The organism is Cupriavidus sp. 09_S30, assembly GCF_056930435.1.
In genome coordinates, this window is the sequence record NZ_JBXOWI010000001.1 from 2,351,346 (window position 1) to 2,579,034 (window position 227,689).

Genomic DNA, 227,689 nt, shown 5'->3' on the forward strand with positions numbered 1-227,689 from the left:
TCTCCGCAGCGCTGGCCGATGCCGAGGGCGCCCAGCTGACACCCATGGAGCGCTTGCACGCGGGCGGCGTCTTCGCCGGGCGGCTGCCCGCCGGCGCCTCCGGCTATCGATTGCGGATCCGCTGGCCGGACGGCAGCGAGCAGTGCGGCTTGGATCCCTATGCCTTCGGGATGCTGCTGGGCGAGCTGGACCTCCACCTGATCGCAGAGGGCCGCCATCTCGAATTAGGCAGCTGCCTTGGCGCGCAGTGGCGGCCAGTGGAAGGTGTAGAGGGCGTGCGTTTCGCGGTGTGGGCACCGAATGCGCGCCGCGTGTCGGTGATCGGCGACTTCAATGGCTGGCAACCGGCGCGGCACCCGATGCGGCTGCGCCACCCGAGCGGCGTCTGGGAACTGTTCATCCCGGCTGACATGGGTGCGCGGCCTGGCTGCCGGTACAAGTTCGACCTGCTCGATTCGACTGGAGGAGAACTGCCGGACAAGGCAGACCCTGTGGCGCTCGCGACCGAGGCGCCACCGGCCACCGCATCCATGGTAGCCGCGCCTGGCATCTCGGCACCGCGCTTCTCATGGCACGACGACGACTGGATGCGCCGGCGCGAGGCGGCCGACATCTACGCCATGCCGATGTCCGTCTACGAGGTCCATGCCGGTTCCTGGCTGCGCGCCGCCAACGACCCAGTGCACGGATGGCAACTGCTGGCTGAGCGCCTGATCCCTTATGTGGCGGCGTTGGGCTTCACCCATATCGAGTTCCTGCCGGTGACTGAGCACCCCTTCGGCGGTTCCTGGGGCTACCAGCCCTTGTCGCTCTACGCGCCCACCGCCCGTTTCGGGCCACCGCAAGCCTTCGCCGCCTTCATCGACCGTTGCCACCAGGCCGGCATCGGCGTGATCCTGGACTGGGTGCCGGCGCACTTCCCGACCGATCCGCACGGGCTGGGCCACTTCGACGGTACCGCGCTGTACGAGCACCAGGATCCGCGCGAAGGCTTCCACCAGGACTGGAACACTCTGATCTACAACCTGGGCCGCCACGAGGTGCGCGGCTTCCTGCTTGCGGGTGCGCTGCACTGGCTGGAGCACTTCCACGCCGACGGGCTGCGCGTGGATGCGGTGGCATCGATGCTGTACCGCGACTACAGCCGTGGCCCCGGCCAATGGGTACCCAACCGCTTCGGCGGGCGCGAGAACCTGGAGGCAGTGGCCTTCCTGCGCGAGCTCAACACCGTGGTCCACGAGCGTTGCCCCGGTACGCTGACCATCGCGGAAGAATCCACTGCCTGGCAGGGCGTGACCACCAGCACCGCGAGCGGCGGGCTGGGCTTCGACTTCAAGTGGAACATGGGCTGGATGCACGACACCCTGCGCTACCTGGCTCACGATCCGATACACCGCGCCTGGCACCACCAGGACATGACATTCGGCCTGATCTATGCGTGGTCCGAGGCCTTCGTCTTGCCGCTGTCGCATGATGAAGTCGTGCACGGCAAGGGCTCCTTGATCGGCAAATGTCCGGGAGACGACTGGCAGCGTTTTGCCGGCCTGCGTGCCTACTACGGCTTTATGTGGATGCATCCGGGGAAGAAGCTCCTGTTCATGGGCGGCGAGTTGGCGCAGTGGCAGGAATGGGACCACGACAGTGAACTCGACTGGACGCTGCTCGACCAGCCCATGCACCGCGGCGTGCACGCGCTGGTGAGGGACCTCAACGCCTTGTACCGTGAATTGCCCGCCTTGCACGCGCAGGACCACCGTCCTGAAGGTTTCCAGTGGGTGGTCGGAGATGATCACCAGAACAGCGTATTCGCCTGGCTGCGCCGTGCCGCACCGGACAGCGAGGAGGTGGTGCTGGTGGTGGTCAACATGACACCCGTGCCTCGCCGCGGCTATCGGGTGGGCGTGCCGTTCGCTGGCTGCTGGCGCGAACGGTTGAACACCGACGCAGCCTGCTACGGTGGCAGCAACGTCGGCAACGGTGGTATGGTGAGGAGCGACGCCCAGCCTTCGCACGGACACGCGGCGTCGCTCGCCCTGACTCTGCCGCCACTGGCCACTCTGGTGTTGCAGTACGCCGGCCGGCACGTTTGAGCATGCCATTGCAGTTCGCCAACCGCCTCTTGCCCGGCAAGCCCTATCCGCTCGGAGCCCATTGGGACGGGCTGGGTGTCAACTTCGCGGTGTTTTCGGCCAATGCCTCACGCATCGACGTGTGCCTGTTTTCGCCGAACGGGCGCAAGGAACTGGCGCGCCTACCCCTGCCGGAATGCACCGACGAGATCTGGCACGGTTACTTGCCCGACGTCGCACTTGGCACGCTATATGGATTTCGCGCCTTCGGCCCTTACGATCCAGCGCGCGGCCACCGCTTCAACCCGCATAAGCTGCTCCTGGATCCGTATGCGCGCCAGCTTAGCGGCCCGGTACGCTGGTCCGACGCCCTCTTTGGCTACCGGCTGCAGAGTGCGCGCGCCGACCTGACCCCGGATCGGCGCGACAGCGCCCCGATGATGCCCAAGGCCGTCGTGGTGGATGAGAGTTTCCATTGGGGCAACGACCGGCCGCCCGACGTGCCATGGTCCGAGACGGTCATCTACGAAGCACACCTGCGCGGGCTGTCGATGCTGCGCGAAGATGTGTTGCCGCACCTGCGCGGCACGTTCGCGGCGCTGTGCGACCCGCGCCTCCTGGACCACCTGCTGCGCCTGGGCGTGACCGCGGTGGAGCTGCTGCCGATGCATGCCATCCTGCAGGACCGCCTCCTGCTGGAGCGGGGATTGCGCAACTACTGGGGCTACAACACGCTGGCGTACTTCGCGCCGGAGCCGTCCTACCTCGGCACCGACCAACTGCAGGAGCTGAAGGTCGCGGTGCGGCGCCTGCATGCCGTTGGCATCGAAGTCATCCTGGATGTGGTCTACAACCACACCTGTGAAGGCAATGAGCTGGGGCCTACGGTGTCCTGGCGCGGGCTGGACAATGCCTCCTACTATCGCCTGGTACCCGGCGACGCGCGTCACTACGTCAACCACAGCGGCTGCGGCAATACGCTTGCCCTGTCGCATCCGCGGGTGCTGCAGATGGTACTGGACTCGCTGCGCTACTGGGTCGAACGCTGCCACGTGGACGGTTTCCGCTTCGACCTGGGCACCACGCTCGGACGCGAGCACGACGGCTTCGACCCGGGCGCCGCTTTCTTCGATGCGCTGCTGCAGGACCCGGTACTGGGGAGAGTCAAGCTGATCACGGAACCGTGGGACCTGGGTCCTGACGGATACCAGCTGGGCAACCATCCGCCTGGCTTCGCCGAATGGAACGACAAGTTCCGGGACACGGTACGCCGGTTCTGGCGCGGCGATGCCGGCCAGCGCGGCGAACTGGCGGCGAGGCTGTCCGGCTCGGCCGACGTGTTCGATCATCGCCACCGGCGCCCGTGGGCAAGCGTCAACTACATCACCGCGCACGACGGATTCACGCTGACGGATCTGGTCAGCTACATCAGCAAGCACAATGAGGCCAACGGCGAAGACAACCGCGATGGCACCGACGACAACGCCAGCGCAAACTGGAGCCCCGACGGCAGCATCGAAGGCGCTACCGACGACCCCCTCATCTTGGCGCGGCGCGCCCGCGTGGCACAGGCCCTGATGGCCACGCTGCTGCTGGCACAGGGCACGCCAATGCTGACCGCCGGTGATGAATGGGGCCGCAGCCAGAAAGGCAATAACAACGCCTATTGCCAGGACAATGCGATCTCATGGCTGGACTGGAAGCAGGCGCAGAGCGCCGGCGCGCAACCGCTGCTGCACATGGTGAAATACCTGCTGACGCTGCGCCGACACCTGTACGCCCTTACCGCCAACGGCTTTGCCCACGGCAAGCTGCTACTGGCGCCCGGGCTGGCGGACATTGCGTGGTTTGACGCCGACGGTAGCGCGCCCAGCCCCGAGTCCTGGGCGAATCCCGACATCCGCACATTGGCGCTGCGCCGCACCGCCGCCCCGCCCCAGCCCGAACGGCCCGAGCAGGTACGCCAGTCCATGCTGGCACCCAACGGCAGTCCCGTACAGGTGACGCTGCTGTTGCTCAACGCCGCCAATACAGACGCGGTCTTCCACCTGCCGGAGCCCGCGCTGGCCTGGGAGTTGCTGTTCGACAGCAGCCGCCCGGACGCAACTGCGGCAGCCAGGCTCCTCCCCGACACGGCGCTGCAGGCGGTGCCAGCCCATTCGCTGGTACTCCTTGAAGCGCTGGCCGAGTCCCCACGGCTACCCTGGTCCAGCATGACGCCGCGCGCGGCCGCACAGGAGCATTCGAAATGAGTGACACTTCTGGCGGCGCCGCCCGAAACGGTTCCATCTCGTCACTGCCTCCCCTGCAGGCACTGGCGCTGAGGGCCGGCGTGCAAGCGGTCTGGAAGGATGCGTGGGATCGGCAATGCACCGTCTCGGACGATGCCCTGCGCCTCGTGCTGCAGCAACTGGGGCTGCCGTGCGCAAGCGATGCCCAGTGCGAGGCGTCGCGCGCGTGGCTGGATGCCGAGGATGCCGCCCAACCGCTGCCGCCGCTGCTTACCGCGGACCAGGGCGCGCCGGTCTGCCTGCCATGGCCACCTGGCCCCGCTCCGAGCTACCGGCTGGAACTCGAGGACGGCAGCCATATGGCCGGCCCTTGCGCACGCGGCCACGATGGCATGCTGAAGCTGCCATCGGTCGGAACCTGCGGCTATCACCGCCTGCTCATCGGCGACGCGGAAACGACACTGGCGGTGGCCCCGCCTCGCTGCTACGGTCCGGAGGACGCATGGCGTGCTGCCGGGCGCCGCGCGAAGAACCCATGGGGACTATCCTTGCAGCTCTACAGCCTGCGCCGCGGGTTGCCGACGGGAATGGGCGACCTCACTGCGCTTGCACAATGCTGCCAGGCCGCTGCGCGCGAGCACGCGGATGCGGTGGCCATCAACCCCCTGCACGCGGGCTTTGCCGCGCAGCCGGAGCGCTACAGCCCGTACGCGCCCTCCAGCCGCCTGTTCCACAACCCACTCTATGTGGACCCGGCCGCCGTATTCGAACAATCCGCCGTGGACAGTGCGGTATCTGCGCTCGGCATCGGCCCGGCATTGGCGCTGCAAGAGGCCCGCGCCGAAATCGACTGGACCGCGCTGTCGCCGCTGCGCTATGCGGTGCTGCGCTGGCTGTGGCAGCATCGGGAACGACTGCTCGGCGCCGACTTGCTTGAGGCCTGCGCGGCCTTCCGCGCGCGCGGCGGCAGCGCCCTGCACGCCCATGCCTGCTATGAGACGATCCAGGCGCTGCGGCTGGCCGAAGCCGTCGGCACCGTGCACGCCGGCGAAGCGGCCGACTGGCGCGACTGGCGGCGCTGGCCGATGACGCTACGCTCGCCAGCAGGCTCCGCCGTGACCGCCCTTGCCACGATGCACGCGGAGGAGATCGGCTACCACACCTTCCTGCAGTGGCTGACCAGTGACGGCCTGGCGCGCGCCCAGCAAGCGGCGCGCCAGGCAGGCATGGCCATCGGCGTCATCGCCGACCTGCCGGTCGGCACAGATCCCGGCGGCAGCCATGCCTGGTCGCGCCAGCAAGAGATATTGGCCGGATTCCACGCCGGCGCGCCACCCGACATCTATAACCCGCTGGGGCAGGACTGGGGTGTTGCGGTGTTTTCTCCGCGCGGCCTGCGCCGCCACGGCTATGATGCCTTCATCGAGATGCTGCGTGCCAACCTGGCCGGGGCCGGCGGCCTGCGTATCGATCATGTGCTCGGGCTCGCCCGCATGTGGCTGGTGCCAACGGGCGTGCCGGCTACGGAGGGCGCCTACCTCGGTTTTCCGCTGCCGGACCTGCTGCGGCTGGTGGCGCTGGAGTCATGGCGGCACCGCGCCATCATCATCGGCGAGAACCTGGGCACGGTGCCGGCCGATTTCAATGCACGGCTGTCGGCGCGAGGCGTGCTTGGGATCGGCATCCTCTGGTTCGAACGCACCCCCTCGCAAGCTGCCTCGCAAGCGGACTCGCGGGGGGCCGGCACGGCGCCGGTCGCCGCCTCGGCCTTCCTTCCCCCTGCCCTGTGGCCGCGCCACGCGGTTGCCACCACGACCACGCATGACCTGCCCACGGTGGCAGGCTGGTGGTGTGGGCGCGACCTCGCGTGGCGCGCGCAGCTTGGCCTGCTCGCCGAAGGCGAATCGCTGCCGGCAGCACAAGGGATCCGCGCGCTGGAACGCACCGCGCTGTGGCAAGCGCTGTGCGCGGCGGGCCTGGCCGGAGGTACCGAGCCGGCGCCGGAAGAGGCACCGCTGGAGACGGTGCTGGCGTGGCTGGGACGCACACCGGCGCCGCTGCGAATCGCACCGCTGGAAGATATGCTGGGCGCGGTCGAACAGCCCAATCTGCCCGGTACCACGAGCGGCCATCCCAATTGGCAGCGTCGGCTGGAGGCGGACGTGCGTCATCTGTTCGACGCACCCGTCATCCGCGCGCGTGCCGAGGCGCTGCGCAGCGGCCGCGTGCCCGCGCAGCGCCGGCGGCATCCCTGATCCTGACCAACCGGAGCCAGACCATGACGGAAGCCTCCCGGCACGAACAAGCGGATGACACCCGCACCGCCATGTCTGCGGCCATCATCCGGCGCGCCTTCCTCGATCACGTCTTCCATACCCAAGGCAAGCTGCCCGGGCACGCCAGCCAGAACGACCTCTATCAAGCGCTTGCCCATACCGTGCGCGATCGCTTGGTGCAGCGCTGGATCAGCACGACGGCGGCCTATCTCGACCAGCCCTCGCGCACCGTGGCCTACCTGTCGGCAGAGTTCCTGGTGGGCCCGCACCTGGGCAACAATCTCGTCAACCTCGGCATCTACGACGAGGTACAGGCGGCCATGCAATCGCTCGGGCTGGACCTGGAGCGCATCCTTGCGCAGGAGGATGAACCAGGCCTGGGAAACGGCGGCCTGGGCCGCCTCGCAGCGTGCTTCATGGACTCGCTGGCCACGCTGGAGATCCCTGCGCTGGGCTATGGCATCCGCTACGAGTACGGGATCTTCCAGCAGACCATCGTCGATGGCATGCAAGTCGAGCAGACCGACAGTTGGCTGCGCCGCGGCAACCCATGGGAGATCCAGCGCGCGGAATGGGCTGTGGAAGTGCGCTTGGGCGGCCATACCGAACACTATGCGGACGATCGCGGATGCTATCGCGTGCGTTGGGTCCCCGCCAAGACGGTGGTCGGCGTGCCTTTCGACCTCCCGATCCTCGGCTACCGCGTCAACACAGCGAACACACTGCGCCTTTGGCGCGCGGAGGCCACCGAGGCATTCGACTTCCCCACCTTCAATCGTGGCGACTACCTGGGCGCGGTCAGCAAGAAGGTGACCTCGGAGAACCTGACCAAGGTGCTCTACCCCAATGACGAGACCGAACAGGGCAAGGAGCTGCGCCTGGAGCAGCAGTATTTCTTCGTGGCGTGTTCGCTGCGGGACATGCTACGCCTGCTGGCGGCCGACGGCATGCCGGTGACGCGCTTTCACGAGAAGTTCGCCGTGCAGCTCAACGACACGCATCCGGCGATCGGCATCGCTGAACTGATGCGGCTGCTGGTGGACGAACAGGATCTGCCATGGGATGAAGCCTGGGCCATCACCCGCCAGGCCTTTGCCTACACCAATCACACGCTGCTGCCGGAAGCGCTGGAACAGTGGCCACTGCCCCTGTTCTCTCGCGTGCTGCCACGCCACCTGGAGATCATCTACGAGATCAACGCCCGCTTCCTCGACGAGGTACGGCTGCGCTTTTACGGAGACACAGCACGCCTGGCGCGGCTATCCCTGATCGACGAGCACGGCGAGCGGTACGTGCGCATGGCAAACCTGGCCTGCGCGGGCAGCCATGCCATCAATGGCGTGGCGGAGTTGCATTCGCGCCTGATGCGCGAGCAGGTGCTGAAGGACTTCTACGACATGTGGCCGGAGAAATTTACCAGCATCACCAACGGTGTCACGCCGCGGCGCTGGCTGGCGCTCTCCAACCCGCGCCTGTCGCGCTTGGTGACCGAGGCCATCGGCGCCGGCTGGGTCTCGGACATGGAGCACTTGCGCGCGCTGGAGCCCTTCGCCACGGACGCCGGATTCTGCCATCAATGGCAGGCAGTGCGCCACGACAACAAGCTGGACCTGGCACGGCTGGTACGCGAATGCACCGGCGTGGTGGTGGATCCGGCATCGATGTTCGACGTGATGGTCAAGCGCATCCACGAATACAAGCGCCAGCATCTGGCCGTGCTGTATGTCATTGCACTCTACCACCGCATCAAGTGCGATCCGGATGCCGACATCGTACCGCGCACCTTCATCTTCGGCGGCAAGGCCGCGCCCGGCTACGAGCAGGCCAAGCGGATGATCCGCTTGATCACAGGCGTGGCCGACGTGGTCAATCGCGACCCGCAGGTACGTGACCGGCTCAAGGTCGTGTTCCTGCCAAACTTCAACGTCACCTATGGACAGCGCATCTACCCGGCCGCCGACCTGTCGGAGCAGATCTCGTTGGCCGGCAAGGAGGCCTCAGGCACCGGCAACATGAAGTTCGCCATGAATGGCGCGCTCATCATCGGCACCATGGACGGCGCCAACATCGAGCTTCGCGAGGCCGTCGGCGCTGAGAACTTCTTCCACTTCGGCCTCTCGGTGCCGGAAGTGCATTCTCTGTGCGAAACCGGCTACGATCCCGCCGCCTACTACCGCAGCAATGCAGAGTTGCGTGCGGTGGTGGACCTCGTCCAGCAAGGGTTCTTCTCGCATGGGGACGCGGGCCTGTTCCACCCGCTCTTTGACGAACACCTGCGGCACGATCCCTACTTCCTGCTTGCGGACTTCGCCTCGTACGTGGATTGCCAGCAGCGGGTCAGTACGGACTTCCGCAAGCCGGCGAACTGGCAGCGCATGTCGGTGCTTTCATGTGCACGGTCGGGGCAGTTCTCCTCGGATCGTGCCATCCGGGAATACGCCGAACGAATCTGGAGGGTGAAGGCGGTACCGGTGCGACTGTTGCATCGTGCCAGCGGCGCACCAGGGCACGCCGAGGCCAGGGCACACTCCGGCAGGAAGGCCGGCTCATGATGGACTCCTTGTGCCAGCGGCGCCACCGGCGCTTTTCCATCGGCAGATCTCATCAAGGTTTGCCGGGCGTGTCACCGGCCGCCACGCCATGCGCGATGCGCAAGGCGTTCCGGCTACCCCCTGGCCGCTTCTGCCGGGGCGGCATCATGCTGCATGGGAGGCAACCTTGAACCCTGGTTCCTTCATCTCAGACGGCATGACGGGATCGCCGCCCCAACCGGGGCCGCGAGACAATACCGACACCCCTGCTGCTATCGACCCGCACGACTACGTTTTCGGCCCTGCGTGGCTGCCCGACGGCCTCGTGCTCTTCCGCCTATGGGCACCCGATGTGCTACGCCGGGGCCAGGCTGTGCGGCTGGAGATCGCCGACGGGAAGCAGGTCCGCATGACGCCGAGCGATGACGGATGGTTCCGCGTCGTGGTGCCCTGCTGCGACGGCACGCGTTACCGGTTCCGGCTGGACGACGGTTCCCTGGTGCCGGACCCGGCTTCCCGCTGGCAGCCCGACGGCGTGCACGGCCCGAGTGTCGCCTGCCAGCCCGCGGCTTTCAGTGCCTATCCATGGCGTTGCCCGGATTGGCGCGGACGGCCTTGGCATGAAGCCATCGTCTACGAAATGCATGTCGGTCTGTGCGGCGGTTACGCAGGGGCCACGGCACAACTGGACCGCCTGGCCGCGATGGGCTTCACCGCTGTGGAACTGATGCCTCTGGCCGAGTTTCCCGGGAAGCGCAACTGGGGCTACGACGGCGTCCTGCCGTTCGCTCCCCAATCGAGCTATGGCACGCCGGATGCGCTGCGCGCCCTGGTGGACCGGGCGCATTGCCTGGGGCTGATGGTGCTGCTCGACGTCGTCTACAACCATTTCGGCCCTGAAGGGAACTACCTTCCGCGCTATGCCAGCCCCTTCTTCCGCGCGGACCGGCAGACCCCATGGGGCCCCGCCATCGATTTCAGGCAAAGCGAGGTACGGCGGTTCTTTACCGAGAACGCGCGTTACTGGCTGAACGAATTCCGTTTCGACGGCCTGCGCCTGGATGCCGTACACGCAATCGAGGACGAAGGCTGGCTGGCCGGCCTGCCGGGCGAACTGCGTACGAGCAGGGAAGGCGCTTACGATGCGGACCGCCACGTTCACCTGATCCTGGAGAACGACCACAACGATGCCGGGCTGCTGGGCACCGGCTATGACGCACAGTGGAATGACGATGCCCACCATGCCCTCCATGTCCTGTTGACCGGCGAACGAGATGGTTACTACCGCGACTACGCGGAGACCGGCGGCGCGCGCCCGCTCGGGGATTGCCACGCGCCCGACACCGACAGCCCGCCGCTGCGGCACCTGGCGCGCGTGCTTGCCGAGGGCTTCGCCTGGCAGGGCGAAGTATCGCCCTACCGCACCCGGGCGCACGGCGACCAGGCGGACGGCACAGTACGGCTAGTACGGCGGGGCCAGCCCAGCGCGCACCTGCCGCCCACCACCTTTGTCTGCTTCTTGCAGAACCACGACCAGATCGGAAATCGAGCGCTGGGCGAACGGCTGACAGCGCTGGTCGATGCGGATGTGCTGCGCGCCGTGGTGGCGCTGCAGTTGTTGTGCCCGCAGATTCCTCTGGTCTTCATGGGCGAGGAATGCGGGGCGGACACGCCCTTCCTCTACTTCACCGATCATCCGCCGCGACTGGCCGAAGCGGTGCGTGCGGGCCGCCGGCGCGAGTTCGCCGCAAGCGCGGCCTTCCGCGACGACGCGCACGCCGGCGCGATTCCGGATCCGAATGCCCCCGCCACCTTCGAGATGTCGCGCCCCGTGCTGGACGTCGAAAACGACTGGACACGCTACTACCGGACCCTCCTTTCCATCCGGCACAGGCACATCCTGCCCCGGCTTCCGGGATGCCGCAGCGCTGGTGTCGGCATTCTCGGCACGGGCGCCCTTTGCGCTCGGTGGCGGCTGGGCGACGGTGCGTGCCTCGCGCTATGGCTGAACCTTGGCGACCAGGCGCTACACTGCGGCCCGCCACCCTCCGCAGCGGCCACGCTGCACGAAAGCAGCGCCGGAGCGGCGGCAGCGCTCGCGCATGGCGCCTTGATGTCCCGCTGCTGCATCGCGCTGCTGTCCGCGCAGGAGGCGGCGCAAGACCATGAACGCGGCGCCGGCACGGCTTGATCCTTCTGCCACTCCCGCCTCGCGCGGCGCAGGAAGCCTGCCGCGCGCCACGGGTCGCCTGCAGCTGCAGCCGGGATTCACGCTCAACGATGCCGCCGGGGTCGTCGGCTACTATGCGGCGCTCGGCGTGAGCCATCTCTACCTGTCCCCGGTGTTCGGGGCGCGACCAGGGTCGACGCATGGCTATGACGTCACCGACTATACCCGCGTGCGCGAGGAACTCGGCGGGGAAGCAGCGCTGGCAGCGTTGGCGCGCAGCGCGCAGGCGGCTGGCCTGGGCTTGATCCTGGACATCGTCCCCAACCACATGGCGGCGGATGCGACACACAATGCATGGTGGCGCGACGTGCTGGCCCACGGTACCGAAAGCGCATTCGCGGCGTTCTTCGATATCGACTGGAAGCCCGCGGATCCAGGCCTGCACGGGAAGGTGCTGATGCCGATCCTGCAACATCCCTACTGGGAGTCGCTGGCACAGGGTGACCTGGAGCTGTTGCCGGCAGGCGCAGGCGGTGCGGCTTGCCTGCGCTATCTCGACCACAGGCTGCCGTTGGCGCCCGGCAGCATTGACGCCCGCGCGGCCGCGGATCCGGCCTGGTTCGATGCCGCGCATGTAAGCGGCATCGAACACCTGCATGCGCTGCTTGAACGCCAGCACTATCGCCTGGCATGGTGGCGCACGGCCGCAGCGGCCCTGAACTGGCGGCGCTTCTTCGAGATCAGCGACCTCGTGGGCCTGCGCCAGGAGCACGCTCCAGTATTTGATGCCACGCATGCGCTGGCCTTGCGGCTGCTGCGCGAGGGCTTGATCGATGGGGTGCGTGTCGACCATGTCGACGGGCTGTCCGATCCGGCCGCATATTGCCGCCGCCTGCGCGAGCAACTGTCCGCCCATGCCGCGCAGCGCCCCGCAGCGAAGCCACTGAGCCAACCCTGGCTGGTAGTGGAAAAGATCCTGGCGCCCGGCGAGATGCTGCCGCCGGACTGGCAGGTGGATGGCACCACCGGCTATGACTTCATGGACCAGGTCGCCGCCGTGCTGCACGATCCCGCCGGAGAAAGGCCGCTCAGCGGCCTGTGGCGGCGCACCGCGTGCGGCCGGGAAGACTACACGCACGTAGTGGCCGCTGCGCGCCGGCAGATTCTGACGCACCACCTGATCGCCGAGTACGAAGCCATGCGAGCCCGGCTGCTTGCCTGCGCGTCATCCAGTCCCGCCACCCGCGACCTGACCGGCGCCGCGCTTGGACAGGCACTGTTCGCCTTCCTGGAGGCCGTGCCCGTCTATCGCAGTTATCTGGATGACCATCCGGGAGAACGAGATGCCGGAACTGCCGCTAGGGAAGCGGCGATGCTGTGCAAGGCAGCGTGCGCCGCGCGCGCCATGCTGGCGCCGGACGAAACGGCTGCGCTGGACCTCATTCTCTGTTGCATGCGCACGCCTCAGGACGATGGCAGCGCAGCCGCGCAGATCCGCAAGCGGCTGCAGCAGCTGATGCCCGCGCTGGCTGCCAAGGCAGGGGAAGACACGGCGTATTACCGCTACGGACGGCTGCTGTCGCGCAATGAAGTCGGCAGCTACCCCGCAACGCTGGCCATCGGGCCCGCGCATTTTCATGCAGACATGGCAGTGCGACAGCGCGCTTTCCCGCGTGCGATGCTGGCAACCGCCACCCATGACCACAAGCGAGGCGAGGACGCCCGTATGCGGCTGGCAGTGCTAAGCGAACTGGCTCCCGAGTGGGCGAACGCCGTGGGCGAATGGGAGCGCGAGTGCGAACCGCTGCGCGCGGCGCTGCCACGCGAACCAGAACCGGCCGACCGGCTGATGCTCTACCAGACCTTGGTTGGCGCCTGGCCGATGCAGGCAGACACCCTGGCGCGCGATGGCGAGCTTGGCGCCTTCCTGCACCGCATCGGCGAATGGCAGCGCAAAGCCATCCGCGAAGCGAAGCTGCACGGTAACTGGACATGGCCGGACCTCAGCTATGAATCGGTATGCGATGCCTTCCTCCACGGCTTGGCGGTCAACTGGCCTGCATCAGGGGTATTGGTCGGCATCGGGCACTTCGTTCGGCGCGTGGCCTCCGCTGGTGCCCTGAATAGCCTGGCACAGACCGTGGTCCAGCTCACCGCGCCAGGCGTACCCGACCGATACCAGGGAGGCGAAGACTGGGATCTCAGCCTGGTGGATCCCGACAACCGCCGCATGCCGGACTTCCCCCGCCTGCAGGCACAGCTAGGGTGCGCGGCAGGCTGGGCGCATTGGCTCAGTCATTGGCGTGAGGACGGCCGCATCAAGCAGCAATTGATCCGCCAGGTGCTGGCAGCCAGGCGTGAACACTCAACGGTATTTGCGGAAGGTGCCTATTGGCCGTTGGCGGCTGAAGGACCGCTGGCGCGGCAGGTGCTCGCATTCGCGCGCACGACAAGCGACTGCCATGTCGTCACTGTGGCCACCAGGCTGTCAGCGCGGCTGATCGATCCCGAACTGCCGCGGATTCCGCCCGCCTGCTGGACGCAGACCACGCTCGACGTGTGCGTGCCGCAGCGCAGCCAATGGATGGATGTACTCACCGGGCATCGCCTGTCAGCGGCAAACGGTACGCTGCCCTTGGGCAAGATCTTGCTCCTGCTGCCGGTGGCCTTGCTACTGCGTGAATCGTAGACCCCGCCGCGTATCAGCGGGGACAAGTCCTGGATCTGGTAGCAGCGCTACGGCCTGACTCCTACAATAAAAGGGAACCGAATCGCAAAGCGCGGCGCGGTTTCAATTCCTGCAATCAACACAGAGGACCTATGGGTACCTCAAACAGAAACTTTCATGTCGTCTACGACGGCGCACACTGGGCGATCGCACTTGAGGGTGAAGGCCGAGTTGAAGTCGGGATCACGTACACCCGTGCGCTTGACGTTGCTACGTTCCTGGCGGCGCAATCTGGTGCGCTGCTGTATGTGCACGATAAGGATGGTACCGTGGCGCGAAGGCTCAACTTTGCCTGAGCTAGCGGCACCTGAAGCATCACGTCTTCGCCGAGTCCGCCATTGGCGAACGCACGACTGAGGGACGACAAGGCATCCGAAAGGCCTTAGCCAAGGTGTCTTCGGAGTTGTTCCCACGAAGCGATGGCGCGTTGATCGGCTGCGCGGCGCAGACCCGTGTATCCCCTGGCCAAGTGTCGTGCTGTAAGCGCGCGCGGCGGTCCCGTCTTAACGACAGCGCCGCACGATTGCTCGACGTGAGTTGCCGGCGATGTGGCAGCCCCGCGGGGAAGACTCACGGGCTGCGTTGGCAACAGTGCGGGACGTGCTTGAGATAGGCGTAGCGATTCGCCGCGGCACATGCCACGCACGCCACCTTGTCAGCTGTCACCCGACAGATAAGCCGAGCGCGCAGCCATACAATGAACATACCGGTCCGTTTGCCGCGCGATCCGGGCGGCGGGCGCACGCCTCCCACAGGAGCCAATCCATGCCGGTGCTCCACAAGGTAGTCGTCTGGACAGTGCTCACGCCAGTCCTGCTGATCACCCTGTTCGTGGCAGCGATCCTGACCTTCGACTGGAACCACCTCAAGCCCTGGCTCAATGACCGGGTATCCGAGGCCATCGGCCGCCCGTTTGCCATCAACGGCGATCTCACAGTCACCTGGCGCAGCGGCGAGGGAGAGACCGGCTGGCATACGCTGGTGCCATGGCCGCGCCTGTCGGCGCGCGACATCACCATCGGCAACCCCAATTGGGCAAAGCTACCGAATCTCGCCACCGTGCGCGAGCTGATCTTCGTGCTGCGCCCGCTGCCGCTGCTGGCTCACCAGATCGCCGTGCCCGCCATTGTGATCGACAGTCCCGCGGTCTGGCTGGAAAGGCTGGCCGACAACCGCAACAACTGGACCTTCGAGACCGGTCCCAGCACCGGGGCGTCGAAGTGGAGCCTGGATATCGGCGAAGTGGCGCTTGCGCGCGCAAGCCTGGCGCTGTCTGACCAGGCCCAGAAGGTGGAACTGCAGGCCACGCTCGACACCATCGGCGACAACGCGCTCGATGACAAGGCGCACGACGGGGCACCAGCCACCCCGGAAGCCTCGGGCACGGTACCGGCGTCCTCGCCGGCGCACGCCGGCGGCACCGTTGCCTCCACGCCTTTGTCCGGACCGCCCGCCACGGCCGCATCCGGCAACCACCGCTACGGGCTGCGCTGGAAGGCCACCGGGCACTACAAAGAGGCCACAATCAACGCCAGCGGCAAGGCCGGCACTGTCCTGAGCCTGCGCGACGCCAATGACCCATTCCCGTTGCGGGCCGACGTGCGGGTCGGATCCACGCGTGCGGTCATTGAGGGCACACTGACCAACCCGGCCCACCTGGGCGCGCTGGACGTCAATCTGCACCTGCAGGGCGACAGCATGGCCAAGCTGTATGCGCTGACCGGCATCGTGCTGCCATCCACGCCACCTTATGCGACGCACGGGCGCCTGCTGGCGACAATCAGGAAAGGCGAGTCGGTCTTCGAGTACCGCAAGTTCACCGGCCGCGTCGGCGGCAGCGACCTGAGCGGCACGCTTGTGTTCGCGCAGCGCTCGACCCGGCCGCTGCTGACCGGCGAACTGGTGTCGAACGAGCTGCGCTTTGCCGACCTGGCCCCGCTGATCGGCGCCAGCGCCCGGTCGGGCAAGGCCGCGCCGGACAGCCCGGTGCCGCAGCCGGCCGACAAGGTGCTGCCAGTGGCGCCGTTCCGCACCGAGCGTTGGGACAGCATCGACGCTGACGTCAGGTTCACCGGCAAGCGGATCATCCGCGACGAGAATCTGCCGGTCACCGACCTGGTTGCGCACCTGAAGCTGCAGGACGGGGTGCTGCTGCTGGTTCCGCTCAACTTCGGCGTGGCCGGCGGCAACCTGGTATCCACCGTGCGGCTGGATGGCAAGCGCAAGCCGATGGGCGCCATGATCGACATGAACGCACGGCGCATGAAGCTCGAGCAGCTGTTCCCGACCGTGAACCAGATGCGAGCCAGCGTGGGCGAGGTAAATGGCAGCGCCCGGCTGTCGGCGACGGGCAACTCGGTGGCGGCGCTGCTGGGCAGTGCCAACGGTGAGGCCAGGCTGCTGGTGGAAAACGGCACCATCAGCAAGTTCCTGCTCGAAGCGATGGGCCTGAACGTCGGCAGCGTGGTCATCTCCAAGCTGTTCGGCGACAAGCCGGTGCAGATCCATTGCGGTGTCAGCGATTTTGCGTTCACCAACGGCATCGCCCGCGCGCGGACCTTCGTGCTCGACACGCAGGACGCTGAAATCCATGCCGAAGGCGCGGTCGACCTGGGCAGCGAGAAGCTGGCCATAACCATCCACCCGGACTCCAGGGGCTTGCGGGTCCTTTCGCTGCGCTCGCCACTGTATGTGGGCGGCACGCTGAAGCAGCCGCGCGTGAGCCCCGATATGGGTGTGCTGGCGCTGCGTGCCGGCGGTGCAGTGACGCTAGCCCTGCTGGCACCGGTGGCAACTGCGGTTGTGCCGCTGGTGGACCTGACTTCTCCCGGACAGAGCAGCCGGTGCGCCAGTCTGCTGGCAGACCTGGACAAGAAGCCGACGGCTCCCTCGCCGGGCAAGGCCTACCGGGATCCGCAGGCCCCGGGTGCTGCCAGCGCCGTCGCTGCCGAACTGCGCAAGCCCGGGCAGCCCGGCGCGGCGCAGCAGGCGAAACAGGTCCAGCAGGCCCTGAAACGCCCGCCAGGCGGACAGCACCAGGCCAACCCTGCGTCGTCGCACTCCCCCTAGCCAGCCAACGATGCGTGCTCTATCCGGGCGGGTAGACACAGGCCTGCACTGCAAATTCGCAACACTTTTTAGGAGACGCCATGAAACGCCGAACCTTCCTTACCGCGGGCGCCGGCCTTGCGCTGAGCGGCCTGACATTGGGCGCCTGCACCACCACTGGCTCTAGTGCGACGACCGACAAGGCGGCACAGCGGCGTGAACTGGACTCAGCGGTGGATGGCACGCTCAACCGCCTGTACAGCAGCGTGGGCGGCTCGCGCGAGCTTGCCGCCAAGGCGCGCGGCATCCTGGTCTTCCCAAAGACACTGACGGCCGGTTTCATCGTCGGCGGCGAATACGGCGATGGCGCGCTGCGCTCGGGCGGTGCCACGCACGGCTACTACCGCATCGTCGCGGGTTCGGTCGGCTGGCAGGTCGGCGCGCAGTCCAAGTCCATCATCCTGATGTTCCTGACGCAGGACGCCTACGAAAAGTTCTTGCACAGCAGCGGCTGGACCGCCGGCGTGGACGCCACGGTGGCGCTGGCAACCGTCGGCGCGAATGGTGTGCTCGACACCAACACGGCGCAGCACCCCGTCGTAGGCTTCGTGATGACCAATGCCGGCCTGATGGCGGGGCTTAGCCTGGAAGGCAGCAAGATTACCAAGCTGGACATCTGACACTGTGTGGGGGAGCACCGCGCGGCGGCGGCTTACCCCACAGATGGAGTCGGGTCTGACATGGTGGCACCCCGGCCGACCGGAGCGGGTTCACCACTTTCCATTTCATCGCCTTACCGCGCCTGTACGCTGGCAGACGTCTGCTCCAGAGAGCTGTCCGTCAAGCGGCGGCGCATACCCCGGGCAACAGATCCTTTGCCGCAACGAACGCATCGGCAAAGAACGCGCCATCCGGCAAGCCGCAGAGACCGCAGAAGTCCTGCCGGGCGCTCTCCACCACTACCGGCGCACCGCAAGCATAGACATGGTAGGCTGCCAGATCGCCGATATCCTCCATCACGGCGCGGTGGACCCATCCGGTGCGCCCCTCCCAGGCATCCGCATCGCAAGCGTCCGACACCACGGGGATATAGGCAAAATCGTCCCAGACCGCCGCCCAGTGCCGGCAAAGGGCATCCATGTACAGGTCAGCAGGTCGACGCCCCCCCCAATACAGGCGCATCGGGCGGCGGATACCAAGACGCATGGCCTCCTCGACCATGGCTTTGATCGGGGCGAAACCGGTGCCACTTGCCAACAGGATGATGGGCGCATCCGACTCTCGCAACCACGTATTGCCGTACGGTCCCTCCACCTGCACGACATGGCCTGCGCCGGGCAAGGGCTCTCGCTCATCGAACAAGCCATCGGTAAAGCGGCCCCCAGGGCAATGCCGGATGTGAAACTCCAGGCAATTCCCTCCGCTTGAAGCTTGCGCGATGGAATAGCTACGGCGCACGCCCGCCCGGGTCGTCAAATCGACATACTGCCCTGGGCGGAAATCAAATTCCGCCTGGCGAGGAAGCTTGATGGTAAGGAGCAGTACATCCGCCGCCCCAGTCCGGCGAATCTCGGCAACGCGACCGAGCATCTTGCGAACTGGCAGTAGCTGCCTGGCAGCGGGTAATGTGGTCGACAGCACCAGGTCGCTGCGCGCGCTTGCCCTGCAGCACAGGACCTCGCCGGACTCCACGCCGTCCATTGCCGCGGGCTCGCCCGCACCTCGATCGATCTGCCCGGAAATCAATTGGACTCGGCAAGCACCGCATATGCCCTGGCGGCAACTGTGCGCAAGTGCCACACCCTGCCGCAGGGCGGCATCGAGCAACATTTCTCCGGCATCCGCGTAAAACACGGCCCCGCCCGGCTCCATCGTTACCGCATAACTCATGGCCGCTCCAAACGAAATACCGGTCGGCGCCTCTCCTTGAATGCAGCGATCCCCTCGCGATAATCGGAAGTACCCGCCGCCCAGCCTTGGGACGTAGCCTCGACCGCCAGCGTTTGCGCCAGCGTCGAATTCATCGCTGCTGAAAGCAGCCTTTTCTCCTCGCGTAGCGCGTCCTGCGGCCCATCGGCGAGCACCTCAGCCAACGCGCGCGCGCGCGTATCGAGCTCCTCGTCGGGCACGAGCAGATCGGCCAGCCCCCAGTCATAGGCATCTTTCCCGCCAACCTGCTCGGCAGTCGCAATCATGCGAAACGTACGGCTCCCACCGATGCGCCGAGCCAGAAGCCAATGCCCACCGGAATCCAGAATGCCGCCAAGGCGAGCGAATGGCGAAGCGAAGGCCGCGGACGGACTGGCCATCACAAGATCACAAGCGAGGGCCAGGCCGAGGCCCACGCCCATCGCCGCACCGCCCACTGCGGCGATAGTCGGCTGCGGTACTTTACTCAACGACTCGATCAGCGGATTGATCTCTTCGTGCAATATGGCAGCAGCATCCTCGCCCGCTACGGCGTCCGAAAGATCACGCCCTGCGCAAAACGCGGCGCCCTCCGCGCGCAGCAACAACGTTCTCACGGCGCGGCTCTGGCCGGCATCCTCAAGAACTGTGCGCAGCGCCCGCACCATTTGCGTAGTCAGTGCGTTGCGCTTGGCGGGACGGGCCAGGGTAATGCTCAGTACCCCATTGACGTCGACAACTTTCAGCTCGTTCACGATGACGCTTCTCCGTACATGCTCTCTATCAGAGATTCCCACTTCCGCTCGATCACGCGCCGCTTGAGCTTCATGGTGGGCGTTACCTCTTCATCCTGCGGCGTCAGTTCGACCGGCAGGATGCGAAAATCCTTGATTGACTCAACGCGGGCAAATTTTGAATTGGCGGCTTCGACCACCTTGCCGATGAGCATGCGGATCTGGGGCACGGCCACAAGACTGGCGAAATCCGTATATGCAAGCTGCGCCTCTTGCGCAAATTTCTCGACGTTCTCTCGATCGATCATGATGATGGCCGTCAGGTACTTCCGCCGGTCACCAATCACCAGCGCATCGCTGATATACGGCGAGAACTTGAGTGCGTTCTGTATTTCGCTTGGCGTAATATTCTTGCCACCGGATGTGATCAGGATGTCCTTGAGACGATCGGTAATATAGAGATAGCCATCGTCATCGAAGCGGCCCACATCACCTGTATGCAGCCAGCCATCGCGTAGCACTTCGGCTGTCTTTCCTTCCTGATTGAGATAGCCCACAAAGACATTGTCCCCGCGCACCAGAATCTCGCCATTTTCAGCAATGCGAACCTGGCAGGAAGCCGCGGGGCGGCCCACCGAGCCCAGGCGCCTGGCATCCCGCAGGTTCGCCGAAATAGTGCCGCATTCGGTCATGCCATAAAGCTCGAGCAAGACCAGGCCAAGCGCCCCGTACCATTGCACAAGCTCCGGCGAGATGGGCGCGCCACCGCTGGCAATCGAGCGCGCCCGCTCAAGCCCCATGCTGGTACGTACCTTGCGCAGGACCACCGGATCAGCAATGGAGAGCGCAAGGACTAGCCACACTGGTGGCAAGAGCCCCTCTGCGGCCAGCCTTTCCCGACGCATACCGAGCGCCATCGCACAACGAAAAGCCCAACGCTGAAAGCGCGTGCCCTCCTTCAACTGCATGTCTACCTGTGAGTACAGCTTCTCCCAGATGCGCGGAACCGCCAGCATGAATTCCGGCTGTACTTCACGGATATCTTCAAGCACCGTCGCAGGATTCTCCACAAAATTGGAGACGACACCGCGGTACATGGAAAAATAGGTGAAATACCGCTCTGCGATATGGCATAGGGGAAGGAATGCGGGACGGTCGTCACCCTCATGCATATCCCAGAGCGGCGCGTTGTTTACCACCTGGAACACCAGATTGGCGTGGCTGACCATTGCCCCTTTCGGCGGACCTGTGGTGCCCGAGGTGTACACCAGAATTGCCAGTGAATCCGGAAGGACCCTCCCTTCCTGGAGCGCGGACCAGTCTGGCTGGGCACGCAACAACGCGGAGCCACGGAGCAGGAAATCGGCGAAGGTGCAAACCATGTCGTCGTCGACGTCGCGCAGCCCTTTCATGTCGAAGACAACAATGAGCCTTAACGCGGGCAGCGTCCCCCTTATCGCCAGTAGCTTGTCGAGCTGCCCGTCATTCTCGACAAAGATGATGGAGGCCTTGCAGTCTCCCGCCAGATAGGCCACCTGGCCGCTGGAATCTGTCGGATAGATGCCCGCGACCACCATCCCAATGCCAAGCAGCCCCATGTCGCAGTACATCCATTCCGGACGCGTGCTGCTGAGAATGCAGGCAGACTCGCCGCCACGGAATCCGCTAGCAGCAAGGGACGCCGCCACCTGGCGTGCGGTGTCGCCGAATTGCCGCCAGCTTATGTCCTCCCAGATCCCGAACTGCTTGCGGCGCAACGCTACGCGATCGCCCCACTTTTCAACCAAAGCCTGGAACATCGTGGCAACAGTCAACCCGACTTCCGGATCCTGACGCAACTCCACCTTCTGGAAGCTGTGGTCCTGCCACTGCGTCCCCGGAGTTCCCTCGCCGGGGATTAGGGTGAGCGTGCTCATTCGCTATCTCCAGATCTTCCTGCGTTTCCACCTCCTGCCTTCCCTCGCCATGACATCCTTGCCTCCTTTCGCTACACGCCCGTCTCTGTCGTTTTCTGTATTGCTTGGCGCGCAGACCCAGTATAATACAAACATCGTTTTTCAACACAACTTATTTGTATTACATGGAGACGGTATGAACCACCCCACCTGGAATGAACAAGGACGTCGGCAACAGCTAGCGCGCTTCGGCTACCGCACCGATGCGCAGACGCAGGCGCCCTTCGCTTTCGACGCTGAATGGAGCCGCCTGCAAGCGGACTTCCCGTGCGCCCCTGGCCGCCACGTGCCCGCCTACGCGGCCCTCGATGCCGTCGCCGCTCAACTCGCCAGGCAGTACATGCGCGACCGGATCCAGCTCGACAGCCTGCTCAACCAATGCGACGCGATCCATGCCGACATCGTTGCTCTGGGCCCGCGCCCGGCCGTCATCGAACGCTACGCGAGCGCGCGCGACGCTTTCGAGGATGCGGTCGAGCGCTTCGGCGCGCTGCGCGGCCAACTGCAACTGGCGCTGGCCGCGGCGGCCCAAGCCAGTGACACGCATGACTCCTCAGCGACGACCGATATAATCCGCGCATCCAAGGAGAATTCGTGATGGCGAAGGCGGCAACGACCAAGGCCCGGCAAGTCAGCTGGGAAAAGCTGAGCGCAGGGCTAGCCGGGCAGGTTCCTTTCTCGCCGAAGGCGATCATCAGCACAGTGTTCGGCGATATGCTCTCGCCCGGCCGCGGGTCGGTATGGCTGAGCAGCATCGTGCAACTGGTGAGCGCGTTCGGGCTGGAAGCATCCCACGTGCGCACCGCCGCGCTCAGGCTGGTGTACGACGGCTGGCTGGATGCGGTGCGCAGTGGCAAGTACAGCTACTACTCGCTCAGCAAGGAAACGTTCGAGAATTCTCGGGACTACTTCGAACGCGTCTATGGTGAGCCCAGGTCCGTCTGGGACGGCAGCTGGCAGATCGTGCTGTTCGAGCCCGACAACTTCGACAAGCGTGTCGTGGCCGATCTCAAGCTGCGACTGCAATGGCTCGGCTTCGGGCCGTTCGCGTCCAATCTTTACGCGGCGCCGGGCAACGACCCCGGCGCCTGCCAGCACCTGGTGCGTGAGCTGAAGATCGAGGGCAAGGTGCAGATACTGAGCGCGACGCCGGCAAGCCAGATGGCGCAGGCGCCGATGCAGGCCACCATCCGCAAGGCCTGGAGCCTGGACGCGGTGGAGGCCGGGTACCGAGACTTCATCGCGTTGTTCGCGCCGGTGCAGGCGGCGCTATCGGACAGCGAGATCCCTCCGGAAGCCGCCTTCCAGGTGCGCACCCTGCTGGTGCTGGCCTATCGCCGCATCGTCTTGCAGGACCCCAAGTTGCCGCTGCAGCTGCTGCCCCCCTCGTGGGCCGGCACCGAAGCCTATGCGCTGTGCCGGGCACTGTATTTCCAGCTCCTGCCGCCTTCCGAGGTGTTTCTCGCCGAGACGGTGCAGACCAGCGAAGGCACTCTCGCCCCCGTCTCGGACGAGGTCTTGCGGCGCTTTGGCGGCGCACCGTCCGCAGCGCCGGCATTGCAAAGCCGGCGCCGCGCGACAAAGGCTCGTCCGGCGTAGCTGGTAAGTCGCAACGGTCAGGTATTCAGCGCAATAGTAAATCGCTGGAGCTCATCCGCCAGTGCCGCGCTTGCCATCCACCCCGGAAAGTGCCCGCCAACTGGATGCTCGTTGCGATAGATCAGCCGGTGAGCCCGTTCAATCCAGCGGCTGGGCGGAGGCGGGAAGAAGCCGCCGCCGAAGCCAGAGAATCCAGTAGGGACCGCGCAGCGTTCGCCGCCAGCCAGCCCCTGCGGCTCGTGGCGATCGGCCCAGTAGATCCACGCGGCGGAGCCCAGGCTGCCGGTTAGCCAGTAGCTGGATGCCAGGATCAGGATCGCCGACTGAAGCCGCTCGGGATCCTGCAGCGCGGCCGGGCCGGACCACTGGTGCAGCTTTTCGGCGATCCATGCCAGCACGAATGCGGGCGAGTCGGCCAGCCCCACTGACAGCGTGGATGGCCGGCTGGCCTGGAGTTCGCGGTAACCTCCATCCACGGCGAGCCGCTTCTGGGTGTTGCGAATCCAGGAGCGCTCGGCGTCGTCAAGCGGGTCTGACACGTCGATGCCCGGCTTCAACCCCATCATCGTCAAGTGCAGGCCTGCAACCCGCTCCGGTGCATCGACCGCCAGCCAGCTGGAGACCACGGCGCCCCAGTCGCCGCCGTGAGCAATCACGGGGCGCAGTTCAAGCCCTTCGTCGATCAGCAGCCGCCACAGGCGAGCGATATCCCGGGCATGCATCGGCCTGGACGGCGCCGACGACCAGCCGAACCCGGGCAGCGAGGGCGCCACCAGCGTAGGGCTTCCCCCGTTGCCGGTGTGGCGCCCCCGCGCCCGCAACTGCTCGATGACCGAGACGTACTCGACGGACAGGCTTGGCCAGCCATGCGTCAATAGAATGGGCCGGGCATTGCCGGTTCCGGCGGCAACGAACGCATGGACATGCAGCGTGCCGAATCCTTCCGTCTCCACTTCGAAGAACACGGAAGGCACAGCGTTCAGCGCCTTTTCCAGCAGGGCGAAGCCGTCCCCGGCTTCCCACCGGGCACACAGAACGCGCAACCATTCCTGGTCCACGCCGAAAGACCACCCCGCACCTGGGCTGGCCGCCGGCCAGCCGGTGGCGCGCAAGCGCACCCGCAGCGCCTCCAGGCGCGCTGCCGGCACTGTAAGCGCAGAGGAATACCGTCTGAGGATTCTCACGCCTCTCTCCCTTTCTCGGCATGCAGCCGCAGCAGTTGCTTGCCGTCGTTGCGGCCCTCGAACACGCGTGCGATCGCCTGCAGCGCATGCTCGATCCCGTCGACGATATCGACACGCTGGCGTAGCGCTCCGGAACGATGCCAGTCCCACAGTCGCTGCTCCGCCGTGGCAAACTGAGGCTCGTAGTCGAAATAGACGAAGCCGCGCATGGTGGCGCGCTGCCCGATCAGCGCAAGGTAGTTGGCTGGCCCAACCGGCTTGCGTGCGTTGTATTGCGAAATGCCACCGCAAAGCACGATGCGTCCACCAGTATTGATCCGCTTCAGCGCCGCGTCGAGCACCGCGCCGCCGACGTTGTCGAAGTAGATATCGATGCCCTGCCCGCACATGGCCTTCAGCCGCTGGTCGACATCGCCGCCTGTGTAGTCGATCATCTCATGAGCGCCGTCGCCAAGCACCGCTTCGCGGCGCCTGGAACTCGCCACACCAATCACGTGGCATCCTGCCAAGCGCCCCAACTGCACGACGGCGGAGCCCACCGAACCCGCCGCTGCCGACACCACAAGCGTATCCCCGGGGGCCGGCCGGCCAACGTCGAACAAGCCGAAATACGCGGTAATTCCCGCCAGGCCGCAAGTGCCGAGCGCGACCTCATCCGGGATATCGTCTGGAATGCGGCGCACGCCGACACCCTCCGTGAACCCATCCGACAGAGCATGCTCGCGCAAGCCGAACAGGCCGCTAACCCGTGTGCCTTCCGGGAAATCCGCGCAGCGAGATGCGATTACCACGCCGGCCGCGATCGCCCGCATCGGCTCGCCGAGCGCGACCGGCGGGATGTAGGAGCGCAGTGGGCTCATCCATCCTCGCATGGCAGGATCAATCGACACGGTGGTCACGCGAACAAGAAACTGCCCCCGGCCAGGCATGTCGATCTGGCTGTCATGAAGCACAAGGTCCGCGGATGAGACCGCTCCTTCTGGCCGGCGCTCCAGGCGCCACTCCCGATTTCGCATCATGTTCAGCGATGAAGAAAGACAGGTTTGCGCCGGTCGGCGAAAGCGCGCATGGCTTCCTTTTGGTCATCCAGCGCAAAGGTCGCGTGCAGAAGGCGGCGCTCGAAGCGAAGGCCACCACTTAGGCCCGTATCGAAGGCGGCGTTCACGCTTTCCTTGATCATCTCGACAATGGGTAGCGAGTATCCGGCGATACGCGCTGCCATTTCCACGGCTGTCCGGATATGGTCGCCGGCCGGAACTACGATCGAGACGATGCCGATGCGCTCCGCCTCCTCCGCGCCAATCAGTCGCCCTGTCAGGCAGAACTCCATCGCTTTCGCCTTGCCAATGGAGCGGGCCAGGCGCTGCGTGCCGCCGCCGCCGGGAATGGTGCCAACCGAAACTTCCGGCTGTCCGAAGCGGGCGCTAGCGTCGGCCACCACAATATCGCTCATCAGCGCAAACTCGCAACCGCCGCCAATGGCGTAGCCGGCAACCGCCGCGATGACGGGCTTGCGGCAATATGACAGCACTTCCCAATCACGGCTGATGAAGTTCCGCACATAGGCTTCGGCGAACGTCTTCTCGGTCATCTCCTTGATATCGGCGCCCACGCTAAAGCAGGATTCGCCGCCCGTCACGACGATCGCACCGATTTCCGGGTCTTCGTCGAGCGCGCTCACAATGCGGCTAAGCTCGAGAACCAGCGCTTCGTTCAGCGCGTTCTTTGCTTCGGGCCGGTCTAACGTGACCAGCCCGACGCGTCCGATTCGTTCAGACAATACCAACGACATCTTTGCTCCTCCTGGGTTTTTTTCTCTTACTCGGCGGCAAGCCGTGAATCGAGTTCCTGATCGTCCATCGCGTAGCCCATGCGCTGGTCATAGTCCGGTTGAACGCCGTCGACCCATTCAAGGCCAGCTTCCAGAATGCGTTTCCTGACGAGTTCAAGGTACTGTGCCTGGCACGCCTCGGGCCGCAGGATCTTCAGGCCCATCTCGTAGTAACGCTCGAAGTTGGCGGACTGCGTTTCCCCCGCCACGGAAGGACGGCCGTACATGCCCATCCCCATCGCGAGGAACTTTGGAACACGCCGTTGCAGCCGCTCCCACGCTTGCGAGCCGCCGAATTCGATCGCCCGCTTGGCGGCCCAAAGGCCAAAGCCCATGTGCCCCACCTCCTCACGTGCGATCCGTTCCGAGGCACGGGCCCATGGGAGGTAAGAGCATTTGGTGTACTGCCCCAGGAAGATCACCGCGCCAGGCGTTGCGACGCACGACATCATCGCCACGTCTTCCCAGCACTGGAACTGGTCGCGCCAGTAGGAGCGGCGAAACCCGTTGATCACGTTGACCAGCGCCGGGTCGGGGTTCTCCGGATGGTCGCGCAATTCGGCAAGCCTGGGCTTTACGTCGATACCTAGGTCTTCCAGCACGGTCCACAAATAGAAGGCATGACCGTATTCCTCCATTGTCTTCTTGGCGAGCCGATAGGCCTCCTCCGGCCGCGGCGCGAAGCAGAGGTTCTCGCCGACCCGCTGGGCGCCGGCATACTCGGAATCCGCCTGGAAGCTGAGCAAATGGATCAAGGCCTTCCTGTAGTCGGAAGGAAGGGTATCTCCCTTGTCGTAGTACTTCATCTTGTTCTCCTGTTGAAAAGGGGGGCAGATCGCAGATCCGCTGCGCGTTGTCTATCGGATTGACAACGTGGATTCGGGCCAGGGGAAGAGCAGATTGGCGCCAGGCTCGGACGCTCTGGCGTCTTCCCGAAGACGCCACGATCTCGGAGCGCACGCCACCTGCCGAACCTCATCGAAGCGCAGACGCATGGCATTCACGCTGGCGCTTCCCCAGGATGCGCCGATGCCGCTGAGGTCGCTGTAGCTGCCCAGCACGATCTCCTTGTCCGACACACCTCTTACATGCGCCATCCCGACGCATGGAAGCAATGCGCAGAACGCGAGCCACAGTACAACGAGTCCTCGTGGTTTCACTTGTCTCCTCCATCGATGCTCTCGACTTTCTAATACAAACTTTAGATGCACAATAGATGTTTTTGTATTACATTGCAAGAGATCAGTGAACGAGGAAATCTCACTTCTGGCGGGCATCCGCATCGTCGCAGGCACCCAGTCCTGCTTTGCAAGCTGGACAGCGCTGAGGCTGGTCCGCCGAGTCAACCTAGGATGAGAAGAATGAAGAACGCAATGACACCCTATGTAAGCCCGCTTGAAGCCCTCGCATTTGCTGTTGCCGCCGCGGCGGACGGCGGCTTACGGCTGGCAGTAAAGGAAGACCTGGATTGGGAGACATTCCAAGGCATCCTTGCGGCAAACGCCCGCCTGACCGAAGAGATCTTGCTACCGTTGAGCCGCCATGCGGACACGACGCATCCGGTACTGCACGCCGATGGCGAGGTCACCACCTCCGAAGCGGCGCGTAGCGCGTACAAGCAGTTCATCGACGGTGGCTGGCCGGGCGTTCCTCTGCCCGTTGAGCTTGGCGGATTGGGACTTACGCGCCTGGCATGGGCGCCTCTTGCAGAAATGTGGAATGCGGCCAATCCCGCCTTCGCGCTGTGCCCTGTGGGCAACGTTGGCGCGATCGACGCACTGCTCGCCTCCGCACCGGCCGGGATCATCGAACGGTATGTGCCGAAGATGGTGGCGGGAACATGGCCTGGCACAATGAATATCACCGAACCTCAAGCGGGCTCGGATCTATCGCTGATCCGCGCGAGAGCCATCCCGGACGCTGGCCAGGGACCCGGGCATTACAAGATTTTCGGGCAGAAGATCTTCATCACATTTGGCGAGCACGATCTCGCCGAGAACATCGTCCACCTGGTGCTTGCCCGATTGCCGGATGCGCCTGCAGGTGTAAAAGGCCTATCCTTGTTCCTCGTGCCGAAGTTCCTGGTCGGCAGCGACGGGAAGATCGGCGAGCGAAACGATGTCAAGTGCGTGGCGCTAGAGAACAAGCTCGGCATTCACGGCAGCCCGACAGCAGTGATGGTCTACGGCGAGATGGGCGGGGCCAGCGGCCTGTTGATCGGCCAGGAGAATCAGGGCCTCAATGCGATGTTCGTGATGATGAATCTGGCGCGCTTCAGTCTCGGCCTGCAGGGCACGGGCATAGCCGAACGTGCCTGCCAGGCGGCGTTTTCCTACGCTGCCAACCGCATCCAGGGGCGCCACACTGCATCCGGCGGGAAAGCGGTCGCGATCATCCGGCATCCGGGGGTCAGGCGCGCGCTGCTAAATCTGAAGGCCAATACCCATGCTGCACGCAATCTGACCTACTACAGCGCGTCGCTAATTGATGTGCTCGGCTCGTGCGCGCCAGACGCTGAACGGCAGGAGGCACAACGCTTGCTCAGTTTCCTGACACCCATCGTAAAGGGCTGGGTTTCGGAAATGGCGGTCGATTCAACCAATGCCGCGCTGCAGATCTTCGGCGGCGCCGGATACATCGAGGAGACCGGCGTAGCGCAGCTTGTACGCGATGCACGCATCACCACAATCTACGAAGGGACCACCACCATACAGGCGAACGACCTGGTGCACCGCAAGGTGATAGGAGACAAGGGAGCGGTCTTCGCACTGATGGCCAAGAAAGTCATGGATACCGCCTTGCGCCTGCAAGCTTCACCAGCGCCGCGCCTGTGCCGCGCCGGCGCCCAGCTTGCCGCGGCGCTCTCGCAGGTTTCCGCGGCCACGGACTGGATCGTCAGGCAGGGCGAGGATCGGATCGAGAGCGTGCTCGCGGTGGCCGAAACCTATCTCGAGGCCTGCGGCAGGCTCTTCGGTGGCTGGCGCCTGCTTCATGCCGCGTCCCTCGCCCGAGGCGGCGCGGTTGCGTTTCGGTGCTCACCCTCGCTGGCCGACGAGTTGGAAGCCTGTTCTTCCTACTTTGCCGACTGGAAGCTGAGTCAGGTTGATGGCCTGAGCTCGGCAGTCATTCATGCCGGCGCGAGCGTGACCGATGCAGGCTTCCTCTTTGAGGATGCCCCAGCAGCATGAGGCCGACCGCGGCAAACCTCCAGCCTCAAAGTCGTTGATATCGAACTCCCCCAAGGAAACGAAACACATGGCCCTCCCCTCAATTTTGCAGAATCTGGCGTTGCCCGTGATGGCTTCGCCCATGTTCATCGTCAGCTATCCGGAGCTGGTCCTCGCGCAATGCAAGGCTGGCATCGTCGGCGCCTTTCCGACCCTTAACGCACGCCACCCGGAGTTGCTTGACGAGTGGCTGACCCGCATCGCCGAGGAACTGAGCGCCTTCAGGGTGGCGAACCCTGGCCAGCCTGTCGGGCCGCTGGCAGTCAACCAGATCGTGCACCAGTCGAATACCAGGCTGGAGCGTGACGTGCGCGTCTGCTTAGATCACAAAGTGCCGATATTCATCACCAGCTTGCAGGCGCCGGTAAAGGAGATCCTTGACGCGGTGCACAGCTACGGGGGCATCGTCCTGCACGATGTCATCAGCGTGCGCCATGCGCGCAAGGCGCTGGAAGCTGGAGTGGATGGGCTCATTGTGGTAGCTGCCGGCGCCGGCGGCCATGCGGGGACCCTGTCCCCCTTCGCGCTAGTCGGCGAGGTCCGAAAATTCTTCGACGGTCCGCTAGTGCTGTCGGGCGCGATTGCCAATGGTGAGGCCATCCTCGCCGCGCGCGCGATGGGTGCCGATCTCGCGTACATTGGCACGCGCTTCATTGCCTCGGAGGAGAGCAATGCCGCAGAGGGCTACAAGCAGGCCATCGTACAGGCCAATGCAGCCGATATCGTCTACACCAACCTGTTCTCCGGTGTACACGGCAACTATATGCGGCAGAGCATCCTGAACGCAGGGCTGGACCCGGATAACCTGCCGCTATCCGACAAGAGCAAGATGGATCTCTCCGGCGGCGCGAGCAAGGTCAAGGCGTGGAAGGATATCTGGGGGGCTGGACAGGGCGTTGGGTTGATGGATGACATTCAGCCGGCAGCCCGGATCGTTGCGCAACTGCAGGCTGAGTATCATGCCGCGCTCCGCCGGCTGCTGGCACAAGACGCTTGACAAGCCTTCGGCACCAGACCGGATCGACGACAGTGCGGCCCGCGCATGGGCCGCGCTGGTGGCGCCATGCGCTACGTCGAACGAGCCTTTGCCGCGCGCGCGAACGACCCGAAGCCGAGCCATTGCAGTCGCAGCTTGAGATCGGCCACGACCATTCAGCGTCGAAAGCGAGTGGCGCCTGCGTCTGCGCATCGGTGCGGTAGCCGAAGCGCGCCAGCTGTTGCCGACGTCCTTGTTCGTTCCAGGTGGCGTGGTTCATACCGCCCCGATGTAATACAAATAAGTTGCTTGAAAAAGCGTAATCCGTATTACACTGGGACTGTGCGCCAAGCATACCCTTTGCGCCGGCTTGATCGTCCTCCGCGCCCCCAGATGCATGGCAACGCGGACAGATGGCGCAGCAAACCTGAGAAGGTATTTCCTCCTGAAACGACCCGAAGGGATACGGGTCCCAGCAGTCAAACATCAAAGGTGAGCCAGCAATCATGGAAGTCGAAACATCTCACATCGCAGTTGCGGTATCGGACCGGATCATGCACATCACCTTGAATCGCCCGGAAAAAAAGAATGCGATGACAAGGCAGATGTACATCGCTATTGCGGAGCATCTGGAGCACGCGGCAAACAGCGCGGAGATAGCTGCGGTGCTCGTGACAGGCGCCGGCACCTCATTCTCTGTCGGCAATGACCTCGCCGACTTTATCGACGCGCCGGAAGACCTGTCCACCTCCCCCGCGCTTGCCTTCCTGGATGCCATCGCCACGTTTCCAAAGCCACTACTGGCCGCGGCGCAGGGACACGTGATTGGCGTTGGCATGACCTTCCTGCTGCATTGCGACCTGGTGCTGGCCGCGCCCTCGATACGGGCAAGCGTGCCCTTTGTCCAGCTTGGCCTTTGCCCCGAAGCCGCCTCCAGCTATTTGCTGCCCGCATTGCTCGGGCACCAGCGCGCAATGGCGAGCTTTCTTCTCGGAGAGAGCATGTCCGCCGCGCAGCTGGCCGAAGCCGGTTTGGTTTACAAGGTCGTGGACGATGACGCCTTGCTCGGAGCCGCGAAGGCATTGGCCGCCAGGCTGGCGTCGCTCCCGTTGCAAGCCGCCATGGCCACCAAGAAGCTATTGAGAAACCATGCCGCGCCAGCTGTCAAAGCAGCCCTCGCCGCCGAAGCAAAGGAATTCCAGCGCCTGATGACAAGCGCGGAAGCACAGGAGAGATTTCGCGCATTTCAACAGCGCGTCCGCACTGCCTAGCGCGACATGCGCATATGGGGCTCCGCTGCCGAAGCCCTCCAGCGTGGCGCCAGATCCGCACCGCGGCAATCCAGCCATTCATTGAAAGGAGACATCTTGGGAGAAATCCTGATCTCTGCCAGTGCATCGATCATGCTAGCGCTCGGCGCCGTGCACCTGGCATACACCTTCGCCTCACGCAAACTCCACCCCAAAGACCAGAACACAGCCGTTCTGATGCAGGCTTCCTCTCCGGTCATTTCCGGCCGGACAACTATGTGGGATGCGTGGATCGGCTTCAACGCCAGCCATAGCTTCGGCGCGATCCTGTTCGGGCTCTTTTACTTGTACCTGGCGCAAGCTGCTCCTGGGCTGCTGACGGCATCCTTGTTTCTCCAGCTTGTCGGCGCATTGGCATTGGCCGCCTACGCCGTCGTCGCGAAGCGCTACTGGTTTCGTACGCCACTGATCGGCATCTTGCTCGCGATTTCCCTGTACCTCGCCGGCGCGATTGCTCTGGTGTCGTAACACGGCGCAACTCGGCACGCGAGGGCCTGCTCTACTGGGCAGCACCCGCGGCGGTCCGCCGACGCTTGTCATGCCATGTGTCCACTGCGATGCGATCGCTATGCAGACACGCCCGTTCGCAACAAGGGAATAGCCGATCTGCTGGCGTACCGGACTGCCTTCCGGGTGCCCGCCAACGCATGCGCCAATCAGGCGAAGGATCAGCACAGACTCATGGCGACCCTCTTCCTATCAAGGGAGTGCACGCGTTGTACCAAGTCATGCAAGCCTGACCAAAAATCAATCACATAAATAGCGGAGGAGAACATGAGAACCATTGCACAGATCTGCGCGTCAGCCGCGCTGTGCACCCCTGCCCTTGCCTACGCCCAGAATGTCCTGCTTGGCGGTCAGATCAAATTGGGGCTAGATGCCTCATCGGTAAGCGGAGCGACGAATCCCGGCGGAACGGCGTCGCACGTATCCCGGCTAAGTAACCAAACCAGCTTCTTCTTTCTCGACGGAAAGGAAGATCTCAGCAACGGCACGAAGGCCCTCTACCATCTCGAATGGGACTTCTCCGCCGACACCGGCGCGCAGGGCGCAGGCCGGGCCTTCTATGTTGGAGTCGATAGTGCAACGTTCGGGCGCCTGCAGTTGGGCCGGCAGAGCGTGTACTTCAGCCATCACTGGTTTATTACCGACACGCACGGCGCATTCGACGCGGCGCCCAGCGCCGCCAACTCATTGAATGTGATCGGTTCCATCAATGGCGCCAATTTCGCGGGTAACTACCTCAACAACACCGTGCGCTACGAAACGCCGATTTTCAGCGGCTTCGCGGTAATGGCATCGTACTCTTTCGATGCCGAGCAGCCCGGCGCGGGCCGCAATCGTACTTGGTACCTCAGCCCCAGCTACACCAATGGCCCTTTGAGTATTGGCTTCTACCATATGCAACGAAACAGCCAGGGCATCCTGCCCTTGCAAACGGTAGGATCGCTCGACCAGATGGCCGACAAGTTCGCCATTGGCTACACATACAACGGCTTGCGCCTCGGGGCCGTAGTGGATCGCAATCGCGTCGACGATAGAGCGACCGGCAGCAGACAGGATCGCATCGCCTTCTCCGTTCCGCTAAGCTACGCGACGGGTCCGCATCTGTTCTCCGTAACATACGGACAGGCGCTGCCGATGCACCAGAACGGCAGCACATTGGCCGATACCGGCGCGCGCATGTTGTCGGTCAGCTATCAATACAGCCTGAGCAAGCGCACCTGGCTGGATGTGTCAGCGGTTGAGCTGCGCAACCAGAGCAATGGCCGTTACAACTTCTGGCTGGGCGGGCTCATCGCCTCATCGCCGTTGCCCTTGCAGGACGCCGGCGCACGGGTGCGCATGTTCTACGCCGGTATCAAGCACCAATTCTGACAGCAAGGAGGCTACCCGAGTTGCTCGGCGTAGCCCTCGCTGTGGCCATTACCGGCATACGGCAAGCGTGCCGGCTCCGGATTTGATCCTCTGTGGCACCAGCCAACCAATCCTCGTCATTTGATTGAGGAGGAGACGTGCCACTTGGGAAAATACGTCTTCACGACGTCGCCATCGGCACGCAGGGAATGACATTGATCAATGGGAAACGGGCGTACGTCTGCAGTCTGGAAGCTAAAGCTTTCCTCCGCCATGCCCTGAATGATTGCCGTCGGCAGCATTGCCGCCAGTTCGTTCAAATGCGTGCAGCCTTTGATCCCGCCGGTCCGTTCGGCGAGCCCGCGGCGGAACTGCTTGAGCACGTTTAACCCGGTCAGCAGTTCGTAGACATCGGCTGCCGATTCACAGCTTCCCGGGTAAGGCACGCGGTCGGAAACTGCACCTGCTGCGAGGATATTGAAATCTCCGTCCAAGACCAGGCGAACCATCATGCGATGTATCGGCCTTCCGGCTACATGCACGCCGTTTGGCGCGAGCACATCGTGGGTCTTGACATCCTGGAGGGAGGCATCGATCTCCCAATTGCCATCCTGGCGCCGGAATACCTCGATGCTGATCGACCGCGTATGCCGCAGCACGCGGCCGCGGTCGGATAGTGGCAAAGCCATGATTGCTGATCCGTGGCTGGTTGGCGCCCGAAAGCGATGCCTGCGGGCGCCAGGGAGAAAGCTCGAGTTGTAACCCTGCTCCTGTTCAGGCTTCGATCCAGGCCTTGAATACCGGTGGCACCTCCCAGAGCGCGGCCAGAGCATCTAGCCCGCTGCGCAGGTGCGCGGATTCGCGATGACTGGCGAAAGCGGCCTTGCCCTCCCACTTCTCAAGGAGGAAATAGGCCATCTTGTCGCCTTTGGCCTGGTAATAGCAGTAGCTTACGCAGCCTTGTTCCGCTCGGCTTCTCGCTACGAGCGCATCGAGTATCTCGATGGCTGCCTGTTCTTCGTTTTCCTTGATCCGCAAATCCGTGGTCATGATGACCGTGCCGCTGCCTGGCATCCCATTGACTCCCATAGCCTTCGCTCAATGAATTGAATGTGGAAAGCAAGCGACAACGCGCCGTCGCCGCCTGCCTGATTTTGCACTTGGCGGGCAACCTGCTTACCCGGCCCTCTCCCTCTCCTCCTCGCGCAGGGCAAGACGGGAGATCTTTCCCGCGGCGGTCTTCGGCAACACCTCCCGCATCTCGAAGAGCTTCGGCATTTCCATCGGCGACAGCCGGCTGGCCAGGAAGATACGCAGCTCATCGACATCCAGCGTCATCCCGGGACGCAAGCTATAGAATGCCTTTGCGGTTTCGCCACGATAGGGATCGGGAATGCCGATCACAGCCACCTCGCTTACCGCCGGATGCTCGCAGACCGCGGCCTCAATTGCGGTAGGAAACAGCTTGTAGCCGCTGGCGATGATGACATCCTTCAACCGGTCGACAATCTCGATAAATCCATTGGCATCCATCCTGCCGATGTCGCCTGTGCGCAGGAAGCCGTCCTGGGTCATCACGGCCTGCGTGTCCGCCGGACGATTCCAGTAGCCTTTCATCACTTGTGGCCCCTTGGCACAGATCTCCCCCGCTTCTCCGGCCGGCAGGACGAGCGCCGGATTGGCGGGATCGCGGATCTGGATCTGCGTGCCTGGAATCGGAATCCCGATGGAGTTCGCCGGGCCCTCTGCGAAGTCAGGCATCATAGTCAGGCCTGGACTGCATTCGCTCAAGCCGTAGCCCTGGCGGATACGCACGCCGAAGCGGTCATTGAACCGCACGACCGTTTCTGGCGGCAGCGGGCCGCCGCCCGCCATTACCTGGGTCATCCCGCGCCAGTTGACCTTCTCCGCATCGGGGTGATTGAGGAAAGCCGTATAAATGGTCGGGACGGCCGCGAGGTTGGTCACGCCGCACTCGATGCATAGCGTGATGGCCGCGCCGATGTCGAACTTCGGCATCAGCACCAGCTCCGCGGCAACCGCGAGGCCGAGATGCATCAGCAATGTCGTCCCCGTGATATGAAATAGAGGGAGCGGAACAAGAAAGACCTCCCTTCCCTCCTTCAGCCCGTTCATCATCAGCCTGGCCTGCTGCGTGTTGATCCAGAAATTGTTGTGGGTCAGCATCGCGAACTTTGGCGTTCCGGTAGTGCCTCCGGTTGCCTGCAAGGCAGCAAGATCTTCCAGCGGATCAATCTCAACGGCTTGCGGATAGCCCGCGTTTGCCAGAATCGAGGCCAGCGGGACCATGCGCGGCGCCAAGGCGGGCGCTGGGGTATCGGCACCGGGCAGCAGATCCGAAGCATCCATGCGGACAACGATCACCGATTCGACCACGCCCTGCTCCAGACACGCCGAAGCCGTGTCGAGCAAGCCGGGAAGATCCGCCACGACCAGGACGCGCGCGCCGCTATTGCGGAGCTGCGTCGCGATCATGAGCGTGGGATAAAGCGGGTTGATCGCTACGGCCACCGCCCCCATCTGAAGCGCGGCGTAGTAACCGATCACAAAACCCGGATGATTGGGCAGGAGCAGCGCGATCCGGTCGGACTTGCGCAGGCCATGCGCTTGCAGGCCTGCTGCTGCGCGCTGCACTAGATCCAGTGTTTGCGCATAGCTTAGCTTGAGGCTGCCAAAGCTCAGGCAGTTCCGCTCGGGATACCGGCTTGCCGAACGGGTGAACAATGTCACCGGCGACCCTGGTTCCTCCCGATAGGACGCCAGGGCGCCGGCTGGGTAGTACCTGTTCCAGGCATTCTGTTCCATTTTCGATGTCTCCTCTTTTACTTATTCCCACTCTCATGAAGCCATGAGACCACCCGCAACGTAATGCCCCCGCTTCCAAGAGGTGCGAGCCGGCAATCCGTCATTACCGCGGCTCGTCATTCCACTTTGGATTGCGGGGGCCATTCCGTCCGAGCATCCGACGGTGGCCTCCACGCTTCCTGTGCTAAACCCGGCCCGGTGCCTTGCGCCACGGGCTCAGCAGACTTCGAACAGACCCGCGGCACCCATGCCCATGCCAACGCACATCGTGACGACGACATACTTCACGCCGCGTCGCTTTCCTTCGATCAATGCATGTCCAACCTGACGCGCGCCCGTGGCGCCATAGGGGTGGCCAATGGCGATCGAGCCGCCATTGACGTTCAGGCGCTCCGCCGGAATGCCAAGGCGATCCTGGCAATACAGCACCTGAACCGCAAACGCTTCATTCAACTCCCACAAGCCGATGTCATCCATCTTGAGGCCCGCGCGCTGGAGCAGGCGTGGCACTGCGAATACTGGCCCGATGCCCATTTCGTCAGGTTCGCACCCCGCGACCGCAAAGCCGCGGTAAATACCCAGCGGTTCAAGGCCTTTTCTCTGTGCCAGCAAGCCGTCCATCATCACGCACGCTGAGGCGCCATCGGAAAACTGGCTAGCGTTACCTGCGGCCACAACGCCTCCCTCGAAGGCCGGCTTGATGCTCGAAACGCTGGCGTATGTGGTATCCGGACGAATGCCCTCGTCGGCAGAGATCGTGACCGACTCTTGCACCGTTTCTCCGGTGTCCTTGTTGGTCAGCTGCTTTACGGTTGTCATCGGGACGATCTCGTCGGCAAACTTGCCAGCCCGCTGCGCGGCAGCAGCACGGATCTGGCTGCTGACGCCATACTCGTCCTGGCGCTGGCGCGAGATGCTGTATCGCTTCGCCACGATCTCGGCGGTCTGCAGCATGGAGAGATAGGCCGACGGTCTGTGCTCTGCGATCCACGCTTCGTGCAGCATGTGCGTATTCAACTGGTTCTGCACGCAGGAGATCGATTCGACGCCCCCTGCAACGATCACCGGTACTCCATCGGTAACGATGCTCTGCGCAGCCATCGCAATCGCCTGCAAGCCAGAGGAACAGAAGCGGTTGACCGTGACGCCGCTCGCCGTGACCGGCAAGCCCGCGCGCAGCGCGCTTTGCCGTGCGATATTGAGGCCGTTTGCCGCCTCCGGATTGCCACATCCGAGAATCAGGTCCTCGACTTCCTCCGGGTCGAGACCCGCGCGCTCCACCGCGTGCCTGACCACGTGCCCGCCCATGGTCGCGCCGTGCGTCATATTGAAAGCGCCGCGCCATGCCTTTCCCCAGCCCGTGCGTGCGGTCGAAACGATCACTGCATCCTTCATATCTTCTGTCTCCCTTCGTTTAGTTAAAAGTGCCGTTGGTATCGGCCAATTCGAGCAGCAAGCGGTGCGGCTGCCAGAACGCCGGGTCCGAGCTGGCATGTTCCCGAAATCGCTCCATCGATGCGACGACTTTGCGCAGGCCCTGCGTGTTCGCGTAGTACATGGGGCCACCGCGGAATGCCGGGAATCCGTATCCGAGCAGATAGACGGCATCGATGTCCGAAGCCCGTTGCGCGATGCGCTCGTCCAGGATCGCCGCGCCTTCATTGACGAGCGCAAGCATGCAACGCGACACGATCTCCTCGTCGGAGATCTGCCGGCGGGTCCTGCCGATCTCGGCGGAATAGCCCTCGATCAGGTCGCGGACAGCGTCGTCCGGCTTGCCTTCCCGGATACCCGGCTCGTAGCGGTAGTAGCCGGCCCCAGTCTTCTGGCCGAAACGCCCTAGCTCGCAAAGACGATCCGGCAAGCCGGAATACACCACGTCGGGCGCCTCGACATAGCGGCGCTTGCGTACGCTCCACAGGACGTCCAATCCCGTCAAGTCACCTGCGCGGAACGGTCCCATTGCCATCCCCCAGGCTTCGAGCGCACGGTCTATCTGCTCGGGCAGCGCCCCTTCTTCCAGCAAAAAATAGGCTTGGCGAAGATACGGATCGATCATCCGGTTGCCAATAAAGCCGTCGCAGACGCCAGACACGACACCTGTCTTCTTCAGACGCTTGGCAAGCTCCATCACCGTCAGGAGGACTTCCGGCGAGGTCTCCCTTGCCCTGACCACCTCCAACAAGGGCATCACGTTCGCCGGCACGAAGAAGTGCATGCCGACCACGTCGGCGGGCCGGGCCGTTACCGCGGCGATCTTGTCGAGGTCCAGCGTTGAAGTATTGCTGGCAAGAATGGCACCGGGCTTGCAGACAATGTCCAGGTTCCGGAAGACACCGGCTTTCGCATCCATGTCTTCGTAGACCGCTTCCACCACCACGTCGGCATCGCGCAGTTCTCCGTAAGACAGCGTGGGCTGGATCAGCGCCAGGCGCTTGTCGCAATCCGCCTGCGAGAGCTTGCCGCGCCGTACCGACCCTTCGTAGTTCGCACGGATCACCGCCAACCCGCGCTCCAGCGCGTCGCTCTTCATCTCCAGCAAACGAACCGGAATGCCGGCATTGGCAAACGTCATGGCAATACCCGCGCCCATGGTGCCAGCGCCCACGACGGCTGCCGCTCGGAGCGGGCGGGTCTCGGCCTGCGCCGGCAGGCCGGCTATCTTCGCAGCCGTCCGCTCGGCGAGGAACGCATGCCTGAGGGCGCCGGAAGCCGGGCTGTCGAACAGCTTCATGAACGCTTCACGCTCGAACGCCAGACCAGCATCCACTGGCAAGGTCGCCGCCGCCCGCAGGCAGGCGATACACGCGCTCACGGCAGTGGGCCACTGTCCTTTTTTGCTGCCAGCTCGCTGCTCCAGTTCCTGAAAGAACAGCAGCGATTCCGGCACCGGCATGGCGCGGTCGCGCAGCAAAGACGCTTTCATGCCCTCGCGCACGATGCGGTGCGCCAGGCCCAGGCAAGCCTCCAGCAGATTCTGCTCGACCACCAGATCGAACAAGCCGGCCAGGCTCGGCGCATCGGCCCTGACGGGATCGCCGCTGCAGATCATCCGGGCTGCCGCCTCAAGGCCAATCGCACGCGGAAGGCGTTGCGTGCCGCCAGCACCGGGAATCAGACCAAGCTTGATCTCCGGCAGGGCGATACGGCTACTCGCTATCGCCACCCGGTAGTGCGCGGCTAGGGCGAGTTCCAGTCCACCGCCCATGGCCAGCCCTTCAATACCCGCTATCACGGGCTTGGTACTGAACTCGACAGCCGCCATCACCGCATGGATCGACGGCTCAGCGAACCCCTGCTGAGTATTGAACTCGCTGATATCCGCACCGGCACTGAACACGTCTCTCGCACCAACCAGCACGATTGCCGACACCTCCGGCATGCTGCCGATTCGCCCGATCGTTTCGATCAGCCGGCGCCTCAATGCAACGTTGAGACTGTTCATCGATGGATTTTCCAACTCGACGATAGCCACCCCATCCAGGATTTCTTTCAACACAGGTGCATGCTCCTTTCTCAATGCGTTAGCGGGCAATTCAGCCACGGCACTTCCCGTGCCGTTCGTCGCAGACCCCGAGATCGCTCAACGCATGAAGACCTCGAGATTTCATCTGCCTCCACCAATCGGTCGACTCGATCGTGTAATACAAATTTAAGTTCAACATTAGATGTTTTTGTATTACATTGCAAGAACTCAGTGAACTACGGAACCTCACCCATGGCAGGCGTTCTCATCCTTGTAGGCTCTCAATCCGGCAACGCTTCCCTCGTCGCCGACCTCGCCGCGGAGCGGCTGCAGGAGTTCGGCCTGGCCAGCCGCTTCGCCGACCCTCAGCAGGACACGCCCCTCATCCTCGGCCAGACCTCTGCCCTGCTCGTCTGTTGCTCCACCCACGGTGCGGGCGATGTGCCAGATCCCATTCGCACCTTCTACGCACAGTTGCTGGCCGCCACCATTGAACTAGGCCACGTGCGTTATGGCGTGATCGCACTTGGCGACCGAACCTACGCAGAGACTTTCTGCGGAGGAGGTCGCAGGATCGACGAGGCGCTGGCGTCGAAAGGCGCCATTCGAATTGGAAGCCGCCTGGAGATCGATGCTTCCAGGACATCCTTTCCCGACGAGCCTGCCCTAGCCTGGCTTGAAGACTGGGTCCCGGCCGTGCTGACCGCGACGCAGGGCACTTTGGCGCGCGCCACATCAACACACGACAGCGAACGGGGATAAGCGCGACAGGTCGATGCCGTCGACCAGCCAGTGAAGCTGCTCGACAGTCACCGTCCGCAGCGCCGCCGCATCGAGCCATGTGAAGCGGTCCTGCGCAAGCCGTTTCACCAACAACCAGAACCCAGCGCGGTCGTAGGCACAGAGCTTGAAACCCAACCTGGCCGCCCTGCCCCCCCCCGATCGAGCACTTGCGCCCGCCGAGCTGTCAGACGCAGCCGGCAGCAACCGGCGCCGCGGCGGCACCCCGCAGATCTCGACCACAGTTGGTGGAACTTGTCTCCGATGTTGGCCAGGCCGGGCCGGAACGACAGCAGGCAGCAGGTGTAGAGGCAGGCCACGATGCCCGCGGCGTCGGCGCTCATGGTCTCGTCGGACCAGTTCTCGGGGTTCGATGTGGAACTCGCCGGTCGAGTCTGGGGCCATGAAGAAGCTACGGCGACAGCCACGCGGCTCCGCGCGCTTGATGTGAGTTAAGCCTTCGCGCCGGGCGCATTGGTCGGTGCCTCCGCAGGTTCGGCCGCGCAGGTTGCGTCAGGCGCGAAAAGCGTGGCCAGGTCGGTTGCGCCATTGCCAGCCTCGTGCCATCCCTCGGCATTACGGTTGGAACACCAAAGCCCCTTGAAAGGGAAGGGCTATGCCTGGCCATCCATGCCCGCGACCGCGCGGAAGGCGAGGAAACACGGATCGGCGCGGACAGCCGGATGCCGGCTCGCGCAGCATTGACCTGCAGCAAAAGCCATGCTCCGCGGCTGTGCCACGCTTCGCAAGTTGTCTACACGCGGCGACGCGAATTGAGCGAGGTCGAAATGAAAGAACATTGGCTGAAGCTGGGCGGGCGCCAGCTGGTACCAGTTGTACAGGGTGGCATGGGCATCGGCATTTCCGCGCATCGGTTGGCAGGCGCTGTAGCCGGCCAGAACGGTATGGGCACCATCGCGAGCATCGACTTGCGCCACCATCACCCTGACTTGCTTGCGCAGACGCGAGGCACGCGTGACAAGCTCCGCATCGAAGCGGTCAACCTGGTCGCGCTGGACCGCGAGATCAAGGCCGCACGTGAGCTTTCCGGCGGCCGCGGGATGATTGCCGTCAACGTGATGAAGGCCGTCAGCTCGCATGCGGCACTGGTGCGCCAGTCCTGCGAAAGCGGGGCGGATGCCATCGTCATGGGCGCAGGCCTGCCGCTGGACCTGCCCGAACTGACCGCCGACTACCCCGGAGTTGCGCTGATTCCCATTCTTTCCGAATCGCGCGGCATTGCGCTGATCCTGCGCAAATGGATGAAAAAGGGCCGGCTGCCGGATGCGATCGTGGTCGAGCATCCCGATCATGCAGGCGGACATCTTGGTGCCCCGTCCGTCCAGGACCTGAGCGAGCCGCGCTTCTCATTCTCACGCGTGCTCGCAGAATGTCGCGAATTGTTCGCCTCGCTCGGGCTGGCCTGGGGCAGCGTTCCCCTGATCCTGGCCGGCGGCATCAACAGCCATACAAAGGTGCGCCACTGGCTCAAGCAGGGCGCGGCGGCAGTGCAGCTGGGCACGGCCTTTGCTGTGACGGAAGAGTGCGATGCCCATCCTGCTTTCAAGCAGGTGTTGGCAACCGCTCGACCGGAATCGCTGCGCGAATTCACGAGCGTCGCGGGATTGCCCGCGCGTGCCGTGCTCACGCCGTGGCTAAGTCGCTACCTTTCCAGTGAAGCCCGCTTACAGCATCGCGCCAAAGTCCGCGAGTGCCTGGAGGGCTTCGACTGCCTGCAGGCCTGCGGCCTGCGCGACGGCCTTGGCCGCATCGGCCAGTTCTGCATCGACCTGAAGCTAGCCCAGGCGGTGCGCGGCGATGTGGAGCGCGGCCTATTCTTTCGCGGCAAGGGCTCGCTGCCATTCGGCGAATCGATCCGGCCCGTGGCGAATCTGATCCGCTACCTGCTGACCGGCGAGAAGCCGGCGGAGGCGTTCGCTCCGACGTCCACGCAGCCAGGAGCCTGATGCCATGGACCGCAAAAGCGCGCTACACGAAGGTAGCGTCTCTGCTACCCCGCGACGGCGGGTCCGCATAACTGCCTCCGCCCGTTCGTACAACAACCCGCCGCTGAGATCGACCATCTCTCGCACCACCTCCACGTCACACAACGGCCCGTCGCCGTAACGGATCGCAAAGGCATTGGCAAGACCGCCCTTCGGTCCCGTCGAACTCGATATGGCGACGGTCCGCGACCCGCACGGCATGCCGCTGTGCGGCTACGTTGGTTCTTTCGGTCTTGTGCTCAGTCTGCGAGGGAGCATCCCTACACGGATGAAGTGGAATTGCTCGACGCGGATGCAGTGCGCGCGCTCTGGGCTGCGTGGCACGCTACACAGGCCGGCCGCATTCGAGTTTTACGCTGGCGCTCGTCACGGCGTCACGCTACGCCTCCATCTAGGCAGGCGGTTCCCACGCAGCCCCCTCGCCGATCCTGGCCGCATGGGCCGCTGCCTGTTCCAGCCAAGGCGCATGCGCCTTGGGACGTGCTCGGGCAATCCGTCGTGATCGAGAACAAAGGGGAAGGCAACGGCATGATTGGAGCCAGGCCGTTATCAAATCCCCAGCCGACGGATACACCCTGTTGATGCAATGAAGGCGAGACCGCGCGGGACTTTTGAGGGACGCGAGGACGCAGCGAGAGCGCGACCACGGAACAGAGGTCAGGACAGACCCCAGAAAAAACAAAACCCCGGAAGACCGCGATCTTCCGGGGTTTCGCCGCCATTACTGGCGGAGACGGAGGGATTCGAACCCTCGATCCAGGTTTTGGCCCGGATGCTCCCTTAGCAGGGGAGTGCCTTCGACCTCTCGGCCACGTCTCCCAAATCTGCGTTGTGCCAGGGAGGCTGCACAACGAAGCACGCATTCTAGCGAGGCCGAATCAGTTGGTCAATGGTAATTCGCTGACAACTGCACTTTTTTTTCGTACCCCGCCAGAACGCAGGTAAAAAGCTTACGCCTGTTCCAGCTCGAACGCCTTGTGCAGGCAACGCACGGCGAGTTCCATGTACTTCTCGTCGATCAGCACCGAGATCTTGATTTCCGAGGTGGAGATCATCTGGATGTTGATGCCCTCTTCCGACAGCGTGCGGAACATCTTGCTGGCGATGCCGACGTGCGAGCGCATGCCCACGCCCACCACCGAGACCTTCGACACCTTCGGGTCGCCCAGCACGGTGGCGGCGCCGATGTGGCCCTTGACGCTGTCGTTCAGGATGCCCAGTGCGCGCTGGTAGTCGCCGCGCGGCACGGTGAAGGTGAAGTCGGTCTTGCCGTCCACCGACTGGTTCTGGATGATCATGTCGACGTCGATGTTGGCGTCGGCGATCGGGCCCAGGATCTGGTAGGCGATACCAGGCTTGTCGGGCACGCCCAGAACGGTGATCTTGGCCTCGTCACGGGCAAAGGCGATGCCGGAGATGACGGCTGCTTCCATGTCAGACTCTTCCTCAAAAGTGATCAGCGTGCCCGAATGCATTTCCTGCTCGAGCGGCATCAGGGGGTCGGTCAGCGACGACAGCACGCGGGTCTTCACGCGGTACTTGCCGGCGAACTCCACCGAGCGGATCTGCAGCACCTTGGAGCCCAGGCTGGCCATTTCCAGCATTTCCTCGAAGGTGACGCGGTCCAGCCGGCGGGCGTCTTCCACCACGCGCGGATCGGTGGTGTAGACGCCGTCGACGTCCGTGTAGATCAGGCATTCATCGGCCTCGATGGCGGCGGCGATGGCCACGGCCGAGGTATCGGAACCGCCACGGCCCAGCGTGGTGATGTTGCCGTCGTCGTCGATGCCCTGGAAGCCGGTGATCACGACGACGCGCCCGGCGTCGAGGTCGCCCAGGATGCGCTCGTCGTCGATCGACTCGATGCGGGCCTTGGTGTAGGACGAATCGGTCTTCACCGGCACTTGCCAGCCGGTGTAGCTGACAGCGTCGATGTTCTCACCGTGCAGGGCGATGGCCAGCAGCGCTACGCTGGCCTGTTCCCCGGTGGAGGCGAGCATGTCCAGCTCGCGCGGGCTCGGCTGCGCCGAGATCTCCTTGGCCAGGCCCAGCAGGCGATTGGTCTCGCCTGACATGGCCGAAGGCACCACGACTACGCGGTGACCGGCGCGGTGCCACTTGGCCACGCGCTTAGCGACGTTCTTGATGCGTTCCGTGGAACCCATCGAAGTGCCGCCGTATTTGTGAACGATGAGAGCCATCTTCTTGTCGACGCCAGCGATTGTGCAAAACAAATGAAAATACACGAAGAGCCCGTGCCAGGCAAGGCGGAGGGCCGATCAGCGCACGCAGCGGATGGGATTCGAGTGCCCATCCGAGCGATAGGGGGTGCTGCGCGGCGCCGCGCTCGGCACCCGCCGTTGCGCATGCCTTTGCACAGGATAGTGCCCGCGCGCGCGGGCCGCACGCCCTCCCGCTAGCTTGCGGCGCAAGGGCCGCCCCGCTCCACCCACTCCACCCGCCAGCGCGGCCCCGGCCCGCTCTCCGGCCAGCGCCGGTGCATGCCGAGCCCGGCTGCCAGCACAAGGGAGTCGCCTGCCCAGAGCAGCGGCAATGCGGCGCGGCGCCACGCCGGCACGCCGGCCTCCTGGTAGGCCTGCTTGAGCGCGCGCGCCGGGCCGCCGGGCCGCAGCACGATGCGCTCGCCACCGCTGCGGGGCGCGAGCTGCAGCGCTTGGCGCAGTACGGGCTCCGGCACGCCGAAGGTGTCATCGCGGGTGAAGTGCAGCTCGCCTTCCCAGGCCGGCACGATGATGCGCGTCTCGCCATGCCACTGCAGCGGCACGATGGTTGGCTCGGCACGCGGGCGTTCACGGCATGCGAGGACCCTGCCCTGGAAGCGGCGCAGCACCAGGCGTTCGTGGTGGATGGCGGGCTCGCCGCCGCTGTGGTCGAGCAGTTGCTCACGCATGGCGGCCAGGCGCGCGGTCGACGGCGCGTGCGCGCCCAGGTCCCGCAGCCACAGGCGCAGCACGGCATCGGCCTGTGGGGCCGGCAAGGCGCGCAGGCCGGCCAGGTCCAGTTCAGCCAGCGTATCGGCATCCCGCCCCGGCGCGGCCAGGCCCGCCAGACGCTCGGCAGCGAACTGGTCGAGCATCGCGCCAGCCTGGGCGAAGTGGGCGGCGGCCTGCGACACATTGGAGCGCAGCGCCGGGAACGCATCGCGCAATCCCGGCATCAGCGCGCGCAGCGCGTTGCGCGCGAAACGAGGATCCGCGTTCGACGGATCTTCGATCCAGGGCAGCGCGTGGGCTGCGCAATAGGCGTCGATGGTTTCGCGCCCTTCGTCCAGCCACGGCCGCAGCAGCAGCACATCCGCATCGGGCGCAAGCCGCCGCGCGGCGGGCATGCCGGCCATGCCGGCCACGCCGGCGCCGCGGAACAGGCGCAGCAGCACGGTCTCGACCTGGTCGTCCAGATGGTGGGCGAACAGCAGCAGCCCGGCGCCGGCATCGCGGCACATGGCGGCCAGCGCCTCGTAGCGCGCACGGCGAGCGGCGGCCTCGAGCCCTTCGCCGGCTTGCGGCCGCACGCTCACGCGGCGCACGAAGTAGCCGACCTGCCAGCGGTTGCACAGGTCGGCGCAGAAGGCATCCCAGGCGTCGGCCTGCGCCTGCAGGCCGTGGTGGACGTGCAGGGCCACCAGCCGCGCCGGCAGCGCGCCGTCCTCCAGGGCCGCACGCGCCGCGTGCAGCAGTGCGACCGAATCGCGCCCGCCCGACAGCGCCACCGCCACCACGCCGCCAGAAACGACAAAGGCCGCACCGCCCCGCAGGGACTGTGCGACCTTGTCGGTCAGGCGCGCGGCAGGATCACTCCTGGGCGCCGGTTTCCTTGAACTTGCCATAGGCCAGCAGGCGCTCGTGACGGCGTGCCTGCAGTTCCTTCACGCTCATGCCCTGGAACTGGCGCAGCGCATCGGCCAGCGAGCGCTTGAGCATGGCAGCCATGCCCTTCGCGTCGCGGTGGGCGCCGCCCAGCGGCTCGTTGACGATCTTGTCGATCAGGCCCAGCGCCTTCAGGCGATGCGCGGTCAGGCCCAGCGCCTCGGCGGCCTCAGGCGCCTTCTCCGCGGTCTTCCACAGGATGGAGGCGCAGCCCTCGGGCGAGATCACCGCGTAGGTGGCGAACTGCAACATCTGCACCACGTCGCCCACGGCGATGGCCAGCGCGCCGCCGGAACCGCCTTCACCGATGATGGTGGCGATCAGGGGCACCTTCAGGCCGGCCATCACGTAGAGGTTGTGGCCGATGGCCTCGGACTGGCCGCGCTCCTCGGCGTCGATGCCCGGGAATGCGCCCGGGGTGTCGACGAAGGTGAAGATGGGCAGGCCGAACTTGTCGGCCAGTTCCATCAGGCGCTTGGCCTTGCGATAGCCCTCGGGCTTGGACATGCCGAAGTTGCGCAGGGCGCGCTCCTTGGTGTCGCGGCCCTTCTGGTGACCGATCACCATGCAGGCCTGCCCATTGAAGCGGGCCAGGCCGCCGACGATGGACAGGTCGTCCGCGAAGGCACGGTCGCCGTGCAGTTCGTGGAAGTCGGTGAAGATCTCCCGCACGTAGTCCAGGGTGTAGGGACGCTGCGGGTGGCGGGCGATCTGCGCAACCTGCCAGGGGCTGAGGTTGGCGTAGATATCCTTGGTGAGCTGCTGGCTCTTGCCGGCCAGCCGCGAAATCTCTTCGGAAATATCGACAGCCGAGTCGTCCTGCACGAAGCGCAGTTCCTCGATCTTTGCCTCGAGTTCGGCGATCGGCTGTTCAAAATCCAGGAAAGTGGTTTTCATGAAGGCACACGTACCTGTCTGTGAGGGGGCGCATTCTACCGGAAATTGCCCCCGTTCTTATTGGCCAGCATAGATCGCCGGCACCACTTTCTCGCAAAATTCACGCGAGAAGAAACTAATACGTCACGGGAAGCGGGTCCAGGCTGCGCCACATATACCAGGTGGCCACAGTCCGCCACGGCTCCCAGTTGGCAGCGACCTCGCGTGCCTCGCTGCGTGTGACCGGCTCGCCACTGAAGTAGTTCGCCGAGATCGCATTGATCAGCCCGATGTCATCCAGCGGCAGCACATTGGGCCGCATCAGATTGAACATCAGGAACATCTCCGCGGTCCAGCGCCCGATGCCGCGGATCTGCGTGAGCTCGGCGATGACCGCTTCGTCGTCCATCTCGGCCCACAGGTCCACGTGCACGCGCCCCGCCTTGAAGTGCTCGGCCAGGTCGAGGATGTACTCCGCCTTGCGCCGCGACAGGCCGCAGGCGGCCAGCTTTTCCGTGCCGGCCTTGAGCAGCTGCGCGGGCGTCAGCTTGGGACAGGCCGCCGCGAGCCGTTCCCACGCTGCCTGCGCGGACTTGACCGAGATCTGCTGCCCCACCACCGAGCGCGCCAGCGTGATGAAGGGATCCCCCCGCGAGACCAGGTGTGCCGGTCCGTAGGTCGGGATCATCTTGCGCAGGATGCGGTCGCGCTTCATCAGGTCGGCGCAGGCCTCATCCCAGTAGGCAGGCCTGACCACGTCGGTGACCGTCTCGACCGGCAGTGGCACGGCGCTGGCCTCGGGCAGCACCGGCTTGGCTGTGCGCACCGCCTTGCCGTCCGCCTTGGCCACGCCCTGGGCCTTGCCGGCGCGGGCCGGCGCGCCCTTGGCAGCGACGGTCGATGCGACAGCGGCAGGCGGCTTGCGCGCGGCAGCGTTCAAGCACGCCTCCATTCGGTCACGCCGCCCGGCTTGTCCTCCAGCACCACGCCGGTGGCCAGCAGCTCGGCGCGGATGCGGTCGGCTTCGGCAAAGTTGCGCTCGGCCTTGGCGGCCTTGCGTGCGGCGATGCAGGCTTCGATGCGCTCCGCGTCCAGGCCGGCGGGCGCCTGCCCGCCTTGCAGGAAGGCGTGCGGGTCGCGCTGCAGCAGGCCGAGCGTGCCGGCCAGGCCCTTGAGCTGGCGGGCCGCCGCGGGCGAGCCGCTGCGGTTGACCTCGCCGGCCAGGTCGAACAGCACCGAGACCGCGATCGGGGTGTTGAAGTCATCGCCCATCGCCTCGCTGAAGCGCCGCGCATGGGCCTCGTCCCAGTCGAGCGGCTCGCCGTCGGGCTGCACGTCCTTGAGCGCCGTGTAGAGCCTCGTGAGCGCATGGCGTGCGTCTTCGAGATGGGCTTCGCCGTAGTTCAGCGGGCTGCGGTAGTGGGCGCGCAGGATGAAGAAACGCACCACCTCCGCGTCGTATTCCTTCAGCACGTCGCGGATGGTGAAGAAGTTGCCGAGCGACTTCGACATCTTCTCGTCATTCACGCGCACGTGGCCGTTGTGCATCCAGTAGTTGACGAAGGGCTTGCCGCTGGCGCCCTCGGACTGCGCGATCTCGTTCTCGTGGTGCGGGAACTGCAGGTCTGCGCCGCCGCCATGGATGTCGAAATGTTCGCCCAGCAGCGCGCAGCTCATTGCGGAGCACTCGATGTGCCAGCCCGGCCGGCCGCGGCCCCAGCGCGAGTCCCACTTGCTTTCGTCGGGTTCGCTGGCCTTGGCCGATTTCCACAGCACGAAGTCGAGCGGATCCTGCTTGGCCTCATTGGCGCTGACCCGCTCGCCGGCGCGCAGGTCCTCGATGGACTTGCCCGACAGCTTGCCGTAGCCAGGGAACTTACGTACCGAAAAATTCACGTCGCCGTCCCCGGCCTGGTAGACCAGGCCGTTCTCCGACAGCTTGTCGATCAGGTTGAGCATCTGCGGCACGTATTGCGTGGCGCGCGGCTCGTGATCGGGAGGCTGCACGCCGAGTGCGGCGGCGTCCTCATGCAGGGCGCCGATGAAGCGCTCGGTCAGCGCCCCGATGGTTTCGCCGTTTTCGGCCGCCCGCCGGATGATCTTGTCATCGATGTCCGTAATATTCTGGACATAGGTCACTTCGTAGCCGATGGTGCGCAGCCAGCGCTGCACCATGTCGAATATCACCATGGCCCGCGCATGGCCCACGTGGCAGTAGTCGTACACGGTCATGCCGCACACATACATGCGGACTTTGCCGGGCTCGATCGGCACGAAGGGCTGCTTGGCACGCGCGAGCGTGTTGTAGATATTCAATGAATGCATGAAACGAAGCGAATGAAGAGGGAAGCACGCCGCCGGCGTGCCGCAAGGCCGGGCGCGGCACAGCTCATATTGAAGCACTTCCAGCCGAGCCGGCGCTTGCTCCAGCGCAAGGCTGGCGCGCCCCATATCTTACCGGAAGCGCAGACCGCGGGCGCCGCGCCGCAACTCGCAGCCCCGCACCCGGGTGTCGCAGCCCGCGCTTTGCTAGAATGCCGCCGAGTATAACGGACCGCCCGATAATGAGCCTGCTCCTGCCCTCCCTCGACCTCGCAGCCGCGTCGCTTCGGGCCCGCCGCGGCGCCGCGCGCGCCGCCGCCATCGCCCTGCTGGCCGCCGTGCCCTGCCTTGCCCACGCCCAGATGCCCTTGTCGCTGGCCTTGCCGGCGGCGCCAAGCCCCGTGCATTCGGCAGACCCGGGCATGGCCGACGCCGAAAAAGCCGCGAAGGAGAAGCACTACGACAAGGCCGTCGAGCAGTTCGACCGCGTTCTCGCCGCCAATCCGCGCAATGCCCAGGCCCGTTTCGAGCGCGCCTGGGCGCTGGCGCAGGCGGGCCGCGAGGATGACGCCATCCAGGCCTTCGCCGCGATGGTGCAGGACTTCCCCGAACTGCCGGAACCGCACAACAACCTCGCCCTGCTGTACGCGAAGCGCGGCGACCTGAAGCGCGCCGAGTCCGAGCTGCTGATGGCGATCGAGGTCAATCCCGCCTTCGCCTTGGCCTACACCAATCTCGGCGATGTCTACCGCCGCCTGGCCGAACAGTCCTATACGGACGCGCTGCGCCGTGCACCTGGCGATGCGCGCGCCGCTGCGGCCCTGAAGCAACTGCGCCCGGCAAATGGACCGGTGAAGGCGCCGGCCCCAATCGCCGCCCCGGCCGGCTCGGCCAAGCCGGGCGTCACCGCGGCCCCGGCATCCCAGCCTGCCGCACGCTGAATCCCGAATCGCACGGGCGAGGCAGGCCCCCGGCCAACGCCGGTAATGCCTGCCTCGCCCTGCCCCACCTCCGAAGGAGACCGCCATGACCATTTCCCGACGCCTCGCCATTGCCGGCATGCTGGCCGGCGCCATTGCCCTGGGTCCGCTCGCCGCCGTGGCACAGTCCGCTCCGGCGGCCACGCAGAAGGCAGAACGTGTGCAATTCGTCACCAGCGCAGGCAAGTTCACCGTCGAGGTCTACCCCGACGCCGCGCCGAAGACCGTGGCAAACTTCAACGAATACGTGAAAAGCGGCTTTTACACGGGCACCATCTTCCATCGCGTGATCAACGGCTTCATGATCCAGGGTGGCGGCTTCGACCGCGAGATGAAAGAGAAGCCGACGCGCGCGCCGATCCCGCTGGAGTCGCGCAATGGCCTGAAGAACAAGGCCGGCACGCTCGCCATGGCGCGCACCAACGATCCGAATTCGGCGACCGCGCAGTTCTTCATCAATGTGGTAGATAATCCCAACCTCGACTACCCGGCGCCGGATGGCAACGGCTACGCTGTGTTCGGCAAGGTGGTGGAAGGCATGGATACCATCGATCGCATCAAGGTCTCCCCGACCACCGCCTACGGCCCGATGCGCAATGTGCCGGCCACGCCGATCGTGATCGAGTCGGCAACCATCGTCCAGTAGGCATTGACTCAAAGAAAGGAAAGCAGATGTCCAAGGTTCAGCTCCATACCAGCGAAGGCGTGATCACGCTCGAACTCGATGCCGAGAAGGCTCCCAAGTCGGTGGAGAACTTCCTGTCGTACGTGCGCAAGGGCCACTACGACAACACGATCTTCCACCGCGTCATCAAGAACTTCATGATCCAGGGCGGCGGTTTCGAGCCCGGCATGAAGCAGAAAGGCACCGACGCGCCGATCGAGAACGAGGCCGCCAACGGCCTGAAGAACGACCGCTACACCATCGCCATGGCGCGCACCAACGCGCCGCACTCGGCCACCGCGCAGTTCTTCATCAACGTGGTCGACAACGACTTCCTGAACTTCACCTCGCCGACCCCGCAAGGCTTCGGCTATGCCGTGTTCGGCAAGGTGGTCGAAGGCAGCGACGTCGTCGAGAAGATCAAGGGCGTGCGCACCGGCAGCTCCGGCTTCCACCAGGACGTGCCGCTCGAGGACGTGGTCATCGAGAAGGCCGTTATCGTCGAGTAATGCCCCATGCGCTTGCGGGGGCCGCGGGCTCCCGCGAGCCGCTTGCGGCCACGCGCACCCTGCGACCATGACCGCGACCCCATCCGCGCCGGCGAGCGGCGCGCCTGAGATCCAGGCGCCCGCGCCGGCGTGGTTCATTTCCGACCTGCACCTGACGCCAGGCATGCCGCATACGCTGGCGGCATTCGAGCGCACGCTGGAACGCGCGGCGCAGCAGGCGCGCGCCCTGTTCATCCTGGGCGATTTCTTCGAATTCTGGGTAGGCGATGAGGAGGCCGACGCGCCCTTCGCGGCCGGCGTCGCGGCAGCCCTGCGCGCGCTCGCCGCGCGCGGCGTGGCCGTCTACCTGATGCATGGCAATCGCGACTTCCTGCTCGGCGCGCGCTTTGCCGCCGCGGCAGGAGCCACGCTGCTGCCCGACCCCACCGTGATCCGCTGCGCTGGCCAGCGCGTGCTGCTCAGCCATGGCGACATGTTGTGCACGGACGATGCCCGCTATATGCGCTTTCGTCGCTGGACGCGCAAGCGCTGGGTGCAACGCCTGTTTCTCGCGCTGCCGCTGGCGGCACGCCTGTCGGTGGCGCGGCGCCTGCGCGCCGACAGCGAGGCCGGCCGCGCCCGCCCCGAGCGGCCGCGCGACTATGGCGACGTGGCGCCGCAGGCCGTGTCAGCGCTGATGCGCGCAAACGATGCGACCCTGCTGGTGCACGGCCACACGCACCGGCCTGCGCGCCATCGAGTCGGCGCAGGCGAGCGCTGGGTACTCACTGACTGGGACCTCGATGGCGCCCACGGCGGCCCACCTCGGGCGGCCGTGCTGCAGTTGGACGAATCCGGTTTCCAGGTGCTGCCACTGCTCGGCTGACACGGGCACCCCGCGGCGCCTGTGGCCGCCTACCTGGCTCAATCCCCGTGGCTCAATCCCCGCCCCAGCGCCAGCGCGGCGGCTCGCCCTTGCGCCAGCACACCGCCAACAGCAGCAGGCAGAGCACCGCCTGGCAGATCGTGAACGCCACCGGATGGCGATGGGGCGGATAGCGCACGATGGTCGCCCCCACCAGCGCGAAGAAGGCCGCGTACACCAGCCAGCCCTGCCAGCAGTTGGGCATGCCCCAGCCCCACCCGTAGCGCTTGGCGCGAAACCAGTATCTGGCGGGAGATGGCATGGCAAGGCTCCTGTGCGGGGCTCGCATCGGCTCGCGAACCGGAGACCACATCTTAGCGCGGCGGGCCGGTGCGGCTGCGGGGCAGCCCGCTACCGCACTCTCCGCCAGCGCTCTCCCGCCGCGCGTGCCGGGCGCCCTCGCTTTACTTCAGCAACTTGCGCAGGTCGCTGGCGTCGAAGCGGTCGTTTGGCGTCTTCTCGAGATGCTCGCCAAGCCGATCCAGTGCGGCCAGTACCGCCTCGATGCGCTCATGCTGCTGGGCGGCGTTGTCGATCAGGCTCTTCAGTGCCAGCGACACCGGATCGTCGGCATTGGGCGTGATGCCGTAGGCCGAGAACTCCTGCTTGGCACCCTGCTGCTGCGGTGGCGCGTCGGGCAGGATGATGCGGGCCGGCACGCCGACCGCTGTCGCGCCCGGCGGCACCGGCTTGAGCACCACCGCATTGGAGCCCACGCGCGCGCCGTCGCCCACGGTGAAGCCGCCCAGCACCTTGGCGCCGGCGCTGATGACCACGTTCGCGCCCAGCGTCGGATGGCGCTTCTGGCCCTTGTAGAGCGAGGTGCCGCCCAGCGTCACGCCCTGGTAGATGGTGCAGTCATCGCCCACCTCGGCGGTCTCGCCGATGACGACGCCCATGCCATGGTCGATGAAGACGCGCCGGCCGATGGTGGCACCGGGATGGATCTCGATTCCGGTGAGGAAACGGGACCAGTGCGAGATCCAGCGCCCCAGCCAGCGCAGGCCGGAATGCCAGCAACCATGCGCGACGCGATGGAACATCACGGCGTGCAGGCCGGGATAGCAGGTGAGGACTTCCAGACGGCTGCGCGCAGCGGGGTCGCGCCGCATGATGGCGTCGATATCTTCCTTCAGACGAGTGAACATCTTGCTGTATCGTGTTGCCATGCCGTGCGCCGCCGCGCATCCGCCCTGCAGTGCGCGCGATCGCCAGCATGGTCATTGGCCGGTGGGAACGGGATCAGGAGTGTAAGAGATTTGCTGCCCTGATGCCGTCATGGACATTGACGGTACGCGCCGTCAACATCGCTCCGGCACGTGCACCAGTCCGGTCATCAGGCGGCGCGCGCCCCGGCTCACGTCGACGCGCCGCGCCCGTCCGGCCGGCGCCTGCTCCGGAAAATCGAGGGCGATGCTCGCAGCGGAATGCGGCGCCGCTTCCTCGCCCGCGCCCACCGCTTCGAGCGGATGACCATTGCGGCAGGGCACGTGCGCGACGATCAGTCGTGCGGTGTTCTCATGCCACATCCGCACCGTGGTGATGCTCTCGCGCGCCGGCACGAAGCCGCGCCAGATCGCAAACGCTCCCACCGCCGCCGGCAGGTCACCGCCATCGCCCGACCAGTCGATGCGCGGCGTGCCATTGGCAACCACGGCGGCCACGCCGAACTGGTAGTCCACGTCGCAGCCAGCGCGATGCGAGGCGCGCACCAGGGCTACCCTGCCGAGGCCAGCGGCGGCGCAGCCCAGGCCATCGGCTGGCGTTGCGCCGGCTTCGGGCAAGCCCAGCACCCGCAGCAGCACGGCGTCGCGCGCGCCCGGATCCGCCGGCAGGTCATCCGCCAGGAAGAGCACTGCCTTGCTGGCGCCGCCTCGCATGTAGTAGGCCGGAATCTCCGTCACCGCTCACCGCTCCTGTCGGTCGTTTGATCGTTCACTTCGTCTTGTCATCCTGTCCGCCACCATCCGCAGGACGGCCGCCATGCCCCTGAGCGGCCAGCAGCATATGCTTGGCGATGCCGCGCAGGATGTTTACTTCCTCGCGCTCCAGCCCGGTGCGCGCCAGCAGGCGCCGCAGCCGCGTCATCAGCTTGCGCGGGTGGGCGGGATCGAGAAAGCCGATGGCCTCCAGCCCCGATTGCAGGTGGCCGAACATCGCCTCGACCTGCTCTGCAGTGGCGGGTTCTCCAGCATATCCGATCTCGGCTCCTGGCGCCGGCAGGCCCTCCAGCAGCGCCAGCCGCATCTCGTAGGCGACCAGTTGCACCGCCTGGGCCAGGTTGAGCGAGGTATAGGCGGGATTGGCAGGAATATGGGTCACGGCCGAGCAGCGCTCCACCACCTCGTTCGGCAGGCCGAAGCGCTCATTGCCGAAGACGAAGGCAACCGAGGCGCCCGCGGCGTCAACCAGGCGCTGGCGCCCTTGCGCCGCTGCCTCGCGCGGCAGCAGGCGCGGCGGCCCGAACTCGCGCTGGCGCGCGGTCATGGCCACGGCGTAGGCGGTTCCGGCCAGCGCCTGCTCCACGTCATCGACAATGCTGGCGCCGGCCAGCACGTCGTCGGCGCCACTGGCCATCGCCACCGCCTCGGGATGCGTGCGCACCGCCGCTTCGCGCGGCGCCACCAGCACCAGGCTGCCGGGGGCCGCGCCGAAGCCCATGGTCTTGAGCGCACGCGCCACCGACCCCACGTTGCCGGGATGGCTGGTCTCGACCAGCACGAAGCGCACCTGCGCGAAGGCATCCTGCGGCACAGCGGGATCGTTTGACTGGCTCGTCTGATTTGCCGGCTTGCTATACAATGTCAGATTCCTTTTGGTGTGCCGTCATATCCGTCGCCCATGTGCGTCATGGGGCGACGCCTATGCTGCGTCCTATCCTGCACCCGGGCTGCCCGGGCCGACCGGATCGGCACCCCCGTTCTTCTACAATCCGTTGTGTTGTCAGCCGCCAGCCGGGCAGCGCGCCTCAATGCGCCCAGCCCTGCGTCGGCCTGGAGAGATTCATGCATCCGATGCTCAATATCGCCGTCAAGGCGGCCCGCAAGGCGGGCACCATCATCAACCGTGCGTCGATGGACGTCGACTTGCTGCGGGTCTCGCGCAAACAGCACAACGATTTCGTCACCGAAGTGGACCGCGCGGCGGAAGCCGCGATCATCGAGGTCATCCGCACAGCCTACCCGGAACACAACATTCTAGCGGAAGAGTCGGGCCAGTCCTGGACCGACGGCGAGGAAACCAGCGAATTCACCTGGGTCATCGACCCGCTCGACGGCACCACCAACTTCATTCACGGCTTCCCGCAGTACGCCGTCTCCATCGCCCAGCTGCACAAGGGCGTGCCGGCCCAGGCAGTGGTCTACGACCCGGCCCGCGACGAACTCTTCACCGCCACCAAGGGCGCCGGCGCCTTCCTCAACAACCGCCGCATCCGCGTGACCCGCCGCGACAAGCTGGCCGACTGCCTGATCGGCACCGGCTTCCCCTTCCGCGACATGGAAGGCCTGGACGAATACCTGGAGATCTTCTCGCTGATGACGCGCAGCTGCGCCGGCCTGCGCCGCCCGGGCGCGGCCGCGCTGGACCTAGCCTATGTGGCCTGCGGCCGCCTGGACGGCTTCTTCGAGACCGGCCTCAAGCCGTGGGACATGGCAGCCGGCATGCTGCTGATCACCGAGGCCGGCGGCCTGGTCGGCAACTATGCCGGCGAGTCGCGCCATATGGAACAGGGCGAGGTGCTGGCCGGTAATCCCAAGGCCTTCGCCCAGATGGTGCGCCTGCTGTCGCCCTTCTCGCTGGACAACGCCAAGCCGGCCGCCTGACCGGCCGCGCGCTCCATGCAACGGCGGCGCCTGCAACAGGCGCCGCCGGCGTGCGGGGCGCCGCCAATGCGCGGCAACTTGCGCCCAATGGCACCGATCTGCAACAAAGTGTGCCATCCGGGTTGACACTGCGCCGCCTGACTCTTACACTCCGCCCGTCTTTTTCATCCAGAGGAATCTCCGTGGGCTCTGCTTCCAGTGACAGTAGTCGATCGCGCATCGGCATCGCTGCCTGACAGGTACGGAATCTCCTTTCTTTTCCGCGCCTGACTCCCCCAGGTAGCGGTGTCTTCCGGCTGGCCCGCATGGCCGGCCTCCTGCTTCGAATACCGTCTCTTTGTCCGTGTCCGCCAGCCTGAAGGCCGGTCAGACGCGCCTGCCTCAGCGCAGCCACAGGCTGCGCACCGTTGCTGCGTGCCCCCGCGCGCGGTAGCCATGGCGCCATGCGGACAGCATCCCGCGCATCCCTCCGGGACCGAAAAGCGCCTGTAGCACGCGCGCCGTTCGACGGCGCCCGTGCAAGCCGCCACGCAGTAAAAAACAAGGAGTCCGCCATGCGCTTCCTCCACAAGCTGATGCCCGGCACCGCCGCTGCCGCCTGCCCGCCACCGGTCGCCATGCCCGTGTCGCAACTGTTCCAGGTCGTGGTGATCTGCCGCGATGCCGGCGAGCGCCGCATCGCGCAGCAGATCATGGACGAGCTCGAGGCCAACCAGATGACGCTGCGCAGCCTGCACGCGCGCAGCCTCGAGCAGCGCGAACTGACCGAGGTTCGCGTCCTGCTGCTATGCCCCCAGGACGCCCGCGCCGCCATGGTGCGGCTGGTGCAGGGCCTGGGCTTCACGCCACAGGTGCGCTCCGTGCGCTGGGAAACCGTGCCGCAACCCGAGCGCGCACTGGCTGCCACCGCCCACTGAGCCGATGCGCCCCGGCCTGATGCCGGCGGCACATTGCAACCGACAAGGAGAGTCCATGGACCCCGACCCTAGTTGCCAACGCATGCGCCGAAGGTGCTGCGTGTCCGTCTCCGCCTGATCCCTCCTACCATCCCTTGATGTCGGCGGATCGGCAAACCCGGACCCGCACGGCCATTCCCGCCCGACCGCAGCAACGCACGCCGCGGCCCGCGCGACACGGAATCCCCCGCCCTTCGGCGCCGCGCCCCAACCCCGCGTAGCGCACAGCACGACAGCCCTCTCCCACCAGAGACCCGTCCGGCCATTGGCCGCCGGCCCGCTGGGGATTGCGCTCGTCCCTAGTGCCAAAAGCGGCGTTTTCGCCGCCCGCACACGCTGCCGCGCACCACCACAACAACACATCACACGATGAACGCGATGTGCGGCGGCGCTCGTCCGTCGCGCAGAGGAGAAACCATGTCCAACCCGATCCCGCACAGGCAGCGCCTGCTGGCCCTGGCCATCGCCTGCGCCGCGCCCTGGCTGCTGAGCGCTTGCGAGCCCTCGCGCCCAGCCCAGGCCAAGACTGTGGACAGCCCCAAGCCCCAGGGCGCCGGCGCGGCAGCCACCGACAAGCTGCGCGAAGGCGGCCTGATCGCGCTGCCGCAGGGCTCGCCGCTGCGCAGCCGGCTCGTCGTCGAGGCCGTGCAAGAGCAGGATGTCGCGCGGCCCATTCCGGTGCCCGGCGTCATCGAGGCCGATCCGGCCCGCCTGGTGCGCATCGCGCCGCCGCTGTCCGGGCGCATCGTGCGCCTGCACGCCGACCTGGGCGACGCCGTGCGCAAGGGAGAACCGCTCATCACGTTCGACTCGGCCGAGCTGAGCACGGCGCAGGCCGAAGCCGGCAAGGCGCGCGCCGCGCTGCGCGAGACGCAACTGGAACTGGAGCGGCAGCGCACGCTGTACGCCGAGGAGATCGCCGCGCGCAAGGACCTGGAACAGGCCGAAATGGCCCATGCCCAGGCCAGCCACGAAGCGGAGGCCGCCGCGTCTCACCTGGCCCAGCTCGGCGCCAGCGGCGGCAATGATCCGCTGGCGCGGCGCCACCTGGTGATGCGCGCGCCGATCAGCGGTCGCGTGATCGCGCTCGACGGCGCGGCGGGCACGTACTGGAACGACACCAATGCACCGGTCATGACCGTGGCCGACCTGTCGACCGTCTACCTGGCCGCGAACGTGCCGGAGAAGGACCTCTCGGCCGTCTTCGTCGGCCAGCGCGCGCGCATCGACCTGAACGCCTATCCCGGCGAGCCGGTCATGGGCGAGGTGCGCTATGTGGGCGAGACCCTGGACCCCGACACCCGCACCGTCAAGGTCCGGGTCGCGATGCGCAATGGCGAAGGCCGGCTGCGTCCCGGCATGTTCGCCCGCGTGATCTTCACCGGAAAGCCGCGCACCGCGCTGGTGGTACCCGTGTCGGCGCTGCTGCAGGACGGCCTGTACACCAAGGTGATGGTGGAACGCGGCGAGTTCCGCTACGCAGCGCGCCCGGTGCGCACCGGCGATGTGGTCGACGGCATGGCCGAGGTCCTCGAGGGCCTGCGGGCCGGCGAGCGTGTCGTGGTCAAGAACGGAGTACTTCTCAATGATTGACCGACTCGTCACCCTCTGCTTCCACCGCCGCGGCATCGTCTGGCTGGTGTTCGCGCTGGTCGCCCTGTACGGCGTGCACAGCTGGCGGCAGCTGCCCGTGGAAGCCTATCCCGACATCGCCGACGTCACCTCGCAGATCGTCACCCAGGTACCCGGCCTGGCCGCCGAGGAAGTCGAGCAGCAGATCACCATCCCGCTCGAGCGCGCCCTGCTGGCCACGCCCGGCATGCACGTGCTGCGCACGCGCAGCCTGTTCGCGCTGTCCCTGGTCACGGTGGTGTTCGAGGACGGCACCGAAGGCTATTGGGCGCGCCAGCGGCTGCAGGAGCGCCTGGCCGAGGTCGACCTGCCCTACGACGCCAAACCCGGCCTGGATCCCTACACCTCGCCGATCGGCGAGGTCTACCGCTACACGCTGGAATCGCCGACGCGCGACCTGCGCGAGCTGTCCGACCTGCAGTTCTGGACCGTCATCCCGCGCCTGAAGAAGGTCGCGGGCGTGGTCGATGTGACCAACTTCGGCGGCCTGACCACGCAGTTCATGCTCGAGCTCGACCCGACCAAGCTCAACCAGTACCACCTGACCCTGGCCCAGGTGACCGAGGCGCTCAACGCCAACAACGCCAATTCCGGCGGCGGCGTGCTCGACCGCGGGGAACAGTCCTACGTGGTGCGCGGCGTGGGCCTGCTGCGCTCGCTCGATGACATGGGCAATGTCGTGGTCACCAGCAAGGACGGCACGCCGGTGCTGGTCAAGGACCTCGGCAAGCTGCGCTATGGCAACGTCGAGCGGCGCGGCATCCTGGGCAAGGACGGCAAGTCCGACACCGTCTCCGGCATCGTGCTGCTGCTCAAGGACTACAACGCCGCGCAGGCGCTCGACGGCATCCATGCCGCCGTGCAGGATCTGAACGATAGGCTGCTGCCGTCCGACGTCAAGCTGGTGCCCTACCTGGACCGCACCAACCTGATCGAGCACACCATGCACACGGTCGGCATGACCCTGACCGAGGGCATGCTGCTGGTGGCCGTGGTGCTGCTGCTCTTCCTGGGCAGCCCGCGCGCCGCCCTGATCGTGGCGCTGACGATCCCGCTGGCGCTGCTGATCGCCTTCATCTTCATGCATCACTTCCACGTCCCGGCCAACCTGCTCAGCCTCGGCGCGATCGACTTCGGCATCCTGGTCGACGGCGCCGTGGTGCTGGTGGAGAACATGCTGCGCCGGCGCGAGCAGCTGCAGCAGCGGCCGCTGACGCCACTGGACGCGATCGGGGCCACGCTGCAGGTAGCGCGCCCGATGTGCTTTGGCATGCTGGTGATCGTGGCGGCCTACCTGCCGCTGTTCTCGTTCGAGCGCATCGAGTACAAGCTGTTCTCGCCGATGGCCTATGCGGTCGGCGCGGCGCTGGTCGGCGCCCTGCTGGTGGCGCTGACCCTGATCCCGGGCCTGGCCTGGCTGGCCTTCCGCAAGCCGCGGCCGGTCTTCCACAATCCGGTGCTCGGCTGGCTGGGGCAGCACTATCAGGCCTTCCTCGCGCGCAGCGTAGGCGGCACGCGCTGGGTGGCGGCGGCCTGCGCCGCCTCGCTGGCCGGCCTGCTGGCGCTGGGCCTGACCATCGGCCGCGACTTCCTGCCCTACCTGGACGAGGGCTCGCTGTGGCTGCAGGTGCAGATGCCGCCCGGCATCACGCTCGATCGCGCGGCCGCCATGGCCGACGAGCTGCGCCATGTCACCCTCGAGTTTCCCGAGGTGTCCTACATGGTGACGCAGACCGGCCGCAATGATGACGGCACCGACTACTGGACGCCATCGCACATCGAAGCCAGCGTGGGCCTCAAGCCCTACCACGAATGGCCGTCGGGCATGGACAAGCAGAAGCTGATCGCGCAGCTGTCGGCGCGCTATGCGCAGATGCCTGGCTACTCGGTGGCCTTCATGCAGCCGATGATCGACGGCGTGCAGGACAAGCTGTCGGGCGCCCACAGCGACCTGGTGGTCAAGGTGTACGGCGACGACCTCGCCGAGGCGCGCGGCGTGGCCACGCAGGTCGCCGCCACCCTGCGCGGCGTGCCCGGCGCGGCGGACGTCGCGGTCGACGTCGAGCCGCCCCTGCCCAACCTGCGCATCGAGCTGGACCGCGCCGCGGCCTCCCGCCATGGCATCAATGCCGCCGACGTGGCCGAGCTGATCTCCACCGGCATCGGCGGCGCGCCGATCGGCCAGCTCTATGTGGGCGAGAAGAGCTACGACATGACGGTGCGCTTCCCGCCCGACGCGCGCAGCCGCCCCGAGGCCATCGGCGAGCTGATGCTCAGCGCCGCCAACGGCGCCAAGATCCCGCTGGCCGAGGTGGCGAAGATCCGCACCACCTCGGGCGAGAGCGTGATCGTGCGCGAGATGGGCCGGCGCCACATCATCGTGCGGCTCAATGTGCGCGACCGCGACCTGTCCGGCTTCCTGCGCGAAGCGCAGGCGGCGATCGCGCAGGCCGTGCCGGCCGACGGCCGCCGCGTGCAGGTCGAATGGGGCGGGCAGTTCGAGAACCTGCACCGCGCGCAGGCCCGTCTTGCGCTGATCCTGCCCATGACGCTGGCCTTGATGTTCGTACTGCTGTTCGCCGAGTTCCGCAACCTGCGCCAGCCGGCGCTGGTGCTGCTGGCCGTGCCCCTGGCCATGCTGGGCGGCCTGGCGGCACTGCACCTGCGCGGCATGACGCTGAACGTGTCCAGTGCGGTCGGCTTCATCGCGCTGTTCGGCGTGGCGGTCCTCAATGGCGTGCTGATGATCGCGCAGATCAACCGCCTGCGCGCGCAGCAGGGCAGCACGCTGCGCGCGGCGGTGCTCGAGGGCGCGGCCAGCCGGATGCGCCCCGTGCTGATGACCGCCACCGTGGCCGCGCTGGGCCTGACCCCGGCCATGCTCGCCACCGGCCTGGGCAGCGATGTGCAGCGGCCGCTTGCCACCGTGGTGGTGGGCGGCCTGTGCACGGCCACGCTGTTAACGCTGGCCCTGCTGCCGGCCCTGTACTACCTGATCGAGGCCCGCGCCGAACGCCGCGCCCTGGCGGCAGCCGCGGCGGACGAGCCATCCGGCGCAAGCGATGAAACGGCGGCGATGCCGCCCCGCGCCTGAGGAGAACCCATGTTCCACATCATTCCATTGCTGCCGCAAGGCAGGTTCCCGGGCGCCCTGGCCGCCCTGGCTCCATTCGCGCTGGCGCTGCTGGCATCCACTGCGGGCGACGCCCGCGCCGAGGCCGCCGTGCCCGGCAGCACGCCGGCAGCCGGCGCCACGCCGCCGGCCGCAGCGACATCGGCCATCGCCAGTGCATCCGCGTCCGCAGCCACGCTGCGCTTCGCGGACTATCTCGACGCGGTCGAGCAGCACAATCCCGGGCTCGCCGCACAGCAGGAGACCATCCACAGCGCCGAGGCCGAGATCAGCATCGCCGGCGTGCGGCCCGACCCCTCCATCAGCTATGGCGTCAGCAGCATCGAGTTGAGCCGCGCGGTGTCGCCCAAGCCGCCCCGCACCCAGCAGATCGGCCTGGAGATCCCGATTGAGCTCGGCGGCAAGCGCGGCCGCCGCATCCAGGCGGCCAAGTCCAACCTGCGCCTGACCGAGGTCACCGTGCAGGGCTTCCGCAACGAACTCTACAGCGAGGCTGCCGCGGCCTTCGTCGAAGCCTGCCGCAGCCGCGCGGCGCTGGTGCGGCAGGAGTCGTCGCTGGCGGCCCTGTCGGAGATCGCGCGGGCCAATGCGGTGCGCAACCGCACCGGCGACGTGGGCGGGCTTGAGCTGGCGCAGTCGCGCGTGGAGCGCGACCGCTTTGCCGCCGAGGTCAAGACCGCCCGCGCCGCGGCCAGCAGTGCGCAGATCCGGCTGGCCATTCCGCTGGGCAAGCCGATGGCCGAGGCCTTCGGCGACATGCCGCTGGCCTGCGAGCACCTGCCGCCCGAGCCCCCGGGCATCGACACGCTGCTGGCGCAGGCGCTGGAGCGGCGCGACGCGGTGCGCATCGCGCGCGCGGCACTGGACAACGCCTACGACAACCTCGCGCTGGCCCGTGCCAACCGCTGGGTCGATCCCAGCGTGAGCATCGGACTCGACGTGACGTCCGGCGTGAACGGCACGGTGGGAGACGACGGCCTGCCCCAGGGCGACGGGGTGCCGCGCTCGCGCATGCTGAGCGTATCGGTATCGATCCCGATACCCTTCTCGCGCCTGCAGCGCGGCGAGCTGCTGCAGGCCGAGTCCCACATCACGCAGGCCATGCTGGATCTGCGCGGTGCGGAACTGGCGGCGACGACGGAGGTGCGCAGCGCGCATGCCACTTATCTCGCCGCACGCGAGAATGCCGAGCAATACCGCGCATCGGTGCTGCCGGACGCCGACCGCGTTCTGGATGGCAAGCGCCGCGCCTATCGGCACGGCTCCGCCTCGCTGCTGGAGGTACTGGACGCGCAGCGCTCGGCCGACGACACCTACCAGGCCTACCTGCAGGCACGCGCCGACCTGGCCGCGGCGGCCGTGCAGCTGCAGCTGTCGATCGGCGAGCGGCCCGCGCTCTAGGCCTGTTCTAGGTCTGTTCTAGGCCTGTTCTAGGCCTTTAGCGCGGCCGGCACGGCCACGGCGCCCGGGGCCGACACCCGCGGCGCCGGGCCGCCCTCCCAGTCGCGCACATAGCCGGGCTGCAACGCCTGCGCGCCGTCGGGCTGCGGGGCGCCGCCGCTCAACGCCAGCGGCAGCACGCCCGCCCAGACCGGCTGCGCCATGTCTTCCTCATCGTCCTTGGGGCCGCCCGTGCGCGACTTGGTGACGGCCTCGTCCAACGCCAGCCGCAGCACGGTGGTGGCCGCCAGCTCATTGCGGTCGCCAGGCCGGGCTTCGCGCGAACGGCCCTGCGCGATGTGCTCGACGAAGGCGTCCATCGCAGCCGCCTTGGCCGCCCCCTCGACCGCTTCGAACACACCGTAGATCATCGCCGAGCGGTAGTTCATCGAATGGTGGAAGGCCGAGCGTGCCAGCACCAGCCCGTCCAGATGTGTAACGGTGACGCAGACCTGGCCACCGGCCGCGGCCACCTTCAGCATGCGGCTGCCGTTGGAGCCATGAATGTACAGGTGATCGCCCTCGCGCCAGCAGGCGGTGGGAATGCAGTGCGTGCCGGACTCGTCCGCGAAGGCCACGTGGCAAAGATAGGCCCCATCGAGAATGGCATGCAGGTCTGCGGGGTCATAGCTGCCGCGCGCCGGCATCCGGCGGATCCGCGTGCGCGCCGATGGCGCCAGGAGGGTCGGATCGTCTTCAGACAGGGACGGGACGGTGGAGTCTGCGGATGCCATGCGCATTCCTTCAAGGGAGGTGGATAGGATCGCCAGATTAGGGATTACATGGCACCATTGGTAGAGCCAGATCGAGGTGTAATTTTGGAGCCACCAGATGGACTACGGCCTGTTGCTTGCCGCCTACCGCGCCAGCCAGCCCCAGCGCATGCCCGCGCAGCGGCTGCTCTATGAGAGCCTGCGCGCCGCCATCCTCGACGGGCGCATTGTCCAGGGGACGCGGCTGACAGCCTCGCGCGCGCTCGCGACCGAACTGGGCATGGCGCGCAATTCCGTGCTGTACGCCTATGAACGGCTGGCCTCGGAAGGCTATGTCAAGAGCGGGCGGCACGGCACCACGGTGGCGCGGCTCGGCCTGCGGCCGCCGGCCGCGGCGGGCGCGGCGGGCGCGGCTGCACACCTCGCGCCATCGGGCGACACCGCCGCCGGACCCGGCCTCTCCCGCCGCGTCAGCGGGCTGGGGCGCGACGATCCGCGCACCTACGACCTGCTGCCGTTCAAACCCGGCGTGCCGGCCCTGGAGGCGTTTCCGCTGGCCCACTGGCGCCGCTGCGTCGAGCGCGCCTGGCGCGCCTTGTCACCACACCACCTTGGCTATGGCAGAGCCGGCGGCCAGCCCGCGCTGCGCCACGCCATCGCAGAGTACCTGCGCGTGGCGCGCGGCGTGCGCTGCGAGGCTGAGCAAGTCTTCGTCACCGATGGCACGCAGTCCGCCCTGGACCTCTGCGCGCGTATGCTGGCCGATGCCGGCGACACCGCCTGGGTGGAAAATCCCGGCTACGCGGGCGCGCGCGCCGCCTTCCAGTCAGCCAGCCTTCGGCTGGAACCGATCCCGGTCGACGCCGACGGCATCGCGCCCCCGCCGGGGCATTGGCAGCGGGTGCCGCCCCGCCTGGTCTATATCACGCCCTCGCACCAGTACCCGCTCGGCTCGGTCCTGAGCCTGGAGCGCAGGCTGGCGTTGATCGGGTCGGCGCGCGCCGCCGGCGCCTGGATCATCGAGGATGACTACGACAGCGAATTCCGCCGCGACGGCATGCCGGTACCCGCTGTTCAGGGCCTGGAGCCGGACTCTCCCGTGGTCTACCTCGGCACCTTCAGCAAGACCATGTTCCCGGCGCTCAGGCTGGGATTCATGGTGGTGCCCCGCCGCCTTTGCGAGGACATGGCGGACACCGTCGGCGAGATTGCGCCGCGCGGCCACGTCGCCGAACAGCTGGCGCTGGCCGAATTCATCGACAGCGGACGCTTCGCCGCCCACCTGCGGCGTATGCGACGCCTCTACGCGCAGCGGCGCGACGCACTGCAGGACGCGCTGGCGCGCCACCTCGGCGGCCGGCTGACGGTATCCGGCAGCGCCGGCGGCATGCACCTGAGCGCCCGCCTGGATCTGCCGCTGTCCGATACCGCCGTCTGCGCGTCAGCGGCCGCCCACGGCATGGCGCTGCGCCCGCTGAGCCGCTATCTGCTGCCCGGCACGCCGCAAGCGCAGTACAACGGCTTCGTCTTCGGCTATGCGGGCACGCCTGCCGAAGCCATGGAAGCAACGGTGCGCCGCCTGGCCCGCGTGATCGACGAACTCGCCCGCCAGCCTGGCGCCCAGTCCGCTGAATCACTGAAATGGGAGGTGAAGGACATGCCATGCGGGAATCAGCGCTAGGGCGGAGCAGTGCATTCGGATGGCACAGCAATCCGCCTGCGTAGCGGCACGCGCTTGCCAGCGCGTGCGCGCCCTGCAAGGGCAAAGCGCAGCAATAGCATGGCTATTGCGAGCATTTGCAACGACGCCGCTGCGTCAACCCGGCCCGCATGGCGTGGCAGGCACCGACCGATTTCAGTGATTCAGTGGACTAAGCCAGTTCCAGGTCCACGCCGAAGCCGCCGGCCACTTCGCAGTCGATCAAGCCGGTGGCGTAAGCGAGCAGGCAGGCCTCGGTCTGCGCAACCGTGGCGGACAACTGCATCCAGTCTGGCGTGAAGCGCACACCGACACTGGTATCCGGACCGGAGATGCGCACCCAGCCATGGCGCTCGCCCGCGTCGATGGTGTCGGGCACGGCGAGCCGGATGGTGAAGCCCTTGTAGCGATGTGTCCGTTCTTGCATGCTGGCCTCCTATTTTGAGCAGGAGGATAGCAGCGGCATTTTGCGCAAAATTGACAAGCATCAAGCGCGCCCGGGCGTGGCGCAGTGCTGTGCGTCCGCGCGGATCACCGCCTGCCGTCGGCGCCACTCGCGCGCTGCGCCTGCATCAGGCGATGCGCCGCCACGAAACAGCCAAGTGCGATCAGCGTGCACAGGATCAGCAGCCCGATGGCCAACGGCCCGCCGTGCCAGAAACCGCCCAGCCAGCGGGTCAGTTCCGCTGCGAGGAAGGTTGCCCGCCCGCCGATGCTCTCCAGCCGGGTCTCATAGAGCTTGGTGTCCGGCGTCGCGCCGGCCAGCTGCCAGCTCTCATCGCGCCAGGGCATGGAATACACCATGGCCGCCCCGACCAGGCCTGCGGCCAGGACCAGCACACCCGCCAAGTACAGGCAGATGGGCCCGAGCGCCCCCGTGCCTCGCATCCGCCACCATGCGGCATCGCCCATGCTCGTCCCCCGTCACAATCCGCCCACCTCTTATCAGTATGGGCGGAGCGCAAGCCAAGAAAAAGGCTGTGGGTGGCATCAGGCAAGCGGGAATCCGGATGTCCGGCGATCAAGACTTGGCCTTTCCGCCCGGCTGACCTTTCCGCTCGGCGGCGCGGCAGCCCTCGGCCCGACGTGCACCCGACGTGCACCCCGCGTGCGCCCGCCGCTGCACTTCATGCCGTGCCCGGCCGGCGGGCCTGTCGCGCCGGGACGTCAGCGCGGGAACGTGCCCCCACTGCGAAAGTAGGCAAGTACAATACGGACCGCTCTAGATCGCCCCCCTCCCCGTTTCGCCACATCCCCGACCCATGTCCAATCTCATCGTGCACGGCGGCGCCCCGCTTCGCGGCCGCATCGTCCCCTCGGCAAACAAGAACGCGGTCCTGCCCGTGCTTTGCGCCACCCTGCTCACCGATGCCCCGCTACGGCTCCATGGCGTGCCCGACATCACCGATGTGCGCAAGATCCTGGAGATCTTCGGCACGCTGGGCAGCGACGTGAACTGGAACCGCGAGACTGGCACGCTTGACCTGCACCATCGCGCCACCACCTTCGACGCGCAGCGCCACCGGCTGCCTGAGGAGATGCGTTCGTCGATCATGCTGGTGCCTCCGCTGCTGGCGCGCTTCGGCGTCGCCCGGCTGGAGGACAACGTCAAGGGCTGCACGCTGGGCGTGCGTGAGATCGACCCGCACGTCGACATCTTCCGCTCCTTCGGTGGCGAGGTGACACGCGCCGAGGGCTCGCTGCTCGTGCGCTGCGCTGGCTCACTGACGACCACGGACCACTGGCTCGACTATGCCTCGGTCACCACCACCGAGAACTTCGTGCTGTGTGCGGCCGCCGCAAGCGGCACCTCAACGCTGACCAACGCCGCTTCGGAGCCGCACGTGCAGGAGTTCTGCCGCTTCATGACGATGCTGGGCGTGCGCATCGAGGGCATCGGCACGTCGCGCCTGACGGTGCACGGAGGCAATACGCTCGGCGGCGGCGAGTTCCGCTTCGACGAGGACTTCCATGAGATCACGACCTTCCTGGCACTGGGCGCCATCACCGGCGGCGATATCGTGGTGCGCAACAGCGCACCGGAGAACTTCCCGCTGCTCGACCGCACCTTTGCCAAGTTCGGCGTCAAGATCGCGCACGAGGACGGCTGGTCGCGCGCAACGCGCTCCGGCCCGCTGCAGGTGCAGACGCCCTTCACCAGCAATGTGCTGACCAAGGTCGAGGCAGCGCCCTGGCCCTATTTCCCGGTCGACCTGCTGCCGATCTTCATCGCCCTGGGCGTGCGTGCGCAGGGCAATGCCATGTTCTGGAACAAGGTCTACGACGGCGCCCTGGGCTGGACGGGAGAGCTGTCGAAGTTCGGCGCCCATGTGTTCTCCTCCGACCCGCACCGTCTCATCACCTTCGGCGGCAATCCGCTGACGCCCGCCGTGGTGGAGAGCCCTTACATCATCCGCGTGGCGATCGCCCTCTTCATGGTGGCCGCCAGCATCGATGGCCGCTCCGAGATCCGCAACGCCACGCCGATCCGCCGGGCCCATCCGCGTTTCGTCGAAAACCTGCGCAGCCTTGGCGCGCAGGTGGAGTGGACCAGCGAAGATTAACCGCACCCGCCGGCGCCATGCGGCGCCGGCTCGCCGCGTTAGCTCAGAGGGCAGCCTCGCCTGCCCTCTGCCGCAAACGGCGCTCAGTCGGGGGCGCGCTCCGGCACCGGGAGATTCACCCATTCCTTATAGAATGCCTCGATGTCCGGCTCAAAGTCGTGGATCACGGGATACCACGGGGTAGGCGCCTCAACGTCGTGCATGGTGCCGCACGATGGGCAGTAGTATTCGCGATACACCTGCCACTGGGTGTCGGGAGCCATCAGCTTCGGATAGACCTCGGTCATCGCTTCCTCGGTGTCGCGCACGTAGATCGAGGCATGCAGCTTCCAGTTCTCGCGGTAGTCGCAGAACTCGTGACCGCAGTCGCACTTGACCACCCACTTCTTGCTCTTGGCCGATTGCACGATGAACATGTGCGGGCTGAGCGGAAGCACGATGCGGTCAGGGAAGCTGACCTTGGCCTGCAGGGCCGCAAGGTACTGCGCGAACCGGCTCTCGTCCTTGGGCATCGAGAGCATGCGGAAGGTGGTTTCCCAGTCAAGGGAGCCCTCGACGAGGTGGGCGACCTGTTCATTGGTATAGGTTGACATTGTTCAACTCCTGGATGCGGTGATTACTCTTCGACCTGGACGACGGTGGTGACGTCGGGCAGCAGGGAAAGGTCCATGCGGTGCTTGGCGCCGTAAGACGGCACGCCCAGTTCTTCTTCACGCACCAGCCAGTCGGCGGGCAGGTTCCAGAACTGCTTGAACTCCCGCGTGAACTTCTCAGACAGGGCGAAGCTGGTGGCGAACATGTGCTGCACCTGGACGGACGCGTGCTTGTTGAGAATGCGTTCGCGCTCTTCCTTCATCCATTCGCGCGTCGGCAGGGCCCGGGCCAGGCGTTCCTTGCGAACTTCGGCACGGCGTGCCTGGGTCCTGGCGACATCCACCGTGAACACGCCCTTGCCATCCTGGGTGAAGACGGCGCCATAGACCTTCTGCGCATATTCCGGCAGCAGGAACTTCTGGTTGAGGTCCGCTTCGATGGCCTTCGGGTCCCGGTCAAGCGGGTCACCAAAGCCGGGGCCGCCGCGCAGGTAGTTCAGGTACAGATCATGGTTGGCGTAGCAGTCCTCGGTCGTGACACACTGCTTGTCGCGCTTGACCACGGCGGTGGCGTCGATGTGGCGCTCGAAGTCGGGGTTGCCCGGGTCGATGTCGCCGCCCAGCGGCAGGGAGTCGCCGATGGCGATGCGCTCGTCGAGGCCCGTCTTGTGCGCCTCGAAGCGGTAGCCGGTGGCGGATGGATAGCCGCCCATCATGCCCCAGTCGCTGTTCATGTAGCCGTTGCCCATGAAGAACATGGTCCAGTCCTGGGCGTTCCACACCATGCGCAGCGTCTCGAAGCCGTTGCCACCGCGGTACTTGCCGTAGCCGCCGGAGTTGGCCTTGACGTTGCGGCCGAGGTAGAGCAGTGGCTCGGCCATCTCCCAGATCTCGATGTCGCCCATGTCGCCTTCGGGGTTCCAGATCGCGGCAGCGTGGTTGAGGCCATCCTTGACGGCGCAGGCGCCGGTGCCGCAGGAACTGGCCTCGAAGCTGTTGACCGCGTGGATCTCTCCGTCCTGATTGATGCCGCCGCCCTGCAGCCAGTTGGAGGTGTTGGCGTTGCCGGCGTTGACCTCTTCCAGGTAGCCGCGGCTGAAGTACGACTGCGACAGGCCGCGCCATAGGGCTGCCCAGCCGGAGACCAGGAAGTGCCAGGCATAGGCATGGCCGGTGCGGCGGTCATCTGGGTTGCACCACGTGCCCTTGGGCAGGCGGAACTCGGTGGCGAAGTAGGCGCCATCGTTGATGCGCTGGGTGGGCACCAGGGTCTGGCACATCATCACCCAGATTCCGGAAGTAAATGCGACCTGATGGGCGTTGAAGGTGTGCCAGCCCCAGCGGCTTGCGCCCTCGAAGTCCAGGCGCCACTTGCCGTCTGGCTTGATCGTCATCTCGCAGGGCGAGTGCATGATCGAGTCGAGCTTGGCGAAGGCGTTGGAGACTTGCACGTCGTCGTGCTTGAAGGGCACGTCGACGAAGGACACCTTGCGGTACTTGCCTGGCAGGGTCATGGCCTTGATGCGGCTCTGCAGTCCACGGCGGCCTTCTTCGATGACCTCGTAGGCAAACTTCTCGTAGGCCTCGAGGCCGTCGGCACGGATCACTTCTTCGACCAGTTCGCGGATCATGTGGCAGCCGGCGATCCGGGTTTTCTCGTCGAGGATCCAATATTTCGGCGTGCGCACCGAGCGCTGCGACTCGTGCAGCCAGTCGCGCAGCGGCTCGTCGTTCACGCCGGTCTTGCGGCAGGTGATCATGTAGCCGTCGCCGAAGCGTTGCGTCTGGCCAGTCGACATGGAGCCCGGCGTCACCGAGCCGGTGTCGATCACGTGGGTGACGCCGCCCACCCAGCCGATCAGCTTGCCCTCCCAGAAGATCGGCACGATGGTGGCGATGTCGCAGGGGTGCACGTTGCCGATGGAGCAGTCGTTGTTGGTGAACATGTCACCGGGATTGATGCCAGGGTTGGCCTCCCAGTTATTCTCGATCATGTACTTGATCGCTGCGCCCATGGTGCCGACGTGGATGATGATGCCGGTCGAGGTCAGCACGCAGTCGCCCACGGCGTTGTAGAGCGTGAAGCAGAGTTCGCCTTCCTGCTCGACGATCGGGCTGGCGGCAATCTTCTTCGCGGTCTCGCGGGCATGCACCAGGCCGCCGCGCAGCTTGGAGAACAGCTTCTCATAGCCGATGGGGTCGCTGTCGCGGAACTCCAGCTTGTCGAGGCCGTTGTAGTGGCCGGTAGCCTGCGTACGAGCGATGATTCCGTCGCGGAATTGCTTGAGGGTCTCACCGCTCTGCAGCAGGTGGCCAAGGCCCACTTCCTTGTTGCTCATCATGTTCATGGCGTGTCTCCTTATTTCACTTCCTTGAGGTGGAACAGGCGGTGCTTATCGACCGTCGTCTCGAAGCCATCCGGCACGACGAAGGTCGTGGCATCGGATTCGATGATGGCGGGGCCCACGATGTGGTTGCCGGCCTTGAGCGATTCCATCTTCCAGAGCGCGGCATCTACCCACCTCTTGTGGCGATAGAAGGGGCGGGTACCGAGATAGGCTTCCTTGGGCGGCGTCGGGCCTGCATCGGGGTCTTCCGGCAGCACCGGCTTCTGGGTCACGACGGTGCCGCGCAAGATCGCGCCGGTGATCGAGAAGCCCAGTTCCGGCGAGCGCGCGGAACTGGCGTAAACACGGCCGTAGGTGCTCTCGAAGGTCTCAACGATCTGGTCCCAGTCGGCGGCAGTCGCTGCGCTGGTGACCGGCGAGACGATCTCGAGGTCGTTCAGTTGGCCCATGTACTGCATCTTGTAGCCGGGGATCAGCAGGACGTCTTCGGGCTTGTAGCCGTTGAGGACAAACTCGTCGATCACCTTGAGGGCCAGTTCGGACCAGGCTTCCTGCAAGGTCTTGCAGGCAGTAGCCTTTACGGCGTCCGGCGCGAACTGGGCGACACCGAGGTCCACCGACTTGTCGTAGCGATATTCGAAGTCGGCGCAGGCGCAGCCGAACGCCGAGAAGCCGGCCGCCCAGGCGGGCACGACCACGTCCTTGAAACCCACACCCTCGGTATAGCCGTAGGTATGCACGGGGCCGGCGCCACCGTAGGAGAAGCACGTGAACTCCGCCGGGTTGTAGCCCTTGGCGCTGATATTGGCGCGCAGGTATTCGGACAGCGTCAGGTCCAGCAACTCGATGACGCCGGCAGCGGCATCTTCCACCGACAGGCCGAGCGGATCGGCGATCTGGGCCTTGATGTGCTGGCGGGCGCGTTCCACATCGAGCTTGATGGCGCCACCGAGGAAGTTCTGAGGATTCAGGTAGCCCAGCACCACGTGGCAGTCGGAGACGGAAACGGTGTCGAGTCCGCTTTCCGGCCAGCAGGTGCCGACGCGGTAGCCGGCGCTGTCGGGGCCAAGCTTGATGGACTTGCTGTAGGGGTCCAGGCGCACGAAGCTGCCGGCGCCCGCACCGACGGAATCCATGGCTACCAGGGGCAGCGAGAGGACCAGTCTGGCCATGTCCGGGTCAGACTTGATGGCGAAGTTGCCCTTGGTGATCAACGCCACGTCGAAGCTGGTGCCACCGATATCGGAACAGGCGATGTTCTCGTCGCCCAGGGCCTCACCGAGCAGCTTGGAGCCGATCACGCCGCCGATCGGGCCGGAAACGATTGTTCGCGCGAGTTCCTTGGCCTTCCAGCTGATGGTGCCGCCGTGCGTCGCCATCACGCGCAGGTCGAACTTGGCCCCGTGCTTCTGGAAGCGGTCGCTGACCTTCTTCAATGTCTGGCGCGAAGGTTCAGCACCGTAGGCCTCCAGGATGGTGGTGTTCATCCTGTGGCTCTCCTTGCGCGACGGGTAGTAGTCTACCGAGGCAAAGACCGGGATATCCGATTTCAGCTTCTTCAACTCCTCGCGCACGATGTCGCGGGCGCGTTGCTCGCTCGATTCGTTCTTGTGGGATTGCAGCAGGCAAATGACGATCGCTTGCGAGCCGGCCTCCACCAGTTCCCGGGTAGCCTGGCGGACCTCGTCTTCACGCAGGGGGATGACCACCTTACCCTGGACGTCAGTACGCTCGGTAACGCCGCGGGTGCGCGAGACGGGCACCAGCGGTTCATCGTAGCGGTGTGTGTTCAGGTGGATGCGGTCTTCCAGCGCATAGCCCAGGTAGCTCTGCAGCGCGCGGCCCATCGAATGGATCTGCTCGAAGCCCCGGTTGCAGATGAGGCCGACATCAAGGCCCTTGCGCATCAGGATGCGGTTGAGCATGGCCGTACCGGAATAGACGCAGGTCATCAGCTCCGGATAGACGTCGTCCACGGTCCGGCCCCAGTGGGCGAGGGCATCTTCGGACGAGTTGTAGATGGCAAGGGATTCGTCACCGGGATTGCTCTGCGCCTTGCCGACCACGAAACGGCCATCCGAGCGCACAAAGAATGTATCGGTCATCGTGCCACCGGCATCGATGCCCATCACCTGTACGGTGGACTGGGGTTGCATATTGCCTCCTGTCATTGATGTAGTCGTCGTGGGATCTCCCACACCCACTACATGGCAAGGGGCGTGCCATCGCTGGACGGCGCCGGGCACCAGGCTTGAAATGAGAATGAAATCAATACCTTGCAGGCATTCTTTGGTCGCGGCGCCAGTCGCACAGTGTCCGCCGTAGGTGTCCGGATTTCCGACGCCCTCGCAGCGCTGTCCAGAACTCGGACACCTCCTGGCCTGCTTGCTGCGGAACACAATCTATTGACCGGCTACAGGTGCGTTGTGAAAGCTAGAGCCGCGTCCATGGACGCCGTATGCCAGTCCTGTCTATACCCTCACCCGAGTCCTTCGCTTCCGCCCAGGGTCAAAGGACAAGCGTGCGCGCTGACGCGACTCCCAGGCGCTGAGGTGAACTGCGTCTGGAGCTATTCCAACGAACTGTCGGGGCGTGTGCTCGAGCGCCAACGGCGGCTCACCAGCGCCTAGGAATGCCGAAGTTGATCGATGGTGCGCCCAAGGATGGGCTCGGCCTGCGCAGCCACACGGCGCAGGAAATCGGGCAGGAGTACTGCCGCTGACATGGCACTCGCCACCAGTCGATGGGACGCTGATCGGCGTATGCGAACTAGAATTGCGAAACTGGTCGTGTCATGGACAGACCCTTGGAAGTCGTGGCCATCAGCCGCCTGATGGCTTTGACCCCGGCACCCAATACATCAATTGCCCACGACTTCCAGCCATCGATCTGATCACTGCGGCTTTCGCCATACAAGCACCACATACAGAAGTGCTCGCAGTTGTTGGAGATCAGCCGATAGCGATCCTCGCCCAGGCGGGAGTAGGCTCGGCGGACAGCTTCAGTGCCATCGAACTTGGCGCCCGGGCTTTGCCTGACCCAGACGGCGTGCCCATCTGCAAACTCTGAGAGCGCGACTTCCTGCACCGGGCCGCGACGCAGTGACCGCGACAGTCCTGCGTAGTGCACCACCCTGCCGGCTCCCGCATAAACGCCATGATGCGTGTAACCAAGACGTTCGGTAACCAGATGGCTTCCGATCGTCAAGCCCACGTCCGCTACCGCTTCGACAATCAGGAGCCGTGTCCCCTCTGAATTCTTCATGGCCTGCACCGCGTTCCGCTTTCTCTCGCAAAGAGAGACCGCATACGGCGTGCCATCGCCACAAGCAAGCGGCACGGTAGGGGCCCGTGCCCTCTTCGGCCCAAACGCTTGATAGGCAATCTTCCATCGGTGACGCCCCGGCTGCACTTCAATGGCTGCGATAAGTCTGTTGCGCCACCCACCCTGCGATCGCCTTTACCTAGGGCTCTTCTATTCCCCCCTTCCGTGCTTCAAGCGGATCCACAAGCTTGGAATGGGCTCCTGAATCCGATGCAGCAGACGTCCTGAGTGCTTCGTTTCACTGTCCGAATTCCGGACGATTAGGCGGGACCATTAGGCGGCACTGTCCGATTTTCGGACATCGTCAGCGGCCTTTGCTGCAGAGCACAAATAATTGATTTGAAAGAGAATTATTGACTTGGCCCTAGCACGGCGCTACGGTTAGCTCAGTCAATTAACCGTGATCGTCCCATGCCGTTTTCTCGTTGCGGCACCCTGATTCCCCGCATCGGCGACGAACCGCTCGTTGCCTCGGCTTGGGAGCGTTTTGTGCAGGACCAGCCGCTAGATGCGGCAGGGGTGCGCAGCGTCGTCCTGGCGTCGTGGCAGCGGTGTCGTTCTGAGGCCGTTGACCCTGCCAGGCACTCCGCGCCGGGGGCAGCCGTCGAACGCGTTCGCCAGTTGCAGCGTCAGAACCGGGATTTTTGCGATGCCGCGCGCCCGGCACTCGAGGGCCTACGCGATGTCCTGCGTGAATGTGGCACCCTGATCATGCTCTCTGACGCAGGCGGCACCATTCTCCAGGTCAATGGCGGCAGCAGGGTCCGCACCGCAGGCGAGGGGATCAACCTGGCCACCGGCGGCTGCTGGAACGAGGAAGTCATTGGCACCAATGCCATTGGCACCGCGATCGCTGCCCGCGCTCCGGTTCAAATTCATGCCGACGAGCATTTCTGCCTGGACGTCAAGCGCTGGACGTGTGCTGCAGCCCCCATTGTTGACCCCCTTAGTGGCACTTTGCTCGGCGTAGTCGATGTCTCCGGTGTCAAGGAAACGCTTCATGGCCACACGCTGGGTCTGGTGCTGGCTGCGGCCAAGCAGATCGAGGGGGAACTAGCCCGCCGCGACAGTGCTCTCCACGAGCGGCTCCTGACCAGGGCCATCGACAGTTTCATCCGGTACGCTAATGATTACGTCGTGCTCGTCGACGCGCGGGGGCGCATTGTTCGCGCTAACGGAAATGCGCAGGCCGTGCTCGAGATGCATGGCGTGAGCTTGCCCATAGGAATTGGCAGTCAAATGCCAGGCCTCGATCTGGCACTATCGGATGTCGATCAGTGCTGCCAGCGCCCGCCGTGGCTACGCGCCGAATGGCTGCACCCGGTGAAGGACCATGAAGGTTCGCTGGGTACGATGCTTGTGATTCCACTTGCGGCGCGACAGACTCGGACCACTATATCTCTGCCCGCGACTCCGACACCACTGGCTGAAAATGATGCTTTCCGCGAGATCATTGGCCAAAGTGAGGTTTTGGAAGCAACCAAGGCCCGCGCTCGCCGCATCGCGCCACTCGATCTCCCTGTCCTGCTCTTGGGCGAGACGGGAGCTGGTAAAGAACTCTTCGCCCGGGCGTTGCATCGGGCAAGTAACCGCGCGCAAGGACCGTTTGTTGCCGTCAATTGCGGCGCCCTGAACCGCGAACTCCTGGCCAGCGAACTCTTTGGCTATATTGAGGGCGCCTTTACTGGGGCCCGACGTGGGGGCCTTCCAGGCAAGTTCGAGCAAGCCGAGGGCGGCACACTGTTCTTGGACGAGATCGGCGAAATGCCGCTAGACATGCAACCCCACTTGTTGCGCGTGCTGCAGGATGGCGTTGTGGTCCGCCTCGGCGATACCCGCGAGCGGCGCGTCTCGGTGCGTGTCATTGCTGCCACCAACCGTGATATGCAGAGCGAAATCGCAGCCAGACATTTTCGCGAAGACCTGTACCACCGCCTTTGTGCGGTCACCCTAGAGTTACCCGCGCTGCGCGAGAGGCCTGGCGACATCGATGCAATCGTCGAGCATCTCAACAGCAAGCTTGCAGTCAAGTATGGCTGTGCGCCCAAACGGCTAGACCCAGCTGTGCAACAGGCCCTTCTGAGCTATCGTTGGCCGGGGAACATACGCGAACTGCAAAATGCCTTCGAGGTGATGTTTGCGCTCTGTGAAGGCGACATTATCGACAGCTCCCTGCTGCCCCCCGCCATCGCACCGATGGTCAAGAATCCGCTTCCCATCCCACCCTCGAAATCAGAGTCCGCCTCGCCGGGACGACTTGAGACAATGGAGCGGCAAGCAATACTTAGCGCAATAGCGAATTCCCATGGAAATATGTCTATGGCTGCGCGCACGCTGGGAATTTCGAGGAGCACGCTCTATGTCAAACTAGCGGGGATTCGGGACCAACTAGGTAATTTGAGTTCCAAGATTTAGAGCAGGCAGGTCATCCACTGCGCCTTGCCTGCACCCGACCCGAACCCGGCCGAGTGGATGTGCCCGCGATCACCGCGGGACAACCTCCGCCACGCCGCGCTTCCTGAGCGCGGCACTCCTCAAGGGTCAGGCCAGCTCGATGCATCCAGCGAGGTAGTCATCGCGTAGCCGATCGACCGTGTAGTCAGCGGCCTGGGGTAAACTGTCGGCTGTTTTGCCTTGAGCTGCGGCACGTGCAGCACGCGCCTCCGCAGCGGGATCCGCGCCGGCATCGCGCGCGGCCCGTAACCGCCCCCGTTCGACGATCGCGGCCGCTGGCGACATGGCCGGCCAAGCGCCGATCTTGATCTGGCGTAGACGCCCGTCGACGCGGGACCTGCAGCGGTAGATCCAGGCGCGCCGCGAGGCACAGGCCTCCAGCCTAAGGCCTGGACAACCAGCGATCACCAGGTGTTCGCTTGTTGCAGCCGCTACGCAGCTCGGGCATCGGATTACATGGTGTAGGTTTTCGCAGCATAGCTTTTCTGGAACAAGACCGGACGCAGGCCGTGTGGGTTTCCAAGGACCAGATGCGAAAAAGCTACGCCGGAAGCATGAGTGCACGAGAGTGACGGCGGGTGCAGATGGTAGATGCGAATCCCATCGAACTTCGTCGAAACTCCCTCAAAAGCCATGCTAGACAAGGGAATGCAGGAAAAAGCCAACGTGGATCAAGCAGTTAAGAAACCGGCCAAAGACAGTCACACCCCAATGATGCAGCAGTATCTACGCATCAAAGCGGACCACCCCGACACCCTCCTCTTCTACCGCATGGGCGACTTCTATGAGCTCTTCCATGACGATGCAGAGAAGGCCGCGAGGCTGCTCGACATCACGCTGACCTCGCGCGGCGCCTCCAATGGTGTGCCGATCCGCATGGCGGGCATCCCCTTCCACTCGGCCGATCAGTACCTCGCGCGGCTGGTCAAGCTGGGGGAATCGGTGGCGATCTGCGAACAGATCGGCGATCCAGCCACCAGCAAGGGGCCGGTGGAACGCAAGGTCGTGCGCATCGTCACCCCGGGCACGCTGACGGACGCGGCGCTGCTGCCTGACAAGTCCGATACCTTCCTGATGGCGGTGCATCAGCAGACCACGCGGCGCGGTGTCAGCAAGATCGGCCTGGCCTGGCTGAACCTGGCCAGCGGCGAACTGCGCCTGATGGAGTGCGAGCAGGGCCTGCTGGCCCGCGAGCTGGAGCGGATCCGGCCGGCGGAACTCCTCTTCGCCGACGGCATCGACCTGCCTGTCGCCATCGGTGCCCGCACGCGCCTGCCCGAGTGGCACTTCGACCAGGAGGCTGGTACGCGACGGCTGCGCGAGCAGCTCGGCGTGGCCAGCCTGGACCCCTTCGGCTGCGCGGGGCTCGGCGCCGCGCTGGGCGCGGCTGGCGCGCTGCTGAACTATGCCGCCAGCACGCAGGGGCAGTCGCTGCGCCACGTGCAGGGCGTGCAGGTGGAGCGCGAGTCCGAGTTCGTCGGCCTGGATACCGCCACGCGGCGCAACCTGGAGCTGACCGAGACCCTGCGCGGCGGCGAAGGGCCGACGCTGTTCTCGCTGCTGGACACCTGCGCCACGACCATGGGCAGCCGGCTGCTGCGTCATTGGCTGCATCATCCGCTGCGCGACCCGGCGCTGCCGCGCGCGCGCCAACAGGCGATCGGCGCGCTGATCGAGCAAGGCATCGACACGTTGCGACCGGCCCTGCGCCGCCTGGCCGACGTGGAGCGCATCACCGCGCGGCTGGCGCTGCTGAATGCCCGCCCGCGCGACCTGTCATCGCTGCGCGATACACTGCGGGCCTTGCCCGAGGTGCAGGCCTGCGTGTCGCTCGACGGCGCCGCGCCGCTGCTGGCGCAGACGGTCGAAGAGCTTGCGGTGCCGCAGGCCTGCCTGGACCTGCTGGCCGCCGCCGTGGCCGAGGAACCCGCGACGGTGGTGCGTGACGGCGGCGTCATCGCGCGCGGCTACGATGCTGCGCTCGATGAACTGCGCGACATCTCCGAGAACTGTGGCCAGTTCCTGATCGACCTGGAGACGCGCGAACGCACGCGCACCGGCATTGCCAACCTTCGCGTCGAGTACAACCGCGTGCACGGCTTCTATATCGAGGTGACCAACGGCCAGGCGGACAAGGTGCCGGACGACTATCGGCGCCGCCAGACCCTGAAGAATGCGGAACGCTACATCACGCCTGAACTGAAGGCCTTCGAGGACAAGGCGCTGTCGGCGCAGGACCGTGCACTGGCACGCGAGAAGCAGCTGTATGACACCCTGCTCCAGCTGCTGCTGCCGCATATCGGCGAGCTCAAGCGGGTGGCCGGCGCGCTGGCCCGCCTCGACGTGCTGGCTGCGCTGGCCGAGCGCGCGCAGACGCTGGACTGGACCTGCCCGGAACGCGTGGCCGAAAACGTGATCGACATCGTGCAAGGCCGTCATCCCGTGGTGGAGGGCCAGCTTGCCGCCGAATCGGTGCCCTTCATCGCCAACGACTGCCAGCTCAATGAGGCGCGCAAGCTGCTGCTGATCACCGGCCCGAACATGGGCGGTAAGTCGACCTTCATGCGCCAGACCGCGCTGATCACCCTGCTGGCCTGCGTGGGCGCCTATGTGCCGGCGCGCCGCGCCGTGATCGGCCCGATCGACCGCATCTTCACCCGCATCGGCGCGGCCGACGACCTTGCCGGCGGCCGCTCCACCTTTATGGTGGAGATGACCGAGGCGGCCGGCATCCTGCACCACGCCACGCCGGCCAGCCTGGTGCTGATGGACGAGATCGGGCGCGGCACCTCGACCTTCGACGGCCTAGCGCTAGCCTGGGCGATCGCACGCCACCTGCTGTCGCACAACCGCAGCCACACGCTGTTCGCCACACACTATTTCGAGCTGACCCAGCTGCCGCAGGAGTTTCCGCAAGCGGCCAACGTCCACCTGTCGGCGGTCGAGCACGGCGACGGCATCGTCTTCCTGCACGCGGTGCAGGACGGCCCGGCCAGCCAGAGCTACGGCCTGCAGGTAGCCCAGCTCGCAGGCGTGCCGCAGCCGGTGATCCGCGCGGCGCGCAAGCACCTGGCCTGGCTGGAGCAACAGTCGGCCGATGCCACGCCGACACCCCAACTCGACCTCTTCGCCGCCCCGCCTGCGCCCGCCGAGCAGGACGATGACGCCGATGCAGCCGAATTCACCGCACCGGCGGCGGACTCGGCCGCCACGCGGGCGCTGCTGGACGCCATGGCCGGCGTCGATCCCGACAGCCTGTCGCCGCGTGACGCGCTCGATGCGCTGTACCGGCTCAAGGCGCTGGCAGACACGGCGGCAGCCGGCGCATGACGCCTGCCGCGATTGCGCGGATGCCGCAGTTCGGTCCGGGTGCGCGCCGCCACGCGGCCGTGCGGCGCGCGGCCGCCCGCATGCTGGGTGCGCTCGCACTGTCCGCCGCGCTGCTGCCAGGCAGCGGCCAGGGCGCCCCGCACAGCGCCGCCGCCACGCCGGCGGCACCGGCCCCGATCGTGCGCGTGGCGGTGTTTGCCGACCAGCCGCAGTGGCCCGCCGCGGAACTGGCCACGAGCCGCCTGCTCACAAGTTTCGGTGAGCGTCGGCTCGACTTCGTCATCCATGCCGGCGGCATCAAGGGCGACACCGAGAACTGTTCGGATGCACTTCTGGGCGCGCGCGAACGGCTGCTGGATACCTCGCCTCTGCCTCTCGTCTATGTGCCCGGCGAGGCCGAATGGGCCGAATGCCAGCATGCGGCCAGCGGCAGCTTCGACCCGCTCGAACGTCTCAACCGCCTGCGCGAACTCTTCTACGCCAGCGACGCCTCGCTCGGCCAGCGCACGATGCCGCTGACGCGGCAGTCCGACCAGGCCACCTTCCGCAGCTTCCGCGAGAACGTACGCTGGCGGAGCGGCCCGGTCATGTTCGTGGGCCTGAACCTGCCCGGCGACAACAACCACTATCTTGCCGAAGGCGGCCGCAACGGCGAGTTCGAGGACAGGCGCGAAGCAAATCATCAGTGGCTGGCGCGCGCCTTCTCATTGGCGCGGCAGCAGGACCTGCAAGGCATCGTGCTGATCGTGCACGGCGATCCGCAATTCGGCAACGGCTGGGAGCATCGCGGCAGGCCCAGCCTGTTCGACGCCTTCGTCAGCCGGCGCAAGCGCGACGGCTATATCGAGTTCAAGCGGCAGTTGCGCGACCTGACGGCGCGCTTTCGCGGCCAGGTGCTGCTGGTCCACGCGAGCCTGAAGGGCTTTGACATCGACACCCCGCTGCGCGATAACAGCGGCAAGCCGTTGCGCAACTTCACGAGAGTCACGCTGCCGCCCGGCACGGCGGGGCAATGGGTGGAGCTGGAGATCACGCCCGGCGCGACCGCGCTGTACAGCGTCAACCTGAAGGATGCGCCGGGCGGCGCCCCGGAAGAGAACAACTAAGCCTGCGCAATGGTGGCAGTTGCGTCGTGCGGATGCGTGTGTCAAGAAAAAAGCCGGCGTAGCGCCGGCCTCTTTCCAACCCTCCGCCTGGCAGCGGAATCAGTGCAGCGTGTGGCCGCCAGCCTCGTCGTCATCCTCGTCTTCGTCGACCACCTCGACACCGGACGCGCCGTGCGCGTGGCCGTGCTCCACCTCGTCGGCAGTCGCCTCGCGCACCTCGGAGACCTTGAGCCAGAAGCGCAGCGCCATGCCGGCCAGCGGGTGATTGCCATCGAGGACCACCTTGTCCTCGGCCACATCGGTCACGGTGTAGATGATGGATTCGTCCTCGTCGCCATCCTCAGGCACGCCTTCGAACTGCATGCCCACTTCGAGCGGCTCGGGGAAACGGTTGCGCGGTTCCACCTTGACCAGCTCTGCATCGTAATCGCCAAAGGCATCTTCGGGCTCGAGCTGCAGCTGGGTCTCGAAGCCGGCATCATGGCCGTCCAGCGCTTCCTCGATCTTGGGGAACGTGCCATCATAGCCGCCGTGCAAATAGACCATGGGCTCGTCCGACTCTTCAATCAGATTGCCCTGCGCGTCCGACAGCTTGTACACCACGGACACCACCGTGTTCTTTGCGATTTTCAATTCTTGACTCCATGAACGATTCCGCATTATACGCGCAGGCCTTGCCGCTCGGCCCCATCGACCCGGACGAGCCGCTGGGCCTGCTGGGCGGCATGACGCCCGCCGCCTTCATGCGTGACATCTGGCAACGCAAACCGCTACTGATTCGACAAGCCGTGCCCGGAATCGTGCCCCCGGTATCGGCTGCGTCTCTTTTCGAGCTCGCCGATCGCGATGAGGTTGAATCACGCCTCGTCACGCACTTCCGCAACCGCTGGAAACTCGATCACGGTCCCTTCGCGGCAGACAACCTGCCATCGCGCAAGGCGCGCCAGTGGACGCTGCTCGTGCAGGGCGTCAACCTCCACAATAATGCAGCCGCCGAGTTGCTGTCGCAATTTCGATTCGCCCCCGACGCGCGCCTCGATGACCTGATGATCAGCTACGCCACCGACGGCGGCGGCGTGGGCCCGCACTTCGATTCCTACGACGTGTTCCTGCTGCAGGTGTCGGGGCGCCGCCGCTGGCGCATCTCTTCGCAGACGTCGCTGGATCTGGTGCCCGGACTGCCGCTGAAAATCCTGTCCGACTTCAGCGCCGAGCAGGAGTGGGTACTGGAGCCGGGTGACATGCTCTATCTGCCGCCGCAGTACGCGCACGACGGCGTGGCGGAAGGCGAATGCATGACGTGCTCGATCGGATTCCGCGCGCCGGCCTACCGCGAACTCGCCGGGCACTTCCTGGCCTGGTTATCGGAAACCGTCGAGGACAACGAGGCGTTGTCGGGGCGCTACAGTGACCCTGGACAAAACGCCACCTTGCACCCTGCGCAAATGCCGGCCGACCTGGTACGCGCAGTCAGCGAGCGGCTCAAGGCGATGCGCTGGTCCGAAGCCGATGTGTCAGAGTTCCTCGGCACGCACCTGTCGGAACCGAAGCCCAGTGTCGAGTTCGCCGAGCCGCCGTCGATCTCGCAGCGAAAATTCGAAAAACTGGCACAAACCCACGGTATCGTGCTCGCTCCCGCCTCGATTGCGCTCTACGACCGCAAGAACTTCTTCCTCAATGGCGAGGCTTACGAGCCGCCCGCCGACCTGGCGCGCTGGCTGAAGAAGCTTGCCGACAGGCGCTGTCTCACCGCAACTGAAGTCACCGCGTGTGCAGAGCTGCCCGACCTGATGGAGACGTTTCACCATTGGGCGGAGGACGGTTGGCTGCTTCTCGCGCCCTCCACACTGTAATAATGCGTAACACCGGAATCCCGAAATTTCGCGGCTACACAAGGCGGGGAAACGCGGATATAATCGTCGGCTGGCTAGTACTGTGTACCACTGCATTTGTTGGCACCCGGGAGGGCCTCTATTTTGCAGTACAAGAGCGATAATTACCGGTAATTATTGATCGCCTGGTTGTTTTCCGTCATTACAAAGTTAAAGGACGAACAATGAAGAAGTCTCTCCTGATCGCTTCGCTGCTGGCCGCCGTGGCCCTCGCCGCTTGCGGCAAGAAGGAAGAAGCTGCCGCCCCGGCTCCCGAAGCCTCGGCTCCCGCTGCTGCTGCCCCCGCTGAAGCATCGGCTCCCGCCGCTGCTGCTGAAGCTTCGGCTCCGGCTGCTGAAGCTTCGGCTCCGGCTGCTGCTGCTGACGCTGCTTCGGCTCCCGCTGCCGAGAACAAGTAATTTTCGGCTTCCAGCCGAAAAGAGAAAGCCGGCCGCAAGGCCGGCTTTTTTCATGGCCGCGCCACCACGGCGCAGCATGCGCGCATCGCCTCAGGCGCGCACGGGCTGCCAGTCCAGCCCCGCCTCCTGGTCCGCCACCAGGATTTCCGCCCCAGCCTCACCCAGCACCCGCGCCAGGGCCCCGGTGGCCAGTTCGCGCGTATTGTTCTGCTTGCTCAGGTGTGCGGCCACCACGCGCTCCAGTCCCGGATGCGCTACGCAGGCCAGGATCTCGGCAGCGACCTCATTGGCAAGATGGCCGAAGTCCCCACCGATGCGCCGCTTCAGCGACGCCGGGTAGGCGGAATTGCGCAACATCTCGCGATCGTGATTGCACTCCAGCACCAGCGCATGCACGCCGGCGAGGCGTGCCGTCACGTATGGCGTAAACATGCCGGCATCGGTCAGCACGCCGAGCCGCGCATCACCGTCGCTGAGCACGAACTGCAGGGGTTCGCGCGCATCGTGCGGCACGGTATAGGGATGAATCTGCAGGTCGCCGATGGCGAAGGGCCGATCCGCGCAGCAGACGCGCACGTCCGCATTGGCGGCCCCACGCATGTGCGAGGTAGCGAGCCACGTACCGTGGCTGGTATGGACCGTCAGGCCATGGCGTGCGGCGAAGGCGTAGGCCGAGCCGACGTGGTCCCCATGTTCGTGGGTGACCAGCACACCATCGAGCTCTTCCGGAAGCACGCCCAGCCGCTCCAGCCGCCGCGCGGTTTCGCGGATGCCGAAGCCGCAGTCGAGCAGCACGCGCGTGACGGTGGCACCCGCGCGCGCCTCGATCAGCAGCGAGTTGCCCTCGCTGCCGCTACCGAGAAAGCCGAAGCGCATCATGCCGGCACCTGACGATGCCGGCCTGTCTCTTGCCGCGCGGGCACGTCGTCCTTAGCGAAGCTGCTCGTCGAGCAGCGACAGGATGCGCTTGCCGATGTCGGAAGACTCGGGCTGGCCGGCGTCGTTCAGCACCGTGATCGTGGTGCCGGTGCCGTCGCCCTTGAGCGAGACGCGATACTTCTTCGCGGTCTTGCCGTCATTCGGCTTGGTGAACAGCTTGGAGAAGAAGCCGCGGTTGTCCACCGTGTCACGCGTATCCACGTAGCGCACGTAGTACAGGCCCTGCGAGCGGTCGCGATCTTCCACGGTGAAGTTGACGCGGTCGAGCGCCAGGCCGACCGCGCGCCATGCGCGGTCGAACGGCTCGCTCATCTGCAGCGCCTGCACGCCGTTGACCTGGGTCAGCAGCGACTTGCCGCCCGAGCCCGGCACGTTGACCTCGGCCTTCGCGGCCTCAGGGCCCGTGGTCTTCTTGGCCATGGCCTGGGCCTGTTCCTTCTGCACGCCAAGGCGCTGCGCCAGGCGGGCGAGGAAGGCCGCCTCGAGTTCAGGATCGGCCGGACGCGGTGTCCACACGGTGTTGGACTTGTCGATGCCGGTGAGCTGCTCCTGCGCGCCACGGTGGCTGATGTAGACCTCGAGCGTGCCCTTGGCACCGCGCTCGACGCGGGTGCGGAACTTGTCGCGCTCGGAAGTGGAATACAGGCCGTCGAAGACCTTGCCGATGGTATTGCGGATGAAGTCCTGCGGAATCTTGGCGCGGTTCTCCGCCCAGTCCGTCTCCATCACGCCGGTCTCTGGCGAATCCTGCACCAGCAGGAAGCCATTCTCCTGCCAGAAGCTGCGCAGCGTTTCCCACAGCTGGTCCGGACGCGTGCCATTGCTGATCACCAGCCAGCGCTGGTTGCCGTCACGCTCCATGCGGATGCCATCGGCCACCGGCAGCACGTTGTTGGACGGCGCCTGCTCCTGCACCTGGGTGGCCTGCTTGTAGTCCGACAGGGTCGACGAGTTGCCCTCCGTGGTGGCGGCGCCAGGCACCGAGTAGCGGCGGTCGCCCTCGAGCTTGGTCAGGTCGGGCGGCACGTCCAGCGTCGGCGAGCGCTTGCTGACGGCGGACTTATAGTCGATCTTGTCGGGCTGCATCATATCGTTGATGCTGCTGCAGCCGGAAAGCGCGCCCATGACCAGCAGGGGCACGACCAGGGTGACGTGGCGCGCGGGCAGCGCGCCACGCTTAAGCTTCAGTTTCATTGACACGCAATCCTAATTGAGGGAATGACGGCGAGACTCCGCTTGCTCAGTCCAGCAGGCCGGCCGCGGACAGCGCTTTGCGTACGACGTCGTGATACTGCGGCGACAGCGGCGTGAGCGGCAGGCGGATGCCGCCCTGCATCCGACCCATCTGCTGGAGTGCCCACTTGACGGGGATCGGATTGGCTTCGACGAACATCGCCTTGTTCAGGGCGATCAGTTCCATGTGCAGGCGGCGCGCGGTCAGCACATCGCCCTTCAGCGCGGCGACGCACATCTCGTGCATCTTGCGCGGGGCCACGTTGGCTGTCACGGAGATATTGCCCTGTCCGCCCAGCAGGATCAGCGCGACGGCCGTCGGGTCGTCACCGCTGTAGATGGAGAAACCGGCCGGCGCTTCGTGAATCAGTTGCGCCGCGCGGTCGATATTGCCCGTCGCTTCCTTGACGCCGACGATGCCGGGCACCTGCGCCAGGCGCAGGATGGTCTCGTTGCTCATGTCGGCAACGGTGCGGCCGGGCACGTTGTACAGCAGCACAGGCAGGTCCACGGCTTCCGCGATGGTGCGGAAATGCCGGTACATACCCTCCTGGGTCGGCTTGTTGTAGTACGGCACGACCTGCAGCGATGCGTCGGCACCGACCTGCTTGGCGAAGGCGGTCAGTTCGATCGCTTCCTGGGTCGAGTTGCCGCCGGTACCGGCGATGATGGGGATGCGCTTGCCGGCCTGCTCCACGGCCACGCGGATCAGCTCGCAATGCTCTTCCACGTTGACGGTGGGCGACTCGCCCGTGGTGCCCACGATGACGATGGCGTCCGTGCCTTCGGCCACGTGCCAGTCGACCAGCGCGCGCAGCGCCGGGTAGTCGAGGCTGCCGTCCTCCTGCATCGGGGTGACGATCGCCACGATGCTGCCGGTAATCTGATTCATAGGAATGGGTTGTTGGAGATACGAATTTCGCAATTGTACCGGATACCACCGCGCCGCCGACCGCCGCTTAGGCCGCCCGCCTGCTAGGTAGTTTCCTGCCCTGCTGCGCCGGGGGCACAGCCTGTCAGGCTGACAAGGGATAGCGTGGCGGCGCCGCCGCCCCCAGCGCGGAATCCGCCTCGTTTACGGCACACAGACGCTGCACGAACGCCGCTTTCGGCACTTGCAACATGCCGTCCTCGTAGCCGATCACGCGCAGGCGGCCATGTACCGCATCGAGCAGTTCGCCGGGGCGCAGCAGGAAATCCGGGTTGGACGGCCTGCCCACCGTCTCGTTACCGCTGGCGAAGGTTTCGTAGAGCAGCACGCCGCCCGGCGCCAGCGCATCCAGCAGGTGCGGCCACAGCGGCCGGTGCAGATAGTTGGTGACCACGATGGCATCGAACGGCGCCACATCAGCCAGTGGCCAGGCGCCCTGCTCCAGGTCCGCCACTCTCCCGACCACGCCGGCCGGCAGGCTGGCCACGGCCTGCGGATCGCGATCGACTGCCAGCACCGCATGGCCGTGCTTTGCGAACCAGCGCGCATGTCGGCCGCCGCCACAGGCCAGGTCCAGCACGCGCCCGCCGGGGCGGACGAGGTGAGACCACCGCACCACCCACGGCGAGGGCTCGCCCTGCAGCAGATGGGCGGCGGTCGCGGCGCCGGGGCACGCTGGCATCGACACGCGGACGCTCAGCGGTAACCGAGGCCCATGACCTCGCGCACTTCGCGCATGGTCTCGCGCGCCACGTGGCTGGCCTTGTCGCAGCCGTTGGCGACGATGTCGCGCAGCAGTGCCGGGCTGTCCATGTACTTCTGCGCGCGCTCGAGCATCGGCTGCTGCTCGCGCAGGATGCCTTCGATCACCGGCTGCTTGCATTCGAGGCAGCCGATGCCGGCGCTGCGACAGCCCTTCTCCACCCACTCGCGCGTCGGCTCGTCGGAGTAGACCTGGTGCAGTTGCCACACCGGGCAGCGCGCCGGCTCGCCCGCGTCGGAGCGGCGCACGCGGGCCGGATCGGTCGGCATGGTGCGCACTTTCTTCTCGACCGCATCCTTGGACTCGCGCATGCGGATCGTGTTGCCGTAGGACTTGGACATCTTCTGCCCGTCCAGGCCCGGCATGCGCGAAGCGGCCGTCAGCAGTGCCTGCGGCTCGATGAGGATGGTGCGCCGCGACCCGGCCAGGTAACCGAGCAGCAGTTCGCGATCGGGTGCAGACAGGCTCTGCGATTGCGCCACCAGTGCGCGCCCCTCTTCCAGCGATTCCGCTGCGCCTTGCTCCTGGTAGGCCTTGCGCAGTTCCAGGAAGGCCTTGGTGCGCTTGCCGCCGAGCTTCTTGGCAGCTTCCTGCGCCATTTCCTCGAAGCCGGGCTGGCGGCCGTAGAGGTAGTTGAAGCGCCGCGCGATCTCGCGGGTGATTTCGACATGGGGTACCTGATCCTCGCCCACCGGCACCCATGCCGCCTTGTAGATCAGGATGTCGGCCGCCTGCAGCAGCGGATAGCCGAGGAAGCCATAGGTGGCCAGATCCTTGTCCTTGAGCTTCTCGATCTGGTCCTTGTAGGTCGGCACCCGCTCCAGCCAGCCCAACGGCGTGCCCATCGCCAGCAGCGTGAACAGCTCGGCGTGCTCGGGCACGCGGCTCTGGATGAACAGCGTGGCCTGCTCGGGATCGACTCCGGCGGCCAGCCAGTCGATCAGCATTTCCCAGACCGACTCGCCGATCACTTCGGGCGACTCGTAGTGCGTGGTCAGCGCGTGCCAGTCAGCGACGAAGAAAAAGCAGGGGTGCTGGGCCTGCAGCTGGACCCAGTTCTTCAGCACGCCGTGGTAGTGGCCCAGGTGCAGGGCGCCGGTGGGCCGCATGCCGGAGAGAACGCGATCGGGTAACGTCATGATTGTTGTGGGGAAGCAGTTATTCGAGAAAGCGGGAAAGCGGGAAAGCGGGAAAGGCTCAGTGAATCAGGGCGAGCACCGGGCGCAGCATCAGCTCGACCAGTGCGCTGAGCAGGTTGACCACGGGACGCATCCAGACCTGGGTGATGACACCGGCGGCTACCAGGGCCAGCACGATGAAGATGCCATAGGGCTCGATGCGCGCGACCGCGTAGGCGATGCGCCGCGGCAGCAACGCGGTCAGCACGCGGCCGCCGTCGAGCGGCGGAATCGGGAACAGGTTGAAGGCGGCCACCACCAGGTTGACCAGCACACCGGCACGCGCCATCTGGATGAGGAAAGGTTCCTGCACATGGACGAGCAGCAGGACCAGCGCCATCAGCGCCCAGACGAAGGCCTGCGCCACGTTGCTGCCAGGCCCGGCAAGCGCCACCCACATGCCATGCCAGCGCGGGTTGCGCAGACGGTTGAAGTCGACCGGCACCGGCTTGGCATAGCCGAAGACGAACTGGCCGTTGGTCAGGAAATACAGCAGCAGCGGCACCGCAATGGTGCCGATCGGGTCGACGTGGCGGATCGGATTGAGGCTGACGCGGCCGAGCACATACGCGGTGTTGTCGCCGAAATGCATGGCGACATAGCCGTGCGCGGCTTCATGCAGCGTAATGGCGAACAATACCGGCAGGGCGTAGACCGCGAAGGTCTGGATGAGGGAGGAGTCCATGGAGCGCTATTGTACCGGGCAGGCCGAGCAGGAATTCCGCGTCGCCGCGGCGGCGCGGCGGGATGGCAGGCTCACAGGCCGAAACGCGCCGTGTCGCCACGCCCGGCCCGCACCAGCGCCGGCTCGCCGCTGGTCAGGTCGATCACGGTGGTAGGCTGGGCCGGCGCCGGACCGCCGCAGATGACGAGGTCGAGCAGCTTCTCCAGGCGCGCGCGGATCTGCGCCGGGTCGTTCATCGGCGTCTCGTCGCCGGGCAGCTGCAGCGTGGCGGACAGCAGCGGCTCCCCCGTATCGGCAAGCAGCGCCTGGGCAATGGCGTTATCGGGCACGCGCACGCCGATGGTCTTGCGCGCCGGGTGCGAGAGCCGGCGCGGCACCTCCTTGGTTGCCTCCAGGATGAACACGTAAGGGCCCGGCGTGGCGCCCTTGATCCAGCGGTACTGGCGGTTGTCGACGCGGGCGAAGTTGCCCAGTTCGGACAGGTCGCGGCACATCAGTGTCAGGTGGTGCTTGTCGTCGATGCCGCGCAGGCGCCGCAGACGTTCCACCGCCGCCTTGTCATCGAGCCGGCTGGCCAGCGCGTAGCTGGAATCGGTGGGCAGCGCGATCAGCCCACCCTGGGCGATGATCTGCGCCGCCTGCTTGACGAGCCTGGGCTGCGGATTGAGCGGATGAATGTCGAAGAATTGGGACATGGGGCAATGTCTCGTGGCGACGGGTGCGCAGCGTGGCCGCGGTGCTTACCAGTCGTGCCAGACCGGGGTGACCGTGGGAGGCAGCGGCGGCAGCGCGCCCAGTTCGACGCGCCCTTCGCCCGGCCCGTGGAAATCCGAGCCGCGCGAGGCCAGCAGGCCGTAGCGGCGCGCGACTTCGGCGTAGCGGCGATACTGGTCCGGCGTGTGGCTGCCGGTGACGACCTCGACGGCACCGCCGCCAAGCTGCTTGAACTCGTCGAACAGCGCGTCGTGCTCCAGGTCCGTGTAGTGATAGCGGCCCGGGTGGGCCATCACCGCAATCCCGCCGGCGGCACGGATCCAGCGCAGCGCATCCGACAGGCTCGCCCAGCGGTGGCCCACATAACCCGGGCGCCCTTCCGCCAGGTACTTGTCGAAGACCTCGCCAATGTCGGCGCAGTAGCCCTGGTCGACCAGCCAGCGCGCAAAGTGCGTGCGCGAGATCAGGTCGGGATTGCCCACAAAGCGCCGCGCACCTTCGTAGGCGCCGGCGATGCCGATGGCGGCCAGCGCGTCGCCCATGTCGCGCGCGCGGCGCGCGCGGCCCGAACGGGTGTCGTGCAGGCCGTCGATCAGCTCACGGCAAGCCGGGTCGATCTGCAGGCCGACGATATGCACCGTCTGCCGGGCCCACGTCACCGAGATTTCCACCCCAGAGACATAGCGCATGCCCAGCGCCTCGGCCGCGGCACGCGCCTCGGCCTGCCCGCCGACCTCGTCGTGGTCGGTCAGCGACCACAGTGTCACGCCGCCCGCGTGAGCCCGCTCGGCCACCACGCTGGGCGCCAGCGTGCCATCCGAGACAGTCGAATGGCAGTGCAGATCGGCGTTGAGGGCATTGGGATTCAGCATTTTTCTATTCTACTCCTGTGACAGTCGCGCGGTGGCATGCGCCGCACTCGTCGATGGCGTCGACGGCGCTGATGCGCGGCAACGGCCTGATAGCCCTGTCCGCAACGCTGGCGTAAGCGGACCCGGCAGGATCGCGGGGTATAGTTGGTCTTGATCGGGCTCCGGCCCGCAACCTTCCCCAGGACCGCGCCACGCGCCGGCCCCCATGCCATGCCTGATACCTCTTCCGCTCCCGCCGCGCCCGTGCGCACCGATGTGCTGATCGTCGGCGCCGGCCCGGTGGGCCTGTTCGCCGCCTTCCAGGCGGGCGTGCTCGGTCTGCAATGCGAACTGATCGACGTGCTCGACCGCCCTGGCGGACAGTGCACCGAACTCTATCCGGAGAAGCCGATCTACGACATCCCGGCCGTGCCCGGCTGCCTGGCGCAGGACCTGGTCGACCGGCTGATGGAACAGTGCGCGCCGTTCGCCTTCCCGATGCACTTCGGCCAGCGTGCCAGCAGCGTGGAGGAAGTCCCGCACGAGACCCATCCGCGCCTGCTGGTGAGCACCGACGGCGGCAAGCAGTTCGACGTGGCGGCCGTGCTGATCTGCGCCGGTGTCGGCGCCTTCGCGCCGCAGCGGGTCGCGCTGCCGGAGGCCGTCGCGCTCGAAGGCAGGCATGTCCATTACGCCGTGCGCGAGGTCGCGCACTTCGCCGGCAAGCGCGTGGTGATCGCCGGCGGCGGCGACTCGGCGCTGGACTGGGCGCTGGCGCTGCGCAAGGTCGCCGAGCGCGTCACCCTGCTGCACCGGCGCGACGGCTTCCGCGCGGCGGACGCCAGCGTGGCCGAGATGCACGCGGCGGTGGCCGCGGGCGAGATGGACTTCGTGGTCGGCATGCTGGGTGCGCTGAAGACTGAGGCCGGCCCGGACGGCGAACGGCTGGCGGCAGTGGAAATCCGTACGCGCGAAGCACTGCTGACGCTGCCCACGGACGAACTGGTGGCGCTGTTCGGCCTGGTGACGGAGCCCGGCCCGATCGCGCAATGGGACCTGGACATGCGTGCCGGCCGGGTGCTGGTCGACACCTCCACCTACGAAAGCTCGCGCCGCGGCATCTTCGCTGCCGGCGACATCGCCTACTACCCCAACAAGCAGAAGCTGATCCTGTCCGGCTTCCACGAAGCCGCGCTGGCGCTGCGGCGCGCCTATCACTACGTCTTCCCCGAGAAGGCGTTTGTGCACGTGCACACCAGCAACAATGCCGCGCTCAAGGAGAAGCTCACGCACGGCTGAGGCCGGCGCGGCACCAGCCGCTTCAGCCAACTCAGCCAACTCAGCCAACTCAGCCAACTCAGCCAACTCAGCCAACTCAGCCAACTCAGCCAACTCAGCCAACTCAGCCAACTCAGCCAACTCAGCCAACTCAGCCAACTCAGCCAAGGAAATCCTCGATCAGGCGGGCCACTGCGCGCGGCTGGTCGTGGTGCAGCATGTGGCCGGCGTCGTCGACCATCGCTTCGCGGAAATCCGGAAAAGCCGCGAAGCGCTGCTTGAACTCGGCGATCTCCTGCTTGTGCGCGATGTGGCGCAGCGTCTCCGAGTCGCGTGCCTCCACATGCAGCACCGGCGCGCTGACCTCCGCCCAGATCGCCATGACCTCGTCGAGACGGTACAGCACGGGATTGACCAGCTTGTGCGCGGGATCGCCAAGGATCTCCCAGCGGCCCTCGTCGTTGCGGCGCGACCAGTGCTCGGCCAGGAAGGCGGCACGGTCGTCCGGCAGGCGCGGATTGGTCTTCTGCAGGCGCGCAGCGACCCCCTCGACACTGTCATAGCTGCGCATCTGCGGCTGCGCGCGCAGCTCATCCAGCCAGCGCGCATAGCGGCGCGGCGCTTGGCCGGCGTGCGTGGCCGTCATGCCGAAGCCTTCGAGGTCCACCAGGCGCCGCACCCGTTGCGGACGGATGCCGGCGTACAGGCAGGCGACGTTGGCGCCCATGCTGTGCCCGACCAGATCCACCTGCCCCTCGGGCTGGTAGTGGTCGAGCAAGGCCTCCAGGTCGGCCACGTAGTCCGGGAACCAGTACGAGCGCGTACCCGGATAGCGGGCCGGCCAGTCGCTCAGGCCGAAACCGCGCCAGTCCGGCGCGATCACCTGCCAGTCGCGCTCGAAGGCGTCGACGAGGAACTGGAAGGAGGCTGAGACATCCATCCAGCCGTGCAGCAGGAACAGCCTGGGTGCGTCCGGCGCGCCCCAGTGGCGCACGTGGTACCGCAGACCGCGCAGCGTGATAAATTCCGATCGCGAGGTTTCTCTTATCGTCATGGCGTCTACCCTTGCGGCCCTGGCCGTCTGCGCGAGCCCCAAGGGGCCCGCCGCCGGATCGACGCAGAAACCAAAATAGAACGGTCGTTCTTTTACGGCCATTATAACGACGAGTCGCCACCGTGCACCGTGAAATGCGGGCCGACGGCATTCCAATCGACAGGAGACACCCGATGCGCACCGCCGCCCTGCCGCTCAGCCGGCGCGACGACTACGCCGCGCTGCATGAGTCCTTCCGCTGGGACGTGCCCGAATACTTCAACCTGGCCGAGGCCTGCTGCGGCCGCTGGGCACGCGACCCGGCCAGCGCCGGGCGCATTGCCGTCTACACGGAGCACGAGGACGGGCGCCGCGCGGCCTACAGCTACGCCGACATCCAGGCCGCGGCCAACCGGCTCTCGCATGCGCTGCGCGCGCTCGGCGTCGGCCGCGGCGATCGCGTCGCCATCGTGCTGCCGCAACGGATCGAGACCGTGGTGGCGCACATGGCGATCTACCAGCTCGCGGCCATCGCCATGCCCCTGTCGATGCTGTTCGGGCCGGAGGCGCTGGCCTACCGGCTCGAACACGGCGGGGCGCGGGTCGCCCTGGCCGATGGCAGCGCGCTCGACAGCCTGCTGGCCGCGCGCGCAGAATGCCCGGCGCTGGAAGCCGTGATCAGTGTGGACACCGACGACGCACGGGCCGACCACCACTGGGATGCGCTGCTGGCCGCGCAGCCGGCCAGCTTCACCGCCGAGCAGACCAAGGCCGACGAGGGCGCGGTACTGATCTACACCAGCGGCACCACCGGCCCGCCCAAGGGCGCGCTGCTGCCGCACCGGGCGCTGCTGGGCAACCTGCCCGGCTTCGTCTGCTCGCAGAACTGGTACCCGCAGGAGGACGACGTGTTCTGGAGCCCTGCCGACTGGGCCTGGACCGGCGGGCTGTGGGATGCCCTGATGCCGGCGCTCTATTTCGGCAAGCCGATCGTCGGCTACCAGGGCCGCTTCTCGGCCGACACCGCCTTTGCCCTGCTGGAGCGCTACCAGGTCACCAATACCTTCCTCTTTCCCACCGCGCTCAAGCAGATGATGAAGGCCTGCCCGCGCCCCGCCGAACGCTACCGGCTGCAGCTGCGCGCGCTGATGAGCGCGGGCGAGGCGGTGGGCGACACCGTCTTCGACTGGTGCCGCGAAGCCTTCGGCATCATCGTCAACGAGATGTTCGGGCAGACCGAGATCAATTACGTGGTCGGCAACTGCGCGGCGCAGTACGACGAGGGCCGCCTTGGCTGGCCGGCGCGCGCGGGCTCGATGGGCCGCCCCTACCCCGGCCACCGCGTGGCGGTGATCGACGACGAGGGGCGTCCCTGCCCCCAGGGCGAGATCGGCGAAGTGGCGGTCTGCGCCACCGACCGCGCCGGCCACCCCGACCCCGTGATCTTCCTCGGCTACTGGCGCAACGAGGCCGCCACCGAAGCCAAGTACGCGGCGCACGACGGGCTGCGCTGGTTCCGCACCGGGGACCTGGCACGCTTCGACGACTCTGACTACCTGTGGTACGAGGGCCGGGCCGACGACGTCTTCAAGTCCTCAGGCTACCGCATCGGCCCGAACGAGATCGAGAACTGCCTGCTCAAGCATCCGGCCGTATCGAACTGTGCGGTGGTGCCCTCGCCCGACCCCGAGCGTGGCGCGGTCGTCAAAGCCTTTATCGTGCTCAGTCCCGGCGTGGCGCGTTCGCCGCAGGCCGATGCCGCGCTGATCGCCGAGCTGCAGCAGCACGTGCGCGGCCAACTCGCCCCCTACGAGTATCCGAAGGCAATCGAGTTCATCGAGCAATTGCCGATGACCACCACCGGCAAGATCCAGCGGCGCGTGTTGCGGCTGCTGGAGCAGGAGCGCGCCGCCGCGCACTGAGGCCTGAGGCTGCCACACAGCGGAAGCAGCGGCGCGCTAGCCTTGCTGGCCGCCGGCAAGCCAGGCCAGTTCGTCCTCGTCGAAGCCGGCGGCACGGCGCGCCGGCAGGTTGAAGGGGGGCTTCAGGCGCGGTGCACCATGGCGTGCGGCCAGCGTGGCGTAGCTGGAGACCGGCTCCTGGCCGCGTGTCTCGCACAGCCAGCGGAACCAGCGGTTGCCGATGGCCACGTGACCCACCTCATCGCGCAGGATGATGTCGAGAATGGCGGCGGCGGCATGGTCGCCGGCCGCCGCCAGACGCGCACGCACGGCCGGCGAGGCGTCGAGCCCGCGCGCCTCCAGTGTGCGCGGCACCAGGGCCATGCGCGCCAGCACGTCCCCGGCGGTCTTGTCCGCCATTTCCCACAAGCTGTTGTGGGCAGGGAAGTCGCCATAGGCATGCCCGAGCGTGGCCAGGTGGTCGGCCAGCAGCGTGAAGTGCAAGGCCTCCTCATCGGCCACGCGCAGCCAGTCGCGGTAATAGGCGGGCGGCATGCCGGCGAAGCGCCAGACTGCGTCGAGTGCCAGGTTGATGGCGTTGAACTCGATGTGGCACAGCGCGTGGATCAGGGTGGCGCGGCCCAGCTCGGTATGGGGCGAGCGGCGCGGCCCGACCTCGCGCGGCGGCACCAGTTCGGGACGGGCCGGCCGCCCCGGCACGCCGTCGGCGGCGGTCAGCGCTTGCGCACAGCCGAGCGCAGCGTCGTCCTGCGCACATGCGCACTTGTACAGATCGCGCGCCGCGGCGGCCTTGGCGCGGGAGTCGGTCATACGCAGCACGTTGAGCGCCTGTTGCCGCAGCGAGAGCGTGCCGGGCGCGGCCGGGGTAGTGGCCGGAGTTACGGGTTCTGGATTGGGCGCGCCCACGGCGCGCAGGTCATTGGAAAGCTTTTCTGGCATCAGCGTAAAATCCTGGCTGCCGCCATTGTAGGGCCGGCCACGCTGGCGTGCGGCTCCGGCGGCCCATGCCGAGGCTCTTTAAAGGCTCGCGGCGACCCCCATATACCAATAACCATTGCCCAGGAGACTCCATGGCGCTTTACCAGCTCGGCGACATCGCCCCGAAGATCGACCCCGAAGCCTATGTGGCGGCGGAAGCCACCGTGATCGGCAATGTGATCATGAAGGCTCGCGCGAGCGCCTGGCCGAGCGTGGTCATCCGTGGCGACAACGAGCCGATCACCGTCGGCGAAGGCAGCAACGTGCAGGAAGGCTCGGTGCTGCATACCGATCCGGGCTGCCCGCTGGAGATCGCCGACAATGTGACGATCGGACACCAGGCCATGCTGCACGGCTGCACCATCGGCGAAGGCTCGCTGATCGGCATCCAGGCGGTGGTGCTCAACCGCGTGGTGATCGGCAAGAACTGCCTGGTCGGCGCGGGCGCCGTGGTGACCGAAGGCAAGACCTTCCCCGACCGCAGCCTGATCCTCGGCGCGCCCGCCAAGGTGGTACGCGAGCTGAATGACGAGGAAGTCGCCAACCTGTACCGCAATGCCGCGACCTACGCCGAGCGCCAGGCCGTATACAAGACACAGCTCAAGCGCCTGGACTGAATCCGGACCGCTGCCCTAACCCCGTTTGACCGAAGACCGATTGTGACCGATACCAGTACCCCAGACACCCTGCAGAAATTCCTCTTCGACGCGGCCCCCGTGCGCGGCGAACTGGTCCGGCTCGAATCCACCTGGCGGGAGGTGCTGGAGCGCCAGCACTACCCCGCTCCGGTGCGCCGCCTGCTGGGTGAGATGATGGCTGCCGCCGCGCTGCTGTCGGCCAATCTCAAGTTCAACGGGGCGCTGGTGATGCAGTTGCACGGCGACGGTCCGGTGCGCATGCTGGTGGTCGAGTGCCTGTCCGACCTGAGCCTGCGCGCCACGGCCAAGCTCGCCGAGGATGCCGTGCTCGCCGACGACGCCAGCCTTGCCGAACTGGTCAACGCGACGGGCCGTGGGCGCTTCGCCATCACCCTGGACCCGCAGGACAAGAAACCGGGCCAGCAGCCCTACCAAGGCATCGTGCCGCTGGCCGACGAAAACGGCCCGCTGGCGACGATGAGCGAGGTGCTCGAACACTATATGCACAGTTCCGAGCAGCTCGACACGCGGCTCTGGCTGGCCGCCGACGACCACGTCGCGGCCGGCATGCTGCTGCAGAAGCTGCCTTCCTACGGCGGCACGCTGGAGACGGGCCACGGCCGTGACGCCGCGGTGGTAGGCGAGACCGGTGGCGCGATCGACGGCGTCGGCCGGGCGCAGGATCTCGACACCTGGGACCGCGCCTGCCAGCTCGGCGCCACACTGAAGGCGCCTGAACTGCTCGCCGAGTCGCCCGAGACACTGCTGCGGCGGCTGTTCTGGGAAGACCTGCAGGCCGCCGGCCTGCGTGTCTTCGAACCCATGCGGCCGCACTTCCGCTGCTCCTGCTCGCGCGCCAAGGTGGCGGGCATGCTGCAGTCGCTGGGCCGCGACGAAATCGAAGGCCTGCTGGCCGAACGCGGTGCGGCCGATGTCCGCTGCGATTTCTGCGGTCAGCAGTACCGCTTCGACGCCGTCGACTGCGCGCAGCTGTTCGTGCCCGCCCATGTGGCAACCGGCGCTGGCGCCGGCGCGCACCAGCAGCACTGAACCCCGCGGCGCCAACGCCAGGCGCCGGCGGAAACCGCGGCGGGGCGCGCATGGTCCAACACTCAGCCCGTGCATTGAAAGGAACGGCCATGCCTATGCGCCATACCCAAGCTGCTTCGCCGGTATCGCTGCCGCTCGCGCGCCTGCGCGCCGGCGGGGCCGGACTTGTGCTGGGTGCCGCCCTGCTGGCGGCCGGCTGCGCGGAACTGCCGCGCGATAGCAATGGCACGCCCCCCACCTACCGGCTGGCGCCTGACACGGCGCCGTCCGCACCGCTCACGGAACAGCAAAGACAGCGGCTCGACGCACTGAACCAGCAGATCCTGCGCGAGACGGATGCCGCAATGGCACGTGACCTGCAGGCCGAGGCGATGGCGCGGGCCTACTACTATCCGTCGCCGTCCTGGAGCGTCTTCTACGGCGGCTGGGGCGGCGGGCACTGGGGCGGCAGCGTCGGCATCAGCTCGCCCGGCTGGGGCTGGGGCGGCTACCCTTACTGGTGGTAACAGCGGGATTGGCGGGTAGGAAGGGATGCGGGCAACGCCTCGCGGAACGGCCGATGGCGGCATCCTGGAGGCAATCCCGACGGCAGCGGGGGCGGGATCCGGTCGGACTCCGCGAGACAGGCGATACGGATGGAGCGGCGGCCGGGCAATGCCCGCAAGCTGGCTCAGCGGCAGCTCAGAGCGGCTCAGTGGCGGCCGGTAGCGGCCGGTGAATTGGGTGGCGGCGGCAGCGGCGGCGTGGCGCTGACCTTGGGCGCCGGCGCGACGAACTGCACAAAGACCTCGCCGTCCTTGACCATGCCCAGCTCATAGCGGGCGCGCTCCTCGATGGCGCCGGTGCCATCCTGGAGGTCCTTCACTTCCCCTTCCAGCTTGGCATTGCGCAGCTTGAGCGATTGGTTACGCGTGCTCTGCTCCTCCACCTGCTTGTTCAGGTCCCAGACACGTAGCCAGCCACCCTTGCCCAGCCAAAGCGGGTACTGGACAGCGAGCAGCAACACGAACAAGAGCAGCGAAATCAGGCGCATGGAGCGTTGGGCGCGAGGTTGGTCGCCGCGGCCCGGCGCGAGCCGGGCGAACAGCGGATGATCCGGAGCGAGCCGCCGCCGGCTGCATGATGCGGCCGGCGGCGGCTCCCCCTAAGCTTAGCGCAGATTGTAGAACGCGCTCTTGCCGGGGTAGCTGGCCACGTCGCCGAGATCTTCCTCGATGCGCAGCAGCTGGTTGTACTTCGAGATACGATCCGAGCGCGACAGCGAGCCGGTCTTGATCTGGCCGGCGTTGGTGCCCACGGCGATGTCGGCGATGGTGCTGTCCTCGGTCTCGCCCGAGCGGTGCGAGATCACGGCGGTGTAGCCGGCACGCTTGGCCATCTCGATGGCGGCGAAGGTCTCGGTCAGGGTGCCGATCTGATTGATCTTGATCAGGATCGAGTTGCCGACGCCCTTCTCGATGCCTTCCTTCAGGATCTTGGTGTTGGTGACGAACAGGTCGTCGCCCACCAGCTGCACGCGCTTGCCCAGCTTGTCGGTCAGGGTCTTCCAGCCTTCCCAGTCGCCTTCGGCCATGCCGTCCTCGATCGAGACGATCGGGAACTTGTCGCACAGGTTGGCCAGGTAGTCGGCAAACTGGGTCGAGGTCAGCTTCAGGCCTTCGCCTTCCAGGTGGTACACGTCCTCGCCCTCGCGGTAGAACTCGCTGGCGGCGCAGTCCAGCGCCAGCAGCACGTCTTCGCCCATGCGGTAGCCGGCCTTCTCGACCGCCTGCACGATGGTGCTCAGGCACTCTTCGTTGGAGGCGAAGTTGGGCGCGAAGCCGCCTTCGTCGCCCACCGCGGTGGACATGCCCTTGTCGGCCAGGATCTTCTTCAGCGCGTGGAAGACCTCGGCGCCGCAGCGCAGGGCTTCACGGAAGCTCGTCTGCGACACCGGCATGATCATGAATTCCTGGATGTCCAGGCTGTTGTTGGCGTGCGCGCCACCGTTGACGATGTTCATCATCGGCACCGGCATCTGCATCGCGCCCGAGCCGCCGAAGTAGCGGTACAGCGGCAGGCCGGCTTCCTCGGCGGCAGCCTTGGCCACGGCCATCGAGACGGCCAGCATGGCGTTGGCGCCCAGGCGGCTCTTGTTCTCGGTGCCGTCCAGGTCGATCAGGGTGCGGTCCAGGAAGGCCTGCTCGGAGGCGTCCAGGCCCATGATGGCCTCGGAGATCTCGGTGTTGATGTGCTCGACGGCCTTCAGCACGCCCTTGCCCAGGTAGCGCGACTTGTCGCCGTCACGCAGCTCGATGGCCTCGCGCGAACCGGTGGACGCGCCCGACGGCACCGCCGCGCGGCCCATCACGCCCGACTCGAGCAGGACGTCGCATTCCACCGTGGGATTGCCGCGCGAGTCCAGGACCTCGCGACCGATGATATCTACGATTGCACTCATGGATTCCTCTTTGACTTTGGATTCTTTGTACTGCTTGCTGCGAAAGCGGGACGGGCGCGGTTCAGGCGCGATTCAGACGCAGATCAGGCGCCCTCGACCACGATCATGTTCATGCGCGCGGCATGCTCGCGCGCCTTGCGGGCCGCGCGGTACTCCTCGCTGTCGTGGAAGGACTTGGCCGCCTCGTAGCTGGGGAACTTCAGCACCACCACGCGCGTCGGCGCCCACTGCCCTTCGAGCGGCTCGGTCTTGCCGCCGCGCACCAGCACCTCGGCGCCGTGCACCTTCATGGCGTGGCTGGAGAGCACCTTGTATTCCTCGTACTGCTGGGGGTCCGTGACGTCGACGTAGGCGATGATATAGCCTGCGGCCATGGTCTATCTCCGAAGATTTCGTATTGTCTTTCGATACCTGGCGTCACCGCCGGCGCACTGGCCGGCGGGACGGGGCGCCGCCTGTCAGGCGCAGGCGGGCCAGCCGAAGTTGTCTTCCAGGAAACCGGCGCGCTTGGTCAGCGCATCCAGGTCCCTGAGCACCGACAGCAGTTCCTTCATGCGCGACAGCGGCACGGCATTGGGGCCGTCCGACAGCGCCTTGGCCGGGTCCGGATGCGTTTCCATGAACAGCCCGGCCACGCCGGTCGCCACGGCGGCACGCGACAGCACCGGCACGAACTCGCGCTGGCCGCCCGAGCTGGTGCCCTGCCCGCCCGGCAACTGCACCGAGTGGGTGGCGTCGAACACCACCGGGGCGCCGGTCTCGCGCATGATCGCCAGGGAGCGCATGTCGGAGACCAGGTTGTTGTAGCCGAAGGACACGCCACGCTCGCAGGCCATGAAGTTGTCATCGGGCAGGCCGGCCTCGCGGGCAGCCTCGCGCGCCTTGTCGATGACGTTCTTCATGTCGTGCGGCGCGAGGAACTGGCCCTTCTTGATGTTGACGGGCTTGCCGCTCTGCGCGCAGGCGCGGATGAAATCGGTCTGCCGGCACAGGAAGGCCGGCGTCTGCAGCACGTCGACCACGGCCGCGACCGGCTTGATCTCTTCGATCTCATGCACGTCGGTCAGCACCGGCACGCCGATCTCGCGCTTGACGGTGGCCAGGATCTCCAGTCCCTTCTCCATGCCCAGCCCGCGGAAGGACTTGCCCGACGAGCGGTTGGCCTTGTCGAACGAGGACTTGTAGATAAAGGGAATGCCCAGCTCGCCGGTGATCTCCTTGAGCGCACCGGCAGTGTCCAGGGCCATCTGCTGCGACTCGATCACGCAGGGCCCGGCAATCAGGAAGAAGGGCTGGTCGAGCCCGGCTTCGAATCCGCAGAGTTTCATCGCTGTCTCTCCTGCTAGCCTCGGCCGTCAGCCGGCCTTGCGTTGCTGGCTGGCCAGCGCCGCCTCGACGTAGGCCTTGAACAGCGGGTGGCCATCGCGCGGGGTCGAGGTGAATTCCGGGTGGAACTGCACGCCGACGAACCAGGGGTGCAGGCTCTCGGGCAGCTCCATCATCTCGGGCAGGTTCTCCGTCGGGGTACGTGCGGAGATCACCATGCCGGCCTGCTCGAGCTGCGGCACGTAGTGGTTGTTGACCTCGTAGCGGTGGCGGTGGCGCTCATTGACCTCGGCACCGTAGATCTGGTGGGCCTTGGTGCCTTCCGGAACCGGCACGCGCTGCGCGCCCAGGCGCATGGTGCCGCCCAGGTCGGAATCTGCGCTGCGCTGCTCGACCTTGCCTTCACGGTCGACCCACTCGGTGATCAGCGCGACCACCGGGTGCTCGGTCTCGTGGTTGAACTCGGTGGAGTTGGCGTCGGCCATGCCGGCCACGTGGCGAGCGAATTCGATCACGGCCAGCTGCATGCCCAGGCAGATGCCCAGGTAGGGCACCTTGTTCTCACGGGCGTACTGGATCGCGCGGATCTTGCCTTCGGTGCCGCGCTTGCCGAAACCGCCCGGCACCAGGATGGCGTCCAGCGGCTTGAGCACTTCGAGGTGGCCGGATTCCAGCTCTTCCGAGTCGATGTACTCGATGTTGACGCGCGTCGCGGTATGCATGCCCGCGTGGCGCAGCGCCTCGATCAGCGACTTGTAGGACTCGGTCAGGTCGACGTACTTGCCGACCATGCCGATGGTGATCTCGTGCTCGGGGTTCTCCTGGGCGCTGACCAGGCGCTGCCACATGGCGAGATTGGCCGGCTTCGGATCCAGGCGCAGCTCCTCGCAGATCAGGCGGTCCAGGCCCTGCTCGTTGAGCATCTGCGGGATCTTGTAGATGCTGTCCGCGTCCCACACCGAAATCACCGCGTCCTGCGGGATATTGGCGAACAGGGAGATCTTGGCGCGCTCGTCGTCCGGGATCGGGCGGTCGGCGCGGCACAGCAGCGCGGTGGGCGAGATGCCGATCTCGCGCAGCTTCTGCACCGAGTGCTGGGTCGGCTTGGTCTTCAGCTCGCCGGCGCTGGCGATGAAGGGAACCAGCGTCAGGTGCACGAAGGCGCAGTGGTTGCGGCCCATGCGCAGGCTCATCTGGCGCGCGGCTTCCAGGAAGGGCAGCGACTCGATGTCACCCACGGTGCCGCCGATCTCGACCAGCGCCACGTCGGCCTTGCCGTCGTGCGAGGCCGCGGCGCCACGCTCGATGAAGGCCTGGATCTCGTTGGTGATGTGGGGGATCACCTGCACCGTCTTGCCCAGGTACTCGCCGCGGCGCTCCTTGCGGATCACCGATTCGTAGATCTGGCCGGTGGTGAAGTTGTTCGACTTGCGCATCTTGGCCGAGACGAAACGCTCGTAGTGGCCGAGATCCAGGTCGGTTTCCGCACCGTCTTCGGTCACGAACACCTCACCATGCTGGAAAGGGCTCATCGTGCCGGGATCGACGTTGATGTAGGGATCGAGCTTGAGGAGGGTGACTTTGAGACCGCGCGACTCGAGAATGGCCGCGAGCGAGGCAGCAGCGATGCCCTTGCCTAGGGAAGAGACGACGCCACCGGTGACGAAGACGAATTTGGTCATAAACCGAGCTTGCCGGGGAAATCGGGATTATACATGAGACCCCGCCGCGCGCGGCCCCGAAATTCCGGGAGCGGGCGCCGCCAGGCACCAGAATGGCGCATGCAGCGCTTGCACCCGCGCCTCGCCCGCCGCCCCGCGCCCGGCTTGCCCTGCCCGGCCGTCAGCGCCCCGCCGCGCGCATCTCGCCAAGCAGTTCGCGCACCAGCGCGGCCGTCTCGTCGGGCCGCTCCATCGGATAGAGGTGGCCGCCCTCGATGAAGCGCAGGTGGTCGCCCACGAGCCGGCGCGTGGCGCCCAGCCCGCATTGCCTGACCTCGCGCGAGCGCGTGCCCGCGATGAAGGCGACCGGCACCGGCGCGCCCCGCGCCACCTTGCGCCCGAGGCTGGTCGGCAGCGTCCGGTAGATGTCGTACTCGACCTCGCGCGCGAAGCGCAGGCGGCGCTCCTGCTCCCGTCCGGTGGCCTCGGTGCCGAGGTGGACGTAATCGCGCAGCACTTCCTCGTCCCAGACGGCGAAATTCGGCTTGGACTTGAAATGCTGCCAGACCGCCTCGGCGTCCGGCCAGTGGGTGCGGCGGCGCTTGGTCGCCGCCGCCGGGCTCGGCCGCTCGTCCAGGCCGAGCGCCTGTGCCGCCTTCAGCAGCGAGGCGCGCCAGCCGGCGATGACCGGCGAATCCAGCATCAGCACGCCGCGTACCCGCTCGGGCCGGCGCAGCGCCGCCATCAGCGACAGGAAGCCGCCCAGCGAATGGCCGACCAGCCAGACCGGTTCGCGGTAGCGCGCATCGATGGAGGCGAGCAGTTGCTCGACCAGGTGCGGCCACTCCGGCGTGACCGGGTAGTCCGGATCGTGGCCGTAGCGCTCGACGGCGCGCAGCTCGAAGTCATCCTCCAGCAGGCCGAACAGCTTGCGGTAGGTGGACACGGGAAAGCCATTGGCATGGGAAAAGTGCACGATCTCGCGCATCGCCGCCCCCGTCCCGCTCAGCGCTGTGGGCCCGGCCGCGCGCGGCGCGCGCGCACCGGCTGGCCCCAGCGGTCGGCTTCGCCCTGGCGCGCCAGCGGAAATTCCGCCGGCTGCGAGGCGTCCCATTGCGGGTCGCTGATCTCGCCGAAGACCTGTCGCAGGCGCTGCCCCCAGGTGTCGCGGATCATGCGGAAGTAGGCGTTCTTCTCGTCGATGCTGACAAAGCGCGTGACGCGCAGCGCATCCGCTTCATAGACCAGCAGATCCAGCGGCAAACCCACCGAAATATTCGATTTCAGCGTCGAATCCATCGAGATCAGCGCGCATTTTGCCGCCTCGCCCAGCGGCATCGAAGGCTGCACCACGCGGTCCACGATGGGCTTGCCGTACTTGGCCTCGCCGATCTGGAAATAGCAGTTCTCCGGCGTGGCCTCGACGAAGTTGCCCGCCGCGTAGACATTGAACAGCCGCACTGGCTCGCCGCGGATCTGCCCGCCGAAGATCAGGCTGACGTTGAAGTCGATGCCGGCCTCGCGCAGCGCATGGGCATCGCGCTTGTGCACCTGGCGCACGGCCTCGCCGACGATGGAAGCTGCCTCGAACATGTCGCGGGCCTTCCACAGCGAGCGCTTCTCGTCGCGCCCCTCCATCAGGATCTGGCGCACGGCCTGGCTGATGGCCAGGTTGCCCGCGGTCAGCAGCACCATCACGCGGTCGCCGGGCTCCTCGAAGACGGTCATCTTGCGCGCCGTGGCGACGGCATCGACGCCGGCATTGGTACGGGAATCGGACAGGAACACCAGGCCGGCATCGAGCCGCATGGCCACGCAGTACGTCATGTTTCGGTCTTGTTGTCTTGCATTCGCTTGCCCGGCGCGCGCGGCGCGGGCGGGTTCTCCCGGCATTCTAGCGCCCGGCACCGTCCCCGCAGTGGAGGCGGCGCTCGGTTGTGGCCCCCGCCACGGGCCGGGAGGCCGGGCTCAGGCCGCCGCGGGCAGGATCTCGATCTCCACCGTCAGCGTCTCGCCGCGCCCGCCCTCGCGTATGCCCCGGATCGGTGCAGCCGACGGATAGTCGGGCCCCACGGCGAGGCGCACATGGCGCGCGTCGGTCAGGCATCCGTGCGTGACATCGATGCTGCACCACAGCGCGCTGCCGGCATCCAGGCAGATGTCCGCCCAGGCATGGCTGGCCAGTTCGACCGCCTCGGGATCGTAGAAGTAGCCGCTGACGTAGCGCGCCGGGATGCCGAAGGCACGGCAGGCCGCCACCATCACGTGCGCCTGGTCCTGGCAGACGCCGACGCCGTGCGCGAAGGCCTCGGCGGCCGTCGTCTCCACACTGGTCGCGTTAGGCTGATAGCGCACGTGGCCGCCGATGGCTTCGGCCAGCGCCAGCAGTGCAGGCGCCTCGTGCCCCGCGGCCAGGTAGGGCGCGGCGAAGGCGCGCAATTCCGGCGGGGCCACAGTCAGCGGCGTGCCCGAGAGGAAATAGAGCGGCGAGACACGCACCTCGCCCTCCCCCGCCAGGTCCTGGTAGCACCCATGCACGCCGTCTTCGGCGCCGAGTACCTCTACTTCGCCCCAGGCGGTGATGCCGATGGTGTCGCTTGGCGCACCCAGCGTGAAGTTATGCACGATGTTGCCGAAGCCATCGCGCGCCTCCGACAGCTTGCCCGGGACCTCGATCTTCCAGTCATGGACGGATTGCAGCGGGCCCGAGCGCGGCGCCAGGCGCAGTTCGTGGACACTGCGCCGGACGGGCTCGGCATAGTGATAGACGGTGTGATGGCGAATCTTGTATTTCACGATAAACAGGGCCGGCGCGGGGCGGCTTGCAGACCGCCCCGCCAAGGCTAGGCGGCCAGTGGCGGCACGAGGAAATCGACGCTGATGCCGTTGCCGAGATCGCCGATGCGCTCCAGGAAACTGGTCAGGAAGGCGTGCAGGCCGACGGCGAAGATGTCTTCGATGCGGGCGTATTTCAGGTCGGCGTGGAGTTTACCAGCCTGGCGCTCGGTCTCGCCGGACTGCTGGTTGCGCACCTGTGCCAGGATCGCCACCACTTCGTCCATGCTCGATACCAGCGAGCGCGGCATGTCCGGGCGCAGGATCAGCAGCTCGGCCACTCTTTCCGGCGTGATCACCGTGCGGTAGATCTTGCGGTAGACCTCGAAGCCCGAGACGGAGCGCAGCACCGCCGCCCAATGGTAGAAGTCGTTCTCGAGCCGCTGCGGGTCGCTCTCATCGCCGCCCGACGACTGGAACTTCACGTCCAGGATGCGCGCGGTGTTGTCGGCGCGCTCCAGGAAGGTGCCCAGGCGCATGAAATGGAAGGCGTCGTCCTTGAGCATGGTGCCGAACTGGACGCCGCGCGCCAGATGCGAGCGGAACTTGACCCACTCGAAGAAGCGCGACGGATCCTGCCGCAGCTCTCCATCGGCGATCAGCCGCTGCACCTCCAGCCAGGTCGTGTTGATGGTCTCCCAGACCTCGGTGGTCAGCGAGCCGCGCACGGCCCGCGCGTTCTCGCGCGCTGCGCGCAGGCAGCTCATGATCGACGAGGCATTGGTCATGTCGCGCACCATGAAATCGATCACGTCGTCGCGCGACAGCAGCCCATACTTGTTGTCGAAGGCCCCGGTCAGCTCGGAGATGTCGAGCATGGCCCACCAGCCCTGCTCGGCCACCTCGGCCGACTGCGGCAGCAGCGAGGTCTGGTAGTTGACGTCGAGCATGCGCGCGGTGTTCTCCGCGCGCTCGGTGTAGCGCGCCATCCAGAACAGATGGTCGGCGGTGCGGCTCAGCATGGTTCGGCTCCTCGCAATGCAATCATCGTGGCCGGCGCGCACGCCGGCGTCCGCTCAGCGCTCCAGCACCCAGGTGTCCTTGGTGCCCCCGCCCTGGGAGGAATTGACCACCAGCGAGCCCTCGCGCAGTGCCACGCGCGTCAGGCCGCCCGGCACCATGCGCACCTCGCGCCCGGACAGCACGAAGGGCCGCAGGTCGATGTGGCGCGGCGCGATGCCGGCTTCCACATAGGTCGGGCAGGTCGACAGCGCTAGAGTCGGCTGCGCGATGTACTGCGCGGGCCGCGCCTTGACCACCTCGCGGAAGGTGTCGATCTCCGCGCGCGTGGCCGCCGGGCCGACCAGCATGCCGTAGCCGCCGGCGCCGTGCGTTTCCTTGACCACCAGTTCGGCCATGTGGTCGAGCACGTATTGCAGGTCGTCCGGGCGCCGGCACATATAGGTCGGCACGTTGGCCAGCAGCGGTTCCTCGCCCATGTAGAAGCGGATCATGTCCGGCACATAGGGATAGATCGACTTGTCGTCGGCCACGCCGGTGCCGATGGCATTGCAGATGGTCACGTTGCCGGCCCGGTAGACCGACAACAGGCCCGCGGCGCCCAGCGCCGAGTCGGGACGGAAGGCCAGCGGATCGAGGAAGTCGTCGTCGACGCGGCGATAGATCACGTCGATGCGCTGCGGGCCCTGCGTGGTGCGCATATAGAGGTGTTCGTCCTGCACGAACAGGTCGCTGCCTTCGACCAGCTCCACGCCCATCTGCTGGGCCAGGAAGGCGTGCTCGAAATAGGCGGAGTTGTACATGCCGGGTGTCAGCACCACCACGGTGGGGTCGGCGATGGCCTGCGGCGACACGCTGCGCAGCATCTCCAGCAGCAGGTCCGGATAGTGGGCCACCGGCGCCACGCGGTTGCGTGCGAACAGCTCAGGGAACAGCCGCATCATCATCTTGCGGTTTTCCAGCATGTAGGACACCCCGGACGGCACCCGCAGGTTGTCCTCCAGCACGAAGAACTCGCCCTCGCCGGCGCGCACCACGTCGATGCCCGCGACGTGGGCATAGATGCCCTGCGGCACCTCGATGCCCAGCATCTCCGGCCGGTACTGCGCGTTGTTGTAGATCTGGTCCGGCGGGATCACGCCGGCGCGGATGATGTCCTGCCCGTGGTAGATATCGTGGACGAAGCGGTTCAGCGCCGCCACGCGCTGGCGCAGGCCCTTGTCCAGCACCGCCCATTCGCTGGCCGGGAAGATGCGCGGGATCACATCGAACGGGATCGTGCGTTCGGTGCCGCTGTTGGACTCGTCCTTGTCGCCGTAGACGGCAAAGGTGATGCCCACGCGCCGGAAGATCAGGTCGGCCTCCGCGCGCTTGTTGGCCATGATCGCCTCGGACTGCCCTGCCAGCCAGTCCGCGAAGTGCCGGTAGTGCGGCCGCACCACGCCCGCCGGCAAGTCCTCGCCCGCCTTGATGGCCTGGGCCGCATCGCCCCGCAGGTCCAGCATCTCGTCGAAAAACCGCGCCGCCATGATCACCCTTCCCCCATGTGGTGGGCGTCCCAACCCCCGGATCGCCTGTTAGTGGCCTGGTTCGCGATCCCGGCTGCGCTCCCGCAGCGCGGAAAACCGCTGCGCGAGCGCCTGCCAGGAGCCGCTTGCCGACTCTTTCAGCATACCCGCACCCGTGCAAGCCGCAAGCTGCGGCATTCCCGGGGCGCGGTCAGCATCATGCAAGATGCCTGCCAGGGCACTGAAGGAGGAAGAGGGCCGGACACGGTCTGCCCGGCAGCCCGGAGGGGGCGCGGCGAGCGGCGCGACCTTAGCCGCGGACGCCGCAGCCGGCGGGCCTGGCCGCCAGGATCGTGTCCACCAGGGTCTCGGGCGCCTGGCGGATATCGAGCACCAGCGCGCCGACCGGCTCTTCGAGCGTGTCGAACTGGCTCTGCAGCAGCGCCGGATTGAAGAAATGGTCGCTGCGCGCCGACAGGCGCTCGCCGATCAGCCCGGCGTCGCCCTTCATGAAGACGAAGGTCACGCCCCCGTCGGGCGGCAACAGCCGGTCGCGATAGGCCTGGCGCAGCGCCGAGCAGGTGAACACATGGGTCCGCCCCTCGGCGCGGGCGGCGTCGATGGCCGCGCGCATCGCCGCCAGCCAGGGCCAGCGGTCTTCGTCGGTCAGCGGCACGCCGGCGTGCATCTTGGCCTTGTTTGCCGCGCTGTGGAATTCGTCGGCGTCGTGGAAGCCGCAATGCAGCCGCTGCGCCAGCATCTGGCCGACCGTGGTCTTGCCGCTGCCGGATACGCCCATCAGGATATAGATCATGTCTGCTCCATCGATCATGCTCGGATGGTGTGCCCATCCTTGTCGCTTATCGCTTGCCGGTTGTCGTCTGGCGCGCCGGCGTGCGGCGCGCGCTGGCTCCCGTGCGGCCTGCCCCGCCGGGAAGCCATGCCATCTGGTCGGGAGGGGTGGCGCCTGAGATCAGGCCTGGGAACCTATTGTGCGACCGCCGCGCCGGCTTGGACAGCGTCCGCCGGCATGGCGTCCACCTCCGACAGGTCGAGCGCGCTGCCCCCTGCCTCGGCGCCACGCGCCTGTCGGCGGAACAGGCCGAACAGGCCACGCCCGACGCTGAAGCCGGCGAAGGCGTCGTCCGGCGCCGCGACGGGCGCGCGCGCGGCCAGTTCCGCCGCGTCGCCTAGCCATTGCAGCGTGCCCGCCTCGGCGTCGACGCGGATGCGGTCGCCGTCGCGCACGCGCGCCAGCATGCCGCCGGCCAGGGCCTCCGGACCGACGTGGATCACCGCCGGCACCTTGCCCGACGCGCCGGACATGCGCCCGTCGGTCACCAGCGCCACCCGGCGGCCCGCATCCTGCAGCGCACCCAGCGCCGGCGTCAGGCGGTGCAGCTCCGGCATGCCATTGGCGGCAGGCCCCTGGAAGCGCACCACCGCCACCACGTCGCAATCCAGCTCACCCGCATCGAAGGCCGCCTGCAGCGCCTCCTGCGAGTCGAATACGCGTGCCGCCGCCTCCACTACGCGGTGTTCCGGCGCCACCGCCGAAATTTTGATCACGCCGCGCCCGAGGTTGCCCTGCATCAGGCGCAGGCCGCCCTCGGCCGCAAACGGCGCGGCAGCAGTGGCCAGCACATGGGCGTCGCCGCTCACGGCCGGGCCATCGCGCCAGCGCAGCACGCCGCCGTCGAGCACCGGTTCCTGGGTGTAGCGCCACAGGCCCGGGCCGGCCACCGTCTGCACGTCCTCGTGCAGCAGGCCGGCCGCCAGCAGTTCGCGGATCACGAAGGCGACGCCGCCGGCCGCGTGGAAATGGTTGACGTCGGCCGAGCCGTTCGGATACACGCGCGCCAGCAGCGGCGTGGCGCGCGACAGGCGATCGAAATCGTCCCAGTCGATCAGGATGCCGGCCGCGCGCGCCATCGCCACCAGATGGATGCTGTGGTTGGTAGAGCCGCCCGTGGCCAGCAGGCCGACGATCGCATTGACCACCGCGCGCTCGTCGACGATGCGGGCTAGCGGCAGGTATTCGCCGCCGCGCGCCGACAGCGCCAGCGCACGCTGCGCAGCGGCGGCCGTCAGCGCATCGCGCAGGCCGGTGTCCGGGTGGACGAAGGCCGCGCCGGGCAGATGCAGGCCCATCACCTCCATCAGGAACTGGTTGCTGTTGGCGGTGCCGTAGAAGGTGCAGGTGCCGGCGCCATGATAGGCCTCGCATTCGGCCTGCAGCAGCGCGTCGCGGCCGACCTGGCCGGTCGCGTAAAGCTGCCGCACTCTCGCCTTCTCCTTGTTGGGCAGGCCGCTGGCCATCGGGCCGGCCGGCACGAACACCACCGGCAGGTGGCCGAACTGCAGCGCGCCCATCAGCAGGCCGGGCACGATCTTGTCGCATACGCCGAGCATCACCGCCGCATCGAAGGTATTGTGCGACAGCGCCACCGCCGTGCTCATGGCGATCACATCGCGCGAAAACAGCGACAGCTCCATGCCGGCGTTGCCCTGCGTGATGCCATCGCACATGGCCGGCACGCCGCCGGCCACCTGCGCAACCGCCCCCGCCGCGCGCGCGGCCTCGCGGATCACGCCGGGATAGCGCTCGTAGGGCTGGTGCGCCGACAGCATGTCGTTGTAAGCGGTGACGATGCCCAGGTTGTGCGCGTGCTCCACGCGCAGCCGCAGCTTGTCGGCGGCCGGCAGCGCAGCGTAGCCGTGCGCCAGGTTGGCGCAGGACAAGCCGTGCTGGGGCCCCAGTTCGCGCTGGGCGCGTTCGCAGCGCGCCAGGTAGGCGGCGCGGCTGGCGCGGCTGCGCTCGGTCACGCGCGCGGTGACGGCCTGGACTTCGGCATGGACGGATTGCGGCATGGCGGGACGGTCTCTCCGTAGTCAGTGGGGCACAGTGTGCCGGCCTCGCCGGCTCTGTAGATTTTCTACATTATATCGGCTCAGGGCGTGGAAGCGAACAGGGCCGGCTGCGCGAGATGCACTAAGGCCCGCAATTCCTAGCCACTCTAGGGAAACCCCTAGCTGCGCGGGCAACGCCTCCCGGCGATGATTCGGCGCTTTTTTTGTAGAATATCTACATACCCAATTCATCCACTGCCCCATGCGCGACAGAATCCTCGCCGTCTATGACACGCTCCGCCCTTCCGAACGCCGCCTGGCGGACTATGTGGCGCGGCACGGTGCCAGCGTCATCCGCTTGTCGATGCCGGAACTGGCCGAGCGCGCCGGCGTATCCCAGCCCACCATTGCGCGCTTCTGCGCCGCGCTGGGCTATGACGGATTCCGCGAGTTCAAGCTGCAGTTCGCACAGAATGTGGGCGGCGGCACCCCCTTCGTCCACCAGGACGTGAGCGCCGAGGACCGGCCCGCTGACATCGCCGGCAAGGTCTTCGACCGCACCATTTCGACGCTGATGACGGTGCGCAACGCCTTGTCGGCCGACCAGATCGAGCATGGCATCCGGCTGCTGGCGGGCGCGCGCCGCATCGAGTTCTACGGCTGCGGCAATTCCGGCATCGTGGCGCTGGACATCCAGCACAAGTTCTTCCGCCTGGGCATTCCCACCACGGCCTACTCCGACCCCCACGTCTTCAATATGTCGGCCGCCCTGCTCGGCCCCGGCGATGTGGCGGTGCTGGTCTCCAACAGCGGCCGCACCTGGGACATCCTGGCCGCCGCCACGCTGGCGCGCGGCAGCGGCGCCAGCGTGCTGGCGCTGACCCACAGCGGCTCGCCGCTGGCGGCGCTGGCCGATGTCTGCGTCTTCTCCGACGTCGAAGAGGACAGCGAGGTCTACACGCCCATGACCTCGCGCATCTGCCACCTGGTGCTGGGCGACGTGCTGGCCACCGGCGTGGCGCTGGAGCGCGCCGATACCGTGGCCGCCGGCCTGCAGCGCGCCAAGGCCCACCTGCGCGAACGCCGCATCGCCGGCGCGGAGCCGTCGCTGCCGGTGCAGCCCGCCAAGGTCCGTCGTGGCGGCGGCACGGCACCCGCCAAGCCGCGCCGGCGCAAGACCGCCTGAGGCTGCACTTGGGGCCGCACCTGCGGCCGCCCGGCGGCACTGTGTGCCGGCTTCGCCGCCGGGCCATCCCGAAGCCGGGGCAAGACCAGCCCAGACATATCCCGCGCTGCGACGGGCACCACCACAGGCGCATCAGCGCGGCACCTCCGGAGAATCCCGCCAATAACGCCGGACCTGCTGCCGGTAAGACTCTACGTGAACGTCGGCGCCCTCGGATGTCATCACGATCGCGCCAGCCTCGTCCGAGCGGTAGCGCGCGATGCCCAAGGCGCCGTAGCGCGCCCACACGTCCGCGCGCGGATGGCGGTAGCGGTTGGCGTGGCCGAGCTGGAACACTCCGGACTGCGGCGCCACCGCGGCCAGGAAGCCCGGACTGGAAGACGTGCCGCTGCCATGGTGCGGCACCACCAGCACGGTGGCGCGCAGCGCCTCCTGCGGCAGCGCCGCGACCAGCGCGCCTTCCTCGGCGCGCCCGATGTCGCCGGTAAGCAGCAGGCTTGCCGGGGGCGCCTGGTCTGCGCCCTCACCAGCGCCCTCCTCTGCCCCCTCGCCCGACGCCGCCGCGACGCGCAGCACGCAGCTGCGCGCATTGCTTTCGTAGACCGCTGATTGCGATTGCGCGGCGGGCGGATGCAGCACCGTGAAACGCACCCCGTCCCACTCCCAGCCCTGCCCGGCCGCGCACGGCGCCCATGCCAGCGGCTGCCGCCCAGGCGGCTGGGCCAGCAGCGCGTGCCCGGGCGGCGCCGCCGTGGACAGCGCCGCCACTGGCACGGCGCCCAGCACGGCAGCGACGCCGCCCGCATGGTCCGCGTCCTCGTGACTCACCATCAGCAGGTCCAGCCGCGTGACACCCGCCGCGCGCAGGTGCGGCACGATGACCCGGTCGCCCGCGCTGGAAGCCGTCCCATAGGCCGGCCCCGCGTCATACAGCATCACGTGCCGGCGTGTTTCGACCAGCACGGCCGTGCCCTGGCCGACATCGAAGGCGGTGGCGCGGAACACTCCGGCCGGGACCGGCGAGCGGCCTGCCACCAGCATCGGCAGCGCCAGCACCAGTCCGTGCAGGCGCACACGCAGCCCGAAACCGGCCGGCGCCACCAGCCACAGCGCTCCCAGCGCCGCCAGCGCGAGCGCGGCGGGCCCCGCGTCGGCGGCACGCCAGACCGCCCAGGACGGCGCCGCCAGCCATTCGAGCCCGGCCGCCAGCCAGGACAGGCAGCCGTGCGCCAGCGCCAGCAACGGCGTGGCCACGGGTGCCGGCAGGATGGCGGCCAGCAGCGACAGCGGCGTCACAACAAAGCTCACCAGGGGAATGGCTGCCGCGTTGGCCAGCGGCGAGATGACGGAGGTCTGCTGGAACAGCAGCAAGGTAAGCGGCACCAGCCCCACCGTCACCGCCCATTGCGTGCGCGCGGCCTGGGCCAGGGCCGCGCCGGTGCGCGCCGCCCACCCCTGCACGGGCGCCATGGAGGGCCGCGCCGCCGCCAGGAAGATCACGCCCACGGCGCAGAAGGACAGCCAGAATCCAGGCGACATCACGCCCCAGGGATCGACGGCGAGCGCGGCCAGCCCGGCCCAGGCCAGCACCAGCGAACCCGGTGCGGCGCGCCCGCTCCAGAGCGCGATTGCGGCCACCGACAGCATCGCCACCGTGCGCAGTGCGGGCACCTCCATGCCGGCCACCAGGGCGTAGCCTAGCCCGGCCGGCACCGCAGCCAGCAGGCCGATCTTGCGTGCCGGCACCCGTAGCGGCAGCGGCCGCCGCAGGCGCCCGCCCAGGCCGAAGGAATGGCGCCAGGCCCAGGCGGCCAGCGCCCCCGCCATGCCTGAGATCATGGTGATGTGCAGCCCGGAGATGCTGATCAGGTGCCCGATGCCAGTGCGGTTGAAGACCTCGCGGTCGTACGCGGCGATGCCGCGCTGGTCGCCCACGACCAGCGCCACCAGCACTGCGCCGTAGCGTGCGTCCGGCGGCAGGTTGGCACGGATGTGGGCACGCAGCGCGTGGCGCCAGGCCTCGATGCGCCAGGCGAAGCGCTCGCCGGCGGCAATGGCGAAGCCCTCGTCCGCGCTGCGCACGTAGCCGGTGGCGCCGACGCCCTGCCCAAGCAGCCAGTACGCGTAATCGAAGCCATAGGGATTGGCCAGGCCGCGCGGCCGCCGCAGCCGCACGACGAAGGCGCGCCGCTCGCCCGGGCGCAGGTCCGCCGGCGCCTCGCGCCAGCTCAGCAGCACGTGCTGCGGCAGCGGCATGCCGGCGTCGCCGTGCTCGATGGCGAATAGAAAGCGCAGCCCCGGCTCGGCCTGCGCCGGCAGGCCGGCCACCACGCCGCGCACAGCAATGCTTCTGCCCTCCAGCGTGGCCGGCAGCCAGTCGGCGAGCCGCTGCTCGGCGCGCCACGCCGCCCAGCTGAATCCAGCCAGCAATCCCAGCAGGCAGGCCACGCCGCACGCCGCCAGCGGGGCGCGGCGCCCCCAGTAAAAGCAGGCCGCCGACAGCAGCACCGCCACGGCGGCAAGCACGAAGGCAGCCCGGGCGCCGGGCAGCGCGGGCTGCTGCTGGAGCATCCAGCAACCGACGACGAAGGCAAGCAGGAACAGGCGCATCGCGGCTCCCCCGCGCACGGCGCGGATGACGGTGAGCCTGCTTATACGGCCGCGGCCGTCTCAGTGCAGTGTCAGTCTGTGACGGCGCCGGACGGCGCCATGATATCGGCGAAGGCGGCCAGCCGCGGCAGCGCCGCCACCGAGTTGCGCCACATGGCTTCGGCCAGCGTCTGCGGCGCGATGCCGCGCAGCTCGCCCAGCACGCGCGCCACGCCGGCCACCTCGGCGGGGGTGTTGCGCGCCTTGTGCTGCTCGCCGAACTGGTCATCGGACAGCCAGGCCGGCGCGATATCGGGCGCATCGGTTTCCAGCACGATGGCCTCGAGCGGCAGCTCGGCCGCCAGCCGCCGGATCTGCCGCGCACGCGAGAAGGTCAGGTTGCCGCCGAAGCCGAGCTTCAGTCCCAGGTCGAGGAAGCGCTGCGCCTGGGCGAGGCTGCCGTTGAAGGCGTGGGCGATGCCCTGGCGCACGCCGACACGGCGCAGCTGGGCACTGACCTGGTCCTGCGACTTGCGCACATGCAGCAGCACAGGCAAGGCGAATTCGCGCGCGATCTTCAACTGCTCGACGTAGAGCCAGGTCTGGTGCGCGGCATCCAGGCCCGGCGCGAAGAAATCGAGCCCGATCTCGCCGATGCCGACAAAGCGCGGATCGTCGATCGCGGCGGCCACTTCCGCGCGCAGGCGGTCCAGCTCAGGCTGGCCCGCGTCCTGTGAGTACAGCGGATGGATGCCGAGCGCGTAGACACAGCCGGCATGCCGCTGCGACAAGGCCCGCACCGCCTCGAAGTTCCAGGTCGCCACGGCCGGCAGCACAATGCCGCTGACCCCGGCCGCACCGGCCGCCGACGCGACCGCATCGCGGTCCGCGTCGAACTCGGCGGCGTCGAGATGGCAGTGAGTGTCGATCCACATGGTGCGTGGCGCGGGCCGGCGGCTCAGCGTTCCTGGTGCAGGTGGCCGTCGCGCAGCCGCAGCACGCGGTCGCAACGGTTGGCCAGGTCGATGTCGTGCGTAACGATGACGAAGCTGGTGCCGAAGCTGAGTGACAGGTCCAGCATCAGGTCGTAGACGCCGCCCGCGGTATGGTCGTCAAGGTTGCCGGTGGGCTCGTCGGCCAGCACGCAGGCGGGCTGCCCCACCAGCGCGCGCGCGATCGCCACGCGCTGCCGTTCGCCGCCCGAGAGCTCGCCAGGCCTGTGCTCGCTGCGGCGGCCCAGGCCCACGCGCTCGAGCATGGCCTGGGCCGTCGCGCGCGCCTCGGCCTGCGTCTGGCCGCGGATGCGCAGCGGCATCGCCACGTTGTCCAGTGCGGTGAACTCCGGCAGCAGGTGGTGGAATTGGTACACGAAGCCCAGCGCGCGGTTGCGCACGGTATTGCGTTGGCGTTCGCTCAGGTCCGTGAAGGGCTTGCCTTGCAGCGCCACGCGCCCGCTGTCGGGATTGTCCAGCCCGCCGAGCACATGCAGCAGCGTGCTCTTGCCCGAGCCGGACGCGCCGACGATGGCGACCTTCTCGCCGGAGTCGATGCGGATGTCCACGCCCTTGAGCACCTCGACATCGAGCCCGCCCTGGCGGAAGCGCTTGGTGAGGCCTTCTGCCGCCAGCACCGGCGCGCCGTTGCCCGCGCCGCCGCTGCCGCCCGGCTGGCCGGTGCGGGCTGCCCCCGCGATCATTACGTTCTGTTCACTCATAGCGCAGCGCCTCCGCCGGGTTGACACGAGCGGCGCGCCAGCTCGGGTAGAGCGTGGCCAGCGAGGCCAGCACGAAGGAAATGATGCCGATGGTAGCAATATCGTTCACACGGGGATCCGAAGGCAGTTCACTGATGAAGTAGATGTCGCGCGGCAGGAACTGCACATGCAGCAGCCGCTCGATAAAGGGCACGATCACGTCGATATTGGTGGCGATCAGGGTGCCGCCGGCCACGCCCAGCAGCGTGCCGATGAAGCCGATGGCCACGCCCTGCACGATAAAGATCTTCATGATCGAGCGGGGCTGCGCGCCCATGGTGCGCAGGATGGCAATGTCGGCCTGCTTGTCGGTGACGGTCATCACCAGCGTCGACACCAGGTTGAAGGCGGCCACGGCGATGATCAGCGTCAGGATGATGAACATCATGCGCTTCTCGGTCTGCACGGCGGCGAACCAGTTGCGGTTCTGCTGCGACCAGTCGCGCACATAGAGTTCGCCGGACAGTGTGCCGGCCAGCTGGTTGGCCACTTCCGGCGCGCGCTGCATGTCCGTCAGCTTGAGCCGCACGCCGCTGGGCCCGGACAGCCGGAACAGCGTCTCGGCATCCTGCAGGTTGATCAGCGCCATGGCGTTATCGAACTCGAAATGCCCGGACGAGAAGACGCCGACCACGGTGAACTGCTTGAGCCGCGGCAGCACGCCGGCCGGCGTGATGGTCCCCTGCGGCGCCACCAGCGTGACCTTGTCGCCCAGCTGCACGCCCAGCGCATTGGCCAGTTCATTGCCTAGCGCGATGCCGAACTCGCCCGGCCGCAGCCGGTCCAGCTCGCCGGCGCGGAATTGCTTGCCGAGGTCCGACACCTTGGGCTCCTGCGCCGGATCGACGCCGCGCAGCAGCACGCCGCGCACCACGTCCTCGCGGGTCAGCATGGCCTGCGCCGCCACATAGGGTGCCGCGCCGATCACTTCCTTGTTGCGCATGGCCTCAGTGGCGGTGCGCTGCCAGTCCGGCAACGCACCGGGCGAGACGACCTCGATATGCGACAACACCGACAGCATGCGGTCGCGCACCTCCTTCTGGAAACCGTTCATCACGGACAGCACCACGATCAGCGCCGCCACGCCCAGCGCGATGCCGGACATCGAGATCATCGAGATGAACGAGATGAAGGAATTGCGGCTGGCGCGCTTGCCTGCGCGGGTATAGCGCCAGCCGATCTGCCACTCGTAGGGAAAATTCAAGAGGATTCCTGTTGTTCGGGTAAAGGCCTGCGGCACCGCCATCAGCAGCGGCCCGGAGGCTGTGCCATCACGTCTTGTCGCCGCCGGCCAGCCGGAAGTTTACAATCTCGGCAATCATGATGACGCACCTGACCCTGATTGTGCCTTTTTCCGTGCCGCCGGGCACGGGCGACGACGCCGATGCCAGCGTCATGCCCGGTGCCCTGCTGCGCCAGTTGGAGCTGCCGGCGCTCGGAAAGTTGCTGACGCGGGCCACACCCGGCGCGCGCGAGCGGCACGATGACCCCTATCTGCGCACCCTGCCGCACGAACGCTGGCTGGCCGGCCGCGCCGGCCTGGACAGCCGGCGTGTGCCGAGCGCGCCCTTTATGCGGCTGGCCGACGGCGGCAGCGCCGACGAGCAGGCCTGGACCTGCCTGCAGCCGGTCCATCTCCACGCCGCGCGCGACCACCTCGTGCTGGTGAACCCCGCCCAGCTGCGCATCCGCCCCGCAGAGGCCGAGGCGCTGCACGCCGCCGTGGCGGGCCTGCTCGACGAATCCGGCATCCGGCTGGAAACGCTCGGGCCGGCGCGCTGGTATCTGCCCGAATCCGCATTCGGCCCGCTCGACGCCACCACGCCGCTGCGCGCCACCGGCCGCAACATCGACATCTGGATGCAGGAAGGCGAACGCGCGCGCGACTGGCGCCGTGTGCAGAACGAGATCCAGATGACGTGGTTCGACCACCCCGTCAACCAGGCCCGCGAAGCCGCCGGCGAGTTGAGCATCAACTCGGTCTGGCTGCACGGCGGCGGCCGTCTGCAAGCGGTGCCGCGCCTGGCCGATACCGTCTTGACCGACGACGCCTTCCTCGCCGGGCTGGCGCTGGCCGCGGGCGCAACCTGCCAAGCCCCGCCAGCGGGGCTGACGGCGGTGGCCCAGGCCGCCAACGGCAGCGTGCTAGCGATGCTCGACTCTGCGGCCGAGGCCCATATCGGCGAGGACTGGGGACGCTGGCTGGAAGCAATGCATGGCCTGGAAGCTGCCTGGTTCGCGCCGGCGCTGGCGGCGCTGGAGCGCGGCGACTGCCAGGCCGTGACCCTGGTGCTCGCCGGCGAGCACCACTTTGCCGAGTTCAGCGTCACGCGCGGCGACCTGCGCAAGTTCTGGCGCGGCCTCGGCGCGCGCGGGGACTGGCGCGCCCTGCTGTCCGACCTGGCCTACGCGGCATGAGCGCCACACCGCACCTGCCCGTCCGCACCGCCGGTACCGCCGGCACCGGCTCCGCCCGCCGCGCCAACCCAACGCATTCGCTCGCCGCATGACCCGCATCGCCACCCGCTCCTATTCGGCCGAACACGCTGCCACCCTGGCCGCCGCCGGCCTGCATCCCACCCTTGCCCGCATCCTGTCCGCGCGCGGCGTCAGCCAGCCCGACGAACTGGCCACCGAACTGCCTGGCCTGGAGCCGCCGGGCGAGATGAAGGGCATCGCGCATGCGGCCACCTACCTGGCCGATGCGATCGCCGCGGGCCGCCGCCTGCTGATCGTCGCGGACTACGACTGCGACGGCGCCACCGCCTGCGCGGTCGGTGTGCGCGGCCTGCGCATGCTGGGCGCGCGCGTGGAGTACATCGTCCCCAACCGCTTCGAGTACGGCTACGGCCTGACGCCTGAGATCGTCGAACTGGCCGCACGCCAGCAGCCCGACGTGATCGTCACGGTGGACAACGGCATCGCCAGCGTCGACGGCGTGGCGGCGGCCAATGCACGCGGCATCGACGTGGTGGTGACCGACCACCACCTGCCCGGCGCGACGCTGCCCGAGGCGGCGGTCATCGTCAACCCCAACCAGCCGGGCTGCGACTTTCCCAGCAAGAACCTGGCGGGCGTGGGCGTGATGTTCTACGTACTGCTGGCGCTGCGGGCCGAATTGCGCGCGCGCGGCGTGTTCGACTCTCGCACCCAGCCCCGGCTGGATGCGCTGCTCGACCTGGTCGCGCTGGGCACGGTGGCCGACGTGGTCAAGCTCGACAGCAATAACCGCATCCTGGTGGCACAAGGCCTCAAGCGCATGCGCGCGGGCCGCATGCACCCCGGCGTGGCGGCCCTGTTCCGCGCCGCCGGGCGCGAGGCGGCACGCGCCAACACCTTCGACCTGGGCTTCGGCCTGGGGCCGCGCCTGAATGCCGCCGGGCGGCTGGCCGACATGTCGCTCGGCATCGAATGCCTGCTGACCGACGACGCCAACCGCGCGTGGGAGATCGCCCAGGAGCTGGACGGCATGAACCGCGAGCGGCGCGACATCGAGGCCGGCATGCAGCAGGAAGCGCTGCAGATCCTCGAGCAGCCGATGGCCGGGCTGGACCCCGCCTCGCGCTATACCGTCAGCGTGTTCAACGATACCTGGCACCAGGGCGTGATCGGCATCGTGGCCTCGCGGCTGAAGGAGAAATTCCACCGGCCCACGATCACCTTCGCACCCGGCGACGACGCCACCATCAAGGGCTCCGGCCGCTCCATCCCCGGCTTCCATCTGCGCGACGCGCTCGACCTGGTGTCCAAGCGCCATCCGGGCCTGCTGGTCAAGTTCGGCGGCCACGCGATGGCGGCCGGCCTGACCCTGCGCGCCGATACCTTCGGCCAGTTCATGGAGGCCTTCGAGGCGGTGGGCCGGGAATGGCTGGACGAGGAACAGCTCGCCCGCGTGATCGAGACGGACGGCGACATCGAAGATGGTTGCTTCTCGCCGGACTTCGTCAACCTGCTGGACCAGCAGGTCTGGGGCCAGGGCTTCCCCGCACCGACCTTCTGCGGCGAGTTCGACGTGCTGCGCCAGACCGTGCTCAAGGGCAAGCACCTGAAGCTGCTGCTGGGCCGCGGCGCGCGCCGCTTCGACGCGATCTGGTTCAACCACGCCGATTCGCTCGGCGCCAGCGCGCTGGTGGCGTACCGGCTCGACAACAACACCTTCAACGGCACCACGCGCGTGCAGATGGTGATCGAGCACGCCCAGTAAGGCCCGGCCCGCGCGGCGGGCCGGCAGGCGGCGCTCCGCCCGGATGGCCCCGAATGGCCTCGTTCGACCGCCCCTAGCCGCGCGACGGCAGGTAGGCGGACGGATCGACTGGCTTGCCGCCGGCGCGCACTTCGAAATGCAGCTCGCTGGCGGCGGCGCCCATGCGCCCCACTTCCTGGCCGACGGCCACCTGGCTGTCCTCGCTGACCGAGGGCTTGTCGAGGTTGCCGTAGACGGTCAGCCAGTCCTCATCGTGCTTGATGATCACCAGCATGCCGTAGCCGCGCAGGTCGCCGACGTGAATGGCACGTCCGGCGGCCGCCGCGCGCACCACACCGCCGGCCGGCACGGCGATGCGCAGGCCCTTGCTGGCCGGCGGCGCATAGCCGGCCGTGACCGCGCCATCGGCCGGCCACTGCAGGCGGATGCGGCTGGCCGGCGGGCGGGCGGGCGCGCTGTTGTCGACGCGCGGGGTGTCCTTGACGGCCGCCGGCGCCCCGCTGCCCCCGGCGGAGGCAGTGCTGCCGCCGCCAGCCGCCGGCACGACGCGGATCAACTGCCCCACCTCGATGCGGTCCGCGCTAGGCAGATTGTTCCAGCGCACCAGATCGCGCACGCTGCGCCGGTTCTTGCGGGCGATGGCGTACAGCGTGTCGCCGCTCTGCACGCGGTAGTAGCCGTCCGGCACGGGGCCGTCGCCCACCGTGCCGCAGGCGGCGAGCGGCGCGACCGCGGCCACGGCCAGCAGTCCCAGAAGGCGGCGGCGTGCCGCCATGGTGTCGTTCTTGTCTTGTATCGTCTGCTTCATGCTCTCGGGGTTGGGCACGGAAGTGCCGTCTCGTCCATACGATCCCGGACCGGACCGTCTATTATCGCCGCAGCGCGCACACGACGGACCGCGGTAACGCCGGCGCACTGGGCGCGGTGGCCTGCCGGCCACCCGCAAAGTAGACCGCCCGTCATGCGCCTGGTTCGCCGCGGCAGCCCCAAAGCCCGCGGAGAATCCGCCGCATTCCGCTATAATTCAAGGTTTTGGAAGCGCAGGAACATCATGGAAGCAGAACGCCTCAACGCCATCTCCGGTGCCATCTCCGATCTCCGTTCCCGGACGGAAGATCTACGGGGGTATCTTTGACTACGAAGTCAAACTAGGCCGTCTCGACGAAGTCAACGGCTTGCTCGAAGACCCGGACGTCTGGAACAACCCCAAGCGGGCCCAGGACCTGGGCAAGGAAAAGAAGATGCTCGAGGGCGTGGTCGGCGTCCTCGGCAAGCTCACCTCTGACCTCGAGGGCGCGGACGAGCTGTTCGAGCTCGCGCGCGAGGAAGGTGACGACGACACGCTGCAGGCCATCGAGGCCGACGTGCAGGGCTTCCAGGCCATCGTCGAGGACATGGAGTTCCGCCGCATGTTCTCGGGCGAGCTGGACCAGGCCAACGCCTTCATCGACATCCAGGCCGGCGCCGGCGGCACCGAGGCCTGCGACTGGGCCTCGATGCTGCTGCGCCAGTACTTGAAGTACTGCGAGCGCAAGGGCTTCAAGGCCGAGGTGCTGGAAGAATCCGAAGGCGACGTGGCCGGCATCAAGAGCGCCACCATCAAGGTGGAGGGCGAGTATGCCTTCGGCTACCTGCGTACCGAGACCGGCGTGCACCGGCTGGTGCGCAAGTCGCCGTTCGACTCGTCGGGCGGCCGCCACACCTCGTTCTCGTCGGTCTTCGTCTACCCCGAGGTGGACGACTCCTTCGAGGTCGAGATCAATCCGGCGGACCTGCGCGTGGACACCTACCGCGCCTCGGGCGCCGGCGGCCAGCACATCAACAAGACCGACTCGGCAGTGCGGATCACGCACGCCCCGACCGGCATCGTGGTGCAGTGCCAGAACGACCGCTCGCAGCACCGCAACCGTGCCGAGGCCATGTCGATGCTGAAATCCCGGCTCTACGAGCACGAGATGCGCAAGCGCCAGGCCGAGGCTGACAAGCTGGAATCGAGCAAGACCGACGTGGGCTGGGGTCACCAGATCCGCTCCTACGTGCTGGACCAGAGCCGCATCAAGGATCTGCGTACCAACGTGGAAATGTCGAACACGCAAAAGGTGCTCGACGGCGACCTCGATCCCTTCATCGAGGCCAGCCTGAAGCAGGGCCTGTAAGGCAGCCAGCGGGGCGCGGTTCGCCGCGCCCCGTCCTCCGCCGCGGCAGGTCGCGGCCCATCGTGAATCGGATACCGCCAATCGCTACCCACCCAATATGAGCGCAGAGAACCACCTCTATATCGTGACCGGCGCCTCGCGCGGACTCGGTGCCGCGCTGGCACAGGCCCTGCTCACGCCGGGCAATCGGCTGGTCTGTGTGGCGCGCGGCGACAACCCGGCGCTCGAACGGGCGGCGGCCGCCGCCGGCGTGACGCTCGACTGGCACCGCCAGGACCTGTCGCAGCCCGAGGCGGCAGCGCAGTGGCTGACGGCGGTGCTCGATGCCATCGGTGCAACTCCCACGTCGGCCACGCTGGTGCTGAATGCCGGCGTGGTCGAACCGATCTCGCCGGTCGCCGGCTTGCGCGCCGATACTCTCGTGCCGCACCTGCTGACCAACCTGGCCACACCGATGACGATGACCGCCGCCTTCCTCGCGGCGAGCGAGCGCTTCGGCTGCCCGCGCAAGGTGCTGGCCATCTCCTCGGGCGCGGCGCGCCGGCCCATCGAGGGCTGGAGCGCCTATTGCGCCGGCAAGGCCGGGCTCGACATGTTCATGCGTTCGATCAACACCGAGTATGCCCAGGCGCCGGCCGAGCGCGCAGTGCGCGCCGTGGCGCTGGCCCCCGGCGTGGTCGACACCGGCATGCAGTCGACCATCCGCTCCGCCGACTTTGCCCAGGTGCAGCGCTTCCGCGACCTGAAGGCGCAGAACCAGCTCGCCAGCCCGGAGGACGTCGCGCGCCGCATCGCAGCCTATTTGCAGCGCCCGGATTTCGGCAGCACCGAGCTGGACGACATCCGTAACCACTGAAGCCGATTCCCCTATTCCGAAACCGCGCGGGCCAGGCCCGCGCGCAGCACACCAGATCATGACCGAACCAAACCGCGCCACCGCCGACGCCGCCGACACGGCAGCCACCGCCGCAGACGAGAACAAGATCATCGCGGAGCGGCGCGAGAAACTGCAGGCGCTGCGCCAGCAAGGCGTGGCCTTCCCCAACGACTTCCGCCCCACCCACCAGTCCGCCGCCCTGCACGCGCAATACGATGCCATCGAGCAGGCCGCGCTGGAGGACAAGCCGGTCGAGGTGGCCATCGCCGGCCGCATGATGCTCAAGCGCGTGATGGGCAAGGCCAGCTTTGCCACCGTGCAGGACAGCGCGGGCCGCATCCAGTTCTATATCAGCCGCGATGCGATCGGCGAGGACGTCTACGCCAGCTTCAAGAAGTGGGACCTGGGCGACATCGTGGCCGCACGCGGCACGCTGATGAAGACCAAGACCGGTGAGCTGTCGGTCTTGGTCAGCGAGCTGCGCCTGCTGTCCAAGAGCCTGCGCCCGCTGCCGGGCGACTACTACGGCCTGGCCGACCAGGAGCAGAAGTACCGCCAGCGCTATGTCGACCTGATCGTGTCGCCCGAGACGCGCGCCACCTTCCGCGCCCGCACCCAGGCCATCTCGTCGCTGCGCAAGCACATGGCAGCAGCCGACTTCATGGAAGTCGAGACGCCGATGCTGCACCCGATCCCGGGCGGCGCGGCGGCCAAGCCCTTCATCACCCACCACAATGCGCTCGATATGCAGATGTTCCTGCGCATCGCGCCCGAGCTGTTCCTGAAGCGCCTGGTGGTGGGCGGTTTCGAGCGGGTGTTCGAGATCAACCGCAACTTCCGCAACGAGGGGGTGAGCCCGCGCCACAACCCCGAGTTCACCATGATGGAGTTCTACGCAGCCTACACGGACTACCGCTGGCTGATGGACTTCACCGAAAACCTGATCCGCCAGGCGGCCATCGACGCCTGCGGCAGTGCCGTGCTGACCTACCAGGGCCGCGAACTGGACCTGTCCAAGCCCTTCCACCGCCTGACCATCACCCAGGCGATCCAGAAGTACGCACCGCAGTACACCGACGCCCAACTCGCCGACGCCGACTTCCTGCGCGCCGAGCTGAAGAAATTCGGCGTCAACACCAATGCGCCGCAATTCCTCAACGCGGGCCTGGGTACGCTGCAGCTGGTGCTGTTCGAGGAAACCGCGGAGAGCCAGCTGTGGGAGCCGACCTATATCGTCGACTACCCGGTGGAGGTGTCGCCGCTGGCGCGCGCATCCGATGCCGTTCCCGGTATTACGGAGCGTTTCGAGCTGTTCATCACCGGCCGCGAGATCGCCAATGGCTTCTCTGAGCTCAACGATGCCGAAGACCAGGCCGAGCGCTTCCGCAAGCAGGTGGAGCAGAAGGACGCCGGCGATGAGGAAGCGATGTACTTCGACGCCGACTACATCCGCGCGCTCGAGTACGGCATGCCCCCGACGGGCGGCTGCGGCATCGGCATCGACCGCCTGGTGATGCTGCTGACGGACAGCCCCAACATCCGCGACGTCATCCTCTTCCCGCATCTGCGCCGCGAAGACTGACACGCCTGCTGCGCACGCCGTCGAAAACCCCAGCATGCCGCTGGGGTTTTTGTTTTTGCGGACCGGCGATGCAGGATCGATCGCTTTCAATGAAAGCGCTTCACAGATCGGGGTCCGATCCGTGCCGACCCTGTAATACGCCGTAACGGGCGGGTCGGAAAGACGACGTGGAGAAAGCCTAGGATTAACGCATCGCATCCCTCGCCCCCGGTCGACAGCCATGCCTTCCGTTCGTCCGAGCGCCCCGTGCCGCGCGCGCCGGCTGCTGCAATGCGCCAGCGTGGTGGCCTTGCTGCTCTCGGCCGGCGCCCAGGCGCAGGAATTGCTGTTGATGGGAGGGGTGCAGCACACGAATTCGCCCGGTGAGCGGGACGATGCCTACGCCTACTCCTACCAGCAAAGCCTCGGTGAAAACTGGCTGGCCAGCTACACCTATCTGAACGAAGGCCACGTGACCGGCCACCACCGCGATGGCCACGGCGTGCAACTCTGGTGGCGCTACCTGGCCTTCGACCGCAAGCTGGCGCTGGCGCTCGGTGCCGGGCCGTACTACTACTTCGATACCACCGATCCAGGCGCCGGCGGCCGCTATGACGACGACCACGGCTGGGCCGTGCTCGCGAGTGCTTCCGCAACCTGGTACATCCACGGCGGCCCCTGGATGATCCAGGCGCGCTATAACCGCGTGCAGGCCTGGTCGAGCTTCAAGACGGATTCCCTGATGCTTGGCATCGGCTACCAGCTCGACCGCGGCGACCGGCCCGGCCCGGTGGTGCCGCCGCCAGGCCGCAATGACAAGGTGACAGGCAATGAGCTGACGGTGATGCTCGGCCCCTCGATCGTCAACAGCTTCAGCTCGGAGCACACACTGGCGAAGGCGGTCGAATACCGCCGCGGCCTGGCGCGCTATGTCGACGGCACGTTGACCTACCAGGACGAGGGGGAAACTTCGGCACTGCGGCGCCACGGCGTGGCGGCGCAGCTCTGGCTAGCGCGCGCCTTCTTCCAGGACAAGCTCGCGCTCAGTGTGGGTGTGGGACCGTACTATGCGATTGACACCTACCATCCGCCCGATGGCAGCGGGGAAACCCCATCGCGCTTCTCGGCGATGATCTCGATGTCGGCCAGCTACCGCCTCGGCGAACGCTGGCTCGCGCGCGTCACGTGGAACCGCGTGGTCACGGGCTACGACCGCGATACCGACGTCTTCCTGGCGGGCGTCGGGTACCGCTTCTAGTCCGCTGAATCATTGAAATGGGAGGTGAAGGACATGCCATGCGGGAGTCAGCGCTAGGGCGGAGCAGTGCATTCGGATTGCATAGCAATCCGCCTGCGCAGCGGCACGCGCTCACCAGCGCGTGCGCGCCCTGCAAGGGCAAAGCGCAGCAATAGCACGGCTATTGCGAGCATTTGCAACGACGCGATGAGCCCGCATGGCGTGGCAGGCACCGACCGATTTCAGTGATTCAGTGGACCCAGGCATGAAAAACCGGGCATGCGAGCCCGGCACATTGCACGCCCGGCAGGCCGCCGGATGTCCGGCGGCCGCCCCGGCCTTATTCCGCTTCCTCGATCCAGGCGGCCTGGATCGCCTCCAGGATCTTCTCACCCGAGCGCTCGGGCACATCGCTGAAACCATCCAGCTCCAGCACCCAGCGGCGCAGGTCGGTGAATCGCACGCTCAGCGGATCCACGTCAGGGTACTTGTCGTAGAGGGCAGCCGCGATGGCGTAGGTATCGGTCCACTTCATGGGGGAGTGCTCCTGGCAGGTGGGGGGCTCAGTGCCCTTCCTTGGCGTGGTTGATGGTGTACTTGGGAATCTCGACCGTCAGGTCCGCGTCGGCGACGAGGGCCTGGCAAGAGAGGCGCGAGTTCGGCTCGAGGCCCCAGGCCTTGTCGAGCAGGTCCTCTTCTTTTTCCTCGGCCTCGTTCAGCGAATCGAAGCCCTCACGCACGATGACGTGGCAGGTGGTGCAGGCGCACGATTTCTCGCAGGCGTGCTCGATCTCGATGCCGTTGCTCAGCAACGCGTCGCAGATACTGGTGCCAGGCTTGGCCTCGAACACCGCACCCTCGGGGCAGTGCTCGACGTGGGGAAGAACAACGATTTGAGTCATGTAAGGTCCTGATTGCGGGATACGGTACGGCGATGCGTCGGCACGGCGCGCCTCAGCCGATCTCCTGCACCTTGCGGCCGGCCAGCGCACTCTTGATCGAGCGGTCCATGCGGCGGGCGGCAAATTCGTCGGTGCCGTGCGAAAGCGTCTCCACTGCAGCCTTGATGGCCAGGTGGTCGGTGCCGGCGGCGATCTCACGCACCGAGGCGACCAGCGCTTCGACCGCGGCCCGCTCTTCTGCCGACAGCAGGTCGCCATCGGTCTCCAGCGCACGTTGCGTCGCTTCGATGAGACGCTCGGCCTCGACCCGCTCTTCGGCCAGCGCGCGGCTCTTCATGTCGTGCTCGGCCTCGCTGAAGCTCTCCTGCAGCATCCTGGCGATCTCGTCGTCGGCCAGGCCGTAGGACGGCTTGACCGCGATCGACGCCTCGACGCCCGACAGCGTTTCGCGCGCCGACACCGACAGCAATCCATCGGCATCGACCTGGTAGGTCACGCGGATGCGCGCGGCGCCGGCCACCATCGGCGGGATGCCGCGCAGTTCGAAGCGCGCCAGCGAACGGCAGTCGCTTGCCAGCTCGCGCTCGCCCTGCAGCACGTGGATGGCCATCGCCGTCTGGCCGTCCTTGAAGGTGGTGAACTCCTGCGCGCGCGCCACGGGAATCGTGCTGTTGCGCGGGATGATCTTCTCGACCAGGCCGCCCATGGTCTCGACGCCCAGCGACAGCGGGATCACGTCGAGCAGCAGCCAGTCCTCGCCCGGCGCGCTGTTGCCCGCCAGCAGGTTGGCCTGCATCGCCGCGCCCAGCGCCACCACCTTGTCCGGGTCGAGATTGGTCAGCGGCGTGCGGCCGAAGAATCCGCCGACGGCCTTGCGGATGGCCGGCATGCGCGTCGCGCCGCCCACCAGCACCACGCCCTTGACCTCGTCGGCTGCCACGCCGGCATCGCGCAAAGACTTGCGCACCGGCGTCAGCGTCTTCTGCACGAGGTGGGCGGTCAACTCTTCGAACTGCGCGGCGGACAGGGGCAGGTGCACGATCTCGCCGGTCGTCAGCACGGCATCGATCACCGTGCTGTCGCTCTCGGACAGCGCCTCCTTGGCGGCGCGTGCGCGCACCATCAGCAGGCGCGTGTCCTCGGCCGAGAGCGGCTGCAGGCCGGCCTGCTCGACGATCCAGCACATCAGCCGCTGGTCGAAGTCGTCGCCGCCCAGGGCCGAATCGCCGCCGGTGGCCATGACCTCGAACACGCCCTTGCTCAGCCTCAGGATAGAGATATCGAAGGTGCCGCCGCCCAGGTCGTAGACCGCGTAGACGCCTTCGGCACCGTTGTCCAGGCCGTAGGCAACCGCCGCCGCGGTCGGCTCGTTCAGCAGGCGCAGCACCTCGAGGCCGGCCAGGCGCGCTGCGTCCTTGGTGGCCTGGCGCTGCGCGTCGTCGAAATAGGCGGGCACGGTGATCACCGCGCCGACGATGTCGTCGCCGAGGGAATCCTCCGCGCGCTGGCGCAGCGTGGCCAGGATCTCGGCCGAGATCTCCACCGGGCTCTTCACGCCGGCCACGGTCTTGATCTGCACCATGCCGGGCGCGTCGACGAAATCGTAGGGGCTGTGCTCGATATGCGCCACGTCGCGCAGCCCGCGGCCCATGAAGCGCTTGACCGAGACGATGGTGTTCTTGGGGTCGCGCACGGCCTCATCCTGCGCGCGGTAGCCGATGTGCGCGGTCCTGTCGGCCAGGTAGCGCACCACGGACGGCAGCAGCGCGCGGCCGCGCTCGTCGGTCAGCACCTCGGGAATGCTGCTGCGCACCGCCGCCACCAGCGAATTGGTGGTGCCGAGGTCGATGCCGACGGCGAGCCGGCGTTGATGGGGCGCCGGCGACATGCCGGGTTCGGAAATCTGGAGCAGTGCCATGATGATTCTTCGCGTACTCTTCGCGTTGTGTGCGGCGCGCTGCGTGCGTGCCGCGCCGGCGGGGAACGTGCCGGGGGCGCCATTGTGTCACGCCCGCGGCAAACGTGCCCGACCCTCTACCCTTCCAGCCGGTCGATTGCCTCGCTGGTATCGTGTTCGATTTTCTCGATGAACATCAGCTGCCTTGCCGCCGCGCCCGCGGCCGCATCGTTGTCGGCGCCGCCGGCATCGAGCAGCGCGCCCAGTGCCGCATGGCGCTCGCGCTTCTCGCTGCGCAGCTGCGCCAGCAGAGAGTCGAGCTGGTCGAGCTCGCGCGCCGACACCGCGTCCTGCAACGCCTCGCGCCACTCCATCTGCTGCATCAGGAAGTCCGGCGCCATCGCCGTGTTGCTCTCGGCCTGGATGTCCACGCCGCGCAGGTGCAGTAGATAGATCGCGCGCTTGAGCGGCTGGCGCAGCGTGCGATAGGCCTCATTGGCGTGCGCCGCCCATTGCATCGCCACGCGCCGCTCGGCGTCGCCGGCGTGCGCGAAGCGGTCCGGATGCGCCTGCGACTGCACGGTCCGGTAGGCAGCATCCAGTGCCGCCTCGTCGATGGCGAACTGCGCCGGCAGTCCGAACAGCGCGAAATAATCGTCTTTCAACAGCTTCCCCAACAAAAAGGAGCGGTCATGCCGCCCCTCGTCCTCCGGCCAACCTGTCCGGGCTGCGCACCGGCGGTCTCATCCGCACCGGGCCCAGTCATCGGGTGGCTCGCCGCGCTCGCATTTCCGGCAATCGAGGCTGTCACCCAGCATGGCTGCCCTGCCCTGCTCAGACTGCGTCCACGGACGAGACTGCCAGGGCGGGTCGTGCCGCACGTGCTGGCCATGGCCGCATTCGAGTTCGGCGACCCAGTCGCCCACCTCGTCGCGGTGGAAGCCGACAATGCAGCGCTTCATGCAGCGCGCCGCGTCAGACGCGGAACGATTCGCCGCAGCCGCACTCGTCCTTCACATTGGGGTTGTTGAAGCGGAACCCCTCGTTCAGGCCCTCGCGGGCGAAGTCCAGTTCCGTGCCGTCGATGTACGGCAGGCTCTTCGGGTCGACGATCACCTTGATGCCGTGCGACTCGAAGACACTGTCTTCCGGCAGCAGTTCGTCGACATACTCGAGCTTGTAGGCCAGGCCCGAGCAGCCCGTGGTCTTCACGCCAAGGCGCAGGCCCACGCCCTTGCCACGGCGTTCCAGGTAACGTGCCACGTGCTTGGCGGCCTTTTCGGTCAGTGTGATCATCGCTGCATCATCCCCGAAAGACTCAGGCGGCCTTCTGTTCGGCTGCGCCCGGGTGCTTCTTCTTGTAGTCCTCGACGGCGGCCTTGATCGCGTCTTCGGCCAGGATCGAGCAGTGGATCTTCACCGGCGGCAGCGCCAGTTCCTCGGCGATCTGGGTGTTCTTGATCTCCAGCGCCTGGTCCACGGTCTTGCCCTTGACCCACTCGGTCACCAGCGACGACGAGGCGATCGCCGAGCCGCAGCCGTAGGTCTTGAACTTCGCGTCCTCGATCACGCCGGCCTCGTTGACCTTGATCTGCAGCTTCATCACGTCGCCGCAAGCCGGCGCGCCGACCATGCCGGTGCCCACGGCCTCATCGTTCTTGTCGAAGGAACCGACGTTGCGGGGGTTTTCGTAGTGGTCGAGTACCTTGGTGCTGTATGACATTTTGGCTACCTCTTGCGAATTTTATGGGGTCTTGCGCGGGCCTTGCGCTCAGTGCGCGGCCCACTGGATGGAATTCAGGTCCACGCCGTCCTTGAACATCTCCCACAGCGGCGACAGTTCGCGCAGCTTGCCGATCTTGGCCTTGAGCAGTTCGACGGTGTAGTCGATCTCCTGTTCGGTGGTGAAGCGGCCCACGGTGAAGCGGATCGAGCTGTGTGCCAGTTCGTCGTTGCGGCCCAGCGCGCGCAGCACGTAGGACGGCTCCAGCGAGGCGGAGGTGCAGGCCGAGCCCGACGAAACCGCCACGTCCTTGATCGCCATGATCAGCGACTCGCCCTCGACGAAGTTGAAGCTGACGTTGAGGTTGTGGGGCACGCGATGTTCCAGGTCGCCGTTCAGGTAGACCTCTTCCATGTCGGAGAAGCCGCGCCACAGGCGGTCGCGCAGCATGCGGATGCGCTCGTTCTCGGTTCCCATTTCCTCGCGGGCGATGCGGAATGCCTCGCCCATGCCGACGATCTGGTGGGTGGCCAGCGTGCCCGAGCGCATGCCGCGCTCATGGCCGCCGCCGTGCATCTGCGCTTCCAGGCGCACGCGCGGCTTGCGGCGCACGTACAGCGCGCCGATGCCCTTCGGGCCATAGGTCTTGTGGGCCGAGAACGACATCAGGTCGCACTTCAGCGTGTTCAGGTCGATCGTGACCTTGCCGGTGGCCTGGGCCGCGTCGCAATGGAAGATGATGCCCTTGGCGCGGCAGATCTCGCCGATCTGCTCGACATCCTGGATCACGCCGATCTCATTGTTGACCAGCATCACGGAGACCAGGATGGTGTCGGGGCGGATCGCCTGCTTGAACACCTCCATGTCGATCAGGCCGTTTTCCTGCACGTCGAGGTAGGTCACCTCGAAGCCCTGGCGCTCCAGCTCGCGGGTGGTGTCCAGCACGGCCTTGTGCTCGGTCTTGACCGTGATGATGTGCTTGCCCTTGCCCGAATAGAAGTGTGCCGCGCCCTTGATGGCGAGGTTGTCCGACTCAGTCGCACCCGAGGTCCACACGATCTCGCGCGGATCGGCGCCGACCAGCGCGGCCACCTGCTCGCGCGCGTCTTCGACCGCGCGCTCCGCTTCCCAGCCATAGGCATGGCTGCGCGATGCCGGGTTGCCGAACTGTTCGCGCAGGTAGGGGATCATCTTGTCCGCCACGCGCGGGTCCACCGGGGTGGTGGCCGAGTAATCCATGTAGATCGGGAAATGTGGGGTGCTCATTGTTTTGACTGCCTCTATCAGGGACCGCAAATCGTTGCCGGTCGGGAAATCTGCTTGCCTATCGTCCGCCGCTTGCTGCCTTGCGCCGGACGCCTCAGGACTGCGCCAGGCTGAAGACCGAATTCACCATGCGCGCAGGCGGTGGGCTCTCCGGCTTTTCCGCCGCCTTGCCGCGCGCCGCTGCGCTGGCCGGCTTGGCCGGCTCCTCGCGCATGTCATGCAGCACGGCCGGCTGCTTTGCGCGCTGCTGGTCGACCAGGTTCTTCAGGGAAACGGAATCCAGGTACTCGACCATCTTCTGGTTCAACGTGGCCCACAGCTCGTGGGTCATGCAGCGCCCGGTGCCGTCATCTCCGTTACAATTGCCCTTGCCGCCGCATTGCGTGGCATCGAGCGGTTCGTCGACCGCGATGATGATGTCGGCAACCGTCACGTCTTCCGCGCGGCGCGCAAGGCTGTAGCCGCCGCCCGGCCCCCGCACGCTTTCGACGATCTCATGCCGGCGCAGCTTGCCGAACAGCTGCTCGAGATAAGACAGGGAGATCTTCTGGCGCTGGCTGATACCGGCAAGCGTGACCGGCCCCTGATCCTGGCGCATGGCCAGATCGATCATGGCTGTCACGGCGAAGCGGCCTTTGGTCGTCAGTCTCATGGGGTGGGAATACTTGATCAATTTCCTCAAGTATAAATTTCCCGACTATTTCGGTCAAGTACCCCTGCTGCGCCGCATCAAACCTGGCTGCCGCCGGCTTGCGGCGTCCCCTCTGCCCCGCGCGGCGGCACGATCAGCGAAAGGGGGCGCTCCAGGATGCGCCGCCGCACCGCGGCACTCAACTCACGCCGGTCCACGCTGCGCAGATTGCGCGAGCGCAAGGCCATATTGAAGGCCAGAGCAAAGCTCACGGCCACATTCAGCATCCCCATCACCGCGATGCCGGCACCGGCCTGCCACAGCGCAGGCATGCGCAGGGCGTCCAGCCCCAGCACCCCGATGGCCGCGCCCACCGCGCCGGTCGACAGCGTGACGTGGCGCACCTCCATGTGCGGGCCGAAGAAGCTCAGGATCTCCGGGCCCAGGCCCAGCAGCAGGCCCAGCGAGATGTTGGCGGCGATGCCCGACAGGTTGCGCCGCCAGAAGTCGGCCAGGCGCAGCGCGCCGTTCTTGCCGAGTACGTAGCGCAGGCGCCGGTTGTAGGCCATCACGTCATGCACGCGGTGCAGGGCGAACCAGTTATCCGCCCAGCCGGCGATCAGGCTCGACAGCCACAGCAGCACGCCGGTGAAGATCGCATAGATCGGCGTCGGCCCCAGGATGGAGAAGGATTCGATGGTGGAGATGGCCTTGGCCGGCGTCAGCAGGTTCAGCCCGAAGGCCTTGTGGGCCAGCCACTGCACGGCCAGCGAGATGGGGAAGACCGCCGCCAGGTTGCCGAAGATGGCCGCGGCATTGGAGCGGATCATGGCGATGGTGTCATCGATGAAGATCTCGCGCCCTTCCGGCCGCCCCGCCCCGTCCAGGCGGTGTGCCAGCGCGGGCCCGGTCATCGCCGGCTGCTTGGTGGCCAGCGTGAAATGGGCGAAATGGATGGCGAGGAAGCTACCCGCGTAGTTCACCGAGGCCAGCAGGCCCTCGATGAACTTGTCCAGATGCAGTCCGTAGATCAGGAACTTGAGGTAGACGGTGACCACGGTGATCAGGCCGCCGCCGGCCGCCGCCCGCACCAGCTCGCCGTACTCGCGACGGTCGCGCGTGATGTAGTGATCGCCGGTCTCGGCGGAACGCTCGACCACCTTGCGCGCAAGCTGCGCGAAGGAGGTCGAGGCCAGGTGGCTGACGCTGCGCCGCGCCTGCGTCGAGCGGATCAGCTGGGCCGTCAGGTGCTGGCGGGCACTGCCGCGCTCCGGATCGCTCCAGACGTCGAGCAGCAACTCGATGCGCGCCAGGCGCACCTTCATCCGCTCGATCTGGAACACCACCTCCACCGAAACGCCGTTATCTTCGAGGTCGTCGTAGACCTGCTGGGCGGCGGCAAGGCAGCGGTCCAGCAAGGCGCGGAAATAGTTGAGCCGGTGGCCGAAAGCGCCATCCTCGCGTGCCAGCCCCTCGTCGAACAAGGCCTCCGCTGCGCTGGCGAGTCGGAAGAACGGCGTGTCCTCGACACGGTCCTTGAGCCGCAGGCGAATCGCCTGGCTCAGGCCGGTGGCACGCACCTGGCTGACCAGCACCTGGATGCTGGCCGACAGCGTGCGCGTGAAATCCTGGCGCGCGGCGGCGTCCGCCTCGTCGGACTCGCCCAGGCTCAACACCAGGGCCAGACGGTCGAGCAGGTCGCCGTCGATCGACTCCACCCATTCGGCATCGTCCACCTGGACGAACAGCAGCGCAAACAGGCTCGCCATATCGCTGCGGTTGGGCGGCGGCGGCAGGAAACGCGCCTGCAGCCGATCCATCATCTCGCCCCAGAAGCCAGGGTGCGAGGCCACGCCGGTGTCGCAGAACAGCGCGGTCGGATCGTTGTCGCGCAGGATGGCGCGCACCGTGCAGGCAAAGGACAGCGCCCATTCCGGATTGCGCTCCAGCGCGCGCAGCAGATAGCGCAGGCGCACGTGCTCGGGACGGCTGCGGTCCGCGCCGCCCTCCTTGCCGCCTCTCTCTGCCCTGCCATCCTCTGCGCCCGGCAGTCCGTCGCGCCGGATCCAGTAGCCCAGTTCGATCAGCCATTCATTGCGTTCCGCCAGGGGCGCCTCAGGATTGGCCGCGCTCAGGATGGCATCCAATTGCAGGCTGGCATTGCGCGACTCGCGCCATTTGCGGAACAGGGAACGAAGCATGAAACCTCTTGGGGGAACGGCAGGAAGGGAAAGGACGGCGCTCGGGCTGGATCAGGACGCGTCGAGCTGCTGGCGCAGCATGGCGATGACGCCGTCGCAGGCGTCCTCGATGTAGTCGAGCACGCGCTCGAAGCCGGCCTCGCCGCCATAGTAGGGATCGGGCACCTCGGTGGCGTCATGCTGGCCGGCGAAGCTCATCAGCAGCCGCAGCCTGCCTTCTTCCCCGGGCGGGCAGATCGCGCGCAGGCCCGCCATATTGGCCTCGTCCATCGCCAGCAGCAGGTCGAAGCGGCGGAAATCGGCCGGCTCGGCCTGGCGCGCCCGCAGCGCCGACAGGTCGTAGCCGCGCGCCAGCGCATGGCGCTGCGCACGCGCATCGGGCGGGCGCCCGACGTGGTAGTCGTGCGTGCCGGCCGAATCCAGCGTCACCCGGTCGGCGAAACCGGCGGCCTGCAGCTTGGCGCGCAGCACGCCTTCGGCTGTCGGCGATCGACAAATATTACCCATGCAGCACATCAGGATGGCGTAGGTCTTCATTGGCTGGCTTGGATGGAATGGGGTGGAATGCAGTGGAATTGCTTCGCGGAGAGCCCGGCCGGTGTGTCGTGCGAGACACTACACACCGGCGGCTGGCGGCGGGAACAGCACATTCTGAGACCGCCACCGGCCGGCGGCGAGGGGCGTATTGTAGCGCCACCGGCTAGCGCACCGCCGGCACCCCCTCCTCGTCCCCGCTCGCGCCGAAGACCTGGCGCTTGAGTTCGGCCAGCTGGTCGCGCACCTGGGCCGCCTTCTCGAACTCCAGGTTCTTGGCATGGTCGAGCATCTGCTTTTCCAGCCGCTTGATCTCCTTGGCGACCTGCTTCTCGCTCATGTCCTCGTAGCGCGCACGCTCCTCGGCCGCGTGCAGCTCGGCACGGACTTCGCCGGCATCGTAGACGCCGTCGATGATGTCCTTGATGCGCTTGACCACGCCGCGCGGCGTGATGCCGTGCGCCTCGTTGTGGGCGATCTGCTTGGCGCGGCGGCGCTCGGTCTCGCCGATGGCCCGCTTCATCGAGTCCGTCATGTGGTCCGCGTAGAGAATAGCGGTGCCATTGACGTTGCGCGCCGCGCGCCCGATGGTCTGGATCAGCGAGCGCTCGGCGCGCAGGAAGCCTTCCTTGTCGGCATCCAGGATGGCCACCAGCGACACCTCGGGGATGTCCAGGCCTTCGCGCAGCAGGTTGATGCCGATCAGCACGTCGAAGGTGCCCAGCCGCAGGTCGCGGATGATCTCGACCCGCTCGACCGTGTCGATGTCGGAGTGCAGGTAGCGCACCTTGACCCCGTTCTCGGACATGAACTCGGTCAGCTGCTCGGCCATGCGCTTGGTCAGCGTGGTCACCAGCACGCGGTCACCGGCGCCGACGCGCAGGTGGATCTCGGACAGCAGGTCGTCGACCTGGGTGCTGGCGGGCCGCACCAGGATCACCGGGTCGACCAGGCCGGTCGGCCGCACCACCTGCTCCACCACTTGGCCGGCGTGCTCCTGCTCGTACTGGGCCGGCGTGGCGGAGACGAACATGATCTGGCGCATCTTGCGCTCGAACTCGTCGAACTTGAGCGGGCGGTTGTCCAGCGCCGAGGGCAGGCGGAAGCCGTATTCCACGAGCGTCGTCTTGCGCGCGCGGTCGCCGTTGTACATGCCGTTGAGCTGGCCGATCAGCACGTGCGATTCATCGAGGAACATCAATGCGTCCTGCGGCAGGTAGTCGACCAGCGTAGGCGGCGGCTCGCCCGGCTTGGCACCCGACAGGTGGCGCGAGTAGTTCTCGATGCCCTTGCAGAAGCCCAGCTCGGTCAGCATCTCCAGGTCGAAGCGGGTGCGCTGCTCGAGCCGCTGCGCCTCGACCAGCTTGTTCTCCTTGTAGAAGAAATCCAGCCGCTCGCGCAGCTCGACCTTGATGTCCTCGATGGCGCGCAGCACGGTCTCGCGCGGCGTCACATAGTGGCTGGAGGGGTAGACCGTGAAGCGCGGGATCTTCTGCCGCACGCGGCCGGTGAGCGGATCGAAGTACTGCAGCGAATCGACCTCGTCGTCGAACATGTCGACGCGCACCGCCATCTCGGCGTGCTCGGCGGGGAAGATGTCGATGGTGTCGCCGCGCACGCGGAAGGTGCCGCGCTGGAAATCGGTTTCGTTGCGCGTGTACTGCATGGCGATCAGGCGGGCGATGAGATCCCGCTGGCTGATCTTGTCCCCGGCGCGCAGCGTCAGGATCATCTGGTGGTATTCGCTCGGGTTGCCGATACCGTAGATGGCCGACACGGTCGCCACGATGACGGTGTCGCGCCGCTCCAGCAGGCTCTTGGTCGCCGACAGCCGCATCTGCTCGATGTGCTCGTTGATCGAGGAATCCTTCTCGATGAACAGGTCGCGCTGCGGTACGTAGGCCTCCGGCTGGTAGTAGTCGTAGTAGCTGACGAAGTACTCGACGGCATTGCGCGGGAAGAACTCGCGGAATTCCGAGTAGAGCTGCGCGGCCAGCGTCTTGTTGGGCGCGAACACGATGGCCGGCCGCCCCAGCCGCGCGATCACATTGGCCATGGTGAAGGTCTTGCCCGAGCCGGTCACGCCCAGCAGCGTCTGGTAGGACAGCCCGTCGCCGACCCCCTCGACCAGCTGGCGGATCGCCTCCGGCTGGTCGCCGGCCGGCGGGAAGGGCTGGTAGAGCTGGAAGGGGGAATCGGGGAAGGTGACGAACTTCTCCTCATCCAGAGCGGGTGCGACCGCGGCAAGATTCGACATAGGCGGTGACGGAAAACCTCAGGAAATGGGCGAATACGCTAGAATCTCGGGATTGGCGGCTCCGTTTCAAGACCGCAGCGCAGCCCGAAGCATTCTACGCCTTCCCGTTTTCTTCCATAGCTGACCAAGAGACCTCAAATGAGTTTGTTTTCTGCCGTCGAGATGGCTCCGCGTGACCCGATCCTGGGCCTGAACGAAGCCTTCAACGCCGATACCCGTTCCAACAAGGTGAACCTGGGCGTTGGCGTGTACTTCACCGACGAAGGGAAGATTCCCCTGCTGCGCGCGGTGCAGGAAGCCGAAAAGGCGCGCCTGGCCAACGCCACGCCGCGCGGCTACCTGCCCATCGAAGGGATTGCCGCCTATGACCAGGCCGTGCAGACCCTGCTGTTCGGCCAGGACTCGCCGCTGATCGCGGAAGGCCGCGTTGTGACCGCCCAGGCACTCGGCGGCACCGGCGCCCTGAAGATCGGCGCCGACTTCCTGAAGCGCCTCTACCCGGACGCCAAGGTGGCCATCAGCGACCCGAGCTGGGAAAACCACCGCGCGCTGTTCGAGGCCGCCGGCTTCACCGTGGTCAACTATGCCTACTACGATGCCGCCAGCCATGGCGTGAACTTCGCTGGCATGATCGACTCGCTGAAGTCCTACCCGGCCAACACCATCGTCGTGCTGCACGCCTGCTGCCACAACCCGACCGGTGTCGACCTGTCGGCCGAGCAGTGGAAGCAGGTGGTCGAGGTGATCAAGGAACGCCAGCTGATCCCCTTCCTGGACATGGCCTACCAAGGCTTTGCCGAGGGCATCGAGCCGGACGGCGCGGCCGTGCGCCTGTTCGCCGAGTCGGGCCTGCCCTTCTTCGTGTCCAGCTCTTTCTCCAAGAGCTTCTCGCTGTACGGCGAGCGCGTCGGCGCGCTGTCCATCGTCACCACCGGCAAGGAAGAAGCCCAGCGCGTGCTGTCGCAGGTCAAGCGCGTGATCCGCACCAACTACTCCAACCCGCCGACCCACGGCGGCACCGTGGTCGCCAACGTGCTGAACAGCCCCGAGCTGCGCGCCATGTGGGAAGAGGAACTGGGCGAGATGCGCGACCGCATCAAGCTGATGCGCCACGCCCTGGTCGACAAGCTGGCCGCCAAGGGCGTGCCGGGCGACTTCTCCTTCGTCAAGCAGCAGCGCGGCATGTTCTCCTACTCGGGCCTGACCAGCGCCCAGGTAGACCGACTGCGCAACGAGCACGGCATCTACGCCGTTGGCACCGGCCGCATCTGCGTGGCCGCGCTGAACAGCCGCAATATCGATGCCGTGGTTGACGCAATCGCAGCAGTGATCTAAGCGACTCCCCTGCCTGGCAGGGAGCACACGGGAAAGGCGGCCGCGGCCGCCTTTTTTGCATTTATTTGCTGATGCGAGCGCGATTCCCGTTTAGTCTTCATCCGTTTTCCACTTCGACCTCGTCCATCCGCCCTATTGCGTTTTTGCGACGCAAGCCTACCCTAGGGTATATGCTGCATCGCACGATGGTGCATTTGGGCGCATAATCGCTTCACCCACATCAGATTTTTTGCACCGCACCAGCCCAGATCTTCTGCCCACCCGCGCGATTCCGCTCCCCCGGACATAGATACTCCCCAAGCCAGACAGGTATTCGGCATGCTCTATCAATTCCACGAGTTCCAGCGCTCGATGCTGCACCCGCTGACCGCCTGGGCGCAGGCAACGGCCAAGACCTTCACCAACCCGCTCAGCCCGATGTCGCTGATGCCGGGCGCCACCCGACTGGCAGCCGGCTACGAGCTGATGTACCGGCTCGGCAAGGCCTACGAGAAACCCGCATTCGATATCAAGTCGGTACACTCCAACGGCCGCGAGATCCCCATCGTCGAGCAGACCATCGTCGAGAAGCCGTTCTGCAAGCTGGTGCGCTTCAAGCGCTACGCCGACGATCCCGAGACCATCAAGCTGCTCAAGGATGAGCCGGTGGTGCTGGTATGCGCCCCGCTGTCGGGCCACCACGCCACGCTGCTGCGTGACACCGTGCGCACCCTGCTGCAGGACCACAAGGTGTATGTGACCGACTGGATCGATGCGCGCATGGTGCCGATCGACCAGGGTCCCTTCCACCTGGCCGACTACATCACCTACATCCAGGAGTTCATCCGCCACATCGGCGCGGATAAGCTGCATGTGATCTCGGTATGCCAGCCGACCGTCCCGGTGCTGGCCGCCATCTCGCTGATGGCCTCGGCCGGCGAGGCCACGCCGCTGACCATGACCATGATGGGCGGGCCGATCGACGCGCGCCGCAGCCCGACCGCGGTCAATTCGCTGGCGACCAACAAGTCCTTCTCGTGGTTCGAGAACAATGTGATCGACACCGTGCCGGCCAACTACCCCGGCCACGGCCGCCGCGTCTACCCGGGCTTCCTGCAGCACGCCGGCTTCGTCGCGATGAATCCGGATCGCCATGTGACGTCGCACTACGACTACTACCTGAGCCTGATCCAGGGCGACGCCGACGACGCGGAGGCGCACGTGCGCTTCTACGACGAGTACAACGCGGTGCTGGACATGGCCGCCGAGTACTACCTGGACACCATCCGCGAAGTCTTCCAGGAATTCCGGCTCGCCAACGGCAGCTGGGAGATCAAGGGCGATCTGGTGAAGCCGCAGGACATCAAGACCTCCGCGCTGCTGACCATCGAGGGCGAACTGGACGACATCTCGGGGGCCGGCCAGACGGCTGCCGCGCATGACCTGTGTGCCGGCATTCCAGCCGCGCGCAAGCAGCACATCACCGCAGAGAAGTGCGGTCACTACGGCATCTTCTCGGGACGCCGCTGGCGCGAAAACATCTATCCGGAACTGCGCGACTTCATCCGCAAGCACCGCTGAGTCCCCTGCCGCGCAGCCTGCCGCACGCCCGCGCCTTGCGCGGGCGTTTTCATTTGCGCATCAGGTAGGCCAGCAACATGTCCGTGTGCAGCGCGATGAAGCGCTCATGCTCGTCGAGCGAGGCGACGTCGCGGCCGATCACGGCGCTGATGGTGTAGCGGTTGGACAGCACGTAGTAGCCCAGCGCCGAGATGGTGAGATAGAGCTGCGCGACATCGACCTGCTCGCGGAACAAGCCCTGCCGCTGGCCGCGCGCGACGATGTGCTCCAGCACATTGACCACCGGGTTGACCAGCTGGTGCAGCTGCGCGGATTTCTTCAGGTGGCGCGCCTCGTGCAGGTTCTCGCTGTTGACCAGCCGGATGAAGTCGGGGTGATCGTAATACCAGTCCCAGACGAAGCGGGCCAGGATGCGCACGCCCGCCACCGGGTCTTCATCCTCGATGTGTAGCGCCTCCTCGGCCGCGCGAAACTCGGCGTACTGCCGTTCGAGCACGGCCAGGAAGAGGCCTTCCTTGCTGCCGTAGTAGTAGTACAGCATGCGCTCGTTGGTCTCGGCGCGACGCGCGATCTGGTCGACGCGCGCGCCGGCCAGCCCGCCCTTGGCAAATTCCTCCGTTGCCGCTGCCAGGATGCGCCGCCGCGTTCCTTCCGGGTCCCTCTTGGTTCTAGTCTCGTTCGCCATGCCGCACCAAATCGCTAGATGCGCGGATTATGGCACAGGCCAATTGCCCGCCCGCCGCGCAAAGCGCGCATCTTCGTCGTTTCTGCCTCGCCGCGAAATCGGGGATAATCCCTGCAGAACGGCCGTTTCCGCCTCGCCAGAAGGCGGGCCGGCCGCCTCCGATGACCAGACCTCCCCGCAACACAACAAGCCGCCGTGACCCGCATCACCCCGACCCTCGCCGACCGCCTCGAGGCCTTGCTGCCGCAAACCCAATGCACCAAGTGCGGATTCGACGGCTGCCGTCCCTATGCCGAGGCCATGGCACGCGGCGAAGCAGACTGCAACCGCTGCCCGCCGGGCGGCGCCGAGGGCATCCGCCGGCTGTCCGCGGCGCTGGACAAGCCCGTGCTGCCGCTCGATCCGGCGCACGGCACCGAGCAGGCCCGCGCGCTCGCGGTGATCGACGAGAACCTCTGCATCGGCTGCACCCTGTGCATCCAGGCCTGCCCGGTGGACGCCATCGTCGGCGCGCCTAAGCAGATGCACACCGTGCTGCCCGACTGGTGCACGGGCTGCGACTTGTGCGTGGCACCCTGCCCGGTCGACTGCATCGCCATGGTGCCGGCTACCGGCGAGCGCACCGGCTGGGCCGCCTGGTCGCAGCAGCAGGCCGACCAGGCGCTGGCGCGCTACCGGGCGCGGCGCGTGCGGCAAGTGCGCGAGCGCGAGGAAAACGAGGCGCGCCTGGCGGCCAAGGCCGCTGCCAAGCTCGAGGCGCTGGCGCAGGAAAGCACGCAGGACGAGGCCGAGCGCGCCGCGCAGGAACGCAAGCGTGCCATCATCCAGGCCGCCATTGCGCGGGCGCGCGAGAAGCAAGAGGCGGCCAAGCCGCGCAATACCGAGAACGTCTCGGCCGGCGTGCAGGCCCAGATCGACGCTGCCGAGGCCCGCCGCGCCCGCCGTGCCGCTGCGCAGGCGCAGCCCGAGCCCGAGTCCGCCGCCGGAAACGAAGACCAGACCGACAAGAAGACGACCCCATGAACGCCGTCAAGTGCCGCGCCCTGTTCGAGACCCTGCGCGAGACCAATCCCACACCGACCACGGAACTGGAGTACAGCTCGCCGTTCGAGCTGCTGATCGCCGTGTTGCTGTCGGCCCAGGCAACGGACGTGGGCGTGAACAAGGCCACGCGCAGGCTGTTCCCGCTCGCGCACACGCCGGAACAGATGCTGGCGCTGGGCGAGGAAGGCCTGTCGGACTACATCAAGACCATCGGCCTGTACAAGACCAAGGCCAAGCACGTGATCCAGACCTGCCGCATCCTGGTCGAGCAGCACGGCGGCAAGGTGCCGGCCGACCGCGCCGCGCTGGAAGCGCTGCCCGGCGTGGGCCGCAAGACCGCCAACGTGGTCCTCAACACGGCGTTCGGCGAACCTACCATCGCCGTCGACACGCATATCTTCCGCGTGGCCAACCGCACCGGGCTCGCCCCCGGCAAGACGGTGGACGTGGTCGAGCAGAAGCTGCTCAAGGTCGTGCCGCACGAGTTCCTGCACGACGCCCATCACTGGCTGATCCTGCACGGCCGCTATGTCTGCAAGGCGCGCAAGCCGGAATGCTGGCACTGCGTGATCGAGCCGCTGTGCGAATTCCGGGAGAAGACCGAGGCGCCGAAGGGCTGAGCCCCGGCGGGGCCCGCATTCCGCCTCGCGCGCCCGGATGCAGAACGACCATCGACCTGTCAAAGCCAATACCGTCGGTGTACAGTGAACAGCAGGGTGCCCGAAAGGCCGCCATGACGGGCTGGCAACACACGAAAGAACGAACAAGCCCCCGTTTCAAATCCGGCCTCTGCGAAGCCCCTGTGCAAGAACTGAGGGTAACCAAAGTGACGACGTCGGAGCGACCATCGGCGCTTCCGGGCCGACGCGAACGCTTACTCGAGCAGCAAGCGGCGCTGGCCGCACTCACCCGCATGGATGCGCATCAGGGCGAGAGTCTCAAGCAGAGGCTGCAGTTCATCACACAGACGGCAGCACGGTTGATGGGTGTGGCACGTGTCAGCCTGTGGCGCTGTACGGAGACACGTTCGGCGATTCGCTGTCTCGATCTCTACGAGAGTAGTCGCAGCAGCCACAGTGACGGCAGCGAACTCCAGGCTGAATACTATCGGGCCTGTTTTCAGGCACACATAAGGAGTGAAGTTGCCGTCTCGGATGACGTTCATACGGGTACGGCCCCTCGCGTTCAGGAATTCTCCAGCGACTACCTGAGGCCACTTGGCATCACAGCCTTGCTGGACGTTCCGATTCACCTGCACGGCCGCGTGGACGGCGTGCTGTGTCTCGAACAGGTCGGGCCGCCCACGCCGTGGACGCCCGAAGATCGCCTGTTCGGTACCGCGCTCGCCAATCTGATCGCGCTTGCCGTCGAGCGCGACGAACGCAGACGCGCTGAAGAAGCGCTGCGCGAAAGCGAGCAACGCCTCGCCACACTCGTCGCGTACGCGCCTGATGCCATTCTCGTCTTCGACGTTGACGCCGACCGCTACATCCAGGTCAACAATCAGGCCGCGTCGCTGTTCGGGCGTGACTGCGATGCGCTCCTGCAGATCGACCCGACCCGACTCAGCCCCGAGAGGCAGCCGGATGGCCGCCTGTCGAGCGAGGCAAGGCTTGCATACCTCGAGATCGCACTCAACGGCGGCACTCCCGTATTCGAGTGGGTGCATGAGAACGCCGCGGGCGTCCAGATTCCCTGCGAAATTCGACTGGTTCGGCTGCCTCACGCAAGTCGCAGGCTTGTCCGCGGCAGCATTATCGATATCGGCGAACGCAAGCGCACCGAGCAGGCGCTGCGGGCGAGCGAACAGCGCCTGTCCACCATGCTGGCCTATTCGCCCGATGCGATCACGCTGCTGGACGTCGACTCGCTGCGCTTTGTCGAGGCCAACGAACAGGCGGCACGCCTTTACGGATACGATCGTGCAACGTTGCTGCGCCTCGGGCCGGTCGAGCTGAGCCCCGAGCGTCAGCCCGACGGCCGTCTATCAGGCGAGGCGGCGCGCGAGAAGGTTCTCGAAGCGCTCGATGGCGGCGTGCCCGTATTCGAGTGGATGCACGTGAACGGGGCCGGCACGCTCTTTCCGTGCGAAGTCCGCCTGGTGCGACTGCCTGATGCCTCAAGACGGCTGGTGCGCGGCAGCATCATCGACATCAGCGAGCGCAAGCGTGCCGAGGCGGCGCTGCGGGAGAGCGAGGCGCGCATGCGGAGCACCCTCGATGCGTCAATGGATTGCATCATCAGCATCGACCATCACGGACAGATCATTGAGTTCAATCCTGCCTCCGAGCGGACATTCGGCTACCGGCGCGAGCAAGTGATCGGGCATGAACTGGCCGATCTCATCATCCCGCCCTCGAAGCGCGATGCGCACCGCCAGGGGCTCGCACGCTATCTCAGGACCGGCGAGGGTCCACTCCTGGGTCAACGCATCGAGGTGCAGGCCTTGCGTTCCGACGGCACCGAATTCCCGGTGGAAGTTTCGCTTTCCCCGATCTTGGGCGGCCACAAACTCGTCACTGCTACCGTGCGCGACATCACGGAGTACAAGCGCACGCAGGCAGAATTGCGCGACGCCAAGGAGGCAGCGGAGAAGGCGAGCCGCGCCAAATCGGAATTTCTCGCCAACATGAGCCACGAGTTGCGCACGCCGCTTAACAGCGTACTTGGTTACGCGCAGCTATTGCGGCGCGAGGAGGAACTCTCGCAGCGGCAACGCAAGGCGCTCAACGTCATCCAGCAATCCGGAGAGCATCTGCTGGGATTGATCGACGAGATCCTCGACATGGCCAAGATCGAAGCGGGCACACTGGACATCGTGGCAGAGAACTTCAATCTGCGCCGGCTGCTGGACAGCATCGTGGAGTTCGCGTCCAGCCGCGCCCAGTCCAAGGGCCTCGCGTTCAGATTTGCGCAGTGGTCCGCCATGCCGGATGTGGTCTTCGCGGATGAGCGCCGCCTGCGCCAGGTGCTGATGAATCTTCTCGATAACGCGATCAAATACACGCGCCACGGCGAGGTCGTGCTGAGAACGGGGATGCGCGAGGGCTCAGTCAGCTTTGCCGTGGAGGACACGGGTATCGGTATCCGGCCAGAACACCTGTCCGAGGTCTTCGACGTCTTCCACCAGGTGCGTGATCCATCCATGACAGTGGAGGGTACAGGGCTCGGGCTTGCCATCAGCAAGCGACTCGTGCACCTGATGGGGGGCGAACTGCAGGTTGCCAGCAAGCCGCACGAAGGCAGCCGCTTCTGGTTCGAACTGGCACTGCGTCCGGCTTCTGCGCCGACGCCCGTGCCCACCTTCTGGCCCGTTACGGGTGTCGAGGGAGCAAGGCGCCGCGTGCTGGTCGTGGACGACGAGGAGGACGGGCGCAGCCTGCTGCGCGACTTGCTGGCACCGCTTGGCTTCGATGTGCATGAGGCCGCGGATGGTCTCGAGGCAGTGCAGGCGGGCACGAGCCTGAGGCCGGACGCCATCCTGATGGACATGCGCATGCCGCGGCTCGATGGCCTCGGCGCGACTGCACGGATTCGCGCGATGCCGGATCTCGCGGACACTGTCATCTTCGCTATCTCGGCAAGCGCATTCGAACACGACCGCGCACGCTGCATCGCGTCGGGGGCCAACGAGTTCATCCCGAAGCCGTTCCGGCAGGACAAGCTGCTGGAGCTGCTTTGCGAGCATCTCGGACTCAAGCTCGTTCGCGCCCCGCCTCACAATGCGGGCGACGCGCATGAGCAGCCTTCGCCGTTGATGGCGCCGCCCGCCAGTCAACTGCAAAAGTTCATTGACCTGGCTTCGCGCGGCGACGTGAGGCAACTGATGCGCGAAGCCAATGCACTGGAAGCCCAAGACCAGGCCTACCAGCCATTCGCGGACAGGGTAAGAGCACTGGGCGAGGCCTACCAGATGAAGGAGCTTCGCCGATGGCTCAGGAGTCTCGCAGGCACGCCATGAGCCCGGCCGACACAGACAGGCCGCAGATCCTCGTCGTCGAGGACTTCCCGGCCAATCTCTCGATGCTGCTCGATCTGCTGAGCGGAGCAGGTTTCGCTGTTGCCGTCGCCGAAGACGGCGAAAGCGCGCTGGAGCAGGTCAACTATGTGTGTCCGAAACTGATCCTGCTCGACGTGATGATGCCGGGACTCGACGGCTTCGCGACCTGCCGGCAACTCAAGGCAAACCCCGCGACCCGTGATATTCCAGTGATCTTCATGACCGGCCTTGCCGACACGGCCGACAAGCTGAAAGCCTTCGAACTCGGCGCCGTCGATTACATCACCAAACCGTTCCAGCATGAGGAAGTCCTCGCACGCGTCAGCACGCATCTGGAGTTGCAGCAGCTCAGGCTTCGGCTCCAGGCGAGCGAGGACCGTCTTTCACGGATCATCGAATCGGCGACGGACGCCATCGTTGCGCTTGACCACGAAGGCCATATCACACTGTTCAATCGCGCTGCCGAGCGGGTGTTCCGCTGCCCGTCCAGCGCCGCCGTGGGGCAGCCATCCAGGCAGTTCCTTTCACCCCCCTTGTGCGAACTGCTCGGTGGCTTCATGGAAAGCCGTGAACGTCGTGCGCCGATCTGGCTTCCGGACGGGCTTAGCGCCGTGCGCGCCGACGGCGAGCCATTCCTGATCGAAGCGAGCCTGTCATGCACTGAGGCGGACGACCAGCCGATCTACATCCTGTTCATGCGCGATATCGAGGAACGGAGAAAAGCGGAAGCGGAAGTGGGTCAATTGCGCGGCCTGAACCGCTACCTTGAGGAAGAATTGCTCGAAGCCGAGGCGGGCGCGAACCTGGTCGGCACGGCCGGCCTGCAGCTTGTGATGCAGCAGGTGCGTCAGGTGGCTGGTACCGACGCCTCGGTGCTTGTGACGGGCGAAACCGGCACAGGCAAGGACCTGATCGCACAGGCGATCCACCGCATAAGCGCGCGCAGTGGCAAACCGCTCGTCAAGCTCAACTGCGCAGCGTTGCCGGCCAACCTTATCGAAAGCGAATTGTTCGGCCACGAGAAAGGCGCATTCACCGGTGCGCTGACGCGCAAGGCCGGCCGCTTTGAGCTGGCTGACCATGGCACGCTGTTTCTCGATGAGGTGGGCGAGCTGGCGCTGGACCTGCAGGCGAAGCTGCTGCGCGTGCTCCAGGACGGCGAGTTCGAACGCCTCGGTAGCACTCGCACGCAAAAGGCGGATGTGCGAATCGTCGCCGCCACCAACCGGAATCTGGCCGCGGAGGCATCGGCGGGCCGCTTTCGCGCGGACCTCTACTACCGCCTCAACGTATTCCCGATCGAACTGCCGCCCTTGCGCGAGCGGCCCGAAGATGTCGGGCCGCTCGTCGAGCATTTCGTGCGCCACTACTCGACGAAGTACGGAAAACACGTCGATGCTGTTGCAGACGCGCAGCTAAGCGTGCTGCGGGCCTACCGGTGGCCGGGCAACGTGCGGGAGTTGCAGCACGTGATCGAGCGCGCGGTCATCCTCACGCGGGGCAGCCAGCTCGCGCTCGGCAACTGGTTCGGGGACGCAACGCCTGCGGCCTGTCAGACAGTCACCCTTGAAGAGGCGGAGCGGGCACATATCCTCAAGGTCCTCGAGCAGACCGACTGGCGTGTCAGCGGCAAGGCTGGTGCAGCCGAACTCCTTGGGCTCCGGCCCACGACCCTGGAGTCGCGCATGAAGCGGCTCGCCATCATCCGCAAGGACTGATATCCCCTTTTCGGAATGAGGAAGGGGCGCGAAGGCTGCTGCCGGGCCGCAGGCTCACGATATTTCGTGACGCTCCCGAAATATCGTGAGCGCCAACGCACGAGCGTCGCGCATGCGGTGCCTTGGCTTGAACGTCCCTGGCGAAAAAGCACCGGATTTTCAAGGACTTGCCCCTCGACCGGAACCGCTATCCGGAACCTGGCACGGCTTTCGCCTAAAGAAACGATCACAAGTCGCGCCTCAGCGAGTTGACAGCAAAGCCGAAGGCGTTGTGGCCGCGTCTTGTGTGCGTCCTGATATCTGAAAGGAAATCCGAAATGAACGCGACTCTGCGCCATTGGGCTCTACTCGCCGCTTTTACCATACCGTTCGCGTTCGCAGGCCTTGCACTGATCGATGCTGTGCTCCTTGCGGACGAGCCGCCAACCATCGAGGGCATCATGGTCAGAGCGGTTCTCTACGGCGAATAGAACGAGGTGCGTTCATGCAGTCAGCTAAAAGCGATGTGAAGGGCGAGACAGCCGCACCGCCCGTCCCGCAGGATTTTTGTACGCGCTTGTATCACGCCACCGCACCGATACGTGATCCGACTGAATCGGCCCCACGCGCTACGGGCGCGATACATCGGTCGACTTAAATGCGTTCCATAGCCGGCAGCAATCCGCAAACATGCGCTCCCCTGCCGGCACGACCCAACCCGAATTCTCTAGGAAATTGATCATGACTACAGTCATCGCCAAGCGCCTTGTACTCGCCGCCGCCCTGGTCGCCGCTACCGTCGGTGCGCATGCGGCCGGACTGTCCGGCGCGCGAGACCCGTACACCGACGGTGCCCGTTCGGTCGCTGGCGCGCGAGATCCCTACACCGACGGTGCCCGTTCGGTGGGTGATCCGCGTGATCCGTACACCGACGGTGCCCGTTCGGTGAGCGATACGCGTGACCGGTACACGGACGGCGCACGCACCCTGGCCGGTATGGACCGTGCTGGCGTTTCGTCGGAACCGGCGCACCGTGTGGATCCATTTCTTGACGGCGCCTACGCCTGACGCCGCACCGGGCTGATTGATCGCGGAACGCCAAGCCAGGGGCCCAAAGTCGCGGAACTCAACATCCGGCGAGTATCGGGCTCTTGGTTCGAGTGAGCGCAGGGGCAGCGACTTCCGTACCTCCGTCGTCAGGAACAGGCGGCTCCGGTCGCGCGCCCGGATACAAAAAGACCCGCTCGTGGCGGGTCTTTTTCATTTGCGGTGCCTGAGCAGAGGCGTCAGACGATGCGGCAGGCTTCGTCGAAGGACAGGCGCGGACCACGCGGGAACAGCTTGTCCGCCTCGCCGTAGCCGAGGTTGCACAGGAAGTTGACCGACCACTTGCCGTCCGGGAAGAAGGCTGCATTGACCTTGGCCGCGTCGAAGCCGCCCATCGGGCCGCAGTCCAGGCCCATGGCACGGGCGGCGAGGATGAAGTAGCCGCCCTGCAGCGAGCTGTTCATCAGCGCGTCGCGCGCGATCTTTTCCGGCTGGCCTTCATACCAGGAGCGCGCATCGGCGTGCGGGAACAGCTTGGGCAGCTGGTCGTGGAAGGCATTGTCGAAGGCGATGATGGCAGTGACGGGAGCCGAGCGGGTCTTGTCCACGTTGCCGGCCGACACGCACTCGACCAGGCGCGCCTTCTCGGCGGCGGTCTTGACGAAGACGACGCGCGCGGGCGAACCGTTGGCCGCGGTCGGGCCGAACTTCATGGCTTCGTAGATCTCGTGGAGCACGGCGTCTTCCACTTTGCGGTCCTGCCACACGTTGTGCGTGCGGGCGTCGGTGAAGAGTTGGGCCAGTGCGCCCTGGTCGATCCGCTTCATGCGCTGATTCCTGTAGGAAAGGGAAAGCGTGCATTGTACCCAAGGCCCCAGGCGGCCACGACAGCCGCTTTGAGCAAGGGGTTCAATTCTGTTGACCCTCGCCGCCAGCCGTATTGCGGCGTGTCAACCACAGCACGCCAGCCAGGATCAGCGCGCCGCCAGCGGCCTGCGTCCAGCCCACTTCCTCGCCCAGCACCAGCGCCGCCAGCACTACCGTGACCACCGGCTCGAGCGTCGACAGCATGGACGCCTGCGCCGCGCCCAGCCGCTGCAGTCCGGCGAAGAAAGTCAGAATGGCCAGGACCGTCGACAGCAGTGCAATCGCCAGCAGCGCAAGCCAGCCGCCCGCCTCGGCGGGAAACTGCGGCGGCGTGCCGGCACTGGCGCGCAGCAGGCCCACCGCGCCATAGACGAGCGCGGCGGCCGTGCACACCACGGTGGTGGTGGCCAGGGGATTGATGCCCGCCGTCAGCCGCGCGCCGACCACGATGTAGACCGAGTAGATCAGGGCCGCCGCCAGCCCCAGCCCGATGCCCAGCGCGCTGCCGTGGCCGCCGCCCACCGTCAGCCCGGCGCCGGCAGAACACAGCAGCAAGGCCAGCACGGTGGCCGTGCTGAGCCGCTCCTTGAGGAAGACGGCGGCCAGCAGCGTGACGAACAGCGGATAGAGATAGAGCAGCAGCGCCACCAGGCTGGCCTGGGCATGGTTGAGCGCGGTGAAGAAGCAGAAAGACTGGGCAACATAGCCGATCCCGCCCATGGCTGCCAGTCCCGCCACGCGCCGCCAGGGCGGCAGCGCCACGCGGCGCGCGCGCATCACCACGATCAACGCAGCCGCCGCCAGGCTGAAGCGCACCGCCAGCAGGCCATAGACATCGGACCCCGCCGCGTAGGCGAAGCGCGCGAAGATGGCCATGGCGCCGAAGGCGCTGGCAGAGAGCGCGATCAGCAACACGCCGACGAGCTTGTCGCCCAGGGGCACGGCCGCGGCCGGAGAAGAAGGGGAACGAGGCATGGGCGCGGCGGCGGTGTCAGGTGGTTGGGGAGCGTGACCAGCCAGCATCCCGCGGAGCCCTGGCCACGCCCTGCGCGGGCGCGATCCCGCATTCTACCGGTGCGCCGCGCGCTTGGCGGCGGCGCGCCGGGCGACCCTCGTCTACAATAGCGCCACCATGTTCAATCCCTCCCGAGAAGAAGTCCGCCGGTTCTTTTGCGACGCCTGGCGCAAGCAGACCGACGGCAACATCCTGACCCCGCTGGAAGCCATCGCAGTCGACTGGATCGAGCAGCACCCCGAGTACCACGAGCTGCTCGGCGATACCGAAGGCGCGCTGGCCGAGCAGTTCACGCCGGAGCGTGGCAAGACCAATCCCTTCCTGCACCTGTCCATGCACCTGTCGATCTCCGAACAGGTGTCCATCGACCAGCCCCCCGGCATCCGGCAGGCCTACGAAACCCTCTCGCAGCGGCTCGACTCGCCGCACGAGGCCCAGCACCAGATCATGGAGTGCCTGGGAGAAATGCTCTGGGAAGCACAGCGATCCGGTCAGCCGCCCGACGGCGAGCGCTACGTCGACTGCATCCGGCGCCGCGCCGGCCGCTGAGCCCTGGCGGGGGCGCGCCATCGCAGCGCAAAATCCATCACGGGCCGGCAGGGTGGCCATGTTAGGCTTTCGCCCATCACCACCTGCCGCCGTGGCCGCGCATCCTCTCCGGCCAAGCATGGCGGATGCGACCGATGACCCCAAGATCAGGCTTCGAGGTTCCGCAGGCATCCCGATGGACCACCCTGCCGCGTGGCGCGCCAGCCTCCCTGCTCGCCCTGTTCGCCCTGCTGCTCGGCGGGTGGCCGCTGGCTAGCGGCGCGGCAGTCGCCCTGCTTCAGCCACCGCGTGTCGTAGACGGCACTCAGCCTTTCCACCTGACGCTGCTGGTCAGCGCCGACCAAGGCAATCGTCTCTACGAGATTCCCCAGACCCTGCAGGTCACGGCCGCGGCCGAACTCCTGGCGCCGCAGCCGCTTACGCTGCACCGCGTCACCGCAGGGCCGGCCATGCTGCGGCTACGCAAGGGCGAGATCCGCGCCATCGACTATGCCACCACCCTGCCGCCCGAGCTGCGCGGCCAGGTGCGGCTGGATGTGGCCGGCATCGACGCCGCGCCCGTGCTGATCACGCTGAACCGCGCTACCCAGCCCGGCGAACCCGCCGCGTCGCCGGCCGTGGCCGCCGCCGGCGGGGCTGCTGCCACCGCAGCTCCCGCAGGAACCGCCGCAGCCGCCGCAGTTGCCGGGGCCGCCGGCACCAAGGTGCCAGCCCAGCCTACCCCCGTGCCGACCCAGACCGAAGCGGCACTGGCGCCAGCCGACCTGCGCGAAAGCAGCCGGCTGACCCTCAACGAGCCGATGTATTTCGTCATTGGCGCGCACGATGGCGCCAACGCGAAATTCCAGCTCAGTTTCAAGTACCGCATTTTCGAGGGCAAGGATCCGGCCTCGCGCAGCCTGATCGACAACCTGTATTTCGCCTACACGCAGACCTCGCTGTGGGACCTGTCCAAGCCGTCGGCCCCGTTCCGCGACACCAGCTATCGCCCCAGCCTGTTCTACTACCTGTCAGACACAGGCGTGAAAGGACCGCATCTCTCACGGCTGTCGCTGGCGACAGGCCTGGAGCATGAGTCCAACGGACGCGACGGCGCCGAATCGCGCAGCATCAACACGGTTTTCGTGAAGCCGACTTTCTACCTGGGCGACCAGGCCAGCTGGCACTGGCGCATCGCCCCGAAGGCCTATCTCTACCTGGAGAAGAGCGACAACCCCGACATCGCCCACTATCGCGGCTATGTCGACCTGAACGTGGCTTACGGCAAGCCCGATGGCTGGGAGTTCGCCGGCATCCTGCGCAAAGGCACGCGCAGCGACTATGGCAGCCTGGAGGCGCGCGCCACCTATCCGCTGGCGCGCCTGATCCCCGGCACCGCCGGCTATCTGATGGCGCAGTACTTCATCGGCTACGGCGAAGACCTGCTGGATTACAACCACAGGATGCCCTGGCAGTTGCGTTTCGGCTACGCGCTGTCGCGCTGATTGCCCGCCGCGGCCGTACAGCCGCGGCAGCGCGCCGCACTCATCCGGCCAGCGGCTTGCCGCCGGCCTTCAGCCGCGCATTGGCGACAGCGGCGGCAAACTGGCCGTTGCCATGCCAGCCGGTGGCCCGCCCGAGCTTCTTGCCATGCTGGAAGAACATGAAGACGGGGATCCCATGCAGGCCGAAGCGCCGGCCCAAGTCCGGATGCGCGTAGACGTTGGCGTGCAGCCAGTGCAGGCCGAGATCGCGGAGCGGGTCCGGATTGGCCAGCATGGCCTGCTTGGCCATCTCGCAGTTGAAGCAGTCCACGCCCCAGAAGAACACGCAGACCAGTTTGTCGCCGGCCCCGGCGATGGCGGCGTCGATGGTGCTGCCGTCCACCTCCTGCATGGCGAAGAGATCGAAGGCCCGGTGGTCCGGGTGGTCCGCCTTGCCGGGCTGGGCCGAATGGGCCGTCTGGCTGGAATCGTGTGTCATAGGCCTGCGCATACCGCAATCAAGCGTTGATCCGAAAGGCTTTGTCCGCTACCCGGATCAGCCGAACGCCGCGGCCGTGATGCGGGCCGCCCCCGCGATCACGCCGTCCTTCGCCTTCGCATCGGCGCGCGCCTGCGTGTAGTAGACGGCCAGCACGATCGGCGCGCGCGACGGCGGCCACACCACACCCGCATCGTTCGTCGTGCCGTAGTCGCCGGTGCCCGTCTTGTCGCCCACCTGCCACCCAGCCGGCACGCCCGCGCGGATCCGCTTGTCGCCCACCTTGTTGCCACGCAGCCAGTCGATGAGCTGCGCACGCTGCGCGCCGGGCAGCGCGTCGCCGAGCGCGAGCACTTGCAGGCTCGCGGCCATCGCGGCGGGCGTCGTGGTGTCGCGCAGATCGCCCGGCAGCGCGGTGTTCAGCTCGGTTTCCCAGCGATCGAGCCGGAACGTGTCGTCGCCGATCGAACGCGCGAACGCGGTCACGGCCGACGGGCCGCCGATCAGCTTCATCAGCAGGTTCGCAGCCGAGTTGTCGCTGTACTGGATCGCCGCCGCGCACAGCTCGGCGACCGTCATCCCCGTGTCGATGTGCTTCCCTGAGACCGGCGAATAGTTCACGAGGTCGGCCTGCAGGTACGTCACGCGCTGCTGCAGCAACGCCGGGCGCTCGACGCTCTGCGCGAGCACCGCGGCGCCCAGCATCGCCTTGAACGTGCTGCAGAACGGGAAGCGCTCGTCGGCGCGATGCTGCAGGCGCCGGCCGGTCGCGCTGTCGATTGCGCACACGCCGAGGCGGCCGCCCGCGTCGCGCTCGAGCGCGGCGAACGACGCGGCAGCCGCGTCCGGCGCAGCGGCCTGCGACGATGCGCACGCGTTGAGAGTCAGGACGAGCGGCGCCGTCGCGGCAGCCAGCAACAGGGTTCGACGTTGCGATGAGTAAGTCATGTCGGTTGTCTCATGGTGGAATGAAGGCATCGGGGCATGCCCGACGCGGATTCAAACGGCCGGCCGGAGAGACAGCACTATCGTGACTTTACGGTTGCCTGACAAGCAACGATCCTTGTCACCTCCCCCTGCGCTGCCGCCTCGCCTTGCCGCGATCCGGCGGGCGGCAGGCTGCGGGACCAGCGCACAAAAACAAACGCCCGGGGCCTGTCGGCACCGGGCGCGGTTCGGCGCAATCCTGCGCCGGATGGCACAACGGCCGACTGGCCGCGGACGGCCTTACTTCGGTGCCGACACGGTCACGAGTGCCGGGCGTAGCACACGGTCGGCAATCAGGTAGCCGCGCTGCAGTACGGCCACCACCGTATTGGCCTCCTGCTCGGAGGGCACCATGGAGATTGCCTGGTGGCGATGCGGGTCGAACTTCTCGCCCACCGGATTCAGTTCGAGGATCTTGCCCTTCTCGAAGGCGTTGCTGAGCTGGCGAGCCGTCAGTTCCACGCCCTCGCGCAGCTTGGCAATGTCGCCGGAGCCATCGGACAGCGCCGCCTGCAGGCTGTCCATCACGGGCAGCAGGTGGTCGGCGAAGTTCTCGATCGCGAACTTGTGGGCCTTGGCCACGTCGTCCTGGGCGCGGCGGCGAATGTTCTCGCCCTCGGCGGTGGCGCGCAGGAACAGGTCGTAGTGCTCGCGCGCCTTGGTCTCGAGCGCAGCGATCTGGGCCGCCACATCCTCCACGGCAGCGGTTTCGGCCTGGGCCGGTGCCGCGTTGCTCGTGTCTTCGCCGGCTGGCGTCGTCGGGGATGGCGTCTGCTTCTGTTCTTCCATGTCGATCCGTAAATAAAGCACGGCCCGCGCAAAAGGCGGCCGTTGGGAGTCAATCGGCGAGTCTAACCCGCAACTGGTGGCGGGCAATCGATTTTCAAGAGTAAAACCAGCGGGGCACCGAAATACACCGTTACAAAGCGCCGTCCATTGCAAGCGCCGGCTTATTGCTATGCTGCACTGCACCCACTAAGATTACTCTAAACAAAGTGATAAAAATAACGGGGGGCGTGAATGCATCACCTACGGGTCCATGTCGAAGGATTCGCCATGCATAAGCTGCCTGTTATCGCGCTCTGCCTGATCGCCGTATTGTCGGCGATGACGACCTTCATCTGCCTGTCCGGCGCCCTGACCCCGCGCGATACGGAATACGGCAGCGGCAAGGCCATCTTCAAGCACTACATCATTCATTACCTGCGCTGATCCCCCACCGCAGGCACCCGTTCGCCCCGTTCAACTGCCGAGTCCATCCATGCGCCGCCGGTCGCGCTTGGTCGGCCGGCCATGCAGTTGCGCCGCCGGCTCGTTATGCAGCCTGCGGCGTTCCGCCTCGGCACGCCGCCGAGCCTGACTCTCTTCGGTTTCGGCATAAAGCGTCTGCGCCACCGGCGCCGATCCGCGCGCGGCTGCGATACCTTTCACCACCACTTCCCAGCGCTGGGCGTGCGCCTCCAGTACCACCGTGTCGCCGGGCCGGACTTCGCGCGAGTTCTTGCACGCCTGGCCGTTGACCTGCACCCGCCCGCGTTCGACCGCCTCGGCGGCGAGCGAGCGGGTTTTGAAGAAGCGCGCGCACCAAAGCCATTTGTCGATGCGCAGCCGGGCATCCGGCTCGAAGCTCACGTTCATGCCGCCGCTCCCCGGGTCTGGGCACGCGTGCGCAGCGCCTCCAGTTCGTGCGGATGCGGGGCGCGCAGTGGCCAGCCCTGCAGGTGCTGCAGGCCGATCTCGGCCATGCCGGTCAGCCAGGCCGGCGCATCGTTCAGGCAGGGAATGAAGTGGAAGGCATTGCCGCCCGCGACGCGAAATTCCGACTGCCCCTCCATGGCGATTTCCTCCAGCGTCTCGATACAGTCCGCCGGAAAACCCGGACAGAACACGTCGACCCGGCCCGCGCCCACCTTGCCCAGCTCGCGCAGCGTCGGCGCCGTATAGGGCTGCAGCCACTCCGCCCGGCCGAAGCGGGACTGGAAGGTGACCTGGTACTGCCCCGGCTGCAGTCCCAGCGCCTCGCCCAGCAGGCGGCCGGTCTTGAGACATTCACAGTGGTAGGGGTCGCCCAGTTCCAGCATGCGCCGCGGCAGTCCGTGGAAGGACAGGATCAGCTTGTCGCCGCGCGCGAAATCCGGCGTGCCGTGCTGGGCCCAGTAGGCGCCGACCTGCTGGTGCAGCGCGCCGATATAGGCCGGATGGTCGTGGAAATGCTTGACCAGGCGCAGCTCCGGCTGGTTGCGCCACTGCGCCAGCACGCGGAATACCTCGTCGAAGGCGGTCGCGGTGGTGCTGGCCGAGTACTGCGGATACATCGGCAGCACCAGCAGGCGCTCGGTACCCTGGCGCCGCAGCGCCTCCATCACCGAAGCGATCGACGGATTGCCGTAGCGCATCGCGCAGGCCACGGTCACCTCGTGCCCGTGCTGGTTCAGCAACAATTGCAGCCCGTGGGCCTGGCGCTCGCTGTGCACCAGCAGGGGCGAGCCGGTCATGTGCGCCTCGCGCAGCCAGATCGATTCGTATTTCATGGCCGAGGCGCGCGAACGCAGCGGCAGGATCGCGCCGTACAGGATCGGCAGCCAGGCCATGCGCGGGATTTCCACCACGCGCGGATCGGACAAGAACTCTTTGAGGTAGCGCCCCACCGCCTTGGGCGTGGGGGCATCCGGCGTGCCCAGGTTGATCAGCAGGATCGCGGTGCGCGGCGGCTGGCCGTGCTGGTAGGCCGGTTCTGGCGAAAATGTCATCTCATTTCCGGTATGGCGCGCCGGCGCGCGCCGTGTGCTGGCGGACGGGCCGCGGCAGCGCCGCGGGCCCGCGCGGGAAGGTCGTCAAGTGTGGCTGAGCGCGCTGGACAAGAGCCGCGCGGTGATGTCGACGATGGGAATCACGCGGTCATAGGCCATCCGGGTCGGGCCGATCACGCCCAGCGTGCCGACGATCTGGCCGTCGACCCCATAGGGCGCCGTGATCACCGCCATGTCCTCCAGCGGCACCAGCCGGCTCTCGCCGCCGATGAAGATCTGCACGCCCTCGGCATGGCTCGACACGTCGAGCAGCTGCAGCAGGCTGGTCTTGTGCTCGAACACGTCGAACAGCCGGCGCAGCTTGTCCATGCTGGAAGACAGGTCCTCCACTTCCAGCAGCTTGCGCTCGCCCGAGATGAAGACCTGCTCGTCCTCCTCGGCCATGGCGTCGCTGCCGGCCTCCACCGCCGCCTGCATCAGTTGCGACATATCCAGCCGCAGCGCCTGCAGCTCGCCACGGAGGTGGTCGCGCACGGCGTCGAAGCTCATGCCGGCGTAGTGGGAGTTGAAGAAGTTGGCGGCCTCGACCAGCTGGGCCGGCGTATAGGGCAGCTCGGTCTGGATGATGCGGTTCTGCACGTCGCCCTCGGGGGTGACGATGATCAGCAGGATGCGCTTGGCCGACAAGCGCATGAATTCCACCTGCCGGAAGGCCTGGGCACGGCGCGGCGTCATCACCACGCCGGCGAAATGCGACAGGTTGGACAGCGTGCGCGCCGCACTGGTCAGGATCCGCTGGGGCGCGAGCGGCTGGCCGCTGAGCTGGTCGTGGATCAGCTCGGCCAGCTCGCTCCGGTCCGGCGCGCCCTCGGGCGCGTTGGTGGTCAGGATGGAATCGACGAACAGACGATAGCCGCGCGGCGTCGGCACCCGGCCGGCCGAGGTGTGCGGACTGGAAATGAAGCCCATTTCCTCCAGATCGGACATCACATTGCGAATGGTCGCCGGTGACAGGTCCAGCCCCGAATACTTCGACAGGGTCCGCGAGCCGACCGGCTGCCCTTCGGCGATGTAGCGCTCGATCAGGGTCTTGAGCAGCGTTTTCGAACGTTCATCCATAATGCCCCGATTTTACGCAACTTTTACCCGATGGGGCGGACGGCGCAACAGGCCGCCGCAGTGGCGCCCCCGCCATGCTGACAACGGTCATGGCGGTATGGTCTAATCCGGGCATGTCCGCACACCCCAAGTCCGGCGCCGCCCGCGCCCCATTTCACACCGTCGCCCTGGTCGGCCGCTACTCCACGGCCGGCATCGAGGCGAGGCTCGAGGAACTGGCCTCCTGCATCCTGAAGAACGGCCAGGATGTGGTGTTCGAGCGCGATACCGCGCTCGCGACCGGGCTGACTGGCTACCCCGCCCTGGCGCCCGAGGAAATCGGCCGCCATGCCGATGTGGCCGTGGTGCTGGGCGGGGACGGCACCCTGCTGGGCATCGCCCGCCAGCTGGCCGGGCACGACGTGCCGCTGATCGGGGTCAACCACGGTCGTCTCGGTTTCATGACCGACATCCCCCTGGAAGACGTGCAGTCGGTGCTGCCGGACATGCTGGCCGGCCGGTTCGAGGCCGAGACCCGCATGCTGCTGGAGTCGCGCGTGGTGCGTGACGACGAGCAGATCTTCTCGGCGCTGGCCTTCAACGACGTGGTGGTCAACCGCTCCGGCATCTCGGGCATGGTCGAGCTGGCGGTCTCGGTGGACGGCTACTTTATGTACAACCAGCGTTCGGACGGCCTGATCGTGTCGACGCCGACCGGCTCGACCGCCTACGCGCTGTCGTCGGGCGGCCCGATCCTGCACCCCACGCTGTCCGGCCTGGTGCTGGTGCCGATCGCCCCGCACGCGCTGTCCAACCGGCCCATCGTGCTGCCGCACGATGCCGAGGTCACCATCGAAGTGGCCACGGCGCGCGACGCCAGCGTCAATTTCGACATGCAGTCGCTGACCTCCCTGCTGCCGGGAGACCGCATCGTCGTGCGCCGCTCGGACAAGACCATCAAGCTGCTGCACCCGGTGGGCTACAACTATTACGCCACGCTGCGCAAGAAGCTTCACTGGCACGAGTACCCGTCCGAAGACAACCGCCTCTGATCCGCCACCCAAGATGCTGCGCAGCCTGTCCATCCGCGACTTCGTCATCGTCGACACGCTCGACCTCGACTTTTCCGCCGGCTTCACCGTCTTCACCGGCGAGACCGGCGCCGGCAAGTCGATCCTGATCGACGCCCTGGCGCTGGTGCTGGGCGAGCGGGCCGACGCCGGCGTGGTGCGCGAGGGCGCCTCGCGCGCCAGCGTCAGCGCCACCTTCTCCACCCACTCCGCGCTGGATGCCTGGCTGGCTGAACGCGAACTGGCCGGCGACGGCGATGAACGCGGCAGCGTGCTGCTGCGCCGCACGGTGGATGCGGGCGGCCGCGGCAAGGCCTTTATCAACGGCGCGGCGGCCACGCTGGCGCAGCTGCGTGAGGTCGGCGACCTGCTGGTCGACATCCATGGCCAGCACGCCCACCAGCTGCTGCTGCGCCCGGACGCCCAGCGCCTGCTGCTCGACGCCCATGCCGGGCTGACGGCGCAGGCCGCGGCGGTGGCCGAGGCCTGGCGCACCTGGCGCGCCTGCGTGCGCCAGCGCGAAGCGGTCGAGCAGCAATCGCGCGAGATGCAGCTCGAACGCGAGCGCCTGGAATGGCAGGTCGGCGAGCTGGAGAAGCTCGCGCCCCAGCCGGGCGAATGGGACGAGATCCAGTCCGAATACAACCGCCTGTCGCACGCCGCCGGCCTGATCGATGGCGGCCGTGCCGCGCTAGACGCGCTGTCCGAGACCGACGGCTCGGTGCTGTCCGGCCTGAACGCCGTGGTGCAGCGGCTGCGCCAGCTGGCCGACATCGACCCGGCCTTGCGTGACGTGCTGGCGGCGCTGGAGCCGGCCCAGGTGCAGGCCGAGGAAGCCGCCCACTCTCTGAATCGCTACGTCGACCGCCTGGAGCTGGATCCCGAGCGGCTGCAGGCGGTGGAAGAGCGCATGCAGGCGCTGCACACCACCGCGCGCAAGTACCGCCTGCCGCCCGAGCAGCTGCCCGACGAACTGCTGGCGCGCCGGCAGCAGCTCGACGACCTGCAGGCCGCCCAGGACCTGAACAAGGTGACGGCGCGCGAGGCGGCCGCGCGCGCCGCCTACCTCACCATTGCGCGCCACCTGAGCGCGGCGCGCAAAGCCGCTGCCGAAGCGCTGTCGAGCGCCGTCACCGAGGCCATGCAGGGCCTGTCGATGGCCGGCGGCAGTTTCGCGGTGGCGCTGCACTCGCTCGAGGAAGGCCTCAGCCACGGCCTGGAACAGATCGAGTTCCTGGTCGCCGGCCATGCCGGCGTCAGCCCGCGTGCGCTCGCCAAGGTGGCCTCGGGCGGCGAGCTGGCCCGCATCAGCCTGGCCATCTCCGTCATCACCAGTGAAGCCGCGCCGACCCCGACGCTGATCTTCGACGAAGTCGATGCCGGCATCGGCGGCGCGGTCGCCGAAGTGGTGGGCCGCCGCCTGCAGGAGCTGGGGCGCAGCCGCCAGGTCCTGTGCGTGACCCACCTGCCCCAGGTCGCCGCCCAGGCCGGCAGCCATCTGCTGGTCAGCAAGGAAACCGTGGCCGGCGCCGACGGCGCGGTGACACGCTCGCGTATCCGCGTGCTGGACGCGGCCGGCCGCGTCGTGGAAACCGCCCGCATGCTGGGCGGCGCCACCGTGACGGCCACCACGCTGCAGCATGCCGAAGAGATGCTGGCCCAAGGCGCCCGCGACACCACGGCCGGCGCCAAGGAAAGCCGTCGGCCGCGACGCGTCGCCGGCTGAGGCTGCCGACGCCTGCACCTACCCCCCTTTCAGGAGATCCGATCCATGTCCACTCGCAAGCTGGCGCGCCCGCTGCTCGCCGGCGCCCTGGGCTTGGCCCTGGCGCTGGCTCTGGGCGCCCTGACGGGCTGCCAGGCCCAGTCGCAGCCCGCCCCCCCGCCGCCTGGGGGCATCAGCGCCGACCGTGCGGTCGGCGACATCATGGTGCGCTTCCGCGCACCCGCCGTGAATGATTCGATCGAGGCCGGCCGCTTGCTGGCCGCCATCCCGGGCCCCATGCGCTTTGTGGTCAAGCGCCCGATGTCGGGCGGCGTATGGCTGGTCACGGCCATCACGGACAAGCCCGATGCCACGCTGAACCAGGCTGTCGGCATCCTGCGCGAAGTGCCGCGGATCGAGGTGGCCGAGCCTGACCGCCTGCTGAAGCCCAACCGCAGCATGCCCACGTCGCGCGATATGCCGCCGGGCTGATCCGCCTGTCACAATACGATGGCATCCTGTCCCGCCGGAAGGCATCGCGCCGCCGGGGGCAGAACCAGCCGGCGGCGCCCACATGCCCGGGCGGGGTCACGCCGAAGCGAGGAACACGCAGTACCTGGCACGACAACAAGGAGAAGAAGATGCAGCGAGAAGCGTGGCACCCTTCGAGGATCATTCGTTGCGTCGGCCAGCCCTGGCGCGGACGCCGGCTCCCGGCATGGGCCCTGGCCGCGGCATGGGCCCTGACTGCGGCCGCCCTGCTGCCCGCGTCGATGCCTGCCATGGCGGCGGACGGCGGCGCGGCCACGGGCGCCACGCCGGCCACCGCCGTGCGCTACACCGGCAACTTCATCGTGCGCTGGCGCGACGGTAACGCCACGGCCAACTCGCAGCGCATGCTGCAGATCCAGCAGGCCACCGGCGTGGGGCTCGCGCTCCAGCGCCAGATGGGTGGCAACTACCAGTTGCTGAGCGTCAGCGGCGGCAATGCGGATCCCGAGGCCACCGCCGCGCGGCTGCGCCAGGATCCGCGCATCGCCGAGGTGGTGCCCGACCGCTGGCTGCACCTGAACGACACTGTACCGAACGATCCCTACTACGCCTCCGGCCCGTATCCGCAGTCGCTCTACATGGGCGCACCTGCCCAGACGCCGGGCGCCGCCAACCTGTCCAAGGCCTGGGACCGGACGCAAGGCAGCAACAGCATCGTGGTCGCCGTGGTCGACACCGGCTACCTGCCCCATCCCGACCTGGCCGCGCGCCTCGTCGCCGGCTACGACTTCATCAGCGATCCCAGCGCGGCCCGTGACGGCGATGGGCGTGACGCCAATGCCACCGACCAGGGCGATTACATCCCGGCCGGCTTCCAATGCCCGGGCGAATCCACCTCGAGCCCGACGCTGACGCCGAGCTCCTGGCACGGCACGCGCGTGGCCAGCGTGATCGGCGCGGTCACCAATAACGGCCAGGGCATTGCCGGTGTCGACTGGAACGCCCGCATCCAGCCGGTGCGCGTGGCCGGGGAATGCGGCGGACTGTTGTCGGACACCGTGGACGGCATGCGCTGGGCCGGTGGCCTGTCGGTGCCGGGCGTCCCCGACAACCCCACGCCGGCACGCGTGATCAATATCAGCCTGGGCGGCGGCAGCTGCAGCAGCATCGAACAGCAGGCGGTCAACGATCTCACCGCCAAGGGCGTGGTGGTGGTTGCCGCCGCCGGCAATTCCGGCGGCGCGGTCGAGGCGCCCGGCGACTGCAGCGGCGTGATCACCGTGACGGCGCACGTCAACAGCGGCGAGAAGGCCAGCTATGCCAGCACGGGTTCGCAGGTGGCGCTGAGTGCGCCGGGCGGCGGCTGCGGCGTGTCGAAGGCTGACGCCAACGGTAACTGCGCCTCGCCCTCGCTGATCCTGACGCTCTCCAACGACGGCCAGACCACGGCCGGCAACTTCGACCTCGTCGGCTCGGCCGGCACCAGCTTTTCCGCGCCGATGGTCAGCGGCGTGGCGTCGCTGATGCTCGCCGTGAATGGTTCGCTGACGCCGGCGCAGGTGGCCAGCGCCTTGAAGAGCTCGGCGCGCGCCTTCCCGGCGGGCACGTTCTGCGCCAACAACAGCGGCGTCTGCGGTGCCGGGCTGCTGGACGCGGCCGGCGCGCTGTCCGTGGCAAGCACCACGCCGACCACGCCCGCCACGCCGGCGCCGGCCCCATCGAGCGGCGGTGGTGGTGGCGGCGGCGCGGTACCGCCCTGGATGGCTGCGCTGCTGGCGGCCGCCGGCCTACTCTCCCTGCTCACCCAGCGCCGGCGCTGAACCGGCCAGCCGATGGCCGCGCCGACCGCGCGCGGCCATCGGCTGTACCGCACCACCCGGGCAGGCTCAGTCCCCAGGCGCCGAGCGGTCCGTTCCGCGCCGTGCACCCAGCCACTCTCCGGCCAGCCACAGCGCCAGCCCCGCCAGGGCGCCCGCCGCATGCGCCGCGCGCACGACGCTGAAACCCCAGCCCGTCTCGAACACCACAGGCGAAAGCCAGGACTGCTCCAGCCAGACCTTGGCCAGCACGCCCAGGCAAAGGCCGACACCGATGCCCCGCCACAGGCCGGGCACCCGCAAAAGACGCAGCCCACCCCATAGCGCCAGGCCGTGCAGGGCGCCTGACAAGCCGCCATACCAGGCAATGCCGGGCACACGCAGCAGCGCCAGCTGCGTGGCCAGTCCGCAAGCGACCAGCACGCCCAGCAGCGCGCCCGTGCGCGCGGCCCGGCCGGCAAGCAGCAGCAGTCCCGCCGCCGCCAGCGCGTCCGCCAGCCAGTGCTGCCATCCGAGGTGCACCCACATGGCCGTGGCCAGGCGCCACCATTGGCCACCCAGCACCGCATCGCGCAGGTAAAGGCCGTGGGCATGCAGCCATGGCATGAAGGTGAACAGGGCCGACAGCGCGGCCACGCCGGCCGCCGCACCCAGCAGCGGCCCCGCTGCCGCGCCGCCGTCCTTGCCGGCCCCCTGTGGCATCGCCGTTCAGCCGTCGCCCAGGGCCGCGCCGAAGACTGCCTGCCACAGCGTGCGCACGCTGCCGGTCTGCGCCGCCACCGAAGCAGGCTCCACGCGCGCCTGCGCATGGCCGTCCAGCCGCAGCTGGTGCTGGCGCGCACGGAACAGGCGATAGGCATCGCCCGCTTCCAGCGCCAGCCCGGCATCGATCAGGCCGAGTTCGCCCGCGGTGCGCAGCAGCGCGATATTGCCGCTGTTGCGCGTCAGCTCGGCGTGGGCGTTGCTGTGCAGCAGCACCAGGTACTGCACCGTGAACTCGATGTCGACCATGCCGCCGCGGTCATGCTTGAGGTCGAACAGCGCGCTGGGGTTGGGATGGCCCTCGGTCACCTTGGCCCGCATCTCGACGATCTCGCGCGCCAGCGCGGCGGCATCGCGCGGCTGGCGCAGCACCTCCTTGCGCAGTAGCTCGAAACGTTCGCCGATGTGGCGGTCGCCGGCGCAGAAGCGCGCCCGCGTCAGGGCCTGGTGTTCCCACACCCAGGCCGCATTGTCCCCCTCGCGCAGCTGGTACGGGCGGAAAGAGTCAAAGCTGGTCACCAGCAGGCCGGAGGCGCCATTGGGCCGCAGCCGCGTATCGACGTCGTACAGCATGCCGGCTGCGGTATGGCTGGTCAGCCAGGTGATCAGCCGGCGCGCGAAGGCGGCGTAGACCTCGGGCGCGCGCTCGTGATCGTCCTCGTACAGGAAGATGATGTCGAGGTCCGAGGCATAGCCCAGTTCCTTGCCGCCCAGCCGGCCGTAGGCGATCACGGCGAAGCGCGGCGTCTCGCAATGGCGCGTGGCGAGCTGGCGCCACACGGTGCGCATCGTCACCTCGAGCACGGCGTCGGCCAGGTCGGAAAGGCGGTCGGCCACCTGCTCCACCGTCAGCAGCCCCTGCAGGTCCTGCAGCAGGATGCGGAAGGTCTCGGCATGGTGCTCGCGCCGCAGGATATCCATCTGGGCCTCGATCTGCCCGTCGGTGGCGAGCAGGCGCTCGTCCAGCCGCTTCTGGAATGCGGCCCAGTCGGGCGCGTCCGCCAGCGCGTCGCTGTCGAGCAGCTCGTCGAGCAGTTGCGGATGGCGCGTCAGGTATTCGGCCGCCCAGCGCGAGGCGTGCAAGGTGTGCGCCACCCGAGCCATCGCCTGGGGGTATTCGGACAGCAGCGAAAGATAGGAGGCGCGCCGGCTGATGGCGTCCAGGAAATCGAGGAAGCGCGTGATGGTGCTGTCGGCGTCGTCCTGCTTGGCGGCGAGGTCCAGCGCCCGGTTCACCAGCAGGTCGAAGCGTACGCGGCTGGCCTCGGACAGGGCTCGGTAGCGCGGCGACACCAGGATCGCGCGCAGGCGGTCGAAGAGCGCACCGCAATCGCGGAAGCCGGCCGCCTGCAGGCGCGCGCAGGGCGACTCCTCGCCGCCCTCCTCGCCCCCGGTGCCGTCGGCCTCGTCGCGCACCAGGGCCGGCCACAGGGCCTCGCAGGGCGCCGTGTCGGGATCGGAAAAGGTGGCCTCGAACTGCTGCGCCACCGGCTCCTGCAATGCCTGCAGGCGTTCCAGCAGCGCATCCCAGCCGGCGCAGCCCATCATCTGTGCCACCGCCTGCTGCTCCTCCTGCGTGGTCGGCAGGTGGTGGGTCTGGGCATCGTCGCGATACTGCAGCCGATGCTCGAGCTGGCGCAGGAAGCGGTAGGCATCGGCCAGTTGCTCGGCCTGGTGCGCGGGCAGCAGCCCGCGCTCGACCGCCACGGCCAGCACCTCCAGCGTGGGCCGCACGCGCAGCGCCGGGTCCTGACCCCCGCGGATCAGCTGGAACACCTGGGCCATGAACTCGATCTCGCGGATGCCACCGCGACCGAGCTTGATATTGAAGGAGCGCTGGTTGACGCCGTGCCCCGCCAGGCCGCCGCTGCGCTTGGCCGCCTCGGCGCGGATCTGGGCGTGCAGCGAGCGGATCGCGGCGATCACGCCGTAGTCCAGGTAGCGGCGGAAGATAAAGGGCGAGGTAAGCTGCGACAGCAGCTTGGCGCTGCGCTGCGCATGCGGCGACGCCAGCGCGGACACGACCCGGCCCTTGATCCAGGCATAGCGTTCCCACTCGCGTCCCTGCACCACCAGATACTGCTCCAGCATGCCCAGGCTGCAGGCCAGCGGGCCGGCGTCGCCATTGGGGCGCAGCCGCATGTCGACGCGGAAGACGTAGCCGTCGGCGGTCACGTCCGCCAGCAGGTTGATCAGGCGCCGCCCCAGGCGGATGAAATACTCGTGGTTGGACAGGCTGCGGGTGCCGCCCTGGGTTTCGCCGTCTTCGTCATAGAGGAAGATCAGGTCGATGTCGGACGAGACGTTGAGCTCGCGCCCGCCGAGCTTGCCCATGCCGACCACCATCAGTTCCTGGACCTCGCCGCTCTGCTCGCCCACCGGGCGGCCGAAGGTGGCGGCCATGTCGTCGCCGAGCACGGCCAACCCGTGCTGGACGGCGAGCTCGGCCAGGTCCGACATCGCGCCGGTGACCTCGGCCAGCGTGGCAGCCCCGCGCAGGTCGCGTTCGATCACTACGCACATCACCTCGGCGCGCAGCCGGCGCAGGGCCTGCTTGGCGGCCTCCTCCACGTCGGCGGCTGGCTGCTGCAGCGCAGCCAGGCGCGACTCCATCCAGCCGCGCGTCAGCGGCTCCGACAGCGCCTGGCGCAGCACCGCTTCCAGGCCGGGGCGCGCCTGCAGGACGCGGCGCACATAATGCGAGTACGCGGACGAGTACAATGCCGTTTCAGCGTTGCCGGACAGGGAAACCCCGACCGACGGCATTGTGGCGAAAGCGCCGCCGGACATGCCGACCAGGACCTGCCCCCCGGCGGCCGGGTTCGTGGTTGCAGCGGGCGCAGGCTCGGAACGCGTCGATTCGGGAGCAGTCATTCAGTGGTCAGAAATGCGTGTGTGGTCGCCGCCCGTAGTGTTGCGAGAAGCCGGACAGGCACCGGATTGGAGAGCGGCTAGTATTGTCGGATAATTTGCGCATGTCCAGCCGCACGCCCCCACCCGCAGAACGCGCTGCCAGCGGCAGCGCCACGGCCGGGCCTGAGTCCGCGGCCAGCCTCCCCGACGGCAGCCTCGGCGCCGGCGCCACGCGCGCCGGCGCGCGCGCGCTCGGCCGCCTGCTGGCCGAGCTGCGCGACCACCCGCTCTGGCCTGGCCTGGGGCGCGCACTGCTGCGCCTGGCTGCGGTGCTGGCGCTGGTCGCCATGGTGCTGGGGCTGCTGATCCGCTTCGTGCTGTGGCCGCAGGCATCCGCCGCGCGGCAATGGCTGGAGGGCCGGGCCTCGGCCACCGTCGCCGCCCACGTCACCATCGGCGCGCTCGACACCTACTGGGATGGCTGGCACCCCGCCTTCCGCGCAAGGAACCTGCGGGTGGTCGACGACGAGCGCCATGTGCTGGTCGCGGCCGGCGCCATCGACGGCGCGCTGTCCTGGCGCTCGCTGTTCAGCATGGACCTGCGCTTCGTGCGCGTGGCCGCCACGCAGACCGACCTGCTGGTGCGGCGCACGCCGGCCGGCAAGCTGCTGGTGGCCGGCATGCCGATCGACCCCGCCAGCAATCGCTCCAACGACAATCGCTTCCTCGACTGGCTGATGGGCCAGGGCCGCATCGAGCTCGACAGCGGCAAGCTGCGCTGGCTGGACGACATGGCGCACCTGCCCCAGCTGGAGGTTGCCGACATCCACCTGAGCGTCAAGCGCGACGGCGTCCGCCACCTGCTCCGGCTGGAGGCGCGCTCCGCTGCCTTGTCGCCGCAGCCCCTGGTGCTGCAGGCCGATGTCCGCCACGAATACCTGCACCGGGCCGGCGACTGGCATACCTGGTACGGCCAGGCCAGCTGGGACCTCGCCAAGCTGCAACTGCCTGTGGCCCAGCGTTACCTGAGCCTCTTCCGCAACGTCAACAGCGGCACCTTCAGCACCGACGGGACGGTCGAGTTCCGCGCCGGCACGATCGTGCGCAGCCAGGCCCGCCTGCGCGCCAGCGCCGTCGACCTGCAGCTGGCCGGCGCGCCCGAGCCGCTGCGCCTGGCCAATGCGCAGGCCTTCCTGGTGCACCGGGCCGACCGCCAGGGCAATCAGCAGCTTACCGTCGATACCTTGCTGTGGCAGCCCGCCGCCGTGGAAGGGCCGCCGCAGGCCGGCGCCGACACGGCCTGGCGCGAAGGCATGCGCAAGGTGACGGTAGGCTGGGCCTACGACGGCAAGGGCGGGCTGCGCAAGTTCTCGCTCAAGGCGCCCAGCTTCGACCTCAACGCCATCCGCACGCTTGCCACCACCCTGCCGCTCGACAGCGGCGTGCTGCGCCAGTTGCGCGCGCTGCAGCCGGCGGGACACATCGACAACCTCGATATCAACTGGAGCCGCGAGCACCCCGGGCTGCTGAGCCGGCGCGCCGCCGGCACCCACTATGCGGTACAGGGCACGTTGCGTGACGTCTCGGTGCGCGCCCAGCCCGCCGCCCAGCCCGCTGGCAGCCACGCCACCGGCGTGCCCGGCTTCGCCCACCTGTCCGGCAGCTTCAGCTTCGACGAGCGCCAGGGCAGCGCGCGCCTCGAAGGCAACGGTGCGACACTGACCCTGCCCGGCGTATTCGAGGACCCCAACCTGCCCTTCGACGAGCTGAGCGGGGAATTCCGCTGGACACACGCCGACGGCGGCCTGCAGGTGCGCACGAGCGGCGTGCGCTTCGCCAACGCCGATGCGGCGGGTACCGTGCGCGGCAGCTGGCAGGCCGGCGGCGAAAGCAAGGCGGGCATCGCCGACATCTCCGGCGAACTCTCCCGCGCACAGGTCGCACGGGTGCCCCGCTACCTGCCGCTCGGGCTGCCGGCCGACACGCGCCACTACCTGGCCGGTGCCCTCGCCGGCGGCGAAGCGGCCAACGTCAAGTTCCTGCTGCGCGGTGACCTCAGCCACTTCCCCTTCCACGGCGCACAGCACGACAAAACGGGGGATTTCCGCGTCGAAGTGCCCGTCCAGCGCATGAGCTACCAGATCGCGCCGCACGAGTCCGCAGCGGGCGGCGGCCCCGCCTGGCCGCTCTTCACCGACATCGCCGGCCAACTGCTGTTCGAGCGCGGCGCCCTCTCCTTCGTCGCCGAGCGCGCTGCGGTACAGGGCATGCCCGGCATCGTGCTGCGCGACGTCACCGGCCATATCGCCGACCTGGACGACCACGGCCATCTGCTGCTGGAAGGCGCCGCGCAAGGCCCGATGCAATCCTTCCTGCGCTTTATCGCCGCCAGCCCGGTGCACGGCTGGACCGGCCAGGTGATGGCCGACTCCCGCGCCCAGGGCAACGGCGAACTGAAGCTGAAGCTGGACCTGCCCCTGACCGACGCCAGCAATTCCAAGGTCGACGGGCAGTTCCGCCTGCCTGGCAACGACGTGGTGCTGGCAGCCGCGCTGCCCCCACTGTCGGGCGCCAGCGGCACGATCGCCTTCAGCGAGAAGGGTTTCCAGCTCGTCAATGTGCGCGGCCGCATGCTTGGCGGCGAGGTGCGCGCCGGCGGCGGCACCCAGCCTGACGGCTCCACGCGCGTGAGCGTCAGCGGCACCGCCAACGCGGCCGGCATCCGCGACGCGCTGGCCGGGACCGCGCTGGCCAGCCTGGCCGGCACCCTCGAAGGCAGTACCGCTTACAACGCCACCGTGGGCGTGCACGAGCACCAGACGCAGGTGCAGATCAGCTCCGATCTCACCGGCATGGCGCTCGGGCTGCCTGCCCCCCTGGCCAAGAACGCGGCGCAGGCGGTGCCGCTGCGCTTTGAACTGCGGCCCGCCACCGGCGCGGGCCGCGCCGACCAGCAGGAAATGCTGCTGCAGTACGGCGGCGTGCTCAACGCGCGCTACCTGCTCAAGCGTGATGCCAACGGCGCGCTGGCCGTGCAGTCCGGCGCCATCGGCACGCAGGAGCCGGCGCCCTTGCCGGCCAGGGGCGTCGCCGCTACCTTGACGCTGGAGCGCTTCGACCTCGACGCCTGGCGCGCCGCGCTGGGCGAAATCGGCGGCGGCGACGCTCCCGGGGACGCACCGTCCGGCTTCCTGCCCGATCGCATCGCGGTGCGCACACGCACGCTGCACATCCTGAGCCGCGACCTGGAGGAAGTCTCGCTCGATATCAGCCGCCAGGACGACGGCTGGGACTTCCAGGTCGATTCCCGCCAGATCGCCGGCACCATGGGCTGGCGGCCGCGCCCGGGCAGCACGGTGGGCGCGCTGCGCATGCGCCTGACGCGGCTGAACATTCCCGACGCGGCCGACGCCGGCAAGGCGGCCGACGCGATCGCCGCCAATATCGCCGAGCTGCCGGCGATCGACATGGTCGCCGACCATTTCGAGTTGCGCGGGCGCGATTTCGGCAAGCTGGAAATGAAGGCCCAGAGCGGCAACGCCGATGGCGAGCCGGTCTGGACGCTGGAGAACCTGAAGATCGAGCAACCCGCCGCCACGCTGACCGGGCGCGGCAGCTGGCGCCTGCCGCGTCGGCTGCGCGGCGACGACCAGGCCGCCCGCCGCACGCAGTTGAGCTTCGAACTGGACATCCGCAACGCCGGGCAACTGCTCGAGCGCATGGGCCTGCCCCACACGGTGCGCGATGGCCACGGCAAGCTGGAAGGCCGCGTGGCCTGGCGCGGCTCGCCGATTTCGATGGACTACCCCAGCCTCTCGGGCAAGCTGTCGCTGCAGCTGGAGAACGGCCAGATCCTGTCGGTCGAACCCGGTGCCGCGCGGCTGCTCGGCGTGCTCAGCCTGCAAGGCCTGCTGCGCATCGCCACGCTCGACTTCCGCAGCCTGGCCGGCCAGGGCACCGTGTTCGACAAGATCGCCGGCGATGGCACCATCGAGAGCGGCGTGGGCACCATTCACGACTTCTACTTCAAGGGCGCGCAGCTGAACGCGACCATGACGGGCTCCGCCGACCTGCTGCGCGAGACGCAGGACCTGCGCGTGGCCGTGGTGCCCCGCATCAATGCCACCTCCACCTCGGTCGCGGCGGCCTTTATCAACCCGGCGCTAGGCATCGGCACGCTGGCCGCGCAACTGCTGTTCGCCGACGAGTTCTCCAAGGCCTTTACGCAGCATTACCATATCAGCGGAAGCTGGGCGAACCCGCAGATCGAGAAAGTGGAGCAGAATCGGGCTCCATACCACAAACCGTCCGACCGCCCGGAGGCGCGCTAGCTTCCGGGCGCCGCGGCATCCCCTTCCAGGAAACCGACCGATGAGCACTCCCGCCCTCTTCCGCGTCGCCGCCGTGCAGATGGTGAGCGGCATTTCGCTGGAAGCCAACCTGGCACGCGCCGGCGCGCTGATCGACGAGGCCGCGCGCAGCGGTGCCGAGCTGGTGCTGCTGCCGGAGTACTTCTGCATGATGGGCCAGCGCGAAACCGACAAGGTGGCGGTGCGCGAGCAGGATGGCGACGGCCCGATCCAGCGCTTCCTGGCCGACGCCGCGCGGCGGCACGGCATCTGGCTGGTCGGCGGCACGCTGCCGCTCTGGTGCGAGGATCCGGCGCGGGTCTACAACACCTCGCTCGCCTTCGATCCGCGCGGCGAGCGCGTGGCGCGCTACGACAAGATCCACCTGTTCGGCTTCACCCGCGGCAGCGAAAGCTATGACGAGGCGCGCACCATCCAGGCCGGCACGCAGCCGGTGCGCTTCGAAGCACCGTGCGGCGCGGTCGCCATGTCGGTCTGCTATGACCTGCGCTTCCCCGAGCTGTACCGTGCGCTGGCCCGGGAGGGCGGCGCCAACCTGATCCTGATGCCTGCGGCCTTCACCTATACGACGGGACAGGCCCATTGGGAGATCCTGCTGCGCGCGCGCGCCATCGAGAACCAGTGCTATGTGCTGGCCGCGGCCCAAGGCGGGCGCCACGAGAACGGACGGCGCACCTGGGGGCACTCGATGCTGGTCGATCCCTGGGGCGAGGTGCTTGCCATGCTGCCGGAGGGCGAAGGCATCATCAGCGGCACCATCGACCCGGCACGGCTGGGCGAGATCCGGCAGAACCTGCCAGCGCTGCGCCACCGGGTGCTGTAGCATTGGAACCCAGTCATCCGACCCACACTTCTTCCGTATCCGACGCGCCGGCAGTCCGGCGCGCGATGACGAAACAAAGGAACACCATGACCGCCGGCGATCTCGGAATCCGCAACCTCGCCACCGCGCAGCAACTGCTGCTGACGCCCTACGGCCTCGACGAAGCCAAGCTGCAGCGCGTGCTGGCCGACATCTTCACGCACAAGGTCGACTATGCCGACCTGTACTTCCAGTACACCCGCAATGAGGCCTGGAGCCTGGAGGAAGGCATCGTCAAGTCGGGCAGCTTCAGCATCGACCAGGGCGTGGGCGTGCGTGCCGTGTCGGGCGACAAGACCGCCTTCGCTTACTCCGACGAGATCAGCCTGCCAGCGCTGAACCAGGCGGCGGCGGCCACGCGCACCATCGGCCGCGCCGGCAACGGCCGCGTCAAGGTAGCGGGCGCGCTGTCCTCGCAGGGCGGGCGCGACCTTTATACGCCCAATGACCCGCTCGACTCGATGAGCGCTGCCGACAAAGTGGCCCTGCTCGAGCGTATCGAACGCATGGCGCGCGCCAAGGACCCGCGCGTGGTGCAGGTGATGGCCGGCCTGGCGGGCGAGTATGACGTGGTGCTGGTGGCACGCGGCGACGGCGTGATCGCTGCCGACGTGCGGCCGCTGGTGCGCGTGTCCGTCACCGTGATCGCCGAGCACAACGGACGCCGCGAGATCGGCTCGTCCGGCGGCGGCGGCCGCTACGCGTACGGCTACTTCACCGATGCGCTGCTGGAAAAGTACGTCGACGAAGCCGTCTCCTCGGCCCTGGTCAATCTGGAAGCGCGCCCCGCGCCGGCCGGCGCCATGACCGTGGTGCTGGGCCCGGGCTGGCCCGGCGTGTTGCTGCACGAGGCCGTGGGCCACGGCCTGGAAGGCGACTTCAACCGCAAGGGCTCGTCCGCCTTCGCCGGCCGCATGGGTGAGCGCGTGGCAGCCAAGGGCGTCACCGTGGTCGACGACGGCACGCTGGCCAACCGCCGCGGTTCGCTGAACCTGGACGACGAGGGCAACCCCACCCAGTGCACCACGCTGATCGAGGACGGCATCCTGCGCGGCTATATGCAGGACACGCTCAATGCGCGGCTGATGAAGATGCCCGTGACCGGCAATGCCCGCCGCGAAAGCTATGCCGCGCTGCCGATGCCGCGCATGACCAACACCTACATGCTCAATGGCAACCGCGATCCGCAGGAGATCATCGCCAGCGTCAAGCGCGGCCTGTACGCGGTCAACTTCGGCGGCGGCCAGGTCGATATCACCAACGGCAGGTTCGTCTTCTCGGCCAGCGAGGCCTACCTGATCGAGGACGGCAAGATCACCGCCCCGGTCAAGGGCGCGACGCTGGTGGGCAACGGTCCGGAATCGCTGAAGGACGTCACCATGATCGGCAACGACATGCGGCTCGACTCGGGCGTCGGCGTCTGCGGCAAGGACGGCCAGAGCGTGCCTGTCGGCGTGGGCCAGCCCACGCTGCGCATCGAGAACATGACCGTCGGCGGCACGGCCTGAGCCGCGTGCTGCGGCGAAAAGGCGGGCCGGATGGCCCGCCTTTTTCTTTCCGCCCCTTGCAGGGCATGCGCGCGCGGCGATGGCCGATGCAGGGCACGCTTGCCAAGTTCCTGAAAACGCGCTATAAAGATGCTTCGTTGCTTCGCATAAAACCGCTCCTGCCGGTAGTTTTCGCAGCAACGGCGCAATTTAATGCTTCACCTAAGCCTTCTGACAACGCAAGCTGACCCGCATTTCCGTCATGTCCGCCAAGTTTTACTTTTACTTTTTTAGCGATCTCGCACCGCTGGCGGAAGGAGAGGGAAGCTTGTAAGCGTCTCCAGAATTCAAAAAAAGCCGCCAGCGAACCTGGCGGCTTTTTTTATCCCGCCTTGCCCTGAACCCCGATATCCCAGACCCTACAAAACCCGGAGCCATCATGTTGAAGAACACCGACGACCTGCGCATTCGCGAACTCAAGGAACTGCTGCCGCCCGCGCACCTGATCCGTGAGTTCGCCTGCTCGGAAAAGGCCTCGGACGTGATCTACGGCGCGCGTCAGGCCATGCACCGCATCCTGCACGGCATGGACGACCGGCTGATCGTCATCATCGGCCCCTGCTCCATCCACGACACCCGCGCCGCGCTGGAATACGCCAAGCTGCTCAAGGAGCAGCGCGACCGCTTCGCCGGCGAGCTGGAGGTGGTGATGCGCGTGTACTTCGAGAAGCCGCGCACCACGGTTGGCTGGAAGGGCCTGATCAACGACCCGCACATGGATGGCAGCTTCAAGATCAACGACGGCCTGCGCATCGCGCGCGAGCTGCTGCTGAACATCAGTGAAATGGGCCTGCCGGCGGGCACCGAATACCTCGACATGATCAGCCCGCAGTACATCGCCGACCTGGTGAGCTGGGGCGCCATCGGCGCGCGCACGACCGAGTCGCAGGTACACCGCGAGCTGGCCTCGGGACTGTCCTGCCCGGTCGGCTTCAAGAACGGCACCGACGGCAACGTCAAGATCGCCGTGGATGCGATCAAGGCGGCTTCGCAGCCGCACCATTTCCTCTCGGTGACCAAGGGCGGCCACTCGGCGATCGTCTCCACCGCGGGCAACGAGGACTGCCACATCATCCTGCGCGGCGGCAAGGCGCCGAACTACGATGCCGCCAGCGTGCAGGAAGCCTGCGAGGCGATCGCCAAGTCCGGCTTGGCTGCGCGCCTGATGATCGATGCTTCTCACGCCAACAGCAGCAAGAAGCACCAGAACCAGATTGCGGTGTGCGAGGACATCGGCGGCCAGCTTGGCGCCGGCGACGAGCGCATCGTGGGCGTGATGGTGGAGTCCCACCTGATCGCCGGCCGCCAGGACCACGTCCAGGGCACGCCGATGGAGAACCTGACCTACGGCCAGTCGATCACCGATGCCTGCATCGGCTGGGAAGACTCCGTCAAGGTGCTGGAGACGCTGGCCAACGCCGTCAAGGCACGCCGCCTGGCAACGGGCAGCGGCAACTGACGCCGCCGCCGGCGGGGCGCCCGCGCAGACGGGCGGCCCGCCGGCGCGGTCCGGACGGCATGCACCTGCCCGGAAGCAAAAAAGCCGCCGCGCGGATTCGCGTGGCGGCTTTTTTGCTTGTCCGCGGCCTTCGCGGCGCGCCAGGGCACACCCTGAAGGCCGGAAGGCGGCTTACTTCTTCAGCACGAAATCGCCGGGCAGCGACTCGATGTAGGCAGCGATGTCCTGCAGTTCCTTGTGCGTGAAGGGACGCGGCTTGCCGGCCTTGTCCATCACGGCGGGGTTGGCATTGACCTGTCCGGCCATGATGGCGTTGGAGCGCCCGACCACCGGGTTGTTGGTCACCTGGTAGGCCATCAGCGCGTGGAACAGGTAGCTGGCATGCTGGCCGGCCAGCTTGGGATAGTCGGGGCTGATGGGGGACTTCAGGTCCGCGCCATGGCAGGCGGCGCAATTGCCCTTCTCGACCAGGACCTTGCCGGCGGCAATGTCGCCGGCAGCAGCGGCAGTACCCGCGGCGGCCAGCAGCAGCGAGAGCGAGAGCGTCTTGAACAGCTTCATGATCCGGAGTCCTCTCACTTCTGCGTGTTGTCGTGGGTGTCGAGCTTCTGCTGGGCGTAGTAGGCCGCCACATCGGCGATGTCCTGGTCGCTCAGCGTCGCGGCGATGCCACGCATGGTCGGGTGCTTGCGGTCGCCCTTCTGGTATTCCTTCAGCGCGTTCTCGATGTACTTGGCGCCTTGTCCCCCCAGAAACGGCACCTCATACACTTCGGGGAAGGACGTACGGTAGCCGGGAATGCCATGGCAGCCGATGCACATTGCGACCTTGTTCTTGGCGGCGTCCACATTGCCCTTGACTTCCTGGGCCTGCGCCGCCATTGCGGTAGCGCCCAGCACCACCACCGTGAGGAGCTTTTTCATTTTCGTACCGAATGGAAGTGTTAACTGTGCGTGACACCTGCCCGACCGGCCTGAAGCGGCTCCTGAACACTGCCCTGCCTGCCGTGTTCCTTGTCTCCTGCGTGAACGCGGCGGATTGCCAGGCAGCTTGCCTCGGGCGCTGGCGCGCTCGCGGCTGCTCTGGAACCATTTCTATTTCTTGATCGTCGCGTCCCGGTAGAGGCCGCAAAGTTAGTACCGCTCGCGGGCAGCCGGGGCGCGTAACACTGGACGTGGGGGCGCGTCAAACCGCCGCATTGTACAGCAGCCTGCACCCGAGCGTCCAGCGCGCGCCAAGCGCCATACGCGAATGGAAAAGCTCTTTTATACTGGCCCATTCCCGTCTGACGAATCGTCCGACGAATGCGGCAGCCGCGGACCCCGTCCGCCTGCCGATCGCGGTACCCGAGCCACTTCTTGCCTCTCTTTGCCACATGACCCAAACCCAAGCCAATCCGTCACAGTCGGCCCGTTTCGAGGGCAGTGAACACTATGTCGCCACCGATGACCTGAAGCTGGCCGTCAACGCCGCGCGCACGCTGCAGCGTCCGCTGCTGATCAAGGGCGAGCCCGGCACCGGCAAGACCATGCTGGCCGAAGAGGTGGCGGCGGCGCTGGGCCTGCCGCTGCTGCAGTGGCATATCAAGTCGACCACCAAGGCGCAGCAGGGCCTGTACGAATACGATGCGGTGTCGCGCCTGCGCGACTCCCAACTCGGCGACGACCGCGTGCACGACATCCGCAACTACATCGTCAAGGGCGTGCTGTGGCAGGCCTTCGATGCCGACGAGCAGGTGGTGCTGCTGATCGACGAGATCGACAAGGCCGACATCGAGTTCCCCAACGACCTGCTGCGCGAGCTCGACCGCATGGAGTTCTACGTCTACGAGACGCGCGAACTGGTGCGTGCCAAGAAGCGCCCGCTGGTGATCATCACCTCCAACAACGAGAAGGAGCTGCCCGACGCCTTCCTGCGCCGCTGCTTCTTCCACTACATCAAGTTCCCGGACGCCGACACCATGCAGCGCATCGTCGACGTGCACTACCCGGGCATCAAGCGCGAGCTGGTTGCCGCCGCGCTGCAGGCCTTCTACGAGATGCGCAACCTGCCGGGCCTGAAGAAGAAGCCGTCCACCTCCGAGCTGATCGACTGGCTCAAGCTGCTGATGGCCGAGGACATCCCGCCCGAGGCGCTGCACAGCCCGGACAAGAAGGCCGCGATCCCGCCGCTGCACGGCGCGCTGCTGAAGAACGAGCAGGACGTGCACCTGTTCGAGCGCCTGGTGTTCATGAACCGCGCCAACCGCTGAAGCGCGCCGCGCGCGCCATCCGCCCACCCCACCCCGCCCTGGCCATGACACGCTTCATCGAACCCGTCACGCTCGCCGGCCGGCACGCCATGCTGGAGCCGCTCACCCACGCCCACGAGGACGAGGTGAAGGCGGCCGCCGCCGACGGCGAGCTGTGGAAGCTCTGGTACACCTCGGTGCCCGCGCCCGAGCAGACCCGCGCCTGGATCGACACCGCGCTCGACATGCGCGACCGACTGGACGCAATGCCCTTCGTGATCCGCCAGATCGTCGACGGCCGGCCCGGCGCGGTGGTGGGCGCGACCCGCTTCTTCAATGTCGACCCGGTCAACCGCCGGCTCGAGATCGGCCACACCTGGCATGCGCAGCGCGTGCAGCGTACCGCCATCAATACCGAGTGCAAGCTGCTGCTGCTCACCCATGCCTTCGAGCACCTGCAGTGCATCGCGGTGGAGTTCCGCACGCACTGGATGAACCACCAGAGCCGCGCCGCCATCGCCCGCCTGGGTGCCAAGCAGGACGGCGTGCTGCGCAGCCACCAGCGCATGCCGGACGGCTCGCTGCGCGACACCGTGGTGTTCTCCATCATCGCCAGCGAATGGCTGACCGTGAAGCGCCACCTGCAGTACCGGCTGGAGCTGCCGCGCTAGCCCGCGGCCGCCCCCAGAGACAACCGAGAGCACCACCATGCTGATCGATTTCTTCTTCTCGCTGCGCCACGCCAAGCTGCCCGTCTCGGTCAAGGAGTACCTGACCATGCTGGAGGCGCTCAAGGCCGAGGTCATCTCGCCGTCCATCGACGACTTCTACTACCTGTCGCGCATGACGCTGGTCAAGGACGAGAAGCACTTCGACAAGTTCGACCAGACTTTCGCGGCCTACTTCAAGGGCGTGGAGAGCCTGGTCGACTGGAAGTCCGACATCCCGCTCGACTGGCTGCAGAAGACGCTGGAACGCGAGCTCTCCGACGAGGAAAAGGCCAAGATCGAGGCCATGGGTGGCCTCGACAAGCTGATGGAACGCCTCAAGCAACTGCTCGAGGAGCAGAAGGAAAAGCACGAGGGCGGCAACAAGTGGATCGGCACCGGCGGCACCTCGCCCTTCGGCCACGGCGGCTACAACCCCGAGGGCATCCGCATCGGCGGCCCGTCCAAGGGCAACCGCACCGCCATCAAGGTGTGGGAGACGCGCGCCTACAAGGACTATGACGACCAGGTCGAGCTGGGCACACGCAATATCAAGGTGGCGCTGCGCCGGCTGCGCCGCTTCGCACGTGAAGGCGCCGATACCGAACTGGATCTGGACGACACCATCCACTCCACCGCGGCCAATGCCGGCCTGCTCGACATCAAGCTGCGGCCCGAGCGCCACAACAAGGTCAAGGTGCTGATGCTGCTGGACGTGGGCGGCTCGATGGACGACCACATCAAGCGCGTGGAGGAACTGTTCTCCGCGACCAAGAGCGAGTTCAAGCACCTGGAGTACTACTACTTCCACAACTGCCTGTATGACTACGTGTGGAAGAACAACCGGCGCCGCCACGCCGAGAAGATCGCCACCTGGGACCTGATCCACAAGTACACGCCCGACTACAAGGTGATCTTCGTCGGCGACGCCACTATGAGCCCGTACGAGATCCTGCAGCCCGGCGGCTCGGTCGAGTACAACAACGCGGAAGCCGGTGCCGTCTGGCTGAACCGGATGATCGAGCAGTTTCCGCGCTTTGTCTGGCTGAATCCGGAGCCGGAGGGGCTGTGGCAGTATCGCCAGTCGATCTCGGTGATCAATCAGTTGATGAAGTCGCGGATGTATCCGGTTACGTTGGCGGGGTTGGAGCAGGCGATGAGGACGTTGTCGAAGTAGTTTTCTGGGGGTGCCATGCCCCGTCGCGAGGCGTGAGGTCTTGGTTCCCTCTCTCCATAGAGATTTGCGTTTGCTGATATCGCGTGACTTGGCGCATCACGCGATATCAGCAAAAGGCAGCAAATCGTGGCAACCAGCGCTCGCCCCCCTCACCCGCGCAACAACCCCTCCGGCAGCCCCCCACCCGGCCCTTGCGCGAACAGCGTCCGCGCCACGCGCTCAGCATCGAGACCAAAGCTCTCAGCCGCCGCAGCAGCGATCACCGCATCCAGCGAGGCGGTCGGCCGCAGATCGCGCCCCTGGTAAAGCGCCCCCTGCTCCAGCCCGGGCCAATCCGCCAGCACCCGTCCACCACGTACCGCACCACCCAGCAGCATGGCCGCCGCGCCAGTGCCGTGGTCGGTCCCGCCGGTGCCATTGGCCGCCGCCGTGCGGCCGAACTCGGTGGCCACCAGCACGGTAGTCCGCTCCCAGGCCACGCCCAGACCGTCACGCAAGGCCGCCACCATGGCATCGAGCGCCTTCAGGCGCGCGGCCAGCCGCTGCGCCTGGGCGCTGTGGGTATCCCAGCCGCCGGTCTCGATCATGGCGATGCGCGGACCGTCCGGCCTGGCAAGAAAGGAGGCTGCCAGCCGCCCGAGGCTGGCCGGGTCCTGGCGCGCGCCGGCGTCGCCGGCCAGGCCGCGTGCCTGCATCGCGGCCTGCCACAAGGGATGCAACTCGGCATCGCGCGCGTAGAGCTGCGACACGCGCAGCAGCAGGTCATCGGGCGCGGCCGGCAAGGCCGACGGCGCGTAGGAACTGACCGGCGCCGGGCCGCGCAATGCCGCCGGCACGGTCGGCGCAAAGGCGATGGCATCGTCGTCGCGGCGCGGCAGCATGCCGGCCAGCCGGTTCAGCCAGCCATCCTTGACCTGGTAAGGCGCGCTGCCGCCCGTTTCCAGTACGTTCTGGCCATCGAAATGCGATCGGTCGCGGTAGGGCGACGCCACCGCATGCAGGAGCAAGGCCTGCCCGGCCGCGTACATCCTGGCGGTCTCGGCCAGCGCGGGGTGCAGGGCGAAGGTGCCGTCCAGCCGCGCGGCCTGCGTGGCATCGATCGCCAGCGCGCCGCGCAGCCGGGCATAGCCGGGATCGGCGTAGGGAATCACCGTGTCCAGTCCGTCAGCCGCGCCGCGCTGGATCACGAAGACGAAGCGGCGCTCCGATTCCACACGGGCGAAGGCCATATGCGGCGCCACCAGCAGCGCGCCCGCGCCGGTGCCGGCGACGCAGAGAAATTGTCGGCGTGTCAGCATGGCTTCATCTCCGCAGGAAATCAGGTGAGACCAGCAACAGGGCCAGCGCGGTGGCTGGGCTTTCGGCACGCGCAACGGCCTCGCTGGTGGCGGGCGACAGCGTGCCGGGCAGCAGCAGCGGTGCCAGTTGGCGCGCGTCGAGCCGGTCGCCCACGCGGGCCGCGAAACGCTGCGCCAGCTCCACCCGCCGCACCAGCGCATCGGGCGCGGCCCAGCTCGCCGCGATGTCGTCGTAGCCGGCTGGCGAACCTGGGCGCCAGACAGGCTGCCCGAGCTGGGTCAGCAGCGGCGCGAACCGTTGCGTGCCCGGCTCGCGCAGGCCAAGCGCGCGCAGCGCGGACAGCGTCCAGTCCCAGGGGGTCTTGAACTTCGCCGGCGCGGGCGACCAGGCCTCGGGGGCGCGCACCAGTTCTCGATACATCGCGGGCAGCATGCCGCCGCTGCGCTGATAGGCGTCGGCCAGGCGCGCCACCAGCGCAGGCGGCGGATTGTCGGCGACGAAGTGGCGGGCGAGCTTGGCCGCCAGATGGCTGGCGGTGGCCGGCGCCAGCGCCAGGTCGCGCAGCACGGCGTGCGCCTGGCCCTCGCCGGGCTGCGCGTACTGCCTGCCCAGGATCACGCGCACGCCGGGCTCATGCAGGCGCGCGCGGAACACGAAGGCGCCCGGATCCCCGTCGTCGCGCGGCCCCAGCCCTGCGACGCTCCAGCCGGTCAGCGCGCGTGCGAATTCGGTCACGTCGCCCTGCTGGTAGCCGCTGCGCACGCCCAGCGTATGCAGCTCGAGGATTTCGCGCGCCAGGTTCTCGTTTAGGCCGGGTACCCGCTCCGCATTGCGCCGCTGGGCCTGCATCGCCGCGGCACTGTCGGGGCCGGCCGAGCGCACCTGGTCGAGAAAGAGCTGCATGGCGGGATGCTGCTCCACGGCCACCAGTATGTCCTCGAAGCGGCCCAGCACGTGGGGGCGGATCGCCTCGGCCTCGAAGGCGCCGGCCAGCGCCGCCACCGCCGGTTTTTCCACCGACACCGCGAAATGGTTGGACCAGAAATGCACCAGCCGCTCGGCAAAGGGCGCCGGCGTGACCAGCGCCGCTGCCACGCGCGCGTCGACGGCGCTGCGGTAGGACTCGCGCAGGCCCTGCTGCAAGGCCTGGCGTGCCGCCGCCTTGGCGTCGCCCTCGGCCGCGCGCACATCGCGCTGCTGCTGCGCGTAGCGGGCGGCCAGCGCGGCGCTGCCGGGCTGTGTCGTCCACGCCTGCGGGCGCGGCTCGAAGCGCTCGAGCTGTTCCAGCAGCCAGCCCTGGGGATCGGCGGGCGGCGCGTCGTCCGGGCGCGCACCCAGCCCGAAACGGTTGAGGGCAATGCCGGCCCTGGCGGCGCTTTCCATCATCTGTGAGGCTCCCCGCGCCGTGGCGCTGCGTGTCAGCAGAACAAGGCGACGCGCCGGGCATGATGTCCCGCGCGGTAGCCGCTGTGCTTCATTAAACGCGCCAGGCAGCGCTACGGCGGATACCCGAGGCGTTAAAACGATCGCGAATTTGTAAGGGGAAATTAGACGGTGGCCGGCAGCGGCGTCCTCGCCGGCGAGTGGTGCCTCAGGCCACCACGTCCACTCCTTCCATGACCCACTGGCGGAAGGTCTGCAGTGCCGGCAGGTGCTGCTTCTGCTCCGGGTAGCACAGGTAGTAGCCCTTCTTGCTCAGCACGCGGGCGGGATGCGCCACCACCAGCGCCCCGACGGCCAGTTCCTCCTCGATCAGGCAGCGCGGAATCAGCGCGATGCCCAGGCCCGATACGGCCGCCTGTGTCAGCAGGGAGAACTGGTCGAAGCGGGCCCCGCTCCAGGCCCCGCGAGAGTCGACCCCAAGCGCCGAGAGCCAGTCGGACCAGGCCTCCGGCACCGTGGTGTGGTGGAGCAAGGGATAGCGCAGCAGCGTCGCGGGCAAGCCCGCCACGCCGCCCGGCTCGCCGGCCAGCAGGCCGGGCCGGCACACCGGCAGCACCTCGCGGCCGATCATGTAGTCGGCCAGGCTGCCCGGCCAGATGCCATCGCCGAAGCGGATCGCCGCGTCCAGGTCGGGCCGCGAGAAATCGTAGCCCTGGACATGGGGCACGAACTCCAGCGTGACCTCGGGGTGGCGCGCAAAGAACTGCGGCAGCCGTGGAATCAGCCATTTCGCGCCCAGCGTGGGCAGGCTGGCGATATGCAGCGTGCCGCCCCGGCCCTGCCGGGCCATCAGCTCGACACTGGCGGCTTCGATTTCGTTCAGGCTGGGCAGCACGCGCTCCAGGTAACGCCGCCCGGCGTCGGTCAGCACCAGGCGCTGGCGCACGCGCTCGAACAGTTCGACACCCAGGAAGTGCTCCAGGCTGCGCACCTGCTTGCTGATCGCTCCCTGGGTGACGTGCAGGTCTTTCGCCGCCAAGGTGAAACTGCTGTGTCGCGCCGCCGCCTCGAAGGCCAGCAGTTCGGTCAGCGAGGGACATACACGCCGCATAACTCCGCCTACTTCACCACCAAATGGAATGAGCCTGGGATTTTATTTCGTTTGCATGCATCTTGCAGCGCCAAGCAGAATCCGAAACAACCCCCTTTTACTGACCAAGGATCCGTATGCAACGCCGCCACATGCTCCGCCTCCTCGCCACTGCCTCGGCCGCGCTCGCCGCCGGCGTGTCGCTGTCCGCCGCCGCGCAAGGCTACCCGACCCACCCGATCACGCTGGTCGTGCCCTTCCCGGCCGGCGGCACCACCGACATCGTGGCGCGCATCGTCGCCGACAAGCTCGGCCAGCAGCTCGGCCAGGCCGTGGTGGTGGATAACCGCGGCGGCGCCGGCGGCAGCATCGGTACGGCCTACCTGGCCAAGGCGGCGCCGGACGGCTACACGCTGGGCATCGCCACCGCCTCGACGCACGGCATCAACCCGGCCGTCTATCCGCGCCTCTCCTACGACGCCACCAAGGACTTCACCACCATCACCAACCTGGCCTCGGTGCCCAACGTGATGAGCATCAATCCGGCGGTCAAGGCCACCGACATGAAGTCCTTCATCGCGCTGGCCCAGTCGCAGCCCGGCAAGATCGCCTTCGGCTCCGCCGGCAATGGCAGCGTCTCGCACATGATGGGCGAACTGTTCATGATGAGCAGCAAGACGCAGCTGCTGCACGTGCCGTACAAGGGCGTCGGCCCGGCGCTGAACGACGCCCTGGCCAACCAGGTCCAGGTGCTGTTCGACAACCTGCCCTCCTCGCTGCCCTTCATCGAAGGCGGCAAGCTGCGCGCCCTGGCCGTGGCCTCGCCCAAGCGCGTGTCCGCCCTGCCCAATGTGCCGACCTTCGCCGAACTCGGCCTGCCGGAAGTCAACGACGCCGCCTGGTTCGGCCTGATCGCCCCGGCCAACCTGCCGGCCGATCTGCAGAACAAGTTGAGCGCCGCCACCATCAAGGTGCTGGCAATGCCTGAAGTGAAGGCTAAGCTGGAGAAACTAGGCGCTACGGCGGTAGGCAATACGCCGGCGCAGTTCGCCACCCAGATCAAGAACGAAGTGGCCAAGAACAAGCGCATCGCCGCCACCGCCAAGATCTCCCTGGACTAAGCCACGCCGCATCATGACCGAAGCAGACCGAAAGAACGCGGACAGCCCCTACTTCCTGCACCTGCCGGAAGGACAGAGCAGTCCGCTCTTTCTCGATTCACCGCATAGCGCCACCACCTACCCGGCGGACTTCCGGCCCGCCGCCGGGCTGCCCCTGCCGCTGCTGCGCCAGGCCGAGGACACCTTCGTCGACCAGCTCTACGCCGACGCCCCGGCGCGCGGCATCCCGCTGCTGTGCGCGGGCTTCCCGCGCAGCTACCTGGATGCCAACCGCAGCGTCGAGGAGATCGACGAGGTCCTGCTCGACGCGCCGTGGCCCGGCCCGAAGCAGGAAACCTCGAAGACCCGGCTGGGCAAGGGCCTGGTCTGGCGCGTGCTCGACACCGGCGAAGCGATCTACGACCGCAAGCTGAGCGTGGCCGAAGTGCAGGCACGCATCGAGCACTGCTACCTGCCCTACTATGCGCAGCTGCAGAAGCTGTCGGAACATGCAGTGGCCAGCCACGGCAGCGCATGGCACATCAATTGCCACTCGATGCCGAGCCAGGCCGCGCAGTACGCCACCGAGCACCCGGGCCTGCAACACCCCGACTTCGTGGTCGGCGACCGCGACGGCACCACCTGCGACACCCGCTTCACCGACCGCGTGGAAGGCGTGCTGAAGGACATGGGCTATGACGTCTGGCGCAACCACCCCTACAAGGGCGTGGAAATCGTGCGCGTGGTCGGCCAGCCGCAGGCCGGCCGCCACAGCCTGCAGCTCGAGATCAACCGCAAGCTGTACATGGACGAAGTCGGCCTGGTACCGAACGAGGGCTTCGACAAGCTCAAGCGCGATCTGAACACCCTGCTCGACGAACTGCTGCGCTTCGTCAAGGCTGCGCCCTCGCGCGTGCTGGGCTAAGGCACCAGCCGCACCAGCCGCCCATCCGCTGCCCGCGCACCCACCGCGCGGCGCCAGCGATGGGTGGTCCGCGGCGCTCCGGCGGCGCCGCTCCTCCCCTCTCCGCCTTGCCGCCTGCGGCACGCTCCGCACGAAGGCAAACGCATCTTGACGGCCCGGCTACCGGCCGCGGCATGCGACCGCGCACCCTCGCGCTTGCCCGCATGTGACGATCGCAGCATCGAAGACGGCGTTACGCCTTGACGCAAATTCAGGAACTTTGCCGCCGTGCTTTCCTCTATCATGGCATTCCTTTGCCAACCCCCCCTTTGCCAAACGAGCAAGACGATCCCGTGATCCGACGAATTTCCCAGTTGATCGGCGGCCGGCTTTCCACGCTGGCCGCGGCAGTGGCAGGCGCCATTGCCCTGGTGGGCTGTGCAGTGCCGCCGGACCAGAATGCCGCGGCCGCAGACCAGGCCGCCAGCACCAGCGGCGCCGTCCCCACGCAGAATGCCCGCACGGCTGCAGCCAGCGCGAGCCCCGCCAACGGAAGCCCCGCTACGGCGGCCGCGAAAGCGCAGACCGAACCGACCAAGACCATTACCCTGCCCGAGCGCGGCCACGTCAGCCTGGCCGAGTACCGCGCGCAGATGCGCGACCAGCTGATGAAGAGCGAGAACGCCGCGCCCGACGTGGCCGACTGCGCGGCGCACGCAAGCTGGGTCGTGCCGCGCTCGACCCGCTTCGACGCACTGAAGATCCCCACCGGTGCGCTCGGCGCCGACCAGGCCACCACCGAGCCCTGGACCGGCCGCTTCTCCCAGGGCAAGCAGGCCGTGCCCGTGACCTCGGTCGTGACCTTCCAGGCCACGGCCCACAAGCGCAGTCGCGGGGAAGATTGGGAGTCGGTCAAGGTGCGCTGCGGCTATGCCGACGGCATGATGCTGGCCTACGAGCTGCTGGACAGCAGCGGCACGGCCATTGCCGATGCCGGCGCGGCGCCGGCGGCATCGGCGGCGAGTTCAGGACGTCACCATGCCCATCGCGGCGGGAAGGCGGCCAACTCGAAGGCAAGCGCATCGAAGTCCACCAAGTCATCGACCGCCAAGTCCAGCACCAAGTCGTCCGCCAACAGCGGCGGCACTGCCAAGAGCAAGTCGAGCAAGAAGAAGGCGCAGTAACCGCCGCAATGCCGGCCGCAATACGGGCCGCAGTACCGGCCGGCGGGATGCCGGGGCCCCGGCCGGCTCTGGCCGCCGGCCCCCGGCCCGCGCTTCAGCCGAGTTGCGCCAGCACGGCCTGCAGCATGGCCGCGCCCAGCAGCGCGCTGCGCGCGCCATTCCAGCCGGTCACGGCGTCGGGCAGGTCGGCATTGTCCTTGAAGGGCATTTCCAAGGTCAGCGACAGGCAGCCGAAGGTATGGCCGATGTATTTCGAGGCCAGCTTGAGGGCATCGGCGTTGTACTTGCCTGCCGGGTAGCCGTGCGCGTCCTGGAAATCCGGCGAGGCACGCTTGAACTCGGCGATGAAGCGCGCCTGCGCCTGGCGCTGCGCCTCGCTGAAGCTCGGCAACATCTCGCTGCCGGCGACGAAGTTATAGGGCAGCACCTCGTCGCCATGGATGTCGAAGAACATATCGCAGCCGCTTGCCTCGATGGCGCGCAGCACGCGGTAGACCTCGGGACTGTCCTCCAGGCTGGGGGCCATCCACTCGCGGTTCAGGTTGGCGCCGGCGGCATTGGTGCGCAGGTTGCCGCGCGCGGCGCCGTCCGGGTTCATGTTCGGCACGATGTGGAAGACCGCGCGGGCCAGCAGTTCCCGCGCCACGGGATCCCCCGCCCACTGGCCGGTGCCGGTCAGCCGCTGCAGCACGCCTTCACAGAACCACTCGGCCATGGTCTCGCCGGGGTGCTGGCGCGCGATCATCCAGATGGTCTTCTTGCCCGGCCCCGGCGCGCCGACCGTCACCAGCGTCATGTCGCGCCCCTCCACGCTGCTGCCGAGGTGGCGCAGCCGCGCCTGCGGCGAACGCTGGCAACTGGCCACCAGCGCCAGGTGGCGCTCTTCCGGATAGGGCTCGAAGTAGGCCAGCCAGACGCTGTCGTGCGCCGGCGTGAATTCGATCACCAGTTCGCCGTCCTGATAGCGGGTAGGCACGCGGAACCAGTTGGCGCGGTCATACGAGGCCACCGCGTGGTAATCGCTCCAGCCCCCGGGATAGGTGCAGTCGCCGGCATTGAGCAGGCGCAGCGTGCACGCCTGCCCGGCCGCGCCCTGCAGCCGGAAGTGGAACCACTGGCGAAACTCGGCGTGCGAATCGGACCGGATGCGCAGCCGGATATCGTCGGCGCTGTCCAGCGACTCGACTTCGATCGCACCCGAGTCGAAGTTGGAGGAGATATGCAGGGCTTGGGTCATGGCCTTCCTTGAGAGTGCGCGCACCTGTCTGGGCTGGATTGCATTGGATCGGGCCCCGCTCGCGCGGCGCCCGTCGCATCACGCCTCGATGCGTCGGCGGAACACCCAACGGACATCGTCCGAGGCCGCCGGCTCGAAGGCGTAGCCATCCTCGGCGAATGTCTTCAGCTTAGCCGCCTCCGTCACCCGATGCGTCACCGCGAAGCGCGCCATGGTGCCGCGCGCCCGTTTGGCGTGGAAGGAAATGATCTTGTAGCGGCCGCCCTTCCAGTCCTCGAACACCGGCGTCACCACCTTCGCGGCCAGCACCTTCGGGCGCACAGACTTGAAGTACTCCTCGGAGGCCAGGTTCACCAGCACCGGCGCCCCCTCGTGCTTGAGCGCGCGCATGTCGGCATTCAGCATCTCGGTGATGTCGTCGCCCCAGAAGGTGTAGAGATCCTTGCCCGCCGCATTGTCCAGCCGCGTGCCCATTTCCAGCCGGTAGGGCTGCATCCGGTCGAGCGGCCGCAGCAGGCCGTACAGGCCCGACAGGATGCGCACATGCTTCTGCGCGAAGGCCAGGTCCTCGTCGCTCAGGCTGGCGGCGTCGAAACCCTCGTAGACGTCGCCGTTGAAGGCCAGCACCGCCTGCTTGCTGTTGTCCGCGGTGAATGCCGGCGACCACTCCGCGTAGCGGGTGGCGTTGAGCACGGCCAGCTTGTCGGAGATGTCCATCAACGCACCGATATCCTGCGGCGCCAGCTTGCGCAGCCGCTCGATCAATTGCGCCGAACGCTCGATAAAGCGCGGCAAGGTATGGGTTTTCAGGCGCGCCGGCGTCTCGTAATCGAGGGACTTGGCGGGAGACAAGACGATGAGCATGGCAAAATCGCGGCTGTGGGCTGATTGCAGCCCGAACACAAAGTCCCGATTGTAGCGAATGCCAAGCGTCCTCACCGCCGCCCCCGACACCCCGGAAGTGTCTGCAACCGCACCCCGCGTGGTGCTCGATTCGAATATCTGGGTTGACCTGCTGGTCTTCCGCGACCCTAGAGTCGAACCCATCCGCCAGGCGCTGGAGCGCGGCACCATTGCGACGGTGATCCGCGCCGACTGCCGTGAGGAACTGCGCCGGGTGCTGCACTATCCGCAATTCACCCGCTTCGCGGTCGACAACGCCGCCGCGCTGGCGGTGGTCGATGGCTTCGCCACGCTGCTGCCCCAGCCGGAAGCGGAAGCCGCGGGCGCCGTGAAGCTGCCGCGCTGCAAGGACGGCGACGACCAGAAGTTCATCGAGCTGGCCCATTTCGCCGGGGCGGCCTGCCTGGTCTCGAAGGACAAGGCGGTGCTGAAGCTGGCGAGCCGACTGCGCCGCATCAGCCAGGTCCAGGTGCTGGCGCCGCCGGCCTTCCCGGCCTGGCTGGCCGGTTGGGAAGGCTGCACCGATCCCCGCTAGAATGTCGGGTCAACGGCCCGCCGCCACCAGGGCGGGCGCCGCTGCGGCAACCGCCTCGCGGCCACCTTCTCAACGACCCGCGCCACCATGTCCGCCGACCCGAGCCTGATCCCGCCGACGCCGCTGCCTCCGCTGGCCCCGCCGCCCTCCCGACTGCCGCAGGTCGGCACCACGATCTTCACCGTGATGTCGGCGCTGGCCGCCGAGAAGAACGCCGTCAACCTGGGCCAGGGCTTCCCCGACTTCGACTGCGACCCGCGCATCGTCGACGCCGTCACCCAGGCCATGCGCGCGGGCTGGAACCAGTATCCGCCGATGGCGGGCGTGCCCGCACTGCGCCAGGCTATCGCCGCCAAGATCGGCAAGCTATACGGCCACGCCTACGACTGGGACAGCGAGATCACCGTAACCGCCGGCGCCACCCAGGGCCTGCTGACGGCCATCCTGTGCGCGGTACACCCGGGCGACGAGGTGATCGTGCTCGAGCCCTGCTACGACAGCTATATTCCCGCCATCGAGCTGGCCGGCGGCAAGGTGGTGCCGGTCACGCTGGAGGCGCCCGACTTCGCCATCCCCTTCGACCGGCTGGCCGCCGCCATCACGCCGCGCACGCGGATGATCCTGATCAACACGCCGCACAACCCGACCGGCACGATCTGGCGCGCGCGCGACATGGACCGGCTGGCCGAACTGCTGGCCGGCACCGACATCCTGCTGCTGTCCGACGAGGTCTACGAGCACATGGTCTACGACGGCCAGGTGCACCAGTCGGTGGCACGTCATCCCGAACTGGCGCGGCGCAGCTTCGTCGTCTCCAGCTTCGGCAAGACCTATCACGTGACCGGCTGGAAGGTGGGCTATGTAGCGGCGCCGCGCGCGCTCTCCGCCGAGTTCCGCAAGGTGCACCAGTTCAACGTGTTCACGGTCAACACGCCGATGCAGTACGGCCTCGCCGCCTACATGGCCGATCCGGCGCCCTACCTGGAACTGTCCGCCTTCTACCAGGCCAAGCGCGACCTCTTCCGCGCCGGGCTGGCCGGCACCCGCTTCAAGCTGCTGCCCTCGGACGGCACCTATTTCCAGTGCGTGGACTACAGCGCCATCTCCGATATGAGCGAGGCGGACTTCGCCATGTGGCTGACGGGCGAGATCGGCGTGGCGGCCATCCCGGTCTCCGCCTTCTACTCCCAGCCGCGCGAATCCGGCGTGGTGCGTTTCTGCTTCGCCAAGAAGGAAGAAACGCTGGCGCTGGCGCTGGCGCGGCTGAAGACGCTCTGAGCCTGGCCAGTCCAAGCTAATCCAGGAGCGGGCGGTCAGTCGTCCCGCGTCAGCACTTCCAGCAGCTCGATCTCGAAGATCAGGTTCGAGTTGGGGCGGATATGCTCGCCGACCTGGCGCTCCCCGTAGGCCAGGTGCGCCGGCACGAACAGGCGGCGCTTGCCGCCGACCTTCATGCCCATCAGGCCCAGGTCCCAGCCCTTGATCACGCGGCCGGTGCCGATCACGCACTGGAACGGCTTGCCGCGAGAGTAGGAGGAATCGAACACGGTGCCGTCCTCCAGCGTGCCCTGGTACTGCGTGGTGATCAAGGCACCCTTGACCACCGCCTTGCCCTCGCCTGCCTGCAGGTCTTCGATCCGTAGTTCCATGCTCATTCCGGGGTGTCCTTGCCTGCTGCCGACAGGCAGCGCAAACGTGAAAAGCGCGTAGTGTAGCGCGCTGGAACCGCGGGGATGCGCCAACACCTTCGGCCAAGCATAGTGTCCTGGCTCCCTCTCCCCTCACGGGGAGAGGGTTGGGGAGAGGGGTGGTCTAGCAAGGCGCCACGAACAACGAAGCCATCGGTGTTGTCCATGTAGTGGTCCAATGATCTTGGACACCTCAAAAGGTAGACTTTCGGTCAACCAGTGAGGTGTAAATGGGACGTAAAGATTTCTCGGACGAGTTCAAGTCAGATGCGGTCAATCTGGTCTTGGAGCAGGGCTACAGCGTCAGTAAGGCCGCGCAGGCGCTAGGCATTGGCGAGACGGCACTGCGCCGCTGGCTGGGCCAGCGGCAAGCCAAGGCCAAACCGGCGCAGAGCCAGGTCACGAGTGATCTGACCCCGGAGCAGCGCCGCATCCGGGAGTTGGAGCAGCAGGTGGCGCAGTTGGAGCGGGAGCGTGACATCCTAAAAAAGTCCACGGCCTTCTTCGTCAAGGAACTCGATCGCCATACGAAGTGATTTGGCTGATGGAGAAGGCGTGGCCGGTCGCAGTGATGTGCACGCTGCTGGGAATGCCGCGTAGCAGCTACTACGCGTGGAAGGCCAGAAGGGATCGACCGCGTGCCCAGCGTCAGGCGCTGGTGCACGAGGTCAGGGTGATCCATCAAGCCAGCGGGCAAAGCTACGGTAGTCGTCGGATGGCGCAGGAGCTGCGGCGACGCGGCCACGACATCGGCCGGCACCGGGCGCGCGGGCTGATGAAGGAAGCCGAGGTCGTCGTACGCGCTCGGCGCCGGCATTACTACAGCAAGGGCGGCACATCGTCGGCCATCGCGCCAAACCGGCTCAATCGCCAGTTCGAGGTGGCTCGGCCCAATCGGGTCTGGGCTGGGGATGTGACATTTATCTGGACCCAGCAAGGCTGGCTCTACCTTGCCGTTGTGATTGACCTGTACTCACGGCGCGTGGTGGGCTGGGCCTTTTCGTCTTCGGCTGACACGCGCCTGGTGAGTCGGGCGCTGAGGCTGGCGCTGGAGAGCCGACGCCCCGACAAAGGGCTCATGTTCCACTCGGATCAGGGCAGTCAGTACTCCAGTCTCGCATTCCAGGCGATGCTGCACGACGAGGGCATTACCCCCAGCATGAGCCGAGCCGGCAACTGCTGGGATACTCAATCCAAAATACGCTTCGAACGTCGGACCGATCTGACCCGTGCTGGGATTGGCCGAACTGCCTTGGCGTTGACCTGTCGATCGGGTTCCGGCGTTCCCCGAGCATTGCCGGGCCCAACGTTTGTGACCTGATAGGAGCCTTGTCCTGCACCGTGAGTGTCCTGTCCTGCGAGTGGGGTTGGCGATGTGCCCACTACAACGGAAAACACGCATGGAACAAGACGAAGTGATTCTGGGTGTCGACACGCATTTGGATAAGCATGTTGGGGCGGTGATCAGCGGCACGGGCAAGCTCCTCGGCACGCAGTCGGTATCGGCCGACACCAATGGCTATCTCAATCTTCTCACCTGGGCGAGCTCGTTCGGACGCTTGTGCCGCGCTGGAGTCGAAGGGACCGGCACCTATGGGGCTGGCCTGGCCCGCGTGCTACGCGATCATGAGATCGAGGTACTGGAAGTCAATCGTCCTGACCGGGCGGCGCGCCGATCTCGCGGGAAGTCTGATCCCACCGACGCGGAAAATGCCGCGCGAGCGGTCCTCGCCGGGAAAGCATCGGCGATTCCCAAAGAGCAGTCCGGAGCAGCCGAAGCGATGCGAGCGGTCTCTGTTGCTCGTCGCAGCGCCGTCAAAGCCAAGACGCAGGCAATCAATCAGTTGCGGGCATTGCTCGTGAGCGCGCCGCAGGACATCCGAGAACGTCTTCTGAAGACGAAGACGGCGGAATGCGTTGCGAGCTGTGCACGGCTACGCTCGTTGGGCGACACACCGATGTTGCAAACGCTGGCGACCACGCTGCGCTTGCTGGCAAAGCGCTATCTCGCGCTGGTGGAAGAGCTCAAGACGCTTGATACCATGCTCGAACGCCTAACCCTCCAGCATGCCAGGCGGCTTCGTGACCGATTCGGCGTTGGACCTCAAACGGCGGCAGTACTTGTTGCCGTTGCGGGCGACAATCCCGAACGCCTGAAAAGCGAGGCAGCGCTCGCGGCGCTTTGCGGCACGAGCCCATTGCAGGCATCCTCTGGAAAAACGGTCCGGCATCGCCTGAATCGTGGTGGCGACCGCGCTGCAAACAACGCCTTATGGACCATTGCCATGGTACGCATGCGCAGCGATCCACGAACACGGGCGTACGTCGAGCGGCGGACCAAGGAAGGCATGTCGAACAAGGAAATTCATCGCTGTCTGAAACGCTATATCGTCAGGGAGCTGTACCCGCTCATTCTGGCCGACCTAGCCGATTCAGCCTGCGCCACTTGACATAGGAGCGTCAACGCAGTGGTGGAGCGGTTTTTCTGCTCACTGAAGGGCGAACGCATACGGGACCGGGCCTACCGCGACCATGCTCAGGCCCAGGCGGACATCACGGACTACGTGCTGTTCTTCTACAACCAGCAGCGATTGCACTCGGCGGCGATGAACATGCCGCCGGCCGAGTACGAGGCTTTCAAACGAAGGGCTGCCTGAAAAAGTGACCAAGATTACTTGACCACCACACCAGCACGTCGCCGCAAAGACGAAGCCGCCGGTGTTGTCCAGCGCGTCACCACAAAGACGAAGCCGTCGGTCTTATTCTGCCCGTCGCCGCAGCCAGCGCCCGCCCTCTCCCCCGGCCCCTCTCCCGCAAGCGGGAGAGGGGAGCGAACAGAGCGCAGATCGAGGGCCCACGCACTGCCCTGCGGATTGCCACTGCCCGCAGCGCCCCGTTCGTCAATTCCCCGCTCAGATCCCAAGCTGCCGCGCCGCCAGGTCCTTCATGATCTCCTCCGAGCCGCCGCCTATCATCATCACCTTGACCTCGCGGTAGATGCGCTCGCTGCAGGTACCGCGCATGAAGCCCATGCCGCCCAGGATCTGCACGGCCTGGTCGGCGCAGAACTGCATCGCGCGCGTCGCTTCGACCTTGGCCATGCAGGTCAGCGCCACCAGCTGCGCGGTGTCGCCGCACTGGTGCTGCAAGCGCCAGGCGAGGTCGTAGACCAGGTTGCGCGCGGTCTGCACGCGCAGAGCCATGTCGACCAGCTTGTGGCGGATCACCTGGCGCTGCGACAGCGGCTCGCCGAAGGTGCGCCGCTCGCGCGCCCAGGCCAGCGCCTCTTCCAGGCAGCAGGCGGCGTAGCCATAGGCCAGCGCGCTCATACTGAGGCGCTCGGCGTTGAAGTTGCGCATGATCAGCGGGAAGCCGCGGTTCTCCTCGCCCACCAGGTTGGCCGCCGGCACGCGGCAGTTGTCGAAATGCAGGTGTGCGGTGTCGGAGGCCAGCCAGCCCATCTTGCGCAGCGGGGTGCGCGTCAGCCCTGCCGTGTCACCGTCGACCAGCAGCAGCGACACGCCGCCCGCCCCCTTGTTGGACGGATCGGTGCGGACCGCCACGGTGAGAAAGTCGGCGCGCACGCCCGAGGTGATGAAGGTCTTCTCGCCGTTGACGATGTAGTGATCGCCATCGCGCACGGCCGTCGTGCGCAGGCTGGCCACATCGGAACCGCCGCCGGGCTCGGTGATGGCGAGGGCGGCGATCTTGTGGCCGGCGATCACCGCCGGCAGCACTCTCTGCTTGAGCGCGGCGCTGCCCGCGGCAGCCACCGGCGGCATGCCGATCGAATGCGAGAACAGCGAGGCCTGCACCCCGCCGGAGCCGGCCCGGGCGAACTCCTCGGCCAGCACCAGGTGGTGGAAGATGTCGCAGGGCGTGCCACCGTACGCCTCGTCGTAGCCGAGGCCCAGCAGGCCCATCTCGGCGGCGCGCCGGTACAGCTCGCGCGGAAAGGTGCCGGCCTCGTCCCAGTCGTTGACGTGCGGCACGATCTCATTGTTCACGAAGGTGCGCAGCGCGTGGCGGAAGGCCTCGTGTTCCGGGGTGAAGTAGTGCGGCGACGGCGGCAGTTCGATCAGGTCCATCGGTGGTCTCGTAGGCGGATGGGGAAGGCGGGATGCAATGCACCATACGGCCCGCCGCACCGCCCTGTCTTGCGCGAAGTGGTCGCGGCGGGCCGCGTCACCGCACTTCGCCCCTCTTTCACCCTCTTTCACCCTCTTTCACCCTCTTTCACCCTCTTTCGCCCCGCGCCGCCTCCCCCGACAGCCAGTTCGCGCAAGCCGCAGCAGCAAGCGGCCGCTAACCTAGCCTCGCGACTCCCGGGCAACGTGCGCCGGGCGCAACCGAACAGGGGGAAACCGATATGAACGCCGTCTCCAGGCCGGGCACGATCGGCGCGGCGCTGACGCGCGCGCGGCAGCAGTGGCCAGAGCGTGACGCCTATCTTTGCCGCGGGCGGCACTGGACCTTCGAAGCGGTCGGTGCCAGCGCGGACCGTATCGCCGAAGGCCTGCTGGACATGGGCCTGGCGCGCGGCGATCGCATCGGCGTGATCGGGCTCAACCATGTCGAATGGCTGCTGCTGTTCTTTGCCGCCGCGCGCATCGGCGTGGTGGTGGTGGGCCTGAGCGTGCGCTACCGCGATAACGAGATCGCGCACATGGTGGCCGACAGCGGCGTCAAGGCGGTCTTCACCGTGCCTGACCTGGAAGGTTTCGATTTCATCGGCATGCTAGAGCGCCTCGCTCCGCAGCTGCCGACGCTGCAGCATGTGGCGATACTGGACGCGCCGGACGCAGCGGACAGCCGAGACGTCGCGGCGCCGGCCGGGCGCGTCACGCTGTCGGCGCTGGCGCGCACCGCGCCGCAGCCGGGCCGGCTGACCCGGGCCGCGGCCGACGTCAGCCCCGATGACCTGGCCATGGTGATCTACACCTCGGGCACCACCGGCAAACCCAAGGGCGCGGGCCTGACCCACCGCTCACTGCTGGCCTCGGCCGGCGCGCAGGTGGCGCACGTGCGCACGGTGCCCGGCGACCACCTGCAGCTGGCGATGCCGCTGAACCATGTCGGTGGCATCACCTGCGGCGTGCTGAACTTCCTGCTCGGCGGCGGCACGCTCGAACTGGTGCCGGTCTTCAAGGCCGATCTGGTGCTGGAATTGATGCGGCGGCATCCGCCGACGCTGTTCTCCGGCGTGCCGACCATGGCCACGCTGCTGCTGAACCACCCTGCTTCGGCCGGCGTCGACCTCAGCCGCGTGCGGCTGGTGGTGGTAGGCGGCTCTACAGTCGACAGCGTCCTGCTGGAACAGTTGCAGCAGCGCATGCCGCAGGCCACCGTGATGAACCTCTATGGCTTGTCCGAATCCTCGGGCGCGATCGTGATGACGCCCTGGCAGGCGGCGCGCGAGGATGTGATGGCATCCATCGGCCGCGTCTTCGACGGCTGCGAAGTGCGCGTGGTTGCGCCCCACGGCGAGCCGGCGGCGCCGGGCGAGGTGGGCGAGCTGTGGTTCCGGGGACCGGGCGTTGCGCCCGGCTATGTCGGCGCTGCCGCCGCTGCCGCCGGCTTCGATGGCGACGGCTGGCTGCACAGCGGCGACCTCGGCTACCTGGACGCGCGCGGCTACATTTTCCTCAAGGGCCGCATGAAGGACATGTATATCCAGGGTGGCTTCAACGTCTACCCGGCCGAGGTCGAGGGCGTCATCGCGCGCCACCCCGACGTGCTGATGGTGGCCGGTATCGGCGTGCCGGACCCGGTGCTGGGCGAGGTGGGACGCTACTACATCGTGCCGCGGCCAGGCAGCGCGTTGCGCGCCGAGGACATTCGTGCCTATTGCAGCGAACACCTGGCCGACTACAAGGTGCCGAGGCAGGTCGTCATGCGAGACGATCTGCCGATGACGCCGGCCGGCAAGATCCACAAGGCGGCGCTGCGGGCCGCATCCGACTGAGGCAGTCGCGGGCGCCTGGCGCGGGCAGCGCGTGCCCCGCCCTCGCCCGGCGCCCGTGGCACCGAAGGCGCTAGTATCCCGCCTCAAAATTAATGGGATGCCGACCACCTACGAATCAATGACTTACGTAGCACTTGGTGAGACGATACGGCATGCAAATATCAGTCCGCCTTGATATCAAACGATTTGACGATCTTTGCGTTGCGCTCGTACTCGACGCGCAGCTCATTCGCCAGTTGCGCTGCGGGCTGATCCGGCATGGGTTCAAAGCCCACGGAAATCAAGCGGTCATGAACGTTTGGCGTTGCTGCGGCCTTGCTCACCGCCGCATGGATCTTCTCTGTCAGTTCAGGAGAAACCTTTGCAGAAACCACGACCCCGGTCCAGTTCCTGAACTCGATATCGGGGTAGCCCTGCTCCGCGAGCGTCGGTACATTCGGCAACTGAGGCCACCGCGTTTTCGACGCCACGCCGAATACCTTGATCTTGCCCGCGGCAATGAGAGGTTTGGATGTCACGATGCCATCAAACATGAGGGGGACCTGCCCTCCCATGACCTGGGTCAGTGCCGGCACTGACCCGGGGAACGGCACATGCGTCAGATCCAGGCCTGCGTCCTTGTTGAACATGGCACCAGCGTATTGGGAAGCGGTGCCGGCGCTATAGGATGCGTAGCTCAGTTTCCCTGGATTCGCCTTCACCCAGGCGACTACGCCCTTCACGTCCTTGGCTGGTACGCCCGGCGATCCCACGAACACCATGACGCCGCGCGCCAGTGCGACGACGGGCTTCACATCCTTCAGCGGATCGAAGCCGACATTGAGCACCAGCGGCACCTCCGTCAATACGTTGCTGGCCGCCAGAAGGATCGTCCTCCCGTCCGGCGGCGACGAAAGCATTGACTTGACGGCAATGGCGCCGCCCGCACCCGGCTTGTTGTCCACCACCACGGCTTGGCCGATCTGGGCAGACAGTTCGTTCGCCACGATTCTGGCAACCGTATCAATGGTACCGCCGGGCGGGGCGGGAACGATCATGCGCACCGGCTTGTCGGTCCACGCGAACGCGCCTTTCGCCCCGAACGCCATGAAGAGGGCGCAAGTCAAATGCTTGCAGGTTCTGGTGATGACTCTGCGATTCATCTTTCTGTCTCCGCCGTGAATCAATTGCACACATGTGGCTTTGCAAGGGGATTGCTGAATCCCTCTATCGAATGAGCCGAAGGCTACTCATGACTCAGGATGGGCAACGGCACCTCAAATGCCCGGAGCTCCCGACGTGGCCGATAGGCTCGAAGGGTCAGTTGGAAGAGACCGGACGGTGCCGGCAGCCAGTTCGCCCTGCGGGTCGGCTCCTCCGGCATTCGGTGCTGGATGTAGATGCGCAGTGAGTTGTCCGGTTCGTAGTGAAGCCGCGCCGTCCGGTCTCCGATCGAGTAACGGTCAATGGGGTTCTCCACGAAGAATCTTCGACCATCCGGAGTCGGCTCATAGAGGGACAGCGACCAGAATGCCTCCGTCGGAATCCCCTGGCTGGGGATAGTCAGGCAGTAGTTCTTCGAGCCATGCAGCGCCTGTCCGTCCTCGTCGCTTGCCCTGCCGATGTAAGTGGCCTCGGCCGGCGGCAACGCCCCCAGGCCTCCGAGAGCGACAGTGGCCCGCCACTCGTAGCGTGCCTCGGAGTCTTCCAGGTCATCGACTACCCACCACCCCTGAACCTTGCGGCGCCGGCTGGTGAAGGCGCTTCGGATACGGCGATGGGCGGCCTCAATGCCCGTTTGCCACGCATGCCTGGTCGCGTCAGGCAAACAGGCCCATGGATCGCAAGCGCCCGGCACCATCCCGGCCACCGCGATTCTCGACAGCATGGACGCATCCTCCGCAGGTGGCGGATTGCGTCCAAGCTGCTCGGCAACGACAGCCAGGAAGTTGGCCGGATCCATCGAATTCGTCGGTTCAACCGCCGGGCTGCGAACAGGCTTGCACGGGGCCAGCGACAGGCATTCCTGCATCGCATGGGCTGCCGCGAGATCGCCATCACCACTGACAATCCACCTCGCAAGCAGCCAGACATCATTGCCGGGCGCACGGATCACGCGCCCGGCGATCGGTCTGGCGTGATCGGCGGGACCTGCTAGCGTGACCACCACGGGCCCGGGTGCATCCAGGTGCTGGCCGAGCAGCGCAAAGTTGTTCGTGAATGCATCCATGAACGCGATCGACCAATAACGATCGGGGGGAAGTGCATCCACGGCGACCTGGACCGGACCGCCCGTCAAGTCAATCCATGCGCGCGAATACAGCGTGTCGTTGTTCGGCGTCGTAATCCAGCGGCACTGATTGTCAGCAAGCTTGCGGTCGTGGCAAATGGTGTTTGGCGCAAGCCGGGGTTGCTCCATCCAACCCGTCATGTCCCGATAGCGTGTTCTAGCCACCTCGTACAGGGGGAAGCCGTAGGCAAACGCATCGGAAATCGCAGTATCGAGATCTTGATTCACGGCATCTCCTTGCCGGGCACGACGTCCGGATATTCGGCAACCAGGAGATCGCGCCGCCGTTCCTGGCTGGATCTGGCGACATGGTTGAAGATGCCCCGCGTCATGGTCGCGGCTTCAATGCCCGAACGTGCGGCGTAGATTCTTGCCCGGGCCCGATGTGCAGCCTCCGATCCGGGCTCCGCCAGAATGGTCAACTCCACCAAATGACACGCCATCCGGAGATCGCCCTCGGCTTCGAGTTCAGCAACACGCTCGAGAACCCTGGTCACGCCGCCTGACAACGCGATCCATTCACGGGCTTGCTGGACCCGTGGCGCGGGAAGCAGGTTATCGGGCTCGCCATCCCACCATCCGCCGTAGCGACGCCAGACGTTGCGTACCAGGAACTGAGGATGGTCGTAAATTGGTTGCAGATATGGCTTGCCTGCCAGGTGCGCCGGTGGCGCGACGCGATGGATGACGTCATCCAATGGCAGGCCTTGATTCATCAGAGCAAGCGTCTGGCGTTCAATCGACTCCAGATACCCGGCCGTGTCGAGTAGCGCCTCCTTGACCCGCGTCGAGCCGAAGATGGGCATGCCGTGGCCGCAAATCATTGCGTCAGGCTGGCATCCCGCCATCTCGCGCAAGGCAGTTGCCCACTCTTCGCAATAGCGCTGGACCTTCTGGGGATTGCCCGCATTGGGAACAGCCCAGATGAACAAGTCGCCGGGAAACAGCCAACGGCGTTCCGGCACCCACACCCAGACATGGTCGTCCGTTTCGCCCCGGGCGTGTCGCAGTTCGAACGTCAGATCGCCGATCTTCAAAGTCAGAGCGCGGTCGAACGTCACGTCCGGATAGCGAAAGTCCGTGGGACCTTTTGCCGGACCGAGTTGACGGCTGAACTGCCGCGCCTTGACGGCGTCGATCCAGCCTGCCGTTTTCCGGTATCGGTCCAGATGCTGGGGCAATAGCGTGTGTGCATAGACGACGGGTGCGGCCCAGCCGCGCTGTGCTGCTTCTTCGTCGAAGCGGCGCGTCGCCCAGATGTGGTCGAGATGGTGCTGGGAGAAGACGGCGGCAACCAGCGGGGTATCCGGGCGCCACTTCCGGACCGTTTCGTAAACACGGTCCATATCGCTGCGGGTACCGGCATCCAGCATGATGAGTCCCGCCCCGGTGTCAATCACGGTAATCGCCGCCACCCCTTTGAAATAGAGGAGGCCGGGCGCAAGTTCCTGGGCACCGGGATACGTCCCGGTAACAGGGTGGTCTGTGTCAAGCAGATCGACCTGACCGCACCAGTATTGTTCTGCGAGGGAAAGAAAATCAGTCTCAATCATCTTGCCTATCCAGGGAGTTCCGGTTGATTGGGCCACTTTGAACAGGTTCGCGTTGGGCGCGCTTCCTGGCGAAGGGATGTGGCCAATCTAGCCGAGGTATCATGCGAGAAATGCCACCTAGGTGGCACAGCCCACTAGTACCTTCCCCTAGACGGAGCCGGACATGAAAGTATCTGCCGGGCCGCTTTCCGGGCGCCCGTCACCAAATATCAACAGCCTGGAGGTCTTGCCCGAGCATTCCCTTCGCGCCTTGCGCGAAGTCGGCGTTCTGCGGCAATGGAGGCGAGGGCAGGTCTTGCATTGGGCGGGCGATCACGCCGAATCGATCCTCGCCGTGCGGAAGGGACTATTGCGCGTCTGCAGTCATGACGCCGCCGGCAATGAGAACATCCTGGCCTGGCTTGAGCCCGGCATGATCGGCGCGCTGGCACCGGTGATCGCCAACCAGCCTTTCAACTTCAACATCGTCGCCGAATGTCAAAGCGAAGTGCTGCACATTCAGCGGGAGCGACTCCTCGAGCATCTCAGGCGCGATCCGACGACAGCATTGGCCGTCACCATGATGCTCAGCTGCAGACTGAATAACGTGCTGGAAATGTTCGGCACGCAGGCCTTCGAATCGCTGGCGGACAAGATATGGGCCCGCCTGGTTCAACTGGCATTGCAGTCCCGACAAGCCAGTACCCCAAGAGTCTGTGTCGAGGTGACGCAAGCGGATCTGGCAAGATCCATCGGCGGGTCCCGCTATCGCGTGGGTCTCGAATTGAACCGGCTCGCGGCAGCGGGAGTCATTGCGCTGTCGCGCGGAAGAATCGAGATCCCGCGCGAGCATATTGAGCGCTGCCCGAGGAGAGGTTCGTAGTGCCTAGCTTCGGTGACAGGGCACATTGCGAGCTCGCGGAATTTGAGCGTCGTCGCCACTCCCGATTCGCGTAGACGTCCCCCCTTCTTGATGAAAGCAACCACTTGAGCGGTTGAATCCATCGATAGCGGATGGAAGAGGAAGGCTTGAGCCCTTGCTCACAAACCAGGAGGCGCCTGTAAGAGTTCCGAAGCGGTCACTCACGGTGGGACGTGACAGCTAGGACGGCCGGCCCGGCACCGCCGCCGCCGTGCCGATCAGCGCCAGCCGGCGCGAGCCGGCGAAGATGTCGCTCGGCTTCAGGCCATAGATCTGGCGGATCGAATGGCTGAAATGGGTGGAATCGGGATAGCCGATATCGAGCGCGACCTCGGCCAGGTTGGAGTCCTGCGTGACGTAGTGCAGCATGCTGCGGGCGCGCTTCCAGGTGCGGAAGCTGCGGAAGGGTGCCCCCACCTCCTGCTTGAACAGGTGCAGGAAGCGCGAGAAGGACAGGTGCACAGCCGCCGCGCAGGTTTCGGCCGTGAGCGGTGCCGACGGCGCTTCGGCAATGCGCTGCACCACCATCGCGATGCGCGGATCGAGTTGCCGCGGCGCCAGCGCGCCGCCGAAGAACAGATGGTCGAAGCTGTCGGCCTGCAGGTCCAGCTCGCGGCCGCGCGCGGCCAGGTAGGCATGGGCCTGCTGCACATGGCGCACGAACTCGGGCGCGTGCACCGCGCCCATGCCGTCGCGCAGGAAGCCGGGCAGGCGCGCCATGTCGATGCTCTCCGGCTCCAGCCCGATGTCGGTGATCATGCGGCCGTCGCAGGCGATCCAGTGCGGCACATAGGGCGGCACCACCGCCAGGTCGGTGGTCTGCCAGGCGCCGTCACCCACCCGGATGCGCAAGGGCTCGCGCGCCGCCACGTAGATGGTCAGCCCGCCCATATTGCGCGCCGAGGGCGTGCCCAGCAGGCCGGCATAGAACAGCCGGCTGCGCGTGAGCCACATGACCCGGCCGGCAGTGCCGGCCGCGTGGCCGCCGGACAGGCGCCGGATCGCCTCTACGTCGATACGCATGCGTCGTCTCCTGTGCGCAGCCTCGCGCACCGCCTCCGGATAGCCGGCGCTGGCTGGCCGCATCCTGCTGCATCGTGTGCGGATGTGGCCTGCGCCGCGTCTTCCGGCGCCCCGTTCGCGGGGGCCGTGGCTGCCGCGGCCGGCATGGGCCGGTCAGGCGGCGGGCTGCGCTGACAATGTAACGGAGCCGGCTCGCCCTGTCTTGCGTCAGTTGGCTGAAAGAGTATCAAGCGACACTTTTCGGTCCTATCGAAAACCCTCCCCCTCCCCTGCCACGCAGGTTCGTCACAAGGGAAGCGGCCGGGCCATCGGGCCCGGCCCCGCGCATCAGCCCTCGTAGTGCGCCTGGAAGCGCTGGCGCAACTCGAACTTCTGGATCTTGCCGGTCGAGGTCATCGGCAGTGCCGCCAGCACCACGATGTCCTTGGGCACCTCGAAGCCGCCCAGATGGGCGCGGCAATGCGTGTCGAGCTCGCCTTCCTCCACCGCTGCGCCCGGCTTGAGGGTGACGAAGGCGGTCACCGCCTCGCCCCAGCGCTCGTGGGCCAGCCCCACCGCCGCCGCATTGGCCACCGCGGCGTGGCGCAGCAGCACCTCCTCCACCTTGATCGAGGGCACGTTCTCGCCGCCGCTCTTGATCATGTCCTTGATGCGGTCGAGGAAGAGCAGCTGGCCATCGTCGTCCATCTGGCCGAGGTCGCCGGTGTGGTGCCAGCCGAAGCGCTGGGCGCGGCGCGTCGCCTCCGGGTCCTTGTAGTAGCCGAGCATGACATTGGGGCCGCGGAAGACGATCTCGCCGGACTGGCCCGGCCCGAGCAGCCGGCCCTCGTCGTCCATCACGGCCACTTCGTTGACCACCGTGCCCACGCCCCAATAGGGGCCGAAGCGCCGGCGCTGCTCCTCCGGCTCGAAGATGGTGGCGGCCGGGTACATCTCGGTCTGTCCCGAGCACAGCGCGAAGTTCGGGCAGAAGGCATCGAGCAGCCTGAGCAGCAGCGTCTTGGGCAGCGGCGCCATGCCGTAGATGCACATGCGCACGCTGGACAGGTCGGTGGCGGCAAAGGTGGGATGCTCCAGCATGGCGCGGTACATCATCGGCAGCCCCACCACCACGCTGATGCGGTGCCGGGCGATGGCCGCCAGCACCTGCCCCGGATCGAAGCCGCGCGTGACCACCACGGTGTGGCCGCCCAGCAGCGCGCTCATGGTGTTGCCATGCTGGGCGCAGTGGAAGACCGGCAGCAAGCAGGTGTAGACGTCGGCGCCCGGACGCCCGCCGATGTCCAGCAGATTGGGCGCCAGCACCGAATGCACGGAGGCATGCGAGTGCATCACGCCCTTCTGCGGCCCGGTGGTGCCGCTGGTGTACATGATCTGGGCCAGCTGCCCGCTGGCGATCTCCACCGCGGGCAGGCTGTCGGGCTGCCCCGCCAGCGTGCCGGCGAAGGCGGCCGCGCCCGGCGGCGGCGCCGGCTCGCCGGGCTGCTGCAGCGCCACCACCGGGATGCCCAGCGCCTGCGGCAGCTCGCCGATGCCGGCGCGTGCCAGCACGCTGGTGTCCGCCACCAGCCGCGCCACTTCGGCGTGCTCCAGGATGTAGCGCACCGCATCCGGCGCCAGCCCGGTATTGATCGGCACCCACACCAGCCCCGCCTTCTGGATGCCGAGCAGCGCGACGATCATCTCGATGGAGTTGTTGCACAGCATGCCCACACGCTCACCGTTGCGCAGGCCCTGCGCCAGCAGGTAGTGGGCGAACTGGTTGGTGGCCGCCTCCAGCTCGGCGTAGCTGAGGCTGCGCTCGCCCTCGATCAGTGCCGTGCGCGCGCCGAAGCGGCGTGCGGAGCGGTGGATCACGTCGCCCAGCGCGATGCGGCCGATCTGCTCGCGGACAGCGGCTGTCTGGGCAGCATTGTCAGGGGTGGGTGGTGTGGCGCTAAACGTCATGTCTGGGCCTTTCGGTTTGAAGTGGCACGGCGGTCGTGGCCGGCGCCGCTGCGGCGCCGGCGCATGGCTCTTCGCTTACTTGTCGCTCGACACCTGCTTGGGCAGATCCAGGTAGTCGGTCTCGTTCACCCACTTGTCGCCCGCCACCCGCGTGATGCGGATCCTGGCGTTGCTCAAGCGGCTGCTCTTGCTGACGGTGAAGGCCGGGTTGCCGAGGGCATCGGCCGGCAGCGAATTGGCCTCCATGGCCGCATTGAAGCTCTCCGGGGTCAGCTCGCGGCCGGTCTTGGCGGCAATCTGGGCGAAGGTGGTCATGGCGTAGTAGCTGAACATCGAATACAGGCCCGGATCCTCGTTGAAGCGCTTCTTGTAGGCCGCCACCCAGCGCCCGATGGCGGGATTCGGGTCGTCTGCATAGGGCAGCGTGATGAAGGCCGAGCCGTACACGCCGTCCATGGCCTTGCCGCCCAGCAGGGGCACCTGCTGCGAGTAGTTGGCGCCGGTGCCGACAAAGACCGGGTTGAAGCCGATCTTGCGCGCCTCGCTGACCGAGGCAACGTATTCACGCAACGTCGACACGTTGAGCACCAGGTCGCAGTTGGCCGCCTTGAGCTTGGCCATCTGCGAGGAGAAATCGGTGGCGCCGCGCTTGTATGACACCTTCTCGGCGAAGTCCATCTTCTTCGTCTTCAGGAAGTCGTGCGCGCCTTCCAGGGTCTCGCGGCCGTAGTCGTCATCCTGGTAGAGCACGCCGATGCGCTGGTAGGGCTTCTGCTTCAGGAAGTAGTCCATGGTGATGGCGCCGCTGCGGTAATAGGACGGCGCCAGCGCCACCTTGTAGGGGCTGGGCGGGTCATACATCTCGCGCACCGCGCTCTGCGGCATGAAGTTGAAGACCTTGTTCTGGATCAGGAAGGGCAGCGTAGCCATATTGGGCGCGGTGCCGAGCTGGCCGACGATGGCGAACACGCCATCCTGCGTGACGAGCTTCTGCGCGGCCAGCACGGCGCGCCGCGGCTCGTAGCCGCTGTCCTCCACCAGCACGCGCACCTTGCGGCCGTGGATGCCGCCACGCGCGTTGATCTCCTCCGCCGCCAGCGTGGCGCCGTTGCGCGATTCCTTGCCGTAGTTGGCGATGGGGCCGGACAGGTCGGTGATCAGGCCGAGCCGGATCTCGTTGTCGCTCACCCCGCGCGTCTGCGCCGACGCGGCCGAACTCAGCAACAGGGCTGCGGCGGCAAGTGCGGTCTTCCATTGCATGGTGGTCTCCTTGGTTTGGCTTGCTTGTCGTGGTGGCCCCGAAACGTGCGACACCAGCGCGCGGCACCTAAGGCGCCGCGTCCTGCCCCGTGCCGGGCGGCCACAGCCCGGCGGCGGCCGCATTACCCGCGCCCGCCATGGTCCAGTCGGAGAGCCGGCCGCCCTGCCGCGCCAGCGAGGCCAGCAGCGGCGACACGTCCCAATAGTCGAAGGCATTGCCGCGCTCGCGGCCATAGCGTTCGAGCCCCGCCACGATGCGCGCCAGGCCCACGCGGTCGGCCAGCCAGACCGGGCCGCCGTGGTAGTCGGGGAAGCCGTAGCCCGCGGTCCACACCATGTCGATATCGCCGGGGCGGCTGGCCACCCCCTCCTCCAGCAGCCGGGCCGCCTCATTGACCATGGGGTAGAAGAGCCGCTCGGCGATCTCGCGGTCCTCGATGCGCGCACGCCGCGGCACGCCGTTCTCCCGCGCCAGCGCGGCGCAGATGGCATCCACCTCGGGATCGGGACGCGGCGTACGGTCGCGCCCCGCGTAGCGGTAGAAGCCCGCGCCGCTCTTCTGCCCGTTGCGGCCGAGCGCGTATAAGCTGCGCACCACCGCGCGATAGCCCGGATCGGGCGGCAGGCCGCCCGCTTTGCCATATTCGATGACCATACGCGCGCCCACGTCCACACCCGCCAGGTCGACCACGCGGCACGGCCCCATCGCCATGCCATGCGCCTGCGCCACGGCATCGAGACGCTGCGGGCTCACGCCTTCCATCAGCAGGAATTCCGTCTCGCGCAGATAGGCCTCGGCCATGCGGTTGCCGATGAAGCCGTAGCAGACGCCGGACACCACCGGCACCTTGCCCAGGCGGCGCGCCAGCTGCAACGCGGTGGCCAGCACCTCGGGTGCGGTGCGCTCGGCGCGCACCACTTCCAGCAGCCGCATCGCGCCCGCCGGGCTGAACAGATGCATGCCGAGCACATCCGCGGGCCGCCCGCTGACGTCGGCCAGCACCTCGACGTCGAGCGTGGCGGTGTGCGAGGCGAGGATGGCGCCGGGCCGGCAGACCTGGCCAAGGCGAGCGAAGACTTGCTGCTTGAGCGCCATGTCTTCATACACCGCCTCGACCACCAGGTCGCAGCCGGCCAGCGCGGCATCGTCCAGTGTGCCTAGCACGCGCGCCAGGCTGGCCTGCGCCTGCGCCGCCGTCAGCCGCCCCCGCTCGACCGCATGCAGCGTCGCCTCGCGCACTCTCGCCAGGCCCCGCGCCAGCGCTTCGGGGTCCGCCTCCACAAGCACCACCTGCATCCCGATGCCCGCGAGCGCCGCGGCGATGGCGCTGCCCATCGCACCCGCGCCGACCACACCCGCGGCGCGCACCGGCCTGGCCGCGGTGTCGGCGGGCAGGCCGGGAATACGGGCCGCCTGACGCTCGGCAAAAAACAGATGGCGCAGCGCGCGCGACTGCTCGGAGACAACGCAGGCGCGCAGCAGCTCGGCCTCCACCGCCTCGCCCTGCGCGAACGGCAGCGTGGCGGCGGCCTCCACCGCGCGCACGATCGCCTCGCGTGCCGGATAGCGCGCGAAGCTGGCCGCCTCTCGTGCACGCACCACTTCGAAGAAATCCGGCGGCAGCCCGGCCACCGACACCGCCCGCTCGCTCAGCCGGCGCGGCACCGCACCGGCGTCAAGCAGGCCCCGCAGGTAGGCCAGTCCAGCCGACAGTGCCTGCTGCGCCGGCCCTGCGCCGGCATCCGCGCCGGCGGCTACCGCGTCCACGATCCCGGCAGCGCGCGCCGCTTCCGCGCCGATCATCCTGCCGCTCAGCATCAGCTCCAGCGCCAGTGCTGCGCCGGCCGCGCGCGGCAGCCGCTGCGAGCCCAGCGCCCCGGGCAGCAGGCCGATCTTGACCTCGGGCAGGCCCACACGCGTGCCCGGCACCGCCACGCGATAGTGGCAGGCGAGCGCGAGTTCCAGCCCGCCACCGAGCGCGCTGCCGTGCAGCGCCGCCACCACCAGCCGCGTGCTGGCTTCCAGCCGCGCAAGGATGCGGTTGTAGGGGCCGGCATCGAAGTCGGGAGAGTCGAAGGCGGCAATGTCGCCGCCGGCGACGAAGGTGGCGCCGGCGCAGTGGATCAGCAGCGCATCGAGTCCGGCATCCGCCTCGAAGGCCGCCACGGCATCGTCCAGCGCCGCCACTACCGCCGGCGACAAGGCGTTGACCGGCGGGTTGTCGATACGCAGCAGGCCGATGCGGCCCTGCCGCGCCAATGACACGGCTGGTGTCATGCTTGCCTCCCTGCGCTGCCACCGTGGGCCGCGTATGTGCCGAGCCATGCGCCAGGCCATGCGCCGCTCCGTTCAGGCAACGGCGGCCTCGTACATCGATGCGATCATGTCGCCGTACTTCTCATTGACCAGCTTGCGCTTGAGCTTCATAGTCGGGGTCAGCTCCTCGTCCTCGGCGGTGAGCCGGGTCTCGATCAGGCGGAAGGCCTTGATCTGTTCGACTCTCGCGAACTGCCCGTTGACGCGCGCCACCTCCTGCCCGATCAGCGCGATCACCTCGGCGCTGCGGCAAAGCGAGCGGTAGTCGGAGAACTGCACGCCGTGCTCCTGCGCCCAGCGCTCGACATTGTCGTGGTCGATCATCACCAGGCAGCTCAGGTAGGGCCGGCGGTCGCCGATCACCACGGCGTCGGTCACATAGGGGCTGAACTTGAGCTGGTTCTCCCATTCCGAAGGCGTGATGTTCTTGCCGCCGGCGGTGATGATCAGGTCCTTCATGCGGTCCGTGATGTAGAAGTAGCCGTGCTCGTCGACCTTGCCGACATCGCCCGTGCGCAGCCAGCCGTCGACGAAGGTCTCGGCGGTCTTCTCCGGCAGGTTGAGGTAGCCCATGAAGACCTGCGGCCCGCGCACCAGCAGTTCGCCCTCCGACGACACGCGCACCTCGGTATGCGGCAGCGCCACGCCGATGCTGCCGGGGCGGGTGCGGCCTGGCGGGTTGCAGGTGGCGGCGCCGGTGATCTCGGTCATGCCCCACAGTTCGTGGATGACGATGCCCAGTGCCATGAACCAGCGGATCAGGTCGGGCGAAATCGGCGCCGCGCCGGTGACGGCGAGCCGCGCTCGGTCCAGGCCCATCATCCGCCGCACATTGCCCAGCACCAGCGCATCGGCCAGCCAGGCTGCCACCCGCGTGCCCACTGGCGGCGTCACGCCCCGCTCCAGGCAGGCAGCACGCGCCTGCCCGGCACGCAGCGCGAGCGCGTAGGCGCGCCGCTGCAGCGGCGTGGCCTCGCGCAAGGCGATAACTACGGAGGAATAGAGCTTCTCCCACACGCGAGGTACCGCCATGAAGACGTCCGGCTGGATCTCGCGCAGGTTGTCGAAGACCGTGTCCGGGCTCTCGGCGAAGTTCATCACCGCGCCCAGCAGGATGGCGTGGTACTCGCCGAAGATCCGTTCGGCGACGTGGCACAGCGGCAGGAAGCACATGCGCTCGCCCTGCGGCGTGCCTGGCAGGAAGTCGCGCAGCGTCAGGCAGCTGCGCACGATATTGCGGTGCGACAGCATCGCGCCCTTGGGCCGCCCCGTAGTGCCCGAGGTGTAGACCAGCACCGCCAGGTCGTCCGCCTCCGCCGCCGCCACGCTTTGCTCGACCAGCCCGGGCCGCGCCTGGCGCAGCGCCCTGCCCGCAGCCAGCAAGGCCTCGAAGCTCAGGATGGCGGGATCGTCGAGCGCAGCCAGCCCCTCCATGTCGTAGATCACCACCTTGCGCACCAGGGGCAGCCGCTCGCGCACCTCCAGGTACTTGTCGAGCTGCTCCTCGTTCTCGACGAAGAGGAAGACGGTGCGCGAATCGGCGCACAGGTATTCGACCTGGGCCGGCGCGTCGGTGGGATAGATGCCGCTGACGACGGCGCCGGCGCTCTGCGCGCCCAGGTCGGTCCAGACCCACTCGCGCTGCGTGTTGGCCAGCACCGACACCACCTCGCCCCGCGCCAGGCCCAGCGCGGCCAGGCCGGCGGCCACGTCGGCCACGATCTCGCCGACCTCGCGCCAGCCGTAGGCGCGCCAGACGCCGAAGTCCTTCTGCCGCATCATCACCGCGTCGCCGCGCTCGCGCACGGCGTGCCAGAACATGCGCGGCACGGTATCGAAGACCTGCTCGGACAATGGCTTGCTCTGCATCGCTTCCCGCCCTCCTCCTGCGCCGGTCAGCGCCAGGTCTTGCGCCGCTTCCAGCGCCGTTCGCCGCGCACGCCGGCGTCCTTCATGCCCAGGTAGAACTCCTTGATGTCATCCTTGTCGCGCAGCGCGGCGCAGCTGTCCTCGGCCACGATGCGGCCGTTCTCCAGTACATAGCCGTAGTCGGCCACGTTCAGCGCCATATTGGCGTTCTGCTCCACCAGCAGGATGGTGGTGCCGCGCTCGCGGTTGATGCGCACCACGATCTCGAAGATCTCGCGCGTGAGCTTGGGCGACAGGCCCAGGCTGGGTTCGTCGAGCAGCACCAGCTCCGGCGCGCCCATCAGCGCGCGCGAGATGGCCAGCATCTGCTGCTGCCCGCCCGACAGCAGGCCCGCCTGCTGCGCCGCGCGCTCGCGCAGGATGGGGAAGTAGCCGTAGACCGTTTCCAGGTCGCGCGCCACGCCATCGCGGTCGCGCCGCGTGTAGGCGCCCATCATCAGATTGTCGCGCACCGACAGCAGCGGGAAGACCTCGCGTCCTTCCGGCACATGGCACAGGCCGCGCCGCACGATCTGCGCCGGGTCCAGCCCGGTGATCTCCTCCCCGCGGAAGACGATGCTGCCGCAGCTGGGGTCCAGCACGCCCGAGATGGTTTTCAGGATGGTGCTCTTGCCGGCGCCGTTGGCGCCCAGCACGGTGGCGATGCTGCCGCGCCGCACCGCCAGGCTGATGCCGCGGATCGCCTTGACCGGGCCGTAGGCGCTCTCCAGGTTGGCCAGCGCGAGCAGGGCATCGCCGCTGTCCGGCGCAGTGGCAAAGGCGTGGATGTCGGCCATGGTGTTCATGCGGCCCTCCGCAGCGAAGCCACATCGTCGATGGCGCCGAGATAGGCCTCGGCCACGCCCGGATGGGACTGCACTTCCTGCGGCGTGCCCTGGGCCAATACCCGGCCCTGGTTGATCGCCAGCACGCGGTCCGACACGCGCGAGACAAGGCTCATATCGTGCTCGACCATCAGCACGGTCACGCCCAGCTCGGCGCGGATGTCCCGGATCCACCAGGACATGTCTTCCGTCTCCTCCACGTTCAGGCCCGAAGACGGTTCGTCCAGCAGCAGCAGCTTCGGCCCGGTGCACAGCGCGCGCGCCAGCTCCACCACCTTGCGCACGCCGTAGGGCAGCCCGGCCACCAGCGCGTCGCGGTGGGCCTGCAGGCGTAGCAGGTCCATCACCTCCTCGGCCTTGCGCCGTGCCGCCAGTTCGCCCCGGCGCACCGCGGGGGTGTGCAGCAGGTCGGCCCAGAAGCTGGTGCGGCGGTGGATATGGAAGCCGATCAGCAGGTTCTGCAGCACGGAGGCATGCTCGAACAGCTCGATATTCTGGAAGGTGCGCGCGATGCCCAGTGCCGCGATGGCGTGCGCCGGCACACGCGTCAGCTCCCGCCCCTGCCACTGGATGCTGCCGCTGGTGGGCGCGTACAGGCGGCTGATCAGGTTGAACACAGTCGTCTTGCCGGCGCCGTTGGGCCCGATCAGCGTCAGCACCTCGCCGGCGCGCACGTCGAAGCCGATGCCGTCCACCGCCAGCACGCCGCCGAAGCGCACCGACAGGTCGCGCACGGACAGGATGGTCTCGCTCATGGCCACGCCTCCCTTACCTGAGCCGCTCGGATTTCTGGAAGGCCTTCTGGCGCCGGAACATGCCCTGGCGATAGAAGGGAAAGAGTTCCAGGTAGGTGCGGACCTTCAGCCAGCGCCCGTAAAGCCCCATCGGCTCGAACAGCACGAAGGCCATCAGCACCATGCCGTAGACCACCGCCTGCAGGCCGCTGGCCTGGCCGATCGCCGGCGGCAGCCAGTCCTTGGCCAGCGCGATCCCCTGCGGCATGATGATCAGGAACAGTGCGCCAAAGAAGGCGCCGTGCACCGAGCCCAGCCCGCCCACCACCACCAGCAGCAGCAGGTCGATCGACTGGCCGATGCCGAACTGCTCGGGCGAGATGAAGTTCAACAGGTGGGCATAGAGGCCGCCCGCGATACCGACGACGGCGGCCGACAGCGCAAAGGCCAGAGTCTTGTAGCGGGCGAGCTGGATGCCCATGCTCTGCGCAGAGATCTCGGAGTCGCGCACCGCGATGAAGGCGCGCCCCGTCGGACTGCGCAGCAGGTTCAGCACGGCGAGCGTGACCAGCACGCAGACCGCCAGCGCCAGGTAGTAGAAGCCGGCCGGGGTGCCAACCGAAACGCCGCCGAGCTGCAGCGGCTGCACCGGCATACCGGCATTGCCGCCCGTGACGCTCTCCCAGCGTGCCAGCACCTCCTCGACGATGAAGCCGAAGGCCAGCGTGGCAATGGCCAGGTAGATGCCGCGCACGCGCAGCGCGGGGAGGCCCACCACCACACCGGCCGCGCCCGACAGCAGCGCCGCCGCGGCCAGCGCCAGCGGAAACGGCCAGCCATGCGCGACCAGCCAGGCCTGCGCATAGGCGCCGATGCCGAGGAACGCCGCATGCCCGATCGAGATCAGGCCCGCATACCCCGATAAGAGCATCAGCCCGAGCCCGGCGATGGCATAGACCAGCACGAAGCCGAGCTGCGTCACCCAGTAGGCGCTGGCCCAGGCAGGCGCCAGCACCACCAGCGCCAGCAGCAGGCCGTACCAGAGCCCCTGGCGCGGCCGGGCGGCCAGGCGCAGGTCCTGGCGGTAGTCGGTCTTGAGCAGGAATCGCATGGCGCCCTCCCTTACACGCGCTTGCGCTCGTTGCCGCCGAACAGGCCGTTGGGCCGGATCGCCAGCATCATCAGCACCACCACATAGGCGGCGACATCCTTGAAGCCTTCCGGCAGGTAGAAGCCGGCGAACGACTCCACCAGGCCGATCACCAGGCCGCCGACGACAGCCCCGGGCAGGCTGCCGAAACCGCCCACCACGGCCGCCGGGAACGCCTTGAGTCCGAGCAGGCCCATATTGGCGTGCACGAACGTGATCGGCGCCAGCAGCAGGCCCGCCAGCGCAGCCACCGCCGCCGACAAGGCCCATACCAGCCCGTTGAGGCGCCGTACTGGGATGCCCATGTAGTAAGCGGCAAGCTGGTTCTGCGAACTGGCCTGCATGGCCACGCCGGCCTTGCTGAAGCGGAAGCCGGCATAAAGCAACGCGCACAGCAGTGCGGTGGCGCCGATCACCACCGCCTGTTCCGCGCTCAGCACCAGCCCGCCGGCCTCGATCACCTTGCCGCCATAGGGCACCGCCAGCCTCTGCGTTTCCGCGCCGAAGCCCGGCACCATGGTCACGGCACCACGCATCACATAGCCCATGCCGATGGTCAGCATCACCACGGTGAACTGCGGCTGGCCAAGGATAGGGCGTACCGCCAGCCGCTCCACCAGGGCGCCGAATCCCGCCATGCCGGCCACCGCCAGCGGCGCCGCCGCCCAGAACGGCAGGCCGAGCGCCATCAGCAGCAAGGCAGCGAAGGCGCCGAGCATCATGAACTCGCCCTGGGCGAAGTTCACGGTCTCGGTGGCCTTGTAGATCATCACAAAGCCGAGGGCGATCAGCGCATAGATGCAGCCAAGCGCGATGCCCGAGAGGGTCAGTTGCAGCAACGCCAAGCCCGTCTCCCCACGCGGCAAGAAGCCGCCTGCCGTGCCGCCGGCTGCGGCCGCGCCGAAGCGCCCGGCCGGAGGCGGTCACGCGGCCACCTTAGCGAATTTCGAGAAGCGGCTCTTGTGTTTAGTGGCTGCTGGAAGGCGGGCTGGGGTTTATCCGGGCTGGGGTTTCTACCAGCCGGTGGCTTCGTTGATCGTGGCGCCTTGCTGGCGACGGCGTGCTGGATCACACCGACGGCTTCGTCTTGGCCTTGGCGTGCTGGACAACACCGACGGCTTCGTTGCTTGTGGCGCCTTGCTAAACCACCCCTCACCCCCGCCCTCTCCCCATGCGGGGAGAGGGAGCCAAGACACTATGCTTGGCGATTGGTGTTGGCGCATCCTGTCGGCTCTTGCAAGCGCGTTGCCTTTCGCGCCGCGTTGGTTGGCTCCCCTCTCCCGCTTGCGGGAGAGGGGCCGGGGGTGAGGGCAGGCGCTGGCTGGTGGCGACGTGCTGGATCACACCGTCAGCTTCGTCCTGGCCTTGGCGCGCTGGACAACACCGACGGCTTCGTATTGCGTGGCGCCTTGCTAAACCACCCCTCACCCCCGCCCTCTCCCCATGCGGGGAGAGGGAGCCAAGACACTATGCTTGGCGATTGGTGTTGGCGCATCCTGTTGGCTCTTGCAAGCGCGTTGCCTTTCGCGCCGCGTTGGTTGGCTCCCCTTGTATGTTTCCATCAGCCCGAATCGAAGCCAGGATTTGCAGTCCTATTGCCAAGGAAAGATCAAAGGTTTATAGGACAGTGCTGTCGATAGGGCGGAACTTCGCCACCGGTACGCCAAACCTGAAACCCCTCGGAGTCTGAAGCTCGTGGGAGAGCATGTGGTCAACGTACGGGTCCGCTTCATCCATTTCGTATAACCCGAACAGTTGCCAATTTTGAATATGCATCCGCAAGGCAGGGAACCGAATGACGGGCGTCCACGGCCCACCGCAGGGATTGATGTGTCCAAGGAGCATCTTGATGCTTGCTGGATGGATCAGTCGCTGCGGGTAGGCAATGAGGCGTCGGGATGGGGCGAGTTGATAGCGAAGTTCAAGGCGTGCGATGTCGACCTGGTTGTGGTTGAAGCGACCGGCGGCTACGAGCGAGGCCTGGTACGGGCGCTGCAGCAAGAAGGAGTGGAAGTTGCGCGGGTGAATCCGCGTCAGGCTCGCGACTTTGCTAAGGCGATGGGCGAGTTAGCCAAGACAGACCGGATCGACGCGCGAGGGTTGCGCGACTTTGCCGATGTGCTGGCACGCCATCCGGATCGCCACAAGTACCTCACGGCACCGCTGGAGGCGCACCGGGAGTCGCTGGCGGCGCTGATGATTCGGCGGCGCCAGTTGGTGGAGATGCGAGTGGCCGAAGGCAATCGGCTGGAGAAGGCGGGGCCGAAGACGGCGCGCAGCATCCGCGCAGTGATACGCACGCTGGACAAGCAGATTGCCGAGATCGACTCGGATCTGGATGACCACATCGAGCAGCACTTCAAGGAGCAGCGCAAGCTGCTCGATAGCGTCAAGGGTGTCGGGGCGGTGACGACCATGACATTGCTGGCGGCGCTGCCGGAGCTGGGCAAGCTTGGGCGCCGGGCGATCAGCAAGCTCGTTGGCGTTGCGCCACTGGCTTGTGATTCCGGCAAGCGCCAGGGGACCCGATGTATCTGGGGTGGGCGTGCAGACGTGCGGGCGGTGCTTTACATGGCCACCCTGTCGGCGATGCGTTACAACCCGGCGATCGCGGCTTTCCGGCAGCGTTTGCTGGCCGCCGGCAAGCCCAAGAAGGTCATGATCGTCGCTTGCATGCGCAAGCTGCTGACCATCCTCAATGCTATGGCCAGGGATGGCGCCCTATGGGATCCAACCAGGCATGCTTCACAGGCCCTCCAGCCTTGACTTGAAACACAGTTGCTCTCCCGCTTGCGGGAGAGGGGCCTGGGGAGAGGGCGGGCGCTGGCTGGCGGCGACGTGTTGGATCACACCGACGGCTTCGTCTTGGCCTTGGCGTGCTGGACAACACCGACGGCTTCGTATTGCGTGGCGCCTTGCTAAACCACCCCTCACCCCCGCCCTCTCCCCATTGTATGGACCGGGGACATAGGTAACGGGTGTTCGGAGACATAGGTAACACGTGATCTGCGCGCATCATGATGCGCGCAGATCAATTTCTCCGATCTCGAACCGACTGAACCACACACCGAAGCAGCCATCCTGCGCCTTGGGCCGCAAGGCAATGCGCTGGCCGATGAATGCCTTGCCGATCCGCAACCGTTGGCGGCCCACCTCGATGCGCGCGGACCTGTCGACTTTATAGACCTTGTCCGAGGACAAGTACTCCACCGCAGGCAACGTTTCCGGATACACCACGACGCTGGCGCGATAGCGCTGCAGCGGCACGGCCATGCCCAACGCCTGATGAGGACGCTTGCCGTTGTACACCTCGCGATATTGATTGAAGGCACGCTGCGCCTGTGCGTTGTCGACAAAGCGCCGATGCTGTAGCAGTTCGACCTTGAGCGTGCGGTGAAACCGCTCGTCCTTGCCTTGCGTCTGCGGGTGATACGGTCGCGAATGACTGACCCCGATGCCCAACTGCATCAGCCAGACCGTCAGCGCGGTATAGCCCAGCCCGTCGAGGTCCCCGCCCCAGGGTGGGCCATTGTCCATCGTCATGCGCCGTGGCAGGCCGTAGCGGCGGAACACGGCGATCAGGTGCGGCTTGACCGTGTCGCTGCGCTGGTCTGCGCAGGCGGCCAGGCACAGGTTGAAGCGCGAATGGTCGTCGAGCACCGTGAGCGGATGGCAGCGCCCGTGCTCGTTGAGCACGTAGCCCTTGAAATCCATCTGCCACAAGGCATTGGGCGCATCATGCTCGAAACGCTGGAACGGCCGCTGGCCGCCCGCTGCCCCTTCGCCAAGCCGCCCATGGCGGCGCAGGATCTCGTGCACCGTGCTCGGCGCCGGCACCGACGGCAATCCGGCGTTCTGCAGCAGCCGCGCCAGCTTGCGCGCGCCCCAATACGGATGCGCGTCGCGCAGCGCCAGCACCTGCTGCTCGACCTCGGTGCTCGTCTGCCGCGGACTCGCGGCGGGCCGCCGGCTCTGGTCCGCCAGCCCGTCAGCACCATCCTGCGCATACCGCTCCAGCCATTTGTAGAGCGTCTTGGCCGCGATGCCCCAGCGCCTGGCCAACTCCCGTCGGTTCGCGCCAGGCTGGCTCGCTAGCATCACCAATTCCCTGCGTTGTTCCATGCGTGACACCTCCTTCCATGGCATGGCAGGTCTCCTTAAAAGCACTGCCAACCAGTCTAGATGTGTTACCCATGTCTCCGAACAGGTGTCACCTATGTCCCCGGTCCATACACCCATGAGGGGAGAGGGAGCCAAGACGCTATGCTTGGCGATTGGTGTTGGCGCATCCTGTCGGCCCTTGCAAGCGCATTGCCTTTCGCGCCGCGTTGGTTGGCTCCCCTCTCCCGCTTGCGGGAGAGGGGCCGGGGGAGAGGGCGGGCGCTGGCTGGCGGCGACGTGTTGGATCACACCGACGGCTTCGTCTTAGCCTTGGCGTGCTGGACAACACCGACGGCTTCGTTGCTTGTGGCGCCTTGCTAAACCACCCCTCTCCCCCGCCCTCTCCCCATGCGGGGAGAGGGAGCCAAGACACTATGCTTGACGATTGGTATTGGCGCATCCTGTCGGCTCCGGCTGGCGCCGGGATTCGCGCCGCGCCTGATTTGCGCCCTAACGCCGCCGCAACACCACCGCCAGCTCAAACGCCCCACCCGGATGACGCACCGCCGCATACGGTGGCTTCGGCCATTCCCACCGGTCGGCCGGAAACAGCGCCCGCATGGCATTGATATCGCAGTGGTAGGGCGGCCCTTCCACCCTGCCCTCGCCCGCGCTCTCGCGCGGCGCCTGCATGAACAGCGCCAGCAGCAGGCCCCCGGGCCGCAGCCAGGCGTGCAGTTGCTCGCCATAGCGTACCCAGTGATCAGGATGCAGCGCGCACAGGCAGGTCTGCTCGTAGATGGCATCGACGGGCGCCGCCGGCGCCCATGCCAGCACGTCGGCCTGTTCCAGCCGTGCCGACAGGCCGCGCGCTTCCAGCAGTGCGCGCGTGCGTTCCAGCGCCGCCGGCGTGTAGTCGATGCCGGTCACGCGCACGCCGGCCGCGGCCAGCTCGGCCACGTCCCAGCCGCTGCCGAAGCCGGGCACCAGCACCTCGCTGCCCGCCGCCAGCGTGCCGTCGGCGATCCAGGCCTGCAGCTGCGGGCCGGGCGAGCCGCGGTCCCAGGGCATCTGCCCGCTGTCGAACTTGCCCTGCCAAAAATCGATTGAAGGTCCAGCCATTGTCATTCGTCTCCGTGATTGGCTGGCGCCGCGCCCGCTTTCAGCGCCCGGTCCAGACCGGCTTGCGCTTCTCGTTGAAGGCCGCCATGCCTTCCCTTGCGTCCTCGGTCATGGCGAGCAGCGCGATCTGGCTCTCGGTGTAGGCGATGCCTTCGTCGAAGCTCATCGCCGCCATGGCCCGCATGGCGTACTTGCCGCGACGGATTGCGGTCGGCGACTTGTCGACCAGGCGCGACACCAGCCAGTCGATTTTACCGTCCAGCCCGCCGGCGGGCGCGACATGGTTGAGCAGGCCGGCCGCGAGCGCCTCGGCAGCGTCGAATGGTTCGCCGCTGACGCACCATTCGCGCACCTTGCGCGGCGGCGCCAGACCCTGCAGCAGGCTCAGCACCTGCATCGGGAACACGCCGACCTTGACCTCGGGCAGGCCGAACACGGCACGCTCGTCCGCCACCGCCATGTCGGCCATGCACAGCAGGCCCATGCCGCCGGCCATGCAGGCGCCGTTGACGCGCACGATAACGGGCAGTGTGGCGTCCTGCGCCTCGCGCAGCATGTCGGCATAGTCCAGGTTGGGCCGCGACAGGTCGAAGGCGAAGCCCTTGCCCGGCTGCAAGTCCGCGCCGGCGCAGAAGGCCTTGTCGCCGGCGCCGGTCAGCACGATCACGCGCACGTCGGGGTCGGCGTGGGCGCGGCGGTAGCCTTCGCGGATGCCGGCGATGACGTCGGCATTGAGCGCGTTGCGCTTGTCGGGCCGGTTGATGGTGATCCAGAAGGCGTGGCCGCGCTTTTCGTGCAGCACGATATCGTTGTTGCTCATGGCTGGCGTTCTCCTGCGCATGTCAATGGATTGGCGCGGGCGGGACAAGGGCCCACCCGCGGTGAATGGGTCCGGACGGTCGCGGCGGCAACGGCGCCGGAGCGCTTCAGGCCGCGCGTACCTCTGCGGCTGCGCCGCCCCCTTCGGGCTCGACCTCGGCGATCAAGCGCCGCGCCGCGGCCTGGTCGCCGGCGATCACGTGCAGCGCCGCCACCCGTCCCGCCAGCGGCGCCACATGGATGTGCTCCATCTTCATCGCCTCCAGCGTGACCATGGGCTGGCCCACTTCGACGCGGTCGCCGACCGCCACCATCACGCTGACCACGCGGCCGTTCATCGAGGCCAGTAGCTTGCCGTCGCCCGCAGCCGAGGCGGCCCGCGTGGCGGCCGCGCGGCTGCGGTCCTCGACGCGGCAAGGCCGTCCGTCCAGGTGCAGCAGCAAGGCATCGCCATCGCGCGAGAACACTACGCTGCCGGCCACGCCATCGCACAGCAAGCGGGCCCGGCCCTCGGCGAGGGCCACTGTCTCCAGCGAGAAGCGGCGCGGCGCCTGTTCGCCTGCCAGCATGATCTCTGCCTCGAAGACCGGCCCGCCCAGGCAGCGCAGCGCGCATGCGCAGGCTTCGCCATCGACGTCGAAGCGCATCCCGATCGGCAGCCGGTGCGCCAGCACGCTGGCCTCGCGTGCCGCGCCCGAGGCGGTCTCGTGCAGCAGCAGCGCCGCCACCGCGGCCGCGCGCGCGCGGCCGGCCTCGTCGGGCTGTGTCAGGGCGGCCTGGTTGCGCTCGATGAAGGCGGTGGTAGCGCCCCCGGCGGCGAACTCGCCGTGCGCCAGGCAGCGCGCGAGGAAATCCTGGTTGGTGGTGACACCCAGCGCCACAGTGTCCTGCAGCCCGTGCAACAGACGGCGCCGTGCCTCCTCGCGGTTGGCGCCGTGGGCCACCAGCTTGGCGATCATCGAGTCGTAATAGGGCGAGACCTGCGCGCCAGGCGCCAGAGCATGCTCGACGCGCAGCGCCGGCGCCGGCTGCCACAAGGTCATGGTGCCGCTCTGCGGCATGAAGCCCTGGCCGGCATCCTCGGCGCACAGGCGCACCTCGATGGCGTGGCCGGAGAAACGCACGTCCTGCTGCGCCAGCGGCAGCGGCTCGCCCGCGGCCACGCGCAACTGCAGCGCCACCAGGTCGAGGCCGGTGATGGCCTCGGTCACCGGGTGCTCGACCTGCAGCCGCGTATTCATCTCCATGAAGTAGTAGTTGCCCGCCGCATCGAGCAGGAACTCCAGCGTGCCCGCCCCTTCGTAGCTGATGGCGCGCGCGGCGGCCACGGCGGTCGCGCCCATGCGTGCGCGCAGCTCCGGCCCCACGGCAGGCGACGGCGCCTCCTCGATCAGCTTCTGGTGGCGGCGCTGCACCGAGCAGTCCCGCTCGCCGAGGTGGATAACGTTGCCATGGCGGTCGGCAAAGACCTGGATCTCGATGTGGCGCGGCGCCACGATGGCGCGCTCCAGGATCACCTCCGGATTGCCGAAGGCGCCCTGCGCCTCCGAGCGCGCGCTGTGCAGCAGCGCAAGGAAATCCTGCTGGCGCTCGACCAGCCGCATGCCGCGCCCGCCACCGCCCGCGGCAGCCTTGATCATCACCGGGAAGCCGATGCGCGCCGCCTCGGCCGCCATGCGCGCGTCGCTCTGGTCTTCGCCCTGGTAGCCGGGAATGCAGGGCACGTCGGCCGCCAGCATCAGGCGCTTGGCGCCAGCCTTATTGCCCATGGCGTCGATGGCCTCTGGCGAGGGGCCGATGAAGACCAGGCCCGCCGCGCGGCAGGCACGCGCGAAGTCCGCGTTCTCCGCCAGGAAGCCGTAGCCGGGGTGCACCGCGTCGGCGCCGCTGCGCCGCGCCGCCTCGATGATGGCCTCGATGCGCAGATAGGACTGCGCCGGCAGCGCCTCGCCGATGCAGACGGCCTGGTCGGCCTCCAGCACATGGCGCGCGCCGGCGTCGGCGCTGGAATAGACCGCCACCGTGCGGTAGCCGAGCGCGGCGGCGCTGCGCATCACGCGCAGGGCGATCTCGCCGCGGTTGGCGATCAGGATCTTGTGGAAGGGGGTGGACTGGGTCATGGTGTGTAGTGTTCTTGCTGCGTGTCTTGTTTGGATGCGGATTCCCTGCGAGGTGGTCAGCGGTCTGGGCGGGATGCGAGGTGCCATCTGCACGCTTGCTTCGCGCCATGCCATCCGGCGACTGGGCAAGCGGCCGGATCGCGATTGCGAGCGCTGGCCCTCTCCCCCGCCCCTCTCCCGCAAGCGGGAGAGGGGAGAAAACCAGTGGCAGACAGCAAGCAGTCAGAGCTGTCGGCGCCTGCGCGGCACACTGCCGCTCGCCCACGCCGGCTCACGCCAGCGAACCGTGCCAGCACGCCCACCACGAAACCAGCCACGTCGGACAGGAAGTGGCCGCCAGCCTCGGTAACGGCAGGATGATCGAACCACCACGCCAGCTCGCGATCAGGGGACCGGCGATCCATAAGTAACGATCTCTATCGGCCCACCGGAAACGTCCCCATAAACTTGCTCAATATCTGCAGCATCACCTCATCCGCCCCGCCGCCGATCGACGTCAGCCGCCCGTCGCGGAAGATGCGCGAGATGGGGCTCTCCATCACATAACCCATGCCGCCCCAGAACTGCAGGCAACGGTCGGCGGTCTCGCGCACCAGTCGCCCGGCCTTGAGCTTGGCCATGGTGGCCAGCCGCGTGGCGTCCTCGCCGCCGACCATGGTCTCCACCGCGCGCCAGCACAGCGCGTGCAGCGCCTCGACCTCGGTCTGCAGCTCGGCCAGCGTGAAGTGCACCCACTGGTTGTCGAGCAGCGGACGGCCGAACACGCTGCGTTCGCGCGTGTACTCGATGGTCAGGTCGATGGCCTTCTGGCACACCGCGCGCGTGTTCAGCGCGCCCCACAGCCTCTCCACCTGGAACTGTTCCATCTGGTAGGTGAAGCCCATGCCCTCCTCACCGATGCGCCAGCGCGCCGGCACGCGCACGTCATCGAAGAAGAGCTGGGCGGTGTCGGAGGCGTCCATGCCGATCTTGCGCAGCTTCTTGGCCACCGACACGCCGCGCGTCTTCATCGGCACCACGATCAGGGTCTTGTTGCGATGGGGCGCGCCTTCGGAGGTGTTGGCGAGCACGCAGCAGAAGTCGGCCTGGGTGCCGTTGGTGGTCCACATCTTGCCGCCATTGATGACGTAGTCATCGCCGTCGCGGCGCGCCGTGGTGCGGATGGAGGCCACGTCGGAGCCGCTGCCGACTTCCGATACGCCCAGGCAGGCGACGTACTCGCCGCGGATGGCCGGCTCCAGAAAGGTGCGCCGCACCTCGTCGCTGCCGCGGTGGGCCAGCGCCGGCGTGGCCATGTCGGTCTGCACGCCGATGGCCATCGGCACGCCGCCGCAGTTGATGTCAGCCAGCGACTCGGCCAGCACGGCGCTGTAGGAATAGTCGAGGCCGGCGCCGCCGTTCTCCTCGGGCTTGGACAGGCCCAGCAAGCCCAGCTCACCCATCTTGCGGAAGACCTCATGCGCGGGGAAGATCTCGGCTTCCTCCCAGGCATCGACGTGGGGGTTGATCTGCTCTGCGATGAAGCGCTTGATGGTGGCGCGCAGCGCCTCGTGCTCGGGGGTCAACAGCATCTGGCTGCTCTCCGGAAAGTAGGATGTTCGGGACGGGCCGCGCTCACGGCCGCGCCACGGAAAACTGCATTGCCTGCGGCCGCGCGGCCTCTGCCTCGCGGCAGACGGCCAGCACATTGGCCAGCACGCTGCGCGTGTGGCGCGGATCGATCACGCCGTCGTCCAGCACATGGGCGCTGGTGGTGAATACGCTCATCTGGCTGTCGAAGCGCTCGACGATGCGCTGCTGCAGCGCGTCGAGCTGCGCGGTGTCAACCTCGCCGCCTTTGCGCTTCATGCCGGCCTCGGCCACGATGGCCATGGTGCGCGCGGCCTGCTCGCCGCCCATCACGGCCGTCTTGGCATTGGGCCAGGAGAAGCAGAAGCGCGGCGCGAAGCCGCGTCCGCACATGCCGTAGTTGCCGGCACCGAAAGAAGCGCCGCAGTACAGCGTGATCTGCGGCACGGTGGCGTTGCTGACGGCCTGGATCATCTTGGAGCCGTGCTTGATGATGCCGCCCTCCTCCACGCTGCGCCCCACCATGAAACCGGTGGTGTTGTTCAGGTAGAGGATGGGCGTGCGCGCCTGGCAGCAGGCCTGGATGAAGTGGGTGGCCTTGGTCGCGCCGGCCGGGTCGATCGGGCCGTTGTTGGTGATGATGCCCACCGGCCAGCCCTCGATGCGGGCGTTGCCGCAGACAGTGGCCGGGCCGTAGTTCTCGCCGAACTCGAGGAAGTCCGAGTCGTCGACGATGCGCGCGATCACCTCCTTCATGTCGACCGGGCGCTTGTGGTCCATCGGCATGATGCCGAGCAGTTCCTCGGCATCGAAGCGCGGCGGCTTGAAGCCGCGCGGTGCGCTTTCGCCGAAGCCCGGCACGCCGCGCTGCCAGTCGATCTTGGCCAGGATGTCGCGCGCCATGCGCAGCGCGTCGCGGTCATCCTCGGCCAGGTAATCGCCCAGGCCCGAGATGGTGGTGTGCATCTCGGCGCCGCCGAGCTCCTCCTCGGTCGCCACCTCGCCGGTGGCGGCCATCAGCAGCGGCGGGCCGGCCAGGAAGGCGCGCGAGCGGCCGCGCACCAGGATGATGTAGTCGGACAGGCCGGTCTGGTAGGCGCCGCCGGCCGTGGACGAGCCATGGGTGACGGTAACCACCGGCAGGCCGGCGGCCGACAGCCGCGCCAGGTTGCGGAACAGCTGGCCGCCGCGGATGAAGTCCTCCACGCGGTAGCGCATCAGGTTGGCACCCGCGCTTTCCACCAGCTGCACATAGGGCAGCCGGTTCTCCAGCGCCAGCTCCTGCACGCGCAACTGCTTGTCCAGCCCCTTGGGCTGCAGCGCGCCGGCGTCGATGCCCGCATCCGAAACGCTGACCATGCAGCGCACGCCGCTGACGAAGCCGATGCCGGCGATCAGGCCGCCGCCCGGCACGCTCTTGTCGAGGTCCGGGTTGTCCAGGCCGAGGCCGGCCAGCGTGCACAGCTCAAGGAAAGGTGCGCCCGGGTCGAGCAGCAAGGCGAGGCGTTCGCGCGGCAGCAACTGGCCGCGCTTCTCGAAGCGCGCGCGCGACAAGGCGGAGGCCTGCACCGCGCGCTGCTCGAACTCGCGGATGCGCGCCAGCAGGGCTTGCATGCCTTCGCGGTTGGCCTGGTAGGCGCTGCTCGACGGAGAGATTCTGGATTCGATCTGGGGCATGTGGAATGGCGCCGTTGGGATCAGGTTGGCGGGAGGCCTGTACGCTTCCCGCCGGCTGGAATCCATGTTAGGCAGCCGCATGGAGGCCGTCTTGCGCATACTGGCTGTGTTCGCGGCGGTGCAATACAGGGCTGCGCAAAGCGGCTGCACAGAGGCCGAGCACAGGCCGCACAGAGGCCGCACAGAGGCCGCTCAGCGCAGGCGCACGCGGTACTTCGGCAGCAGTGCGGCGGGCTGGTAGGAGAGCTTGGTGCGGCGGAAATTCTCCAGCCCCATGTCCTGCTCGAAATTGAGCCAGGCCGCATCCGGCGCGCCTGCCGCGCAGAAGTGGTGGAACATGTACTGGTAGATGCCCTTGTAGCGATCCAGCCCCTTGGCGAAGCGCATCACATAGACCGCCGGGCGGAGGCGCTGGGCCAGCACGAAACCGACGGGCTGACTGCCGACCTCATACAGGAAGCCTTGCAGGCCAAGCGCAGTGGACAGGTGCAGGGCCTCGGCGCAGGCGGCATCATCGGCCTCGCCTTCCCGCTTGTCCTTGTCGCGCAGCCATTGCGCCTGCACCGCCAGCGCCTCGGCGGCCAGCGCCGGCGTATAGGGCCGCGCGCTCACCGCGTGCGCGGCCAGGAACTGGCGCATCAGGTTGCGCTTCTTGCCCAGCAGCGTGCCGCGATAGTGGCGGAAATGGTCGGCCGGGTAGAGATAGTCGGCGTCGTCCCGCGCGGACTGCCAGGCGAAGCGTGCCGGGTCCAGCCGCGCGAGCTGTCCGCCCGAGAGCGGATAGAGGCAGCCATGAGCGCGCAGCAGCGCCTCCAGCACGGCCGGCGGTGCCTCCGCAGGCGAGAACAGCGGCAAGGCGTGCGTAGCGCCATCGTAGGTCCGGCCCGAGACATGCGGGTAGGCCCCCTCGTGGAAGCGATAGGCGTGCGGCCGGCGGAACAGGTAGAGGTTGGAGAAGGCGGCGTCGGACAGGCAGTGCTCATCGCACTCGGGCACGCAACGCGCGAGCGCCGCGTCGATGACGGCTTGCTGCGCCAGCTCCAGCGGCACGCCAGCCGCTGAAGCTGGCGCACAAGCAAATCCCGGCGCCTGTACCAGCATCAATGTGCGCCGCCCGCCGCGCTCGCGTGCCGCACGCGCGTGCCCGCCGCCGGCCCGGTGGCGGGCGGCCCGGCGAAGCACTGCGCCTGCGCCAGCCACTGCCACGCCGGGCCTTCGCTATAGGCCAGCGCCGTGTCATCGAGATGGCGCCGCTGGGTCACCAGCAGGCAGAAGTCCTCGGCCGGGCCGCGCACATAGTGCTGCCCGGAGGGCTCACCCCAGCGCCAGGCGCTGCCGTCCGGCGCCGTCAGGTCGACATAGGGCATCGGCTCCGGCACCGGCTGGCCGCGATTGACGAAGGTCCAGCCGAAGGTGCCGACGCCGATATGGGCGATATGCCGCAGCCGCGCGCTGGCGGGACGCTGCCGGCCCAGCACGTCCCAGATGTCCTGGCCGTGCGCCCAGGTCTCCATCAGGCGCGCGGTGGCGAAGGAGCGCGCGCTCATCGGCGGGCCATACCAGGGCAGCCTGTGCTTGGGATCGAGCGCGGCCAGCGCGGCCACCAGCGCCTCGTGCCGCATGCGCCAGCGTGCCAGCAGCGCCGGACCGTCGAGGCCGCGGTAGGTCTCGCGCGCCACCGCGCTGATCTGCCCGCCCCCCGCCATCAGCCGGCCGAGCTCGGCCGCGCCGCGCTGGAAAGCGTCGGCATCGCCGATGGCCTGCAGCGAGGCCTCGTCGAAGTAGCACAGGTGAGCAATCTCATCCCAGGCGCTCCAGCCATGGAAATCCGTGGGGCGCGCCCACTCGGCGGGCGTCAGCGTCTGCGCGAGCGCGGCGAGATCGCGGTATTCGTCGAGCAGGTCCTGGCAGGTGGCTTTCACGGAGGCTCCGGTCGGTCAGGGTGGAAGCGGCCGCGCACACGCGCGGCCGGCAGTACGGGCTTCAGCCGGCCAGCGCCGCGGCCAGTTCGGGCGGCACGCGCACCGGCATGCTGAGCAGCACCTGGCCCATGCCCTTGCCGAGCGGATCGTTGCGCAGCGAGGCCATGCCGCCGCCGCCCAGCGCCGCCTCGCACAGGAAGTTGAAGGCGCCGATGCCCGGCAGCGCATAGCGGGTAACCCGCCCCTTGACCACATGCGCCAGGTAGGCAGCCACCGCCTCTTCGGTAAGCTGCGCCGCCAGCAGCGGCAGGTAGTCGGGCCGGCGCGCCAGGATGCCGATATTGGAGAAGTCGCCCTTGTCGCCACTGCGGCCGTAGGCCAGCCGGATCAGCGGCACCGCCACCCAGTCCGGCTGGGGCGGCGTGGCGCCGAACGCATCGGCGGTGGCGCCAGTCACCGCGCCAGGGACGGCAGGGTGCGCCGGCGCCGCCATAGTGAACGCAATCGGCT

Annotated in this window: 192 protein-coding genes, 1 tRNA gene and 1 pseudogene (2 of these 194 only partly in view); 81 read left to right on the plus strand and 113 right to left on the minus strand. The window is 67.1% G+C overall.

The features are described 5' to 3' along the window. The 9 genes from glgB to AC1Z3O_RS11150 form a co-directional block, all read left to right on the plus strand. On the plus strand, positions 1–2,090 hold the 3' portion of the coding sequence (gene glgB / locus AC1Z3O_RS11110) for a 1,4-alpha-glucan branching protein GlgB (protein WP_483515772.1). 166 nt of this gene lie to the left of the window's left edge; 2,090 of the gene's 2,256 nt are visible here — the last part of the coding sequence; the start codon falls outside the window, past its left edge; it ends in the stop codon at positions 2,088–2,090. Positions 2,091–2,092: 2 nt separating this feature from the next. Further along, on the plus strand, positions 2,093–4,321 hold the full coding sequence (glgX, locus tag AC1Z3O_RS11115) for a glycogen debranching protein GlgX (protein ID WP_483515773.1): 2,229 nt from the start codon (positions 2,093–2,095) through the stop codon (positions 4,319–4,321). Then, positions 4,318–6,555 carry a 4-alpha-glucanotransferase gene (malQ, locus tag AC1Z3O_RS11120; protein WP_483515774.1) on the plus strand — a complete coding sequence of 746 codons (2,238 nt, stop codon included), beginning with the start codon at positions 4,318–4,320 and terminating at the stop codon, positions 6,553–6,555. The genes glgX and malQ overlap by 4 nt, the downstream gene beginning before the upstream one ends. 23 nt (positions 6,556–6,578) lie before the next feature. Then, a complete protein-coding gene (locus AC1Z3O_RS11125) occupies positions 6,579–9,128 on the plus strand; it encodes a glycogen/starch/alpha-glucan phosphorylase (RefSeq protein ID WP_483515775.1) in 2,550 nt (849 codons plus the stop codon). A gap of 88 nt (positions 9,129–9,216) precedes the next feature. Further along, on the plus strand, positions 9,217–11,298 hold the full coding sequence (gene treZ / locus AC1Z3O_RS11130; protein ID WP_483515776.1) for a malto-oligosyltrehalose trehalohydrolase: 2,082 nt from the start codon (positions 9,217–9,219) through the stop codon (positions 11,296–11,298). After that, positions 11,273–13,966, plus strand: a complete 2,694-nt coding sequence (gene treY / locus AC1Z3O_RS11135) for a malto-oligosyltrehalose synthase (protein WP_483515777.1) — start codon at positions 11,273–11,275, stop codon at positions 13,964–13,966. Before treZ ends, treY begins: the two co-directional genes overlap by 26 nt. 131 nt (positions 13,967–14,097) lie before the next feature. Beyond that, entirely contained in the window at positions 14,098–14,301 is a 204-nt protein-coding gene (locus tag AC1Z3O_RS11140) for a DUF2188 domain-containing protein (RefSeq protein WP_483515778.1), read from the plus strand. A gap of 469 nt (positions 14,302–14,770) precedes the next feature. Next, positions 14,771–17,074: an AsmA family protein gene (locus tag AC1Z3O_RS11145; protein ID WP_483515779.1), complete on the plus strand. Its 2,304-nt coding sequence runs from the start codon at positions 14,771–14,773 to the stop codon at positions 17,072–17,074. A gap of 80 nt (positions 17,075–17,154) precedes the next feature. Further along, complete coding sequence (locus tag AC1Z3O_RS11150) at positions 17,155–17,733, plus strand: BPSL1445 family SYLF domain-containing lipoprotein (RefSeq protein ID WP_483515780.1); 579 nt, start codon at positions 17,155–17,157, stop codon at positions 17,731–17,733. Between the two features lie 160 nt (positions 17,734–17,893). Here the strand turns inward: AC1Z3O_RS11150 and AC1Z3O_RS11155 are convergent, their stop codons facing one another. Genes AC1Z3O_RS11155 through AC1Z3O_RS11165 form a run of 3 tightly spaced genes read right to left on the minus strand, consistent with a single transcriptional unit; the run spans position 17,894 to position 21,611 of the window. Then, the gene (locus AC1Z3O_RS11155; RefSeq protein WP_483515781.1) at positions 17,894–18,943 is read right to left on the minus strand and encodes a 2Fe-2S iron-sulfur cluster-binding protein; all 1,050 of its coding nucleotides are present in this window, start codon (positions 18,941–18,943) and stop codon (positions 17,894–17,896) included. Further along, positions 18,940–19,716 carry an enoyl-CoA hydratase/isomerase family protein gene (locus tag AC1Z3O_RS11160; protein ID WP_483515782.1) on the minus strand — a complete coding sequence of 259 codons (777 nt, stop codon included), beginning with the start codon at positions 19,714–19,716 and terminating at the stop codon, positions 18,940–18,942. The genes AC1Z3O_RS11155 and AC1Z3O_RS11160 overlap by 4 nt, the downstream gene beginning before the upstream one ends. Continuing rightward, positions 19,713–21,611 (minus strand): AMP-dependent synthetase/ligase, encoded by a 1,899-nt coding sequence (locus AC1Z3O_RS11165; RefSeq protein ID WP_483515783.1) that lies wholly within the window; start codon positions 21,609–21,611, stop codon positions 19,713–19,715. The genes AC1Z3O_RS11160 and AC1Z3O_RS11165 overlap by 4 nt, the downstream gene beginning before the upstream one ends. Between AC1Z3O_RS11165 and AC1Z3O_RS11170 the strand changes: the two genes are divergently transcribed. Beyond that, complete coding sequence (locus AC1Z3O_RS11170) at positions 21,598–22,248, plus strand: hypothetical protein (RefSeq protein ID WP_483515784.1); 651 nt, start codon at positions 21,598–21,600, stop codon at positions 22,246–22,248. The genes AC1Z3O_RS11165 and AC1Z3O_RS11170 overlap by 14 nt on opposite strands. Next, a complete protein-coding gene (locus AC1Z3O_RS11175; RefSeq protein WP_483515785.1) occupies positions 22,248–23,249 on the plus strand; it encodes a PaaX family transcriptional regulator in 1,002 nt (333 codons plus the stop codon). The genes AC1Z3O_RS11170 and AC1Z3O_RS11175 overlap by 1 nt, the downstream gene beginning before the upstream one ends. Before the next feature lie 17 nt (positions 23,250–23,266). Here the strand turns inward: AC1Z3O_RS11175 and AC1Z3O_RS11180 are convergent, their stop codons facing one another. The 4 genes from AC1Z3O_RS11180 to AC1Z3O_RS11195 are packed head-to-tail and all read right to left on the minus strand — an operon-like array spanning position 23,267 to position 27,070. Next, complete coding sequence (locus tag AC1Z3O_RS11180; protein WP_483515786.1) at positions 23,267–24,397, minus strand: epoxide hydrolase family protein; 1,131 nt, start codon at positions 24,395–24,397, stop codon at positions 23,267–23,269. A 32-nt stretch (positions 24,398–24,429) separates the two neighbouring features. Next, entirely contained in the window at positions 24,430–25,452 is a 1,023-nt protein-coding gene (locus AC1Z3O_RS11185) for an NADP-dependent oxidoreductase (protein ID WP_483515787.1), read from the minus strand. Between the two features lie 2 nt (positions 25,453–25,454). Then, the gene (locus tag AC1Z3O_RS11190) at positions 25,455–26,225 is read right to left on the minus strand and encodes an enoyl-CoA hydratase-related protein (protein ID WP_483515788.1); all 771 of its coding nucleotides are present in this window, start codon (positions 26,223–26,225) and stop codon (positions 25,455–25,457) included. A 26-nt stretch (positions 26,226–26,251) separates the two neighbouring features. Beyond that, positions 26,252–27,070, minus strand: coding sequence for a Phenylacetic acid catabolic protein (locus tag AC1Z3O_RS11195; RefSeq protein ID WP_483515789.1), 819 nt, complete (start codon positions 27,068–27,070; stop codon positions 26,252–26,254). Positions 27,071–27,625: 555 nt separating this feature from the next. On the opposite strand from AC1Z3O_RS11195, the gene AC1Z3O_RS11200 reads away from it, so the two are divergent. The 5 genes from AC1Z3O_RS11200 (at position 27,626) to AC1Z3O_RS11220 (ending at position 33,655) form a co-directional block, all read left to right on the plus strand. Further along, the gene (locus AC1Z3O_RS11200) at positions 27,626–29,452 is read left to right on the plus strand and encodes an acyl-CoA dehydrogenase family protein (protein ID WP_483515790.1); all 1,827 of its coding nucleotides are present in this window, start codon (positions 27,626–27,628) and stop codon (positions 29,450–29,452) included. Positions 29,453–29,519: 67 nt separating this feature from the next. Further along, positions 29,520–30,488 carry an NAD(P)H-dependent flavin oxidoreductase gene (locus tag AC1Z3O_RS11205; RefSeq protein ID WP_483515791.1) on the plus strand — a complete coding sequence of 323 codons (969 nt, stop codon included), beginning with the start codon at positions 29,520–29,522 and terminating at the stop codon, positions 30,486–30,488. 485 nt (positions 30,489–30,973) lie between these two features. Continuing rightward, positions 30,974–31,738, plus strand: coding sequence for an enoyl-CoA hydratase-related protein (locus AC1Z3O_RS11210; RefSeq protein WP_483515792.1), 765 nt, complete (start codon positions 30,974–30,976; stop codon positions 31,736–31,738). A 96-nt stretch (positions 31,739–31,834) separates the two neighbouring features. After that, on the plus strand, positions 31,835–32,245 hold the full coding sequence (locus AC1Z3O_RS11215; RefSeq protein WP_483515793.1) for an LIC_13387 family protein: 411 nt from the start codon (positions 31,835–31,837) through the stop codon (positions 32,243–32,245). A 306-nt stretch (positions 32,246–32,551) separates the two neighbouring features. Beyond that, on the plus strand, positions 32,552–33,655 hold the full coding sequence (locus AC1Z3O_RS11220; RefSeq protein ID WP_483515794.1) for a porin: 1,104 nt from the start codon (positions 32,552–32,554) through the stop codon (positions 33,653–33,655). A gap of 116 nt (positions 33,656–33,771) precedes the next feature. Here the strand turns inward: AC1Z3O_RS11220 and AC1Z3O_RS11225 are convergent, their stop codons facing one another. From AC1Z3O_RS11225 to AC1Z3O_RS11245, 5 genes are all read right to left on the minus strand, one after another. Next, a complete protein-coding gene (locus AC1Z3O_RS11225) occupies positions 33,772–34,323 on the minus strand; it encodes a DUF2889 domain-containing protein (RefSeq protein ID WP_483515795.1) in 552 nt (183 codons plus the stop codon). Between the two features lie 85 nt (positions 34,324–34,408). Then, positions 34,409–34,708: a putative quinol monooxygenase gene (locus AC1Z3O_RS11230; protein ID WP_483515796.1), complete on the minus strand. Its 300-nt coding sequence runs from the start codon at positions 34,706–34,708 to the stop codon at positions 34,409–34,411. 102 nt (positions 34,709–34,810) lie between these two features. Then, the gene (locus tag AC1Z3O_RS11235; protein WP_483515797.1) at positions 34,811–36,460 is read right to left on the minus strand and encodes an AMP-binding protein; all 1,650 of its coding nucleotides are present in this window, start codon (positions 36,458–36,460) and stop codon (positions 34,811–34,813) included. 216 nt (positions 36,461–36,676) lie between these two features. Further along, complete coding sequence (locus AC1Z3O_RS11240; protein ID WP_483515798.1) at positions 36,677–37,855, minus strand: acetyl-CoA C-acyltransferase; 1,179 nt, start codon at positions 37,853–37,855, stop codon at positions 36,677–36,679. Between the two features lie 19 nt (positions 37,856–37,874). After that, positions 37,875–39,959: a 3-hydroxyacyl-CoA dehydrogenase NAD-binding domain-containing protein gene (locus AC1Z3O_RS11245; RefSeq protein WP_483515799.1), complete on the minus strand. Its 2,085-nt coding sequence runs from the start codon at positions 39,957–39,959 to the stop codon at positions 37,875–37,877. Between the two features lie 219 nt (positions 39,960–40,178). Here AC1Z3O_RS11245 and AC1Z3O_RS11250 point away from each other — a divergent pair, with 219 nt between their 5' ends. Further along, positions 40,179–40,688 carry a flavodoxin domain-containing protein gene (locus AC1Z3O_RS11250; RefSeq protein WP_483515800.1) on the plus strand — a complete coding sequence of 170 codons (510 nt, stop codon included), beginning with the start codon at positions 40,179–40,181 and terminating at the stop codon, positions 40,686–40,688. Here the strand turns inward: AC1Z3O_RS11250 and tnpB are convergent. Together tnpB and AC1Z3O_RS11260 are read right to left on the minus strand one after the other, a co-directional pair. Next, positions 40,662–40,844: an IS66 family insertion sequence element accessory protein TnpB gene (gene tnpB / locus AC1Z3O_RS11255; protein WP_483515801.1), complete on the minus strand. Its 183-nt coding sequence runs from the start codon at positions 40,842–40,844 to the stop codon at positions 40,662–40,664. The genes AC1Z3O_RS11250 and tnpB overlap by 27 nt on opposite strands. Beyond that, positions 40,793–41,134, minus strand: coding sequence for an antirestriction protein (locus tag AC1Z3O_RS11260; protein WP_483515802.1), 342 nt, complete (start codon positions 41,132–41,134; stop codon positions 40,793–40,795). Before AC1Z3O_RS11260 ends, tnpB begins: the two co-directional genes overlap by 52 nt. Before the next feature lie 360 nt (positions 41,135–41,494). Between AC1Z3O_RS11260 and AC1Z3O_RS11265 the strand changes: the two genes are divergently transcribed. After that, positions 41,495–42,673, plus strand: a complete 1,179-nt coding sequence (locus AC1Z3O_RS11265; protein ID WP_483517583.1) for an NAD(P)H-dependent flavin oxidoreductase — start codon at positions 41,495–41,497, stop codon at positions 42,671–42,673. A gap of 764 nt (positions 42,674–43,437) precedes the next feature. Here AC1Z3O_RS11265 and AC1Z3O_RS11270 read toward each other — a convergent pair. The 6 genes from AC1Z3O_RS11270 to cysS all read right to left on the minus strand — a co-directional run bounded on the left by AC1Z3O_RS11270 (position 43,438) and on the right by cysS (position 49,800). After that, positions 43,438–43,531, minus strand: a tRNA-Ser gene (locus tag AC1Z3O_RS11270). 131 nt (positions 43,532–43,662) lie between these two features. Beyond that, entirely contained in the window at positions 43,663–44,913 is a 1,251-nt protein-coding gene (locus AC1Z3O_RS11275; RefSeq protein ID WP_483515803.1) for an aspartate kinase, read from the minus strand. A gap of 215 nt (positions 44,914–45,128) precedes the next feature. Next, positions 45,129–46,559 (minus strand): tRNA lysidine(34) synthetase TilS, encoded by a 1,431-nt coding sequence (gene tilS / locus AC1Z3O_RS11280; protein ID WP_483515804.1) that lies wholly within the window; start codon positions 46,557–46,559, stop codon positions 45,129–45,131. Next, positions 46,525–47,496: an acetyl-CoA carboxylase carboxyltransferase subunit alpha gene (locus AC1Z3O_RS11285; protein ID WP_483515805.1), complete on the minus strand. Its 972-nt coding sequence runs from the start codon at positions 47,494–47,496 to the stop codon at positions 46,525–46,527. The genes tilS and AC1Z3O_RS11285 overlap by 35 nt, the downstream gene beginning before the upstream one ends. 115 nt (positions 47,497–47,611) lie before the next feature. Then, positions 47,612–48,415: a DNA-3-methyladenine glycosylase family protein gene (locus AC1Z3O_RS11290; protein WP_483515806.1), complete on the minus strand. Its 804-nt coding sequence runs from the start codon at positions 48,413–48,415 to the stop codon at positions 47,612–47,614. After that, entirely contained in the window at positions 48,412–49,800 is a 1,389-nt protein-coding gene (gene cysS, locus AC1Z3O_RS11295; RefSeq protein ID WP_483515807.1) for a cysteine--tRNA ligase, read from the minus strand. Before cysS ends, AC1Z3O_RS11290 begins: the two co-directional genes overlap by 4 nt. A gap of 239 nt (positions 49,801–50,039) precedes the next feature. Here cysS and AC1Z3O_RS11300 point away from each other — a divergent pair, with 239 nt between their 5' ends. The 4 genes from AC1Z3O_RS11300 (at position 50,040) to AC1Z3O_RS11315 (ending at position 52,815) form a co-directional block, all read left to right on the plus strand. Further along, on the plus strand, positions 50,040–50,738 hold the full coding sequence (locus AC1Z3O_RS11300; protein WP_483515808.1) for a tetratricopeptide repeat protein: 699 nt from the start codon (positions 50,040–50,042) through the stop codon (positions 50,736–50,738). A gap of 85 nt (positions 50,739–50,823) precedes the next feature. Next, complete coding sequence (locus tag AC1Z3O_RS11305) at positions 50,824–51,423, plus strand: peptidylprolyl isomerase (protein WP_483515809.1); 600 nt, start codon at positions 50,824–50,826, stop codon at positions 51,421–51,423. Positions 51,424–51,449: 26 nt separating this feature from the next. Then, positions 51,450–51,950, plus strand: a complete 501-nt coding sequence (locus tag AC1Z3O_RS11310) for a peptidylprolyl isomerase (protein WP_483515810.1) — start codon at positions 51,450–51,452, stop codon at positions 51,948–51,950. Positions 51,951–52,017: 67 nt separating this feature from the next. Beyond that, complete coding sequence (locus AC1Z3O_RS11315) at positions 52,018–52,815, plus strand: UDP-2,3-diacylglucosamine diphosphatase (protein WP_483515811.1); 798 nt, start codon at positions 52,018–52,020, stop codon at positions 52,813–52,815. Positions 52,816–52,867: 52 nt separating this feature from the next. Here the strand turns inward: AC1Z3O_RS11315 and AC1Z3O_RS11320 are convergent, their stop codons facing one another. The 4 genes from AC1Z3O_RS11320 to AC1Z3O_RS11335 form a co-directional block, all read right to left on the minus strand. Then, positions 52,868–53,116: a hypothetical protein gene (locus AC1Z3O_RS11320; RefSeq protein ID WP_483515812.1), complete on the minus strand. Its 249-nt coding sequence runs from the start codon at positions 53,114–53,116 to the stop codon at positions 52,868–52,870. 142 nt (positions 53,117–53,258) lie between these two features. After that, on the minus strand, positions 53,259–54,002 hold the full coding sequence (gene cysE / locus AC1Z3O_RS11325) for a serine O-acetyltransferase (RefSeq protein WP_483515813.1): 744 nt from the start codon (positions 54,000–54,002) through the stop codon (positions 53,259–53,261). 153 nt (positions 54,003–54,155) lie between these two features. Further along, the gene (locus AC1Z3O_RS11330) at positions 54,156–54,758 is read right to left on the minus strand and encodes a PrpF domain-containing protein (protein ID WP_483515814.1); all 603 of its coding nucleotides are present in this window, start codon (positions 54,756–54,758) and stop codon (positions 54,156–54,158) included. A gap of 31 nt (positions 54,759–54,789) precedes the next feature. Next, a complete protein-coding gene (locus tag AC1Z3O_RS11335) occupies positions 54,790–55,656 on the minus strand; it encodes an RNA methyltransferase (RefSeq protein ID WP_483515815.1) in 867 nt (288 codons plus the stop codon). Between the two features lie 203 nt (positions 55,657–55,859). Between AC1Z3O_RS11335 and AC1Z3O_RS11340 the strand changes: the two genes are divergently transcribed. From AC1Z3O_RS11340 to AC1Z3O_RS11360, 5 genes are all read left to right on the plus strand, one after another. Next, positions 55,860–56,678: an inositol monophosphatase family protein gene (locus AC1Z3O_RS11340; protein WP_483515816.1), complete on the plus strand. Its 819-nt coding sequence runs from the start codon at positions 55,860–55,862 to the stop codon at positions 56,676–56,678. 554 nt (positions 56,679–57,232) lie between these two features. Beyond that, entirely contained in the window at positions 57,233–57,595 is a 363-nt protein-coding gene (locus AC1Z3O_RS11345) for a hypothetical protein (RefSeq protein ID WP_483515817.1), read from the plus strand. A gap of 456 nt (positions 57,596–58,051) precedes the next feature. After that, positions 58,052–59,227 (plus strand): efflux RND transporter periplasmic adaptor subunit, encoded by a 1,176-nt coding sequence (locus AC1Z3O_RS11350; RefSeq protein ID WP_483515818.1) that lies wholly within the window; start codon positions 58,052–58,054, stop codon positions 59,225–59,227. Next, complete coding sequence (locus tag AC1Z3O_RS11355) at positions 59,220–62,360, plus strand: efflux RND transporter permease subunit (RefSeq protein ID WP_483515819.1); 3,141 nt, start codon at positions 59,220–59,222, stop codon at positions 62,358–62,360. Before AC1Z3O_RS11350 ends, AC1Z3O_RS11355 begins: the two co-directional genes overlap by 8 nt. A 9-nt stretch (positions 62,361–62,369) precedes the next feature. Continuing rightward, positions 62,370–63,800: a TolC family protein gene (locus AC1Z3O_RS11360; RefSeq protein WP_483515820.1), complete on the plus strand. Its 1,431-nt coding sequence runs from the start codon at positions 62,370–62,372 to the stop codon at positions 63,798–63,800. Between the two features lie 29 nt (positions 63,801–63,829). Here the strand turns inward: AC1Z3O_RS11360 and AC1Z3O_RS11365 are convergent, their stop codons facing one another. After that, on the minus strand, positions 63,830–64,579 hold the full coding sequence (locus AC1Z3O_RS11365) for a pyridoxamine 5'-phosphate oxidase family protein (RefSeq protein WP_483515821.1): 750 nt from the start codon (positions 64,577–64,579) through the stop codon (positions 63,830–63,832). A 91-nt stretch (positions 64,580–64,670) separates the two neighbouring features. Between AC1Z3O_RS11365 and pdxR the strand changes: the two genes are divergently transcribed. Then, positions 64,671–66,233: a MocR-like pyridoxine biosynthesis transcription factor PdxR gene (gene pdxR, locus AC1Z3O_RS11370; protein WP_483515822.1), complete on the plus strand. Its 1,563-nt coding sequence runs from the start codon at positions 64,671–64,673 to the stop codon at positions 66,231–66,233. Between the two features lie 190 nt (positions 66,234–66,423). On the opposite strand, the gene AC1Z3O_RS11375 is transcribed toward pdxR, so the two are convergent. After that, positions 66,424–66,678, minus strand: a complete 255-nt coding sequence (locus AC1Z3O_RS11375) for a hypothetical protein (RefSeq protein ID WP_483515823.1) — start codon at positions 66,676–66,678, stop codon at positions 66,424–66,426. Positions 66,679–66,782: 104 nt separating this feature from the next. Then, positions 66,783–67,163 carry a hypothetical protein gene (locus AC1Z3O_RS11380; RefSeq protein WP_483515824.1) on the minus strand — a complete coding sequence of 127 codons (381 nt, stop codon included), beginning with the start codon at positions 67,161–67,163 and terminating at the stop codon, positions 66,783–66,785. Between the two features lie 350 nt (positions 67,164–67,513). Between AC1Z3O_RS11380 and AC1Z3O_RS11385 the strand changes: the two genes are divergently transcribed. Further along, positions 67,514–68,815 carry a UDP-N-acetylglucosamine 1-carboxyvinyltransferase gene (locus AC1Z3O_RS11385; protein ID WP_483515825.1) on the plus strand — a complete coding sequence of 434 codons (1,302 nt, stop codon included), beginning with the start codon at positions 67,514–67,516 and terminating at the stop codon, positions 68,813–68,815. Between the two features lie 83 nt (positions 68,816–68,898). Here AC1Z3O_RS11385 and AC1Z3O_RS11390 read toward each other — a convergent pair whose 3' ends face one another. The 4 genes from AC1Z3O_RS11390 to AC1Z3O_RS11405 all read right to left on the minus strand — a co-directional run bounded on the left by AC1Z3O_RS11390 (position 68,899) and on the right by AC1Z3O_RS11405 (position 75,020). Then, the gene (locus tag AC1Z3O_RS11390) at positions 68,899–69,408 is read right to left on the minus strand and encodes an acetone carboxylase subunit gamma (protein ID WP_483515826.1); all 510 of its coding nucleotides are present in this window, start codon (positions 69,406–69,408) and stop codon (positions 68,899–68,901) included. Between the two features lie 23 nt (positions 69,409–69,431). After that, a complete protein-coding gene (locus AC1Z3O_RS11395; RefSeq protein ID WP_483515827.1) occupies positions 69,432–71,756 on the minus strand; it encodes a hydantoinase B/oxoprolinase family protein in 2,325 nt (774 codons plus the stop codon). An 11-nt stretch (positions 71,757–71,767) separates the two neighbouring features. Then, entirely contained in the window at positions 71,768–73,912 is a 2,145-nt protein-coding gene (locus AC1Z3O_RS11400) for a hydantoinase/oxoprolinase family protein (protein ID WP_483515828.1), read from the minus strand. 613 nt (positions 73,913–74,525) lie between these two features. Next, positions 74,526–75,020 carry a lecithin retinol acyltransferase family protein gene (locus AC1Z3O_RS11405; protein ID WP_483515829.1) on the minus strand — a complete coding sequence of 165 codons (495 nt, stop codon included), beginning with the start codon at positions 75,018–75,020 and terminating at the stop codon, positions 74,526–74,528. A gap of 471 nt (positions 75,021–75,491) precedes the next feature. Between AC1Z3O_RS11405 and AC1Z3O_RS11410 the strand changes: the two genes are divergently transcribed. After that, positions 75,492–77,495 carry a sigma-54-dependent Fis family transcriptional regulator gene (locus AC1Z3O_RS11410; protein ID WP_483515830.1) on the plus strand — a complete coding sequence of 668 codons (2,004 nt, stop codon included), beginning with the start codon at positions 75,492–75,494 and terminating at the stop codon, positions 77,493–77,495. Between the two features lie 126 nt (positions 77,496–77,621). On the opposite strand, the gene AC1Z3O_RS11415 is transcribed toward AC1Z3O_RS11410, so the two are convergent. Then, positions 77,622–78,098: an integrase arm-type DNA-binding domain-containing protein gene (locus AC1Z3O_RS11415; RefSeq protein WP_483515831.1), complete on the minus strand. Its 477-nt coding sequence runs from the start codon at positions 78,096–78,098 to the stop codon at positions 77,622–77,624. 147 nt (positions 78,099–78,245) lie between these two features. Between AC1Z3O_RS11415 and mutS the strand changes: the two genes are divergently transcribed. Beyond that, positions 78,246–80,864 carry a DNA mismatch repair protein MutS gene (gene mutS / locus AC1Z3O_RS11420; RefSeq protein ID WP_483517584.1) on the plus strand — a complete coding sequence of 873 codons (2,619 nt, stop codon included), beginning with the start codon at positions 78,246–78,248 and terminating at the stop codon, positions 80,862–80,864. A 20-nt stretch (positions 80,865–80,884) separates the two neighbouring features. Beyond that, positions 80,885–81,970, plus strand: a complete 1,086-nt coding sequence (locus AC1Z3O_RS11425) for a hypothetical protein (RefSeq protein WP_483517585.1) — start codon at positions 80,885–80,887, stop codon at positions 81,968–81,970. A 99-nt stretch (positions 81,971–82,069) separates the two neighbouring features. Here AC1Z3O_RS11425 and AC1Z3O_RS11430 read toward each other — a convergent pair whose 3' ends face one another. Beyond that, positions 82,070–82,603 carry an FKBP-type peptidyl-prolyl cis-trans isomerase gene (locus AC1Z3O_RS11430; RefSeq protein ID WP_483515832.1) on the minus strand — a complete coding sequence of 178 codons (534 nt, stop codon included), beginning with the start codon at positions 82,601–82,603 and terminating at the stop codon, positions 82,070–82,072. Between the two features lie 11 nt (positions 82,604–82,614). On the opposite strand from AC1Z3O_RS11430, the gene AC1Z3O_RS11435 reads away from it, so the two are divergent. Together AC1Z3O_RS11435 and AC1Z3O_RS11440 are read left to right on the plus strand one after the other, a co-directional pair. Then, positions 82,615–83,823 (plus strand): JmjC domain-containing protein, encoded by a 1,209-nt coding sequence (locus tag AC1Z3O_RS11435; RefSeq protein ID WP_483515833.1) that lies wholly within the window; start codon positions 82,615–82,617, stop codon positions 83,821–83,823. A gap of 203 nt (positions 83,824–84,026) precedes the next feature. Next, a complete protein-coding gene (locus AC1Z3O_RS11440; RefSeq protein WP_483515834.1) occupies positions 84,027–84,260 on the plus strand; it encodes a hypothetical protein in 234 nt (77 codons plus the stop codon). 90 nt (positions 84,261–84,350) lie between these two features. Here AC1Z3O_RS11440 and AC1Z3O_RS11445 read toward each other — a convergent pair whose 3' ends face one another. The 8 genes from AC1Z3O_RS11445 to AC1Z3O_RS11480 all read right to left on the minus strand — a co-directional run bounded on the left by AC1Z3O_RS11445 (position 84,351) and on the right by AC1Z3O_RS11480 (position 91,575). Beyond that, positions 84,351–85,139 (minus strand): MBL fold metallo-hydrolase, encoded by a 789-nt coding sequence (locus AC1Z3O_RS11445; protein WP_483515835.1) that lies wholly within the window; start codon positions 85,137–85,139, stop codon positions 84,351–84,353. A gap of 51 nt (positions 85,140–85,190) precedes the next feature. Continuing rightward, on the minus strand, positions 85,191–86,393 hold the full coding sequence (bamC, locus tag AC1Z3O_RS11450) for an outer membrane protein assembly factor BamC (RefSeq protein ID WP_483515836.1): 1,203 nt from the start codon (positions 86,391–86,393) through the stop codon (positions 85,191–85,193). 46 nt (positions 86,394–86,439) lie between these two features. After that, a complete protein-coding gene (gene dapA, locus AC1Z3O_RS11455; protein ID WP_483515837.1) occupies positions 86,440–87,324 on the minus strand; it encodes a 4-hydroxy-tetrahydrodipicolinate synthase in 885 nt (294 codons plus the stop codon). 124 nt (positions 87,325–87,448) lie between these two features. Beyond that, complete coding sequence (locus AC1Z3O_RS11460; protein ID WP_483515838.1) at positions 87,449–88,045, minus strand: class I SAM-dependent methyltransferase; 597 nt, start codon at positions 88,043–88,045, stop codon at positions 87,449–87,451. A 14-nt stretch (positions 88,046–88,059) separates the two neighbouring features. Beyond that, positions 88,060–89,265 carry a tryptophan--tRNA ligase gene (locus tag AC1Z3O_RS11465; protein WP_483515839.1) on the minus strand — a complete coding sequence of 402 codons (1,206 nt, stop codon included), beginning with the start codon at positions 89,263–89,265 and terminating at the stop codon, positions 88,060–88,062. Positions 89,266–89,323: 58 nt separating this feature from the next. Further along, the gene (locus AC1Z3O_RS11470) at positions 89,324–89,989 is read right to left on the minus strand and encodes a site-2 protease family protein (protein WP_483515840.1); all 666 of its coding nucleotides are present in this window, start codon (positions 89,987–89,989) and stop codon (positions 89,324–89,326) included. A 71-nt stretch (positions 89,990–90,060) separates the two neighbouring features. Continuing rightward, a complete protein-coding gene (locus AC1Z3O_RS11475) occupies positions 90,061–90,684 on the minus strand; it encodes an L-threonylcarbamoyladenylate synthase (protein WP_483515841.1) in 624 nt (207 codons plus the stop codon). A gap of 45 nt (positions 90,685–90,729) precedes the next feature. After that, positions 90,730–91,575, minus strand: coding sequence for a 3',5'-nucleoside bisphosphate phosphatase (locus AC1Z3O_RS11480; RefSeq protein WP_483515842.1), 846 nt, complete (start codon positions 91,573–91,575; stop codon positions 90,730–90,732). A gap of 210 nt (positions 91,576–91,785) precedes the next feature. Here AC1Z3O_RS11480 and AC1Z3O_RS11485 point away from each other — a divergent pair, with 210 nt between their 5' ends. After that, entirely contained in the window at positions 91,786–92,853 is a 1,068-nt protein-coding gene (locus AC1Z3O_RS11485) for an NAD(P)/FAD-dependent oxidoreductase (protein ID WP_483515843.1), read from the plus strand. 139 nt (positions 92,854–92,992) lie between these two features. On the opposite strand, the gene AC1Z3O_RS11490 is transcribed toward AC1Z3O_RS11485, so the two are convergent. Then, the gene (locus AC1Z3O_RS11490; protein WP_483515844.1) at positions 92,993–93,886 is read right to left on the minus strand and encodes an alpha/beta fold hydrolase; all 894 of its coding nucleotides are present in this window, start codon (positions 93,884–93,886) and stop codon (positions 92,993–92,995) included. Positions 93,887–94,059: 173 nt separating this feature from the next. Here AC1Z3O_RS11490 and AC1Z3O_RS11495 point away from each other — a divergent pair, with 173 nt between their 5' ends. Next, complete coding sequence (locus AC1Z3O_RS11495) at positions 94,060–95,787, plus strand: acetate--CoA ligase (protein ID WP_483515845.1); 1,728 nt, start codon at positions 94,060–94,062, stop codon at positions 95,785–95,787. A gap of 36 nt (positions 95,788–95,823) precedes the next feature. Here the strand turns inward: AC1Z3O_RS11495 and AC1Z3O_RS11500 are convergent, their stop codons facing one another. Then, complete coding sequence (locus AC1Z3O_RS11500; protein ID WP_483515846.1) at positions 95,824–96,726, minus strand: ferritin-like domain-containing protein; 903 nt, start codon at positions 96,724–96,726, stop codon at positions 95,824–95,826. A 131-nt stretch (positions 96,727–96,857) separates the two neighbouring features. Here AC1Z3O_RS11500 and AC1Z3O_RS11505 point away from each other — a divergent pair, with 131 nt between their 5' ends. The 3 genes from AC1Z3O_RS11505 to AC1Z3O_RS11515 all read left to right on the plus strand — a co-directional run bounded on the left by AC1Z3O_RS11505 (position 96,858) and on the right by AC1Z3O_RS11515 (position 98,959). Next, positions 96,858–97,382 carry a gamma carbonic anhydrase family protein gene (locus AC1Z3O_RS11505; RefSeq protein WP_483515847.1) on the plus strand — a complete coding sequence of 175 codons (525 nt, stop codon included), beginning with the start codon at positions 96,858–96,860 and terminating at the stop codon, positions 97,380–97,382. A 42-nt stretch (positions 97,383–97,424) separates the two neighbouring features. Beyond that, positions 97,425–98,453, plus strand: a complete 1,029-nt coding sequence (gene hslO, locus AC1Z3O_RS11510) for an Hsp33 family molecular chaperone HslO (protein WP_483515848.1) — start codon at positions 97,425–97,427, stop codon at positions 98,451–98,453. A gap of 89 nt (positions 98,454–98,542) precedes the next feature. Beyond that, a complete protein-coding gene (locus AC1Z3O_RS11515) occupies positions 98,543–98,959 on the plus strand; it encodes a hypothetical protein (RefSeq protein WP_483515849.1) in 417 nt (138 codons plus the stop codon). A gap of 185 nt (positions 98,960–99,144) precedes the next feature. Here AC1Z3O_RS11515 and ftsB read toward each other — a convergent pair whose 3' ends face one another. From ftsB to edd, 12 genes are all read right to left on the minus strand, one after another. Next, on the minus strand, positions 99,145–99,486 hold the full coding sequence (gene ftsB, locus AC1Z3O_RS11520) for a cell division protein FtsB (protein ID WP_483515850.1): 342 nt from the start codon (positions 99,484–99,486) through the stop codon (positions 99,145–99,147). Between the two features lie 117 nt (positions 99,487–99,603). After that, on the minus strand, positions 99,604–100,893 hold the full coding sequence (gene eno / locus AC1Z3O_RS11525; protein ID WP_483515851.1) for a phosphopyruvate hydratase: 1,290 nt from the start codon (positions 100,891–100,893) through the stop codon (positions 99,604–99,606). Between the two features lie 83 nt (positions 100,894–100,976). After that, a complete protein-coding gene (locus AC1Z3O_RS11530; RefSeq protein ID WP_483515852.1) occupies positions 100,977–101,267 on the minus strand; it encodes a DUF1330 domain-containing protein in 291 nt (96 codons plus the stop codon). Positions 101,268–101,351: 84 nt separating this feature from the next. Continuing rightward, positions 101,352–102,221, minus strand: a complete 870-nt coding sequence (gene kdsA, locus AC1Z3O_RS11535; RefSeq protein WP_483515853.1) for a 3-deoxy-8-phosphooctulonate synthase — start codon at positions 102,219–102,221, stop codon at positions 101,352–101,354. Between the two features lie 27 nt (positions 102,222–102,248). Further along, positions 102,249–103,901, minus strand: coding sequence for a CTP synthase (locus AC1Z3O_RS11540; RefSeq protein ID WP_483515854.1), 1,653 nt, complete (start codon positions 103,899–103,901; stop codon positions 102,249–102,251). Between the two features lie 160 nt (positions 103,902–104,061). Continuing rightward, on the minus strand, positions 104,062–104,868 hold the full coding sequence (locus tag AC1Z3O_RS11545) for an alpha/beta fold hydrolase (protein WP_483515855.1): 807 nt from the start codon (positions 104,866–104,868) through the stop codon (positions 104,062–104,064). Between the two features lie 17 nt (positions 104,869–104,885). After that, complete coding sequence (locus tag AC1Z3O_RS11550; protein ID WP_483515856.1) at positions 104,886–105,707, minus strand: proteasome-type protease; 822 nt, start codon at positions 105,705–105,707, stop codon at positions 104,886–104,888. A gap of 141 nt (positions 105,708–105,848) precedes the next feature. After that, positions 105,849–106,676 (minus strand): transglutaminase family protein, encoded by an 828-nt coding sequence (locus AC1Z3O_RS11555; RefSeq protein WP_483515857.1) that lies wholly within the window; start codon positions 106,674–106,676, stop codon positions 105,849–105,851. Positions 106,677–106,723: 47 nt separating this feature from the next. Beyond that, on the minus strand, positions 106,724–107,677 hold the full coding sequence (locus AC1Z3O_RS11560) for an alpha-E domain-containing protein (RefSeq protein ID WP_483515858.1): 954 nt from the start codon (positions 107,675–107,677) through the stop codon (positions 106,724–106,726). A 54-nt stretch (positions 107,678–107,731) separates the two neighbouring features. After that, positions 107,732–109,204 (minus strand): circularly permuted type 2 ATP-grasp protein, encoded by a 1,473-nt coding sequence (locus AC1Z3O_RS11565; protein ID WP_483515859.1) that lies wholly within the window; start codon positions 109,202–109,204, stop codon positions 107,732–107,734. A 289-nt stretch (positions 109,205–109,493) separates the two neighbouring features. Next, positions 109,494–109,997, minus strand: coding sequence for a gluconokinase (locus tag AC1Z3O_RS11570; RefSeq protein WP_483515860.1), 504 nt, complete (start codon positions 109,995–109,997; stop codon positions 109,494–109,496). A gap of 173 nt (positions 109,998–110,170) precedes the next feature. After that, positions 110,171–112,054, minus strand: a complete 1,884-nt coding sequence (gene edd, locus AC1Z3O_RS11575; protein WP_483515861.1) for a phosphogluconate dehydratase — start codon at positions 112,052–112,054, stop codon at positions 110,171–110,173. Positions 112,055–112,295: 241 nt separating this feature from the next. On the opposite strand from edd, the gene AC1Z3O_RS11580 reads away from it, so the two are divergent. Next, positions 112,296–113,219, plus strand: a complete 924-nt coding sequence (locus tag AC1Z3O_RS11580) for a MurR/RpiR family transcriptional regulator (protein WP_483515862.1) — start codon at positions 112,296–112,298, stop codon at positions 113,217–113,219. Between the two features lie 132 nt (positions 113,220–113,351). Here AC1Z3O_RS11580 and AC1Z3O_RS11585 read toward each other — a convergent pair whose 3' ends face one another. The 4 genes from AC1Z3O_RS11585 to AC1Z3O_RS11600 form a co-directional block, all read right to left on the minus strand. Then, the gene (locus tag AC1Z3O_RS11585; RefSeq protein ID WP_483515863.1) at positions 113,352–115,829 is read right to left on the minus strand and encodes a DNA internalization-related competence protein ComEC/Rec2; all 2,478 of its coding nucleotides are present in this window, start codon (positions 115,827–115,829) and stop codon (positions 113,352–113,354) included. A gap of 71 nt (positions 115,830–115,900) precedes the next feature. Then, positions 115,901–116,743, minus strand: coding sequence for a TatD family hydrolase (locus tag AC1Z3O_RS11590; protein WP_483515864.1), 843 nt, complete (start codon positions 116,741–116,743; stop codon positions 115,901–115,903). A 23-nt stretch (positions 116,744–116,766) separates the two neighbouring features. Then, positions 116,767–117,522: a lipoprotein-releasing ABC transporter ATP-binding protein LolD gene (gene lolD, locus AC1Z3O_RS11595; RefSeq protein ID WP_483515865.1), complete on the minus strand. Its 756-nt coding sequence runs from the start codon at positions 117,520–117,522 to the stop codon at positions 116,767–116,769. Then, the gene (locus AC1Z3O_RS11600; protein WP_483515866.1) at positions 117,515–118,765 is read right to left on the minus strand and encodes a lipoprotein-releasing ABC transporter permease subunit; all 1,251 of its coding nucleotides are present in this window, start codon (positions 118,763–118,765) and stop codon (positions 117,515–117,517) included. Before AC1Z3O_RS11600 ends, lolD begins: the two co-directional genes overlap by 8 nt. A 116-nt stretch (positions 118,766–118,881) precedes the next feature. Here AC1Z3O_RS11600 and AC1Z3O_RS11605 point away from each other — a divergent pair, with 116 nt between their 5' ends. Then, positions 118,882–119,979: a hypothetical protein gene (locus tag AC1Z3O_RS11605; RefSeq protein WP_483515867.1), complete on the plus strand. Its 1,098-nt coding sequence runs from the start codon at positions 118,882–118,884 to the stop codon at positions 119,977–119,979. A gap of 88 nt (positions 119,980–120,067) precedes the next feature. After that, positions 120,068–121,765: a single-stranded-DNA-specific exonuclease RecJ gene (gene recJ, locus AC1Z3O_RS11610; protein ID WP_483515868.1), complete on the plus strand. Its 1,698-nt coding sequence runs from the start codon at positions 120,068–120,070 to the stop codon at positions 121,763–121,765. Positions 121,766–121,838: 73 nt separating this feature from the next. Here the strand turns inward: recJ and AC1Z3O_RS11615 are convergent, their stop codons facing one another. Then, positions 121,839–122,573 carry a peptidoglycan DD-metalloendopeptidase family protein gene (locus AC1Z3O_RS11615; RefSeq protein WP_483515869.1) on the minus strand — a complete coding sequence of 245 codons (735 nt, stop codon included), beginning with the start codon at positions 122,571–122,573 and terminating at the stop codon, positions 121,839–121,841. Positions 122,574–122,847: 274 nt separating this feature from the next. Between AC1Z3O_RS11615 and prfB the strand changes: the two genes are divergently transcribed. From prfB to AC1Z3O_RS11635, 4 genes are all read left to right on the plus strand, one after another. Beyond that, on the plus strand, positions 122,848–123,921 hold the full coding sequence (gene prfB / locus AC1Z3O_RS11620; RefSeq protein WP_483515870.1) for a peptide chain release factor 2: 1,074 nt from the start codon (positions 122,848–122,850) through the stop codon (positions 123,919–123,921). A gap of 97 nt (positions 123,922–124,018) precedes the next feature. Further along, positions 124,019–124,777: an SDR family oxidoreductase gene (locus AC1Z3O_RS11625; protein ID WP_483515871.1), complete on the plus strand. Its 759-nt coding sequence runs from the start codon at positions 124,019–124,021 to the stop codon at positions 124,775–124,777. 58 nt (positions 124,778–124,835) lie between these two features. Beyond that, the gene (gene lysS / locus AC1Z3O_RS11630) at positions 124,836–126,380 is read left to right on the plus strand and encodes a lysine--tRNA ligase (RefSeq protein ID WP_483515872.1); all 1,545 of its coding nucleotides are present in this window, start codon (positions 124,836–124,838) and stop codon (positions 126,378–126,380) included. Between the two features lie 220 nt (positions 126,381–126,600). Continuing rightward, entirely contained in the window at positions 126,601–127,617 is a 1,017-nt protein-coding gene (locus AC1Z3O_RS11635) for a hypothetical protein (protein ID WP_483515873.1), read from the plus strand. A gap of 319 nt (positions 127,618–127,936) precedes the next feature. Here AC1Z3O_RS11635 and iscX read toward each other — a convergent pair whose 3' ends face one another. From iscX to uvrB, 12 genes are all read right to left on the minus strand, one after another. Beyond that, positions 127,937–128,131, minus strand: a complete 195-nt coding sequence (iscX, locus tag AC1Z3O_RS11640) for a Fe-S cluster assembly protein IscX (RefSeq protein WP_483515874.1) — start codon at positions 128,129–128,131, stop codon at positions 127,937–127,939. A gap of 28 nt (positions 128,132–128,159) precedes the next feature. Continuing rightward, positions 128,160–128,498, minus strand: coding sequence for an ISC system 2Fe-2S type ferredoxin (fdx, locus tag AC1Z3O_RS11645; RefSeq protein WP_483515875.1), 339 nt, complete (start codon positions 128,496–128,498; stop codon positions 128,160–128,162). Positions 128,499–128,550: 52 nt separating this feature from the next. Next, positions 128,551–130,416 (minus strand): Fe-S protein assembly chaperone HscA, encoded by a 1,866-nt coding sequence (gene hscA / locus AC1Z3O_RS11650; RefSeq protein ID WP_483515876.1) that lies wholly within the window; start codon positions 130,414–130,416, stop codon positions 128,551–128,553. A gap of 116 nt (positions 130,417–130,532) precedes the next feature. Next, the gene (hscB, locus tag AC1Z3O_RS11655) at positions 130,533–131,060 is read right to left on the minus strand and encodes a Fe-S protein assembly co-chaperone HscB (protein ID WP_483515877.1); all 528 of its coding nucleotides are present in this window, start codon (positions 131,058–131,060) and stop codon (positions 130,533–130,535) included. A gap of 78 nt (positions 131,061–131,138) precedes the next feature. After that, on the minus strand, positions 131,139–131,357 hold the full coding sequence (locus AC1Z3O_RS11660; protein WP_483515878.1) for a DUF3565 domain-containing protein: 219 nt from the start codon (positions 131,355–131,357) through the stop codon (positions 131,139–131,141). A 13-nt stretch (positions 131,358–131,370) separates the two neighbouring features. After that, positions 131,371–131,691, minus strand: coding sequence for an iron-sulfur cluster assembly protein IscA (gene iscA, locus AC1Z3O_RS11665; protein WP_483515879.1), 321 nt, complete (start codon positions 131,689–131,691; stop codon positions 131,371–131,373). Positions 131,692–131,713: 22 nt separating this feature from the next. Next, positions 131,714–132,118: a Fe-S cluster assembly scaffold IscU gene (gene iscU, locus AC1Z3O_RS11670; RefSeq protein ID WP_483515880.1), complete on the minus strand. Its 405-nt coding sequence runs from the start codon at positions 132,116–132,118 to the stop codon at positions 131,714–131,716. Between the two features lie 48 nt (positions 132,119–132,166). Next, positions 132,167–133,384 (minus strand): IscS subfamily cysteine desulfurase, encoded by a 1,218-nt coding sequence (locus AC1Z3O_RS11675; protein WP_483515881.1) that lies wholly within the window; start codon positions 133,382–133,384, stop codon positions 132,167–132,169. Positions 133,385–133,478: 94 nt separating this feature from the next. Then, complete coding sequence (iscR, locus tag AC1Z3O_RS11680; protein ID WP_483515882.1) at positions 133,479–134,036, minus strand: Fe-S cluster assembly transcriptional regulator IscR; 558 nt, start codon at positions 134,034–134,036, stop codon at positions 133,479–133,481. A gap of 77 nt (positions 134,037–134,113) precedes the next feature. Further along, on the minus strand, positions 134,114–136,216 hold the full coding sequence (locus AC1Z3O_RS11685; RefSeq protein ID WP_483515883.1) for a site-specific recombinase: 2,103 nt from the start codon (positions 136,214–136,216) through the stop codon (positions 134,114–134,116). A gap of 51 nt (positions 136,217–136,267) precedes the next feature. After that, a complete protein-coding gene (locus tag AC1Z3O_RS11690; RefSeq protein WP_483515884.1) occupies positions 136,268–136,753 on the minus strand; it encodes a low molecular weight protein-tyrosine-phosphatase in 486 nt (161 codons plus the stop codon). A 163-nt stretch (positions 136,754–136,916) separates the two neighbouring features. Beyond that, positions 136,917–139,007 carry an excinuclease ABC subunit UvrB gene (gene uvrB / locus AC1Z3O_RS11695; protein ID WP_483515885.1) on the minus strand — a complete coding sequence of 697 codons (2,091 nt, stop codon included), beginning with the start codon at positions 139,005–139,007 and terminating at the stop codon, positions 136,917–136,919. 138 nt (positions 139,008–139,145) lie between these two features. On the opposite strand from uvrB, the gene AC1Z3O_RS11700 reads away from it, so the two are divergent. Then, positions 139,146–140,342, plus strand: a complete 1,197-nt coding sequence (locus AC1Z3O_RS11700) for an amino acid aminotransferase (RefSeq protein WP_483515886.1) — start codon at positions 139,146–139,148, stop codon at positions 140,340–140,342. A 318-nt stretch (positions 140,343–140,660) separates the two neighbouring features. After that, the gene (locus AC1Z3O_RS11705) at positions 140,661–141,902 is read left to right on the plus strand and encodes a polyhydroxyalkanoate depolymerase (protein WP_483515887.1); all 1,242 of its coding nucleotides are present in this window, start codon (positions 140,661–140,663) and stop codon (positions 141,900–141,902) included. A 49-nt stretch (positions 141,903–141,951) separates the two neighbouring features. On the opposite strand, the gene AC1Z3O_RS11710 is transcribed toward AC1Z3O_RS11705, so the two are convergent. Beyond that, the gene (locus tag AC1Z3O_RS11710) at positions 141,952–142,587 is read right to left on the minus strand and encodes a TetR/AcrR family transcriptional regulator (RefSeq protein ID WP_483515888.1); all 636 of its coding nucleotides are present in this window, start codon (positions 142,585–142,587) and stop codon (positions 141,952–141,954) included. 195 nt (positions 142,588–142,782) lie between these two features. On the opposite strand from AC1Z3O_RS11710, the gene rsxB reads away from it, so the two are divergent. The 6 genes from rsxB to AC1Z3O_RS11740 all read left to right on the plus strand — a co-directional run bounded on the left by rsxB (position 142,783) and on the right by AC1Z3O_RS11740 (position 150,396). Then, on the plus strand, positions 142,783–143,610 hold the full coding sequence (rsxB, locus tag AC1Z3O_RS11715; protein WP_483515889.1) for an electron transport complex subunit RsxB: 828 nt from the start codon (positions 142,783–142,785) through the stop codon (positions 143,608–143,610). Beyond that, complete coding sequence (gene nth, locus AC1Z3O_RS11720) at positions 143,607–144,251, plus strand: endonuclease III (protein WP_483515890.1); 645 nt, start codon at positions 143,607–143,609, stop codon at positions 144,249–144,251. The genes rsxB and nth overlap by 4 nt, the downstream gene beginning before the upstream one ends. A 113-nt stretch (positions 144,252–144,364) precedes the next feature. Next, positions 144,365–147,592 (plus strand): PAS domain S-box protein, encoded by a 3,228-nt coding sequence (locus tag AC1Z3O_RS11725; RefSeq protein ID WP_483515891.1) that lies wholly within the window; start codon positions 144,365–144,367, stop codon positions 147,590–147,592. Beyond that, a complete protein-coding gene (locus AC1Z3O_RS11730) occupies positions 147,589–149,349 on the plus strand; it encodes a sigma 54-interacting transcriptional regulator (RefSeq protein ID WP_483515892.1) in 1,761 nt (586 codons plus the stop codon). Before AC1Z3O_RS11725 ends, AC1Z3O_RS11730 begins: the two co-directional genes overlap by 4 nt. A gap of 317 nt (positions 149,350–149,666) precedes the next feature. After that, the gene (locus AC1Z3O_RS11735; protein WP_483515893.1) at positions 149,667–149,819 is read left to right on the plus strand and encodes a hypothetical protein; all 153 of its coding nucleotides are present in this window, start codon (positions 149,667–149,669) and stop codon (positions 149,817–149,819) included. A gap of 250 nt (positions 149,820–150,069) precedes the next feature. Next, positions 150,070–150,396, plus strand: a complete 327-nt coding sequence (locus tag AC1Z3O_RS11740) for a hydroxyquinol 1,2-dioxygenase (RefSeq protein WP_483515894.1) — start codon at positions 150,070–150,072, stop codon at positions 150,394–150,396. A gap of 218 nt (positions 150,397–150,614) precedes the next feature. Here the strand turns inward: AC1Z3O_RS11740 and AC1Z3O_RS11745 are convergent, their stop codons facing one another. Both AC1Z3O_RS11745 and AC1Z3O_RS11750 read right to left on the minus strand, forming a co-directional pair. Further along, positions 150,615–151,202 carry a malonic semialdehyde reductase gene (locus tag AC1Z3O_RS11745; protein WP_483515895.1) on the minus strand — a complete coding sequence of 196 codons (588 nt, stop codon included), beginning with the start codon at positions 151,200–151,202 and terminating at the stop codon, positions 150,615–150,617. 82 nt (positions 151,203–151,284) lie between these two features. Further along, positions 151,285–152,217 (minus strand): DMT family transporter, encoded by a 933-nt coding sequence (locus AC1Z3O_RS11750; RefSeq protein WP_483515896.1) that lies wholly within the window; start codon positions 152,215–152,217, stop codon positions 151,285–151,287. Between the two features lie 157 nt (positions 152,218–152,374). On the opposite strand from AC1Z3O_RS11750, the gene AC1Z3O_RS11755 reads away from it, so the two are divergent. Beyond that, the gene (locus tag AC1Z3O_RS11755) at positions 152,375–152,806 is read left to right on the plus strand and encodes a DUF1841 family protein (protein WP_483515897.1); all 432 of its coding nucleotides are present in this window, start codon (positions 152,375–152,377) and stop codon (positions 152,804–152,806) included. A 134-nt stretch (positions 152,807–152,940) separates the two neighbouring features. Then, positions 152,941–154,290, plus strand: a complete 1,350-nt coding sequence (locus AC1Z3O_RS11760; RefSeq protein WP_483515898.1) for a phospholipase A — start codon at positions 152,941–152,943, stop codon at positions 154,288–154,290. Between the two features lie 40 nt (positions 154,291–154,330). Here AC1Z3O_RS11760 and AC1Z3O_RS11765 read toward each other — a convergent pair whose 3' ends face one another. The 3 genes from AC1Z3O_RS11765 to grpE all read right to left on the minus strand — a co-directional run bounded on the left by AC1Z3O_RS11765 (position 154,331) and on the right by grpE (position 156,544). Continuing rightward, the gene (locus tag AC1Z3O_RS11765; RefSeq protein WP_483515899.1) at positions 154,331–154,768 is read right to left on the minus strand and encodes a thioredoxin family protein; all 438 of its coding nucleotides are present in this window, start codon (positions 154,766–154,768) and stop codon (positions 154,331–154,333) included. A 57-nt stretch (positions 154,769–154,825) separates the two neighbouring features. Further along, entirely contained in the window at positions 154,826–155,716 is an 891-nt protein-coding gene (blaPEN-bcc, locus tag AC1Z3O_RS11770) for a PEN family class A beta-lactamase, Bcc-type (protein ID WP_483515900.1), read from the minus strand. A 279-nt stretch (positions 155,717–155,995) separates the two neighbouring features. After that, complete coding sequence (gene grpE / locus AC1Z3O_RS11775; RefSeq protein WP_483515901.1) at positions 155,996–156,544, minus strand: nucleotide exchange factor GrpE; 549 nt, start codon at positions 156,542–156,544, stop codon at positions 155,996–155,998. A gap of 267 nt (positions 156,545–156,811) precedes the next feature. Between grpE and AC1Z3O_RS11780 the strand changes: the two genes are divergently transcribed. After that, a complete protein-coding gene (locus AC1Z3O_RS11780) occupies positions 156,812–156,967 on the plus strand; it encodes a hypothetical protein (RefSeq protein ID WP_483515902.1) in 156 nt (51 codons plus the stop codon). Between the two features lie 30 nt (positions 156,968–156,997). Here the strand turns inward: AC1Z3O_RS11780 and AC1Z3O_RS11785 are convergent, their stop codons facing one another. From AC1Z3O_RS11785 to hrcA, 3 genes are all read right to left on the minus strand, one after another. Continuing rightward, on the minus strand, positions 156,998–157,393 hold the full coding sequence (locus AC1Z3O_RS11785; RefSeq protein WP_483515903.1) for an RNA-binding S4 domain-containing protein: 396 nt from the start codon (positions 157,391–157,393) through the stop codon (positions 156,998–157,000). Then, positions 157,390–158,505, minus strand: coding sequence for a ferrochelatase (gene hemH, locus AC1Z3O_RS11790; RefSeq protein ID WP_483515904.1), 1,116 nt, complete (start codon positions 158,503–158,505; stop codon positions 157,390–157,392). The genes AC1Z3O_RS11785 and hemH overlap by 4 nt, the downstream gene beginning before the upstream one ends. 84 nt (positions 158,506–158,589) lie before the next feature. Beyond that, a complete protein-coding gene (gene hrcA, locus AC1Z3O_RS11795; RefSeq protein ID WP_483515905.1) occupies positions 158,590–159,624 on the minus strand; it encodes a heat-inducible transcriptional repressor HrcA in 1,035 nt (344 codons plus the stop codon). 89 nt (positions 159,625–159,713) lie between these two features. On the opposite strand from hrcA, the gene AC1Z3O_RS11800 reads away from it, so the two are divergent. From AC1Z3O_RS11800 to mprA, 4 genes are all read left to right on the plus strand, one after another. Next, positions 159,714–160,655 (plus strand): NAD kinase, encoded by a 942-nt coding sequence (locus AC1Z3O_RS11800; protein WP_483517586.1) that lies wholly within the window; start codon positions 159,714–159,716, stop codon positions 160,653–160,655. 13 nt (positions 160,656–160,668) lie between these two features. Beyond that, the gene (recN, locus tag AC1Z3O_RS11805) at positions 160,669–162,399 is read left to right on the plus strand and encodes a DNA repair protein RecN (RefSeq protein ID WP_483515906.1); all 1,731 of its coding nucleotides are present in this window, start codon (positions 160,669–160,671) and stop codon (positions 162,397–162,399) included. Positions 162,400–162,444: 45 nt separating this feature from the next. Further along, positions 162,445–162,870 (plus strand): hypothetical protein, encoded by a 426-nt coding sequence (locus tag AC1Z3O_RS11810; protein ID WP_483515907.1) that lies wholly within the window; start codon positions 162,445–162,447, stop codon positions 162,868–162,870. Positions 162,871–163,019: 149 nt separating this feature from the next. After that, positions 163,020–164,690, plus strand: a complete 1,671-nt coding sequence (gene mprA, locus AC1Z3O_RS11815) for an MprA protease, GlyGly-CTERM protein-sorting domain-containing form (RefSeq protein WP_483515908.1) — start codon at positions 163,020–163,022, stop codon at positions 164,688–164,690. A gap of 66 nt (positions 164,691–164,756) precedes the next feature. On the opposite strand, the gene rrtA is transcribed toward mprA, so the two are convergent. Together rrtA and glnE are read right to left on the minus strand one after the other, a co-directional pair. Beyond that, complete coding sequence (gene rrtA, locus AC1Z3O_RS11820; protein WP_483515909.1) at positions 164,757–165,389, minus strand: rhombosortase; 633 nt, start codon at positions 165,387–165,389, stop codon at positions 164,757–164,759. 6 nt (positions 165,390–165,395) lie between these two features. Then, positions 165,396–168,239: a bifunctional [glutamate--ammonia ligase]-adenylyl-L-tyrosine phosphorylase/[glutamate--ammonia-ligase] adenylyltransferase gene (gene glnE, locus AC1Z3O_RS11825; RefSeq protein ID WP_483517587.1), complete on the minus strand. Its 2,844-nt coding sequence runs from the start codon at positions 168,237–168,239 to the stop codon at positions 165,396–165,398. 185 nt (positions 168,240–168,424) lie between these two features. Between glnE and AC1Z3O_RS11830 the strand changes: the two genes are divergently transcribed. From AC1Z3O_RS11830 to aroG, 5 genes are all read left to right on the plus strand, one after another. Then, complete coding sequence (locus AC1Z3O_RS11830) at positions 168,425–172,633, plus strand: YhdP family protein (RefSeq protein WP_483515910.1); 4,209 nt, start codon at positions 168,425–168,427, stop codon at positions 172,631–172,633. A 40-nt stretch (positions 172,634–172,673) separates the two neighbouring features. After that, positions 172,674–173,495 carry a carbon-nitrogen hydrolase family protein gene (locus AC1Z3O_RS11835; RefSeq protein ID WP_483515911.1) on the plus strand — a complete coding sequence of 274 codons (822 nt, stop codon included), beginning with the start codon at positions 172,674–172,676 and terminating at the stop codon, positions 173,493–173,495. Positions 173,496–173,581: 86 nt separating this feature from the next. Next, positions 173,582–175,042, plus strand: coding sequence for a metalloprotease TldD (tldD, locus tag AC1Z3O_RS11840; protein WP_483515912.1), 1,461 nt, complete (start codon positions 173,582–173,584; stop codon positions 175,040–175,042). 86 nt (positions 175,043–175,128) lie between these two features. Continuing rightward, positions 175,129–175,269, plus strand: a complete 141-nt coding sequence (locus AC1Z3O_RS11845; RefSeq protein WP_483515913.1) for a hypothetical protein — start codon at positions 175,129–175,131, stop codon at positions 175,267–175,269. Between the two features lie 191 nt (positions 175,270–175,460). Next, positions 175,461–176,540 (plus strand): 3-deoxy-7-phosphoheptulonate synthase AroG, encoded by a 1,080-nt coding sequence (aroG, locus tag AC1Z3O_RS11850; protein WP_483515914.1) that lies wholly within the window; start codon positions 175,461–175,463, stop codon positions 176,538–176,540. Positions 176,541–176,711: 171 nt separating this feature from the next. On the opposite strand, the gene AC1Z3O_RS11855 is transcribed toward aroG, so the two are convergent. Then, positions 176,712–177,101 carry a c-type cytochrome gene (locus AC1Z3O_RS11855; RefSeq protein ID WP_483515915.1) on the minus strand — a complete coding sequence of 130 codons (390 nt, stop codon included), beginning with the start codon at positions 177,099–177,101 and terminating at the stop codon, positions 176,712–176,714. Positions 177,102–177,115: 14 nt separating this feature from the next. After that, on the minus strand, positions 177,116–177,463 hold the full coding sequence (locus AC1Z3O_RS11860) for a c-type cytochrome (RefSeq protein ID WP_483515916.1): 348 nt from the start codon (positions 177,461–177,463) through the stop codon (positions 177,116–177,118). 452 nt (positions 177,464–177,915) lie between these two features. Here AC1Z3O_RS11860 and AC1Z3O_RS11865 point away from each other — a divergent pair, with 452 nt between their 5' ends. The 3 genes from AC1Z3O_RS11865 to AC1Z3O_RS11875 are packed head-to-tail and all read left to right on the plus strand — an operon-like array spanning position 177,916 to position 180,654. Further along, positions 177,916–178,791: an AAA family ATPase gene (locus tag AC1Z3O_RS11865; protein ID WP_483515917.1), complete on the plus strand. Its 876-nt coding sequence runs from the start codon at positions 177,916–177,918 to the stop codon at positions 178,789–178,791. A gap of 44 nt (positions 178,792–178,835) precedes the next feature. Continuing rightward, a complete protein-coding gene (locus tag AC1Z3O_RS11870; RefSeq protein ID WP_483515918.1) occupies positions 178,836–179,441 on the plus strand; it encodes a GNAT family N-acetyltransferase in 606 nt (201 codons plus the stop codon). 37 nt (positions 179,442–179,478) lie between these two features. Continuing rightward, positions 179,479–180,654, plus strand: coding sequence for a vWA domain-containing protein (locus tag AC1Z3O_RS11875; RefSeq protein WP_483515919.1), 1,176 nt, complete (start codon positions 179,479–179,481; stop codon positions 180,652–180,654). A 149-nt stretch (positions 180,655–180,803) separates the two neighbouring features. Here AC1Z3O_RS11875 and AC1Z3O_RS11880 read toward each other — a convergent pair whose 3' ends face one another. The 3 genes from AC1Z3O_RS11880 to AC1Z3O_RS11890 all read right to left on the minus strand — a co-directional run bounded on the left by AC1Z3O_RS11880 (position 180,804) and on the right by AC1Z3O_RS11890 (position 184,447). Next, complete coding sequence (locus AC1Z3O_RS11880) at positions 180,804–181,952, minus strand: DUF1501 domain-containing protein (protein WP_483515920.1); 1,149 nt, start codon at positions 181,950–181,952, stop codon at positions 180,804–180,806. Positions 181,953–181,956: 4 nt separating this feature from the next. Beyond that, a complete protein-coding gene (locus AC1Z3O_RS11885) occupies positions 181,957–183,339 on the minus strand; it encodes a DUF1800 domain-containing protein (protein WP_483515921.1) in 1,383 nt (460 codons plus the stop codon). A gap of 205 nt (positions 183,340–183,544) precedes the next feature. After that, positions 183,545–184,447 (minus strand): LysR family transcriptional regulator, encoded by a 903-nt coding sequence (locus AC1Z3O_RS11890; protein WP_483515922.1) that lies wholly within the window; start codon positions 184,445–184,447, stop codon positions 183,545–183,547. A 116-nt stretch (positions 184,448–184,563) separates the two neighbouring features. Between AC1Z3O_RS11890 and AC1Z3O_RS11895 the strand changes: the two genes are divergently transcribed. The 3 genes from AC1Z3O_RS11895 to AC1Z3O_RS11905 all read left to right on the plus strand — a co-directional run bounded on the left by AC1Z3O_RS11895 (position 184,564) and on the right by AC1Z3O_RS11905 (position 187,614). Next, positions 184,564–185,547, plus strand: a complete 984-nt coding sequence (locus AC1Z3O_RS11895) for a Bug family tripartite tricarboxylate transporter substrate binding protein (RefSeq protein ID WP_483515923.1) — start codon at positions 184,564–184,566, stop codon at positions 185,545–185,547. 13 nt (positions 185,548–185,560) lie between these two features. Then, complete coding sequence (locus tag AC1Z3O_RS11900) at positions 185,561–186,451, plus strand: N-formylglutamate amidohydrolase (protein WP_483515924.1); 891 nt, start codon at positions 185,561–185,563, stop codon at positions 186,449–186,451. Positions 186,452–186,783: 332 nt separating this feature from the next. Then, on the plus strand, positions 186,784–187,614 hold the full coding sequence (locus AC1Z3O_RS11905; protein WP_483515925.1) for a BspC domain-containing protein: 831 nt from the start codon (positions 186,784–186,786) through the stop codon (positions 187,612–187,614). A 94-nt stretch (positions 187,615–187,708) separates the two neighbouring features. Here the strand turns inward: AC1Z3O_RS11905 and AC1Z3O_RS11910 are convergent, their stop codons facing one another. Continuing rightward, a complete protein-coding gene (locus AC1Z3O_RS11910; protein ID WP_483515926.1) occupies positions 187,709–188,851 on the minus strand; it encodes a M14 family metallopeptidase in 1,143 nt (380 codons plus the stop codon). 78 nt (positions 188,852–188,929) lie between these two features. Then, positions 188,930–189,715 carry a peroxide stress protein YaaA gene (gene yaaA, locus AC1Z3O_RS11915; RefSeq protein WP_483515927.1) on the minus strand — a complete coding sequence of 262 codons (786 nt, stop codon included), beginning with the start codon at positions 189,713–189,715 and terminating at the stop codon, positions 188,930–188,932. Positions 189,716–189,773: 58 nt separating this feature from the next. On the opposite strand from yaaA, the gene AC1Z3O_RS11920 reads away from it, so the two are divergent. Then, complete coding sequence (locus AC1Z3O_RS11920) at positions 189,774–190,289, plus strand: putative toxin-antitoxin system toxin component, PIN family (protein ID WP_483515928.1); 516 nt, start codon at positions 189,774–189,776, stop codon at positions 190,287–190,289. 87 nt (positions 190,290–190,376) lie between these two features. Beyond that, a complete protein-coding gene (locus tag AC1Z3O_RS11925; protein ID WP_483515929.1) occupies positions 190,377–191,567 on the plus strand; it encodes a pyridoxal phosphate-dependent aminotransferase in 1,191 nt (396 codons plus the stop codon). Positions 191,568–191,602: 35 nt separating this feature from the next. Here the strand turns inward: AC1Z3O_RS11925 and AC1Z3O_RS11930 are convergent, their stop codons facing one another. Then, the gene (locus tag AC1Z3O_RS11930; RefSeq protein WP_483515930.1) at positions 191,603–191,944 is read right to left on the minus strand and encodes an FKBP-type peptidyl-prolyl cis-trans isomerase; all 342 of its coding nucleotides are present in this window, start codon (positions 191,942–191,944) and stop codon (positions 191,603–191,605) included. A gap of 263 nt (positions 191,945–192,207) precedes the next feature. Between AC1Z3O_RS11930 and AC1Z3O_RS11935 the strand changes: the two genes are divergently transcribed. From AC1Z3O_RS11935 to AC1Z3O_RS11950, 4 genes and pseudogenes are all read left to right on the plus strand, one after another. Further along, the gene (locus AC1Z3O_RS11935; RefSeq protein WP_483514964.1) at positions 192,208–192,513 is read left to right on the plus strand and encodes a transposase; all 306 of its coding nucleotides are present in this window, start codon (positions 192,208–192,210) and stop codon (positions 192,511–192,513) included. A gap of 8 nt (positions 192,514–192,521) precedes the next feature. After that, complete coding sequence (locus tag AC1Z3O_RS11940; RefSeq protein ID WP_483514962.1) at positions 192,522–193,298, plus strand: IS3 family transposase; 777 nt, start codon at positions 192,522–192,524, stop codon at positions 193,296–193,298. Between the two features lie 79 nt (positions 193,299–193,377). Beyond that, positions 193,378–194,427 (plus strand): IS110 family RNA-guided transposase, encoded by a 1,050-nt coding sequence (locus tag AC1Z3O_RS11945; RefSeq protein ID WP_483514960.1) that lies wholly within the window; start codon positions 193,378–193,380, stop codon positions 194,425–194,427. Positions 194,428–194,439: 12 nt separating this feature from the next. Further along, a pseudogene (locus AC1Z3O_RS11950) lies at positions 194,440–194,634 on the plus strand (IS3 family transposase); the annotation flags it as partial. 255 nt (positions 194,635–194,889) lie between these two features. Here the strand turns inward: AC1Z3O_RS11950 and AC1Z3O_RS11955 are convergent. Further along, positions 194,890–196,065, minus strand: coding sequence for an acyl-CoA dehydrogenase family protein (locus tag AC1Z3O_RS11955; RefSeq protein ID WP_483515931.1), 1,176 nt, complete (start codon positions 196,063–196,065; stop codon positions 194,890–194,892). Positions 196,066–196,346: 281 nt separating this feature from the next. Here AC1Z3O_RS11955 and AC1Z3O_RS11960 point away from each other — a divergent pair, with 281 nt between their 5' ends. Next, positions 196,347–197,942, plus strand: coding sequence for a class I adenylate-forming enzyme family protein (locus AC1Z3O_RS11960; RefSeq protein WP_483515932.1), 1,596 nt, complete (start codon positions 196,347–196,349; stop codon positions 197,940–197,942). Between the two features lie 161 nt (positions 197,943–198,103). On the opposite strand, the gene AC1Z3O_RS11965 is transcribed toward AC1Z3O_RS11960, so the two are convergent. The 3 genes from AC1Z3O_RS11965 to AC1Z3O_RS11975 form a co-directional block, all read right to left on the minus strand. Then, the gene (locus AC1Z3O_RS11965; protein ID WP_483515933.1) at positions 198,104–199,084 is read right to left on the minus strand and encodes a Bug family tripartite tricarboxylate transporter substrate binding protein; all 981 of its coding nucleotides are present in this window, start codon (positions 199,082–199,084) and stop codon (positions 198,104–198,106) included. A gap of 83 nt (positions 199,085–199,167) precedes the next feature. Further along, positions 199,168–200,439, minus strand: coding sequence for a DUF1254 domain-containing protein (locus AC1Z3O_RS11970; protein WP_483515934.1), 1,272 nt, complete (start codon positions 200,437–200,439; stop codon positions 199,168–199,170). Continuing rightward, the gene (locus AC1Z3O_RS11975) at positions 200,436–201,764 is read right to left on the minus strand and encodes an alkyl sulfatase dimerization domain-containing protein (RefSeq protein WP_483515935.1); all 1,329 of its coding nucleotides are present in this window, start codon (positions 201,762–201,764) and stop codon (positions 200,436–200,438) included. Before AC1Z3O_RS11975 ends, AC1Z3O_RS11970 begins: the two co-directional genes overlap by 4 nt. 163 nt (positions 201,765–201,927) lie before the next feature. On the opposite strand from AC1Z3O_RS11975, the gene AC1Z3O_RS11980 reads away from it, so the two are divergent. Further along, positions 201,928–202,626, plus strand: coding sequence for a Crp/Fnr family transcriptional regulator (locus tag AC1Z3O_RS11980; RefSeq protein WP_483515936.1), 699 nt, complete (start codon positions 201,928–201,930; stop codon positions 202,624–202,626). Between the two features lie 219 nt (positions 202,627–202,845). Here AC1Z3O_RS11980 and AC1Z3O_RS11985 read toward each other — a convergent pair whose 3' ends face one another. The 9 genes from AC1Z3O_RS11985 to AC1Z3O_RS12025 form a co-directional block, all read right to left on the minus strand. Then, on the minus strand, positions 202,846–203,688 hold the full coding sequence (locus tag AC1Z3O_RS11985) for a helix-turn-helix transcriptional regulator (protein WP_483515937.1): 843 nt from the start codon (positions 203,686–203,688) through the stop codon (positions 202,846–202,848). A 327-nt stretch (positions 203,689–204,015) separates the two neighbouring features. Beyond that, entirely contained in the window at positions 204,016–205,635 is a 1,620-nt protein-coding gene (locus AC1Z3O_RS11990) for a class I adenylate-forming enzyme family protein (RefSeq protein ID WP_483515938.1), read from the minus strand. Positions 205,636–205,710: 75 nt separating this feature from the next. Beyond that, positions 205,711–206,895, minus strand: coding sequence for an ABC transporter substrate-binding protein (locus AC1Z3O_RS11995; RefSeq protein ID WP_483515939.1), 1,185 nt, complete (start codon positions 206,893–206,895; stop codon positions 205,711–205,713). A 67-nt stretch (positions 206,896–206,962) separates the two neighbouring features. Continuing rightward, positions 206,963–209,173: a 3-hydroxyacyl-CoA dehydrogenase NAD-binding domain-containing protein gene (locus tag AC1Z3O_RS12000; protein WP_483515940.1), complete on the minus strand. Its 2,211-nt coding sequence runs from the start codon at positions 209,171–209,173 to the stop codon at positions 206,963–206,965. A gap of 72 nt (positions 209,174–209,245) precedes the next feature. Next, entirely contained in the window at positions 209,246–211,081 is a 1,836-nt protein-coding gene (locus AC1Z3O_RS12005; protein WP_483515941.1) for an AMP-dependent synthetase/ligase, read from the minus strand. A 26-nt stretch (positions 211,082–211,107) separates the two neighbouring features. Next, entirely contained in the window at positions 211,108–211,926 is an 819-nt protein-coding gene (locus AC1Z3O_RS12010; RefSeq protein WP_483515942.1) for an ABC transporter ATP-binding protein, read from the minus strand. Next, positions 211,923–212,720, minus strand: coding sequence for an ABC transporter ATP-binding protein (locus AC1Z3O_RS12015; RefSeq protein ID WP_483515943.1), 798 nt, complete (start codon positions 212,718–212,720; stop codon positions 211,923–211,925). Before AC1Z3O_RS12015 ends, AC1Z3O_RS12010 begins: the two co-directional genes overlap by 4 nt. A gap of 13 nt (positions 212,721–212,733) precedes the next feature. Beyond that, positions 212,734–213,810, minus strand: coding sequence for a branched-chain amino acid ABC transporter permease (locus AC1Z3O_RS12020; RefSeq protein ID WP_483515944.1), 1,077 nt, complete (start codon positions 213,808–213,810; stop codon positions 212,734–212,736). Between the two features lie 11 nt (positions 213,811–213,821). Beyond that, positions 213,822–214,694, minus strand: coding sequence for a branched-chain amino acid ABC transporter permease (locus AC1Z3O_RS12025; protein ID WP_483515945.1), 873 nt, complete (start codon positions 214,692–214,694; stop codon positions 213,822–213,824). A gap of 925 nt (positions 214,695–215,619) precedes the next feature. On the opposite strand from AC1Z3O_RS12025, the gene AC1Z3O_RS12030 reads away from it, so the two are divergent. After that, positions 215,620–216,615: an IS110 family RNA-guided transposase gene (locus AC1Z3O_RS12030; RefSeq protein ID WP_483515946.1), complete on the plus strand. Its 996-nt coding sequence runs from the start codon at positions 215,620–215,622 to the stop codon at positions 216,613–216,615. Positions 216,616–216,864: 249 nt separating this feature from the next. Here the strand turns inward: AC1Z3O_RS12030 and AC1Z3O_RS12035 are convergent, their stop codons facing one another. From AC1Z3O_RS12035 to AC1Z3O_RS12075, 9 genes are all read right to left on the minus strand, one after another. After that, positions 216,865–217,995: an IS481 family transposase gene (locus tag AC1Z3O_RS12035; protein ID WP_483515947.1), complete on the minus strand. Its 1,131-nt coding sequence runs from the start codon at positions 217,993–217,995 to the stop codon at positions 216,865–216,867. 465 nt (positions 217,996–218,460) lie between these two features. Further along, positions 218,461–219,072, minus strand: a complete 612-nt coding sequence (locus tag AC1Z3O_RS12040) for a methyltransferase domain-containing protein (RefSeq protein ID WP_483515948.1) — start codon at positions 219,070–219,072, stop codon at positions 218,461–218,463. 40 nt (positions 219,073–219,112) lie between these two features. Continuing rightward, complete coding sequence (locus AC1Z3O_RS12045; RefSeq protein ID WP_483515949.1) at positions 219,113–219,892, minus strand: enoyl-CoA hydratase/isomerase family protein; 780 nt, start codon at positions 219,890–219,892, stop codon at positions 219,113–219,115. Positions 219,893–219,998: 106 nt separating this feature from the next. Then, positions 219,999–222,011: an acetyl/propionyl/methylcrotonyl-CoA carboxylase subunit alpha gene (locus AC1Z3O_RS12050; RefSeq protein ID WP_483515950.1), complete on the minus strand. Its 2,013-nt coding sequence runs from the start codon at positions 222,009–222,011 to the stop codon at positions 219,999–220,001. Between the two features lie 416 nt (positions 222,012–222,427). Next, positions 222,428–223,582, minus strand: coding sequence for an acyl-CoA dehydrogenase family protein (locus tag AC1Z3O_RS12055; RefSeq protein ID WP_483515951.1), 1,155 nt, complete (start codon positions 223,580–223,582; stop codon positions 222,428–222,430). A gap of 43 nt (positions 223,583–223,625) precedes the next feature. Continuing rightward, on the minus strand, positions 223,626–225,257 hold the full coding sequence (locus tag AC1Z3O_RS12060; protein WP_483515952.1) for an acyl-CoA carboxylase subunit beta: 1,632 nt from the start codon (positions 225,255–225,257) through the stop codon (positions 223,626–223,628). A gap of 192 nt (positions 225,258–225,449) precedes the next feature. After that, positions 225,450–226,358 carry a phosphatidylglycerol lysyltransferase domain-containing protein gene (locus AC1Z3O_RS12065; RefSeq protein WP_483515953.1) on the minus strand — a complete coding sequence of 303 codons (909 nt, stop codon included), beginning with the start codon at positions 226,356–226,358 and terminating at the stop codon, positions 225,450–225,452. Beyond that, a complete protein-coding gene (locus AC1Z3O_RS12070; protein WP_483515954.1) occupies positions 226,358–227,179 on the minus strand; it encodes a TIGR03084 family metal-binding protein in 822 nt (273 codons plus the stop codon). The genes AC1Z3O_RS12065 and AC1Z3O_RS12070 overlap by 1 nt, the downstream gene beginning before the upstream one ends. A 61-nt stretch (positions 227,180–227,240) precedes the next feature. Next, on the minus strand, positions 227,241–227,689 hold the 3' portion of the coding sequence (locus tag AC1Z3O_RS12075) for an acyclic terpene utilization AtuA family protein (RefSeq protein WP_483515955.1). Its footprint extends 1,360 nt past the window's final position; 449 of the gene's 1,809 nt are visible here — the last part of the coding sequence; its start codon lies off the right edge, out of view — the gene reads right to left on this strand; it ends in the stop codon at positions 227,241–227,243.

Excerpts from the sequence above, each read along its gene's own strand:
- glgX (WP_483515773.1), top strand. The coding sequence starts at position 2,093 with ATGCCATTGCAGTTCGCCAACCGCCTCTTGCCCGGCAAGCCCTATCCG.
- malQ (WP_483515774.1), top strand. The coding sequence starts at position 4,318 with ATGAGTGACACTTCTGGCGGCGCCGCCCGAAACGGTTCCATCTCGTCA.
- AC1Z3O_RS11125 (WP_483515775.1), top strand. The coding sequence starts at position 6,579 with ATGACGGAAGCCTCCCGGCACGAACAAGCGGATGACACCCGCACCGCC.
- treZ (WP_483515776.1), top strand. The coding sequence starts at position 9,217 with ATGCGCGATGCGCAAGGCGTTCCGGCTACCCCCTGGCCGCTTCTGCCG.
- treY (WP_483515777.1), top strand. The coding sequence starts at position 11,273 with ATGAACGCGGCGCCGGCACGGCTTGATCCTTCTGCCACTCCCGCCTCG.
- AC1Z3O_RS11140 (WP_483515778.1), top strand. The coding sequence starts at position 14,098 with ATGGGTACCTCAAACAGAAACTTTCATGTCGTCTACGACGGCGCACAC.
- AC1Z3O_RS11145 (WP_483515779.1), top strand. The coding sequence starts at position 14,771 with ATGCCGGTGCTCCACAAGGTAGTCGTCTGGACAGTGCTCACGCCAGTC.
- AC1Z3O_RS11150 (WP_483515780.1), top strand. The coding sequence starts at position 17,155 with ATGAAACGCCGAACCTTCCTTACCGCGGGCGCCGGCCTTGCGCTGAGC.
- AC1Z3O_RS11155 (WP_483515781.1), bottom strand. The coding sequence starts at position 18,943 with ATGAGTTATGCGGTAACGATGGAGCCGGGCGGGGCCGTGTTTTACGCG.
- AC1Z3O_RS11165 (WP_483515783.1), bottom strand. The coding sequence starts at position 21,611 with ATGAGCACGCTCACCCTAATCCCCGGCGAGGGAACTCCGGGGACGCAG.
- AC1Z3O_RS11175 (WP_483515785.1), top strand. The coding sequence starts at position 22,248 with ATGGCGAAGGCGGCAACGACCAAGGCCCGGCAAGTCAGCTGGGAAAAG.
- AC1Z3O_RS11185 (WP_483515787.1), bottom strand. The coding sequence starts at position 25,452 with ATGATGCGAAATCGGGAGTGGCGCCTGGAGCGCCGGCCAGAAGGAGCG.
- AC1Z3O_RS11190 (WP_483515788.1), bottom strand. The coding sequence starts at position 26,225 with ATGTCGTTGGTATTGTCTGAACGAATCGGACGCGTCGGGCTGGTCACG.
- AC1Z3O_RS11195 (WP_483515789.1), bottom strand. The coding sequence starts at position 27,070 with ATGAAGTACTACGACAAGGGAGATACCCTTCCTTCCGACTACAGGAAG.
- AC1Z3O_RS11200 (WP_483515790.1), top strand. The coding sequence starts at position 27,626 with ATGAAGAACGCAATGACACCCTATGTAAGCCCGCTTGAAGCCCTCGCA.
- AC1Z3O_RS11205 (WP_483515791.1), top strand. The coding sequence starts at position 29,520 with ATGGCCCTCCCCTCAATTTTGCAGAATCTGGCGTTGCCCGTGATGGCT.
- AC1Z3O_RS11210 (WP_483515792.1), top strand. The coding sequence starts at position 30,974 with ATGGAAGTCGAAACATCTCACATCGCAGTTGCGGTATCGGACCGGATC.
- AC1Z3O_RS11220 (WP_483515794.1), top strand. The coding sequence starts at position 32,552 with ATGAGAACCATTGCACAGATCTGCGCGTCAGCCGCGCTGTGCACCCCT.
- AC1Z3O_RS11225 (WP_483515795.1), bottom strand. The coding sequence starts at position 34,323 with ATGGCTTTGCCACTATCCGACCGCGGCCGCGTGCTGCGGCATACGCGG.
- AC1Z3O_RS11230 (WP_483515796.1), bottom strand. The coding sequence starts at position 34,708 with ATGCCAGGCAGCGGCACGGTCATCATGACCACGGATTTGCGGATCAAG.
- AC1Z3O_RS11235 (WP_483515797.1), bottom strand. The coding sequence starts at position 36,460 with ATGGAACAGAATGCCTGGAACAGGTACTACCCAGCCGGCGCCCTGGCG.
- AC1Z3O_RS11240 (WP_483515798.1), bottom strand. The coding sequence starts at position 37,855 with ATGAAGGATGCAGTGATCGTTTCGACCGCACGCACGGGCTGGGGAAAG.
- AC1Z3O_RS11250 (WP_483515800.1), top strand. The coding sequence starts at position 40,179 with ATGGCAGGCGTTCTCATCCTTGTAGGCTCTCAATCCGGCAACGCTTCC.
- AC1Z3O_RS11265 (WP_483517583.1), top strand. The coding sequence starts at position 41,495 with ATGAAAGAACATTGGCTGAAGCTGGGCGGGCGCCAGCTGGTACCAGTT.
- AC1Z3O_RS11275 (WP_483515803.1), bottom strand. The coding sequence starts at position 44,913 with ATGGCTCTCATCGTTCACAAATACGGCGGCACTTCGATGGGTTCCACG.
- tilS (WP_483515804.1), bottom strand. The coding sequence starts at position 46,559 with ATGGCAAGTTCAAGGAAACCGGCGCCCAGGAGTGATCCTGCCGCGCGC.
- AC1Z3O_RS11285 (WP_483515805.1), bottom strand. The coding sequence starts at position 47,496 with ATGAAAACCACTTTCCTGGATTTTGAACAGCCGATCGCCGAACTCGAG.
- cysS (WP_483515807.1), bottom strand. The coding sequence starts at position 49,800 with ATGCATTCATTGAATATCTACAACACGCTCGCGCGTGCCAAGCAGCCC.
- AC1Z3O_RS11300 (WP_483515808.1), top strand. The coding sequence starts at position 50,040 with ATGAGCCTGCTCCTGCCCTCCCTCGACCTCGCAGCCGCGTCGCTTCGG.
- AC1Z3O_RS11305 (WP_483515809.1), top strand. The coding sequence starts at position 50,824 with ATGACCATTTCCCGACGCCTCGCCATTGCCGGCATGCTGGCCGGCGCC.
- AC1Z3O_RS11310 (WP_483515810.1), top strand. The coding sequence starts at position 51,450 with ATGTCCAAGGTTCAGCTCCATACCAGCGAAGGCGTGATCACGCTCGAA.
- AC1Z3O_RS11315 (WP_483515811.1), top strand. The coding sequence starts at position 52,018 with ATGACCGCGACCCCATCCGCGCCGGCGAGCGGCGCGCCTGAGATCCAG.
- AC1Z3O_RS11320 (WP_483515812.1), bottom strand. The coding sequence starts at position 53,116 with ATGCCATCTCCCGCCAGATACTGGTTTCGCGCCAAGCGCTACGGGTGG.
- cysE (WP_483515813.1), bottom strand. The coding sequence starts at position 54,002 with ATGTTCACTCGTCTGAAGGAAGATATCGACGCCATCATGCGGCGCGAC.
- AC1Z3O_RS11340 (WP_483515816.1), top strand. The coding sequence starts at position 55,860 with ATGCATCCGATGCTCAATATCGCCGTCAAGGCGGCCCGCAAGGCGGGC.
- AC1Z3O_RS11345 (WP_483515817.1), top strand. The coding sequence starts at position 57,233 with ATGCGCTTCCTCCACAAGCTGATGCCCGGCACCGCCGCTGCCGCCTGC.
- AC1Z3O_RS11350 (WP_483515818.1), top strand. The coding sequence starts at position 58,052 with ATGTCCAACCCGATCCCGCACAGGCAGCGCCTGCTGGCCCTGGCCATC.
- AC1Z3O_RS11355 (WP_483515819.1), top strand. The coding sequence starts at position 59,220 with ATGATTGACCGACTCGTCACCCTCTGCTTCCACCGCCGCGGCATCGTC.
- AC1Z3O_RS11360 (WP_483515820.1), top strand. The coding sequence starts at position 62,370 with ATGTTCCACATCATTCCATTGCTGCCGCAAGGCAGGTTCCCGGGCGCC.
- AC1Z3O_RS11365 (WP_483515821.1), bottom strand. The coding sequence starts at position 64,579 with ATGCGCATGGCATCCGCAGACTCCACCGTCCCGTCCCTGTCTGAAGAC.
- pdxR (WP_483515822.1), top strand. The coding sequence starts at position 64,671 with ATGGACTACGGCCTGTTGCTTGCCGCCTACCGCGCCAGCCAGCCCCAG.
- AC1Z3O_RS11375 (WP_483515823.1), bottom strand. The coding sequence starts at position 66,678 with ATGCAAGAACGGACACATCGCTACAAGGGCTTCACCATCCGGCTCGCC.
- AC1Z3O_RS11380 (WP_483515824.1), bottom strand. The coding sequence starts at position 67,163 with ATGGGCGATGCCGCATGGTGGCGGATGCGAGGCACGGGGGCGCTCGGG.
- AC1Z3O_RS11385 (WP_483515825.1), top strand. The coding sequence starts at position 67,514 with ATGTCCAATCTCATCGTGCACGGCGGCGCCCCGCTTCGCGGCCGCATC.
- AC1Z3O_RS11390 (WP_483515826.1), bottom strand. The coding sequence starts at position 69,408 with ATGTCAACCTATACCAATGAACAGGTCGCCCACCTCGTCGAGGGCTCC.
- AC1Z3O_RS11395 (WP_483515827.1), bottom strand. The coding sequence starts at position 71,756 with ATGAACATGATGAGCAACAAGGAAGTGGGCCTTGGCCACCTGCTGCAG.
- AC1Z3O_RS11400 (WP_483515828.1), bottom strand. The coding sequence starts at position 73,912 with ATGCAACCCCAGTCCACCGTACAGGTGATGGGCATCGATGCCGGTGGC.
- AC1Z3O_RS11405 (WP_483515829.1), bottom strand. The coding sequence starts at position 75,020 with ATGAAGAATTCAGAGGGGACACGGCTCCTGATTGTCGAAGCGGTAGCG.
- AC1Z3O_RS11410 (WP_483515830.1), top strand. The coding sequence starts at position 75,492 with ATGCCGTTTTCTCGTTGCGGCACCCTGATTCCCCGCATCGGCGACGAA.
- mutS (WP_483517584.1), top strand. The coding sequence starts at position 78,246 with ATGATGCAGCAGTATCTACGCATCAAAGCGGACCACCCCGACACCCTC.
- AC1Z3O_RS11425 (WP_483517585.1), top strand. The coding sequence starts at position 80,885 with ATGCCGCAGTTCGGTCCGGGTGCGCGCCGCCACGCGGCCGTGCGGCGC.
- AC1Z3O_RS11435 (WP_483515833.1), top strand. The coding sequence starts at position 82,615 with ATGAACGATTCCGCATTATACGCGCAGGCCTTGCCGCTCGGCCCCATC.
- AC1Z3O_RS11440 (WP_483515834.1), top strand. The coding sequence starts at position 84,027 with ATGAAGAAGTCTCTCCTGATCGCTTCGCTGCTGGCCGCCGTGGCCCTC.
- AC1Z3O_RS11445 (WP_483515835.1), bottom strand. The coding sequence starts at position 85,139 with ATGATGCGCTTCGGCTTTCTCGGTAGCGGCAGCGAGGGCAACTCGCTG.
- bamC (WP_483515836.1), bottom strand. The coding sequence starts at position 86,393 with ATGAAACTGAAGCTTAAGCGTGGCGCGCTGCCCGCGCGCCACGTCACC.
- dapA (WP_483515837.1), bottom strand. The coding sequence starts at position 87,324 with ATGAATCAGATTACCGGCAGCATCGTGGCGATCGTCACCCCGATGCAG.
- AC1Z3O_RS11460 (WP_483515838.1), bottom strand. The coding sequence starts at position 88,045 with ATGCCAGCGTGCCCCGGCGCCGCGACCGCCGCCCATCTGCTGCAGGGC.
- AC1Z3O_RS11465 (WP_483515839.1), bottom strand. The coding sequence starts at position 89,265 with ATGACGTTACCCGATCGCGTTCTCTCCGGCATGCGGCCCACCGGCGCC.
- AC1Z3O_RS11470 (WP_483515840.1), bottom strand. The coding sequence starts at position 89,989 with ATGGACTCCTCCCTCATCCAGACCTTCGCGGTCTACGCCCTGCCGGTA.
- AC1Z3O_RS11475 (WP_483515841.1), bottom strand. The coding sequence starts at position 90,684 with ATGTCCCAATTCTTCGACATTCATCCGCTCAATCCGCAGCCCAGGCTC.
- AC1Z3O_RS11480 (WP_483515842.1), bottom strand. The coding sequence starts at position 91,575 with ATGCTGAATCCCAATGCCCTCAACGCCGATCTGCACTGCCATTCGACT.
- AC1Z3O_RS11485 (WP_483515843.1), top strand. The coding sequence starts at position 91,786 with ATGCCTGATACCTCTTCCGCTCCCGCCGCGCCCGTGCGCACCGATGTG.
- AC1Z3O_RS11490 (WP_483515844.1), bottom strand. The coding sequence starts at position 93,886 with ATGACGATAAGAGAAACCTCGCGATCGGAATTTATCACGCTGCGCGGT.
- AC1Z3O_RS11495 (WP_483515845.1), top strand. The coding sequence starts at position 94,060 with ATGCGCACCGCCGCCCTGCCGCTCAGCCGGCGCGACGACTACGCCGCG.
- AC1Z3O_RS11500 (WP_483515846.1), bottom strand. The coding sequence starts at position 96,726 with ATGCCAGAAAAGCTTTCCAATGACCTGCGCGCCGTGGGCGCGCCCAAT.
- AC1Z3O_RS11505 (WP_483515847.1), top strand. The coding sequence starts at position 96,858 with ATGGCGCTTTACCAGCTCGGCGACATCGCCCCGAAGATCGACCCCGAA.
- AC1Z3O_RS11515 (WP_483515849.1), top strand. The coding sequence starts at position 98,543 with ATGCCTATGCGCCATACCCAAGCTGCTTCGCCGGTATCGCTGCCGCTC.
- ftsB (WP_483515850.1), bottom strand. The coding sequence starts at position 99,486 with ATGCGCCTGATTTCGCTGCTCTTGTTCGTGTTGCTGCTCGCTGTCCAG.
- eno (WP_483515851.1), bottom strand. The coding sequence starts at position 100,893 with ATGAGTGCAATCGTAGATATCATCGGTCGCGAGGTCCTGGACTCGCGC.
- AC1Z3O_RS11530 (WP_483515852.1), bottom strand. The coding sequence starts at position 101,267 with ATGGCCGCAGGCTATATCATCGCCTACGTCGACGTCACGGACCCCCAG.
- kdsA (WP_483515853.1), bottom strand. The coding sequence starts at position 102,221 with ATGAAACTCTGCGGATTCGAAGCCGGGCTCGACCAGCCCTTCTTCCTG.
- AC1Z3O_RS11540 (WP_483515854.1), bottom strand. The coding sequence starts at position 103,901 with ATGACCAAATTCGTCTTCGTCACCGGTGGCGTCGTCTCTTCCCTAGGC.
- AC1Z3O_RS11545 (WP_483515855.1), bottom strand. The coding sequence starts at position 104,868 with ATGCGCGAGATCGTGCACTTTTCCCATGCCAATGGCTTTCCCGTGTCC.
- AC1Z3O_RS11550 (WP_483515856.1), bottom strand. The coding sequence starts at position 105,707 with ATGACGTACTGCGTGGCCATGCGGCTCGATGCCGGCCTGGTGTTCCTG.
- AC1Z3O_RS11560 (WP_483515858.1), bottom strand. The coding sequence starts at position 107,677 with ATGCTGAGCCGCACCGCCGACCATCTGTTCTGGATGGCGCGCTACACC.
- AC1Z3O_RS11565 (WP_483515859.1), bottom strand. The coding sequence starts at position 109,204 with ATGGCGGCGCGGTTTTTCGACGAGATGCTGGACCTGCGGGGCGATGCG.
- AC1Z3O_RS11570 (WP_483515860.1), bottom strand. The coding sequence starts at position 109,997 with ATGATCTATATCCTGATGGGCGTATCCGGCAGCGGCAAGACCACGGTC.
- edd (WP_483515861.1), bottom strand. The coding sequence starts at position 112,054 with ATGCCGCAATCCGTCCATGCCGAAGTCCAGGCCGTCACCGCGCGCGTG.
- AC1Z3O_RS11580 (WP_483515862.1), top strand. The coding sequence starts at position 112,296 with ATGCGCGACAGAATCCTCGCCGTCTATGACACGCTCCGCCCTTCCGAA.
- AC1Z3O_RS11585 (WP_483515863.1), bottom strand. The coding sequence starts at position 115,829 with ATGCGCCTGTTCCTGCTTGCCTTCGTCGTCGGTTGCTGGATGCTCCAG.
- AC1Z3O_RS11590 (WP_483515864.1), bottom strand. The coding sequence starts at position 116,743 with ATGTGGATCGACACTCACTGCCATCTCGACGCCGCCGAGTTCGACGCG.
- lolD (WP_483515865.1), bottom strand. The coding sequence starts at position 117,522 with ATGAGTGAACAGAACGTAATGATCGCGGGGGCAGCCCGCACCGGCCAG.
- AC1Z3O_RS11605 (WP_483515867.1), top strand. The coding sequence starts at position 118,882 with ATGATGACGCACCTGACCCTGATTGTGCCTTTTTCCGTGCCGCCGGGC.
- recJ (WP_483515868.1), top strand. The coding sequence starts at position 120,068 with ATGACCCGCATCGCCACCCGCTCCTATTCGGCCGAACACGCTGCCACC.
- AC1Z3O_RS11615 (WP_483515869.1), bottom strand. The coding sequence starts at position 122,573 with ATGAAGCAGACGATACAAGACAAGAACGACACCATGGCGGCACGCCGC.
- AC1Z3O_RS11625 (WP_483515871.1), top strand. The coding sequence starts at position 124,019 with ATGAGCGCAGAGAACCACCTCTATATCGTGACCGGCGCCTCGCGCGGA.
- lysS (WP_483515872.1), top strand. The coding sequence starts at position 124,836 with ATGACCGAACCAAACCGCGCCACCGCCGACGCCGCCGACACGGCAGCC.
- AC1Z3O_RS11635 (WP_483515873.1), top strand. The coding sequence starts at position 126,601 with ATGCCTTCCGTTCGTCCGAGCGCCCCGTGCCGCGCGCGCCGGCTGCTG.
- iscX (WP_483515874.1), bottom strand. The coding sequence starts at position 128,131 with ATGAAGTGGACCGATACCTACGCCATCGCGGCTGCCCTCTACGACAAG.
- fdx (WP_483515875.1), bottom strand. The coding sequence starts at position 128,498 with ATGACTCAAATCGTTGTTCTTCCCCACGTCGAGCACTGCCCCGAGGGT.
- hscA (WP_483515876.1), bottom strand. The coding sequence starts at position 130,416 with ATGGCACTGCTCCAGATTTCCGAACCCGGCATGTCGCCGGCGCCCCAT.
- AC1Z3O_RS11660 (WP_483515878.1), bottom strand. The coding sequence starts at position 131,357 with ATGAAGCGCTGCATTGTCGGCTTCCACCGCGACGAGGTGGGCGACTGG.
- iscA (WP_483515879.1), bottom strand. The coding sequence starts at position 131,691 with ATGATCACACTGACCGAAAAGGCCGCCAAGCACGTGGCACGTTACCTG.
- iscU (WP_483515880.1), bottom strand. The coding sequence starts at position 132,118 with ATGTCATACAGCACCAAGGTACTCGACCACTACGAAAACCCCCGCAAC.
- AC1Z3O_RS11675 (WP_483515881.1), bottom strand. The coding sequence starts at position 133,384 with ATGAGCACCCCACATTTCCCGATCTACATGGATTACTCGGCCACCACC.
- iscR (WP_483515882.1), bottom strand. The coding sequence starts at position 134,036 with ATGAGACTGACGACCAAAGGCCGCTTCGCCGTGACAGCCATGATCGAT.
- AC1Z3O_RS11685 (WP_483515883.1), bottom strand. The coding sequence starts at position 136,216 with ATGCTTCGTTCCCTGTTCCGCAAATGGCGCGAGTCGCGCAATGCCAGC.
- AC1Z3O_RS11690 (WP_483515884.1), bottom strand. The coding sequence starts at position 136,753 with ATGAAGACCTACGCCATCCTGATGTGCTGCATGGGTAATATTTGTCGA.
- uvrB (WP_483515885.1), bottom strand. The coding sequence starts at position 139,007 with ATGTCGAATCTTGCCGCGGTCGCACCCGCTCTGGATGAGGAGAAGTTC.
- AC1Z3O_RS11700 (WP_483515886.1), top strand. The coding sequence starts at position 139,146 with ATGAGTTTGTTTTCTGCCGTCGAGATGGCTCCGCGTGACCCGATCCTG.
- AC1Z3O_RS11705 (WP_483515887.1), top strand. The coding sequence starts at position 140,661 with ATGCTCTATCAATTCCACGAGTTCCAGCGCTCGATGCTGCACCCGCTG.
- AC1Z3O_RS11710 (WP_483515888.1), bottom strand. The coding sequence starts at position 142,587 with ATGGCGAACGAGACTAGAACCAAGAGGGACCCGGAAGGAACGCGGCGG.
- nth (WP_483515890.1), top strand. The coding sequence starts at position 143,607 with ATGAACGCCGTCAAGTGCCGCGCCCTGTTCGAGACCCTGCGCGAGACC.
- AC1Z3O_RS11725 (WP_483515891.1), top strand. The coding sequence starts at position 144,365 with ATGACGGGCTGGCAACACACGAAAGAACGAACAAGCCCCCGTTTCAAA.
- AC1Z3O_RS11730 (WP_483515892.1), top strand. The coding sequence starts at position 147,589 with ATGAGCCCGGCCGACACAGACAGGCCGCAGATCCTCGTCGTCGAGGAC.
- AC1Z3O_RS11735 (WP_483515893.1), top strand. The coding sequence starts at position 149,667 with ATGAACGCGACTCTGCGCCATTGGGCTCTACTCGCCGCTTTTACCATA.
- AC1Z3O_RS11740 (WP_483515894.1), top strand. The coding sequence starts at position 150,070 with ATGACTACAGTCATCGCCAAGCGCCTTGTACTCGCCGCCGCCCTGGTC.
- AC1Z3O_RS11745 (WP_483515895.1), bottom strand. The coding sequence starts at position 151,202 with ATGAAGCGGATCGACCAGGGCGCACTGGCCCAACTCTTCACCGACGCC.
- AC1Z3O_RS11750 (WP_483515896.1), bottom strand. The coding sequence starts at position 152,217 with ATGCCTCGTTCCCCTTCTTCTCCGGCCGCGGCCGTGCCCCTGGGCGAC.
- AC1Z3O_RS11755 (WP_483515897.1), top strand. The coding sequence starts at position 152,375 with ATGTTCAATCCCTCCCGAGAAGAAGTCCGCCGGTTCTTTTGCGACGCC.
- AC1Z3O_RS11760 (WP_483515898.1), top strand. The coding sequence starts at position 152,941 with ATGACCCCAAGATCAGGCTTCGAGGTTCCGCAGGCATCCCGATGGACC.
- AC1Z3O_RS11765 (WP_483515899.1), bottom strand. The coding sequence starts at position 154,768 with ATGACACACGATTCCAGCCAGACGGCCCATTCGGCCCAGCCCGGCAAG.
- blaPEN-bcc (WP_483515900.1), bottom strand. The coding sequence starts at position 155,716 with ATGACTTACTCATCGCAACGTCGAACCCTGTTGCTGGCTGCCGCGACG.
- grpE (WP_483515901.1), bottom strand. The coding sequence starts at position 156,544 with ATGGAAGAACAGAAGCAGACGCCATCCCCGACGACGCCAGCCGGCGAA.
- AC1Z3O_RS11780 (WP_483515902.1), top strand. The coding sequence starts at position 156,812 with ATGCATAAGCTGCCTGTTATCGCGCTCTGCCTGATCGCCGTATTGTCG.
- AC1Z3O_RS11785 (WP_483515903.1), bottom strand. The coding sequence starts at position 157,393 with ATGAACGTGAGCTTCGAGCCGGATGCCCGGCTGCGCATCGACAAATGG.
- hemH (WP_483515904.1), bottom strand. The coding sequence starts at position 158,505 with ATGACATTTTCGCCAGAACCGGCCTACCAGCACGGCCAGCCGCCGCGC.
- hrcA (WP_483515905.1), bottom strand. The coding sequence starts at position 159,624 with ATGGATGAACGTTCGAAAACGCTGCTCAAGACCCTGATCGAGCGCTAC.
- AC1Z3O_RS11800 (WP_483517586.1), top strand. The coding sequence starts at position 159,714 with ATGGCGGTATGGTCTAATCCGGGCATGTCCGCACACCCCAAGTCCGGC.
- recN (WP_483515906.1), top strand. The coding sequence starts at position 160,669 with ATGCTGCGCAGCCTGTCCATCCGCGACTTCGTCATCGTCGACACGCTC.
- AC1Z3O_RS11810 (WP_483515907.1), top strand. The coding sequence starts at position 162,445 with ATGTCCACTCGCAAGCTGGCGCGCCCGCTGCTCGCCGGCGCCCTGGGC.
- mprA (WP_483515908.1), top strand. The coding sequence starts at position 163,020 with ATGCAGCGAGAAGCGTGGCACCCTTCGAGGATCATTCGTTGCGTCGGC.
- rrtA (WP_483515909.1), bottom strand. The coding sequence starts at position 165,389 with ATGCCACAGGGGGCCGGCAAGGACGGCGGCGCGGCAGCGGGGCCGCTG.
- glnE (WP_483517587.1), bottom strand. The coding sequence starts at position 168,239 with ATGTCCGGCGGCGCTTTCGCCACAATGCCGTCGGTCGGGGTTTCCCTG.
- AC1Z3O_RS11830 (WP_483515910.1), top strand. The coding sequence starts at position 168,425 with ATGTCCAGCCGCACGCCCCCACCCGCAGAACGCGCTGCCAGCGGCAGC.
- AC1Z3O_RS11835 (WP_483515911.1), top strand. The coding sequence starts at position 172,674 with ATGAGCACTCCCGCCCTCTTCCGCGTCGCCGCCGTGCAGATGGTGAGC.
- tldD (WP_483515912.1), top strand. The coding sequence starts at position 173,582 with ATGACCGCCGGCGATCTCGGAATCCGCAACCTCGCCACCGCGCAGCAA.
- AC1Z3O_RS11845 (WP_483515913.1), top strand. The coding sequence starts at position 175,129 with ATGCAGGGCACGCTTGCCAAGTTCCTGAAAACGCGCTATAAAGATGCT.
- aroG (WP_483515914.1), top strand. The coding sequence starts at position 175,461 with ATGTTGAAGAACACCGACGACCTGCGCATTCGCGAACTCAAGGAACTG.
- AC1Z3O_RS11855 (WP_483515915.1), bottom strand. The coding sequence starts at position 177,101 with ATGAAGCTGTTCAAGACGCTCTCGCTCTCGCTGCTGCTGGCCGCCGCG.
- AC1Z3O_RS11860 (WP_483515916.1), bottom strand. The coding sequence starts at position 177,463 with ATGAAAAAGCTCCTCACGGTGGTGGTGCTGGGCGCTACCGCAATGGCG.
- AC1Z3O_RS11865 (WP_483515917.1), top strand. The coding sequence starts at position 177,916 with ATGACCCAAACCCAAGCCAATCCGTCACAGTCGGCCCGTTTCGAGGGC.
- AC1Z3O_RS11870 (WP_483515918.1), top strand. The coding sequence starts at position 178,836 with ATGACACGCTTCATCGAACCCGTCACGCTCGCCGGCCGGCACGCCATG.
- AC1Z3O_RS11875 (WP_483515919.1), top strand. The coding sequence starts at position 179,479 with ATGCTGATCGATTTCTTCTTCTCGCTGCGCCACGCCAAGCTGCCCGTC.
- AC1Z3O_RS11880 (WP_483515920.1), bottom strand. The coding sequence starts at position 181,952 with ATGCTGACACGCCGACAATTTCTCTGCGTCGCCGGCACCGGCGCGGGC.
- AC1Z3O_RS11885 (WP_483515921.1), bottom strand. The coding sequence starts at position 183,339 with ATGATGGAAAGCGCCGCCAGGGCCGGCATTGCCCTCAACCGTTTCGGG.
- AC1Z3O_RS11890 (WP_483515922.1), bottom strand. The coding sequence starts at position 184,447 with ATGCGGCGTGTATGTCCCTCGCTGACCGAACTGCTGGCCTTCGAGGCG.
- AC1Z3O_RS11895 (WP_483515923.1), top strand. The coding sequence starts at position 184,564 with ATGCAACGCCGCCACATGCTCCGCCTCCTCGCCACTGCCTCGGCCGCG.
- AC1Z3O_RS11900 (WP_483515924.1), top strand. The coding sequence starts at position 185,561 with ATGACCGAAGCAGACCGAAAGAACGCGGACAGCCCCTACTTCCTGCAC.
- AC1Z3O_RS11910 (WP_483515926.1), bottom strand. The coding sequence starts at position 188,851 with ATGACCCAAGCCCTGCATATCTCCTCCAACTTCGACTCGGGTGCGATC.
- yaaA (WP_483515927.1), bottom strand. The coding sequence starts at position 189,715 with ATGCTCATCGTCTTGTCTCCCGCCAAGTCCCTCGATTACGAGACGCCG.
- AC1Z3O_RS11920 (WP_483515928.1), top strand. The coding sequence starts at position 189,774 with ATGCCAAGCGTCCTCACCGCCGCCCCCGACACCCCGGAAGTGTCTGCA.
- AC1Z3O_RS11925 (WP_483515929.1), top strand. The coding sequence starts at position 190,377 with ATGTCCGCCGACCCGAGCCTGATCCCGCCGACGCCGCTGCCTCCGCTG.
- AC1Z3O_RS11930 (WP_483515930.1), bottom strand. The coding sequence starts at position 191,944 with ATGAGCATGGAACTACGGATCGAAGACCTGCAGGCAGGCGAGGGCAAG.
- AC1Z3O_RS11935 (WP_483514964.1), top strand. The coding sequence starts at position 192,208 with ATGGGACGTAAAGATTTCTCGGACGAGTTCAAGTCAGATGCGGTCAAT.
- AC1Z3O_RS11940 (WP_483514962.1), top strand. The coding sequence starts at position 192,522 with ATGGAGAAGGCGTGGCCGGTCGCAGTGATGTGCACGCTGCTGGGAATG.
- AC1Z3O_RS11945 (WP_483514960.1), top strand. The coding sequence starts at position 193,378 with ATGGAACAAGACGAAGTGATTCTGGGTGTCGACACGCATTTGGATAAG.
- AC1Z3O_RS11955 (WP_483515931.1), bottom strand. The coding sequence starts at position 196,065 with ATGGACCTGATCGAACTGCCGCCGTCGCCGCACTACTTCACCCCGGAA.
- AC1Z3O_RS11960 (WP_483515932.1), top strand. The coding sequence starts at position 196,347 with ATGAACGCCGTCTCCAGGCCGGGCACGATCGGCGCGGCGCTGACGCGC.
- AC1Z3O_RS11965 (WP_483515933.1), bottom strand. The coding sequence starts at position 199,084 with ATGAATCGCAGAGTCATCACCAGAACCTGCAAGCATTTGACTTGCGCC.
- AC1Z3O_RS11975 (WP_483515935.1), bottom strand. The coding sequence starts at position 201,764 with ATGATTGAGACTGATTTTCTTTCCCTCGCAGAACAATACTGGTGCGGT.
- AC1Z3O_RS11980 (WP_483515936.1), top strand. The coding sequence starts at position 201,928 with ATGAAAGTATCTGCCGGGCCGCTTTCCGGGCGCCCGTCACCAAATATC.
- AC1Z3O_RS11985 (WP_483515937.1), bottom strand. The coding sequence starts at position 203,688 with ATGCGTATCGACGTAGAGGCGATCCGGCGCCTGTCCGGCGGCCACGCG.
- AC1Z3O_RS11990 (WP_483515938.1), bottom strand. The coding sequence starts at position 205,635 with ATGACGTTTAGCGCCACACCACCCACCCCTGACAATGCTGCCCAGACA.
- AC1Z3O_RS11995 (WP_483515939.1), bottom strand. The coding sequence starts at position 206,895 with ATGCAATGGAAGACCGCACTTGCCGCCGCAGCCCTGTTGCTGAGTTCG.
- AC1Z3O_RS12000 (WP_483515940.1), bottom strand. The coding sequence starts at position 209,173 with ATGACACCAGCCGTGTCATTGGCGCGGCAGGGCCGCATCGGCCTGCTG.
- AC1Z3O_RS12005 (WP_483515941.1), bottom strand. The coding sequence starts at position 211,081 with ATGCAGAGCAAGCCATTGTCCGAGCAGGTCTTCGATACCGTGCCGCGC.
- AC1Z3O_RS12010 (WP_483515942.1), bottom strand. The coding sequence starts at position 211,926 with ATGAACACCATGGCCGACATCCACGCCTTTGCCACTGCGCCGGACAGC.
- AC1Z3O_RS12015 (WP_483515943.1), bottom strand. The coding sequence starts at position 212,720 with ATGAGCGAGACCATCCTGTCCGTGCGCGACCTGTCGGTGCGCTTCGGC.
- AC1Z3O_RS12020 (WP_483515944.1), bottom strand. The coding sequence starts at position 213,810 with ATGCGATTCCTGCTCAAGACCGACTACCGCCAGGACCTGCGCCTGGCC.
- AC1Z3O_RS12030 (WP_483515946.1), top strand. The coding sequence starts at position 215,620 with ATGCATCCGCAAGGCAGGGAACCGAATGACGGGCGTCCACGGCCCACC.
- AC1Z3O_RS12035 (WP_483515947.1), bottom strand. The coding sequence starts at position 217,995 with ATGCCATGGAAGGAGGTGTCACGCATGGAACAACGCAGGGAATTGGTG.
- AC1Z3O_RS12040 (WP_483515948.1), bottom strand. The coding sequence starts at position 219,072 with ATGGCTGGACCTTCAATCGATTTTTGGCAGGGCAAGTTCGACAGCGGG.
- AC1Z3O_RS12045 (WP_483515949.1), bottom strand. The coding sequence starts at position 219,892 with ATGAGCAACAACGATATCGTGCTGCACGAAAAGCGCGGCCACGCCTTC.
- AC1Z3O_RS12050 (WP_483515950.1), bottom strand. The coding sequence starts at position 222,011 with ATGACCCAGTCCACCCCCTTCCACAAGATCCTGATCGCCAACCGCGGC.
- AC1Z3O_RS12055 (WP_483515951.1), bottom strand. The coding sequence starts at position 223,582 with ATGCTGTTGACCCCCGAGCACGAGGCGCTGCGCGCCACCATCAAGCGC.
- AC1Z3O_RS12060 (WP_483515952.1), bottom strand. The coding sequence starts at position 225,257 with ATGCCCCAGATCGAATCCAGAATCTCTCCGTCGAGCAGCGCCTACCAG.
- AC1Z3O_RS12065 (WP_483515953.1), bottom strand. The coding sequence starts at position 226,358 with ATGCTGGTACAGGCGCCGGGATTTGCTTGTGCGCCAGCTTCAGCGGCT.